General features: G+C 43.3%; 162 protein-coding genes and 1 tRNA gene (1 of these 163 running past the window's edge). 157 read left to right on the top strand and 6 right to left on the bottom strand.

All coding sequences use genetic code 11. From position 1 onward, the window contains the following. The first annotated feature begins 486 nt into the window (after nt 1-486). Together G632_RS20855 and proB are read left to right on the top strand one after the other, a co-directional pair. Nucleotides 487-1,389 carry an SHOCT domain-containing protein gene (locus G632_RS20855; RefSeq protein WP_022767313.1) on the top strand — a complete coding sequence of 301 codons (903 nt, stop codon included), beginning with the start codon at nt 487-489 and terminating at the stop codon, nt 1,387-1,389. Nucleotides 1,390-1,590: 201 nt separating this feature from the next. Continuing rightward, nucleotides 1,591-2,391 carry a glutamate 5-kinase gene (gene proB, locus G632_RS0101750; protein ID WP_022767312.1) on the top strand — a complete coding sequence of 267 codons (801 nt, stop codon included), beginning with the start codon at nt 1,591-1,593 and terminating at the stop codon, nt 2,389-2,391. A 62-nt stretch (nt 2,392-2,453) separates the two neighbouring features. Here the strand turns inward: proB and G632_RS0101745 are convergent, their stop codons facing one another. Then, complete coding sequence (locus G632_RS0101745) at nt 2,454-3,023, bottom strand: hypothetical protein (protein ID WP_022767311.1); 570 nt, start codon at nt 3,021-3,023, stop codon at nt 2,454-2,456. A 147-nt stretch (nt 3,024-3,170) separates the two neighbouring features. Here G632_RS0101745 and G632_RS18520 point away from each other — a divergent pair, with 147 nt between their 5' ends. From G632_RS18520 to G632_RS0101625, 24 genes are all read left to right on the top strand, one after another. Continuing rightward, nucleotides 3,171-5,984 (top strand): DNA translocase FtsK, encoded by a 2,814-nt coding sequence (locus G632_RS18520; protein ID WP_022767310.1) that lies wholly within the window; start codon nt 3,171-3,173, stop codon nt 5,982-5,984. Between the two features lies 1 nt (nt 5,985). Then, nucleotides 5,986-7,662: a formate--tetrahydrofolate ligase gene (locus G632_RS0101735; RefSeq protein WP_022767309.1), complete on the top strand. Its 1,677-nt coding sequence runs from the start codon at nt 5,986-5,988 to the stop codon at nt 7,660-7,662. 26 nt (nt 7,663-7,688) lie between these two features. After that, nucleotides 7,689-8,549 carry a bifunctional methylenetetrahydrofolate dehydrogenase/methenyltetrahydrofolate cyclohydrolase FolD gene (gene folD, locus G632_RS0101730; protein WP_022767308.1) on the top strand — a complete coding sequence of 287 codons (861 nt, stop codon included), beginning with the start codon at nt 7,689-7,691 and terminating at the stop codon, nt 8,547-8,549. An 11-nt stretch (nt 8,550-8,560) separates the two neighbouring features. Further along, entirely contained in the window at nt 8,561-10,006 is a 1,446-nt protein-coding gene (locus G632_RS0101725) for a chitobiase/beta-hexosaminidase C-terminal domain-containing protein (protein ID WP_022767307.1), read from the top strand. A 13-nt stretch (nt 10,007-10,019) separates the two neighbouring features. After that, on the top strand, nt 10,020-10,895 hold the full coding sequence (locus G632_RS0101720) for a sulfide/dihydroorotate dehydrogenase-like FAD/NAD-binding protein (protein WP_022767306.1): 876 nt from the start codon (nt 10,020-10,022) through the stop codon (nt 10,893-10,895). Between the two features lie 23 nt (nt 10,896-10,918). Then, on the top strand, nt 10,919-12,301 hold the full coding sequence (gltA, locus tag G632_RS0101715) for an NADPH-dependent glutamate synthase (RefSeq protein WP_022767305.1): 1,383 nt from the start codon (nt 10,919-10,921) through the stop codon (nt 12,299-12,301). 156 nt (nt 12,302-12,457) lie between these two features. Then, nucleotides 12,458-13,501, top strand: coding sequence for a hypothetical protein (locus G632_RS0101710; RefSeq protein ID WP_022767304.1), 1,044 nt, complete (start codon nt 12,458-12,460; stop codon nt 13,499-13,501). Nucleotides 13,502-13,513: 12 nt separating this feature from the next. Continuing rightward, the gene (rlmH, locus tag G632_RS0101705) at nt 13,514-13,993 is read left to right on the top strand and encodes a 23S rRNA (pseudouridine(1915)-N(3))-methyltransferase RlmH (protein ID WP_026512320.1); all 480 of its coding nucleotides are present in this window, start codon (nt 13,514-13,516) and stop codon (nt 13,991-13,993) included. Nucleotides 13,994-14,010: 17 nt separating this feature from the next. After that, a complete protein-coding gene (locus G632_RS0101700; protein ID WP_022767302.1) occupies nt 14,011-15,057 on the top strand; it encodes a PhoH family protein in 1,047 nt (348 codons plus the stop codon). Further along, entirely contained in the window at nt 15,047-16,258 is a 1,212-nt protein-coding gene (locus G632_RS0101695) for a hypothetical protein (protein ID WP_022767301.1), read from the top strand. The genes G632_RS0101700 and G632_RS0101695 overlap by 11 nt, the downstream gene beginning before the upstream one ends. Then, nucleotides 16,242-16,745, top strand: coding sequence for an rRNA maturation RNase YbeY (ybeY, locus tag G632_RS0101690; protein WP_022767300.1), 504 nt, complete (start codon nt 16,242-16,244; stop codon nt 16,743-16,745). The genes G632_RS0101695 and ybeY overlap by 17 nt, the downstream gene beginning before the upstream one ends. Nucleotides 16,746-16,767: 22 nt before the next feature. Beyond that, the gene (locus tag G632_RS0101685; protein ID WP_022767299.1) at nt 16,768-18,399 is read left to right on the top strand and encodes a polysaccharide biosynthesis C-terminal domain-containing protein; all 1,632 of its coding nucleotides are present in this window, start codon (nt 16,768-16,770) and stop codon (nt 18,397-18,399) included. A gap of 11 nt (nt 18,400-18,410) precedes the next feature. Further along, nucleotides 18,411-19,634, top strand: a complete 1,224-nt coding sequence (locus G632_RS0101680) for an aminoacetone oxidase family FAD-binding enzyme (protein WP_022767298.1) — start codon at nt 18,411-18,413, stop codon at nt 19,632-19,634. 234 nt (nt 19,635-19,868) lie between these two features. Next, nucleotides 19,869-21,548, top strand: a complete 1,680-nt coding sequence (locus G632_RS0101675) for an NAD(P)/FAD-dependent oxidoreductase (protein WP_022767297.1) — start codon at nt 19,869-19,871, stop codon at nt 21,546-21,548. A gap of 13 nt (nt 21,549-21,561) precedes the next feature. Continuing rightward, nucleotides 21,562-22,137: a 5-formyltetrahydrofolate cyclo-ligase gene (locus G632_RS0101670; RefSeq protein WP_026512319.1), complete on the top strand. Its 576-nt coding sequence runs from the start codon at nt 21,562-21,564 to the stop codon at nt 22,135-22,137. A gap of 8 nt (nt 22,138-22,145) precedes the next feature. Continuing rightward, complete coding sequence (locus tag G632_RS0101665; protein ID WP_022767295.1) at nt 22,146-25,220, top strand: glycoside hydrolase family 2 TIM barrel-domain containing protein; 3,075 nt, start codon at nt 22,146-22,148, stop codon at nt 25,218-25,220. 2 nt (nt 25,221-25,222) lie between these two features. After that, a complete protein-coding gene (locus G632_RS20850) occupies nt 25,223-26,515 on the top strand; it encodes a sensor histidine kinase (protein ID WP_026512318.1) in 1,293 nt (430 codons plus the stop codon). Between the two features lie 2 nt (nt 26,516-26,517). Beyond that, nucleotides 26,518-27,315, top strand: a complete 798-nt coding sequence (locus G632_RS0101655) for a response regulator (protein WP_022767294.1) — start codon at nt 26,518-26,520, stop codon at nt 27,313-27,315. A gap of 261 nt (nt 27,316-27,576) precedes the next feature. Continuing rightward, nucleotides 27,577-30,309: a type I pullulanase gene (gene pulA / locus G632_RS0101650; protein WP_022767293.1), complete on the top strand. Its 2,733-nt coding sequence runs from the start codon at nt 27,577-27,579 to the stop codon at nt 30,307-30,309. 572 nt (nt 30,310-30,881) lie between these two features. Beyond that, the gene (locus G632_RS0101645; protein WP_022767292.1) at nt 30,882-32,126 is read left to right on the top strand and encodes a glutamate-5-semialdehyde dehydrogenase; all 1,245 of its coding nucleotides are present in this window, start codon (nt 30,882-30,884) and stop codon (nt 32,124-32,126) included. Nucleotides 32,127-32,128: 2 nt separating this feature from the next. Then, nucleotides 32,129-33,211 (top strand): class II aldolase/adducin family protein, encoded by a 1,083-nt coding sequence (locus tag G632_RS20845; protein ID WP_022767291.1) that lies wholly within the window; start codon nt 32,129-32,131, stop codon nt 33,209-33,211. Between the two features lie 12 nt (nt 33,212-33,223). Next, complete coding sequence (locus G632_RS0101635) at nt 33,224-34,291, top strand: S66 family peptidase (protein WP_022767290.1); 1,068 nt, start codon at nt 33,224-33,226, stop codon at nt 34,289-34,291. Nucleotides 34,292-34,404: 113 nt separating this feature from the next. Beyond that, complete coding sequence (locus G632_RS0101630; protein WP_022767289.1) at nt 34,405-35,091, top strand: hypothetical protein; 687 nt, start codon at nt 34,405-34,407, stop codon at nt 35,089-35,091. 114 nt (nt 35,092-35,205) lie between these two features. After that, nucleotides 35,206-36,273, top strand: a complete 1,068-nt coding sequence (locus G632_RS0101625) for a lactonase family protein (RefSeq protein ID WP_022767288.1) — start codon at nt 35,206-35,208, stop codon at nt 36,271-36,273. A 52-nt stretch (nt 36,274-36,325) separates the two neighbouring features. On the opposite strand, the gene aroC is transcribed toward G632_RS0101625, so the two are convergent. Next, a complete protein-coding gene (aroC, locus tag G632_RS0101620; protein ID WP_022767287.1) occupies nt 36,326-37,429 on the bottom strand; it encodes a chorismate synthase in 1,104 nt (367 codons plus the stop codon). A 152-nt stretch (nt 37,430-37,581) separates the two neighbouring features. Between aroC and G632_RS20840 the strand changes: the two genes are divergently transcribed. The 94 genes from G632_RS20840 (at nt 37,582) to G632_RS0101145 (ending at nt 143,142) form a co-directional block, all read left to right on the top strand. Beyond that, nucleotides 37,582-38,679: a M15 family metallopeptidase gene (locus G632_RS20840; protein WP_022767286.1), complete on the top strand. Its 1,098-nt coding sequence runs from the start codon at nt 37,582-37,584 to the stop codon at nt 38,677-38,679. 13 nt (nt 38,680-38,692) lie between these two features. After that, nucleotides 38,693-39,874 carry a tRNA guanosine(34) transglycosylase Tgt gene (gene tgt / locus G632_RS0101610; protein WP_022767285.1) on the top strand — a complete coding sequence of 394 codons (1,182 nt, stop codon included), beginning with the start codon at nt 38,693-38,695 and terminating at the stop codon, nt 39,872-39,874. Nucleotides 39,875-39,948: 74 nt separating this feature from the next. After that, nucleotides 39,949-40,302 (top strand): preprotein translocase subunit YajC, encoded by a 354-nt coding sequence (yajC, locus tag G632_RS0101605; protein WP_022767284.1) that lies wholly within the window; start codon nt 39,949-39,951, stop codon nt 40,300-40,302. Nucleotides 40,303-40,375: 73 nt separating this feature from the next. After that, nucleotides 40,376-41,479: a 3-isopropylmalate dehydrogenase gene (gene leuB, locus G632_RS0101600; protein WP_022767283.1), complete on the top strand. Its 1,104-nt coding sequence runs from the start codon at nt 40,376-40,378 to the stop codon at nt 41,477-41,479. Further along, a complete protein-coding gene (locus G632_RS0101595; protein WP_081647035.1) occupies nt 41,457-43,157 on the top strand; it encodes a glycosyltransferase family 39 protein in 1,701 nt (566 codons plus the stop codon). The genes leuB and G632_RS0101595 overlap by 23 nt, the downstream gene beginning before the upstream one ends. Nucleotides 43,158-43,177: 20 nt before the next feature. Continuing rightward, complete coding sequence (gene ilvD, locus G632_RS0101590; protein WP_026512316.1) at nt 43,178-44,848, top strand: dihydroxy-acid dehydratase; 1,671 nt, start codon at nt 43,178-43,180, stop codon at nt 44,846-44,848. 42 nt (nt 44,849-44,890) lie between these two features. Continuing rightward, a complete protein-coding gene (gene ilvB, locus G632_RS0101585; RefSeq protein WP_022767280.1) occupies nt 44,891-46,570 on the top strand; it encodes a biosynthetic-type acetolactate synthase large subunit in 1,680 nt (559 codons plus the stop codon). 17 nt (nt 46,571-46,587) lie between these two features. Then, a complete protein-coding gene (locus G632_RS0101580) occupies nt 46,588-48,108 on the top strand; it encodes a L,D-transpeptidase (protein ID WP_022767279.1) in 1,521 nt (506 codons plus the stop codon). Nucleotides 48,109-48,226: 118 nt separating this feature from the next. Beyond that, nucleotides 48,227-51,391 carry an ATP-binding protein gene (locus tag G632_RS20835; protein WP_081647034.1) on the top strand — a complete coding sequence of 1,055 codons (3,165 nt, stop codon included), beginning with the start codon at nt 48,227-48,229 and terminating at the stop codon, nt 51,389-51,391. Nucleotides 51,392-51,407: 16 nt separating this feature from the next. Then, entirely contained in the window at nt 51,408-55,106 is a 3,699-nt protein-coding gene (locus G632_RS20830; protein ID WP_022767277.1) for a response regulator, read from the top strand. A 27-nt stretch (nt 55,107-55,133) separates the two neighbouring features. Next, nucleotides 55,134-55,493 (top strand): response regulator, encoded by a 360-nt coding sequence (locus G632_RS0101565; protein ID WP_022767276.1) that lies wholly within the window; start codon nt 55,134-55,136, stop codon nt 55,491-55,493. A gap of 12 nt (nt 55,494-55,505) precedes the next feature. After that, the gene (locus tag G632_RS0101560; protein WP_022767275.1) at nt 55,506-56,918 is read left to right on the top strand and encodes an HD domain-containing phosphohydrolase; all 1,413 of its coding nucleotides are present in this window, start codon (nt 55,506-55,508) and stop codon (nt 56,916-56,918) included. A gap of 117 nt (nt 56,919-57,035) precedes the next feature. After that, entirely contained in the window at nt 57,036-58,118 is a 1,083-nt protein-coding gene (gene serC, locus G632_RS0101555) for a 3-phosphoserine/phosphohydroxythreonine transaminase (protein ID WP_022763793.1), read from the top strand. Between the two features lie 10 nt (nt 58,119-58,128). Then, on the top strand, nt 58,129-59,298 hold the full coding sequence (locus G632_RS0101550) for a phosphoglycerate dehydrogenase (protein ID WP_022767274.1): 1,170 nt from the start codon (nt 58,129-58,131) through the stop codon (nt 59,296-59,298). An 80-nt stretch (nt 59,299-59,378) separates the two neighbouring features. Then, the gene (locus tag G632_RS0101545; protein WP_022767273.1) at nt 59,379-60,629 is read left to right on the top strand and encodes a DUF1015 domain-containing protein; all 1,251 of its coding nucleotides are present in this window, start codon (nt 59,379-59,381) and stop codon (nt 60,627-60,629) included. A gap of 27 nt (nt 60,630-60,656) precedes the next feature. Beyond that, on the top strand, nt 60,657-63,128 hold the full coding sequence (gene glgB / locus G632_RS0101540; protein ID WP_022767272.1) for a 1,4-alpha-glucan branching protein GlgB: 2,472 nt from the start codon (nt 60,657-60,659) through the stop codon (nt 63,126-63,128). 58 nt (nt 63,129-63,186) lie between these two features. Next, nucleotides 63,187-63,259: transfer RNA gene (locus G632_RS0101535), tRNA-Thr, on the top strand. Nucleotides 63,260-63,392: 133 nt separating this feature from the next. Further along, nucleotides 63,393-63,917, top strand: a complete 525-nt coding sequence (locus G632_RS0101530; RefSeq protein WP_022767271.1) for an adenine phosphoribosyltransferase — start codon at nt 63,393-63,395, stop codon at nt 63,915-63,917. A 5-nt stretch (nt 63,918-63,922) separates the two neighbouring features. Beyond that, a complete protein-coding gene (locus G632_RS0101525; RefSeq protein WP_022767270.1) occupies nt 63,923-66,205 on the top strand; it encodes a RelA/SpoT family protein in 2,283 nt (760 codons plus the stop codon). Further along, nucleotides 66,205-66,861 (top strand): MBL fold metallo-hydrolase, encoded by a 657-nt coding sequence (locus G632_RS0101520; protein WP_022767269.1) that lies wholly within the window; start codon nt 66,205-66,207, stop codon nt 66,859-66,861. Before G632_RS0101525 ends, G632_RS0101520 begins: the two co-directional genes overlap by 1 nt. Nucleotides 66,862-66,870: 9 nt before the next feature. Further along, the gene (hemZ, locus tag G632_RS0101515; RefSeq protein ID WP_022767268.1) at nt 66,871-68,265 is read left to right on the top strand and encodes a coproporphyrinogen dehydrogenase HemZ; all 1,395 of its coding nucleotides are present in this window, start codon (nt 66,871-66,873) and stop codon (nt 68,263-68,265) included. Then, a complete protein-coding gene (locus G632_RS0101510) occupies nt 68,252-69,262 on the top strand; it encodes a hypothetical protein (protein ID WP_022767267.1) in 1,011 nt (336 codons plus the stop codon). Before hemZ ends, G632_RS0101510 begins: the two co-directional genes overlap by 14 nt. A 458-nt stretch (nt 69,263-69,720) precedes the next feature. Beyond that, nucleotides 69,721-70,842, top strand: coding sequence for a DUF5692 family protein (locus G632_RS0101505; protein ID WP_022767266.1), 1,122 nt, complete (start codon nt 69,721-69,723; stop codon nt 70,840-70,842). Beyond that, nucleotides 70,842-71,510: a hydrogenase nickel incorporation protein HypB gene (hypB, locus tag G632_RS0101500; protein WP_022767265.1), complete on the top strand. Its 669-nt coding sequence runs from the start codon at nt 70,842-70,844 to the stop codon at nt 71,508-71,510. Before G632_RS0101505 ends, hypB begins: the two co-directional genes overlap by 1 nt. Nucleotides 71,511-71,622: 112 nt before the next feature. Further along, on the top strand, nt 71,623-71,967 hold the full coding sequence (locus G632_RS0101495) for a hydrogenase maturation nickel metallochaperone HypA (RefSeq protein WP_022767264.1): 345 nt from the start codon (nt 71,623-71,625) through the stop codon (nt 71,965-71,967). Nucleotides 71,968-72,109: 142 nt separating this feature from the next. Next, a complete protein-coding gene (locus G632_RS0101490) occupies nt 72,110-74,869 on the top strand; it encodes an FAD-dependent oxidoreductase (protein ID WP_051154843.1) in 2,760 nt (919 codons plus the stop codon). 127 nt (nt 74,870-74,996) lie between these two features. Further along, nucleotides 74,997-77,108 (top strand): type I DNA topoisomerase, encoded by a 2,112-nt coding sequence (topA, locus tag G632_RS0101485; RefSeq protein ID WP_022767262.1) that lies wholly within the window; start codon nt 74,997-74,999, stop codon nt 77,106-77,108. A gap of 97 nt (nt 77,109-77,205) precedes the next feature. Next, nucleotides 77,206-78,903 (top strand): HAD family hydrolase, encoded by a 1,698-nt coding sequence (locus G632_RS20825; RefSeq protein WP_022767261.1) that lies wholly within the window; start codon nt 77,206-77,208, stop codon nt 78,901-78,903. A 183-nt stretch (nt 78,904-79,086) separates the two neighbouring features. Further along, nucleotides 79,087-79,866, top strand: a complete 780-nt coding sequence (gene codY, locus G632_RS0101475; RefSeq protein WP_022767260.1) for a GTP-sensing pleiotropic transcriptional regulator CodY — start codon at nt 79,087-79,089, stop codon at nt 79,864-79,866. Nucleotides 79,867-80,072: 206 nt separating this feature from the next. Then, on the top strand, nt 80,073-80,468 hold the full coding sequence (gene flgB, locus G632_RS0101470; RefSeq protein ID WP_022767259.1) for a flagellar basal body rod protein FlgB: 396 nt from the start codon (nt 80,073-80,075) through the stop codon (nt 80,466-80,468). Between the two features lie 15 nt (nt 80,469-80,483). Continuing rightward, nucleotides 80,484-80,930, top strand: a complete 447-nt coding sequence (flgC, locus tag G632_RS0101465; protein ID WP_022767258.1) for a flagellar basal body rod protein FlgC — start codon at nt 80,484-80,486, stop codon at nt 80,928-80,930. A 14-nt stretch (nt 80,931-80,944) separates the two neighbouring features. Further along, nucleotides 80,945-81,289, top strand: a complete 345-nt coding sequence (gene fliE / locus G632_RS0101460) for a flagellar hook-basal body complex protein FliE (RefSeq protein ID WP_022767257.1) — start codon at nt 80,945-80,947, stop codon at nt 81,287-81,289. 32 nt (nt 81,290-81,321) lie between these two features. Continuing rightward, complete coding sequence (fliF, locus tag G632_RS0101455) at nt 81,322-82,941, top strand: flagellar basal-body MS-ring/collar protein FliF (RefSeq protein WP_022767256.1); 1,620 nt, start codon at nt 81,322-81,324, stop codon at nt 82,939-82,941. A gap of 27 nt (nt 82,942-82,968) precedes the next feature. Continuing rightward, nucleotides 82,969-84,000: a flagellar motor switch protein FliG gene (fliG, locus tag G632_RS0101450; protein WP_022767255.1), complete on the top strand. Its 1,032-nt coding sequence runs from the start codon at nt 82,969-82,971 to the stop codon at nt 83,998-84,000. Further along, complete coding sequence (locus G632_RS0101445; RefSeq protein ID WP_022767254.1) at nt 83,993-84,868, top strand: FliH/SctL family protein; 876 nt, start codon at nt 83,993-83,995, stop codon at nt 84,866-84,868. The genes fliG and G632_RS0101445 overlap by 8 nt, the downstream gene beginning before the upstream one ends. Nucleotides 84,869-84,919: 51 nt before the next feature. Then, a complete protein-coding gene (gene fliI, locus G632_RS0101440; RefSeq protein WP_330363316.1) occupies nt 84,920-86,239 on the top strand; it encodes a flagellar protein export ATPase FliI in 1,320 nt (439 codons plus the stop codon). An 11-nt stretch (nt 86,240-86,250) separates the two neighbouring features. Next, nucleotides 86,251-86,709 (top strand): flagellar export protein FliJ, encoded by a 459-nt coding sequence (locus G632_RS0101435; protein WP_026512313.1) that lies wholly within the window; start codon nt 86,251-86,253, stop codon nt 86,707-86,709. Beyond that, a complete protein-coding gene (locus tag G632_RS18485) occupies nt 86,710-87,663 on the top strand; it encodes a hypothetical protein (RefSeq protein WP_051154834.1) in 954 nt (317 codons plus the stop codon). A 166-nt stretch (nt 87,664-87,829) separates the two neighbouring features. Continuing rightward, entirely contained in the window at nt 87,830-88,888 is a 1,059-nt protein-coding gene (locus tag G632_RS0101425; protein ID WP_022767252.1) for an FIST signal transduction protein, read from the top strand. Nucleotides 88,889-88,905: 17 nt separating this feature from the next. Then, entirely contained in the window at nt 88,906-89,865 is a 960-nt protein-coding gene (locus tag G632_RS0101420; RefSeq protein WP_022767251.1) for a methyl-accepting chemotaxis protein, read from the top strand. Between the two features lie 155 nt (nt 89,866-90,020). After that, the gene (locus G632_RS0101415) at nt 90,021-91,505 is read left to right on the top strand and encodes a flagellar hook-length control protein FliK (protein WP_022767250.1); all 1,485 of its coding nucleotides are present in this window, start codon (nt 90,021-90,023) and stop codon (nt 91,503-91,505) included. A gap of 26 nt (nt 91,506-91,531) precedes the next feature. Further along, nucleotides 91,532-92,209, top strand: coding sequence for a flagellar hook capping FlgD N-terminal domain-containing protein (locus G632_RS20820; protein WP_022767249.1), 678 nt, complete (start codon nt 91,532-91,534; stop codon nt 92,207-92,209). Nucleotides 92,210-92,236: 27 nt separating this feature from the next. After that, nucleotides 92,237-92,662 (top strand): TIGR02530 family flagellar biosynthesis protein, encoded by a 426-nt coding sequence (locus G632_RS0101405; protein ID WP_022767248.1) that lies wholly within the window; start codon nt 92,237-92,239, stop codon nt 92,660-92,662. 141 nt (nt 92,663-92,803) lie between these two features. Continuing rightward, nucleotides 92,804-95,872, top strand: a complete 3,069-nt coding sequence (locus tag G632_RS20815) for a flagellar hook-basal body complex protein (protein ID WP_022767246.1) — start codon at nt 92,804-92,806, stop codon at nt 95,870-95,872. Between the two features lie 383 nt (nt 95,873-96,255). Then, nucleotides 96,256-96,426: a flagellar FlbD family protein gene (locus G632_RS21625; protein WP_022767245.1), complete on the top strand. Its 171-nt coding sequence runs from the start codon at nt 96,256-96,258 to the stop codon at nt 96,424-96,426. Between the two features lie 33 nt (nt 96,427-96,459). Continuing rightward, complete coding sequence (locus G632_RS0101385; protein WP_022767244.1) at nt 96,460-97,263, top strand: motility protein A; 804 nt, start codon at nt 96,460-96,462, stop codon at nt 97,261-97,263. Continuing rightward, the gene (locus G632_RS0101380; RefSeq protein WP_022767243.1) at nt 97,263-98,096 is read left to right on the top strand and encodes an OmpA/MotB family protein; all 834 of its coding nucleotides are present in this window, start codon (nt 97,263-97,265) and stop codon (nt 98,094-98,096) included. The genes G632_RS0101385 and G632_RS0101380 overlap by 1 nt, the downstream gene beginning before the upstream one ends. 16 nt (nt 98,097-98,112) lie before the next feature. Further along, a complete protein-coding gene (locus G632_RS0101375; RefSeq protein WP_022767242.1) occupies nt 98,113-98,655 on the top strand; it encodes a flagellar basal body-associated FliL family protein in 543 nt (180 codons plus the stop codon). Nucleotides 98,656-98,700: 45 nt separating this feature from the next. Further along, complete coding sequence (gene fliM, locus G632_RS0101370) at nt 98,701-99,684, top strand: flagellar motor switch protein FliM (protein ID WP_022767241.1); 984 nt, start codon at nt 98,701-98,703, stop codon at nt 99,682-99,684. A 4-nt stretch (nt 99,685-99,688) separates the two neighbouring features. After that, a complete protein-coding gene (fliY, locus tag G632_RS0101365; RefSeq protein WP_022767240.1) occupies nt 99,689-100,918 on the top strand; it encodes a flagellar motor switch phosphatase FliY in 1,230 nt (409 codons plus the stop codon). 16 nt (nt 100,919-100,934) lie between these two features. After that, entirely contained in the window at nt 100,935-101,270 is a 336-nt protein-coding gene (locus tag G632_RS0101360) for a flagellar biosynthetic protein FliO (RefSeq protein ID WP_022767239.1), read from the top strand. Next, the gene (fliP, locus tag G632_RS18470) at nt 101,271-102,215 is read left to right on the top strand and encodes a flagellar type III secretion system pore protein FliP (protein WP_242826395.1); all 945 of its coding nucleotides are present in this window, start codon (nt 101,271-101,273) and stop codon (nt 102,213-102,215) included. Nucleotides 102,216-102,236: 21 nt separating this feature from the next. Further along, nucleotides 102,237-102,509 (top strand): flagellar biosynthesis protein FliQ, encoded by a 273-nt coding sequence (gene fliQ, locus G632_RS0101350; protein ID WP_022767237.1) that lies wholly within the window; start codon nt 102,237-102,239, stop codon nt 102,507-102,509. Between the two features lie 9 nt (nt 102,510-102,518). Beyond that, nucleotides 102,519-103,304: a flagellar biosynthetic protein FliR gene (gene fliR, locus G632_RS0101345; RefSeq protein ID WP_022767236.1), complete on the top strand. Its 786-nt coding sequence runs from the start codon at nt 102,519-102,521 to the stop codon at nt 103,302-103,304. Beyond that, nucleotides 103,279-104,427 (top strand): flagellar biosynthesis protein FlhB, encoded by a 1,149-nt coding sequence (gene flhB / locus G632_RS0101340; RefSeq protein ID WP_022767235.1) that lies wholly within the window; start codon nt 103,279-103,281, stop codon nt 104,425-104,427. Before fliR ends, flhB begins: the two co-directional genes overlap by 26 nt. 36 nt (nt 104,428-104,463) lie before the next feature. Further along, nucleotides 104,464-106,521, top strand: coding sequence for a flagellar biosynthesis protein FlhA (flhA, locus tag G632_RS0101335; protein WP_022767234.1), 2,058 nt, complete (start codon nt 104,464-104,466; stop codon nt 106,519-106,521). A gap of 1 nt (nt 106,522) precedes the next feature. Beyond that, on the top strand, nt 106,523-107,794 hold the full coding sequence (gene flhF / locus G632_RS0101330) for a flagellar biosynthesis protein FlhF (protein WP_022767233.1): 1,272 nt from the start codon (nt 106,523-106,525) through the stop codon (nt 107,792-107,794). 18 nt (nt 107,795-107,812) lie between these two features. Then, nucleotides 107,813-108,748: a MinD/ParA family protein gene (locus G632_RS0101325; protein ID WP_022767232.1), complete on the top strand. Its 936-nt coding sequence runs from the start codon at nt 107,813-107,815 to the stop codon at nt 108,746-108,748. A gap of 47 nt (nt 108,749-108,795) precedes the next feature. Then, nucleotides 108,796-109,515: a flagellar brake protein gene (locus G632_RS0101320; RefSeq protein WP_022767231.1), complete on the top strand. Its 720-nt coding sequence runs from the start codon at nt 108,796-108,798 to the stop codon at nt 109,513-109,515. A gap of 2 nt (nt 109,516-109,517) precedes the next feature. After that, nucleotides 109,518-110,588: a protein-glutamate methylesterase/protein-glutamine glutaminase gene (locus G632_RS0101315; RefSeq protein WP_022767230.1), complete on the top strand. Its 1,071-nt coding sequence runs from the start codon at nt 109,518-109,520 to the stop codon at nt 110,586-110,588. 139 nt (nt 110,589-110,727) lie between these two features. Continuing rightward, a complete protein-coding gene (locus G632_RS0101310) occupies nt 110,728-112,848 on the top strand; it encodes a chemotaxis protein CheA (RefSeq protein WP_022767229.1) in 2,121 nt (706 codons plus the stop codon). A 50-nt stretch (nt 112,849-112,898) separates the two neighbouring features. After that, nucleotides 112,899-113,393, top strand: coding sequence for a chemotaxis protein CheW (locus tag G632_RS0101305; RefSeq protein ID WP_022767228.1), 495 nt, complete (start codon nt 112,899-112,901; stop codon nt 113,391-113,393). A gap of 14 nt (nt 113,394-113,407) precedes the next feature. Continuing rightward, nucleotides 113,408-114,040 carry a chemotaxis protein CheC gene (locus G632_RS0101300; protein ID WP_022767227.1) on the top strand — a complete coding sequence of 211 codons (633 nt, stop codon included), beginning with the start codon at nt 113,408-113,410 and terminating at the stop codon, nt 114,038-114,040. A gap of 15 nt (nt 114,041-114,055) precedes the next feature. Next, nucleotides 114,056-114,541, top strand: coding sequence for a chemotaxis protein CheD (locus G632_RS0101295; RefSeq protein WP_022767226.1), 486 nt, complete (start codon nt 114,056-114,058; stop codon nt 114,539-114,541). After that, on the top strand, nt 114,538-114,879 hold the full coding sequence (locus G632_RS0101290; protein ID WP_022767225.1) for a hypothetical protein: 342 nt from the start codon (nt 114,538-114,540) through the stop codon (nt 114,877-114,879). The genes G632_RS0101295 and G632_RS0101290 overlap by 4 nt, the downstream gene beginning before the upstream one ends. A gap of 19 nt (nt 114,880-114,898) precedes the next feature. Then, nucleotides 114,899-115,672, top strand: a complete 774-nt coding sequence (locus G632_RS0101285; RefSeq protein WP_022767224.1) for a FliA/WhiG family RNA polymerase sigma factor — start codon at nt 114,899-114,901, stop codon at nt 115,670-115,672. Between the two features lie 13 nt (nt 115,673-115,685). Beyond that, the gene (locus G632_RS18465) at nt 115,686-117,263 is read left to right on the top strand and encodes a DUF342 domain-containing protein (RefSeq protein WP_022767223.1); all 1,578 of its coding nucleotides are present in this window, start codon (nt 115,686-115,688) and stop codon (nt 117,261-117,263) included. A 24-nt stretch (nt 117,264-117,287) separates the two neighbouring features. Next, nucleotides 117,288-117,668 carry a hypothetical protein gene (locus tag G632_RS0101275; protein WP_022767222.1) on the top strand — a complete coding sequence of 127 codons (381 nt, stop codon included), beginning with the start codon at nt 117,288-117,290 and terminating at the stop codon, nt 117,666-117,668. A 71-nt stretch (nt 117,669-117,739) separates the two neighbouring features. After that, nucleotides 117,740-118,729 carry a DUF6115 domain-containing protein gene (locus tag G632_RS0101270; RefSeq protein WP_022767221.1) on the top strand — a complete coding sequence of 330 codons (990 nt, stop codon included), beginning with the start codon at nt 117,740-117,742 and terminating at the stop codon, nt 118,727-118,729. Nucleotides 118,730-118,744: 15 nt separating this feature from the next. Further along, nucleotides 118,745-119,476, top strand: a complete 732-nt coding sequence (locus tag G632_RS20810) for a hypothetical protein (protein ID WP_022767220.1) — start codon at nt 118,745-118,747, stop codon at nt 119,474-119,476. Between the two features lie 256 nt (nt 119,477-119,732). Continuing rightward, nucleotides 119,733-120,488, top strand: a complete 756-nt coding sequence (gene rpsB, locus G632_RS0101260; RefSeq protein WP_022767219.1) for a 30S ribosomal protein S2 — start codon at nt 119,733-119,735, stop codon at nt 120,486-120,488. A gap of 36 nt (nt 120,489-120,524) precedes the next feature. Beyond that, nucleotides 120,525-121,478, top strand: a complete 954-nt coding sequence (gene tsf, locus G632_RS0101255) for a translation elongation factor Ts (protein WP_022767218.1) — start codon at nt 120,525-120,527, stop codon at nt 121,476-121,478. Nucleotides 121,479-121,657: 179 nt separating this feature from the next. Further along, nucleotides 121,658-122,398: a septum site-determining protein MinC gene (locus G632_RS0101250; protein WP_155828826.1), complete on the top strand. Its 741-nt coding sequence runs from the start codon at nt 121,658-121,660 to the stop codon at nt 122,396-122,398. Between the two features lie 20 nt (nt 122,399-122,418). Next, entirely contained in the window at nt 122,419-123,198 is a 780-nt protein-coding gene (gene minD, locus G632_RS0101245; protein ID WP_022767216.1) for a septum site-determining protein MinD, read from the top strand. 14 nt (nt 123,199-123,212) lie between these two features. Beyond that, nucleotides 123,213-123,491, top strand: a complete 279-nt coding sequence (gene minE, locus G632_RS0101240) for a cell division topological specificity factor MinE (protein WP_022767215.1) — start codon at nt 123,213-123,215, stop codon at nt 123,489-123,491. 8 nt (nt 123,492-123,499) lie between these two features. Next, the gene (locus G632_RS18455) at nt 123,500-125,920 is read left to right on the top strand and encodes an HAD-IC family P-type ATPase (protein ID WP_022767214.1); all 2,421 of its coding nucleotides are present in this window, start codon (nt 123,500-123,502) and stop codon (nt 125,918-125,920) included. A gap of 55 nt (nt 125,921-125,975) precedes the next feature. Further along, on the top strand, nt 125,976-126,419 hold the full coding sequence (locus tag G632_RS0101230) for a MarR family winged helix-turn-helix transcriptional regulator (RefSeq protein WP_022767213.1): 444 nt from the start codon (nt 125,976-125,978) through the stop codon (nt 126,417-126,419). A 132-nt stretch (nt 126,420-126,551) separates the two neighbouring features. Next, the gene (locus G632_RS0101225) at nt 126,552-126,872 is read left to right on the top strand and encodes a metal-sensing transcriptional repressor (protein ID WP_022767212.1); all 321 of its coding nucleotides are present in this window, start codon (nt 126,552-126,554) and stop codon (nt 126,870-126,872) included. Nucleotides 126,873-126,913: 41 nt separating this feature from the next. Then, on the top strand, nt 126,914-128,848 hold the full coding sequence (locus tag G632_RS0101220; RefSeq protein WP_022767211.1) for an NADH-quinone oxidoreductase subunit 5 family protein: 1,935 nt from the start codon (nt 126,914-126,916) through the stop codon (nt 128,846-128,848). Next, on the top strand, nt 128,848-129,717 hold the full coding sequence (locus tag G632_RS0101215) for a respiratory chain complex I subunit 1 family protein (RefSeq protein WP_022767210.1): 870 nt from the start codon (nt 128,848-128,850) through the stop codon (nt 129,715-129,717). Before G632_RS0101220 ends, G632_RS0101215 begins: the two co-directional genes overlap by 1 nt. Nucleotides 129,718-129,738: 21 nt before the next feature. Continuing rightward, a complete protein-coding gene (locus tag G632_RS22485; RefSeq protein ID WP_022767209.1) occupies nt 129,739-130,443 on the top strand; it encodes an NADH-quinone oxidoreductase subunit B family protein in 705 nt (234 codons plus the stop codon). Next, entirely contained in the window at nt 130,440-130,772 is a 333-nt protein-coding gene (locus tag G632_RS0101205; protein WP_022767208.1) for an NADH-quinone oxidoreductase subunit C, read from the top strand. The genes G632_RS22485 and G632_RS0101205 overlap by 4 nt, the downstream gene beginning before the upstream one ends. A gap of 14 nt (nt 130,773-130,786) precedes the next feature. Continuing rightward, complete coding sequence (locus G632_RS0101200) at nt 130,787-131,866, top strand: hydrogenase large subunit (RefSeq protein WP_022767207.1); 1,080 nt, start codon at nt 130,787-130,789, stop codon at nt 131,864-131,866. A gap of 42 nt (nt 131,867-131,908) precedes the next feature. Beyond that, a complete protein-coding gene (locus tag G632_RS0101195) occupies nt 131,909-132,409 on the top strand; it encodes a 4Fe-4S binding protein (RefSeq protein ID WP_022767206.1) in 501 nt (166 codons plus the stop codon). Then, a complete protein-coding gene (gene hypF / locus G632_RS0101190; RefSeq protein ID WP_022767205.1) occupies nt 132,406-134,718 on the top strand; it encodes a carbamoyltransferase HypF in 2,313 nt (770 codons plus the stop codon). The genes G632_RS0101195 and hypF overlap by 4 nt, the downstream gene beginning before the upstream one ends. A 9-nt stretch (nt 134,719-134,727) precedes the next feature. Then, nucleotides 134,728-134,952 (top strand): HypC/HybG/HupF family hydrogenase formation chaperone, encoded by a 225-nt coding sequence (locus G632_RS0101185; protein WP_022767204.1) that lies wholly within the window; start codon nt 134,728-134,730, stop codon nt 134,950-134,952. A 4-nt stretch (nt 134,953-134,956) separates the two neighbouring features. After that, nucleotides 134,957-135,991, top strand: a complete 1,035-nt coding sequence (hypD, locus tag G632_RS0101180; RefSeq protein WP_022767203.1) for a hydrogenase formation protein HypD — start codon at nt 134,957-134,959, stop codon at nt 135,989-135,991. Nucleotide 135,992: 1 nt separating this feature from the next. Next, nucleotides 135,993-137,003 carry a hydrogenase expression/formation protein HypE gene (gene hypE / locus G632_RS0101175; protein ID WP_022767202.1) on the top strand — a complete coding sequence of 337 codons (1,011 nt, stop codon included), beginning with the start codon at nt 135,993-135,995 and terminating at the stop codon, nt 137,001-137,003. Nucleotides 137,004-137,075: 72 nt separating this feature from the next. Next, the gene (locus tag G632_RS0101170; RefSeq protein ID WP_022767201.1) at nt 137,076-137,942 is read left to right on the top strand and encodes an adaptor protein MecA; all 867 of its coding nucleotides are present in this window, start codon (nt 137,076-137,078) and stop codon (nt 137,940-137,942) included. Between the two features lie 65 nt (nt 137,943-138,007). Next, nucleotides 138,008-138,754, top strand: a complete 747-nt coding sequence (locus G632_RS18450; protein WP_022767200.1) for a pseudouridine synthase — start codon at nt 138,008-138,010, stop codon at nt 138,752-138,754. Next, a complete protein-coding gene (gene ligA / locus G632_RS0101160; RefSeq protein ID WP_022767199.1) occupies nt 138,723-140,744 on the top strand; it encodes an NAD-dependent DNA ligase LigA in 2,022 nt (673 codons plus the stop codon). The genes G632_RS18450 and ligA overlap by 32 nt, the downstream gene beginning before the upstream one ends. Nucleotides 140,745-140,775: 31 nt before the next feature. Further along, on the top strand, nt 140,776-141,747 hold the full coding sequence (gene metA, locus G632_RS0101155) for a homoserine O-acetyltransferase MetA (RefSeq protein WP_022767198.1): 972 nt from the start codon (nt 140,776-140,778) through the stop codon (nt 141,745-141,747). Nucleotides 141,748-141,758: 11 nt separating this feature from the next. Then, on the top strand, nt 141,759-142,595 hold the full coding sequence (locus G632_RS0101150; RefSeq protein ID WP_022767197.1) for a polysaccharide deacetylase family protein: 837 nt from the start codon (nt 141,759-141,761) through the stop codon (nt 142,593-142,595). 64 nt (nt 142,596-142,659) lie between these two features. Then, nucleotides 142,660-143,142 carry a hypothetical protein gene (locus G632_RS0101145; RefSeq protein WP_022767196.1) on the top strand — a complete coding sequence of 161 codons (483 nt, stop codon included), beginning with the start codon at nt 142,660-142,662 and terminating at the stop codon, nt 143,140-143,142. A 54-nt stretch (nt 143,143-143,196) separates the two neighbouring features. Here G632_RS0101145 and G632_RS0101140 read toward each other — a convergent pair whose 3' ends face one another. Continuing rightward, entirely contained in the window at nt 143,197-147,450 is a 4,254-nt protein-coding gene (locus G632_RS0101140; RefSeq protein ID WP_022767195.1) for a 2-hydroxyacyl-CoA dehydratase, read from the bottom strand. A 146-nt stretch (nt 147,451-147,596) separates the two neighbouring features. Here G632_RS0101140 and G632_RS0101135 point away from each other — a divergent pair, with 146 nt between their 5' ends. Genes G632_RS0101135 through G632_RS0101125 form a run of 3 tightly spaced genes read left to right on the top strand, consistent with a single transcriptional unit; the run spans nt 147,597 to nt 149,676 of the window. Next, entirely contained in the window at nt 147,597-148,481 is an 885-nt protein-coding gene (locus G632_RS0101135; RefSeq protein ID WP_022767194.1) for a hypothetical protein, read from the top strand. Between the two features lie 17 nt (nt 148,482-148,498). Then, nucleotides 148,499-149,263, top strand: coding sequence for a hypothetical protein (locus G632_RS18445; RefSeq protein WP_022767193.1), 765 nt, complete (start codon nt 148,499-148,501; stop codon nt 149,261-149,263). Then, nucleotides 149,260-149,676 carry a hypothetical protein gene (locus tag G632_RS0101125; protein WP_022767192.1) on the top strand — a complete coding sequence of 139 codons (417 nt, stop codon included), beginning with the start codon at nt 149,260-149,262 and terminating at the stop codon, nt 149,674-149,676. Before G632_RS18445 ends, G632_RS0101125 begins: the two co-directional genes overlap by 4 nt. Nucleotides 149,677-149,732: 56 nt before the next feature. Here G632_RS0101125 and rpmB read toward each other — a convergent pair whose 3' ends face one another. Further along, nucleotides 149,733-149,918 (bottom strand): 50S ribosomal protein L28, encoded by a 186-nt coding sequence (rpmB, locus tag G632_RS0101120; protein ID WP_022767191.1) that lies wholly within the window; start codon nt 149,916-149,918, stop codon nt 149,733-149,735. Between the two features lie 197 nt (nt 149,919-150,115). Between rpmB and G632_RS0101115 the strand changes: the two genes are divergently transcribed. From G632_RS0101115 to G632_RS21615, 32 genes are all read left to right on the top strand, one after another. After that, the gene (locus G632_RS0101115; protein WP_022767190.1) at nt 150,116-150,478 is read left to right on the top strand and encodes an Asp23/Gls24 family envelope stress response protein; all 363 of its coding nucleotides are present in this window, start codon (nt 150,116-150,118) and stop codon (nt 150,476-150,478) included. Between the two features lie 29 nt (nt 150,479-150,507). Continuing rightward, nucleotides 150,508-152,286 (top strand): DAK2 domain-containing protein, encoded by a 1,779-nt coding sequence (locus G632_RS0101110; RefSeq protein ID WP_022767189.1) that lies wholly within the window; start codon nt 150,508-150,510, stop codon nt 152,284-152,286. A 63-nt stretch (nt 152,287-152,349) separates the two neighbouring features. Then, nucleotides 152,350-154,419, top strand: a complete 2,070-nt coding sequence (gene recG, locus G632_RS0101105) for an ATP-dependent DNA helicase RecG (RefSeq protein ID WP_022767188.1) — start codon at nt 152,350-152,352, stop codon at nt 154,417-154,419. Between the two features lie 66 nt (nt 154,420-154,485). Beyond that, entirely contained in the window at nt 154,486-155,355 is an 870-nt protein-coding gene (locus tag G632_RS0101100; RefSeq protein ID WP_022767187.1) for a DegV family protein, read from the top strand. 35 nt (nt 155,356-155,390) lie between these two features. After that, the gene (locus G632_RS0101095; RefSeq protein WP_022767186.1) at nt 155,391-157,313 is read left to right on the top strand and encodes a DNA gyrase/topoisomerase IV subunit B; all 1,923 of its coding nucleotides are present in this window, start codon (nt 155,391-155,393) and stop codon (nt 157,311-157,313) included. Nucleotides 157,314-157,325: 12 nt separating this feature from the next. After that, nucleotides 157,326-159,563, top strand: coding sequence for a DNA gyrase/topoisomerase IV subunit A (locus tag G632_RS0101090; RefSeq protein ID WP_022767185.1), 2,238 nt, complete (start codon nt 157,326-157,328; stop codon nt 159,561-159,563). Next, nucleotides 159,560-160,114 carry a 16S rRNA (guanine(966)-N(2))-methyltransferase RsmD gene (rsmD, locus tag G632_RS0101085; RefSeq protein WP_022767184.1) on the top strand — a complete coding sequence of 185 codons (555 nt, stop codon included), beginning with the start codon at nt 159,560-159,562 and terminating at the stop codon, nt 160,112-160,114. Before G632_RS0101090 ends, rsmD begins: the two co-directional genes overlap by 4 nt. Before the next feature lie 2 nt (nt 160,115-160,116). After that, nucleotides 160,117-160,602, top strand: coding sequence for a pantetheine-phosphate adenylyltransferase (gene coaD / locus G632_RS0101080; RefSeq protein WP_022767183.1), 486 nt, complete (start codon nt 160,117-160,119; stop codon nt 160,600-160,602). A gap of 17 nt (nt 160,603-160,619) precedes the next feature. Further along, nucleotides 160,620-161,321 carry a hypothetical protein gene (locus tag G632_RS18440; protein WP_022767182.1) on the top strand — a complete coding sequence of 234 codons (702 nt, stop codon included), beginning with the start codon at nt 160,620-160,622 and terminating at the stop codon, nt 161,319-161,321. 70 nt (nt 161,322-161,391) lie between these two features. Continuing rightward, nucleotides 161,392-162,447: an N-acetylmuramoyl-L-alanine amidase family protein gene (locus G632_RS0101070; RefSeq protein ID WP_022767181.1), complete on the top strand. Its 1,056-nt coding sequence runs from the start codon at nt 161,392-161,394 to the stop codon at nt 162,445-162,447. An 11-nt stretch (nt 162,448-162,458) separates the two neighbouring features. Then, nucleotides 162,459-163,190: a pseudouridine synthase gene (locus G632_RS0101065; protein ID WP_022767180.1), complete on the top strand. Its 732-nt coding sequence runs from the start codon at nt 162,459-162,461 to the stop codon at nt 163,188-163,190. 17 nt (nt 163,191-163,207) lie between these two features. Continuing rightward, nucleotides 163,208-163,861, top strand: a complete 654-nt coding sequence (locus G632_RS0101060; protein ID WP_026512305.1) for an HAD family hydrolase — start codon at nt 163,208-163,210, stop codon at nt 163,859-163,861. After that, nucleotides 163,858-164,457: a hypothetical protein gene (locus G632_RS0101055; protein WP_022767178.1), complete on the top strand. Its 600-nt coding sequence runs from the start codon at nt 163,858-163,860 to the stop codon at nt 164,455-164,457. The genes G632_RS0101060 and G632_RS0101055 overlap by 4 nt, the downstream gene beginning before the upstream one ends. A gap of 8 nt (nt 164,458-164,465) precedes the next feature. Beyond that, nucleotides 164,466-165,440 carry an RluA family pseudouridine synthase gene (locus G632_RS0101050; protein ID WP_022767177.1) on the top strand — a complete coding sequence of 325 codons (975 nt, stop codon included), beginning with the start codon at nt 164,466-164,468 and terminating at the stop codon, nt 165,438-165,440. A 9-nt stretch (nt 165,441-165,449) separates the two neighbouring features. Further along, entirely contained in the window at nt 165,450-165,989 is a 540-nt protein-coding gene (locus tag G632_RS0101045; RefSeq protein ID WP_022767176.1) for a Holliday junction resolvase RecU, read from the top strand. 91 nt (nt 165,990-166,080) lie between these two features. After that, a complete protein-coding gene (gene hisZ, locus G632_RS0101040; RefSeq protein WP_022767175.1) occupies nt 166,081-167,196 on the top strand; it encodes an ATP phosphoribosyltransferase regulatory subunit in 1,116 nt (371 codons plus the stop codon). Nucleotides 167,197-167,207: 11 nt separating this feature from the next. Further along, nucleotides 167,208-167,846, top strand: coding sequence for an ATP phosphoribosyltransferase (gene hisG, locus G632_RS0101035; protein WP_022767174.1), 639 nt, complete (start codon nt 167,208-167,210; stop codon nt 167,844-167,846). Continuing rightward, on the top strand, nt 167,847-169,136 hold the full coding sequence (gene hisD, locus G632_RS0101030) for a histidinol dehydrogenase (RefSeq protein ID WP_022767173.1): 1,290 nt from the start codon (nt 167,847-167,849) through the stop codon (nt 169,134-169,136). It begins immediately after the preceding gene. Between the two features lie 183 nt (nt 169,137-169,319). Next, on the top strand, nt 169,320-169,910 hold the full coding sequence (gene hisB / locus G632_RS0101025; RefSeq protein ID WP_022767172.1) for an imidazoleglycerol-phosphate dehydratase HisB: 591 nt from the start codon (nt 169,320-169,322) through the stop codon (nt 169,908-169,910). A 2-nt stretch (nt 169,911-169,912) separates the two neighbouring features. After that, entirely contained in the window at nt 169,913-171,220 is a 1,308-nt protein-coding gene (gene hisIE / locus G632_RS21620; protein WP_022767171.1) for a bifunctional phosphoribosyl-AMP cyclohydrolase/phosphoribosyl-ATP diphosphatase HisIE, read from the top strand. A 10-nt stretch (nt 171,221-171,230) separates the two neighbouring features. Then, the gene (locus tag G632_RS0101015) at nt 171,231-173,102 is read left to right on the top strand and encodes a TIGR03960 family B12-binding radical SAM protein (RefSeq protein WP_022767170.1); all 1,872 of its coding nucleotides are present in this window, start codon (nt 171,231-171,233) and stop codon (nt 173,100-173,102) included. Then, nucleotides 173,102-173,824 (top strand): TIGR03936 family radical SAM-associated protein, encoded by a 723-nt coding sequence (locus tag G632_RS0101010; RefSeq protein WP_022767169.1) that lies wholly within the window; start codon nt 173,102-173,104, stop codon nt 173,822-173,824. Before G632_RS0101015 ends, G632_RS0101010 begins: the two co-directional genes overlap by 1 nt. Continuing rightward, nucleotides 173,817-174,989, top strand: coding sequence for a ribonuclease E/G (locus G632_RS20800; RefSeq protein ID WP_022767168.1), 1,173 nt, complete (start codon nt 173,817-173,819; stop codon nt 174,987-174,989). Before G632_RS0101010 ends, G632_RS20800 begins: the two co-directional genes overlap by 8 nt. Nucleotides 174,990-175,076: 87 nt before the next feature. Continuing rightward, entirely contained in the window at nt 175,077-175,385 is a 309-nt protein-coding gene (rplU, locus tag G632_RS0101000) for a 50S ribosomal protein L21 (RefSeq protein WP_022767167.1), read from the top strand. A 20-nt stretch (nt 175,386-175,405) separates the two neighbouring features. Further along, nucleotides 175,406-175,735, top strand: coding sequence for a ribosomal-processing cysteine protease Prp (locus G632_RS0100995; RefSeq protein ID WP_022767166.1), 330 nt, complete (start codon nt 175,406-175,408; stop codon nt 175,733-175,735). A gap of 3 nt (nt 175,736-175,738) precedes the next feature. Next, on the top strand, nt 175,739-176,026 hold the full coding sequence (gene rpmA / locus G632_RS0100990) for a 50S ribosomal protein L27 (RefSeq protein ID WP_022767165.1): 288 nt from the start codon (nt 175,739-175,741) through the stop codon (nt 176,024-176,026). Nucleotides 176,027-176,099: 73 nt separating this feature from the next. After that, entirely contained in the window at nt 176,100-177,449 is a 1,350-nt protein-coding gene (gene obgE / locus G632_RS0100985) for a GTPase ObgE (RefSeq protein ID WP_022767164.1), read from the top strand. Then, nucleotides 177,449-177,760 carry a ribosome assembly RNA-binding protein YhbY gene (yhbY, locus tag G632_RS0100980; RefSeq protein WP_022767163.1) on the top strand — a complete coding sequence of 104 codons (312 nt, stop codon included), beginning with the start codon at nt 177,449-177,451 and terminating at the stop codon, nt 177,758-177,760. Before obgE ends, yhbY begins: the two co-directional genes overlap by 1 nt. A gap of 32 nt (nt 177,761-177,792) precedes the next feature. Next, complete coding sequence (nadD, locus tag G632_RS0100975; protein WP_022767162.1) at nt 177,793-178,401, top strand: nicotinate-nucleotide adenylyltransferase; 609 nt, start codon at nt 177,793-177,795, stop codon at nt 178,399-178,401. Further along, entirely contained in the window at nt 178,398-178,979 is a 582-nt protein-coding gene (gene yqeK / locus G632_RS0100970; protein WP_022767161.1) for a bis(5'-nucleosyl)-tetraphosphatase (symmetrical) YqeK, read from the top strand. The genes nadD and yqeK overlap by 4 nt, the downstream gene beginning before the upstream one ends. Nucleotides 178,980-178,993: 14 nt before the next feature. Then, on the top strand, nt 178,994-179,356 hold the full coding sequence (gene rsfS, locus G632_RS0100965; protein ID WP_022763914.1) for a ribosome silencing factor: 363 nt from the start codon (nt 178,994-178,996) through the stop codon (nt 179,354-179,356). Between the two features lie 89 nt (nt 179,357-179,445). After that, nucleotides 179,446-180,863, top strand: a protein-coding gene (locus G632_RS21615) for an IS3 family transposase (protein WP_242826695.1) whose coding sequence is annotated in 2 segments (ribosomal slippage) — nt 179,446-179,929 and nt 179,929-180,863 — 1,419 coding nt in all. Because the reading frame shifts where the segments join, the coding sequence is not laid out codon by codon here. An 88-nt stretch (nt 180,864-180,951) separates the two neighbouring features. On the opposite strand, the gene lexA is transcribed toward G632_RS21615, so the two are convergent. Next, nucleotides 180,952-181,569, bottom strand: coding sequence for a transcriptional repressor LexA (gene lexA / locus G632_RS0100950; RefSeq protein WP_026512302.1), 618 nt, complete (start codon nt 181,567-181,569; stop codon nt 180,952-180,954). 175 nt (nt 181,570-181,744) lie between these two features. On the opposite strand from lexA, the gene G632_RS0100945 reads away from it, so the two are divergent. Further along, nucleotides 181,745-182,164, top strand: coding sequence for a LysM peptidoglycan-binding domain-containing protein (locus tag G632_RS0100945; protein WP_022767158.1), 420 nt, complete (start codon nt 181,745-181,747; stop codon nt 182,162-182,164). 57 nt (nt 182,165-182,221) lie between these two features. Next, nucleotides 182,222-183,745, top strand: a complete 1,524-nt coding sequence (locus G632_RS0100940; protein WP_022767157.1) for a DHH family phosphoesterase — start codon at nt 182,222-182,224, stop codon at nt 183,743-183,745. Nucleotides 183,746-183,749: 4 nt separating this feature from the next. On the opposite strand, the gene G632_RS0100935 is transcribed toward G632_RS0100940, so the two are convergent. Then, a protein-coding gene (locus G632_RS0100935; RefSeq protein WP_022767156.1) for a tyrosine-type recombinase/integrase crosses the window boundary here: on the bottom strand, nt 183,750-183,830 show its end. 996 nt of this gene lie beyond the right edge of the window; 81 of the gene's 1,077 nt are visible here — the last part of the coding sequence; its start codon lies beyond the right edge, outside the window; its stop codon occupies nt 183,750-183,752.

The raw sequence follows: 183,830 nt of genomic DNA, 5'->3' as shown, positions 1-183,830 counted from the left end.
TGGCTAAGATAAATCTCATTATATCTGTAAACGACCATTTCTTAGTGCGGCAAAAATCCGTATTTGGGTTCCGGGTAAATAGCCAATGAACTCGGTCCATTTGATCAATAATTGACAGCAGCTTGTTTTTAACAGTTTTAGAATAGTTCATTTAGTGCCTCCTTGAAAAAAGATTTGTCTTTAATTTCAAGGGCCGCTTTCGCTACTTCTAAATACAATTCGTAGCGAAAGCGGCCGCACTTTTTCAGTCATCTGTCAACTATTTTTTAATAAAAAAAGACCTCTATACCATTTCTGATATAGAGATCTTATTCCGTCATCTTATCTTAATGACATTGCTCAGTTGAGCCGTTCTTTGTCGTTTATAAAAAATCTATGTAATTAGTCGTCATATTCTTTATCAATATTTCATTAGAACTTATCACATCTGCGCGTTAAAATCTAAATGTAACATCAAAACAAGAGTATTGAAAGGATGGACGTGTCATGAAAAGTATTATGAAAAGAATTATGGCTGCACTTTTATTAGCTGCAGTATTATCAGGCGCAATGGTATCATCACTTGCTTCCGGCTCAATTAAAGTTGAAGCTGCGGACAAGACAACCACAGCGGCACTTAAGAAGGAGTTTGATGCAGATTTCTACGCAACCAAGTACCCGGATATCAAAGCTGCTTTTGGAAATAACAAAGAAGCGATGTTCAATCACTTCCTTAACTTTGGCATGAAGGAAGGCAGAATGATGAATGCAAATTTTGATCCTGTTGCTTACGTAACTGCTTATCCCGATGTAAAAGCTACTTTAAAAAAGAACGACTACTCAAAGGCATATGAGCACTATGTAATATTTGGTAAAAAAGAAGGAAGAACCCTTACAACCAATGCTCAGGTAACCAAGAAAGCAGCTGCTTCAAAGAAGGTAGTACAGTCTACTACTTATCAGGTAAACCTCAATAACGGCCTTACAGTATATCTGAACGACAGTCAGTACAGTAGCTGTACCATCAAGATTTATAAGAGTGATAACGGATACGGCGCTTATATTGACGGAAATCTCTATGATACAAGCGGAAGCTTCAACAGTGGAAGCTGCTATCAGTATTCAACAGTTAACGTAAATAACGGAAATTGGTCTGAGACCGTTTATTCACAGCCTCAGCAGCAACATCAGAAAGTACAGCCTGCACCTGCACCTGCACCTACTCCGGCTCCTACACCTACTCCTGATCCCGAGCCCGAAGCAGATGATGACGATGATGAAGAAATGTCTGATGAGGATGCTGCTATTTTGTGGATTCTTGTTATCGTTGGAGAGCTTCAGCAAAAGCTTGAAAACGGAGAGATCACTCAGGAAGAATATGATGAAGCAATGGCAGAGCTTGGCCTTTGATGTTTTAAACCTTTTCATATAACAACAAAAAGCTGTACACCGACATAAAGGTGTGCAGCTTTTTTGAGTCAAAGTGAAACGTCCCCGGTGACTCATTTTGAGTCAAAGTGAAACAAGTTCTTGATTTCTTTTTCCTCAGTTATATAATAGGGATATGTGTTTTTAACAAATTAAAGTGTGAAATTATTTAAGAGGAGAGCCATGACACTTAGTAAAAAGAGAATTGTGGTAAAGGTCGGAACTTCCACAATTACAAATGATGATGGCAATGTTGATATAAGGGCACTTGATCATCTTTGCAGAGCACTTGCAGGAGTAGAGAATCTTGGATACGACCTGGTGCTGGTTTCTTCCGGAGCTATTGCTGTTGGAGCCAACAAGATGAGACTTGCCCAGAAGCCCAAGGAGATCAGAATGAAACAGGCTGCAGCAGCTGTCGGCCAGACAGAACTCATGCACCTGTATGACAAGTTCTTTTCCGAATACGGTAGGATGGTAGGTCAGATCCTTCTTGATAACGGAGATATTACTGATCCGGTCAGAAGTGAGAATCTTAAGAATACCTTCGATGCACTTTTAGAGAACCACATTATCCCTATTGTTAATGAGAACGACTCAGTCAGCCACGCAGAGATTGAATCGGAGAAAAAGCTCTTTTCTGACAATGACATGTTATCGGCTGTTGTAGCAGTATTCTGTAAGGCAAGTAAGCTCATTATCTTCTCGGATATTGACGGCCTCTACGACGGCAATCCCAAGACTGATCCAAACGCCAAGGTCATCAGCAGGGTAGAAGAGATCACGGAGGAGCTTAAAAATGTTGCTTCCGGATCAGGATCAAATCGCGGAACCGGCGGAATGATCACCAAGCTTGAGGCTGCAGAACTTGCAACTTCACATGGAATCGATGTTTTAGTAACAAACGGAAAAAATCCCGAGAAGCTCTACGACGTTATTGAGAAGAAGAAAGTCGGAACTTTGTTCGTTGCAAAAGAAAAATAAGCAAAAAATAACGCTATCAGTACTCGTAAGTGCTGATAGCGTTTTATTTTCATTAAACCTAATTATACATTCTCATGATACTTGTCATAAATCTCTGTCAGATAAGTCTTAACGATCTGAATGTTTGACATCTTGCGAAGATCTGCATTGCCCATAAGCACTGAAATCTCGTCTGCAAGAAGCAGCATGTTGTAGATCTTGAGCTTGAACTCATCACGTGTGAGCTGGTCTACGTTGATCTCCATGAGAGGTGAGCCGAGCTTCATTGTAACATTCTCATCTGCGATTCCTGTAAGAACCATACGGGTCTCAGGATCGAAGTTTACGTAGAGGATGAGATGCTCCTTCTCATGCTTTTTAAGAGAAGTGGGATTCTGATGTGATGTCTCCATCCACTCGAAGAGGTCAGCCTCGTCCGGATTCATGAGATATTTTGTCAGTTCCTCTTTATGCTTCTCAACGTACTGCATATATTTGCTGGCGTTAGGGCCTGTATAAGCAAGTTCAACCTTTACACCGTTATCTGTCCTGACAAGACGGCATTTATCAGCAACTTCCCTGATCTTAAGAGAAGTTTCGGTGTTCCCGATCATCTTAAAAGTACCGGTTTCCAATTCCTGTGTAAATTCCATTGTGTTCTCCTTCACTATTTATCTAAGCTAAACTTAAATCAGTAGTTAGTATAGCATAAAGGGTTTAAAAATGGTATACTATCTAAGGTCTGTTTGCGTAATATTAACAGATCGATATTTTAAAGAAAGTTTTGTGACGGGTAGGATATGGCAACAAATACGAGGGGAAATTCTACCAGGAGATCTACAGGAAGATCATCCGGGTCTAAGAGTACATCATCAAGAAAGAAGAATGTACGGGAGGAAGAGCTGGATTATTCTTTAAAGAGCGAACTGATTGTCATCGGTATGGCTTTTCTTACCATATTTCTTTTCCTATGTAATTTCGGTGTATGCGGAGCACTTGGCAGCGCAGTAAGCGGTGTCTTATTTGGTTTGTTCGGCATCACTGCTTATATTGCGCCACTTGTAGTGCTTGCAGCTGTTGTGGTCGGAGTCGCCAATTTTGGCTCAAATGCCGCCATTCGTAAGATAGTTGCAGGCATTGTTTTATTCTTTGTGATCGGAATGCTGGCTGAACTACTCACCGGCAGACCACAGTCTTCAGATTCCTATTTGATAAAAGAAATATATGGACAAGCCAGTGAACATAAGAACGGTGGAGGTGTCTTCGCAGGTTCTCTTGCCTATGTGTCCTACAAGTATCTCTCACTTGCGGGAACAGCTCTTTTGCTGCTGCTTATCGGCATTGCTTCTATAGTAGTGGTTACCCAGCAGTCCTTTGTTGGAGGCCTTAAGAAGGGCGGAAGAAAGCTCATCGACAAGACCAGACAGGAAGCTGACAACTACCGAGAGTACGCTGAGAGACGCAGAGAGAAGATGGAAGCAAGACGCGCTGAGATCGAGGAAGAAAGACGCCTTGCCATCGAGCAGAAGGAAGATGAGAAAATCCTTCGTATGGAGAAGAAGGTCAGCGGCGTAATGATCGATACCGCCCTTGATAAAGAGGAAGAGGACGGCGATGACCTTGGCGAGATAAAGCTTCACAACGAGGAGAAGGTAAAGAGCGAAAATCTCTTTATTCCTGATGAAGATGAGTTCCACGACGATATCCACGAGATCATTCTTAAGAATGAGAGCGATGCCATAGAAGAGATTGAGTCAGCAGGAAGACGTAATGATGCTTATGAGCCTGAATATGAGCCTGAGCCTTCTTATGAGCCTGATTATCGGGATGAAGAGGCCTATGAGCCTGAACCTGAACCGGTAAAAGAGCTTTCACCATCTATGAAGAAGCTCGTTGCAAGAGCTACAAATGAATTTGATTCAGACGATGACATCCTTCCTGATGTGCCTGTTCACGCTGAGCACCTCGGAAACGGAATGAACGGCGACTATGTGATCCATGCTCAGGATCACATCTCAAGAAGTGCTGGTGCCGACAGTACAATAAACGGTTCAAAGCCTTCATCAGTTAATCTCGGTCCCGGTCCTCACACAACGAGCCCAGGCATGGAGAAAGAGATTGAAAGACACAAGAGGAGCGTTCCCAAGAAGTACGTATTCCCTCCTCTTAGCCTTCTTGAAAAGGGTGTTAAGAACAAGAATACAGATTCCGCAAGAGCTCTGAAAGAGACAGCGGTTAAGCTACAGGAGACACTGGCTACATTCGGAGTTAAGGTTACCGTAACCGACATCAGTCAGGGCCCTGCGGTAACAAGATTTGAGCTTCAGCCTGAGGCCGGAGTCAGAGTTAACAAGATTGTTGGTCTTGCAGATGATATCAAGATGAATCTGGCAGCCAGCGACATAAGGATTGAGGCACCTATCCCGGGTAAGGCTGCTGTGGGAATCGAGGTACCAAACAAAGAGAATCAGGCAGTTGCACTAAGAGACCTCTTTGAATCCTCAGAATATCAGAACTTTTCATCCAAGCTTGCCTTTGCAGTCGGAAAAGACATAGCGGGCAAGGTGGTTGTAACCGATATAGCCAAGATGCCTCACCTTCTTATCGCAGGTGCTACAGGTTCAGGTAAATCGGTATGTATTAACACCATCATCATGTCCCTTATCTATAAGGCCAAGCCTGAAGAGGTACAGATGATCATGATCGATCCTAAGATTGTTGAGCTTTCTGTTTACAACGGAATCCCACATCTTATGATCCCCGTCGTAACAGATCCCAAGAAGGCTGCAGCTGCACTTAACTGGGCTGTTGCTGAGATGACCAACAGATACAAGAAGTTTGCGGACACAGGAGTAAGGGACCTTAAGGGCTACAATAAGCTTGCAGCTGACTCTAATGACCCTGAGATGACTGTTCTTCCGCAGATTGTTGTCATAGTTGATGAGCTTGCAGACCTCATGATGGTTTCGGCCAATGAGGTTGAGGATGCCATCTGCCGTCTTACACAGCTGGCAAGAGCAGCAGGCATTCATCTGATAATAGCAACACAGAGACCATCCGTAGACGTTATCACGGGACTTATCAAGGCCAATATGCCAAGCCGTGTAGCATTTGCCGTTTCCAGCGGTGTTGATTCCAGAACAATCCTGGATATCAACGGTGCTGAGAAGCTCCTTGGAAAGGGCGACATGCTCTTTTACCCACAAGGCTACACCAAACCGGCCAGAGTCCAGGGCGCCTTCGTTTCAGACAAGGAAGTTCAGGCAGTTACTGATTTCTTAAGAAATCAGGGCTCAGAAGCTTCTTACAACGAAGAAGCCATGAATTCCATTGACAATATGTCCGCCGGCGGAGGAGCAGGCGGATCATCTTCATCAGATGGCGGGTCAGATAGAGACGAGTACTTTGTTCAGGCAGGGAACATTATCATAGAAAAAGAAAAAGCTTCAATCGGTATGCTTCAGCGCGTGTTCAAGATTGGATTTAACAGGGCTGCCAGGATCATGGATCAGCTCTGCGAGGCAGGCGTTGTAGGAGACGAGGAGGGCACCAAGCCTAGGAAAGTGCTAATGAGTAAACAAGAGTTTGACGCGTACGTGAATGGAGGAGATTGAAATGGCTGTAAAGAGTGACATCGAAATCGCACAGGAAGCTAAAATGCTTCACATCAGAGAGGTTGCTGACAAACTCGGAATCACCGAGGACGACCTTGAGTACTACGGAAAGTACAAGGCAAAACTTTCAGAGGAGTACTTAAGAAAGGTCGAGGGAAATAAGAAAGGCAAACTCATCCTTGTAACTGCTATCAACCCAACCCCTGCAGGCGAAGGCAAGACAACTACCAGCGTAGGTCTTGGCGATGCGCTTAACAGACTTGGTTACAAGACTGTTATCGCCCTCAGGGAACCTTCTCTTGGACCATGCTTTGGTATCAAGGGCGGAGCAGCAGGTGGCGGATATGCTCAGGTTGTTCCAATGGAAGATTTGAACTTACACTTCACGGGCGATTTCCACGCCATTACTTCAGCAAACAATCTTCTTGCAGCACTTATTGATAACCATATTCAGCAGGGTAACGAGCTTGGCATCGATACCCGCCAGATCATATGGAAAAGAGCTGAGGACATGAACGACAGAGCCCTCAGAAATATAGTAGTAGGTCTTGGAGCCAAGGCTGACGGTGTTCCCAGAGAGGATCACTTCGTTATCACTGTAGCTTCAGAAATCATGGCTATTCTTTGTCTTGCCAGCGATATGGATGATTTAAAGGCAAGACTTTCAAGAATCATCGTTGCATACACAAGAGACGGCGAGCCTGTAACTGCTAAGGACCTCAATGCAGTCGGCTCAATGGCAGCTCTTTTAAAAGATGCTATTAAGCCTAACCTTGTTCAGACATTAGAGCACACACCTGTTATCGTACACGGCGGACCTTTCGCAAATATCGCTCACGGATGTAACTCAGTAAGAGCAACCAAGACAGCTCTTGGCATCTCTGATTACACAGTAACTGAGGCAGGATTCGGTGCTGACCTCGGAGCAGAGAAGTTCCTTGATATCAAGTGCAGGATCGCAGGCCTTAAGCCTGATGCAGTTGTTCTTGTAGCAACCATCAGAGCTCTTAAGTACAACGGCGGAGTTGCAAAAAAGGATCTCGGAGAAGAGAACCTTGAGGCTCTTAAGAAGGGTATCGTAAACCTTGAGAAGCACATCGAGAACATCCAGAAATACGGTGTTCCGGTTGTTGTAACCTTAAATGCATTCCTCACAGATACAGACGCTGAGATGGCTTATGTAAAAGAGTTCTGTGAAGAGAGAGGATGCAAGTTTGCTCTTTCAGAAGTTTGGGCAAAAGGTGGAGAAGGCGGAGAGGCTCTTGCCAAGGAAGTAATAAGCACCATCGAGAACAAGCCTTCAAACTACGCACCTATCTATTCAGACGACTTATCACTTACAGAGAAGATCACCAAGGTTGCTACCGAGATCTACGGAGCAGATGGAGTCAACTTCCTTCCTGCAGCAGCCAAGCAGCTTGCTAAGATTGAGGAGATGGGCTTTGGCAAGCTCCCTGTATGTATGGCTAAGACACAATATTCACTCTCTGACGATCCTAACATGCTTGGAAGACCCAGAGATTACAATATCACCGTTCGTGAAGCTTACGTTTCAGCAGGAGCAGGCTTTGTAGTAGCACTTACAGGCGCTATCGTTACAATGCCCGGACTTCCAAAGAGACCTGCAGCCTTCGATATCGATGTAAATGCAGAAGGCAATATTGTAGGATTGTTCTGAGCAATATAGCAAAAGAAGGAGATTTTATGAGCGCAAAGATCATTGACGGAAAAGCAATATCCCAGCAGATCAAGGACGAGCTTAAGGAAAAGACAGCTGCCCTTAAGGAAAAGGGAATAGAAGTAACCCTGGCAGTTATTCTTGTGGGTGAAGATCCTGCTTCACAGGTTTATGTTCGCAACAAGAAAAGAGCCTGTGAATACATAGGATATAATTCACTTTCCTATGAGCTTCCGGCTGAGACTACGCAGGAAGAGCTCCTTAAGCTTATTGATGAGCTAAACGGACGTAGGGACGTAGACGGTATACTGGTACAGATGCCACTGCCGGGGCACATTGATGAAAAAACTGTCATCAATGCCATTGACCCTTCTAAGGATGTGGACGGATTCCACCCTATGAATGTCGGAGCTCTTATGATAGGGGAGAAAGGCTTTGTATCATGCACTCCCGCAGGAGTTATTCAGCTCCTTAAGAGAGGTACAGACGGATACGACATTACCGGCAAGGAATGTGTCATCATCGGAAGAAGCAACATTGTCGGCAAGCCCATGTCTCTTTTAATGCTGAGAGAAAACGCAACTGTGACGGTTGCACACTCAAAGACCAAAAATCTTGCTGAAGTTTGTAAAAGAGCTGATATAATAATTGCAGCTGTTGGTAAAGCGGCAGTTATAACTGCAGACCATGTAAAAGAAGGCGCAGTGGTTATAGACGTTGGCATCAACAGAAATGAAGACGGCAAGCTTTGCGGAGATGTTAAGTTTGATGAGGTTTCAGAAATCGCCGGATACATCACACCTGTACCCGGTGGCGTAGGACCCATGACCATCGCAATGCTTATGAACAATTGCTATGAAGCAGCTCTTTTGCATAATGCCAATTAAACGGAGTGCTAATGAAGTGTCCCAATTGCGGGTTTGAAATTCCGGATGGACATATGTACTGCGATAACTGCGGTACAGAGATAAACTTCGTCCCGGATTTTGAACCGGAAGTTGAAAATGAAATAAACGCCACTCTCTCGGGAGTGGCGGATGAACTAAATAAAGATGAGAAGGCCAAGGAAGAAAAAAGGCAAAAGAGAAAGGCTATTCTTAATGCTATTGCACAGAGATGGAAGCTCATTGTCGGATCGGTAGCAGCTATTGTGCTGATCATAGTCTTTACTTCTCTTTTCTTTGCATATCACAACAAGACTTCGCTGTATTACTTAAGTCTTGCTGAGTCCACAAGGTCATCCGGTGATACAGCCGGAGCTATAAGACAGCTTAAAGAGGGCAATAAGCAGCATCCGGACAACTCTGATATCATCTTCAGAATGTCGGATTACTACCTGGAAGAAGGCGACTACGACGGTGCTGTTGAGTCTTTGATGCTTATAGTTGATTCGGGGCTCTTTTCTGAGGACAAGGTAAAATCTGCTTACGAGAGTATTATGTCCATCTATAATCAGGTGGGAGATTACAGCAAAGTTGCGGAGCTTTTCTCGCAGGACGACTCAGAGGTCGTTTCGGAACTTCGAAAGAAATATGTTCCCAGCGCTCCGGTCATGACTCCGGAAGCAGGAACCTATGATATTGTAAATGTTTCTTTAAGAATGGTTGACGGAACCGGCAGAGCCATATATTATACCGTTAATGACGGTGATCCCACCAGCGAGAGCATTCTCTATGAGAATGAGATCGTTCTGGAGAATGAGGGAGTCTATGACATCAAAGCTGTAACAGTCAATGAATATGGTATAAGCTCTGAAGTTGTTGAATGTGAATACGTCATTGAGGCAGGCGCTGTACCTCCTCCGGAGATCATGGAGCCAAGTGGTGAGTACAATCAGAACACTATGATTGTTGCCGTTACAAAGTCTGAGTATTCAATATTCTATACAACAGACGGATCTGATCCGACAACAGAGTCCAAGCAGTATATATCGCCCATTACAATGCCTGTGGGCACAAGCCATTACAAATTCATTGCCTATGACAATGACGGAAATTTCAGCGAGATTGTTGAGAGGGACTATCACCTTGTTTATTCAAGACTGGTAGCACCGGAACAGGCAGTCAACAATCTTGTAAGCACGCTGGTCAGGCTTGATATTCTTCTGGATAATACTGGCAAAGTCAGAGGAATAGAAGGTCATAATGAGTATATTTACAACTCGGTCATCGAGATTGAGGGTGCAGGTGAGTACTACGTGGTTGTTGAGAATCATGTGCTCAATGACGGAACCAGTGCACCAACGGGCCTTATGTACGCCGTTAATACTCACGACGGAACCGTAAACAGGCTAGGTTACGATTCCAGTGGCAAGTATACACTGATAACAATATCTAACAGATAGGAGGAGAATTTTTATGTTCAAAATTTTGGAAGCCCGTGAGCTTACAACAAACATTTTCCAGATGATTGTTGAAGCTCCCCGTGTTGCAGGCTCTTGTTTGCCGGGACAGTTTCTGATCATCCGTGTTAACGAGGATGGAGAGAGAATCCCGCTTACAATCTGTGACTACGACAGAGAGAAGGGGACTGTCGAAATCGTTGTTCAGGCTATCGGTGCAGAGACCTACAAACTTTCCAAGCTTAAAGCTGGGGATGAGCTTGCTGATGTTGTAGGACCACTTGGAAAGCCATCTGACCTTGTTGAGGAAGACATCGAAGAACTCAAGAAGAAAAAGATTGTTTTCATTGCCGGGGGTGTTGGAACAGCACCTGTTTATCCACAGGCTAAGTGGCTCAAGGAGCACGGCGTTGAGTGCGACGTAATCATTGGTGCCAAGAACAAAGACCTGGTAATCCTTGAGGACAGATTCAAGGAAGTATGTAACCTTCACATCACAACAGATGACGGATCCTACGGAAGAAGCGGTATGGTAACAGTAGCTCTTCAGGATCTCTGGAATGAAGGCCATAAGTATGATCACTGCGTAGCTATCGGACCAATGATCATGATGAAATTCGTTTGCAAGCTCACAAAAGAGCTGGGAATTCCTACAATCGTAAGCATGAATCCAATCATGGTTGACGGAACAGGTATGTGCGGCGCCTGCAGACTTACTGTTGGCGGAGAAGTAAAGTTCGCTTGTGTAGACGGACCTGAGTTTGACGGTCACAAGGTTGACTTTGATCAGGCCATGAACAGAATGAAGCTTTATAAGACTGAGGAGGGCAGACTCATGCTCAAGGCTCAGGAGGGCGACACTCACCACGGCGGATGCGGTAACTGCGATTAATTCATGAATAAGGAGGCAAACAAATGGATGGTTTTGTAAGAGTTCCTGTTCGTGAGCAGGAAGCAAAAGAGAGAGCAAAGAACTTCAAGGAAGTATGCCTTGGATACAATAAAGAAGAAGCAGAGAGCGAGGCAACAAGATGCCTTAACTGCCCTAACCCTAAGTGTGTAGCAGGATGTCCTGTATCTATCGACATTCCCGGCTTCATCCAGAAGGTTAAGGAAGGAAACGTTGAGGAGGCTTATCAGGTTATCAGTAAGTCAAGTGCACTTCCTGCAGTATGCGGACGTGTATGCCCTCAGGAGAGCCAGTGCGAAGGCAAGTGCGTAAGAGGTATCAAGGGAGATCCTGTTTCAATCGGCAAGCTTGAGAGATATGTTGCAGATACAGCACGTGAGATGGGCATCATGCCTGAAGGCGCTAAGGAGAAGAAGGGCAAGAAGGTTGCTGTTATCGGTTCAGGCCCTTCAGGTCTTACCTGTGCAGGCGATCTTGCAAAGATGGGATATGACGTAACTATTTTTGAGGCTCTTCATGAGGCCGGCGGAGTACTTGTTTACGGTATTCCTGAGTTCCGTCTTCCTAAGGATGCGGTAGTTAAGAAAGAGATTGAGAACGTTAAGTCACTTGGTGTTAAGCTTGAGACAGACGTTGTTATCGGAAAGAGCGTTACTATTGATGAACTCATGGAGAAGGAAGGCTTTGAAGCTGTATTCATCGGATCAGGTGCAGGACTTCCAAGATTCATGAATATCCCCGGCGAGCAGGCTATGGGTGTATTCTCAGCTAATGAGTACCTCACAAGAAGTAACCTCATGAAGGCTTTTGATGAGAACTCAACAACTCCTATCATGAAGGCTAAGAAGTGCGTAGTTGTCGGCGGCGGAAACGTTGCTATGGACGCAGCAAGAACAGCTCTTCGTCTCGGAGCAGAGGTTCATGTAGTTTACAGACGTGGTGAGGAAGAGCTTCCTGCACGTAAGGAAGAAGTACATCACGCTAAGGAAGAGGGAATCATCTTTGATCTTCTCACAAACCCTGTTGAGATCCATGCTGACGAGAACGGCTGGGTAAAGAGCATCACATGTATCCGCATGGAGCTCGGCGAGCCTGATGAGTCAGGAAGAAGAAGCCCTGTTGAGATCCCGGGATCAGAGTTTGAGATTGAGTGTGATGCAGTTATCATGTCACTTGGTACATCACCTAACCCTCTTATCTCTTCAACAACCGAGGGACTTGAAGTTAACAGAAGGAAGTGTATCGTTGCTGAGGAAGCAAACGGACAGACATCAAAGAAGGGCGTATTTGCCGGCGGAGATGCTGTTACAGGAGCTGCTACAGTTATCCTTGCCATGGGTGCAGGAAAAGCTGCTGCAAAGGGTATCGACGAGTATCTTTCAAAGTAATTTAGTGAGTGCAGACTGCCACAGATTATTCTGTGGCAGTTTTTTATTGAAATAAAGTCTAATTCTTAAGAAATCTTAAGAATTTTCGACGGTAAATCTTAAGAATTACCTGATACCATGGTATAATAACAAAGTTAGTGAAACGGAGATTATATCATGAACAAAGAGGAAAAAATAAAGGTTGCGATCACAGCAGGAGTCGCATCGGTAATACTTCTTATCCTGGTTTTATTCCTTGCTCTTTCAGGGAAAAAAGGAAACGATGAAGAGAGGATGAATGAGAATATCACAGATTATGCCGGCAGTAATCAGGCATCGACAGCTGTAAGTACAGATGCACTTACAGGAAATGCAGCATCAACTGAAGGCTCTGCCGAAAGTGCAGCAGATGGCTCTACAGATGGCTCTACTGCAGCAACATCAGTTGCAGCAACTTCCGAATACAAAGACACTGCTAAAAATTCAGTTTCAGGAAACAGCTTCTACGCAACTAACACAGCAGTTTTAAAAGATGTTTATAAGGGCATAAAATACGATTTAAATGCTCAGCTGAAGGAAATGTATACCTACTGGGCAGATGGAAATACAGAGGCAGTAAGAGACCTTGCTCACCTTGAGAGATTTGAAGCTATGTCATATAGTCTTTCAGGAAGTCAAGATTTCTTTTACTACGGAGATACGACAGGTGATGGTGTTCCAAACGGAACCGGCCTTGCAGTATATGCCAATGATCAGTACTATTTCGGAGAATGGTCTGAGGGCGTTCGTAGCGGAAACGGAACCTGGATCTCTTTCTATCCAAATTACAGTCAGTATGTGGTAAAAGAGCATATGTACACAGGAGAGTGGGCCGGCGACCTTCCAAACGGACAGGGCCAGGAGCACTACGACTATGTATCTGAATATATGAATAGTGCCGATATCTATCTGCAGAATGCCATTGGCGGTTTCAAAGATGGCTACTATAATGGTGATATGTACATAATAACCGTTGATAAAAACGGCGATACTTCTGAGTGGGACGGAAAATGCAATAATGGTACCTGGGAACAGGTTTTACATGCTTCGATTGATACTAAGGGCAAGATTCCGGTGCTGAGCCTTCGAGAGAACACAGAGAACCACGTCTACATGACAAAAGAGGGAACTAAGGATAACGGCGTATCCGGCATCATAACCGGCGGAAGCATAAGAAAATAAGGAGTATTCGTGATAAAGATAACTCTTATTGTTGTCGGCAAAATTAAAGAGAAATACTGGAATGACGCCATTAACGAGTATTCCAAGAGGCTTTCACGTTACTGTAAGCTGGACATCTGTGAAGTGCAGGATGAGAAGACTCCGGATGATGCACCACCTGCCATCTGTGACCAGATCAAGAAAAAAGAGGCGGAGAGAATCCTGAAAAATATTGATGATCACGCCTTTGTGTGTACGCTGGAGATTGTAGGTAAGCGCTTTACCTCGGAAGCCTTTGCGGATTTTCTCGATAAAAAGGCTCTTTCGGGAGTCAGCCACATTCAGTTTGTAATAGGCGGATCCTTGGGACTTCACGAGAGCGTACTTAAGAGGTCTGATCAGGCAATAAGCTTTTCCGACATGACTTTCCCTCACCAGATGATGAGGGTTATACTGCTGGAGCAGATTTACAGGGGCTACAGGATCATTAACAATGAGCCCTATCATAAATAACAGATTTGGGGATATGTATGAGTGAGATCACAGAACTGACACTGTCACTTACGGCTGAGGATGAGAGAAATATTTTTGGCGGGAATGACAGCTACATCAGGAAAATTGAGAAGAGCCTTTCAGTTGAGATCATCGACAGAAACGGTCAGCTTCACATAATTGGGGACAAGGAAGGGGCAAACAGAGCTTCACAGATCATAAGGGAGCTGGTAACTCTTTCAAGAAGAGGGTCACTTGTTGAGGAACAGAGCGTAGAATATGCCATTTCCCTCAAGAATGATGATACAATGGAGAAAGAGGTCAAGGAGAAAGACAATGTCCTTGCCGGTATTGATATGGATGTTATCTGCCATACTGTTTCCGGTAAGCCGATCAAGCCCAAGACCCTTGGTCAAAAGAGATATATAGATGCCATCAGAAATAAGATGATTGTATTTGGCCTGGGACCTGCCGGAACAGGTAAGACCTACCTTGCAATGGCAATGGCAATCACGGCCTTCCAGAGAGACGAGGTCAGCCGTATCATCCTTACAAGACCTGCAATCGAGGCAGGAGAGAAGCTGGGCTTTTTGCCCGGAGACCTTCAGAGTAAGGTTGACCCGTACTTAAGGCCTCTTTACGATGCGCTGTATCAGATCATGGGTACAGAGAACTTTATCAAGAATATGGAGAAGGGACTTATTGAGGTTGCTCCTCTTGCATATATGAGAGGAAGAACTTTGGACAATGCCTTTATCATTCTGGATGAGGCACAGAACACAACTCCTGCTCAGATGAAGATGTTCCTGACCAGAATTGGCTTTGGCTCTAAAGTAATCATCACAGGTGATGCTTCCCAGAAGGATCTTGCTCCGGGAACAAAGTCAGGACTTGATATAGCAAGCGCAGTACTTAAGGGCATTGATGATATTGCCTTCTGCAACCTGACAAGTGCCGATGTAGTAAGACATCCGCTTGTTCAGAAGATTGTTAAGGCCTACGAGGACTATGAGAAAAAGACTGCTAACAAGCAGACCAGGAAAAGAGTTCAGAAGTTGGAGAGAAGTTCACTAAATGGAAAGTGAGAAGGGGTCACTTAACAGGATAAAGATTCTTTATGCCATAATGTTCCTTTTTACGGGAGCATTTGTCTTTGGCATGTCATTTATATTGGGAAAGAGCCATGAGGCTATACTCAGGAATACCATAGTTTCACTCGTTGGAGCGGGAACCATTATCTTTATGCTGATGGATGCAGCAGGTAAGGGCAAGGAAGGTTTCTCCTATGACAACTTTTATAAGAGGAACAGGTATTTTATCGTCTATATGCTCATGGTGGTTTTGTCATGTCTCTTTTCCCTGGTTCCCAGTGAATTCTGGCCATATATGTCACTTATCGTGGTGATGGCGCTGTTTTCAAACACAGAGATAGGCATGATGTCAGGCGTGTTCTTTGTTACGCTTTCAGTTATGCTTGAAGAGACAGGAGGCGTTGAAGAGCTGCTTATGTATGTACTCGCCGGAGCTGTTGCACTCGCTCTGTTTAAAGACCTTGGCGAGGAAACACAGGTTGCACTTCCGGTATTCATTTCACTCTTGATGCAGGCGGTTCTTTTGATGGCCTTTAATGTGCTGTTCCAGAACAGGACTTTCTCCATCAATATCCTGATACTGCCTATACTGAACCTGATGTTGAATCTCATAATCCTTCTGATATTCCTTAACATGTTCGGTGTTTACGTAATCAGGAAATCCAATGACATGTACATGGAGATCAACGATGTTGAATATCCGCTGCTTGTGGCACTCAAGGAAAAAGACAAGGATGAGTACTTCAGAGCTATCCATACAGGTTACCTCGCTGAGAGAATAGCCCTTGGTCTTGGCTTTAATGCAAGAGCTGTAAAGGCCTGTGCATACTATCACAGGATAGGACTCCTTGGAGATGGCCTTAAATGGGCAGATGTAAGCCACTACTACGAAGAGAATAATTTCCCACTAGAGGCGATTGAGTTTCTTCATGAGTATATAGAGCCTGAAAAGGGTGCCATCAAGTCAAAAGAGGCTTTGGCTGTCCAGCTGAGTGAAACGGTAATAGCATCAATAATGTATCTGATAAAAAAGAACAAAGATGCTAAAATAGATTATGACAAACTGATAGATGGCATCTTGGATAAGAAGTATAGTGACGGAGATTTAAAGGACTACGATGTAACCTTCAGGGACTTTGACAAGATGCGAGCACTTCTTAAGAAAGAGAAATTATACTATGACTTTTTACGTTGAGAATGAAGTAGATGCCGACTTTGGCTTTGATATAGAAGAGCTGGCAAAGAGCGTTGCAGATACTGTGCTTGATATGGAGGGCTGCGCTGCTGATATCGAAGTAGGCCTTACCATTACGGACAGCGAAGGAATACATGAGCTTAACAAGGAGTTCAGGGGAATAGATTCACCTACTGATGTACTGTCTTTCCCAAATGTGAGCTATGAGAATGCAGGGGATTTCTCAGTGCTGTTAGGGGAGCAGCTTGTGGATCTTCTTGATCCGGATACCGGTAAGATCATGTTTGGGGATATTGTTATCAATGAGGACAGAGTTCGTTCTCAGGCCGAGGACTTTGGCCACAGTGTTAAGAGGGAGTTTGCCTTTCTTGTTGCCCACAGCATGCTTCATCTGTGCGGATATGATCACATGGAAGAGGAAGAGGCAAAGGTTATGGAAAAAAAGCAGGAGGACGTTCTGGGAAAGCTTGGTATTACCAGAGACTGACTCCTTTAATGGGGAATAAAATATGAAGACCTACTCAGAAGAGAAGAGAATAAAGCCGCACATCCTGACCGCAGCTGTTTATCTGGCTGCTCTGGTAATGATGGTTTACTTTATTATGGCTGTAAGAATATGTGGTGAAAAAGGAGCGTTTTTCGCCGTCGGACCGTTTTTTATTTATTGTGTGCTTTACTGCAGCTTTGTACTGGCAGTCCAGAAGGCTGTCTATATCATGGTAAGGCTACGTGCCAGAAGATCACAGTTCCACAACGCTGAGACCAATATGCAGAGATCCATGAGGATATTCAGTATCAGTTCGCTGGTGATGGGAGGTCTTTTGATAGCGCTTAGCTACATCCTTTGCAGCGTTGTACTTGGGACAGACAGAGGTTTTATCCAGCTTATACTGGCAGGAGTTTCAGTCATCTTCTTGGGAATCCAGGGAGTCCTTAGAGGGTATCTGCAGGGAATCGGTTACACCAAGCCGATTGTTTTATCAGACCTTTTAATTGCACTTGTATCAATTGTTTCAGGAACCATTGCTGTTGGAATCCTGTACAACTACGGACTTAAGGTGAACAAGCTTCTTCATGCAAATGAATTTTCTGCAGTTTACGGCTCGACAGGACTTATGGCAGGAATACTTTTAGGAAGCCTTGTTGGACTTATTCAGACAGTGATAAGTTATCACCTTCGAAAGGGCGAGATACAGGAGTTTGTTAAGAACGGAGCGCCAAGATACCTCGACAACAAGAATGACGTACTGGCAGGCATCAGGCCTTTAATGCCTCTTTATGCAACACCTGCACTGGCAGTTTTGGTTGATCTGTGCTTTTATTGCATCTTTACCAGAAAGGTGCACAAAGATATTGATTACATGGCAAGCTTTGGCATTTATGCAGGATACGTTATTTGCACAATAGCTCTTTTCACACTTATCTGCACATTGCCATATATCAAGTCCATGAACAGGGTTATGGCAAGGATTGAAAGAGATGAGTTTGAAGGCGCAAGAGACAGATACAGACGCCTTATCAGGTTCTCAAATATGTTCTTTATACCGGTTTCGGTGTTTGTGTTTGCAACAGCTGAGACCATACTGATAGCTCTTTTTGGAAAGAGTAATGCCCTTGCTAATTCACTGCTTAGCCTCGGAGGACTTATGATCATGTGCGCAAGCCATGCAATCATGTCGTCATGGCTTTTAAACCATATGGGCAAGTCAGTGGCAGCTCTGGTCAATCTTGGAATCGGCTGGGCTTTCCACATAATTCTTCTGGTACTGTTTGTATGGCCACTCAACATGGGAGTTATGGGAGTTCTGCTGTCGGGAATCCTTGCTGTAGGAATCTACGATGCTTTCTGCTACCTCATGATCTCCAGGGTATTGCATCATCGTCACGAGTGGATGATGAGCTTTGTGCTTCCTTTGGCTTCTGCAGCAGCTGCGGGGCTTGTAGTATTTCTTTTGAATAAACTGCTTATCAATGTCATCGGCGATATACTGACGCTGATTGTTTGCGCTTTAATATTCTGGCTGGTATATATGCTTGTCATGGTTGTGACAGGAGGACTGCTTGCTCATGAGCTTAAAAAGGTACCTTTTGGCAATCTGTTCTACGGCATTTCCACCGCTATAAGGCGCGATCGATATTAAGAGGGCTGATATTGGGTAAATCAATAATCGTTGCAGGCGGAGGAGCTGCCGGAATGTGTGCAGCTATCTACGCAGCAAGAAATGGTGCAAGTGTAACCATAATAGAAAAGAATTCTGTGCTGGGGAAAAAGCTCTCAATGACAGGAAACGGCAGATGTAATCTGACCAATCTTGACATGAGAGAAGAGTGCTTTAATCCATCAGCCAGAGCAAGAATGAAGGAGTGGCTGTCCACCTACGGTGTAGAGGATGTCATATCCTTCTTTAAGTCTATGGGAGTTGTTGTAAAGAGCGAAGAAGGCTATATTTACCCGGTTTCCGGACAGGCCATGAGCGTGGTTAATGCTCTCTTAAATGAGATAAACAGGCTTGGAATAACCGTTAACCTTGGCGAACAGGTAAAGGGTGTCAAGTGCCTTGAGGGTGGCAAAGTGCTTCTTAATACTAACAAGGCAGAGTACGAAGCAGACGCCGTTATCCTGTCCATGGGCGCGCTCTCGGGCGCAAAGAGTACCATGTCCACAGGGGATGGCTACTACATCTGCAAGAATATAGGAATGACTGTAAAAGACACTCATCCGGCACTGGTGGGCTTTAAGGTGGCGGAGGGTGAGATTATGCCTTCTGCAGGAGTAAGAGCTACTGCAGAGGTTTCTTTTATTTTGGGAGGCGAGGTGCTTGCAAGCGAATACGGTGAAGTGCAACTTAGCAGTGATGGGATCTCGGGAATACCCGTTATGCAGGCCTCAAGAGAAGTCATAAAATTTGTCGAAGAGAAAAAGCCCGTATATGCTGTTATTGATTTCTTCCCGGACTACGACGAGAGCGACTTTAATGCACTTAAGGCAGATATGCTGCGCCTTAAGGATGAGAGAACACTTGAAGAGTTTCTACAGGGCTTTGCCAACAGTGGGATCACGGACATGGTCCTTGGCAGGATGAAGCTCGGCAGAAAGATGAAGATGAAGAATATCTCTGTCAGCATGGCAGAGTGCATATTGGATACTTACAGAAATGTGAAGATTGCAATTGACTCCAGCTACGGCTACCAGGCATCACAGGTAACAACCGGTGGCATAAGCCTCGGCGACATCGGAAGCGATTTCTCCTGCAAAACCGCCTCTAACATCTACTGCGTCGGCGAACTCCTCGATGTCGACGGCCGCTGCGGCGGCTACAACCTCCAATTCGCCTGGACCAGTGGAAGCATTGCAGGTTGTGCTGCATCATTGTGATCTAATCATGACGGGACCTGTCCGGATTTGCGAGTTTAATCGGCAAAATGATCCAATTTTACTCGTTAAACCAAGCACTTCGGCGAGCCCAGGGCACCAATCTCTGCGTGCATAGGCACTTAAGATTGGTTGGTCTCGTCTACGTGGTTTAAACTCGCAAAATTAGATGCATTTTGCCGCTTAAACTCACAAATCCGGACAGGTCCCTGTGTATCGATAAAAGAAAGTACAAATATGATAAGAATCAATCAGATAAAAATTAAACATGATGAGAATATGGACTATGGCACGAAGGCTATGGTTAGTTTTCTTAAGAAAAAGGCTTGTAAAATACTTAAGATTCAAGAGAGCAATATTGAAACTCTGAGTATAGTTAAGCATTCTCTGGATGCGAGAAAGAAGCCGGAGATATACCACATCTATACTATAGACTTAAAGATTAGTGGTAAGGCTGAAGCTGCGGTAGTTAAGGCATGCAGGGATAAGAATGTTTCGATAGTTACTGAAAAGAACTATGACTTTTGGAGTCATGTGGGGAGTGAGCTTAAGGGCAAGGAGTTATCGGAAAAGCGGATTGTGATTATAGGCTGTGGGCCGGCGGGGTTATTTTGCGGATATGAGCTGGCCAGGCAGGGATTTAAGCCTGTGATACTTGAGCGTGGAGCGGATGTTGATAAGAGGAGCGAGATTGTAGATAAGTTCTGGGCCGGCAGCGAACTGGATGAGAAGACCAATGTTCAGTTTGGCGAGGGAGGGGCAGGAACCTTCTCTGACGGTAAGCTCAATACTATGGTCAAGGACAAAGAGTGCCGTGGTGCGGAGGCTCTTGATATATTTGTTAGTCACGGAGCTCCGGAGCGGATCAAGTATGAAGCTAAGCCTCATATTGGAACGGATATATTAAAGAGTGTTGTTAAGAATATCAGAGAAGATATAAAGAGCCTTGGAGGCGAGGTTTATTTCGAAACCAAGGTAACTGAGCTGGTTATAGATGACAAGGGTGTGTTAAAGGGCGTAAAGGCAGAAGGACCGGATAGTGCAGAACGGGAAATTCAGTGCGATGCAGCAGTTTTGGCAATTGGTCACAGCGCAAGGGACACTTTCTATATGCTTAAGGACAGGAAGGTTGAGATGCAACCCAAACCCTTTGCTGTAGGCTTCAGGGTTGAACATCCACAGAGTCTTATAAACCTTAGTCAGTACGGAGCTACTGAAGTCAAAGGACTCGGAGCAGCTCCCTATAAGCTTGTTACAACTACGGAGAGTGGAAGGGGCGTCTATTCCTTCTGTATGTGTCCGGGAGGATATGTTGTCAATGCATCCTCAGAGAAGGGGAGGCTTGCAGTAAACGGAATGAGCTACAGCGGAAGAGACGGTAAGAATGCGAATTCTGCAATTATCATTACTGTCGATCCCAGTGACTTTGGAGGGGATGATACTCTTTCAGGAGTAGAGTTCCAAAGAGGACTTGAAGAGAAAGCCTACAATCTGGCAGGTGGCAAGATTCCGGCCGAGTATTATATAGACTTTAAGAAGGCCTGTGGCAGTGCGGAAAAGGGGCCTGATAAAGACTATATTGATGCTGAGAGTTTTTCTCCCCAGACCAAGGGTGAATACGAATTTGCTAAGGTTCACAAGATACTTCCCGATGAGCTGAACAAAGCTTTCGTGGAGGGAATGGAGAACTTTGGCAGAATGATAAAGGGCTACAATGATAGCCATGCGCTGGTGCTTGGAGTTGAGAGCAGAACTTCATCACCGGTTCGCATAAACAGAGGAGATACCGGAGAGTCCACGAGCATAGCGGGCCTTTTCCCATGCGGAGAGGGAGCAGGATATGCCGGCGGCATAATGTCAGCAGCCATGGATGGCATCAGAAGTGCTGAGTGGGTTGCAGCTAAACTACTTAAATAAAGACAGGGACGATATGGATAAGAGAGAACTTAGAACCAAATACATAGCAAAAAGACAGACCATTCCTACAGAGATCAAGCAGGAAAAGAGCAGGCAGATACTCGAGAGGATAGTTGAACTTCCCGAGTACCAAAATGCCGAGAACATCCTGGCTTATGCATCAAGAAAAGGTGAGGTCATCACAGACGAGATAATCTTGGATGCGCTTTCAATGGGGAAAAATGTCTTTTGCCCAAAAGTTACTGACGTAGAAAAGTCAGAGATGGAATTTGTCAGGATAGATTCCCTAGAGGAGATGAGTGAGGGAGCTTTCGGCATCAGAGAGCCCGAGATCAATGATTCTTCTGATGTGGCAAAAGAGCTTGATCCTGAAAAGACACTTGTCATAGTGCCCGGTGCTGTGTTTGACAGAGAGCTAAACAGAATCGGTTATGGGGCGGGATTTTATGACAGATACTTAAAGAAGTACCCTTACTACAAAACCGTGGCGCTATGTTTTGCGTGCCAGATTGCAGATGAGGTTATCGATACGGACATCAATGACGTTAAGCCTATGATGCTGATAAATGAAAATGAAACTATAAGGTGAGGAATGAAATGAATGCTTTTGATTACGAAGTAGTAAAAGACCCTAAGGTATTTGCCATAAACAGGCTCCCAGCTCACTCTGACCATGTGGCCTATAGATCTGAAGAGGAGCTTTTGACGGGGGAGAGCAGTTTTAGAATGAGCCTTGATGGGGTGTGGCACTTTAATTATGCGAAGAATATAAAGGGTGCGCCTGAAGGCTTTTGGGCTGAGGATTTTGACACGACAGGTTGGGACAGGATCAGAGTTCCTGCCCACATCCAGATGGAAGGCTATGATAAGCCTCAGTATGTAAATGTACAGTATCCGTGGGATGGAAGAGAGAGACTGACTCCTCCTGAGATCCCACAGGAATTTAATCCGGTTGCGGATTACGTTAAGTTATTTACTCTGCCTGAAGGCTTTGCGCAGGATAGGGTATGCATTTCTTTCCAGGGCGTTGAGAGCGGATTTGCGCTATGGCTTAATGGTAAGTTTGTAGGATATTCTGAGAACACCTTTGATCCGGCTGAATTCGACCTGACAGATTACCTTGTAGAAGGACAGAACAGGCTCTGCGTAAGAGTATTTAAATGGTCGGCCGGAAGCTGGTGTGAGGATCAGGACTTCTTCAGATTCTCCGGAATCTACAGATCTGTATACCTTTATAGTGTTCCGAAGACTCATGTCTTGGACCTTTCTATCAAGCCTTATGTTGCTGATGACTTAAAGAGCGCAGATCTTGAATTTAAGGCACTTACTAAAGGGGCTGGAACCATTGAACTTTTGCTTGGCAGAAATGGCGAAAAAGTAATTGAAGAGACTTTGACTCTTTCAGATTCAGGTGAGAATACAGGCAAGTTTCATGTAGATAATCCCGTACTTTGGAGTGCAGAAGAGCCAAATCTCTACGAGCTTCTCATAACCGTTAAGGATGCTGAGGGCAAGGCGACTGAATTTATCAGGCAGCTCATTGGCTTCAGGCGTTTTGAGATGAAAGATGGATTGATGCTGCTTAATGGTAAGCGCATTGTCTTTAAGGGCGTCAACAGACATGAGTTCAGTAACAAAAATGGACGTGTTCCCAGCAGGGATGAGCTTATAACAGACCTTACAACCATGAAGAGGAACAATATCAACGCCATAAGGACCAGCCATTATCCGGATGATTCAGCTCTTTACGAGTTATGTGATATATATGGTCTCTACCTTATTGCTGAGAACAACATGGAGACCCACGGAACCTGGGAGCCTTTCGAGCGAGGCGCTCAGCCAAAAGAGTACGTGGTTCCAGGTAATCATGAAATCTGGAAAGACCTTCTTTTGGACAGGGTTAATTCCTGCTATCAGAGGGATAAGAATCATCCTTCAATCCTCATCTGGTCCTGTGGAAATGAGTCCCATGGCGGAAAAGTTATAAAAGAGATGTCAGTTCTTTTCAAAAAGCTCGATGATACAAGGCTTGTGCACTACGAGGGCGTCTTCCATGACAGAACCTACAACTATACCTCTGACATGGAGAGCCAGATGTATCCTCACGCTGCAGACATCAAGGCATTCCTTGATAAGAACAAGGACAAGCCGTTTATCTGCTGTGAGTATACTCATGCTATGGGTAATTCCTGCGGAGGAATGCACTATTACACAGATCTGACAGATACTGAGCCAAGGTACCAGGGCGGCTTTATCTGGGATTATATCGACCAGTCTATTACTAAGAAGGACAGATACGGAAAAGAGTTTGAGGCATACGGCGGAGACTTTTACGACAGGCCAACTGACGGTAACTTCTCCGGAAACGGAATTGCTTACGGCGACAGAACTCCTTCGCCTAAGATGCAGGAGGTTAAGTTCAATTACCAGAATATTTCCGTTGAGTTTGATAAGAGCGGTGAAGAGTTCAAGGTAATAAATAAGAACCTTTTTGTTAATACAAATACTTTTGATGCAGGCATTATTCTATCTGCCAATGGAAAAGAGATCTGTGCATGCAGTATGGATATAAGTGTTGAACCACTTTCTTCAAAGAGCTTTGCAGTTCCGGAGCAGATTTTGGATTCAATGGCTGCTTATAGAAAGGCAGAGTCACTTAAAGGAAGCGATGTTGAGTTTACTCTGACAGTGTCTTTTGCGCTTAAGGAAGATAAGGTATGGGCTAAGAAAGGACACGAGATTGCCTTCGGTCAGACCACTGTGGGAGAGTTCTTTAGTGCGTATAAGTGCGATAAGCCGCTTAAGGTGGTTCTGGGCAATAGCAACCTTGGAATATATGGTGATGAGTTCTCAGCTCTTTTCACATATCCGTCAGCTGCGCTGGTTTCCTATGTGTACTGCGGTAAGGAAATGATCGAGAAGGCTCCGGCTCCCAACTTCTGGAGAGCACCGGTTGACAATGACAACGGCTATACTATGACCAATGAATATGCTCAGTGGAAGATTGCAAGTCTTTACTCCACGCTTAAGGGCTATTCAATGGCGGACATGAAAATGCCTGATGTTGTCCCGGGTCCAAACTCGATCAGCATTAAGTACAAATACTTCCTGCCAACAACGCCAAGGTCAGAGTGTTTTGTTACCTATGAGGTATTCGGGGACGGAACCATAAGATGCGCGATGGATATGGATCTGGTAAAAGAGCTTGGAGATGCGCCGGAGTTTGGCATGATGTTCAAGTTAAATGCAGACTATGACCGGCTTACCTGGTACGGTCTTGGACCTGATGAGACCTACGCTGACAGAAAGAGAGGAGGTAAGCTTGGCATCTACAGGAACGAAGTTAAGGACAATTTCGCCAAGTACCTGGTTCCTCAGGAGTGTGGTAATAAGTGCGATGTGAGATACGCCAAGGTAACTGATAAGAGGGGAAGAGGAATGATGTTCTTCGGCAAGCCTTTCTACTTCAGTGCACTTCCATATTCGCCGCATGAGTTGGAGAATGCATCTCATCCGTTTGAACTTCCACAGGTACATTACACCTATGTAAGAGCAGCAATGGGACAGATGGGTATCGCAGGAGATGACAGCTGGGGATCAAGACCTCATCCGGAATACCTGCTGCCAAAGGAAGGAAAATATAGTTTCGAGTTCTTCTTTAGAGGAATCTGAAAATGACTTATGAGATCAGGGTTGTAAACCTAATATTGGTTGTGGTGGGTCTTGCTATAGCAATAGTGGGACTGTTACAGGTGCGCATAAACAGAAATATTGAAGGCAAAACCAGAGGCTTTTTGACCTGGCTGTTTTTGGTACTGAATCTATATATTTTAAGCCTTCTGGCAAGAGGCATTACCTATGGCTATCAAGGCGATGGCTGGGTAATGCTGAGTCGTATCATGTTCTTCTTGCAGGCTGTTTTGGCGGCAACCCTTACAGTGCTGATAACGGCTTTTACTCTGTACAAGAGTGGTATAAACGATTGGTGGAAACATTGGATACTCATGCTTTCCGTAGGGCTATGGGCAGTCTATACGCTAATTTTGATCTACAATCTCTTTGACGGAAGAGTTTACTTTGTCAATCATGATAACGCCTATGAAAGAGGGCCACTTTATCCGGTACTTCTTATTCCAACGGTACTGATAGCCAGTGTAAACCTTTTTGCAGTCTGGGATCTGAGAGACAAGCTTACGCCCAAGGAGAAACATGCTTTTATCATTTTTAACGTTGCTCCGATGTTTGCCATGTTCATTCAGTCCAGGGTGTTTGGTATTCACTTTATAGCACTTAGTTCAGTTATAGCTGCGATATTTATGCTAAGCTATATGATAAATGACCAAACAGAGCTCTATTATATGAAAGAAGCTGAAAATGCCAAGCTTAAACTCGACATTCTTCAGGCGCAGATTCAACCTCACTTTTTGTTCAATTCACTGACAACCATCAAGCAATTGTGTGTTAAAGACCCTGAGAAAGCATCAGAGGCTATCGAGACTTTCATAGTATATCTGCGTCACAACATGGACTCTCTGACTGCAGAAAAACCGATAGATTTTTCAAGGGAACTTGAGCATGTAAAGGGATACCTTGAACTTCAGAAACTTCGATTTGGAGAAGACCTCTGTGTTAAATATGACCTCGAGTTTACGAATTTCAAGATTCCAACACTTGCACTTCAGCCTATTGTTGAAAATGCTGTAACATACGGTATTAGAAAGAGTGAGAACGGACAGGGAACGGTTGTAATACGAACAAAAAAGACAGGAGATACTGTAGAGGTTATTGTAGAGGACGATGGCCCGGGCTTTGTACCGGAAGATGTCAAAGATACTAAAAACAGAGCACACATTGGAATTGTGAACGTCAGGGAGCGTGTTGAGAATATCGCCGGCGGAGAGCTTATAATCGATTCCGAGATTGGCAAAGGAACAAAAGCAATTATTAAATTACCAATAGGAGAGTAGGAATGCTGATTTTCGCTATAGACGACGAAGAATTAGTTCTGGAAGCTTGCGGGAAGGAAATCAAAAAAGCTGTTCCGGATGCGGAAGTTGTGGCTTTTAACAGAGCTAAAGCAGCACTTGATGCTATAAAAGAGGGGCAAAAGCCGGACGTTGTTTTTTCAGACATCGAGATGCCGGGAATAACAGGACTTGAGCTTGCTATTAAGACAAAAGAGCTTTCACCTTCAACCAAGATCATATTTGTAACAGGTTACAGTGAATATGCAATCGAAGCCTTCAAGATAAAGGCCCATGGATATCTTCTCAAGCCACTTACCGTACAGGACATTCAGAGAGAACTGGATTATATTCCGAAAGCCACTGTGGCAGATCAGGATAAGCTTGAAGTCAGATGCTTTGGACATTTCGATGTTTACTGGAAAGGCGAGCCTGTTATCTTCTCAAGAAAGCAGGCAAAAGAGCTTTTTGCGTACCTTATAAACAGAGAAGGCGCAGCCTGTAACACCGGCGAAATTGCTCTTGCCCTGTGGCAGGAAGGCGGAAGTGACAACAAAGCAGAGCAGAACAGGATCAGAGTAATAATAAATGATCTGAAAAACACTCTCAAAGAGATAGGAATGGAGCAGGTCCTTATCAGGGAGCACCGTGAGATTGCTATTAGAAAAGACCTTATAGACTGTGATTACTATCGCATGCTTGAGGGGGATATGGATGCCCTTAATGAGTATAAAGGCAAGTATATGTCAGACTATAGCTGGGCAGAGATGAGGAACGGTTCTATACAATTTGATCAGGAATAAGAAACGCGGCCGATGACGGCCGCGTTTTGTGGCTATTAGTGACTTAGAGCTATTGCATTTGGAATTCTGGCATTCCTTAAGAGAAAGAAGTGGGGTAAACCATATGTGATTGTAACATCAGTTGCATCTCTGATACTCCTGATCAATACCCTCGGCTTGTAGAGATACAGGCCGGGGGTATTTCTTGTTGACCGGAGGGGCTGGCGTGGAGTAGAATATATAGGAAAACGTTTTCCAAATAAATCGGGGAGGAATTTTGAAGTGAAAAATGTTGTATTTAGGCGGGTGTTAGCTCTTTTGACGGCAGTAGTAATGTCTTTTACCATGCTATTAGAGCTGGGCTTGTCGGTAACGGTAAGAGCAGACGAGGGAGTTACACTCAAACTTCATTATCACAGGGATGATGAGCAGTACGACGGCTGGGATGTATGGATGTGGCCGGACGGCGGAGAAGGCGAAGGAATTCCGTTTGAAGATGAAAACGGAGAGATGGTTGCAACATATAGCGTTCCTGCAGGCAAGACCAAGGTTGGCTATATCGTAAGAACGCAGGACTGGGACAAGGATGTTGATATGGACCAGTTTATTGATCTTTCCGAGGTTGTCTCTGGTACGGTTCACGCCTATGTGGAATCTGGAGTTGAAGGCTGCGAAAAAGAATACGGGGAGGATGTAATGACCGGAACTAAGCTTAAAAGCGCTGTTTATGACGGCGATAAGACAATAAAGATTGAACTTACGGGCGAGATTGATGAGTCTCTGATTGATACTTTCTATGTCAGCGGAAGGCTTGGAGATATAGAGGCGACAAAGGCTGAGCTTTCTGAGAAGGCTTCCGATACGCAGTATTTCTATGACCTGACTATCGAGGAGACGCTTGATCCTAACAGAAATTACAGGCTTGGCTTTGATGGACAGGAGTTTCCTGTAAACATGCCTATTGTATATTCTACGAAGGAGTTTGAAGATCAGTACACTTATGAGGGAGATGACCTTGGCGCAACAGTTTCGGCAGATAAGACCGTGTTCCGCGTTTGGGCACCGACTGCTGAGAGCGTATCAGTGAATTTATACGAGTCAGGGGATCCCTGGAAAAAAGACCTTGTTGAAACCGTCGAGATGACGGCTGGCGAGAAGGGTTCATGGGTGGCAGAAGTTTCTAAGAATCTCGCGGGAACTTATTACACATATACTGCGGTTCTTGACGGACTGAATGTGGAAGCCTGCGATCCTTATGCCAGAACTACAGGTGTCAATGGAAAAAGAGCTATGGTCATTGATCTTGATTCAACCGATCCGGAAGGCTGGGCAGATGATAAGAATCCACACGCATCAGAGAGTATGACTGATGCTGTGATCTACGAGCTTCATATTCGCGATTTTTCCGTGGATGAGAAGGGAAACATGGCAAATGCAGGCAAGTATATTGCATTTACTGAGACGGGAACAAAGACTGAAGGCGGAAATGCTACGGGTATTGATTATATCAAAAGCCTTGGAGTGACTCACATTCACCTTCTGCCTTTTTATGATTTTGGCTCTGTTGACGAGAACGATGAGAGCTCAGAGCGCTTTAACTGGGGATATGATCCTGTTAATTACAATGTTCTGGAAGGCTCGTATTCGACCGATGCCCACGATGGAAATGTCAGGGTAAAAGAGGCTAAGGAGATGGTGAAGGCTCTTCATGACAATGGGCTTTCTGTTGTTATGGACGTTGTTTACAATCATGTTTACAGTGGAAAAGACTTCTGCATAAACCGTCTTGTGCCGGGATATTTCTCAAGAATAAATGCAGACGGAACATATTCAAACGGCTCGGGCTGCGGAAATGACACTGCTTCAGAGAGAAGCATGGTTAGGAAATACATTGTTGATTCAGTATGCTACTGGGCTGATGAGTATCACATTGACGGATTTAGATTTGACCTTGTGGGACTTATCGATGTGGATACAATAAACGAAATAGTTGAGAAGGTTCATGAGACACATCCTGATGTTATATTCTATGGTGAAGGCTGGAGCATGAACACGGATGTGACCAAGGAGAATGTTGTAATGGCAACTCAGCAGTCTTCTGAAAAGACACCGGGCTTTGCTTATTTCAACGACAATATCCGTGATGGTCTTAAAGGAAGCGTGTTCAGTACATCAGAGGTAGGATGGGCATCAGGAGCAAGAAATGCTGAGAGGGCAATGACAGCATCTTTCCTTGCAAACGAGACCTGGTCCAAGAATCCGTCACAGATCATTCAGTATGCATCCTGCCATGACAACAATACTCTCTATGACAGGATTGCAGGATCAAGAACAGACTTAGATGAAGAGTCCTGGATAAAGATGAGCAACCTCGCAGCCAGCTTTTATCTGACCGCAGAGGGTGTACCTTTCATGCAGGCAGGTGAGGAGATTCTGAGAACCAAGGTTAAAGAGGATGGCTCTTTTGACTCAAACAGCTATAGCTCAGGGGATGAGGTGAACTGCATTAAGTGGGAGAACCTTGATGATCCGGGGTATCAAAAGAACCTGGAATTCTATAAGGGACTGATAGCATTTAGAAAAGAGCATGCGCTACTGAGGCTCTCTTCAGCGGAAGATGTGTCAGCTAGAGTTAAGGCTGTCGAGGGACTTGATAAGAATGTACTGGCATTTGTGATGGACAACTCAGATAAGGCTCTGGAGGGTGAGAGCGCAGAGCAGATATTCCTTGCGTTTAACCCAAATGAGACTGAGACTGTTGTGGCTCTTCCTGAAGGAAACTGGAATGTGTATGTTAAGGGTGCACAGGCCGGTACTGAGGTTATAGAGACTGTATCGGGAAGTGTCACGGTAGAGCCTATATCGTCTGTTGTGCTTGTTAAAGGCGACGCAGGTAAGGCCGGTGTCGATAAGATTGGCGCGAAGAATAAGGCAGTTGTTCCGATCATTGCAGCAATTGCCGGAGTAGCAGTCGTCGCCATCGCACTGTTCCTCAAGAATAAGAAGAAAAAATGATCCCTAGGGACGGAGTCAGGGGCTCATTTTTTGATTCAATGGGTGAGTCAATGGGGACGTTTCAAATTGACTCACGAGGAGCCAATGGGGACGGTTCTCATTGACTCCTTTTTACATGCTTGAAGACTGACATGGCTGAAAGTGCATCACAAATCCATCATTAGAGTAAAGTTGGTTGGAGCTTGTTTTTGAAATGCATCACAAAAATTTTCCTATGGGAAAATAGTTGGAAATTACAAAACTTATGTTTTGGAAAATTTCTAAATATTTGATGTCTAACGTTTTTCCTACATCACAGCACCTGGCCTACGGATGTCTTGTGATGCACTCATGTCATCAGAATTGAAAATCCAATTTGCGAATTCCAACTATTTTTAATATAGAGAAGAGTTGTGGGGTGGTCGAAATCACGTTTCCAATCAACGTACAAAATATGGCACTATGTGATGTCATTTTGAGTCAAACTGAAACGTCCCCGCTGACTCATTTCTGATGGCATGGACTTTTTGGGAGGTTTATGGGATAATTTAGAAGAATTTTTTCAAAAAGAGAAGTATCGGGGAGGGGAACCTATGACGCTTACATCTATTTGTCAGAAGGCCTTTGAGGCCAAGTATGAAGTCCAGAATCTTTCCACTGAAATTAAGAATAAGGCTCTTAGAGCGGTTGCTGAGCAAATTGTTGCCGACGCGGACAGCATAATTGCAGCCAATGAGATTGACCTTGCGCATGCAAAAGAAAACGGAATGCATCCGGGTATGATCGACAGACTTACATTAAATGATAAAAGAATTGAAGCTATTGCAGAGGGACTTAGGCAGGTAGCTGATCTTCCTGATCCTATCGGGGAAGTTATGGAGGAGTTTACCCGTCCTAACGGAATGAAGATTAAGAAAGTAAGAGTTCCCATGGGAGTAGTGGGAATAATCTATGAGTCAAGACCAAACGTAACTCCTGATGCCTTTGCGCTGACCTTTAAGTCAGGAAATGCAGTGATCTTAAAGGGCGGAAGCGACTGCATCAACAGCAATATTGCAATCACCAAGGCCATCAAGAAGGCACTGGAAGATAGTGGAGTAACACCGGAGGCTATCCAGCTTATCGAAGATACCAACAGGGCTGTGACTAAAGAGTTCATGACCATGAAGCAGTATGTGGATGTGCTTATCCCAAGAGGAAGCGCAGGCCTTATCAGAGCAGTCACAGAGAATTCCAACATCCCTGTAATCGAGACGGGTACAGGAAACTGCCACATCTACGTGGATATGGATGCTGACCTTGAGAAGGCAATCCCAATCATTATAAATGCCAAGACCCAGAGAATCGGAGTCTGCAATGCAGCAGAATCACTGGTTGTTCATGAGGATATAAAGGACAAGTTCCTTCCTCTGTTCTCCAAGGCAATGAAAGAGCACAACGTAGAGGTAAGAGCAGATGCTGATAGCAAGCCCCTCATCGAAGGCTCAATAGATGCCACAGAAGAGGACTTTGGAAAAGAGTATCTTGACTACATAATCTCAGTTAAGACAGTAAAGAACGTGGACGAAGCAATTGCCCACATCAACAGATACAACACAGGCCATTCAGAGTGTATTGTAACAGAGAACAAGGAGACAGCTCAGAGGTTCCTTGACAGAGTTGATGCTGCCTGTGTATACGTCAATGTCTCAACAAGATTTACAGATGGATTTGAGTTCGGACTTGGTGCAGAGATCGGCATCAGCACTCAGAAGCTCCACGCTAGAGGACCTATGGGGCTTAAGGAACTTACTTCCTACAAATATGAGATAACCGGAGAGGGGCAGATCAGAGGATAACCATGAATCAGAATGAACTTTTGGATGCTAAAAAGCACATAATAAGAATATCCAGAGATCTTCACGAAATCGGACTCCTCGTAAGGACCTGGGGAAATATCAGCAGCAGAGTGGATGATGACCACATGCTCATCACACCCAGTGGAATCAAGTACGAGGACCTTACTCCGGAGATGATTGTACAGGTCAATATAAATGATTTTTCTTACGAGGGAGATTACAAGCCTTCGAGCGAGCTTAAGGTTCACGCTGCAGCTTACAGGATCCGCAAGGACTGCGGCTTTATTGTTCACACACACCAGGTATTTGCTACCTGCGCAGGAACACTTGGAATCAAGAAAGTGTTCTCATATTTTGATGATGAGGATGTGACAATTCCCGTAGCGCCTTATGCGATGCCGGGCACAGACAAGCTTGCAGAGAACGTATCAAGAACACTTAAGAAGTATTCGGATGCAAACGGAATCATCATGGCTAACCACGGAACACTCTGCCTTGGTTCAAACTCCAACGAGGCTGTCTTTCAGGCAGAAATGATGGAGTCCGCCTGCAACGATTTCCTTATTGATGTCTGCAAGATGGATATGACTCACGGTGTGGAGTACGGTTATAACTCCCGCAGAGAGGGCGATACAATAGTCTATGATCAGCCCGATACACCTGAGAGAGTAAAACGTATCCACGAGCAGATCTACGGAAAGCGCCCTGACGTTAAATTCATAAAGCACAACAAGTCAGAGGCAGCGCTCATGGTTTCAAGACGCGCCAATCATATGAAGCCTCTTCTGGATGACTTCGCTCAGCTCATCGGCGTTGGAGTTAAGATCCCAAGCAATGAGGGCGAGATCTACCACAATATCAAGAAAAATGTCAACGTAGTATTTGCCCCCAATGACGGTGCATACTGCATGGGTTCAACCGAGGATGACGCAGAGGCAGTAGCAATGGTCCTTGATAAGGGCTGCATCGCATACATTGCCGTAATGCGCAATGGAGAGGGACATTACCTGTCACTCTTTGAGTGCATCAAGATGAACAGACATTATCGCAAGTCTTACTCAAAGCTTGCAGATATCGAGAAATAAGGAGAAGCAGGTATGATAAAAAGACCTGAATATATAAAGCCCGGAGATACTATAGGTGTTACTGCGCCTTCCTTTGGGCCGTCAATCGAGCCCTACAGTCTCATGTATCCTCTGTCAAAAGAGAACATCGAAAGCCGCGGCTACAAAGTCATCGCCGGAGAGACTGTCTTTAAGAATGACGGACTTGGCATCAGCACAGATCCCAAGATTACGGGAAAAGAGCTTATGGACTTCTACAAGAGAGAAGACATAAATGCCATTATTTCCGCAGGCGGCGGAGAGCTCATGTGCGAGACCATCAGCAATATGGACTTTGATGAGCTTAAGGTCTATAAGCCAAAGTGGTTCATCGGCTATTCCGATAACACTAACTTTATTTTCCCACTTGTAACAATAACCGGAGTCCAGGGAATCTATGGACCTTGCATAAATGGCTACGCCAAGAAATGGGAAGAAACAGAATATGATTCCTTCGCACTCCTTGAGGGAACCAAGAGCTCTTTTGACGGATATAAGCGTTTTGTAAATCCTGAGCTGGAAGGCCCGGGACCGGATGTATATACTGATGAGTATCTGCGTGCACCATATGCATTTAACGACGACAGAGAGCTTATCATCTACAAAAATAAAAATGGTGAACTGAAGCGTTCAGAAGAACAGGTTGAAATGAAAGGTATACTCCTCGGTGGATGCCTTGATATTCTCGTAAACTTATGCGGAACAAAGTTTGACCACATGAAGGATTTTGTAAAAGAGAACGATAATATCATCTGGGTTCTTGAAGCCTGCGATCTAACACCTATGTCTATCAGAAGAAGTCTTTGGAATCTAAGAGAAGCCGGATGGTTTGACTCTGCATCCGGATTTGTATTTGGCAGACCGGAAACATCCTGGAAGCAGAACATGATGGGCGTTGATCAGTACAACGCAGTAACGGACATACTTGGGTCTCTTGGAAAAGACATTATAATGGATGCGGAGATCGGTCACATCGATCCCATGCTTCCCGTTGTTATGGGTGCAAGAGCAAAAATAAGCGTAAATTCTGATAATATCCATATCGAATATTCTGATATGTAATGCCGTATTCATGTTGTTTAGAAATATTTTATGTGCAATATCGATAATATGTAATTATAATAAAGGTGATTATTGCAGAAATCTATGTAAAAACATGAACGGAGGTAGTTTTTATGAATAAAATCATGAAGTGTTTGACAGGAGTGTTACTTGGGACGCTGCTAATCGCAATGCTTCCGGTAAACAAGGCTTATGCTTATAGCGAGCAGCTGTGGATGGACTTTGGTGAGACAACAATGTCAATTCCTGCAGGATCTTCACATACCATGTGGTTTTTTAGTGAATTTGATTATACCTATTTTGTTGAAGGCGCAACAAGTGATGCGACTTATTGCGAATGCTCATTTAGATCAGGGACTGAGTATGTAACCTTCCATATTGGAGAAGATGAACAGGGTAAAAATGTCTTTTTCCACTTCTATGGCAATGATGAGAGACTTGCATCAACCGATGCACATGACTGTGTAGAGGTATATGTCCAAGATATAAAACCTGTAAATACAACGCTGCCTGTTACATTAGCAAAAGGTAAAACAGGAAGCCTTGTACAGAACGGCAAGATTTCCATGCTCTATAACGAGAAAGGTGTTGCTATGGCATCATTCTCACTCACTAAAGGCAAGGGCGTTATGGCAAGTTTTGCCCAGAACGGCGTTGTAAGTAACGGAGCTTCTTACTTTAGTGTAACAACCGGCGATAAGAACGCTACACCTGTAATTTCCGAGTCAGATAAGGCTGTTATGCTTGCAAACGGATATGCAGGAGTTTGTATCGACGGAAAATATGTAAACTGGCCTTGAGAAAACACGATAAAACAGGGTCGCTCTTTGCGGAGCGACCTTTTTTATTTGCAAATGTTGTGATAGAATGTGATAAATAGAGCTTTTCAAATATGCTTTTTAGGAGGCACCACGGTGGCAGCAAAAGATAAGTATGTAGCCTATGTGTCGAGCTATACATCAGGCCTTGGCACTAAATACGGAATCAGAATTTATGATGTAGATCTTGAAAAGGGAAGATTGTATGAGAAGCAGAAGGTTGAGATCACCAACTCTTCTTATATCGGAATATCACACTCCGGCAATACACTTTATTCAATAACAGATGACGGAGTTGAGGCATACCATATACTTGATGACGGAAGTCTTGAGTTCATCAATGAAGCTTCCATCAACGGAATGCGTGGATGTTATCTCAATGAGGATCAGAAAGACAACTTCCTTGTTACAGCAGGCTATCATGACGGTAAGGTAACAATCCTGAGACTTAATAAGGACGGAAGTATCGGTGAGATCACCGATGAGAGATATCACAAAGGCCTTGGAACAGCAGCAGGACGTAACCACGTTCCTCATGTTCAGTGCATCAAGGTTTCCAAGGACAACAAGTATGTACTTGCAGCTGACCTTGGAATGGACAGAGTAAATATCTATTCACTTAACTATGAGACCGGCAAGATCAAAGAGGTTGACGTCATCCACTGCGATCAGGAGTCATCGCCAAGACATATGCAGTTCTCCAAGGACGGTAAGTTCCTTTACGTGTGCCTTGAGCAGAAGTGTGCAATAGATGTATATGAGTATCATGAAGAGAACGGAATGCCTGAATTCAACAAGATTCAGGAGGTATCAAACTCAGATGAGTCAGATTCCATCGGTGTAGCCTGCAGTGCACTTTCATTCTCAGAAGATTATAACTACCTTGTAAGCTCCACAGCAGGAGAGAACAATGCTATCGTATTCAAGGTAGATAAGGAGACCGGACTTCTCACCAAGAAGATACAGCTTCCTGTTGCGGGAGAGTATCCTAAGGATGCAGCTCTTTTCCCTGACAACAAGCATCTGATATCACTTAACCATGAGTCGGATTCACTTACATTCTTTACAGTTGATATGGACAAGGGAACTATGGTCATGAACGGACCTGAGCTTCCTGTATCAAGACCTAACTGTATTGTGTTCCACAAGCTTAATAAGAAATAAAAACATGAGGGTAGTCGATTTAGTTAAGACTACCCTCATTTTTATCTGTATCTTATTTGTTTTTGTAAAAGCTGATGATCGGATCAACTGTCGATGTTATGTTGGAGATCATAAGATCAAGGATTGTCAGAGCGCACATGCTCTCAACTACTACGACAGCCCTTGGAACAACCACGGGATCGTGGCGACCCTTGATGTTTATGGTGATATTCTCGCCGCTGTTGTTGATTGTCTCCTGAGTGGATGCGATGCTGGGAGTCGGCTTAAAGTAAGCTCTTATCACAATCTCGCTGCCGTCAGACATTCCGCCGAGGATTCCGCCGCTGTGATTGGTCTTTTTAGTGATATGGGAACCGTTGTTTTCAAAAGCATCGTTGTTCTCAGAGCCCTTTATCTTGGAAGCGTTTATACCATCACCGATTTCAACGGCCTTAACAGCGCCGATGCTCATGATGGCCTGAGACAGGAGAGCGTCAAGCTTGTCAAATACCGGTTCTCCTACACCTGCCGGAACACCTGTGATCCTGCACTCAACAACTCCGCCGAGGGAATCCTTCTCCTCACGGGCCTTCTCAATAAGAGCCATGGCTTTTTTATCAGCATCAGCATCGGGCATGGCTGTGGGAGTGATAAGCCTTGTGTTTTCATCAAACTTATCATAGTCGATCGCTACATCGCCGATGGATTTGGTATAAGCGCAGACCTTAACCCCCATTATATTAAGGAGTTTACTGCAGATGGAACCGGCTGCGACTCTTCCGATGGTCTCTCTTCCGGAAGAACGTCCGCCTCCGCGGTAGTCCCTGAAGCCATACTTTTGATCATAGCCGTAATCAGCATGCCCCGGGCGGTAGTAGGAAGCAATCTCGCTGTAATCCGCTGAGCGCTGAGAAGTGTTTTTTACCAAAAGAGATATCGGTGTTCCTGTGGTCTTGCCTTCGAATATACCGGATAAGATCTCCACAAGGTCATCTTCCTTGCGGGAAGTGGTTGCGGTGGAAGTTCCGGGCTTGCGCCTGTCAAGGAACTTCTGGATGTCCTCCTCATTGATATCAAGGCCTGCAGGGAAACCGTCAATAACGCACCCCAGGGCCTTTCCATGGGACTCGCCCCAGGTTGAAACTCTGATGTTCTTGCCTGTAATTGATCCTGACATAAAGCTCTCCTTAGTAGTAATTTTATTTCGTTAAAATGAGTATAAAGGAATTTTTAGGCCAAAATTAGTGAATTTTGTGTTAATTAGTTATATAATTGTATGGTAGTTTTCTGTAATTTGCAATAAATATCCGGAATAGTGGGGTTTCCGAGATGAATGCCAGTAACTTACAAATGAAGCTTACCTATAGAAATAAGGTAATCTCCAGGGTTGAGAAATTTAATAGAAAGCATAAGGCTTTTTCCTTTTTGGGACTTGCCTATGCCATGATTGCCATAACGCTTTACAACTTTTTGTTCTATTTCTACAGAAATGCCAAGAGGTTTACATGTCTTGCGTGTATCATTCTTTTCTTTGTTTCAAGCAGTAGCTTTTCTTATCCGGCTATGTCTTTAAACATCAGCTTTGCTGCCAATACTGAGATAGATGAGAATATAGAACAGGCTCCGGAAGTTCTTTCACAGGAGGAAGTTGCAGAGTCAGATGCTGAGCTTGTAACAGCACAGGATGTGGATCTGGAAGTACTTCAGGAGGCCAGCGAAGTGGTTAACCCTGATGCGGCTGAGATTGATAACATGGTTTCTGTATCTGAGATCCTCGATGCAGATATTCCCGTTGAAACAGATGCAGAGGAGTCAAGAACTCTTTTGTCCCAGGGTGCGGAAAAAGTTACATTTAGCAGCGATGACTGGAAGCTCATTCTTGTTAACAAGCAGCATCCGATCCCTGACAACTATGAGTTCAACCTTGGAACTATCAGTGGAAGCATGCAGTGCGATGAGAGAGTAATCTCACCTCTTTTTGATATGCTCAAGGCTGCAAGGGCTGATGGCGTCAATCTTATCGTATGCTCACCCTACAGAGACTTAGGCAGACAGACAATGCTCTTTGGCAACAAGGTCGACAGATATATGGGCGGCGGAATGAGCTACATGGATGCTTATAACCTTGCATCCCAGGCAGTAACCGTTCCCGGATCATCTGAGCACCAGATTGGTCTTGCTATTGATATCATCACTGACGGCTATTCATCACTGGATGAGGGTTTCGGAGAGACGGCTGCCGGCAAGTGGCTTGCGGATAACAGTGCAAAATACGGATTTATCTTAAGATACCCTTCAGGAAAAGAGGAGATCACAAGTATAGAATATGAGCCATGGCACTTCAGATACGTAGGTGTCGATGCAGCCGGTGTGATCACAGATAACGGCCTATGCCTTGAAGAGTTCTGGAATTTATATGTTGAATAAGTAAGAGGAATTTATGTACAAGATTTTAAAGAAAGAAGGAAGTGCCAAGAGAGCTGAGTTTACTACTGTTCACGGTGTGATCCAGACTCCCGTATTTATGAATGTTGCCACAGTTGCAGCAATAAAGGGCGGCGTTTCCACAGAGGACCTTGAGGGAATCGGAACTCAGGTAGTCCTCTCCAATACTTACCATTTGCATTTAAGACCGGGGGACGACCTCGTCTATCGAATGGGTGGATTGCACAAGTTTATGAGCTGCAACAAGCCTATTCTGACAGATTCGGGCGGATTTCAGGTCTTTTCTCTTGCAAAGACAAGAAGAATAAAGGAAGAAGGCGTCTATTTCCACTCGCACATTGACGGCCACAAGCTGTTCATGGGCCCTGAGGAGAGCATGAGGATACAGTCACACCTTGGCTCAACCATTGCCATGGCCTTTGATGAGTGTCCATCTGCCAAGGCAGAGCATGAATATGTGCAGATGTCGGTGGACAGGACCACGAGATGGCTTAAGAGATGTAAGGCTGAGATGGACAGACTCAACAGCCTTCCATACACAGTCAATCCACATCAGATGCTCTTTGGAATCAATCAGGGAGCAATCTTTGATGATATCAGGATAGAGCATGCCAAGGTCATTAGAGATCTTGATCTGGACGGTTATGCTGTAGGTGGTCTTGCTGTAGGTGAGAGTCACGAGGAGATGTACCATGTGCTTGAAACTGTGGTTCCTTTCCTCCCTGATGATAAGCCTACTTACCTGATGGGCGTTGGAACACCGGCTAACATTTTAGAGGCGGTAGAGAGAGGCGTAGATTTCTTTGACTGCGTATATCCAAGCAGAAATGGCCGTCACGGACACCTTTATACAAACAGAGGTCACATCAATATCATGAATGCAAGGTATGAGATGGATGATTCTCCGATTGAGGAAGGCTGCCAGTGTCCGGCTTGCAGAAGATATTCAAAGGCTTACATCAGACACCTTCTTAAGGCTGGTGAGATGCTTGGCATGAGACTCTGCGTACTGCATAATCTCTATTTCTATAATCACATGATGGAAGAGATAAGAGATGCCCTGGATGCAGGCAAGTTCGCAGAATACAAGAGAGCCAAACTTGAAGGAATGCAGGAGTTTGACGGCAATTCGGTAAAAGATGCTTACAATATTGCTAAAAACTGGAGAAAGGGTTAAAAAGCTTGAACTTGGCTACTCTTTTTAGTATTATTGATTGGTGTATATTATTTTTTTAAGGTATGGAGGAAGTTATGGGTTTACTTTTAACAAGTGAAGCAACAGCTAATACACAGAGTATCATTTCAATGGTTCTGGTTTATGCCGCAGTAATCGCAGTTTTCTATTTCCTGTTCATGCGTCCGCAGAACAAGGAAAAGAAGCAGAGAGCACAGATCCTTTCATCTCTGGCTATTGGGGACAGCGTTAGAACAACAGGCGGATTCATCGGAACAGTCATCGACATCAATGATGACATGGTAATCGTTGAGTTCGGTAACAACAAGAACTGTCGTATCCCTATGGTTAAGGAAGCAATTGTTGAGGTTGAAAAGCCGGAAGACGCGGTTGTTTCAGCTAATGATACTTCTGATTCGAAAAAGAAGTAATATTTTTCATGTCTTTTAAAGCCTGGTTGGGACTGTCCCAATCGGGCTTAATTTCTAATTGGAGGAGGAGAGTATGAAGCTTAACATCACATGCATTCCGGGTGACGGAATCGGTCCTGAGATCGTTGCTCAGGCAAAAAAGGTACTTGATAAGGTGGCAGAAGTTTATGGCCACGAGATGGAGTATAAAGATGTTTTGATGGGGGGATGTTCTATTGACGCTTACGGCGTTCCTCTTACCCAGGAGACCATCGATGCTGCAAAGAGTGCAGATGCGGTTCTTATGGGATCTATCGGAGGTAATACCTCAACATCACCATGGTATAAACTTGAACCCTCAAAGAGACCTGAGGCAGGGCTTCTTAGTATCAGAAAGGCGCTTAATCTCTTTGCCAATCTTCGTCCTGCGTACCTCTATCCTCAGCTCTCAGAAGCTTGCCCTCTCAAGGAGGAAGCAGCTGCAAAGGGCTTTGATATGCTTATCATGAGAGAGCTTACCGGCGGTCTTTACTTCGGTGAGAGATTCACCAAGGAAGTTGACGGAGAGATGGTAGCTACAGATACCCTTGTTTACAAGGAGAGTGAGATAAGACGTATCGCCATAAAGGCTTTCGAAGTTGCCCGCAAGAGAAGAAAGAGTGTTATCAGCGTAGATAAGGCCAATGTTCTTGATTCCTCAAGACTTTGGAGAAAGGTCGTAGAGGAGGTTGCAAAGGACTATCCTGATGTAACCTTAGAGCACATGCTGGTTGATAACTGTGCAATGCAGCTGGTAAGAGACCCTTCTCAGTTCGACGTTGTTCTTACAGAGAACATGTTCGGCGATATCCTCTCAGATGAAGCCAGCATGATCACAGGCTCCATCGGAATGCTTCCAAGTGCTTCCCTTAACGACACAAGCTTTGGACTCTATGAGCCAAGCCACGGAAGTGCACCCGATATCGCGGGAAAAGACATTGCAAACCCCATCGCAACTATTCTTTCAGCTGCGATGATGCTCAGATATTCATTTAATCTTGATAAAGAAGCAGATTCTATTGAAAACGCAGTAAGAAAAGTACTTGAGGATGGCTACAGAACCGTTGATCTTATGCAGACATCAAAAGGTGAAGGCTTTACTCAGGTCGGCTGCAAAGCGATGGGAGACGCCATAGTTGAACGAATCGTTAACCTATAAAACCGAAAAAAGAATATATAATCTGCTGCCACATGAGCCCGAGGCCATGGCGACGACTCTTTTCATAATAGCAATGTCGTCATATTATCTGTGGCGAATGTTCGCAATAACGCCTCAGTACGACGAGCTTTATACCTACTATACGTTTATAAGCAGAGGAGTCATCTACTCGGCGATCCACTGGCCACTTCCCAATAACCACGTTGGGTACTCTGTTTTGTCGGCATTTTTATACTATCTTGGGAATCCGTTTATTGCACTTCGCGGAGTGTCTTTTATCTGTGCAATATCTAACCTGATATTGGTCTACAGGATTTGTAAAAGATATTATTCCCATGGCCTGGCATTCGGAGCACTTCTGTTGTACTCAGCCATGCAGGTGGTTGTTGAGTACAGCGTTCAGGGAAGAGGATATACCCTGGCAACAACATGCTTTTTGCTTTCAGTCTATATAGCAGGATTTATCTGCAGCCTCGAGGACACCAAGCCAAGTTACTACGTATGCATTGCTTTTGCCTTTGTCATGGGACTCTACACGGTGCCCAGCAGTGTTTACTGGGTTATTCCGGTGAGTGTTGCAATCTCGGTATATCTTTTGGTAAATGCCTACAAGAGCAGACAGCTTCATGACAGCCTTAAGGATAATGTCTACTACAGAAAGTTTATGAAGTTCTTTGTATACGGCCTGATAGCAGCATTTATCACCATTGCTTTATATGCACTGATATGGCTTGCAATTGGCTCAAACCTTCTGGTTAAGACAGAAGGCTCAGAGTATTTCGGACTTAGCCACGCAACAGTCCTTGTAAGAGCACCTGTAAGTTCACTCCTTAAGGGTATGGAATATATGCTGGAGCAGCCTTATATCCAGAGCCTTTCAGCAGAGGATTTCAGGGCAGAGTGTGTAGGCTGGGTACTTCGCTTATATAACTACATGATACCCGGATTTATGTACATCATTCCTGTTATTGTATTGGCCAGTATCATAGTTGCGGGATATGAGTGCATCAGACACTTTGCATACAGCAGAACCATCATAAACCTCATGATAATATCCAATATTATCGTGACCATGCTGATGCTGATCCTTCAGAAGAAGCTCCCTTATCTAAGGGTCTTTAGCTACGGAGGATTTATCCTGACCATATGCTTTTGTGCATGCTTTGAGCGCCTTATCAACGTGTTCATCAGAATATACAACAACATGCTCAGGAAAAAGGCCGGCGCAGCGACAGAGAACATTGCCCACAAGGAGAGTGAGACTACTCTTAAGGGCGAGAATTGGTACAACGGTAAGGGCATATATCTGCCTCTTATTTTCTGCATAGTTCTGTTTGTATTCAGAGTAACGAGCTATGATTACAGCTGCCAGCTTGGAACAAGAGAAAATGACGTCTTCAACACGCTCTACATTGCAGATGTCACAAGGCGTCATAATATAGCGGTTTTGGACTGCGACCAGCAGTATCTTCTTAAGTTCGGCTGGGACATAGATTGTCAAAAGACTGATGTAGATGGCGCAGATTGTGTTATTATAGATAAAAAACTTTTAGAGCCCGGTTACAGCGGACCTGATTTCTGGAAATTCTATCAGACCTATGAGACTATCGACTGGGACTACATAGATACAATGCGTAATATTTACGAGAATGAGAACTTTATTCTATATATCAAGTAGGAGGAGAAAGGATTATGGCAATGAATAGCGACAGAGTTATGAAAGGACTTCAGCAGGCACCACACAGAAGTCTGTTCAATGCACTTGGTTTTACAGAGGAGGAGAGAAACAAACCCCTTATCGGTATTGTGAGCTCCTACAATGAGATTGTTCCCGGACATATGAATCTGGATAAGATCACAGAGGCTGTTAAGCTTGCTGTTGCAGAGGCTGGCGGAATGCCTGTAGTAGTTCCTGCTATAGCAGTTTGTGACGGTATCGCCATGGGACACATCGGAATGAAGTACTCACTGGTTACAAGAGACCTTATCGCAGATAGCACAGAGTGTCTTGCCAAGGCTCATGCCTTTGATGGAATGGTATGTATCCCTAACTGTGACAAGAACGTTCCCGGACTGTTAATGGCTGCTGCAAGAGTAAATATCCCTACAGTATTTGTATCCGGCGGACCTATGATGGCCGGAAGGTTCCAGGGTCACAAGACTTCACTTTCATCAATGTTTGAGGCTGTTGGATCAGTTTCAGCCGGCAAGATGAGTAATGAAGAGCTCTGTGAGCTCGAAGAGAAGGCTTGTCCTACATGTGGATCATGCTCAGGTATGTACACAGCCAACTCCATGAACTGCCTGACAGAGGCAATCGGAATGGGACTTCCCGGAAACGGAACCATCCCTGCTGTATATTCAGCTCGTATCAGACTTGCCAAGAAGGCAGGATACGCAGTAATGAATCTTGTTGAGAAGAATATCCGTCCAAGAGATATCATGACAAAAGAGGCTTTCATGAACGCCATGGCAATGGATATGGCACTTGGATGCTCAACCAATACAATGCTTCATCTTCCTGCAATCGCTCATGAAGCAGGAGTTGACATCAACATGGAGATCGCAAACGAAGTATCTGCTAAGACTCCAAACCTCTGCCATCTGGCACCTGCAGGCCCTACCTATATGGAGGACCTCAACGAAGCCGGCGGAGTACTTGCCGTTATGTCAGAGCTTGTTAAGAAGAACCTGATAAATACTGACCTTATCACAGCAACTGGTAAGACAATTAAAGAGAACCTTGAGGGCGTATACAACAAGAACCCTGAGGTTATAAGACCTATCGAGAATCCTTACATGCAGTCAGGCGGAATCGCTGTCCTTAAGGGTAACATCGCTCCCGATACAGGTATCGTTAAGAAGAGCGCTGTTGTTCCTGAGATGATGGTTCATGAAGGACCTGCAAGAGTATTTGACTGTGAGGAGGATGCTATCGAGGCAATCCTTGGCGGCAAGATCGTTGCCGGAGACGTTGTTGTTATCAGATACGAAGGACCTAAGGGTGGCCCGGGAATGAGAGAGATGCTCAATCCTACATCAGCTATCGCAGGCCGTGGCCTTGGCTCATCCGTTGCTCTTATAACAGACGGAAGATTCTCAGGCGCAAGCCGTGGTGCTTCCATTGGACACGTTTCACCTGAGGCAGCTGTTGGCGGACCTATCGCACTCATCGAAGAGGGCGACATCATTTCCATCGACATCCCTAACAACGCTCTTAATGTAAAGGTATCAGATGAAGAGCTTGCAAAGAGAAGAGAGAAATGGCAGCCAAGAGAGCCTAAGGTTACAACAGGATATCTTGCAAGATACAGAGAGCTTGTAACCAGCGGAAACAGAGGAGCTGTACTTGAAATTCCAAGAGCCTGAATAATTTCGGGCGAATAATATAGAAGCCAAAGGAGTATTGAAATGCAACTTACAGGATCACAGATTGTTCTTGAGTGTCTTAAGGAACAGGGGGTAGACACAATCTTTGGATACCCGGGAGGAACAATCCTTAACATTTACGATGAACTCTACAAGCAGAGTGATAACTTCCTTCACATCTTAACCAGCCATGAGCAGGGCGCGGCTCACGCAGCTGACGGCTATGCAAGATCTACAGGCAAGGTTGGTGTGTGCTTTGCAACCAGTGGACCGGGCTCAACGAACCTGGTAACCGGAATTGCAACAGCCTATATGGATTCTGTTCCAATGGTGGCTATTACCTGCAACGTAAATCTCCCTCTTTTGGGAAAAGACACTTTCCAGGAGGTAGATATAGCCGGAATCACAATGCCTATCACCAAGCACGGCTATATCGTCAAGGATGTTAAGAACCTTGCTGATACCATCAGAAAGGCCTTTAAGATTGCAAGAAGTGGTCGTCCCGGACCTGTAATTGTTGATATTACCAAGGATGTTACAGCTAAGACCTGTGACTTCAGACCTGTTACAATTTCTGAAGAAGAGCCTGTCAAGAAGTACCACACCGATGACATCAATCAGGCAGTTAAGATGATAAAGGCTTCAAAGCGTCCCTTCATCTATGTAGGCGGCGGAGCTATCATCTCCAATGCATCAAAAGAACTTGCTGAATTTGCTAAAAAGGTTGATGCACCTGTATGTGATACCCTTATGGGAAAAGGCGCTTTTGACGGAACAGATAAGCTCTATACAGGTATGATCGGTATGCACGGAACAAAGGCTTCAAACCTTGGAGTCAGTGAATGTGACCTTCTTATCACACTGGGAGCGCGATTCTCAGACCGTGTTACAGGAAATGCCAAGACCTTTGCTTCTAAAGCCAAGATTCTGCAGATCGATGTGGATGCTGCCGAGATCAACAAGAATGTAAGAGTTGATTTCGCTATCGTAGGAGACCTTAAGAGGGTTCTTACAGCAATTAATGAGAAGCTTGAGCAGCTTGATCACAGCGAGTGGCTGGGGAAGATAGCAGATTACAAGAAGAAATTCCCTCTTGGCTATGATACAGACAAGCTCACCTGCCCATATATCATCGAAGAGATTGATAAGTTAACAAAGGGCGATGCAATTATTACAACTGATGTTGGACAGCACCAGATGTGGGCTGCTCAGTATTACAAATACAGAAAACCAAGGACCTTCCTTACATCAGGCGGTCTTGGAACCATGGGCTACGGACTTGGCGCATGTATCGGCGCCAAGGTCGGTAACCCTGATAAAGTCTGCATCAACATCGCAGGTGACGGATGCTTTAGAATGAACATGAATGAGATGGCTACTGCTTCAAGATACAACCTTCCAATCATCGAGGTTGTTATCAACAACCATGTTCTTGGAATGGTAAGACAGTGGCAGACTCTTTTCTATCAGCAGCATTACTCACAGACCATATTTGAGGATAAGGTTGATTACTGTAAGGTTGCTGAGGGACTTGGCTGCGAAGCTATCAGGATCACCAAGAAGAGCGAAGTCGCTCCTGCTCTTAAGAAAGCTCTTAAGATGGGTAAACCCGTTCTTCTCGATTGCATCATAGAAGAGGACGACAAAGTATTCCCTATGGTGCCTCCGGGAGCTTCAATCAGTGAAGTCTTTGATGAGAAAGACCTGAAAAACAAGAAGTGATCTAAACTGAGGAGATTATGAAAAAGGTATTTAAGAGAGCCTTTATAGGAGTGACAGCAATTATCGTGCTCCTAGCAGCGCTGTATTTTGCGCTTGGGCTGTATTACATGGGAGGTTTCCCATGCTTTACCTGGATAAATGGTATTTACTGTACCGGAAAATCAGTAAGTGAGGTCAATGCAGAGCTCCTTGAGAGCTCACCTTACGATGGGATTGCCATCATGGATAAATCAGGTGCCAGACTCTTTGTGAGTGCAGGTGACACTGATCTTACCATGGACTACAGAGGCGCACTCACAGAGGTATTTGAGAACATGGATCCTCTTAAATGGGGGATTTATGTGTTTAAGAACCTTACCTGTGAGTATGAGCCTGACGTAGCACTTAGTAAAGATAAGGTGGCAGAGCTGGTTTCCGACTGGGAGATATTTATCGACCCCTCTGACCTTAAGTGCTCAATTGAGAAGACAGCCGATGGCTATATTCTCGAGAATGCTTTTATTTCTCTGCCTGAGAAAGAAAAAATCGTTGATAAGGTTTATGAGTCAATGCTTAAAAGGCAGAGCGTTCTGGACCTTGCAGAGTGTGAGGACTGCTATAAAGAACTCGATGTAAGAAGTTCTGACCGTGATAAGGTGGAGGTCTTTACTAAGCTTGATGGCCTTCAGAACTGCAATATTACCTATGACCTTGAGGGAGTTAAGGTATCTCTTGATAAGGGTAAGGCAAGCAGCTTTATCTTGACTCAAAGGGATTACGATGCTGCGCTCGAGGAAAAGACAAGTAAGAATAATCCCGGTCTTGGCCATTTTATTATTGCAGGTGAGGAAAAAGAGCTTCCGGAAAAGGAAGATATCAAGATTGTTGAAGGCATCGTTACTGATGCGGAATATAATCCGATCGTGTCCGAGAGTAAGATTTATGCCTTCCTTAAGAACATTGCAGACTCCCACGACACATCCTGGATGATGGATGAGTACAGAAAGGGCGTCAGCAACACGATCATTGTAAATTCAAGCTCTAAGGGTGATGGTTCAATCTTTGATATAAAATCTGAGTTTGAATATCTCAGAGACCAGATGATGGCCGGGACACTTGGTATGCCACAGGAAAAGAGCCTTGCGCTCTCCGAGAATGCAGTTGTCTACGATGCAAATGAGAAGCTCGGCAAGACCTATATCGAAGTCGATATGGGTAAGCAGATGCTGTACTACTACGTGGACGGCGAGCTCAATATGGATATGCCTGTTGTTACAGGTAATGTTAACCGTTCACGTGGTACACCTACAGGAATCTATCCTGTATATAACAAGAGATATCACACTTATCTGCGCGGTGTAGACTATGTCTCATACGTTAATTACTGGCTCGGAGTAAACAAGGGCGTTGGCATTCATGATGCAAACTGGCGCAGCAAGTTCGGGGAAGAAATCTATAAATCCGACGGTTCCCACGGCTGCATAAACTGTCCTTATGATTCTGTAGAAGTCCTCTGGGATGTCGTAGACATCGGAACTCCGGTAATATTGTACTATTGATGAACTTTGATCCGGCAGCAAACGCTGCCGGATTATTTATGTAAAATTTACGGATGGCAGTAATAAAAACTTCGGGAAAAAGTGGATGAAGGTGCGCTTATAGTGATATATTAGTAGTATGAGAAGAATGCTTTTTCCTTTACTAATTTTATGCTTTTTAGCGGCAGGATTTAGTATCCCTGTCTATGCGGATGGCGAGAACGCAGAGACTGTAAGGATTGGTTATTATGAGAATGAGGTCTTCGAAGAAGGCGCTTCTCCGGATGCAGTTAAGACCGGCTATGCGTATGAGTATTACAGAAAGCTCTCGGAATATACCGGTTGGAACTATGAGTATGTCTATGGCAGCTTTGGAGATCTGTATGATATGCTGCTGTCCGGTGACATAGATCTTCTTGCCGGTCTTGCAAAGCGAGATGACAGGCTTAGTATTATTGGGTATCCTTCAGCTCCTATGGGGAACGAGGTTTATACCCTTGTCAAACATGATGATGACGAATCAGTCACATTCTCTCCAAATTCTGTTTCAGGGAAGAAAATCGGCGTACTTCAAAGTGCCATCGTTGATATCCTTGAAAACTACCTTAATGAAAACTCAATTAATGCAGAGATAGTTACTTTTGATGATTATGAATCTCTTTTTACAGCCTTTGATACCAAGGCTGTTGATGTTATGGCTGCTGAGGGTGATGGAGCCTATGGCCGTGAACATGCGGAGGTTATATGTACCTTTGGCACATCGGACTATTATCTGTGCGTAACGAAGAGTCGTCCGGATATTCTTTCGGAACTGGAAGAAGCCCAGAATATGCTTGCCATGGAAGAACCCAATTATGTGGCAAATCTGCAGAGCAAATATTATTCTTCAAGCGTTTCAAGTCACACATTTTCTAATGCTGAGAGACAGTGTCTTTCTGAAAACAAGACTCTGGAAATAGGGTATCTAAATGACTATCTGCCTTATAGCGCCACAGATAAAGACGGAAATGTAAACGGCATTATAAAAGACATAATCCCAAAGATGCTTGAAGACCTTGATATCAGGGATATTGAAGTGTCCTACGTTGGGTACGAGAGCTATGATGAGATGGTTGCTGCTCTTCGTGATGAAGAAATTGATGCAGGATTCCCTGTGGGCGGAGGACTTTACTACTCGGAAGTAAACGGCATTTATCAGTCGACTTCAGTTGTGTACTCGACCATGGAGCTGGTATACAAAGATGAATTCCATGAAGAGAGTCTTTCTAAAATCGCTGTAAATGAAAACAATCGAATGCAGTATTACTATGTACGCACTTACTATCCGGATTCTGAAATTATACTTTACCATGGATTTGATGCATGCCTGCAGGCAGTACTTAAGGGAGAAGCGGGCGTTACAACGCTTAACGGTCTTCGCGCGAACGAAATACTTAAAAACAGCAAGTACAAAGGACTATCATCCAGAACCTTAAGCCATTTGGATGACAGGTGCTTTGGTGTAAAGATTGGAAATGAAGGCCTTTTAAAGCTCCTTAATCACGGCGTAAAAGTAATAGGCGCGGATTATCCCAGTGATATAGCAAATAAATATTCAAAACAGCTTTACACATATACACTCACCGACAGATTAAGAGACAATATGTGGATATTCCTTACGATGCTTCTTATCATCGCACTTTTGGTGATCGCGCTTATCGTAAGGACTCTTATGCATGCACAGCAGGCGAATCGCATGAAGACAGATTTTGTCTCCAACATGTCTCATGAAATAAGGACTCCTATAACTGCAATTCTCGGCATGAATGAAATGATACAGATGGAGTCAAATGATGGAAATGTGCTCCACTATGCTGAGAATATAGAAAAAGCCGGGGAGAGCCTCCTTGGCATAATCAATGAAATTCTTGATTTTTCCAAGATAGAAGCAGGTCGTATGGAACTGCACAAGCAGAAATATTCGCTGCTTGAGTTTTTCAGCAGCCTTCACATGATAGTTTTAAATCGCGCTGAGGAAAAGAATCTAAACCTTATCATGGATATTGATGAAAGGCTTGTTTGTGAAGCTATCGGCGATGTGCAGAAGCTTCGTCAGATCTGTGCAAATCTTCTGACCAATGCCGTTAAGTATACCAAAGAGGGCGAAGTGAAGTTTTCTGCAAAAGTCCTTGAGCAGACCGAGAAGTCTTTTACCATGGAAGTTTCAGTCACTGATACCGGCATTGGAATTAAAGAAGAGGAGATGGACAAGCTCTTTTCCGCATTTGACAGACTTGACCTTGAGAGAACGAAAAACATTGAAGGTTCAGGGCTTGGACTTGCTATTTCGCGGAGCTTTCTGGCACTTATGGGGAGCGAAATAAAGGTTGAGAGTGAGTATGGAAAGGGCTCTAAGTTTTCCTTTACCATCGAGCAGGAGATATCAGATAAGACACCTATAGGTCCATACAAGCCACTGTATTTTGATGATAAGAGTGAACATAAAAAGAAGAGGGCAGCGACCTTTACTGCTCCGGAGGCTAAGATCCTCATTGTTGACGATACCCCTATGAATCTGCAGGTAATATGCGGACTTCTAAAGGGGAATGAAATGAATATTGAAACGGCGATAAGCGGAGATGAGTGCATTAAGCTCTTTGCGGACAAAGACTATGACTGCGTATTTCTTGATCAGCGAATGCCTATCCTTAGCGGAACTCAGACGCTGGAAATACTAAAAGATAAATACCCGGAAAAGGCAAAGAAGACTCCTATCATCTGTCTTACGGCCAATGTTCTTGCAGGAGGCAGAGAGCAGATGATCGCAAGCGGATTTACTGATTATCTGACTAAGCCGGTGACTCTGTTTGAGATGGAGAATATGCTCCTTAAGTATCTGCCGGAATCCAAGATAAATAAAACAAGGGCAAATCCCTGCAATGAAGAGGCTACTTCAGATGAGATCCCGACGCAGGTAAAGGCTATATGCGAACTTGATATCGAGAGTGGCATAGATTACTGCGGAGATGAAGAAGAGTATATGGAAGCTCTTAAGGTCTACGCTGCTTCAGTGACTGATAAGGCTTCCAAGATAAGGGGCTTTATCGAGAGCGGAGACTTAAAAAATCTGACTATGACTGCTCACTCTATTAAGAGCACTTCACGTGCTATTGGGGCAAAAGAGCTGTCGGCCCTTGCGGAAGAAATAGAGAAGAAGGCCGAGGGCCTAAGTGAAGAGGAAAGAAACGATAAGGTTTCTGAGTTCCTTACAAAATACGAAGATTTGGGAAATAAGATAGACAGTGCAATTGGCAGCATGCGATGAAGATGAGGAAAGCGCTATGCAGAAAAACAGAGTTATCAGTGACGAAATCATGACAACAATACAGTCCAAGGAAGGAATGACTGCGGTAGAATGGATCGCTGAGCAGATGCCGGGAGGTTTCTTTATATATCGTGCGGATGAGAGCATGGAGCTCTTGTACGTCAATCAGTCAACCTGCGAGATCTACGGGTGCGAAACTGTGGATGAATTCAGGGAGTTTACCGGAAACAGCTTTCGTGGCATGGTACATCCGGATGACTTTGAAAAAATTCAAAGTTCCATAGATGAACAGATTTCACAGCCGTCAAACAGAAGAAGTATTGACTATGTTGTTTACAGAATCATACAAAAAGACGGGACCATCAGATGGGTTGATGACTATGGGCATTACGCATCCCTGCCCGGGCATGGTGCTGTTTATTATGTATTCATAGAGGATATTACCGAGTACAAGATAGCTGAGAGAGAAAAAGAGAGGGCTGAGTCTCTTGCAACTGCACTTGAACAGGCAGAAGCAGCAAATAATTCCAAGAGTGCATTCCTATCCAACATGAGCCATGAGATCAGAACGCCCATAACTGCTATTCTTGGAATGAATGAGATGATCCAGAGAGAGACAGAAAATTCTACAATACTGGATTACTCAGAGAATATCCGTAAGGCAGGAGTAAGTCTTCTTGGAATCATCAGTGACATTCTGGACTTTTCAAAGATCGAGAACGGAAAACTCAGCCTTGAAAATGAAGAGTATTCCCTCTCATCACTGTTGGTGGATCTATATAATCTTGTGCAGTTCAGGGCAGAGGCAAAGGGACTTGAGCTTAACTTTTTGGTTGATCCTAAGCTCCCCGTGCATCTTTTTGGCGATGAGATAAGAATCAAACAGATAATAACCAATATCCTTACAAACGCAGTCAAATACACGGAAAAGGGCGGTGTTGATTTTGAGATAAAGCTTCTTGAGAAGCTTGATGATGCGGTTAAATTTGAGGTGGCAGTAGTGGATACCGGAATAGGTATCAGACCAGAAGACATGGAAAGGCTCTTTGAACCCTTTGACCGCCTGGATCTAAAAAAGACAAGAACCATTGAAGGAACCGGCCTTGGACTTGCGATTACCAGACAGCTCCTCTCCCTTATGGGCAGTGAACTTCAGGTGGAGAGTAAGTATGAGAAGGGCTCCAAATTCTCTTTTACCCTGACTCAGAAAGTATCGGACTGGACGGAGATAGGAGAATTTAACTTAGAGCCTCATGGCCAGGATACAGGAGCGGTAAAGAGCAAACATACACTGTTTACTGCACCGGGACTGGGAATCCTGGTTGTTGACGATACGCCCATGAATCTTCAGGTTATTGCAGGGCTCCTTAAGCGCACCAAGATCCATATTGATGTTGCTACCAGTGGAGCAGAATGTATAGAGAAGTTTGGAAAAGAGCATTACGACCTGGTATTTCTTGACTATCGAATGCCTCAGATGAATGGTATTGAGACCCTGGAGGCCCTTAGGGAGAAATACCCTGAGAAATATGAAAGTACGCCTATAATCTCTCTTACAGCCAGCGCTGTTGCCGGGGATAAAGAGAAGATGATGAGTGCCGGATTTACGGACTATCTCTCAAAGCCTGTTAACATCGATGAAATGGAACGCATGATGATCAAATATCTGCCTCAGGATTCTGTCATTTTATACGACGGCAAGGAAGAAGAGCCTGAGGATGATGAACTTTCTAAGCTTCCGAAGATTATCTTTGAGTATAAAGAGCTTGATCCTGAAAAAGGCGTTGAATACTGCGGAGATGTTGAGGATTATATCTTTGCCATCGAGACCTACTCCATGTCCATCGACACTAAGGCAGAGCAGATAGAGGATAATCTTAAGAATAAAGATCTTGATGCTCTTGCGCTCAATGTTCATTCGCTTAAGAGTACATCAGCAGCCATCGGAGCCTGCAAGCTTTCCGACAAGGCCAAGGAAATAGAGCTTGGAGCCAAAGCGGGAGATGTGGCTTTGGTGGAGAAAAATATCCCGGAGCTGCTTCGTGATTACAGGGCGCTGAAGGATATACTCGGCAAGGTTTTAAAGGACTACGAGGTAAAGGATGAGAGCAGCAGAGTCGCTCTTAAAGTAGTTGAAGAAGAAAGACAGCTCTTTCTTGCAAGAGCTCTCAAGGAAGCTGAGAAGGCCAATCTTGCCAAGACTATGTTTTTGTCCAATGTCAGTCATGAGATAAGGACGCCTCTTAATGATATTGTGGGACTATACAATATTGCGCTGCAAAAGAAGGATCTCGATGATGAGACCAGGGATATTATCTCACAAATTGGCGTCAGTGTAAGGCATACCATCTCGCTGATCAACGATATCTTAGAGATGAGCCTTATAGAGTCCGGCAATATGAAGCTCAAAAATGAAGAGTTTTCCTTCGGGAATCTTCTTGAGCAGATAAATACCATCACGGAATCAAAGTGTGACGATAAGAAAATTTCCTTTGACTGCAGCGTAAACGGACCTATTGATGAGCAGTATATCGGAGATGACTTAAAGATAAAGCAGGTGCTTTTCAACATTATTGAAAACGCCATCAATTTCACTCCGGCCGGCGGAAAAATCTCTTTTGACGTAAAAGAAGAAAAGCGCGGCGATGGAAAAGCGCTGATCTGCATGGAAGTTACCGACACGGGATCGGGCATTGATAAAGAATTCATGCCTCATCTGTTTGAGCCTTTTGCTGTAGAAGGTGAAGGAGTTTCCGGAAGAACGGGGCTTGGACTAGCCATAACGAGGAATATTGTCGAGATGATGGGTGGCACTATAAGTGCTGTTTCCGAAAAAGGAAAAGGGTCAACGTTTACGGTTGTAATTCCGCTTGGAATAAGCAGTGATAGCGAAACCGTCAAAGACTCTTTTGATCCTACAAGCGTACGTGCTCTTATCGTAGATGATGACGTTACAGCCTGCGAGCATGCGAAGATGATACTCCACAGAGTGGGAATTGAGTCTGAGTATGTGCAAAGTGGCAAAGAGGCACTTGCTATGAGCAAGAATATTCCGGGGCTTAAGCCTGCGTTTAACCTGATGCTGGTGGACTGGAAGATGCCGGGCATGGATGGTATTGAGCTTACAAGACGCATGAGGGAGATTTACAGCAAGGATGAAGTTGCGATAATCCTCACAACCTACAACTGGTATGAGGTTATGGAGGATGCCTTTAGTGCAGGTGTAAACGGCTTTTTGGCAAAGCCAATGTTTGCAGGGAATATCAAAGAAGAGCTCTCCAAGATACTGTCGGAACATAAGAAGGATCAAAAGAAATCCAGCAAAGCATCGGCTCTGACAGGAAAGAAGGTCATGCTTGCGGAGGACCATGAACTAAATGTAAGGATCATGGAACAGCTCCTTAGGTTAAACGACATCGAGGTGGATGTCGCCCATGACGGAGAAGAGGCACTAAAGCTCTTTGAAAGAAGCACACCCGGGACCTATGATGCAATCCTTATGGATATCAGGATGCCGAAGATGAACGGACTTGATGCTACTAAGGCAATCAGAGGACTTTCAAGGCCTGATGCAGCCGGAATTCCTATCATTGCACTTACTGCCAATGCACTGGCTGAGGACATTCGCCGGTCGTTTGATGCAGGTATGAATGCGCACCTTGCAAAACCCATAGAGCCGGATGAACTGTTCTCAGTGCTTAAGAGTCTTTTGTAAAAAATACATCACAAATGGAGGGAAGATATGAGTCGTATTTTACTTATTGATGATGATGAAGATATGCTGGCTATGACCGGAAGGTGGCTTGAAAAGGGTGGTTACGAGGTAATGAAGGCTGCCTCTGGCAAGGAAGCTCTTTCTATGATGGCTTCAGATAAGCCGGATCTTGTGCTCCTTGATTATGCGATGCCCGAAATGGATGGACCGGCGGTACTTGCAGCAATCCGCTCAAATCCTGATATAAAGGATATCCCCGTAGTCTACAGAACCGGTATGGATGACAGCGACTGCGAGGGTAGCGGTGATGTTAAGCCTGACGGAATTGTATCTAAGTCAGAAGGCAGGCCTTCGCTTATGAAGGCTGTTGAGGCGATTCTTGGGTAGGAGGATTCTTTTATGTTTTGGGTAGTTGTTGTAGATGATGATGTGGAGAGCCTTGAGCATATTTCTTCCATTCTTACAAAGAAAGACATGAAGGTTACAAAACTCTCATCCGGAAAAGAGCTTCTTAACTATGTAGAGGGAATGGTTCCGCTACCGGACCTGATCCTGTTGGATGTCTATATGGATGAGATGGACGGCTTTGAGACCTTAAAGGCATTTAAGGAAAAGCCTGAGGGTGAAATTCCTGTAATCTTTCTGACGGGCGATGAGGATCTTAAGACTGAGGCAGATGGCCTTCATCTCGGAGCTGTAGATTTTATAAGAAAGCCTGTAGTTCCGGATATCCTTTCCATGCGCGTAACTAAGACCATCGAATTTGAACGTCTTAAAAATCAGCTGGCAAGGGAAGTTGAGAAAAAGACCCAGGAAAATATAAGACTTACGCTCCATGTGGTTCAGACTCTTGCTGAGGCAATTGATGCAAAGGACGCCTATACCAACGGCCATTCCGGCAGAGTTGCTGCATATTCAAAAGAGATCGCCAAGAGATACGGATATGATGAAAATCAGCAGGATGAGATCTATATGATGGGGCTCTTGCACGATGTTGGGAAGATCGGAGTCCCGGACTGGATCATCAATAAGACATCCCGTCTTACGGATGAAGAGTTTGCTGAGATCAAAAAGCATCCGGTAACAGGAAATAATATCCTTAAGAGGATCAAGGAAATGCCACAGCTTGCCTTTGGAGCAAGATGGCACCATGAGAGAGTGGATGGCAGAGGATATCCTGACGGACTAAGAGGCAACGAGATTCCAGAAGAAGCAAGGATCATTGCAGTTGCCGATGCATATGATGCCATGACCAGTAACAGAAGCTATCGTGAACCCATGCCACAGGAAAGGGTCAGAGGCGAAATTGAAAAGGGAAAAGGAGCTCAGTTCGACCCCATATTTGCTGATATAATGCTTGAAATGATCGACGAAGATACGCAGTATGAGATGAGAGAAGGGACTCAAAAAGAGGCTGTCCTTCGTGAAACTTCTTCTGAAGAAGCAATACTTCACATGGATAATCAGTATGTTCTTCCTGAAAAACTTTTGGGGCTAGAGCAGCTAAATACAGATCTTGGAATTTATCTTTGCGGAGGAATTGAAGATTACTTCGAGATACTTTCTGTTTTTAAAGATTCCATTGATTCCAAGTCGGAAAAAATTGAAAATGCATGGAAAAACGAAGCCTATGATACCTACACAACTTTGGTTCATTCTCTGAAAAGTTCTGCAAGAACAATCGGCGCGATCGAGATTTCAGATCTTGCCAAAAACCTTGAAAGTGCAGGCAAAAACGGCGAAATTGATATTATAGAAAAAGAGACTCCGATGCTCTTGGAGATGTACAGAGAGTTAAAAAATCATCTCTGAAATAATTAAATAACACATATTATGGAATGACGATATTGACAAAAATCTTTTTGCGTTTACAATGAAATTTATAGTTGCAAACGCAAAAAGATTTTTTTGATTAGGAGGAGATTTAAATTGTCACGAGTTTATAATTTTTCAGCTGGTCCGGCAGTACTTCCGGAAGAAGTTTTGAAACAGGCTGCAGCAGAAATGCTTGATTACAACGGATGTGGAATGTCTATCAACGAGATGAGCCACAGATCCAAGACCTTTGACAACGTTATTCAGACTGCCGAGCAGGACATAAGAGATCTTATGAACATTCCTGACAATTACAAGGTTCTCTTTTTACAGGGCGGAGCAAGCCAGCAGTTCGCAGCTGTTCCCCTTAACCTTATGAAGAACAAGAAGGCCGGCTATATCATCACAGGACAGTGGGCTAAGAAAGCTTACCAGGAAGCTCAGAAGTATGGCGAGGCTGTAGAGCTTGCATCAAGCGCAGACAAGACCTTCTCATATATTCCTGATTGTTCTGATCTTGATATCGCAGACGACCTTGACTACGTATATATCTGCGAGAATAACACAATCTATGGAACCAAGTTCAAGACTCTTCCAAATACAAAGGGCAAGATCCTCGTATCTGACGTTTCATCATGCTTCTTATCAGAGCCTGTAGATGTATCCAAGTACGGTGTTATCTACGGTGGTGTTCAGAAGAACGTAGGACCTGCTGGTCTTGTTATCAGCATCATCAGAGAAGACCTCATCACAGATGATGTTCCTTCATACACACCTACAATGCTCAAGTGGAAGACTCAGGCTGACAACGGCTCTTTATACAACACTCCTAACTGCTGGAGCATCTACATGTGCGGTCTTGTATTCAAGTGGCTTAAAGAGCAGGGCGGTCTTGCAGAGATGAAGAAGAGAAACGAAGAGAAGGCTGCAGTTCTTTATGATTATCTTGATCAGAGCAAGATGTTCAAGGGAACAGTAAGAAAGGAAGACCGTTCACTTATGAATGTTCCTTTCGTTACAGATTCAGACGAACTCAACGCCAAGTTCATCGCTGAGGCAACAAAGGCCGGATTCGTAAGCCTTAAGGGCCACAGAACAGTAGGCGGTATGAGAGCAAGTATCTACAATGCAATGCCTATCGAGGGTGTTAAGAAGCTCGTAGAGTTCATGGACAAGTTTGAGAAAGAGAACGCATAAGGAGGAAGAGATGTTCAAATATAAGTGCTTAAATCCAATCGCGAAGATCGGTCTTAATAATTTCAATGAGAATTACAACGCAGTAGACAACGTAGATGATGCAGACGGTATTCTCGTAAGAAGTGCCAACATGCTTGAGATGGAGTTTTCCAAGAACCTTCTTGCAATCGCAAGAGCAGGTGCCGGTGTCAACAACATTCCATGCGACAAGTGTGCTGAGCAGGGTATCGTTGTATTCAACACACCCGGAGCTAACGCTAACGGTGTAAAAGAGATGGTTCTTGCTGCTATGCTCATCGCAAGCCGTGACATCATCGGCGGAACAGAGTGGGTTAAGGCAAATGCCGGAGATCCTGAGATCGCCAAGCTCACAGAGAAGTCAAAAAAGAAATTCGCAGGAACCGAGATCTTTGGCAAAAAGCTCGGTATCATCGGTCTTGGTGCTATCGGTGTCCGCGTAGCTAACGCTGCAAGACAGCTTGGTATGGAAGTTTACGGATATGATCCATATCTTTCAATCGACGCTGCATGGAGACTTTCATCAGATGTTAAGCACGTTACAAACGTAGACGACATCTATTCAAAGTGCGATATCATCACAATCCATGTTCCTGCTCTTGATTCAACAAAGGGAATGATCAACAAGGATGCCATTGCCAAGATGAAGAAGGGCGTAATCCTCATCAACCTTGCAAGAGATATTCTCTGCAACGAGGCAGATGTTCTTTCAGGAATCAATGCCGGCAAGATCAGAAAGTACGTAACAGACTTCCCGAACCCTGTAATCGCAGGTCATGACGGATGTATTGTTATCCCTCACCTTGGAGCATCAACTGAGGAATCTGAAGATAACTGTGCTGTTAAGGCTGTTCTCGAGCTCAAAGACTATCTTGAGAACGGTAACATCAATAACTCAGTTAACTTCCCAAGCTGTGATATGGGAATCTGCAGCAAGCCTCGTGTAGCTATCTTCCATAAGAATGTAGCTAACATGATCAGCCAGTTCACAACTGTTCTTGGAACTGCAGGCATGAACATCTCAGATATGACCAACAAGTCAAAGGGTGATTATGCTTATACTCTCATCGACCTTGAGGATACAGTTACAGATGAGATCGTTAAGAAGCTTTCAAAGGTTGACGGCGTAATAAGAGTAAGAGTAGTAAGAAAAGACGTCTAAATCTATATTAAAGTGGTATGATAACAGGAGAGATTTTGAAGGTTCAGGATCTCTCCTTAAATTTTGTTGGAGGTTAGAACATGGCAGACATTAAGCCTTTTAAGGCATACAGACCAAATACCGATAAGGTGTCAAAGATTGCAGCTCTTCCCTATGATGTTTATAACAGCGCAGAAGCAAGAGCAATAGTTGAGAAAAATCCCGACTCCTTCCTTTCTATTGACAGGCCTGAGACCTTTTTTGAAGTGGGGCACAATATGTATGCGCCCGAAGTATATAAGAAGGCATCAGATGAGCTATGGGCAAGGATAGAAAAAGGTGATTTTGTCCAGGATGAGGAGAAGTGCTACTACATCTATGAGCTCACAATGAACGGAAGAAGTCAGACCGGAATCGTTGCTGTTGCTTCTATAGATGATTACATGAACAACGTGATCAAAAAGCACGAGAACACCAGAGAAGAGAAGGAACAGGACAGGATCAACCATGTTTATACCTGTAAGGCTCAGACCGGTCCCATCTTTTTGTGCTACAGAGAAAATCAGATCATAAGCCAGATCATCGACAAGGTAAAAGAGGTTGATGAGCCTGTTTACGATTTTACTTCAGATGACGGCGTGACTCACAGAGTATGGGTTATGACTGACGAAGAAGAAAACAACATGATCTGCAGGATATTTACCTCTATAAATGAGATATATATTGCCGACGGACACCACAGATGCGCATCAGCTGTGAAGGTCGGACTTAAGATGAGAGAGGAAAATGCGGGAAAACTTAAAGGAAAGCAGGAGTCTGACTACTTCCTGTCAGTTCTTTTCCCTGATTCTCAGCTCATGATAATGGACTACAACAGAGTGGTTAAGGACCTGAACGGCCTTAGCACTTCACAGTTCATGGATGCAGTTTCTGAGAAGTTTGATGTCACAGAGGAGACAGAAGCTGTTCATCCTTCCTGCAAGGGCGAATTTGGAATGTATCTTGATAAGAAGTGGTATAGATTAAAGGCTCATAAGGATATTATGAAGGATGACGCGGTAGAGGGGCTTGATGTATCCGTTCTTCAGAATGAGCTTCTCTCACCTGTTCTTGGTATCGGTGATCCAAGGACTGACAAGAGAATTGACTTTGTCGGAGGCATAAGAGGGCTTTCCGAGCTTGAAAGAAGAGCTAACGATGACATGTGCCTGGCATTTTCCATGTACCCAACATCAATCTCGGAACTTTTTGATGTTGCGGATGCAGGAAAGCTTATGCCACCTAAGTCAACCTGGTTTGAACCAAAACTCTTAAGTGGGTTATTTATACATGAAATTAATGGTATGATTTAATTACAAATCCATAAGGGAGGCAGTATCGTGAATAATAAACTTTACAAAATGATGAATTGGCCCGAGATAGAAGAGATTATTTACTCCGATGGTGACAACCCACACAGAATTTTAGGTGCTCACAAGGTAGGTAACAGCTATCTTATCCAGGCTTTTTACCCGGACGCTCAGTCAATAAAGGTATATGTTGAGAACAACAAAAAGAGCTATGAGATGGAGCTTGCTGATGAGGCAGGATTCTATGCCATATTAGTTCCCTATGTTGATAAGCTCAAATACTACTTCATAATTACGGATGCAGAAGGAAATGAGACCAAGTTGTTTGATCCCTATGCATTCGGGCCTCTTATGGACAGAGAGGATTTCATCAAGCTTGGAAGCGGAATTCATTACCACATCTATGAGAAGCTTGGTGCACATCCCATGACCAGAAACGGCATAAGCGGTACAAACTTCGCTGTTTGGGCTCCCACAGCTGCCAGAGTCAGTGTTATCGGTGACTTCAACAACTGGGACGGAAGAGTATGCCAGATGCATAGACTTGACCCCATCGGCGTATTTGAGATATTTGTTCCCGGAGCTTTGGAGAATGACGGCTACCAGTTTGAGATCAAGACAAGGAGCGGCCTTATCTTAAAGCGCCCTGACCCTTATGCAATAAAATCAAGAGGAGAGAACGGAATCATATCCGTTATCACACCTCTTAAATCGATAAAGTGGACAGATGATAAGTGGATGAAGGAGAGAACGAAGTTTAATGTCTCTGAGAGTCCTCTTTCAATCGCTGAGATCTGCCTTGAGTCCTTCGCTGGAAGACACGAGGGCAAGAGCACCATGGAAGAGATCACTGCAGATGTCCTTGAATTTGTTAAAAACCATGGCTTTAACGCCATTGAGCTCATGCCGATCATGAAGCATGTTCCGGGACATTTCTATCATATTTTGAATTTCTTTTCTTTGGACGATACATACGGCGATACCTGCGACTTTATGAAGTTTGTTGATGCCTGCCACGAGGCCGGGATAAGGGTACTCCTTGACTGGGTTCCCACATTCTTCCCCAAGGCTTCCTGCGGACTTAGTGATTTCGACGGAAGAACTCTTTATGAGTATGCAGATCCGAGGATCGGTGTTCACCCAAGGTCCGGCGATATGATATTCGACTACGGACGCAAGGAGGTTACTAACTTCCTTATTTCAAATGCCCTTTACTGGATTGAGAACTTCCACATAGATGGTATCAGGACTTCCGATATTTCAAGGATTCTTTACCTTGACTATGACAGAAAGCCGGGTGAGTGGCTTCCTAACATCTATGGCGGCAATGAGAACCTTGAGGCACTGGAGTTCCTTAAGCAGCTCACAACAGTGATCCATAAGGACAATCCGGGAACAGTTCTTATAACAAAAGAGACAGCTTGCTGGCCACATGTTACAGATTCGGTAGAAAACGGCGGACTTGGCTTTGACTATAAGTGGAATAACGGATGGTCGAGAGACTTCCTTTCATACATGCAAAATGACCCGCTCTTCAGGGCAGGTCATCACGATGAGCTGACCTTCAGTCTTATCTACAGCTACACAGAGAGATTTATCCTTGCATTTACTCATGAGGATATGGAGAAGGGCCTTGAGGGACTCTATTACCTGATGCCCGGAGATTCTGCTCAGAAAATGGCTAATCTCAGACTTGCTCTTAGCTTTATGATGGTTCATCCCGGAAGAAAGCACGTTTACATGGAGCCGGATGCGCTGACTGTTGATCAGGCTGTATTTGTTGAGAATATGGTCAAGAAGCTCAATGATCTCTATTTCAATAAGCCGGCCTTCCATACACTTGATGACAACGATGGCGGCTTTGAATGGATAAACGTTCTGGCAGCCGACGAGTGCATGCTTGCTTTTGTCAGAAAGACAGAGAATGACAATGAGATGCAGGTAGTTGTAGCCAATATGGCCGGCATTGAGAGGAGCTTTGAGATCGGAGTTCCTGCCGACGGAAGATACACCGAGGTATTCAACTCAGATGATGTAAGCTACGGTGGAACAGGAATCCTTAATACCGGACGCAAGGAAGCAAGAAGAAAAGAGATCGACGGACGTCTTTATTCAATTTCCTTATCCCTGGCTCCCGCATCCCTTTCAATCTTCTCATACACTCCTTACACAGAGCAGGAGAAGAAGATCCGTGCTATCAAGGAAGAGGAAGAGATAAAGAAGGAGAAGGAGAAGGAGGAGAGGATCGCAGCTCTTAAGCAGAAGCAGAGCGAGGAAGAAGAAAGACTCCTTCAGGAACTCAAGATCAAATATGAGAAAGAGCTCCTTGAGCAGGAGAAGGCTATCGAGGAGAAATATGAGAAGATCGAGGAAGAGAGAATCTTCTCCATCGTCTCCGAGGAAGCCATTAAGAGTGTAAGCACCAAGGCTCCGGCTAAGAAGGCTACAGCTAGGAAAGCGCCTGCCAAGAAGACTGCTACCAAAAGAAATAAGAAAGATTAATTCTTGAAAACTACCAAAGGGCACATTATAATGAGTGATGTGCCCTTTGGTGAACCATGCTGGAATAGCGCAGTCGGTAGCGCAACTGATTCGTAATCAGTAGGTCGAGGGTTCAAGTCCCTTTTCCAGCTCTTTAAGATGGCGAACTTCGCCATCTTTTTTATTGGAATATATGCTAATTGCGCATAATTGTGTTATAATAAAATGTCGTATTATTGATAAAACGCACAGCAAATTTAAATATAGTGCAGAGAGGGTTATAAAATGAAAGAACTTCAAGATTATGTACGTACAATACCGGATTTCCCGGAGAAAGGCATCATGTTCAGGGATATCACATCTGTTCTTCAGGATGCAGATGGATTCAAGCTTGCAATCGACAAGATGCAGGACCTTGTAAGTGACCTCGACTTTGATGTTGTACTCGGAGCTGAGTCAAGAGGATTCATCTTCAGTGCACCTATCGCTTACAACAGAGGTAAGGCTCTTGTTCCTGTTCGTAAGAAAGGTAAGCTTCCTTGCGAGACTGTTGAGGTAACTTATGACCTTGAGTACGGCTCAGCTACACTTGAGCTTCACAAGGATGCAATCAAGCCCGGACAGAAGGTTCTTCTTGTAGACGACCTTATGGCTACAGGCGGAACAATTGAAGCTATGATCAAGCTCGTTGAGATGCTTGGCGGAGAAGTAGCAGGTATTTTGGTACTTATGGAGCTCAAGGGACTTAAAGGTCGCGAGAGACTTTCTAAATACAGATTAGATGCAGCACTTAGCTACGAAGGGAAGTAAGCTTAATGGCGCAAAAGTTCGACGACGGAAAAATCGAAGCGACGCCTGAGTTTCAGACCCCCGATAAACTCTACGAGGAACTGATACGTAGAGTTCGCAGATATCACCCATCCGATGATATCACTCTTATCGAGAAGGCCTATAACCAGGCTCGACAAGCTCATGAGGGACAGCTGCGCAAGTCAGGTGAACCATACATTATTCACCCGCTTTGCGTAGGTATCATCCTTGCTGATTTGGAGATGGATAAAGAGACCATAGCAGCAGGGCTTCTTCATGATGTCGTTGAAGACACAATTTGCACCAAGGAAGAGATAGAAGAGAGCTTTGGAAGTGACGTAGCCCTTCTTGTTGACGGTGTTACCAAACTGACTGCTCTGCAGCTTACATCAGATACCGGAAGCAAGACTCCCGAGCAGGCAGATATGCAGGCTCAGAACCTGCGTAAGATGTTCCTGGCTATGGCTAAGGATATCAGAGTCATTCTGATCAAGCTTGCTGACCGTCTACACAACATGCGTACACTTGCGCATATGCCTCCGGAGAAGCAGCAGAGGATTGCCCAGGAAACCCTGGACATCTATTCACCTATCGCCGGAAGACTTGGTATCAGCAGGATCAAGGTAGAACTGGACGATCTGTCCCTGAAATACCTTAAGCCTGACGTTTACAGAGACCTTGCAGAGAAGGTTGCTGCAAGAAAGAGTGAGCGAGAGAAATACGTAGAGGATATCTGTGAGAAGGTACGTCAGAGCATTTCCGAAGCCGGAATCAAGGGCGATGTCAACGGACGTGTTAAGCATTTCTTCAGTATCTACAAGAAGATGCGCAACCAGAACAAGACTTTGGACCAGATATACGATCTCTTCGCCATCAGAATTATCGTTGATACGGTAAAAGACTGTTATGCTGCCCTGGGTGTCATCCATGAGATGTACAAGCCTATTCCCGGCAGATTTAAAGATTACATAGCAATGCCCAAGCCCAATATGTACCAGTCGCTTCATACGACTCTTATTGGGCCGACAGGACAGCCTTTTGAGATACAGATCAGAACCCGTGACATGCACAGGGCTGCTGAATACGGTATCGCTGCCCACTGGAAGTACAAAGAGGCTTCCGATGGCAAGAAGGCAGAAAACGGTGAGGAAGAGAAGCTCATCTGGCTTCGCCAGATCCTTGAATGGCAACAGGATCTCTCTGACAACCAGGAGTTCATGAGCCTTCTAAAGAGCGACCTCAATCTGTTCTCAGAGGATGTATACTGCTTCACACCAACAGGTGAAGTTAAGAACCTTCCTGCCGGATCCACGCCTATTGATTTTGCCTACAGTATTCACAGTGCAGTAGGTAACAAGATGATCGGTGCCAAGGTTAACGGCAAGCTTGTTCCCATTGACTACAAGATTCAGAATGGTGACAGAATCGAGGTTGTAACCAGCCAGAATTCCAAGGGACCAAGCCGTGACTGGCTCTCAATTGCCAAGTCCACATCCACCAAGAACAAGATCAATCAGTGGTTCAGGCACGAGCTCAAGGAAGAGAACATCAGTAAAGGTAAGGAACTCCTTATTGAGTACTGTAAGAGTAAGGGCCTTGATTACTTTAGTATTGCCAAGCCTGAATTTCAGGCAATGGTCACAAGAAAATATGGCTTCCACGAGTGGGATGCTGTGCTTGCTGCAGTAGGTCACGGCGGGCTTAAGGAAGGCCAGATCATAAATAAGATACTTGAGCTCTCAGAATCCGAGCACAAGCGCAACATTACCGATGAAGAAGTGCTTGCAGCTGTTGCTGAGTCAAATGTAACACCTCAGGTATCAGGAACCGATAACGCCATCATCGTAAAGGGTGTTCACGATGTGGCAGTCAGATTCTCCAAGTGCTGTAACCCTGTTCCTGGTGATGATATCTGCGGATTTGTCACAAGAGGAAGAGGCGTATCCATCCACAGAAGAGACTGCGTCAATGTTATCAAGATGCAGGAAGAAGACAGAACAAGGCTCATAGAAGCCAAGTGGCAGGCAGAAAGCGCAGAGGGTGGCGGCAAATATGCAGCAACAATCAAGATATTTGCCAACAACAGAAGCGGTCTTCTTGCGGATGTATCAAGAGCCCTTACAGAGAAGGACATTGATATTATTTCTATGAACACCAGAACCAGTAAGCAGGGCCTGGCAACCATGGAGACATCCTTCCAGGTTTCATCCAGAGACCAGCTTCGCGAGATTGTTGATAAGATCAGACAGATCGACAGCGTAATTGATATCGAAAGGACAACAGGCTGATGGCAGATAAGAAAACCTCAGTTGGAATGTTTACCCTCGGAATGGTGGGAACAAACTGTTACTTTGTCTTTGATGAGAACAGGACGGATGACAATGGCAAGAGGCATTGCATCTTCTTTGATCCTGCCGATAAGGGTGCCAAGATTTTCGAAGCCCTGAAAGAGAACGACCTTGTTGTTGATCTGATTCTTTTAACACATGGACACTTTGATCATATCGGTGGCGCAGAGGAGCTAAGAAAGCTCACCGGTGCAAAGATCGGCTGCTATACCAAAGAGCAGGCTATGTGCAAAGATATGTACCTCAATCTGTCCAATGACTACGGTCTTAGATTTTCTGTAACTCCGGATATTTTGTACGAAGATAACGCAGAGATAGAGGCTGCAGGACTTAAGTGCAAACTTATTGCAACTCCGGGACATACCTCCGGTGGATGCTGTTATTATTTTGAAGAGGATAATATCCTTATCGCAGGTGATACTCTGTTTGAGGAGTCTGTCGGAAGAACCGATTTTCCGACAAGTTCTACATCAGAGCTCATACGAAGCGTCAAGGAGAGACTCTTCATACTTCCGGAAGATACAATAGTTTATCCCGGACACGGCGGAGTAACAACCATAGGGCATGAGAAGCTCTACAATCCATTTATTGTTTGAGATGCAAGGATGCAAGTAATTTACATTAAAGAAGATAAATTTCAATATGATATACACTCGCTTTACAAGGCCTTTTATCCTGAGCAGGATGTAAGGGTCATTGTAGGGCAGAGGGGATGTGTTCACGATAAGGAAATGGATATTTCACCTGATGATGAGATATCCTTTATTGATGTAAACAGAGATAAAAATGACCTAAAGAGAAGTATCTACAAGGACCTCTCACAAAAGACCGGCAAGCTCCTTCCCTGGGGAGATCTTACAGGAATAAGACCCACAAGGATAGCCATGAATCTTATAGATGAGGGGCTTGGCGATGACGAGATCCGCTCCTACATGATGGAAACATATCTTGTAAGTGAGGAAAAGACTGATCTTGCCATTGATATCGCAAGAAGGGAAAAGAGGATACTAGAAGGCATAGACTATGAGAACGGTTATAGTCTGTATATAGGAATTCCTTTTTGCCCTACAACCTGTCTTTACTGTTCCTTTACTTCATATCCGATCGGAGCATTTAAGGGAATTGTAGATGATTACATTTCCTGCCTGGAAAAAGAGATTGATTACGTGGCAGAGGCTTTCAAAGGAAAGACTCTTGATACCATCTATATCGGTGGTGGTACACCGACAACTCTTTTGCCGGATCAGATAAGAAGACTTATAGGGTATCTTCAGGATAAACTTGATCTGTCCCATGTAAAAGAGTTCACGGTGGAATCGGGAAGACCTGATTCAATAAACAGAGATAAGCTCATTGCCATGAAGGAAATGGGAGTTACCAGAATTTCTGTTAATCCCCAGACTATGAGTGATGAGACGCTTAAGCTCATCGGAAGGCAGCACACTGTAGCTCAGCTCATAGACTCTTTTAACATGGCAAGAGAAGAAGGGTTTGATAATATCAACATGGATATCATCTTAGGACTCCCGGGGGAGACTGACAGAGATGTTCAGCATACTATAGATGAGATAATAAAGCTTGCACCCGATGACCTTACAGTGCATTCCCTTGCGATCAAGAGGGGATCGAGACTTGCTGAAGTCATGAGGGAAAAGGGCGTGGATTATTCCATGAAGAATACTGAAGAGATGATGGAGATAGCAAGAAGAGGAGCGGAAGCGCTTTCTCTTAAGCCCTATTATCTTTACAGACAGAAGAATATCAGCGGCAATTTTGAAAATACCGGTTATGCCAAAGAGGGGAAAGCCGGCATCTATAACATCCTGATAAATGAGGAAGTGCAGTCTATCGTTGCTCTTGGAGCTGGAACTGTCACAAAGAGAGTGTTCGGCGAAGGCGGACGAATAGAGAGGTGTGACAACGTCAAGGATGTTAAGCTATACATGGACAATATTGATGAAATGATCCAGAGGAAGAGGGAACTTTTTGAAAAGAGTTAAGGGGATTATAAACTGCATAATATGTATGTCGTTACCGGCATTTGTGATGGCAGGCTGCTCTTCATCAGAAGGGATCACTCTTTACGACAGCGACCAGTATCAGACAGTGTCCATTAACGATGGCTTTGTTCCTGAAGCAGAGGAAGCAGCTGTGGTGGAGACTACAGAGGCTGAGGAGCCTTTGGGGGAAGAACAGGTAGAAGAGATAGATATAGAGAAGCTCTTTAGCCTTGGGGCAGGCGTTTTTTCCTGGGACCATCTTCCGAACATAAAAGATGTGCAGTGTATGCAGGACAACCACATTACAGAAGTTTATCAGTATTTAAGGCCTGAATACACCGATCAGGAGATGACTGACTTCTTAAAAGCTATGAACGATGTCGATATTGATGTCTATATCCTGGACGGAGAGCCCGAGTGGTCCTATGAGACTGAATATCCCGGAATGAGAAGTGCGCTTGAGAGAGTAAGAAACCTTAACAGCTCAGTTGAGCCGGATGCGAGGATCAAGGGTATTGTCTATGATGTTGAGCCCTATGTTCTTGATAAGTGGCACAATATACCGGATCAGCTTCTGGAAGAATATACAAACAACATCATCAGCATAAAGCAGGAATGTGCGGCTGATGAAGATCATCTTGATATATGTGTTTGTATCCCATATTCCTACGACAACATGGGGCATGACAGGGCTATGAGGAAGCTCCTTAAGGAGTCGGATCAGATCTTTGTCCTAAATTATTTAAAGGGCATGGAGATTGAGAATATTAAGAGAGAAGCTGCGCTTGCGAGGTACTACTCAAAGCGCATGGTCAATGTCTATGAGCTTCAACCGGGGCTTCTGTCCCAGACCAACAACACCATCACTTATTACAAGGACGGTATTGAAGCTGTTATAGAAAACTATGCTGAGCTGATGAAGGCCTATCCCGATCACAATATAGCAATCGCATATCACACTTTGGAATATCTCAGAGTGCTGAGCTTAAAAGAGTAAGCAAGGCCCGGAAAAGAAATTTTAATTCTTTTCCGGGTCTTTTTATGTGAAAAATAATTGATAAATGGGTAAGAATTTAACATTTTTTTAATAGAATTAAAGTAGCCTATTGACTATCATAAAATTGTAGAAGACTGTGCGAATCTATACTGAAAGGCAGAAAAATAATGCAGGTTATCGAGGAAAAGTATCAGAACCTGTGGAAACTGAAACGAGTACAGAGAAATTTAACGATGATTTTGATATTCCTATGAAGTCAGGTGACGACTTCGATATCCCCTTTGGAAATAAGTAAAATAATAAACGAAAAAGGAAACCGATTCCTTTTTATGCAGTGCCCCACATTGTACAAAATATTCATAATTAATGTTGTACAATATTGTGCAATATGCTATAATGAAATATATTAGTGATATTGCGCACAAAAATATAATGCGATATCAAAGGAGGATTTAATTATGTTATTCCAACTCTATAGCGATGCTGCTTCTATGCAGCTCATAGGCTGGGTACTGGTGTTTGTGGGTCTTATTCTCATGAACGAAATCGGTCGTAGAACAAAGGCCGGCGGAATGTTAGTATTTGTTATCATTCCAACTATTTTAACACTTTACTTTATTCTTGCACACGTTGGTATGTTTGGCGGAAAGGCCAACCCAACAGTTGCATACATGGACGGATGGTTCCATTACTTCAAGCTTTATGCTGCTGACATCGGCTGCGTAGGCTTCATGATGATCAAGTACAAATGGGGCATCGGCAAGGAGAAATGGTTCAAGTGGTTCCCTTGGTTCATCGTTGCTGCTAACATCATGATCGCTAACGTATCTGATATGGAGTCAGCTATTGCATCTTACAAGATCGCCGGCAACCTTTCAGGTGCTTGGTGGGCATCTAACGAGGGTGTATTCATCTACGGTGGATGGTGGAACGTTGTTAATGCCATCGCAGGTCTTATCAACATCTTCTGTATGACAGGATGTATTCACCTTTACACATCAAAGGACAAGAACCATGCAGATATGCTTTGGCCTGATATGACAATCTGGTTCATCCTTGCATACGATGTATGGAACTTCGAGTACACATACCTCAACCTTCCTACACACTCATGGTACTGTGGTGTAGCACTTCTTCTTGCTCCTACATTTGCTAATGCATTCTGGAACAAGGGAGCATGGATCCAGAACCGTGCTAACACACTTGCAATCTGGTGCATGTGGGCACAGGTTGTTCCTACATTCCAGCTTGTTGGAAGATTCCAGGCAGCTCTTCCTTCTGTTTACGGCGGAGCAACTGAGGCAGGTGTAAATACTGCAATGCTTTACGACAAGGCTATCGCACTCTTTAATGCAGGACAGGGCAAGACAGTAGCTGCTAATGAGGCAATTGCTTTACTTGGAATCACAGCTAATCCTACAGCGCAGGGAGTTGTAGCAATCCTTGCAATCGCAATCAACGTAATCTGCATGACAGAGATCATCAGAAGATCAATCAAGATGGGCAAGAATCCTTATTCAAACAACGTATTCGTTGGAACTAAGGACTTCGATCTTGCAATGGAGCGTGCTGAAGGCTAATGGATAATATAAGAGTCATAGAAGTTAAGAGAAGCGTCTTTGAAAGCAATGACAAGGACGCAGAGAAGCTAAGGGGAGAACTTAAGGAGTCTAAGACATTTCTTTTAAACCTTATGTCATCCCCGGGGTCAGGTAAGACAACAACTCTTACCAGAACAATTGAGGCCCTCAAGGATAAATACAGAATTGGTGTAATGGAAGCGGACATTGATTCAGACGTTGATGCCAAGACTATCGCGCAGACAGGAGTTAAGTCCATACAGCTTCATACAGGCGGAATGTGCCATCTTGATGCTGATATGACAAGGCAGGGACTTCGTGAACTTGGCCTTGAGGATGTGGATTTTGCAATCCTTGAGAATGTCGGAAATCTTGTTTGTCCTGCTGAGTTTGATACCGGCAGCACCAAGAATGCCATGATACTCTCAGTACCTGAGGGACATGACAAGCCCCTGAAGTATCCGCTTATGTTTTCTATCTGCGATGTTGTTCTTATCAACAAGATAGACGTAATGCCATACTTTGACTTTGATCTTGACAAGTGCAAGGAGTACATCCACATGCGCAATCCAAAGGCAAAGGTTATCCCTATCTGCGCCAAGACCGGCGAAGGTATCGATGAGTGGGCTAAGTGGCTTTCAGAGAACATTGATGAGAGCATTAAGTAAATAATTATTGGCAAAAGAGATTATGGAGATGCCGGGCGATAAACAAGGGGAAGTTTATGCGTTATCGCTCGGCATTTTTTTCTGAAAAATCAGTAAAGGTTGGTCAAAAGACATGCATGAATTAGGAGTTGTTTTTCGCATAATAGACGATCTTACAGAAGTAGGAAAAGAAAACAAACTTGAGAAAATTCATTCGGTAACTCTGCAGCTGGGAGAGGTATCCGGTGTTGTTCCATCACTTCTTACAGACGCCTGGAAGTGGGCATCAAACAGGACAGAACTCATGAAGGACTCAGAGCTTATCATAGAGACTCTGCCTGCAGTCACTTTCTGTGAAGATTGTAAGAGTGAATACGAGACGGTTACATATGGCAAGATATGTCCCAAATGTGGTAGCGAACACACCTATCTCCTTAAGGGTAACGAATTCATGATAAAAGAGATAGCTGCAACGTAAACTATTTTTCATTTAAGAAAGATGAGGGTAAGAGATGGACAAAAATCAATTTGATATGCAGGATCTGATGATTCCTTATTCACTGGATCCCAATAGAAATAAAATAGACCCAAGAGCAGGAATCATTCCTGAGACTGTCGATATGGATGCACCTTTCAGAGAGCCACTGGCAAAGCTCGTTACACACATCACCGACAGAAAAGAAATCAAGCTTGGCATTAAGAAAATAACAAAAGAAAGCCCTGAATACTGGGGCGTATATCACCTTATTACAGATGAACAGTGCGAGATCGCACTTAAGATGGAGAAGCGTAAGCCCAAGACTTTTGAGCAGATCGCAGCTCTTTGTCCTGAATATTCAAAGGAAGAGCTCCAGAAGCACCTTGATGAGATGTCCTACAACGGAATCATCGAGTGGAACTATGAGAACTCCAAGCATGAGAAGCAGTATGTGCTTCCTATGTTCGTTCCCGGATCTGCAGAGTTCTCCAACATGAACGGTAAAGTTTTGGCAGCTCATCCTGAGGGTGGCCCTTTCTTTGAGAGAATGACTCGTATTCCTCTTGAGGGACTTACACATATGGTACCTCAGGGCGGAGCCGGTGTCGGAATGCATGTAATCCCTGTTGAGAAGGCAATCGAGATGCAGGGTGAGGCAATCGGACTCGAGAAGATCTCATACTGGCTCGACTACTATGAGGGAAAATACGCTGCATCACCTTGCTCCTGCAGAAGATCAAGAAAGACCTTTGATCAGGGCTGTGCTGACGATCCTGAGGGATGGTGTATCGCAGTAGGTGATATGGCTGATTATGTTGTTGAGACACAGAAAGACGGCCGTTATATCACCAAGGAAGAAGCTCTTAAGATCTTTAAACAGGCTGAGGACAACGGCTTTGTTCATCAGATCACAAACATTGACGGAGCTGAGAAGATCTTTGCTATTTGTAACTGTAATGTAAACGTATGCTATGCGCTTCGTACATCACAGCTATTTAATACACCTAATATGTCACGTTCTGCTTATGTGGCTCACGTTGACAAGAATAACTGTGTTGCATGCGGACGCTGCGTAGAGGTATGTCCTGCAGGTGCAGCTACTCTTGGACAGAAGCTTTGCAAGAAGGACGGAAGCGAAGTTATCTATCCTAAGATGCCTCTTCCTACAGAGAAGAAGTGGTCTACAGATATGTGGACAGAGGACTACCGTGACATTAACCGTATCAATACTCACAAGACAGGTACAGCACCTTGTAAGACAGCATGTCCTGCACATCTTCCTGTTCAGGGATATATCAAGATGGCTTCACAGGGCAGATATGATGAGGCTCTTGCTCTTATCAAGAAGTACAATCCACTTCCTGCTGTTTGCGGACATGTATGTAACAGACGTTGTGAGGATGCCTGCACAAGAGGAACCATCGACGAGGCTCTTGCAATCGATGAGATCAAGAAATTTGTTGCAATGCGTGACCTTAAGTCCGAGACTCGCTTTGTTCCCGAGAAGGTAATTCCCAGAATCGGCGGAGGCTTTGATGAGAAGGTTGCTATCATAGGTGCAGGTCCTGCAGGTATTTCCTGTGCATACTACCTTGCACTTAAGGGCTATAAGCCAACTCTTTTCGACAAGAACAAGAAGCCCGGCGGAATGGTTACCTACGGTATTCCTTCCTTCGTAATGGAGAAGGACGTTATCGAGGCTGAGGTTGATGTTTTAAGAGATCTTGGTGTAGATATCCGTCTCGGAGTTGAGGTTGGCAAGGACATCACTCTTAAGCAGCTAAGAGATGAGGGCTACAAGGCATTCTACATCGCTATCGGCTGTCAGGGTGGACGCGGAGTAAATGTTCCCGGCGAAGACGCTGAAGGCGTAATCAAGGGTGTAGATATCCTTCATGATGTTATCGATGATGAGAACTATAAGCTTGACGGAGATACAGTTGTTATCGGTGGTGGTAACGTTGCTATCGATGTAAGCCGTACAGCTATCCGCTGCGGATCATCAAAGGTTACTCAGGTTTCTCTTGAGACAAGAGATATCATGCCTGCTCTTCCTGAGGAGATCGAGGTTGCAGAGTCCGAAGGCATCGTTCTTCAGGGCGGCTGGGGACCTAAGGAGATCCTTACAGAGAACGGCAAGGTAAAGGGTATCGTATTCAAGAAATGTACTCAGGTTAAGAACGCTGAGGGAAGATTTGATCCTAAGTATGATGAGAGTCAGACCATGGAGATCGCATGCTCTAACGTTATCCTTGCAGTAGGCCAGGCAACCGTATGGGGCGACCTTCTTAAGGATGAGAACGTAGAGTTTAGAGGACCGGCTCCTGTTGCTGACAGCGTAACATTCCAGACTACAGTAAAAGACATCTTCGTCGGCGGAGATATGTTCTACGGACCAAGATTTGCTATTGATGCCATTGCATGCGGAAAAGAAGGCGCTGAGTCAATCCACAGATTCGTACAGCCTCATTCTTCACTTACAATCGGCCGTGATCCTAACTTCTTTATCGAGCTGGATAAGGATGACATCTCTATCAAGGATTATGACCATGTAGGAAGACAGCATCCCGGCGATGGAAAGACATCAGACGGAAAGCTTACATTCCGTGATACCAAGCCTCTCCTTACAGAGGAGCAGATCAAGAAAGAAACATCACGTTGTCTTGGCTGCGGAGCATCAATCGTTGATCCTAACAAGTGCGTAGGCTGCGGACTTTGCACAACAAGATGTGAATTTGATGCCATCAAGCTCACAAGAGATAACCCAGGAGCTTCTACAATGAGGAAGGCTGAGGATAAGCTCAAGTACATTCTTCCTAACGGACTCAAGCAGGCTGTCGCAAGACCATTCATAAAAAAGACACCAAAAGAGACAGCATGGCTCCCCGAAAATAATAAATAATCGATATTTCATTTAAGATTAAGTCAAGTGTTTCGAAAACGGGCACTTGACTTAATCTTTAAAAATGTTTATTAATAAGAAAGCAAGCTTTCGGGCTAAATTATAAAAAGGGGCATTATTACAGCTAATGGCGACTAAGAAAACTACTACCACTAAAAAGAATTCACTTCTTATTGTTGAGTCACCCACTAAGGTTAAGGCTATCAAGAAGTTTTTGGGCAGCGGCTATGAAGTAGCAGCCAGTAACGGACATGTTCGTGACCTTCCAAGAAGTACCATGGGAATTGATATCGAGCATGACTATGAACCCAAGTATATTACTATCAGAGGAAAGGGAGATGTTCTTGCTGAACTGAGGCGTCAGGTCAAGAAAGCTGACAAAGTTTATCTCGCAACCGACCCGGACCGTGAGGGTGAAGCTATAAGCTGGCATCTCTGCTCGGCGCTTAAACTGGATGAGGCAGATGCCAAGGTGCAGAGAGTTACATTTAACGAGATCACCAAGAACGCAGTCAAGGAAGCTATGAAGCATCCAAGAGATATCGATATGAATCTTGTTGATGCACAGCAGGCAAGACGTGTTCTTGACAGAATGGTTGGTTATGAGATTTCTCCGATTCTCTGGTCTAAGATAAAGCGCGGACTTTCAGCAGGACGTGTTCAGTCTGTAGCACTCAGGATCATTGCAGACAGAGAAGAAGAGATTGATTCATTTATTCCTACAGAATACTGGACACTGGATGCCAAACTCATGGCAGAAGGTGAGAAGAAGCCACTTATTGCTCACTACTATGGTGTAGGCAATGAGAAAAAGGAGATCTCCTCCAAGAAAGAGCTTGATGAGATCTGCAAGGCTATAGAAGGTAAGAAATTCGTAGTAAGTGATGTTAAGAAGGGTGAGAGAACCAAGAAAGCTCCGCTTCCTTTTACAACATCAACACTTCAGCAGGAAGCTTCCAAGGCTCTCAACTTCTCAACACAGAAGACCATGAGAGTTGCTCAGCAGCTCTATGAAGGAATCGAGCTTGGAAAAGAGGGCACAGTAGGTCTTATCACTTACCTTCGTACCGATTCAACCCGTGTATCCGATGAAGCAGTAGCTGCTGCAAATGATTACATTGTTAAGAACTTCGGAGATAAGTACCTGGCAGACGGTGCAGGAGTCAAGAAGAACGAGGGCAAGATCCAGGATGCTCACGAAGCTATCCGTCCCACATATATTGATCACACTCCTGTAATGGTCAAGGACTTCCTTTCAAGGGATCAGTTCAGACTTTACCAGCTTATCTGGAGAAGGTTTATGGCCAGCAGAATGGCTGCTGCCAAGTATGAGACTACATCTGTCAAGATCGATGCAGGAGAGCACAGATTTACAGTAGCTGCCTCCAAGACCGTATTTGACGGTTTCCTTAATGTTTACACAGACGATGAGGATCAGATTGAGAAGAATGTTCTCATGAAGAACCTTGATACCAATACCAAGCTTAAGCTTGATACATTTGAGTCAGCTCAGCACTTTACTCAGCCGGCTCCTCATTACACCGAGGCTTCACTGGTTCATGACCTTGAGGCTCTTGGCATAGGAAGACCAAGTACTTATGCGCCTACCATCTCAACAATCATGGCAAGGCATTACATCACCAAGGAGAATAAATCTCTTTTCATCACAGAGCTTGGACAGGCTGTCAACAAGATGATGATCGATGCTTTCCCTCAGATCGTGGATGTAAACTTCACATCCAACATGGAAGCTCTCCTTGATGGGATCGCGGAAGGCAATGTTAAGTGGAAGACAGTAATCGAGAATTTCTATCCCGACCTTGATAAGGCGGTTAAGGCTGCCGAGGAAGCTCTCGAGAAGGTTCAGGTTCAGGATGAAGTTACAGATGAGATCTGCGAGGTTTGCGGAAGAAATCTTGTTATCAAGTACGGCCCTCACGGCAAATTCCTTGCATGTCCGGGATTTCCTGAGTGCAAGAACACCAAGCCCTATTTTGAGAAGATTGGCGTTTCTTGCCCTAAGTGCGGAAAAGACATTGTCCTTAAGAGAACCAAGAAGGGAAGAATCTTCTACGGTTGTATCGACAATCCAACCTGTGACTTCATGTCATGGCAAAGACCTGCTGCCAAGAAGTGCCCTAAGTGCGGAGGCGTAATGTACGCCAAGAACAACAAGCTTGCCTGTGGCAATCCTGAATGCGGATGGGTAGAGGACAAAGATAATAAAGAAAATAACTAAACATTAAAAAACTATTAAGACTCGGACTTTTGAAGTTCCGGGTCTTTTTTTGGGTTTATAATTGTTTTTATATTAAATTTGGAGGTAAACAGACATCATGGGTAGTAACGTGAAAGATGAAAAAAGTGGTATTTTGGAAAAGCTTAAGGTGGGAATGATAATCCAGACTGTTCTTGTTGCTGCAGCGATCATTCTTTCCTGCTATGCAGGATTCCGTTCTCATGAACTTAGGAGAACCATAGTTTACGCAGGACAGATCATAGTAAGTGCTCTCATTATCATCTTTGGCACAGTGAAGTTTAAAGAAGATAACAGAAAGTTTTTATCTGTAATTATTTATTGCTATGCGCTACTGGAAGTAGTAAGAGCGGTTCTTATTATAACAACAGGCATTGCACCGGTAATTGCAGGTATTACAAGACTGATACTGGTTACGATTGCCTGCTGTCTTATGATTCTTTCAGAGAGACTGGGCAAGAAGGAATCTGAGATAATGTCAATCTCGATTGTGGTTTTGGAGCTAGCTCTTTATCTGGTATTTCTTCTTGGATATCCGGGCGTTATGTACGGAAGGATCAACAGATTCATCCCTCTTACAGGTGTACTCATCGCAGGTTCGATAGCTCTTTTCACAAAGGTAAAGAACTTGCAGCTCGGAGTAGAGGAAAGTGGTGACAAAGCAATTCCGGTGTGGGCTCCTATAGTAGGATTAATTCTCTCGATAATTCTTACGGTAGTTTCTCTTTCAAGCACATGGACAATGGGAGCAGAAAGCGGAGCAGACAATGGAGAAGTGCTCTCTTTGTGGACAGATGAAGCACCATTAAAAGCTCAGCTTACATCTTATATTGATGATATTACAAACAAGGATAGTGCAAATTATATTCCTGTAGATAAGAGAATAGCTGTATTTGATATGGACGGAACTCTTATTGCAGAGACAAATCCTTACTATTTTGACCACTGTCTTTTGATATACAGAGTTTTGCAGGATCCTGATTACAAGGATAAAGCAAGTGAAGCTGAGAAAGAGGCTGCTTATACAATTCTTAAGGGAATACAGACAGGAGAGTTTCCTGAGGATATGATGCAGATACACGGACAGGCGGTTGCATCTGCATTTGCAGGAATGACTGTTGATGAATTTCTAAATTACGTATTAAAGTTCAGAGAAGAAGCTGCTCCCGGTTATGACGGTATGACAAGGAGTGATTCGTTCTACCAGCCAATGGTTGAAGTTGTAGACTATTTGCAGGATAACGGATTTACCGTATATGTTGTCAGCGGAACAGACAGGATAATCTCAAGGGGAATTGTAAAGGATAATCTGAACATTCCCATGAGCCAGGTGATCGGTTCTGATGAAACAATAGTTGCCAGTGGCCAGGGCAGTGAAGACGGTCTTGAATATCAGCTTCAGAAGGATGATAAGATCATCACCGGAGGACAATTTGTTGTTAAGGATCTTAAGATGAACAAGGTGTCCGTGATTGCACAGGAAATCGGAGAACAGCCTGTTCTTGCTTTTGGAAACAGCACCGGAGATTCCAGTATGTGTGATTATGTAGTAAATAACAATCCGTACAAGAGCCTTGCATTCATGCTTTGCTGCGATGATCTTGACAAAGAATACGGAAATGAAGCAAAGGCACAGAAGATGTATGACCTATGTAATGAACATGGCTGGATTCCCGTATCGATGAAGAATGACTGGACAACCATATATGGAGAGGATGTTACTAAGAATCCCGCAAACGGGCTTGACTTCTATTATGATTACGTAATTCCGAACTAATTCATATATATTTATTTTCTGAAAACTTTAACGTTTTTTCATAATTGTAGGCGCTTTATTATTTGAAGCGCCTATTTTTTTATGCTATGATACAAATAGCGTAGTGAGATTATATACGTTTTTACGTACATAAAAACAATCACTATGAAAGGTGGGGAAAATACCCGGTAAAGGAGAAAACTGATGAGTAGTGTGCAGCTACTGGACAAGACACGTAAGATTGGCAAGCTTTTGCACAACAGTAATTCAGGAAAGGTTGTATTTAATGACATCTGCAGAGTGTTGTGTGATATTTTAGCATCAAACATGTTTGTCATCAGTAAAAAGGGCAAGGTTCTTGGTATTGGTGAGAGTGAAAATGTTGAATCTCTTAGTGATCTTTTAGTTGACAACGTTGGTTCTTTTATTGACCCGATGCTTAACGAGAGACTGCTTACAATACTTTCAACCAAGGAGAATGTCAATCTTGAAACTCTTGGTTTTGAAGGCATAGACTTTTCCAAATTCCAGGCGATAATCACACCTATTGAAATAGCCGGAGAGAGGCTGGGAACTCTTTTCATATACAAGACCGACAAGCCATACGACATCGATGATATTATTCTTTGTGAATACGGAACCACGGTAGTCGGACTTGAAATGCTTAGGGCAGTAAATGAGGAGAATGCAGAAGAAAGCAGAAAGCTAGCAGTTGTTAAATCGGCAATAGGAACCCTTTCCTTCTCTGAGATGCAGGCAATCATCCATATATTCGATGAGCTTGACGGAATGGAAGGAGTGCTGGTAGCCAGCAAGATAGCTGACAGAGTTGGGATAACAAGAAGCGTAATTGTAAATGCCCTTAGAAAATTCGAGAGCGCAGGGGTTATCGAATCCAGGAGCTCAGGAATGAAGGGCACATACATCAAGGTTACCAACGATGTGGTCTTTGGTGAGATCAAAAAGCTAAAGCAGGAAATATAATTTGCCGATGAATATTGTGTAAAACAGTATCAGCGACATGGATGGAAATTATGATGAAAGGATTTATCAGAAACGATAAATCCTTTTTGTTTATTTCATACATTTTGTAGATAAATAACTTGCGATATACAATATAAAGTATATTTTACTTGTATTTTACACAAAAAAATTTTATTATTAAATAGAGTAAAAAGGAGGAGTGGCTTTTGATAAACAGTAATGTCTTTGATTACATTAATGTCATGGATAAAGCGGCCGATGCATCCTGGACCAGGAACGAGATAATTGCTAACAACATAGCAAATATCGATACTCCCGGCTACAAGAGGCAGGACCTTAACTTTGAGAGCGAGCTGGAGAGGGCTTTGGGGCACTCCAGATATAAAACCATGGACAAAAAAGTTGCCGACATAAAGGACAAGCACCTTGAGGCAAGAGTTGTCAATGATTACTCCGGCTTCTCCTACAGAACGGACAGAAATAACGTGGACGTTGATACAGAAAACGTTCTTTTGGCAGCCAATCAGCTCAAGTATCAGGGACTGATGGAGGGACTTAAGCATGAGTTCCAGACTATCAGCACTGTTACCAAGTCTTCATGATAAGGAGGGCGCAGCATGAACATATTTGATTCCTTCAATATCAATTCATCAGGCATGACGGCTCAGAGATTTCGAATGGATATCATCTCTGAGAATATCGCAAACGCCAACACCACAAGGACTGCAGATGGAACTCCTTATGTCAGGAAGGTTGTAAGGCTTGCTGAAAAGGGCACACAGACTCCGTTTTCAAGGATCCTTAACGAGAGACTCGATCACTACTCGGGAAGAGGCGTTAAGGTAGTGAGCGTTGAGAATGACAGCTGGACACAGATGAACATCGTCTATGACCCGTCACATCCGGACGCTGATGAGAATGGCTATGTTACATATCCAAACGTCAACACAGTAACAGAGATGACCAACCTCATAGATGCCAGCAGATCCTATGAGGCCAATGTAACAGCATTCAATGCCAGCAAGAACATAGCATCTCAGGGACTTAACCTGGGCAACAGCTAATGGGAGGGAAGTAAATGGCATCTCTTGATATTTCTCAGCTTCGCAATGTCACCTCAGATGTTATAAGACATGCTGAGAAGACAAACAGTAAGGTATATAACGTACTTGGGGATTCACAGACAGGGAATGATGAATCCTTTAAGAGTATTTTTTCGGCGGCAGTAGATAATATTTCTACTACCAATGCATATCTCTCTGACGCAGAGAACGAAGAGATAAAATGGGCTCTGGGTCAGACCGAGAACACACACGATCTTTCAATTGCACTGCAGAAGGCCCAGATGGCACTTCAGTACACAGTGGCAATCAGAGACCGTGCAATGTCTGCGTATAGGGAGTTAACGCAGATGCAGATCTAAGCTTTTTGTTTTATAGAGGGGAGGGAGAATAAATGCCTGAGAGACTAAGAGCTATTTGGCAGAGAATTCTCGACTGGTGGAACCAATTTACAGCCAGGCAAAAGACCTTGATCATAGGTGCCAGCACGGTTGTACTATTGACCATCATTATTTTGGTGTCCGTACTTAACCAGCCGCAATATATTCTATTGGCTAACGCCCAATCTACTAAGGAGGCTTCTGAAATCAGAGACCTTCTTGATTCTAATTCCATAAACTACAAGATTTCAGATGACGGTCTTGAGTTTAAGGTACTTAAAAAGGATCAGGCATCAGCCAATCTTTTGCTGGGAGCAAACGACATTCAGTCCTATGCCTACAGCATCGATAATGTTACCAACGGAAGCTTTTCAACAACAGAATCAGATAAGCAAAAGAAGTATGTCCTTTATCTTGAATCAAGACTTGAACAGGACTTTCTTGCCAAGTTTGATGCTATAGAAGCAGCCAATGTTCAGCTGAACATTCCAGACGATGACGGAACACTTATAGGTAACAAGGAACAGGCTCATGCCTGGATTCTTCTTACTCTCAAGGAAGATGGTAAGTTTGATGAAGAGAATGCTGCATATCTTGCCAGAGCCGTTGCATCAGCTGTAGGAAACGAGAATACCGATAATATTGTTATTCTTGATACCGGAGGCAACATGCTCTTTTCCGGAGGAGAGGATACAACAACAGCAGGCCTTGCATCAACACAGCTTACTGCCAAGGCCAAGGCCGAGCAGCTTGTAAAGGGCGAGGTTAAAAAGGTCCTTCTGGGAACCAAGCTCTATGACAACATTGAGGTTGCCAGCAATCTGGTAATGGATTTCAGCAACAAAGAGACAACGACACATACTTATACACCTGCTGAAGACCAGACTCAGGGTGTTCTTAGCCACGAAGATACCTACAATGCTGAGAATGTCAGCGGAATCAGTGGAATACCCGGAACTGACACCAATGCAGAGGATGAGACTACATACGTAACACAGGACAACACCAACTCAACATCATCAATTACAGAGGAGTCAAGGGATTATCTTCCTAATGAGAAGATCACGACAGAGACGGATGTGCCGGGTAGGATCAAATATGATGAGTCATCAATTTCCGTGACGGCGATCAACTATTCCATTATGAAGGAAGAGGATTATAAGGCTGCAGATCATGAGAACATGACCTGGAGCGAGTTTAAGGCCGGCAATACTGAGCCAACCGTCATGGAAGTTCCTGAAGATATGATCAACGTGGTATCAAAGGCCACAGGTATCAAGGCAGAGAATGTTGCTATGGCTGCCTATACCGAATATGTATTCTTTGACAGAACAGGAAGTGCTGTCACAGTAACCGATATTCTTCAGATCGTACTTATTCTGGTTATCCTTGCACTTCTGGCATTTATCATCATCAGAAGCATGTGGACCAGCAAGAAGACAGAAGAAGTTCCGGAGCAGCCGGAAGAGCTTTCTGTTGAACAGCTTCTGGAGTCACAGCCAGAAGAGGTACTTACCGATATCGAGATGGATCAGGGATCTGAGACCAAGAGACTTATTGAGAAGTTTGTGGATGAGAATCCTGAAGCAGCAGCTACGCTTCTTAGGAACTGGCTCAACGAAGACTTCATTTAATTATTTTTACAGGGGAGTAATGAAACTATGATGGACATGGAAGGCGGCAATCCCTTAACCGCAGACTTTACGGGGACACAAAAAGCGGCGATTTTACTGATTGCACTCGGACCGGAAAAATCCTCCGCCATATTTAAGCATCTCAAGGAAGAAGAAATTGAGGAGCTTACTCTGGAGATTGCCAACACGAGAAGTGTCACCTCTCAGATAAAAGAGGCAGTTTTAGAGGAATTCTACGGAGTATGTCTTGCACAGCAGTATATTGCAGAAGGTGGTATCTCCTATGCAAAAGAGCTTCTTGAGAAAGCTCTTGGTGAAGACAAGGCTCTTGACGTTATCAGTAAGCTCACTGCATCTCTTCAGGTTAAGCCTTTCGAATTCATCAGAAAGACCGAGCCTTCGCAGATACTTACATTCATTCAGGACGAGCATCCTCAGACAATCGCCCTTATCCTGTCATATATGTCGCCTGCCCAGAGTGCTATGATTTTGTCGGCACTGGCGCCTGACAGACAGGCTGATGTTGCAAAACGTATAGCTGCTATGGACAGAACAAGTCCGGATACGATCAAAGAGGTAGAGAAGGTATTGGAATCAAAGCTGTCATCACTTGTAAACCAGGATTACACGATCATCGGTGGTGTAGATGCGGTAGTAGAGATCCTCAACACTGTCGATCGTACAACAGAGAAGCATATTATGGAGACTCTGGAAATCGAAGAGCCGGAGCTGGCAGACGAGATCAGAAAGAAGATGTTCGTATTCGAAGACGTACTTCTTCTGGACGACAGATCTATTCAGAGAGTGCTGCGTGAGGTTGAGAACTCTGACCTTGCTCTTGCCTGCAAGAGTGCTACAGAGCAGGTTCAGAACGCAATCTTCAACAACCTCTCAAAGCGTCTTGCTGCTATGATCAAGGAAGATATGGATTTCATGGGCCCTGTGCGTATGAAGGATGTTGAGGAAGCTCAGCAGAAGATCGTCAACGTTATCAGGAAGCTTGAGGATTCAGGCGAGATCGTAATCTCCAGAGGTGGAGGTGATGAGTTAGTTGTCTAATCTTTTTAAAGCAGGCTACGTCAGCTACGATCAATCTGAAGCGAGGATCATCGACAGTAACGAGCTTGCAAATCGTAAAATAGAAGCTTTTCAGGAACAGGAAATGAAGAGGCAAAGGGCTCAGATGCTTCAGGAAGAGCCCTCCTATGATACTGCTGAGGGAGATGATTTTATCCCCGGCATAGATATGGAACAGCTATCGCAACTTACAGAGGATCAGAGCATGTTAGAATCAGTTCCTGATCCTCAATTTGATATGGAAGCGATGCAGGCTGAGATCGACCTAAAGCTCCAACAGGCCCAGGAACAGGCAGATATGATAGTTAATAATGCCCATGCCCAGGCTCAGGAGATCATGCAGACGGCCCAGCAGCAGGGGCATCAGGAAGGATATGACGCAGGCTATCAGGAAGGCGTAGCAGCAGCACAGGCTCTTCAGGCTGACTATGAGCAGCAAAAAGAAGATTTGGAGAAGCAATATCAGCAGATAGTTGATGAGCTCGAGCCTGAAATGGTTGATATTCTTACCCAGATTTATGAGCATGTATTTAACATTGAACTTAGAGAAGATAAGGGAATCATCCTTCATCTTTTAAAAACTACACTTTCGAGGATTGAGCCCGGAAACGACCTGATCGTCCATATTTCGTCTGATGATTATGACGATATCATGGAACAGAAAGAGGAGCTGGATGCCTGCATAACATCTCCCAATACATCTATGGAGATAATAGAGGATCCTCTTCTTAAGGAGAATGAGTGCATGATCGAATCAGACAGCGGAGTATTCGACTGCAGTCTCGGTGTTGAGCTCTCAGAGATAACAAGAAAGCTCAAGCTTCTTTCTTTTGACAGAAAGCGAAGATAAAGGCGGAAGATTATGCTTGTAAGTTCGGTTGATTTGTCAAAATACAAAAAAATGCAAAATGCACCATTTTACCGAACAAGAGGGAAAGTGGTCAATGTCATTGGACTTACCATAGAATCGGCGGGACCTGATGCCAAGCTTGGAGATATATGTCTTATCTATCCCAAGAAAAAGAATGATGATGCAATGACAGATCATGTGGTCAAGCCATCAATGGCTGAGGTTGTCGGCTTTAAGGACGGACATGTCCAGCTGATGCCCTATGAGAATACCAGCGGAATCGGAAATGGCAGTATTGTAGAAAATACGGATTCGCCTCTTAGAGTTAACGTTGGTGAGGGACTTCTTGGACAAACTCTTGACGGTCTTGGCAGGATCGATGGAACCAACTATGGCCAGGGCGTACAGCTTGAGGGTGGAGTAGCCTATTCCGTTGAGAATCAGCCGCCGGATCCGATGACCAGAGACCCGATATCAGAAGTCCTTCCACTGGGCGTTAAGGCTGTTGACGGACTTCTTACCGTAGGTAAGGGACAGCGTATCGGTATATTCGCAGGTTCAGGTGTTGGTAAGTCAACACTTCTTGGAATGTTTGCAAGAAATACTCAGGCGGATATCAACGTCATCGCTCTTATCGGAGAGCGTGGAAGAGAGGTTCGCGAGTTCATAGAAAGAGACATGGGCGAAGAAGGTATGAAGAGGTCCATTGTTGTCTGCGCAACCTCTGACAAGCCGGCTCTTGAGAGATTAAAGGCTGCTAAGACAGCAACATCAATTGCAGAGTATTTCAGAGACAAGGGAAAAGACGTGCTCCTTATGATGGACTCGCTAACCCGTTTTTCCATGGCTCAGAGAGAAATCGGTCTTGCCAGCGGAGAGCCTCCTGTTTCAAGAGGATACCCGCCGTCAGTATATGCTGAGATGCCCAAGCTCCTTGAAAGGGCAGGAAGGTCAAGAAAGGGTTCTATAACAGGTCTTTATACCGTTCTTGTAGACGGTGATGACATGAATGAGCCTATTACCGACACAGCCCGTGGTATTCTGGATGGACATATCGTGCTAAACAGAAAGCTGGCGCAAAAGAATCATTACCCGGCAATCGATGTTTTGGCGAGCATCTCAAGATGTATGTCAGCCATAGCTGATCCGGAGCACAAAAAGGCTGCAGGTAAGCTTAAAACTGTTCTTGCCACCTACAACGATGCTGAAGACCTTATCAATATCGGTGCATACAGAAGCGGAGCCAACAAGAACATTGACTACGCAGTATCTAAGATAGAACAGGTAAATGCATTCCTCACTCAGGAAACGGATGAGAAATTCTCTTTTGAAGATATCAGAGAGCAGTTACTTAGTATATTCAGAGATTAAAAGGCTACGCTATGGCAAGATTTGTCTACAAAATGCAGAGCGTCCTCAATATCAAGCAGCAGACTGAAAACCAGACCAAGATGGAATTTGCCATGGCTCAGGCTGAACTAAATAAGCAGATTGATATACTTGAGGAATATGTTACGAGAAAAGAGAATTACATAAAAGAAGCTGAAGAGCTAAGGAATGCAGACAGCTTAAAGCTTCAGGAAATTTTGGACAACCAGTATGCAACTGCTCAAATGGATGTAATGATAAAACACCAGGCAGGAGTCATCAAGCAGTACGAGGACAGGGTTGAAAAGGTGAGAGTCAAACTCACAAGAAACATTCAGGAGAGAAAGATGCAGGAAACCTTAAGAGATCGGGCATTTGCAGAGTATCTTGAGGAGCAGAAGCAGGAAGAAGCAAAAGAAAACGATCAGCGAACCAGCTTTACTTACGGACAACGACAAAAGGAAGAGGAATAAATGGCTGATAATAATTTATTGCGCGCGCCGGAAGACCCTAAAGCGGCCAAGGCCAAGCTAAAAGCTGATAAAAAAGAATATAAGAAAAAGCTGAAGGAGCAGGCAAAAGCCCAGAGGGAACAGGAGAGAGAATTTGCCGACAGAGCTGCCGAAATAAACGGTGACAATGCCGGAGGACTGGCTACTTTGGTCATAACTTTTCTGATCATCCTTATCTGGCTTGCAATCATGGTTCTTTTGGTCAAGCTTGATGTCGGAGGCTTTGGATCAGATGTGCTTGCCCCAATACTCAAGGATGTTCCGTATGTAAACTGGATTCTTCCGGAAGGCTCCTATGAGAAGAGTACTTCTAGCACTGCAGATACACAGACAGCAGTTGAAGTTACAGGTGATGCTGCCCAGACCGGGTCAATTACAACTATTGAGGATGCCCAGGCTTACATAAAGAGACTTGAGCAGGCGCTTCAATCTGAGATGGAGCAAAACAGTGCGCTTGCAGCTGAGAACGAGAAACTCAAGGCTGAAGTAACAAGACTCGAACCATTTGAACTCCAGCAAAAAGAGTTCTATGAAGAGCGAGAGAAGTTCTACAATGAGGTAGTTTACGGAGAGAATGCTCCGGATGCGGAAACCTACAGGCAGTACTATGAGGAGATAGATCCTGAGTCTGCTGCCGAGATATACAAGAAGGTTGTTCAGGGCGGCGTTGATGACGCGGCAATAAAGGCTTTTGCCACAACCTATTCCGGCATGAAGGCAAAGAGCGCTGCGAAGATCTTTGACGAGATGGTAACGGAGAATCAGATCCAGCTTGTCGCAAAGATACTGGCTCAGATGTCTGTTGAGAACAGAGGCGATATACTTGCTGCCATGGAAGAGGCAAATGCAGCCAAGCTCACACAGCTTCTTGAACCCAATGCACTTGAGCAAAAATCAACAAAAGTTACTGGATAATTATAAGACGTTTTAGAGTCTGCTGTAGGAAAACAGCGGACTCTTTTTTGCATAATTATACACGGAATATGGTTTAGAAAAATTTCAGAATTACGTTTACAAAATATTGGTTTTTAGTCGTTATACTGTAATTAGGGTCAAATTTTATAAAAAGGAGATAAGCCTAATGAAAATGTTTTACGGTAAGAATGCATCAGGTAATGTTAAGGAAGCTGTGAACGGACTTCGTTCGCCACAGCTTATTGTTTTCACCAGCAGCGCTGATGGGTTTGAGAAAGCTGTAGCTGATGTGGAAGCTCTTTTCCCAGGTGTTCCAAGTATTGGCTGTGTCGGAATGGGATATGATTCGACTATCCTTGAAAACGGTGTTTCTGTCATGGCATTTTCGGAAGGAGTCACTGTTTCTACAGGTATATTGGAAAAAGTCTCCACTATGCCGGCAAGAGATATTGCAAGACTTGAGGCTGATATAAAGAAGGTCAGACCCGGAAGTGATAACACTGCAATCATTGATTTCTGTACAGGTAATGATGCGGCAGTTCTTACTACAATAAGAGGACTTATCGACAGATACGGACTTCACGTTATGGGAGCAACCGGCGATGCAGGTAAGGTTTCCTGTAACGGAAAGATCTATACTGATGGAATGACTTACGCTGTTGTCAGAAATGAAGGCGGTAAGGTTAAGACTTATAAAGAGAACATCTACGTACCAAAGGATAAGACTCAGCTTATTGCTTCTAAGACGGATAGAGCAAAATACTATCTCGGTGAACTTAACGGACGCTCCGCTAAACAGGTTTATATGGAGCTTACGCATACTTCAACGGATAAGGAAATTATTAATCAGACCTTCAAAAATCCTCTTGGAAAGATGATAGGTAATGATGTATGCATCGTATCCATCAAGGATGTAGCAGGATCCGGACTTATCTGTTACAGACAGATAAATGACTCGGATATCTTAACACTTCTTGAGATGAGAGATCCGATGGAGGTTGCCGAGACAACTATAAGCAAGATCAAAAATGACTTTAACAGGATTTCGGGAATATACTCAGTCAACTGTATCTTCAGATATCTGGTTTTGAAGGAAAGAGGAGAGCTTAACCAATATCTTGGTAAGATTGCTACTCTTGGTACTTCCTGTGGGCTCATTGGATTTGGTGAGCATTACAATTCGCAATTTGTTAATCAGACAATGACATGTGTTGTATTTGAATAATAAGGAGAGACGATAGTATGCTTACAGATATTTTCAAGAAAAAGAACGAAGATGTGGCAGCAAGCCAGGCCAAAGAGACAGCAAGAGATGACAGTGACAGATTAAAATCCCTGATCTACATTGCAAACTCCATTGAGAGCTTCCAGAAGGAGCTTGTTCAAAACGAGCTTAATTCCCTGACGGAGATCCATGATATGGGTGAGGCAGTAGAGTCTGTCATTGAGAGTAACGCCCAGCTGCGCGAACAGATGGATGCCTTCAATGAGATGTTCGATGCTGTTAATAACAGCGCATCCAAATTTGAAGATGTTAAGGTCAATATCTTAAACAGTGTTGAGACCGCTCAGAACAAGGTTGAAGAATTAAAGAGCAGTTCAAATGAAGTAAGAGAAAGCTTTGATGAGATGGCTCAGGGATTCGAGAACTTTAAGAGCGCGGTTGATCAGATTTCTGATTATATGAAGAAGATCATTGGTATCGCAACACAGACAAATCTTCTTGCTCTTAATGCTTCGATTGAAGCTGCAAGAGCAGGAGCTGCCGGAAAAGGCTTTGCGGTTGTTGCAACAGAGGTAAGGGAACTTGCGGATGAGATCAAGGTTATGATCAGCCAGGTTAATGCCTCAATTGATGCTGCCGGACAGGAGAGTGAAAAGCTTTCAGTCAGCATGGAGAATTCAATAAATGCCATGGACAGAAGTCTTAAGGAAGTTGACGAGACTAAGGATACCTTCAAGGACATTATTGAAAGTGCGAATGGAGCAAATGCTGTTCAGAAGGAGATTGCAGATACTGCAGATACAGCCTCCGATGAGCTTGGAAGAATCGGAAACAGCTTCACTGAGATCAATAACAAGTATGATGCCCTGGTTGAACAGCTTGACAGAGTAAATGCACTGGGAACGACAAAGAGCAGCGTATTTGAGCACATTGAAAATCTTGTCTCACAGATACCACCGATAGTTAAAGATAAATAAACAGACCATGGAGGGCGCTTTTATCAGCGCCCTTTTTTGTTTAAAGAAATTTTCCTATAAAGCTAAAGTTATTTACACATGTTCCGATATATTTAACGAAAGATTATGGGCAGAGTATGTATGCCCGAAAGAAAAAATATGGAAGGAGGGTTTAGATGAGCAGTGCAAATAACGCAGTAGGCGCTATGGCAGCTTACTTTGTACAGGGCACTGCAGCCACAAACGTTTCAAATGTCACCGGTAAAGACACAAAAACAGCGGCAGGCGCAAGTTTCGACATGGTACTTAACAAAGTATCAGGCAGCCTGATCCAGAACAAGACCGCAGATGTCTCCAAGCAGGTTAATCAGTCACTTGATAACTCAAAGCAGACAAAAAGTGCTGATCTGACAACAAAAGCTGATACCTCTTCTGTTTCAACCGACAAGGTACAGACAGATAACACTCAGACACAGGAAGTTAAGAGCACGGTAGAAAGCCAGGATACAGTAGTGACAAACGAAACACAGGGCACGGAAGCTGACACAAAGCTGCAGGAATCCTTAAATGAGGCAGGAAAAGAACTTATGACTCAGCTCGCAGATGAGCTTGGCATCACAGAAGATGATGTAGTCAATGCGATGCAGGTACTTGGCCTCATGGCAGTAGATCTTTTGAATCCCGCAAACATAGCTCAGATGATCACACAGCTTAGCGGACAGGAGGAGACAATAGATCTAATAACAGACACTGACATATATACTTCATTGCAGGACCTCATGGAGGGTGCAGAAAGTATGAAGGACGGACTTATGAATGAGTTCGATCTGTCAGAGGAAGAACTTCAGGCCGGCATTTCAAATGCAAAAGATAACTTCAGGCAAATGCTTGAGGAGGGACTTGAAGTAACCGAAAGCGAAGTAGATCAGGCAGTACCTGCTTTTGATCCAAACGCAAACGCAGTTAAGGACACAAAGACTGATGCACCACAGTCGGAGGCGTTCACAGACCAGCCGATAGCTGAAGAGAAAAAGGTAGAGATCACCACAAACAGTTCCAAAGAAGGTGGAAATAAGAATTCTCTTCAAAACGGCGCAGAGTCATCAAATCTTTTCAATCAGGTAATGAATAATATCGCAGATGCTGCTGCAGGCGTAGAAGGTTCAAATATGGTTTCTTACGCAGACAGAGAGCAGATGGAGAACATTATCAGACAGATCACTGAAAAGATAACTATTTCAGCAAAAAATGAAGAGACTTCCATGGAACTTTCGCTCCATCCGGCAAGCCTTGGCAATGTAAATATTCTTTTAACCAGTGGTAAAGACGGAATCGTTGCTAAGTTTACAGCTCAGAACCAGATTGTAAAAGAGGCTGTTGAAGCACAGATGGTTCAGCTTCAGCAGAAATTCGATGAGCAGGGCATAAAGGTTACATCAATCGAAGTAACAATTGCAAGCCATGGATTCGAACAAAACCTCGAGCAGGGAAATGATAGACATTCCGGTGAAGCAGAGGCTGAGAAAAAGGTTAAATCCTTAAGAAGAATAAATCTCTCAGAACTTGAAGCTGACGAAGAAGTTGAAGCTCAGAGCGATGCTGAAAAGATAGCGCTTCAGATGATGGCGGCAAATGGCAATATGGTTGACTTTAGTGCATAACTAAAGGCAAAGAAAAAGAGGTCATTATGGCAGATATAAGTTCAGTAGATGCAATTATAAAGAACGGTGAAGTGGTTAACGCAAAGAACGAAACCACAAACAAGACAACACCTACCGGTTATGACAAGGATGCTTTCATGCAGATCCTGGTTGCTCAGATGAAGTATCAGGATCCCTTAGAGCCTACTTCAAACACCGAGTACATCAATCAGTACGCAACCTTCACACAGGTTGAGCAGCTCTCTAACATGGCAAATGCTATGTCGCTTTCAAGAGCATCCGAGATGGTTGGTAAGACGGTTGTTGTCAGCCAGACCAATCCTGATACCGGAAAGACAACCGAAGTTGAAGGTACTGTGGATTTTGTTACTTACAGCGGAAATAAAGCATACCTTAACATCAACGGAACAAACTACAGTATCGATGATGTATCACAGGTTCTTGATCCCAACTACACATCAGCTGTGGAAGCTGTTAAAGATTTCCAGAAGGCTATCGATAAGCTTCCTTCAAGCCTTGAAATGGTTACAGAAGAAGATCACGGTCTTACGATCGACACTATGTATCAGTACTACACTGAGAACATGGACGAGAGGGCTAAGAACATGATGGACAAGAACTACGTTACAGCACTTCTTCAGTATGTAAACCGTATCGATGACATCAGAGGAGATACACACAGAACCTTTACCGAAAAGGCTTGATACTAAAAACTATTGGAGGAAAGAAAAATGATAATGGATGATCGTCAGTATATGTCCATAGGACAGGTCCAGGATCAGTTTTTGAATCCTAAAACTCCTAAAGTAGGCAAAGAAAATAATTCTTTGCCTACAGGAGAAAATTCTTTTGCATCTGTTCTAAATAAAATTAAAGAAGGTGCCGATAATATTAACAGTGAAGGAGCTGTTAAGTTTTCGAAGCATGCCATGAACAGACTAAACATGAGAAACATCGAGCTTACACAGGACCAGATGCAGAGACTTTCGCATGGAAGAGAAGAAGCCATGGAGAAGGGCATCAAGGATTCACTTATCCTGGTTGATCAGCTGGCATTTATCGTAAATGTACCCAGCAGCACCGTAGTGACAGCAATGGATCAGACAGAAAACAAGAACAACGTATTCACTAACATCGACGGAGCAGTTATTGCATGATTGGACCGAAGCAGGTCATAAGGGGTGGACGTACCCGACCTGCCAGGAAATCTTTTAAATCCGGACAGACTGCCGGGTTTATCCGCAAAACTAAAGCTTCGTCCGAAATCGCTATTTTAATTTGATGGAGGACAATGCCTTATGATGAGATCACTTTATTCTGGTGTAGCAGGACTTCGCACACATCAGACCAAGATGGACGTTCTTGGTAACAACATTGCTAACGTAAATACAACTTCTTTCAAGTCACAGTCAATCACATTCTCGGATCTTATGTATCAGACAACCCAGACAGCATCCGGTGCAACAGCAACCAAGGGTGGTGTTAATGCTCGTCAGATCGGTCTTGGTGCCAAGAGTGGTGCTATTGCAACCGCAATCGAGTCTCAGGGTGCAACTCAGACAACAAACAATCCTTTTGATATCATGATCACAGGTAAGAGCTTCTTCGTTGTTAACAACGGAAAAGAGAACCTCTACACAAGAGACGGTTCTTTCTACGTTGACGGCGCAGGAAACCTTGCTATGCAGTCAAACGGATACCTGGTACAGGGATGGGTGGCTCAGGAAGATAAAGAGACCGGAGCGATTACAATCAACAGAAACGGTGGACTTTCAAGCCTTCAGATCATGAGCGCTGACAACACCACATATTCACCTGCATCAACAACAGCAGGTCTTTACTCCGGAAATATCGATAACAGAGATACTAACGTAACATCTGATGATGGAAAGACCATCACACTTGAGTTCTATGATAACAGAGGATATCTCTACACAGGAAAGTTCACACTTAAGGATACAGACCTTGAGGATGCTGAGAACAACAATATCTTCTCACTTCAGCTCACAGATATCATCGATTCTGACGGAAACAGCATCGGATCAGATCTTCTTAAGGGTGTTTCATTCGGCAAGACAGAGAACTTTGACTACGGCGTAAATGAAGCTTACGAAGTTGAGGTTGGCGCAACAACATCAACAGTTAAGCTTCTTGCAGGCGCAACTGCTTACGAAGGCGTTCCTACAACAGGTACACTTTCTGACCTTATGGAGAGCAGCAAGGCATCATACGCAGGAATTCTTAAGACTGTTTACGGAATAGATGATGCAACAATCGCAGGTGGAACACAAGGATATTCAAAGACATCCGAGTACACAATCACAGAGAACGGTGTACTTACAATTACATACGATGAGGAACTTGCATCAGGTAAGCCTGACGGATACACATATTCATCAACAAATGCAAGCTCATACTACGTAAATAAAGACAATTCAGGTAAGGCTTATGTAGTACCTAATGCTAATGAAGGTACTATGGACAAGATCGGAACAGCTATCAAGACAACACTTACAAATGTTTTTGGAGTAAATCCTACTGAGCTTGACAGCTACCTTACATCTAAGTTCCAGTATAAATTCACAGCTGACGGAGCCAACAATGACTCATTCCAGATTTACAGAGATCCTGCAGTTACAAAGGCAACAGAGACTGCAACATCTGTTGGATATCTTTCAAAGTTCTACGAGGACTTCGAAGGACTTGAAGCAGCAGTAGACAGCTATGCAGATACTCTTTTCTACACATATACAGATGGCAACCTCAAGGTTTACGGCTCAAAGACAGATGATACAGGAACTACTCAGGTTACTACATCTACTCAGATCGCAGATGTTACAGCTTTCAATGAAGATGAAGTATATACATACACAATGCTCGATAATGCTCAGAAGGTAGCTCTTCATGATATGCTGGTTGGCACAGGCACAGGAAGGATTGAGACTAAGATCGCGACTACAGCTACTACAATAACAATTGATGGTTCTACAACTGACTACGATACTAATAGCGATGGAAGTCTGAACGATACTGAGAAGGCAGCATACGATGCAGCACTTCAGTCAGCAAAGATATCAGAGCTTGCTGATTACATGAACGCTGATGCTAACAAGTACACAAACTTCAAGATTGAGTCACTCTCAGGAACAGCAGGAGTTCTTTTCTACAAGACAAATCCTACATATATTCCTGATACAGCAAACAAATTATACGACGGCAGCCCATTCTCAAAGACCTTCTATGCTGATGAGAATACATTCCCTTCATACACAGCTCAGGAGCTTGGTGGTGTTTACACTAATACAACAGATTTCTCAGCATATGTACTTAAAGGTGATGAGGCAACTGTTAATGACTTCAGCGATGAGCTCTTCCAGGATGTATTCGGGCTTGACAGATCAGAGTATGCTACAAACCTTCTTGTAAACATTGCAGGAAACGGTACAGCAAGTATTTATCAGACAACAACATTTACTCCACCTGCCAACTCAGATTACGCAGCAAGCCTTGACGCTGACGGAACACTTAAGTATGTTACAACAAACGATACAGTAGCATGGGATAACCTTCCAAACAGCAGCAACGACAGCGTATCGGTTAAGGATCTTCTTCAGTCATCTTCTGGACCATACAGAGGACTTCTTAACTCAGTATATGGAATTACAGATGAAGTTGCAGAGGCATTTGGATCAGATGCTACATACAGCCTCAACAATGACGGCAGCATCACACTTACAACAGGAACTCAGTCAATCCAGCTGAAGTTCAACCCTGCAAACGGATCACTTACAACAGCTAACGGCAATTCAAACGGTCTTGTAAACCTTGTATTTGACCAGAACGTTGAAGGCCTTGAGCCTTTCGGATTCCAGCCAACAACAGCTGATGAAGAGGCTGAGAGAGGAAGACTTACAATCGACTTCTCAACAGTTACAAACTACAACACCAGCGGATCATCAACAATCAAGGCTGTAAAGGGAGATAAGTCTTCTCTTAACACAGGTCGTATGGTTGGTGAGATGAACGGTGTAAACGTAAGTACAGACGGTCAGATATTTGCAACATATTCAAACGGTCAGACAAAGCTTCTTGGACAGATCGCATCTGCAGAGTTTGCTAATGCATCAGGTCTTGCCAAGGAAGGTGATAACCTCTATTCATCAACACTTAACTCAGGTGAGGCAACAATTCAGGATATCACAACTGACGGTGGCTACATGAATACCGGTGTTCTGGAAATGTCAAACGTAGACCTTTCAAGAGAGTTCACAGAGATGATCACAACACAGCGTGGATTCCAGGCAAACAGCCGTATCATCACAGTATCCGATACACTTCTTGAGGAGCTTACAAACCTTAAGAGATAATACTAACAGGCAGGTCCTTTAAATCCATCAAATCCTGATCCCCTTGGAAACGTCCATTCCAAGGGGGTTGTTTTTATTTAGTAAAGAAAAATTTTATTTAATTAATACTGTATTATACATGGAAAAGTGGTACAATGATTTTGATACCACAATATGTAGTACTATGCCTTAATATATGTTGTGGTATGTCAAGGATGAGTTGGTGGGGGATAAGGATGTCTTAGAATAATATTTCATTATTCAGTCCCAACATTGAAATTTAGTAACAAATATGTCCAAATTGTGAACAAAAACAGCTGATTTTGCGCTCATGGAGTGGTAAAATTAATGCAGATGGAAAATTAATTTCATTTTTGAGTGAAATTATTCTAAAACGTGAAATTATGAGTAGGATTATAGAACTTACCAAACTGGACACAAGAAAGATCTTAATAAATCCAAACATGATCGAGACTGTTGAGGGAAACCCCGACACAGTCCTTGTTTTGCAGTCCGGAAGGAAAGTTCTGGTTAAAGAAGATATAGACGAAATATACAAGCTAATCAATTCTTAATACGTACAATAAATTCTCAAAGGAGGAAATGTTGTGGATATTGCTTCGTTGCTTGGTGTAGGACTATGTTTCCTGTTCATGATCCTGAGTATCGTGTTCTCGGCCGGAATCTCGGGTGTTCAGTACTTCCTGGATGCTCCTTCAGCTATGATCACCTTCGGTGGTGCGTTCATGGCGGTTCTTGGTTCGAGAAGTCTGCCCAGCTTTATCAGCGGACTTAAATCATACACGCTTATTTTCAAAATGCCCAAAGATGATACCAAGTCTGTCATAAAGAGCATTATCGACCTGTCTAACACTGCGAGAAAAGAAGGTCTTCTTGCTCTTGAGGAAGCAGCCGGAAATCTTGAGGATGCCTTTATGAAAAAGGGCGTAATGCTTATCGTAGACGGTACTGAGCCTGAGCTTGTTAAGAGCATCTTAGAGGCTGAGATCGATGCCATGGCTGAGCGTCACAAAGAGAACTATTCCTTCTTCGGTGATGTTGCAGGTATGGGTCCTTCCTGGGGTATGATCGGAACACTCCTTGGACTGGTTCTTATGCTTCAGAACATGTCTGATCCTTCATCTATCGGACCATCCATGGCGGTTGCCCTCATTACAACATTCTACGGATCGGTTCTTGCCAACTGGTTCTGCTATCCTGCAGAGAACAAGCTTAAGGCGAGAAGTAATGCCGAATATATGGTTAAGAGTATTGTTATTGAAGGACTTCTCTCTATTCAGGCCGGTGAAAACCCACGTGTTACAGAAGAGAAGCTTAAATCCTTCCTGTCACCTGCTGACAGATCTGCTTATGAAGCCGAGAACGGTTCCGGCGATGGAGGCGGAGAATAATGGCAAAAAAACAAGAAGAAATAAAACCCGGCTTGCCGGCGTGGCAGGGTACCTTCGGAGACCTGATGAACCTTCTGCTTTGCTTCTTCGTTTTGCTTTTCTCCATGGCTAATATGGACGCAGCGAAGTTCGAGGAAGTTGCAGCATCCTTCAGCCAGGCATTCAGTGTATTTTCTGGTGGTGAAATGGCTATAGGAGAGGGAGCTCTTATAGGAGACGGTGTATCACAGCTCTCACAGCTCTCAGCCTATGTTACTTCCATGGGTCTTGCCCAGTCGGGTGAGGACTCGGATGAAAATGAGAAGGCTGTCGGTGATATGGATCAGGACGAACTGATGGAAGCTGCGGAAGAAGAGCAGCTCGAAGCGTCAGCCGAACTTGCAGAGAAGATTGAAAAGGCACTTGAAGAAGGCGAGATAGACAATATGGTATCGCTGAACTACACCAGTCAGTATGTAGAGCTGACCATTCAGGGTTCCATTTTGTTTGACTCAGGTAAGACTGAGATAAAAGAGGATGCGATTCCGGTAATCGATAAGGTGGGACAGATCCTTGAGTCCTACGCAGGTGGAACCATCGATATTGAAGGTCATACGGATAATGTTCCCATGTCAGGCGGCGGTAAATACGCCAACAATGATGAACTGAGTTCCGGAAGAGCACTGTCGGTTTTCTATTATCTTACAGAGAACACAACGCTTGACCCGTCCAAGATCGTACACACCGGAAGAGGTCAGTATGACCCGATAGCTGATAATACAACCGATGAAGGAAGAGCTCGAAACAGAAGAGTTGAGATAAAGATATACAATCCTTTAAGCGGCTCATATTAAACAAGGAGAGACACTCATGAAAAAGAATTTGTTATCAATCATTATCCTTGCACTTCTAGTAGTTAATCTCGGTATGACAGGTTTTATGATGCTAAGTGTCATGACCACCAATTCGCAGACTGCCAAGCTCATATCTGACATAGCTGCTGCCCTTGAGCTTGAGGCAAACGGCGGAAACAGCGGCGGATTTTCCGGATCTGCTTCCGGAGTTGTTGCTGTAACGGATATGGCAACCTGGGGATTTACCGGAGATGAGAAACTTACAATTGCCTTAAAGCCCGGCGAAGACGGCAAGGCACATTATATGGTAGTTGAGGTTGTATTCTCAATGAACAAGGCCAGTGCTGATTATGCAACCCTTGGTACAGAAGAGAATCTTGCAAATGTAAAGGAAGTTGTTAAGTCAGAGATAACCAATACACTTGCAAGTTACACAATGGAAGAACTTCAGGGCGGAATGGATGCAGTTGCAAGAGAGAGCATTCTTGAGAACGTACAGGCTATGTTTAATTCAAATTTCATCTATGATATAAGCTTCTCAAGCGTTCTTTATTCTTGATCCAAACGTATTTATGAAAAGAGATTTTGTTAAGGAGACTAAACATTGAGTGAAGTACTGTCACAAAGCGAAATAGATAGCCTGTTGTCAGCACTCAGTACCGGTGAGCTTGATGTGGACCAGATGCAGGCCTCGGACGAAAAGAAAGTCAAAGATTATGACTTCAAACGTCCGGCCAAGTTCTCGAAGGAACATCTTCGTACTCTGGAGATGATCTACGAGCACTATGGGCGTCTGTTATCCACTACCTTGCCCCTGTATCTTCGCAAGAACGTTACAGTATCGGTTGCCAACTCAGAGACGGTTACATATTCGGAGTTTTCGAACGCTCTTAGTAACCCTGTTATTCTGGGAGTGATCAGCTTCTTGCCATTACAGGGAACCATTATTCTGGAGCTTCAGGCCAATATAGGCTTTTCCTTCATAGACAGAATGCTTGGGGGTGAAGGAAACGGCCTTGATAAACCGAGGCCATTTACTGACATTGAGATGCCACTTATAGAGAAGCTGGTAACCATCTGCATGCAGCTCATGGTTGAACCCTGGCAGAACGTTGTGGCTATCAATCCGGTAATGGAGAGAATTGAGACCAATCCTCAGTTTGCACAGGTAATATCACCAACAGATATGATCGCCATTGTAACACTGAATATCAAGATCGGTGATACAGAGGGTCTGATGAATGTCTGTCTTCCATATTTCACATTAGAGAGCGTCATGGACAAGCTAAATACCAAGTTCTGGTTCTCTACTATGCAAAAGAATGCGGAAGAGGATTATCAGGATCATCTTGAAACAATGGTCAGACATGTGGATGTACCTGTAAAAGCGGTTCTTGGAAAGTGCAATGTATCGGTAAACGATTTTGTACACTTACAGGCCGGGGACATTATAAGGCTTGATAACAGAGTTAATACAGATATGCAGGTATATGTGGGTAACATCTATAAATTCACGGCGTTGCCCGGAACTGCAAAAGACAAATATGCCGTACGTATTACGTCGGTTGTAAGAGAGGAGGAAGAGTAGGAGCATGGATGGAATGTTATCTCAGGACGAAATTAATGCTTTGCTGGCCGGTATGGATACATCCGGCGGGGGCGATGCTGCACCTGCAGATGCTCCTGTTGATTCGGGGATGGAGGCAGCGGCAGATATAGCTGCAGCGCCTTCAGGAGGTGGAATTGATGAATCACTTCTGAATGATGCTGAGAAGGATGCCATTGGTGAGGTGGCCAATATCAGCATGGGATCTTCAGCTACAACGCTGTATTCCCTTGTAAACCAGAAGGTTAATATCACAACGCCTCAGGTTGAACTTGCCAATTGGGAAAATGTTATCAGTAATTATGAGAGGCCTTGTGTATTCATTCAGATCAGATACACAGTAGGTCTTGATGGCACCAATATCCTTATTCTGAAAGAACATGACGTTATGGTAATCACCGACCTCATGATGGGTGGTGATGGTACCAATACAGAGGGAGAGATCGGTGAACTGCAGCTTTCAGCTATTTCAGAGGCTATGAACCAGATGATGGGTGCTGCTGCCACATCTCTTTCTACAATGATCAATCAGAAGGTTGATATCAGCCCGCCACAGGCAACGCTTTTGGAGATGATCAATGACGATCCTTCAGATATCGCTGAATTCCTGACAGGAACTTTCGTTAAGATTTCCTTCAAGATGCAGGTCGGAGATCTGGTTGATTCAACTCTTATGCAGTTGTATCCTATCGACTTTGCAAAAGCTCTTAAGGATACCGTTATTACCGGAGATGCAACGCCGTCAGAGCCGGAACCTGCACCTGCTCCAGCACCTGCGCCTGCACCCGAGCCGATGCCACAGGCTGCATCTCAGCCTATGCCTGCAATGGATCCTTCCATGATGACTGCTGGACCGATGCCTCAGATGGCAATGCCACAGATGGCTATGCCTCAGATGCAGATGCCACCTCAGATGATGAACATGAATATTCAGCCCGCTCAGTTCCAGACCTTTGCAGGCGGAACCACTATTATGGCAGGCGGAGAGAATATCGGCATCATCAAGGATGTGCCTTTGGAGGTTACAGTTGAGCTCGGAAGAACAGCTAAGCCTATCGCCGATATCCTTGACTTTGCTCCGGGAACCATCATTGAGCTTGATAAGGTTGCCGGTGAACCCGTTGACGTTCTTGTAAACGGAAAGTTCGTAGCCAAGGGCGAAGTTGTAGTAATCGAAGAAAGCTTTGGTGTCCGTGTAACTGAGATTGTTCAATAAGATAGGAGCATAGACTATGGACTCATATTTACAGCTTATATCTATGCTTGTAATCTTCGTGGCTGTTTTGGTTGTCACATACTTTTTTACCAAGTGGATGGCAAGCTATCAGAAGGATAAGACATCAACAGGTAACATAGAAGTCATTGAGACTGCCAGAATATCTGCGACGAAGTATATTCAGATAGTACGCATCGGAGGGAAATACGTAGCTATCGGTGTAGGGAAAGACGAGATCACAAATTTGGGAGAAATATCCAAGGAGGACCTGATCATCAAGGAAGATAATCCTGAAGATAATTTGAGTTTCAAGGAGATACTTGAAAAGATTAAGGGTGAGAAAAAGAAGTAAATGGGTAAGAACAGGGGAGCTGGGATTTTTGACAAACAAATATTATCTCTTTTACGGAGAGGGCTGATATCAGCCCTTGCCTGTCTTGCCATGTTTTCCTTTTTGGCATTTTCGATTCCACTGACTTCTCACGCTACAGAAAACATAATAAGTGATACTACGCCCACTGATCCTACGGTAGATACCGACACAAACCTTACCGGTACGCAGGATGAGAGAACCAATATCACTGATCCGGGTTCTGCAGAGACTCCGGATGATCTGAAGAAATTAAATATCGCCAATACCGTTACTGTAACCTATGACAACGGAAACGGAATGCTCAACGGATCACTTAGGATCCTCATTACACTTACGCTGATTTCACTGGCGCCAACTCTGGTTGTAATGATGACATCCTTCACCAGGATCATTGTTGCACTGCATTTCACCAGGACTGCCATAGGTACCCAGACTTCGCCGCCGAACATTGTACTGATCGGTATAGCTTTATTTATGACACTGTTTATTATGCAGCCCACTTTAACTGAGGCTTATAACACTGCTGTTATTCCTTTTGAAAACGGAGAAATGGAGCAGCAGGAGTTCTTTACTGAGGTAATGAAGCCCTTCAGGCAGTTCATGTATGGTCAGACTCAGATAAAGGATGTAAGACTCTTTATGCAGATAGATGGCATAGAGTGGGATGGAGAGCTGGAGAGCATTCCCAATGTAGTACTTGTTCCCAGCTTCATTGTAAGTGAGCTTAGAACAGCCTTTATCATCGGCTTTCTGATATATATACCGTTTATCGTAATCGACATGGTCGTGGCATCGGTACTTATGAGTATGGGTATGATGATGCTGCCACCGACCACAATATCGCTGCCCTTTAAGATACTGCTATTCGTATTGGCAGATGGATGGAGTCTTATTATCGGTAACCTTGTTAAATCGTTCTACTAAAAAAGAAGAAGGGAGATTGGCATGATCACACTGGCAGATATAAACCAAATAGTTTCAGAAGCCCTGATGCTGATAATAAGAATGTCACTTCCCGTACTTCTGACTTCAATGATAATCGGTCTTGTAGTATCCATTTTTCAGACCGTTACATCCATCCAGGAACAGACACTTACCTTCGTTCCCAAGGTTATCGGAGTATTTGTTATGATAATGCTTATGGGAAACTGGATGCTGACTGAACTATCAGGCTATATTACAAATCTATGGTCAGACTTTTCGAAATATGTACGCTAGGAGCAATAGATGATTAACCATACCTTTAGTTATGGCGATCTTGAAGTTTATCTTTTGATCGTCGTAAGGATAATGAGCTTCATCTTTGTTTGTCCGTTTTTTGGAGGAAGGCAGACCCCAAATATCGTTAAAGTTGGCTACGGGCTTTTGCTTTCGATACTTTTGTATGGGGCTGTACCTTTTTATCCTCCGGATTACAATACCGTGGCAGGCTATACAGTGATCGTGTTAAAAGAGGCTATGGTGGGGCTCCTTATTGGATTTGCCGTTACCATGTGTCAACAGATCACAGCCTTTGCCGGAAGTGTAGTTGATATGCAGATAGGTCTTTCCATGGTTTCCATGATGGACCCGGCGACCAACCAGCAGGTCACGATCACAGGATCTCTTTATTCTCAGTACCTCACACTGGCACTGATAATAACGGGAATGTACCAGTATATTTTAAAGGCGCTGGTGGACTCTTTTACCCTGATTCCTATTAACGGGGCAGTGATCCACTCAGACAGAATGCTCAATACAATGCTGGCATTTATGAAGAACTATATTGTGATCGGCTTTCGAATTTGCCTTCCAATCTTCATCATCACTTTCATAACCAATGTGGTCCTGGGAGTTTTGGCGAAGGTTTCACCGCAGATGAACATGTTCTCTGTGGGTATACAGATAAAGATAGTTGTTGGCCTAGTGATCATGTTTATTACTGTAACAATGCTTTCTGATGCTTCGAATTTTATCTTTATCAACATGAAGGAGATGATCCAGCAGTTTGTTTACAGCATGCAGAGCGGCTGATGATTCAGCTTTACTAATTAAATATAATCTGCAGTTTTTTGCTGAGGATGCAAACGGTGCTGAAAAAACCGAGCAGCCCACTGCTAAAAAGCTCGACGACGCAAGAAAAGAAGGGCAGGTGGCCAAGAGTCAGGAAATAGCCACTGCGTTTACTTTACTTGCGCTATTTGTCATTATCAGGGTAATTTATCCATTTATGGGGACTAACTTTCAGACGTTGTTTGAGAGGGTTTATAACAATATCCCCAATGTGGCAAGAACCTACGACGGAATGCTTCCTATTGCCTACATCAGAAGCATTCTGACCAATGCGATACTGACGATGTTTCTTATAAGCGCACCGTTTTTTATAGTCGCATTTATAATTGCTTTTTTGTCCGACCTTGTTCAGGTTGGATTTAAACCTACATCCAAGCCGCTCCAGCCAAAGCTTTCAAAGCTCAATCCAATCAGCGGTATGAAAAAGATCTTTTCCGCAAGAAAGCTCTTTGACCTTGGAAAGTCACTGCTTAAGCTTGTGGTAATGGCGGCGGTTATATATTCGTTTTTTACAGGCAGGACGGAATCTCTTTTCCTCTTATATGATATGCCCCTTGGGCAGGCAATAGGCCTTATGGGAAATCTGATCATTGACCTTGGGTTTAGAATAGCAGCGGCGTACATGGTCATAGCCTTTATTGATCTCATCTATCAGAGGAGAAAGTTCAATAAGGATATGATGATGACCAAGAAAGAGGTCAAGGATGAGTACAAGAACTCTGAAGGAGATCCTCAGGTTAAGGGCGCTCAGAAGCGTCGAATGATGGAAGCATCAAGGAGAAGAATGATGCAACAGCTCCCTCAGGCGGACGTTGTCATCACGAACCCTACTCACTATGCTGTTGCTATCAAATACGATGCAGAGGAGTCGGATGCACCTGTTGTTGTAGCTAAGGGTGCTGATTATCTGGCTCAGAAGATAAAAGAGATTGCCAGGGATAACAAAGTTGAAATTGTAGAGAACAAGCCTCTTGCGCGAATGCTTTATGCAAACGTTGAGGTTGGTGAAATGGTTCCGCCTGAGCTCTATAAGGCTGTAGCTGAAGTTCTGGCTTACGTTTATCACTTACAGGGCAAGGTGTGATCTGGAAACGACTAATCTGACGGAAGGAGGATAATGATGGATCTTACCAAGATTAAAAATCGTGTAATGGACTATGGTCTGGCACTTTATATCGTTGCCGCTATTGTTATGCTCATTATTCCGCTTCCGGACTGGCTTTTGGACATTCTTTTGGCCTTCGATATGTCGCTTTCCTTTGTAATCATGTTCACGGCCATGTTCGCAAAAGATGTTTTGGAGATGTCATTCTTCCCGACAATCCTTTTGTTCACCACAATCTTCAGAATTGCCCTTAACGTATCATCCACGAGACTTATTCTTACACAGGGCAGTGCCGGTGAAGTTATTGAAGTATTTGGATCTTTCGTTGGTGGCGGCGATCTTATTGTAGGTGCCATCATCTATATCATTTTGATCATTGTTCAGCTCATGGTAATCAACAAAGGTTCTGAGCGTGTAGCTGAAGTATCAGCTCGTTTCACATTGGACGCTATGCCCGGTAAACAGATGGCTATCGACGCCGACCTTAACACCGGTGCAATAACCGATGCAGAAGCCAAGCAAAGACGTGACAAGATCCAGGAAGAGGCCAGCTTCTTCGGAGCTATGGACGGTGCTACCAAGTACGTAAAAGGAGATGCGACAGCCGGTCTTATCATCACAGCAACCAACCTTATCGGTGGTATTGCCATGGGCGTTATCAGAATGGGCATGGATGTAGGCACAGCTGTTAATACCTACTCAATCCTTACCATGGGTGACGGCCTTGTATCATCAATCCCTTCACTGATGATTTCTATGTCAACCGGTATCCTGGTAACCAAGGGATCCAAGGAAGCGGATTTCGGACACCTTCTTATCGGCCAGCTCTTTGGAACCTCCAAGATACTATACCTTGTTGGTGGCGTTGTAGCAGGACTCGGTATTTTATCACCGCTTCCTACAGTGCTATACGTAACCTTCGGTGCTGCATTCATTCTTCTTGGAAGAGTGGCTAGCCAGACCATGGAGGAAGTTGCCGTAGAGGGTGAAGTTGCTACTGAAGAGGAGCAGAAGGCTGAGGAGATCAGACAGCCCGAGAATGTCACGAGCCTGTTGCAGGTTGATCCTATCGAGCTTGAATTTGGATACGGTATTATTCCACTTGCGGATGTTAACCAGGGCGGAGACCTTCTTGACCGAGTTGTAATGATCAGAAGACAGATCGCTTTAGAGCTTGGTACTGTAGTGCCCATTATCCGTTTGAGGGATAATATTCAGTTGAATCCCAATCAATATATAATTAAAATTAAAGGTATACAGGTAAGCGACGGAGAGATTCTTTTCGACCATTATATGGCTATGAATCCCGGTCATGTCGAGGAGGAGATCACAGGTATTCCAACTGTTGAGCCTTCCTTCCATCTTCCTGCTACCTGGATCACGGAAGGTCAGAGAGAAAGAGCTGAGAGCTTTGGCTACACGGTTGTTGATCCGCCTTCTATCATTGCTACACACCTTACAGAGATCATAAGAGAACACATCGCAGAGCTTATGACAAGGCAGGATGTACAGAACCTTGTTGATAACTTAAGGGAGAACAATCCTGCTCTTGTTGACGAGCTTGTGCCTAAGCTCATGAGCCTTGGTGAAATTGAGAAGGTTCTTCAGAACCTCTTAAGCGAAGGCATCTCCATACGTGATCTTGTAACCATATTTGAAACATTGGCTGATTTTGCTCCTTCAACGCACGATCCAGACATTCTCACTGAATATGTAAGACAGAGCCTTAAGAGAGCAATATCCAGTAAATATTTTGCAGCGGGAGAGACAACAAGTGTCCTCACTCTTGATCCTAAGATCGAACAGGAGATAATGAGCAGCGTCAAGCAGACTGAGACAGGCGCGTTCCTTACTCTTGATCCCGCCCGTACGAAGTCTATTCTTACTGCAGTTGGGGAGAATATAAAAAGACTTGAGGATGCCGGTAAGATGGCGATAATCATGGCATCACCGATAGTCAGAATGTACTTTAAGAAGATGACTCAGGACTATTATAAGGATCTAATTGTAATTTCTTACAACGAGGTTGAACCGACAATCGAACTACAATCTGTGGGGATGGTAACGGCATAAGATGATTATTAAAAAGTATGTTGGAAAAACTGAAAGCGAGGCGACGGAAGAAGCTAAGAGAGAACTGGGACCGAACATCGTTGTCATGACGGTTAAGCCGGTTAAGAAAACAGGTTTCTTTTCACTTTTTCAGCCTCAGAAAATCGAGGTGACTGTGGGACTTGAGGAGGAGACGGAGAGACCACAGAGAACTTTTTCACCTCAAAAGGAGCAAAGACCGGTTGCCAGAAAAGTGGCTGCAGCAGAAGACCCTGCACAGAGGGATACAATTCTTGCCTCTTCAAATATGACAGCTGCCAAGACTCCCGATATAAGGGATGAGAACAGCGCCATTGAGGAGAAACTCGATAACTTAAGTAACCTTCTTGAAAAGAACTTCCTCAAATCCGAAAGGACAGAGGCGGAGTCAAAGACTGCCGACAAGGAGAAGGACGAGGCTCCGGTAAAGAGCACTAAAAACGAAGACATTTCGGATGAGACAATGTCTTTTATCAAGCTCCTGTATAACACGCTTATTGAGAATGAAGTTGATGAGATATATGTAAATCAGCTCACTGACGAAGTTGAGAAGCTTTCTAAGCCAGGCATGCCTTTTGACTATGCACTCTCTAATGTTTATCAGAAGATGGTGCTTAAGTTTGGTAAGTCAGAACCGATAAAGATGGATCATGACGGACCTATGGCTGAGATATTTATAGGACCGACCGGAGTAGGCAAGACCACAACAATTGCCAAGCTCGCTTCAGATCTTTGCGTAACGCAGCACAAGAAGGTGGCTCTTCTTACGGTTGATACCTATAGGATTGCAGCTGCTGAACAGCTAAGAACATATGCATCAATCCTCGAGATTCCATTCAGGGTAATCTACTCAGTTGAGGAGATGAAGCAGGCAGCTGAAGACTTCAGAGACTATGACTATCTGATGGTTGATACAGCCGGTCATTCGCTTCATAATGATGAGCTCAAGCAGAGTGTTGAGAGCTTTATCAGAGTTCTGGAAGAAGAGATGGATTGTGAGAACTATCTCGTTCTTTCAGCAACCACTAAGTACCGCGATCTCATTGAGATTGCCGATGTTTACTCAGAGATGGTTGCATATAAGCTGATCTTTACCAAGATGGATGAAACCGGGGCAAAGGGGAATCTCTACAATATCAGAATGCATACCGGATCACCTATTGCTTATATCACTAACGGTCAGAACGTACCGGATGACATCGCTGTTTTTGATGCTCAGAGAATCGTTAAAAATCTATTGGGTGGAAAGAGTTAATTTGTTGGGTGTTAGTATATGGATCAGGCGCAACAGTTAAGAAATATAATAAAGAATCAGAGTAAGCCTCAAAGGCCCCTGGCCAGGATCATTACCGTCACCAGCGGAAAAGGAGGAGTCGGCAAGAGTAACGTTGCCATCAACCTCGCCGTTCAGTTTCGGAAGATGGGAAAAAGAGTAATAATCCTTGATGCCGACTTTGGGCTTGCCAATATTGAGATCATGTTTGGTACAATTCCAAAACATAATCTCAGCGACCTTATTTATCAGGGGAAAAACATAAAAGATATCATTACCTGGGGACCTGAGGGGGTAGGCTTTATCTCCGGAGGTTCAGGTATTTCCGGAATGTACAACTTAAGCCGTGATTATCTTGTGTACATCATTGTTAATCTGGCACAGCTTGATGCTATTGCGGATATCATCATAATCGACACCGGAGCCGGAATTTCCAGCGCAGTTATGGAGTTTTTGGTTGCAAGCGGAGAGATCATTCTGGTTACGACACCGGAGCCGACATCTATTACCGATTCCTATTCTTTGTTAAAGGCGCTCAATCAGTCGCCGAGATTTTCAAGAGAGAATACCAAGGTGAAGGTTGTATCCAACAGGGTGTCATCAGATGATGAGGGTCAGCAGCTCTTTAACAAGCTAAATGCAGTTGTTGCAAGATATTTGAAGCTTCCGCTGACATATCTCGGGGCTATTCCTCAGGATCAGATGCTTGCAAGGAGCGTAATGCAGCAGTCACCTGTTTCTTTGCAGTACCCAAATGCCAAATCCGTTAAGGCTTTTGAAAATATCGCAGGAATGCTTATGAATCCGGGTGAGACCATGGAAGTTAAGCAGAGGGGTATGGCTGCATTCTTTTCCCATATCATCACAGGCAGAAAGCTTTCAAGCACACAGATCCCTGCATCTGCTTCGGCAAATGCACCTGTTTCACCAAATTAACAATTACCGTGTTATAATATTATTATCAAAATAATGGAGATAAATGAATGCTCACTGACTACATTTCACCGGGCAACAGGGTGGAGCTAAAGGCCACAGGCAAGTTATGGATGGACGATGATTCTCGTACCAAACACATCTACATGAGTAAGATAATGGACGTAACATCAGACGACAGAATTGAAGTGCTGATGCCCTTTGAGAGGGGGAAGATAGTTCTTTTACCGGTAGATGGAGAATACAGCCTGTGCTTTTATTCAACCAAGGGCCTGTTTCAATGCTTTGCCAAGATCGTTGACAGATACAGAAGCGACAACATGTACATTCTTGTACTGGATCTGACCAGCGAGCTTTCTAAACTTCAGAGAAGAGAATACTACAGATTCAGCTGTGCTCTGGAGCTTAAGTCAAGGCTCTGTTCCAAGGAGGAACAGGAGGCTTTTGAGATGAACAGAAAATACCTCGTTGATCCGGGAGATAACCTTCAAAAGAGCGTTGTTGTAGACATTAGCGGAGGCGGACTTAGATTTGTATCGAATTTCCGATATGAGGAGGGAAGCACAATATACTGTGCATATTCACTTCCGGGAAATCTGAACAAAGAGTATGAAATGATCTGCAATGTCCTTAAGGTCCAGGAGCTTGAAGCCAGACCGGGACTGTTTGAACACCGTATCCAGTACATTTACATTGACGAGACTTCCAGAGAAGATATCATACATTTTATCTTTGAGGAAGAACGAAAAATCAGAAAGAAGCAGACTTAATTATGAAAAAAATTCTACTTATTGATGACTCTGCACTCATGAGAACCGTACTCAGTGATATTATTAATGCAGATTCAAGATTCCAGGTGGTTGACAAGGCTAAGGACGGTTTAGAAGGCCTTGAACTTCTGAAAAAGAATACTTATGACGCTGTAGTTCTTGACATCAATATGCCTCGTATGGACGGTATTACGATGCTGAAGGAACTTCAGAAGAATAAGATCAAAGCCAGGATAATGATGGCCAGCACCGATACCAAAGAAGGTGCAAAGGTTACCATGGACTGTCTTGATCTGGGTGCTCTGGATTTCGTACATAAGCCTGACAGGGCTTCTGAGTGTAGAGGAGAAGAATTCGGTAAGCATTTCATCAACACTCTTGCAGCCGTGGCAAACAGTAGACTTCCGGTAGCAACAAAGGCATTCTCCTTTGAAGAAGCTAAGGAATCCAGAAAGGTTGTAGAGCTTGTAACAAAATCTGCCAGCAAGATTACCGGCAACAGAATTGTTGCAATAGCAAGTTCAACCGGAGGACCAAGAGCACTTCAGGCTGTAATACCCAAACTGCCCAAGAATCTCAAAACACCTGTTGTACTGGTTCAGCATATGCCGGAAGGCTTTACAGCTTCTCTTGCAGAGAGACTTGATTCACTCTCAGAGATTAAGGTAAAAGAAGCTGCCGAAGGCGATCAGCTCCAGAGCGGAACAGTTTATATCTCCCGCGGCGGAAAGCATATGCATGTGGTAAAGAGTGGTGGTAAGAGCACTATCCATTATGTGGATGGACCTACCAGAGAGGGTGTAAGGCCCTGCGCAAACTTTATGTACGAGTCCCTGATGGATTCAGATTACGACGAGATCTGCTGTGTTGTAATGACCGGAATGGGAGCTGATGGTACAGAAGGAATCAAGAATCTAAAGACAAAGAAAAAAGTACATGTGATCGGACAGGATGAAAGCACCTGTACCGTTTACGGAATGCCCAAAGCTGTAGCAACGGCTGGGCTTGTGGATCAGGTTGTTAAACTTGATAACATTGCCCAGGAAATAATAATGCATGTCGGTGTGAATTGAGGGGTTTCATTACTTTTTAATAATTCTTTAATCTAAAATTCTTAAATTCCTCCATTCAGAAAGCCGATATAATGTTCAAAAGTATGCGATAATAAGTATACACGTTGAACTAAATCTTTCTCATGGAGGTAAATAGGTTATGGATGTTTCCCAGTATCTAAGTGTCTTTCTCGATGAAGCAAAGGAGCACCTTCAGTCTCTTAATGACAACATCATGGTTCTCGAGCAGGATCCTGAGAATGAAGATTGTATCAATGAGATCTTCAGATCGGCGCATTCTATGAAAGGTATGGCAGGAACTATGGGCTATACCAGAATGCAGAATCTTACTCACGACATGGAGGATGTCTTCTCAGACGTTCGTGGCGGCAAGATCAAGATCAAATCTGCTGATATTGATGTTTTGTTGCAGTGCCTTGATGCTATTCAGGAGTACGTAGACAATATCACAGAAAATCAGGACGAGGGTACTGAGGAGCACCAGAATATAATTAAAGCTCTGGCAGATATACGTAATGGCACAAGCGGTGGCGGAGCAGATGCAGCGCCTGCAGCAGATGCTGCACCTGCAGCTGAAGCAGCACCGTCTGGTGGTGATGCGCCTGCGGCCGGAGCTGACGGTTCTTCGGATTACAGAGCAATTAAGCTCGATCCGTCTGTTAAATCTACATTGGAAGAAGCTGTATCACAGGGTAAGAAGATTTACGGTGTTACAGTTCATATTCAGGAATCCTGTATTTTGAAGGCAGCCAGAGGCTTCCTTGTTTTCAAGGGCCTTGAAGAAATCGGTGAGATTGCCGTTTCTGATCCTTCAACACAGGATATCGAAGATGAGAAGTTTGATTTCAGCTTCAGTTTAATAGTTATCACAGATGAATCAAAAGAAAAGGTTGAGGAAATAGTAAAGGCTGTTTCTGAGGTTGAAGGCTGTGAGTGCGGAGAATTCGATCTCAATGGCGCTAAGAGTGCCGAAGATAAGGAAGAAGCACCTGCACCTGCTCCTGCAGCAGAGGCTCCAAAGCCCGCAGCAGAGCCTGCTAAACAGACTCCTGCAGCTGCACCTGCAGCCGGCGGAGCAGGCGGAAAGAAGCCTGTCGGAAAGCCTGTTGTTAACAGAACAGTCCGTGTTGATATTGAAAAACTTGATGTTCTGATGAATCTTGTCAGTGAGCTTATCATTGCTAAGAACTCTCTTATTTCAGCAGCTAATACATCAGGTGTTAGTAACGGAAACGTCAACGAGCAGATTGAGTACCTTGAGAGTGTAACCACAAACCTTCATGAGTCAGTCATGAAAGTTCGAATGGTTCCTATCGAGAGCGTACTTCAGAAATTCCCTCGTATGATCCGTGACCTTAATAAGACTCTTAACAAGAAGATGGAACTCACCATGACAGGTGAAGATACAGAAATGGATCGTACCGTTGTCGATGAGATTGGTGATCCTCTTATGCACCTTATCAGAAACAGTGCTGACCATGGTATTGAGTCAGCTGAGCTTCGTGCACAGCGTGGAAAACCTGAAGTAGGACAGATATTCCTCCATGCTTTCCAGGATGGTAACAGCGTTGTTATCGAGGTTGGTGATGATGGTAACGGTATCGATGCTGAGGCTGTTAAGAATAAAGCTATTGAGAAGGGTGTTGTAACTCCTGAACAGGCAGCTCTTTTAACAGAAAAACAGTGTGTAGAACTTCTTTTCCATCCGGGATTTTCAACTGCCAAGCAGGTATCTGAAATTTCAGGTAGAGGCGTAGGACTTGACGTTGTTAAGTCAAAGGTTGAATCACTTTCCGGTGAAGTAACCGTTAGAACAAAGCTTGGCGAAGGTTCTACCTGGGTTATCAGACTTCCTCTTACACTTGCTATTATTCAGGCTCTGATGGTAATCATCGGCGAAGAGAAGTATGCTATTCCTCTTGACTCAATTCAGAGTATTGAGGATGTATCTCCTTCAGATTTAAAGCTCGTTGAGAATAAGGAAGTTATCAATCTTCGTGGAAGCGTAACTCCTATCATAAGACTTAATGAGGTTCTTGATACAGAGTCCACCAAGTCTCCCGATGAAGACATGGTAGTTGTTATTACAAGAAAGGGAGATCAGTCCTACGGACTTGTAATCGATGAACTCATGGGCCAGCAGGAAATCGTTATTAAGCCTCTTGGCAAGTATACATCTAAGTGTAAACTCATAAGCGGTGCTACTATCCTTGGTGATGGTGAGATAGCACTTATCCTTGATACTAACTCTGTAATTTAAGAGTTTGGCCGCGTGTTACTTCTATGTAAAAAGAAAGGAAGAATATCGATATGAATGAACTTAGAGATAAAGCCGAAGCTGGCGAGCTTATTCAGTACATTATTATAAAAATTGATGACGAGCAATACGGAATCAACATCAAATACATTGACAATATCGTTAGGATGCAGCAGATAACCAGGGTTCCCAAGGTTGATGACTATCTTAAGGGTGTTATCAATATTCGAGGCGAGATTGTTCCCGTTATGAGTGTAAGAAAGAAAATGGGACTTGCCGAGGATGAGATTACAGGAAAGACAAGGATCATTATCCTTAAGACCGGAGAAGGCGATCTTGTTGGTATCATAGTTGACCAGGTTAATCAGGTTCTCACACTTGATTCAAACAATGTAGAGAAGGTTCGCTATGATGACAAGAAGGGAAAGACAGAGGCATCATTTGTAAACGGAGTTGGACACTACGATGGTGGTCTTGTATCCATTCTTGATCTTGATGCAGTTGTTTCTGAGAAGGATGCAAAAGAGAAAGCACAAAACGCCGGCTGATCGGAGGATAAAATATGGGTGAGATGAGTCTTGACAATCTTTCCAGTCAATACTTTGACATTTTGAAGGAACTGGGAAATATTGGTGCCGGAAATGCAACCACAGCACTTGCGCAGATGATCGGCACAAAGGTAGATATGGCTGTACCACAGGTAAGACTCCTTGATTTTAAGGATGTCGGTGATATGATGGGCGGCGCAGAGCAGATCATGGCAGGTATTTATCTTGCTGTAGAAGGAGATATCGACGGAAGTATCATGTTCCTTCTCAACAAAGTGGCAGCAAGGCACCTGGTAGATAAGCTGATGGGGACAGGACCAAAGTCTGAGGATGAAGAGTTTGACGAGGTTGAGATGTCAGCTCTGAAGGAAGTAGGAAATATCATAACAGGTTCCTATCTGAATTCACTTTCTATGATGACTAACTTAAAGATGGTTCCGTCGATTCCTTACGTTGCCATTGATATGGCTGCAGCGATTCTTAGTGTACCTGCTATCCAGTTTGGTATGATGGGAGACAAGATCCTGCTGATTGAAACACAGTTCTTTGATGAAATGAAGCTTAGTGGATATTTTATTCTCCTTCCCGATATGGATGGATACAGTAAGATTCTTTCTTCACTTGGTATGGGAGATGTGCAGCTTTAAACGAAAGGGCGACATATGAGTCAAATAATTAAGGTTGGTATGGCCGATCTGAATATTTGTGTCAGCCCTGACGGAATAACAACTTTGGGACTTGGATCCTGCGTAGGAATTGCTGTAAGGGATCCGGTCACCAAGATTGGTGGCTTGGCACACATAATGTTACCGGACTCAACTGAGATCAAGAACAATTCGAATATACCGAAATTTGCTGACACGGGAATTGAGGAGCTGATAAAACAGATTGTGGCAAAGGGAGCCAGCAGGCAAAGGCTTGTTGCCAAGATTGCCGGAGGCGCCCAGATGTTTGCATTCCAGAGCAGTAACCAGACGATGCGCGTCGGAGATCGAAACGTTCAGGCTACGCTCAAAAAGCTCAAGGATATGAATATTCCCGTACTTGCTCAGGACACCGGTGATTCCTATGGTAGAACGGTCATTTTTTATCCGGAAAATGGAAACTTTGTAATTAGGGCAGTTGGAAAGCCTGAGAAAATTATATGAATACCGATATTGATCAAATTAAAAAAGTCAATACAAAGGTTGTCACACCGCTGATAGTGCTTAGCTGTACTGCGATCATTGCGATCTTTACGTACTTTAAGCACTATCCGGCAGGAGATTTTTTCATTATCGTATTTGCTTCGGTAGTGATCTTTCTTGTCATTGGCCTCATCATTGAGAAGATGCTCAACAGATTTCTTGAGATCAACTATGAGAAGGCCCTGGCAGAGAGACTCGAAGCAGAACGCCTTGAGGAAGAGGCAAGAGCCGCAATGGAGGCGGAAGGTGGCGAAGAAATCGGAACCGGAGAAGGTCAGGAATTGCCACCACAATTTTAAAAATTGGGGATAAAGTTGCATGGATGAGGCAGGCAGAAATAAATTATGGACAGAATATCACAAGACAAAATCAGCTGATATACGTGAGCAGCTGATTTTGGAGTATGCACCTTTAGTAAAACTGGTCGCCGGAAGACTTAGCATGTACCTTGGCTTTAACGTGGAATATGACGATCTTGTTGGTTATGGCATCTTTGGTCTTATCGATGCCATCGACAAATTTGATCTCATGAAGGACGTTAAGTTTGAAACTTATGCAAGCCTTCGTATCAGGGGAGCAATCCTTGACCAGATCAGAAAGATGGATTGGATTCCACGTACAATAAGACAGAGGCAAAAGAAAATCGAGGCCGCCATTCGAGAAATTGAAAGGGATGGAGGTCATGTTGCCACGGATGCAGAGATTGCTGCCAAGATGGAGATCAGTGAGGATGAGTATCAGAACTGGCAGAATCAGATGAAGGTTACAGGTGTTGTATCCCTCAATGAATTTATGGAGCAGGGATCGGATATACCTGAAGATTCCAACAACAGAAGCTCTTCATTTGTAAAACCAGAAGAGGCTATGGAAAAAGAAGAGCTAAAGAAAATGCTGGCTGAGTCACTGGAAAAGCTCACCGATAAAGAAAAGAAAGTCATTCTTCTTTACTACTACGAAGAACTTACACTTAAAGAGATTGCAGAAGTGCTTGAAGTCTCAGAATCCAGAGTGTCACAGCTCCATACAAGAGCACTCCAGAAGATGAGAGAAAAGCTTGGAGATTATCTTGGAATTGTAACAGGTTCCAGATAATGTGAGGTAGAATATGAATGGGTATTTTCAACTGGTTATAACACCAAAAGGAACCGGAATCAGGGTCTATGCACCGACCGATGGGGGTCAGCCCTTAAATGTCAATGACGTAAGGGATTATCTGGATGATAGAAAAATTCAATATGATGTAGTTGTTATTAACGATGCTGTGACAAAGGCGGATGAGAATGTTGTTATCTTTACAGATGCCCAGCTTCTTCCTGAGCGAGAAGGCTGTAAATTCGACATTTCAAAGGATCGTATGACTGTCACGGCATTTTTTTACCCTCCCAGCGAAGGAGCGGAGCTCATGACAGAGAAAGAAGTCATGAATTCCCTTGCTTACAGGAAGGTGACTTATGGCATACAGACTGATAACATTCACGATTTCTTTGAGCACAGAAAATACTGTACTGAGATTGTTGTGGCACAGGGTAAGCCGGTAAAAGAAGGCCATGATGCCAAAATAGAACTTCATTTTAATGCAAATCTGAGGGCAAAGCCCACACTAAAGGAAGACGGCAGTGTGGACTATTTCCATTTGAATCTCATAAACAATGTTCAGGCAGGACAGCTCCTTGCTACGTTGCACCCGGAAGAGCTCGGTGAACCAGGCATAAATGTTCATGGTGAGAATATTAAACCTCACGCTGTAAAGAGCGCTTTTATTAAATATGGAAAAAACACTGTTCTTTCCGAAGATAAACTGACACTGACTGCCGAAAAGTCCGGCCATGTTACTTTAAAAGACGGAAAGATCACAGTATCCGACGTCCTTGTTCTTGAAAATGTAGATGTTGCCACAGGTAATATAGATTTTGAAGGCAGCGTTGAAGTAAAGGGCGTTGTTGCGAGCAACTTCAGCGTAAAAGCAGGTGGAAATATCGTTGTAAGAGGTATTGTTGAAGGAGCTAACCTGGATGCAGGCGCCGATGTTATCCTTGAATGCGGAGTAAAAGCAGGTGGAAATATAAAGGCCGGCGGAAATGTAGTTACAAAATTTATAGAAAATGCTAATATATCAGCAAGAGGTGGAATAACCAGCGAGTGCATTCTCCATTCAACAGTATCTTCCGGAACAGAGATAAACGTAACCGGAAGAAGAGGCTTTATTGCCGGAGGTAAAGTATCCGCATCCGACAGGATAAAAGCCAAGATCCTTGGATCTGAGATGGGAGCCAATACAGTTATTGAGGTAGGCGCCGATCCACAGGTTAAGATAAGACTGAAAGATCTGCAAAAGAGCATCGCAGCGGCCAATAAGAACCTGGAAGGCATCAGACCTACTATTGAGGGCTTTACCAAGATGTTAAAGGCCGGAGCGAAGTTCACGCCGGATCAGGTTGCTAATGCCAAGAAGCTTATTGAACTCAATAAGACTCTTAGCGCTCAGGTCGAACAGGATTCAACTGAATATGCAGAACTTATGGAAAGACTTGCAGAGGCCAAGGAAGCTGATGTAATTGTTGAGGGGACAGCTTATCCGGGCACAACAGTAAGTATAGGCGAGCTATCCATGATAGTTAAAAAACCTGTTCAATACAGCAGGTTTGTAATAAAAGAAGGGGATGTGAGACTAGCACCGATCTAAGAGGAGAGAGGAGGTGTATGACCCATGTCAATCAATCACATCGATTTTGGGGTGATGGCGACATCGACAGATGTCACATCAATAAGGGCTGCCGAGGAGGCAAGACCCGTAGCGGACCAGCAGAATTTTCAGGCTCAGTTCAGAGAAGAGGTTCAGAACAAGGAACACTCCGTCAATGCCAAAAATGACATTGACCAGGGCAGAATGAACGCTGATGCGCAGGACAAAGGTTCAAACGAATACATGGGAGACGGTGGAAAAAACAGGAGAGGGAAAAACGGGGATAACCCACCTGAAAGACAGCTCACCGTTGAACAGATGGAGAAGATGGCAGGCAATATTCTTGACAGAAACGGAAAGCCTGTTGATTTTCGTATCTCATCCGGTTTTGATTTGAAGATTTGAGCTATCTATATTATAATAAATAGACGTATTTTTACGTACGTTTAATTTTTGTGGGGTAATTGGGCGGAGAAATGATAAGTATTACGGAAATTGTTCTCATCGTCGCGGGATTTGCCGCGATCATATTGGGATACCTTCTTCCTGCAGGAAAAGAGCTTGACGAAGAAGACAAGATGCTCATGGAACGTGAAATTCGTGAGCTTGTTAGACGTGAGGTTGAGGATCAGAAGGAAACCATCGAAGATATGGTGGATGACACCGTCGAGAATTCTCTGGACAGAACAGAAAGAGCCATGGAACGCATCTCCAATGAAAAGCTTTCGGCAATTGGCGAGTATTCTGATACTGTTATCAATGATATCCACAAAAATCATGACGAAGTAATGTTCATGTATGACATGCTCAATGACAAACACAAGAATCTTACCAATGTTGTCACTGAGGTAACAAAAAAGGCCGATGAAGCCAAGCAAGTTGTAAGAGATGCAGAAGCTACTGCCAGAGAAGCCCAGGAGGCAACAAGTTCTCTGAAGGCGCAGACTCCTGATAATGTAAGAGCGATTCTTTTAGATGAAACTGAGGATACATTAAGCGGGATCAAGATTCCCGTTAAGCCAAAGCAAATAACACCTGAGAAGGCAGAGCCTGTTAAGCCGGCTATGAGTCAGATAGAGCCTGAACCGGAACCTTTGCCGGTTGAGAGCGGATATGTAGATGAAAAGAATTTACAGGAACTTGATATTCTGGAAGAGATTCCTGCGGAAGTTCTTACTTCAGAGCAGATTTCAAATCTCCATGTGATAGGCGGAAAAGAAAAGGAAGAGACTTCATCCAAGGTTGTTCAGATAACCGAGGCTGTCAGAGTTGAAGGAAGATCCAAGAACCCTGATAAGAATATGAAGGAACTCACAGCCAACGATCCTGTTTCGCAGAATAAGCAGATCATAGAAATGCACAAGGCCGGCAAGTCTAATATGGTCATTGCAAGAGAGCTTGGCCTTGGTATAGGGGAAGTTAAGCTTGTAATCGATCTTTCAAACAAGCATAGAAAAGTCAGATAAGAGGATGTGCAGTACATGAAACTTAAGTATTATCTTCGCGGTATGGGAATCGGAATAATTCTCACTGCGATAGTTATGGGCTTTGCCCTTGGGGGAAGAAAGGCGACCATGAGCGATGCTGAGGTCATAAAAAGAGCTAAGGCTCTTGGAATGATCGAAAGCTCGGCAGAGGTTCTGACCCAGACACAAAGTGAAGACAGTGAGGTAGGAAGCGATGATGCATCTTCATCCAATCAGGCATTGGATCAAATCGGAGAAAAAATACCTGAAGAAGTCAACACGGAAATCGCTCTATCAGATCCACCTGTTTCAGAAGTGGCTGAAGAGACGAAAGAAACAGAAAATCAGATCGCAGAAAGTAGCAGCAGCTCTGATGCATCTGCCGATAATAAACAGGAAGAAGAAACAAGCACAGCTGCAACAAGCGGATCAGAAGAAGTAAGTTCAGCTGCAGAAACCTCAGTTAGTGAGGCGGCGTCAACAGAGTCAACATCTGCAGAAACCACAAAGCCTTCAGAAGATACAGCAGCAAGCAATTCAGGAACCAAACAGATCACAATCCCCGGAGGAATGGGAAGTGATGGCGTGGCTGCTCTTCTTGCAAGAGAAGGAATCGTAGATGATGCAGTAGCTTTTAATAAATATCTTGTAGAAAACAGGATTGATAGAATTATTAGATCAGGAACCAAGTCTTTTCCTGAAAATGCAACTTATGAACAGATAGCCAAGATAATAACCACAGGTTAAAAAAGAAGTGGAATTTCCGCTTCTTTTTTTGTTGATTTATTGCTTCTCTTATGATAATATTAGAGAGCTGTGGACTCATATAGGCTATTTATGCCCATTTGAAGGTACATAGCAGTAACAATTAAACACGCATATCCTTCTTCCAGGCCGGTGTCAGTAGTGCTGATCAGCCCGGAGCTCACCACATAGGATAACGCCCCTTGTGGACTTGCGAGTAAGGGATTTGCGGAAGATTAAACCAAACGGAGGTATTAAAATGAGCGTTGTATCAATGAAACAGTTACTTGAGGCAGGTGTACATTTCGGACACCAGACAAGAAGATGGAACCCTAAAATGGCTCCTTACATCTTCACAGAGAGAAACGGAATCCACATCATCGACCTTCAGAAGTCAGTTGTTAAGGTTGACGAGGCTTACAAGGCAGTATTCGAGATTGCACAGCAGGGTGGAACAATTCTTTTCGTTGGAACCAAGAAGCAGGCTCAGGATGCAGTTAAGACAGAGGCTGAGCGTTGCGGAATGTACTATGTAAATGAGAGATGGCTCGGTGGAATGCTTACAAACTTCAAGACAATTCAGTCAAGAATTGCTCGTATGAAGGCTATCGAGAAGATGCAGGAAGACGGAACATTCGATGTTCTTCCTAAGAAGGAAGTTGCTCAGCTTAAGAAGGAGCTTTCTAAGCTTCAGGCAAACCTTGGCGGAATCAGAGATATGAAGAGAATTCCTGATGCTATCTTTGTTGTAGATCCTAAGAAGGAGAGAATCTGCATTCAGGAGGCTGAGTCTCTTGGAATCACACTTATCGGTATCGGTGATACAAACTGTGATCCTGAAGAGCTTGACTTCATCATCCCTGGTAACGATGATGCTATCAGAGCAGTAAAGCTTATCGTTGGTAAGATGGCAGACGCTGTTATCGAGGCTAATCAGGGTGCAGAGTCTGATGCAGCTGCTAACTATGACGCTGAGGGCGCAGAGGAAGCTGCAGAAGAGACAGTAGAGGCTTAATCATCGAATAAAATAAACCTTACGGAGGATAGATAAATGGCTATTACAGCAGCAATGGTTAAAGAGTTACGTGAGTCTACAGGCGCCGGAATGATGGAGTGCAAAAAGGCTCTTACAGAGACTAACGGAGATATGGATGCAGCCGTTGAGTACCTTAGAAAGAACGGTATCATGAAGGCAGAGAAGAAGGCCAGCAGAATCGCAGCTGAAGGTCTTACAAGAATCGCCACAAAGGATGACAAGACAGCAGCAGTTGTTGAGGTTAACTCAGAGACTGACTTCGTTGCACAGAACGATAAGTTCCAGGCATTTGTTGAGGCAGTAGCACAGCAGGCTGTTAATTCAGATTCCAAGGATCTTGATTCATTCATGGCTGAGAAGTGGAACCTTGACGAGTCCAAGACTGTTAACGATGCTCTTGTCGAGATCACAGCAGTTATTTCTGAGAAGCTCAGCATCAGAAGATTTGAGAAGGTTGTCGCAGAGAACGGTATCGTAGTTCCTTACGTGCACGGCGGCGGAAGAATTTCTGTTCTTGTTGAGGCAGATACTGATGTTGTTAACGATGACATCAAGGATGCTGTTAAGAACGTAGCTATGCAGGTTGCAGCTCTTAATCCTAAGTTCATTTCTTCTGAGGATATTTCAGAGGAGTACAGAAACCACGAGAAGGAGATCCTTCTTGCTCAGGCTATGAAGGAGAACGAGGAGCTTCCTGAGAACAAGAGAAAGCCTCAGGAAATCATCGAGAAGATGCTTGTTGGACGTCTTAACAAGGAGTTCAAGGAGATCTGCCTCAATGAGCAGGTTTACGTTAAGGCTGAGGATGGCAAGCAGACTGTTGCTCAGTACCTTGCACAGGTTGGCAAGAACAACAGTGCAAACCTCAAGATCAAGAAGATCGTTCGTTTCGAGACCGGTGAGGGTATAGAGAAGAAGAACGAGAACTTCGCTGAGGAAGTTGCTAAGCAGGCAGGAACTCTTAACTAATTCTTTTAAGAAAAGCATTTCAGGGGCTTTGGTTAATCCAAAGCTCCTTTTTGTTATCCAAATATTATTTTGTGCACTTTGAATGTGGAATTTTAAGGGCAAATGTCATATACTAGTCATAGTGCGTTTTGGGGATGAAATACGCACATATTGTATGAAGAAGGTTGGGTGATTTCATTTTGGATGCAGCAGTAACAATCAAGGGAACAAAGTCAGGCATCATTCTGGTTTTGAATCCGTCTTTATCTTTCGAGGATCTTTGCCTTTCCATTAAGGATAAGTTTAAGGAGGCATCATCATTTCTCGGCAGGAACAATATGGGACTTCATATCAGAGGAAGGCAGCTCTCTGATGGAGAGACTGATAGAGTTGTTGAAATCATTCAGGCAAATTCAGACCTTACAATTACCTGTATCATTGACGATGAATCAGTATTTGAAACAGGCTTTAAGCGTGCTATGGGTGTTTTGGAACCGGAGCAGGAACCTGTTTCTATCGACGTGCCACTTGATGACACATTTGATGACAGCGCATTGATCTACAGGGGCAATCTGCGCTCCGGGCAGGATATTTCCAGTGAAAAAAGCATTGTAGTAATGGGCGATGTTAAGCCAGGTGCTAATGTTACTTCTTATGGAAGCATCTATATTCTTGGAGAATTAAGAGGCAATGCCTTCGCAGGTGCAGGAGGTGACAGGGATGCTATCATCATGGCACTGGACCTTCGTCCAATCCAGGTAAGGATTGCAGATGCCATAGCCATTTCTCCGGATGCTGAAAAAGGAGCAAAGCTTAAGGTAAAGAAAAAGAAGTTCTTATCCAGTACCGAAGGAGACCCGGAAGTGGCCTACATCGAGAACGGTCATATAGTTAAGACAGGCTACGGTGCATCATTTTTAAGAGAGTTTTATAAGATTTAAAAGAAGTTCAGGAGGAAAACATGGGAGAAGTAATAGTTATTACATCAGGAAAAGGCGGTGTTGGTAAGACAACAACTACTGCCAATCTTGGAACAGGTCTTGCCAAGCTTAACAAGAAGGTTGTTCTTGTTGATACTGATATAGGACTGCGTAACCTTGATGTCGTTATGGGACTTGAGAACAGAATTGTCTACACTTTGGTTGATGTTGTAGAGGAGAACTGCAAGTTGAAGCAGGCTCTTATAAGAGATAAGAAGTACGAGAACCTCTTCCTCTTACCTGCAGCTCAGACAAGGGATAAGACCAGCGTAACACCCGAGCAGATGAAAAAGCTCACAGATGAATTAAAAGCAGAGTTTGATTACATCATTCTTGACTGCCCGGCAGGAATTGAGCAGGGATTTAAGAATGCTATTGCAGGAGCTGACAGAGCACTTGTTGTTACTACACCTGAGGTGTCAGCGGTAAGAGATGCAGACAGGATCATAGGTCTTTTAGAGGCCAATGAAATCAAGAATCCTCAGCTGGTTGTAAACAGACTTCGTCCTGATATGATAAAGAGAGGCGACATGATGTCTGCGGATGATGTTGTGGATATTCTTGCAGTAGAGCTTATCGGTCAGGTTCCGGATGATGAGAATATTGTAGTAGCCACCAATAACGGTGAGCCTTTGGTTGGTGACAATTCACTGGCAGGTCAGGCATACATGAATATCTGCAGAAGAGTTACGGGTGAGGCAGTTCCTTTCCTTGATCTCGAAGCGAGAAAGGGGCTTTTTTCCTGGTTTAAGAAAAAGTGATAGGAGGCTGAGCAATGAAGATTACAGACATATTTAAAAAGAAATCATCAAGCGATGTTGCTAAAGACAGATTAAAGCTTGTTCTTGTATCTGACAGAGCCAGCTGCTCTCCTGAGATAATGCAGAAAATAAGAAGCGACATCATAGAAGTGCTTTCTAAGTACGCTGAGATTGATATGGATGGAATTGACATCAATTTCACCCAGATGGACACTGAGGATAACAGCGGTAAGACAGTTCCCGCTCTTTACGCCAATATTCCTATTAAGAACATTAATCATAGTGCAAAATAAACCAAATTATGGACAGTAACAGTAGAGGCCTTTCAGCTGCAAGAGTTAATGAACTTTTGCAGCAGGGAAAAGGCAACACACAAATTGAAAATATCGGAAAGACCAATAGGGAAATAATCAGAGAGAATATATTTACATATTTCAACCTGATATTCTTTATTATGGCCATTTTGCTGGTAATTTCCGGGGCATGGAATTCGCTTACCTTTCTTCCGGTTATTATCTGTAATGCCCTTATAGGTATTTTCCAGGGAATTAAGGCCAAGAACATTTTAGACAGGCTAAAGGTCCTTCACCAGACCACGGTGACAGCCATTAGAGACGGTGAAGAGAAGATTGTGCATGTAGACAAGCTTGTTCTTGGTGATGTGATAGTTCTTTCTGCCGGAAGCCAGATCTGCGCAGATGCAATAGTTATTGACGGTGAGATTTCCGTTAATGAGGCGCTTCTTACAGGTGAAGCCGATGAAATCAACAAGAAATCCGGAGATGAGCTCATGTCCGGAAGCTTTGTTGTTTCAGGTAAGTGCCTTGCAGAGCTGACAAGAGTCGGACAGGACTCTTACATTTCAAAGCTTATGCTTAAGGCCAAGAAGATGCCTTCTTCAGAGCAGTCCGAGATGGTAAAATCCATCAACAAGATTGTTGCTTTTGCAGGACTTATCATTATTCCTGTTGGCATACTTCTTTTTGTTCAGAGCTTTTTTATTCAGGGCAATTCCTTTGCTGAAAGCGTTCCATCAATGGTTGCAGCTCTTATCGGAATGATTCCTGAAGGACTCTATCTGCTCCTTAGCATTACGCTTGGACTTAGTACCATACGACTTGCCAAGCAAAAGGTTATGCTTCATGACATGAGAAGTATTGAGACTCTGGCGAGAGTAGACACGATCTGTGTAGACAAGACCGGTACCATAACCGACAACAGTATGCTTGTAGCCGATGCTGTTTTATCTGACGGTTCAAAGGAACCTGAGGCTTTAGATTACTATGTTAATCTGATAGCTGACTATATCGGATGCGTTCCGGATGACAACATAACCATGCATGCTCTTGAGGATTATTTCCCCATAAGAAACAGCAGAACATGTTTATCATTCCATCCTTTCTCATCAAAATTCAAATACAGCGGAGTTCAGTTCAAGGACGGAACCTATCTGATGGGAGCACCGGAGTTTGTGCTTCAGGATGAATATGAGAATTACAAAGACCTTATAAACAGCTATGCATCGGTAGGACTTAGAGTTTTATGTTTTGCGAGCTATTTCGGCGGAGCTGACGGAACAGCTGTCATTGATGAAAACAGTGATGATCTGTCAGTTGAGCTTCCAGACGGAGTACTTAAAGGGGCTAAGACAGTGCCTCTGGTATTCATTCTGCTGCAGAATCCTATAAGAGAAAATGCACCTGCAACATTTACTTACTTTAAGAAACAAGGCGTAAATGTCAAAGTTATATCCGGTGATAACCCCATGACTGTATCAAATGTGGCGGCCAATGCCGGCATTGAGAACAGTGATAAATATGTGGATGCCAGCACCCTTGACGATGGTGACATCCCAGCAGCTGTGAGGGAATACACTGTATTTGGACGTGTATCTCCTGAGCAGAAACAGAAGATTGTAAAGGCTCTTAAAAGAGATGGCCATACCGTTGCCATGACCGGTGATGGTGTAAACGATATCCTTGCCATGAAGGATGCAGATTGCAGCGTTGCCATGGCAGCCGGCTCTGATGCAGCTGTTCAGGCAGCTCAGGTTGTTCTCATGGATGATGACTTTGCGAACATGCCCAAGATAGTGGCAGAGGGACGAAGGAATATAAATAACATAGAGAGAACAGCAACACTGTTTTTGGTGAAGAATATCTTTTCACTGTTGCTTGCTGTATTCTCCATAATAAATGTTGTTACATATCCGCTCCAGCCATCACAGATCACCATGGTGAGCTTGTTTAACATAGGAATACCCGGTTTCTTCCTGGCTATGGAGCCCAACAATAAGAGAATAGAAGGTCACTTCCTTATTAAGGTTCTCTTAAAAGCTATGCCTGCAGCACTTACAGACTTTTTGGCGATAGCAGCACTGGTGGTATTTGGAAATACTTTTGGCGTGGATCAGGTGGATGTTTCGGTTGCTTCGACATTTCTTTTAGCAATAGTCGGATTTATTATCCTGGCAAACATCTGTTATCCTCTTAATAAGTACAGACTTCGTGTTATCGGAGGCTGTATCCTTGGCATGATACTTGCAGCAATCATCTTTAATGATCTGTTCTCTATCAGCCATGTATCAATGAAATGTGCTATGCTGTTTGTTTTGTTTGCAATTGCAACAGAGCCTTTCATGCGCTATCTTACTATGTTCTTTACCTTTGTCGAGGAGAAGGTTCAAAGTAATTTAGCATTTACAAAAGATAAAAGAGCATAATTCAAATTTTGTGGTATAATTTAATAGTATAAAATTTGATTTGATGGAGATTATTATGTGTATTAACGAAGAAAAATATGAATCACTCAAACTTGGAAAGCAGCTTTGTTTCCCGCTTTATGCTTGTTCAAAGGAGATCATCAGGAAATATAAGCCTTACCTTGATGATATTGACCTTACCTATACTCAGTACATCACAATGATGGTTCTCTGGGAGAAGGGCACTGTCAATGTTAAGACTTTAGGTGAGTGTCTCTATCTTGATTCCGGTACACTTACTCCTGTTCTTAAAAAACTTGAATCAAAGGGATATATCACAAGAGAGAGATCATCAGAGGATGAGAGAAATCTTGTTGTTTCAATCACAGAAGAGGGCATGGCTTTAAGAGAAAAGGCACTCTCTATTCCTGATGCAATGGGTTCATGTGTACAGCTCACAGCAGAAGAGGCTGGAGTACTCTACAAGCTTTTATACAAGATTATAGGAAATGTTAGATAATCTTTATTGATTTTTTTAGTCAACAGAAATATAATGTTATTCGGTCAGTTGTGCGTTTATTGGGGATTTGATTTTTTTTACAAAGGAAAGTCAAAAAATTAACATAAACGCACATTATTTATGGAGGTTTATATGACAGGTCACTCTCAGGATCATCATGATCACCATCATCATGAGCATCATCATGACCCTGAACATATGAAAGCTATCGTCAACAGGCTTTCAAAGGCAATAGGACACCTTGAGTCAGTTAAGACCATGGTGGAGAATGACAGAGATTGTACTGAAGTACTCATACAGCTGGCTGCCGTCAGATCCGCGATCAATAACTGCGGAAAAGAGATACTGAAGGAACATATGAGTCATTGCATTGTTCACGCAGTTCAGGACGGGGATGAACAGGCTATCGTTGAATTAAACGAGGCTGTCGACAAATTTATGAAAAACTCCTAAGCCTTGGCTTGGAGAATCGTATGTGAAAGGGGCGAAAATCCTTGACTATTCCAATTATTGACGTAGTAAACTTTCTAATTCTTTTCCCATTTATCATGGCAATAATAGTAGGACTTCTTAAGCAGACAAGCCGTCTTAGAAGTGCTGTTATTATGATTGGTGGGTTTACTATCATGGCAGCTGCTATTTATGTGGCAATTACCGTTATCACATCAGGAGATACATCTCAGTTTATGTATCTTGAGAACACCCACTTACCTGATAAGTTTGTGATCGCAGGAGAAGTATTCCTTATGTGCCTTGTATGCTTCCTCAGCATCAAGTACAAGAAATATTATGCGATCCTGTTCTCACTGGCAGGAACTATCCCGGTTCTTTGGATGGACCTGACAGGAAGAGTTGTAGAAGGTAATACTCATATCAGAATCGATACCTTTGCAGCTGTAATGTACCTTATTGTAGGTATCGTAGGTATCCTTATCTGTATTTACGCATCAGGATATATGAAGGACTATCATCATCATCACACAGATGTTCAGGATAGATCCAATTATTTCCTTGCTCTTATGTTTGTATTCCTTGGAGCAATGTTTGGACTTATCTCATCAGACAGCCTTAGCTGGATTTATTTCTTCTGGGAGATCACATCAGTTTGCTCATTCCTTATGATCGGATACACAAGAACACAGGAAGCAGTAGACAATTCATTCAGAGCACTTTGGATGAATCTTCTCGGTGGATGCGGATTCGCAGCAGGACTTATGATCTGCAACATGGGATTTGGCATTTCTAACTTAAGCCAGGTTACAGATATGGGTATGAAGGAGGCTGCTCTTATTGTACCCGCTACACTGTTTGCGTTTGCTGCACTTACAAAGAGCGCACAGTTCCCATTCTCAAGATGGCTCCTTGGCGCCATGGTTGCACCTACACCTTCAAGTGCACTTCTTCACTCGGCTACAATGGTTAAGATCGGTGTATATATGCTGATCAGACTTTCACCTCTTATGAAGGGAACACTGACAGGTGTAATGATCACTGTCATCGGTGGATTTACATTCTTTGCTGCATCACTTCTTGCTATTACAGTAAGTGACGGTAAGAAGGTACTTGCTTATTCAACAATTTCAAACCTTGGTCTTATTACTGCATGCGCAGGTACAGGAACTCAGGAAGGTGTTTGGGCAGCTGTTATGCTGGTTCTTTTCCATGCTGTTTCCAAGTCACTTCTGTTCCAGACAGTCGGCGATATCGAGAACTGCATGCACAGCCGTGACATCGAGGATATGCACGGTCTTATCATCAAGCTTCCAAGACTTGCTTTCATCATGATCATCGGTATCTGCGGAATGTTCATGGCTCCTTTCGGAATGCTGGTATCAAAGTGGGCAGCGCTTAAGTCCTTCGTTGATTCAGGATCTGTATGGCTGGTTCTTTTCCTTGTATTTGGTTCAGGAAGCACACTTTTCTACTGGGCTAAATGGCTTGGAAAAATCTGTACAGTAATCCATCAGTCCTTTGAGCTTGAAGATATTACACCAAGAAGTGAGCTGGTTTCAATTTTCCCTCTTACTTCACTTATCATCATCATGTGCTTTGCATTCCCATGGATGTCAGGCCACATGATCCAGCCAATCCTTGATGAGGCATATCATGCTAACATCCCTGATGTTATCGGCGGAAGTGATGTCATCATCATGATGATCATGGTTGCTATGGTATTCATGATTCCTATTGGATCAAGATTCCTTTCTATTGGTAAGAACTCCAAGATGACAATGTCTTATGTAGCCGGTGTTAACGCGGGCGACGACAGACATTACATAGACTCCTTCGGTAAGGAGAGAGCCCTTTACATGTCTAACTGGTACATGGAAGATTACTTCGGAGAGAAGAAACTTCTCTGGCCTTGTATCTGGGTAGCAGCTGTCCTGGTGGCAGTAATGCTGATCATCGTTGTTGGAGGTGCTATCTGATGGAAATTAACTTTATTATAAAAGCCGTATTATACTTAATACTTGCTCCTCTTATCGGAGGACTTCTGTCAGGTACTGACAGACTCTTTGCTGCACGTATGCAGGGAAGACAGGGCCCACCTATTATTCAGCCCTTCTATGATGTAAACAAGCTCCTTCACAAACAGACCACCGTTGTTAACAGTATCCAGGTTCTGTTTGTGACAGGATATCTTATCATGACCGTATTTACAGGTTGTCTTTTCTTTGCAGGCGGAGATATGCTCCTTGTATTCTTTGCGCTATCAATGTCAGAGGTACTTATGGTCATGGCTGCCTTTTCAACCAACGGTCCTTACAGTATCATGGGTGCACAGCGTGAGCTTCTGCAGATGATGTGCTATGAGCCTATGACCCTGCTTGTTGCAATCGGATTCTACTATGCACAGGGAAGCTTCATGGTAAACGACCTTGTCAAGGCAAGTTCACCTGCTATTATTCAGATTCCCGGCTTCTTTATCGGCTTCGTATTTATCCTGATAATCAAGCTTCGTAAATCACCTTTCGATCTGAGTACATCACACCACATGCATCAGGAGATGGTAAAGGGACTTACAACAGACCTTTCCGGATCAAACCTTGCTCTTGTTGAGATTGCTGAGTGGTATGACACAGTCCTGATGATGGGTATTGTTGGAATGTTCTTTATTACGCAGAGCCCTATCAGCAGAATCTGGGCAATAATTGCCTGCATTGTTGTATTCTTCCTTGAGACACTTATTGATAACGTGTTCCCTCGAGTTAAATACATCACAATGCTTAAAGTAACATGGGCAGTTATCCTTGTATTTGCAGGAACTAATCTGCTGATCCTCAACGTACTGAAATAAGAATAGAAGGGAAGTAAATCAATGAACATTGCAAAATCACCATGGGTGTTACATTATGACGGTTCCAGCTGTAACGGCTGTGATATAGAAGTTCTTGCTACCATGACACCTCTCTATGATGTTGAGAGATTTGGTATCATCAATACAGGAAACCCCAAGCATGCAGATGTGCTGCTTCTTACAGGAGGTATCAATGCACAGACAGCTCCTGTTGTGAGACAGCTCTACAACATGATGCCTGATCCAAAGGTTGTTGTAGCTTGCGGAATCTGCGCATGTGATGGCGGTATTTTCAAGGAGTGCTACAACATTCTGGGCGGAGCAGATAAGGTTGTTCCCGTAGACGTATATGTTCCCGGATGTGCAGTAAGACCCGAGGCTCTTATTGAGGGCGTTGTTAAGGCAGTAGGCATCCTTGAGGAGAAGAGAGCTAAACTTAAGGCCTCCATGAAGCAGGGCTACTGTACAGTAGACTATTCAAAGATGGCTATTCATATGACTGCGGATGACTACGATCCAAGTACACAGTATGACGCAGTACTTACTGAGGAAGCGCTTAGACAGCAGGCTGAAGAGAAGATCAAGGCAACTGCTAAGCCTGCTCCCAAGCCGGTAGCTCCTGCAGCACCTGCGCAGGCAGCACCAAAGGCAGCTGCACCAGCACCTACACCTGCACCAGCTCCTGCAGCGGCAGATAATTCTGAGAAAGGAGAAAACAAACAGTGAATACAGAATTTATAACTGTTAATCCAGAAAGCATCATTGATGAATCTCAGAAGCTTAAATTTGCCGGATACCATCTTATTCAGCAGTGCGCAACAAGAGTTCCCGATGCATACGAGCTCATTTATACCTTTGGAAAAGACCTTGAGATGAAAAACCTCAAGATGGTTCTTCCCGAGGATCAGGAGATCTCAAGTATCACAAGTATTTATCCCTGCGCATTCATTTATGAAAATGAGATGCATGATCTCTTCGGAGTTCAGATCAAGATGATCAACATTGACTTTGAAGGAAAGCTCTATCGCACAGCGATCGAGACACCATTTAAATAATTGGAGGAACCAAAATGTCTACTAGAAGTGTAATTCCATTTGGACCCCAGCATCCGGTTCTTCCGGAACCCATACATCTTGACCTTGTTATGGAGGATGAGAAGGTCGTTGAAGCAATCCCTTCAATCGGATTCATCCACAGAGGTCTTGAGAAGCTGGTTGATAAAAAAGATTTTAATGAGATGGTCTATGTTGCTGAGCGTATCTGTGGTATCTGCTCACTGGGCCATGGCCTTGGATACAGTGAGGCTGTTGAGCACATCATGGATATCGATGTGCCTTCAAGAGCTAAGTACCTTCGTACAATCTGGTCTGAGCTTTCAAGAATTCATTCACATCTTCTCTGGCTCGGTCTTCTTGCCGATGCTTTCGGATTTGAGTCACTCTACATGGAGTGCTGGAGACTTAGAGAAGAAGCTCTTGATATGTTCGAGGCTTCTACCGGCGGCCGTGTAATCTTCTCAGTTATGAAGGTTGGTGGTATCAGAAGAGATGTATCAGATGAGATGCTCAAGGACTTCTATCAGAGAATAAACAAGATGGAAGAGGACCTTAAGGTTATTTCTAAGCCATTCCTTAATGATATGGCTGTACAGACAAGGCTTCGCGGCGTTGGTATTCTTACTGCTGAGCAGGCTGATGCTCTTGGATGTGCAGGACCTTTCCTTAGAGCCAGCGGTATTTCAAGAGATATCAGAACAACAGGCTATTGCGCTTACGGCGATGTTGATTTTGAGCCTATCGTTTCAACCGAAGGCGATTCCTATGCTCGTACAGAGTGCCGTATAAAAGAGATATTCCAGGCATTCGATATTATCCGTCAGCTCATCGATCACATGCCTTCAGGCGATATCGATGTTCCTGTTAAGGGAATGCCAAACGGCGAGTATGTAATGAGAATTGAGCAGCCTCGTGGAGAAGCTATCTACTACGTTAAGGCTAATGGCACTAAGTTCATAGACAGAATGAGAGTCCGCACACCCACTTTTGCAAATCTTTCAGGACTCGTTGAGACACTTAAGGGATGCGACCTTGCTGATGTGCCTATTCTGGTTCTTACAATTGATCCATGTATCAGCTGTACAGAGAGATAATCATTTGTTAAAAGAGATGTTTTTCACTTAAAGGAGATAGAAATGGCAATTGTAAGTTTCAATAAAACAGTACTTCATAATCTCTTTTCAAAGCCTAAGACAAGAAAGGTAGAAAAAGAGTACCCGGAAGGAACAAGAGGACATGTTGAGAACGATATGGACCTTTGCATCCTCTGCGGATTATGTTCAATTAAATGTCCTACACACGCTATTACTGTAGATAAGGCAGAAAAGACCTGGTCCATCAGACCTATGAGCTGCATCCAGTGCAGATGCTGTGTTGATAACTGTCCTAAGAAATCACTTTCCATGGGACTTAGATTCCAGGAACCCGGATCAGAAAAGGTTACCAAGACCTTCAAGCAGTCTGAGAAGGCTATAGCTGCTCAGGAAGCTCTTATGAAGGCAGCTAAGGAAAGAGCAGCTGCTGCAGCTGCTGCTAAGGCAGCTCAGGCACAGGCACAGGGAAATGCTCCCGCACCTGCTCCGGCAGCACCGGCTCAGGCACCTAAGCAGGAAGCGCCTGCAGAAAACAAAGGATGACAAAAATAATAACAGTTAAAGGGGCGGTTCAGGGTGTTGGATATCGCCCCTTTATTGCTAAGTGGGCAACTAAATACGGCTTAAAAGGCAACGTGAAGAACATAGGGGCAGCTGTTGAGATACTTATATCCGGTAAAGAAGCAGATATTGCCTCTTTTGTTTGTCTGCTCAGAAATGAAATGCCACTTGGCGCCTACATTTTGTCTGTAACCGAAAAAGAGGCAGATACTTCTTTGGAAGTTCCCGATGACTTTTCTATCATCGAGAGTAAAGAGCTTAATCTTTCAGAGGAGATTCCTGTTTTTCTTCCCGATATCGGTATCTGCAGGGATTGCATGGATGAACTTCTTGATAAGAAGAACAGAAGATATGCTCATCCGCTAATAAGCTGTGCTGTTTGCGGACCGAGATTCAGCATAATAAACAGACTCCCTTATGACAGGGAAACAACTACGATGGACAAGTTTGAGATGTGTCCAAAGTGCCTTGATGAATACTCAAATGGCAGAAGACACTATGCTCAGACCATATCATGTCACGACTGCGGACCTCAGATGAAGTTTTTGTTTACCGATGATAACGGAAAAACGCAGGAACTTCAAAAAGAAGAGGCGATTGAAAGAGCGGTTGCGGAGCTTAAAAATGGTAGAATAATCGGACTTAAGGGAGTGTCCGGCTATCAGCTTGTATGCATCCCCACAGAAAGTGCAGCACTTGAACTCAGGAAGATTAAGGGCAGGGAGAATAAGCCTTTTGCTGTAATGTTTTCTGATGAAGAAGCTGCATCTAAGGCAGCTCATATAAGCCCGCTTGAGAAGGAACTGTTAGAATCTTCAGAACGGCCCATAGTTCTTTTGACAAAGAAAACAGACTTTCCCTTCGAGGTTGATAAGGGAAGCAGATATATAGGAGCGTTTCTGCCATCTGCCGGAATACACAGGATTTTATGTGACGAAGTCGGACCTCTTATTGTGAGCAGTGGAAATAAGTCTGATTCTCCGATCATTTTTAAAGATGACCTTTTTGAGAAGACTTTTCTTGGTGAAATCGCCGGAATCCTTTACCATGACAGGGAGATAAACATAGCCCAGGATGATTCTGTAGTATTTACGATAGATAGCAGATCCGGAGAATCAGCTCAGTTTATCAGAAGGGCAAGAGGCTATGCTCCGCTTCCTTTTGTAATAGAAGGAGACAGCTCTTTTGTTCAAAACAAAGAATGTATCCTTGCAACAGGCGGCGATCTGAAGAACACGATATCATTTGCTAAAAAGGACAGAATCCTTACAACGCATTACATTTCAGATCTTAATAATGATACCTATAGCATGGACTTCTGGAATGGGGTAAAAAGACACTACGAAGAGCTCTTTGAGCTTGAGCCGACAGTGGTGGTAAGTGACCTTCATCCGCTTTATGCATCATCCTATATGGCTGATAAGATGAAGCTTAAACAGCTTAAGCTTCAACATCACTTTGCACATATATATTCCGTAATGGCTGAAAACGGCATAAATGAAGCACTTGGTGCTGCCTTTGACGGAACAGGATACGGACTTGACGGTGCAATCTGGGGCGGTGAGTTTATCAGGATAAAAAGTGATGATCCGATCAGAATGGGGCATCTCTCATATGTAAATCTTGTGGGCGGAGATAAGGCCTCCAAAGATGCTGTTCAGACCATGAGCTGTTATATTGGTGAATGTATAAGCTTGGGACTTCTTGATGATAAGAGAGTTTTAATGGACAGCAAAATTAAGATGATGATGGCAGCCCAGAAGATTGGAGCAGGAAGTTTTAAATCCTCCAGTATGGGAAGGCTTTTTGATGCTGTAGCAGCTCTTTTGGAGATATGTTCTTACAATACCTATGAGGGTGAGTGTGCAGTTAATCTTGAGAAATATGCCCATAGCTTTGTGGAAGAAGATAATGGAGCTTATCCGGAGTTTGAGTTTAAGATGGAAAACGAAGGCGGCGAGTTAGTCTTTGACCAGATAGGCTTATTTAAAGATATATACATGTGTTATAATACTAAAGCTTATGATGCAAAAGCCATAGCTTACGGTTTTCATATGGCAATAGTAAAAATGATAAAAGAAGCATTTGAAGAGCTTAGAGATGAGATAGGAATCAATACTGTTTGCCTTTCAGGCGGAGTTTTCAATAACAGGATAATTCTTGGCAAGTCTGCAGAGGCTCTAAGTAATCTTAGCTTTAAAGTGTATTGGAACAAAAAGGTGCCTCTGGGTGACGGAGGTATATCCCTTGGTCAGGCGTATTACGCAATGCTCAAGGGAACAGATAAATAGGAGTATTATATGTGCGTAGCATTACCCGGAAAAGTAATTAAGATGGACGGAACTAAAGCCACTGTGGACTTTAGCGGAAATATCGTAACTGCCGAGGCCGGACTTGTTGATGTCAAGGTTGGTGACAGAGTCCTGGTTCACGCAGGCTGTATCATTCAGACCATGGACGATTCCATGGCGGACGAGCTTGAAGAGATGTTTAAAGAAATCGAGGATATAGGCGTTGGCGGCTGATAACATGTTACAAAGAGTAATTGAAGAGCTAAAGAATTACGATGGTGAAGAAGTGAGGATCATGGAAGTCTGCGGAACACATACTGCAGCAATCTCCGAAAACGGTATTCCTTCCATGTTATCACCTAAGATCAAGCTGATATCAGGCCCGGGATGTCCTGTGTGTGTTACTGTAACAGCAGTGATAGACAGGCTTGTAGAGCTTTCTCTTTCTGAGAACACCTGTGTGCTCACTTTCGGAGACCTTATCAGGGTTAAGGGCAGTAAGATGTCACTATCCGATGCCAAGGCAGAGGGGGCAAACGTAAGGATGCTCTATTCGCCTATGGATTCGATTGCAATTGCAAAAGAAAACCCTTCGACAAATTATGTCTTTGCAGCTATAGGATTTGAGACAACGACACCTGTTTACGGAAGAGTTATTGAGAAGGCTATTGAAGAACACGTAACCAATCTAAAGCTCTTAACTTCACTTAAGACAATGCCTCAGGTAATCCGATGGGTTGTAAAAAATGGCGGAGGTATCGATGGCTTTATAGCACCGGGACACGTGGCAGCTGTTACCGGCGAAGAGATATTTAAGGATCTGGCAAAAGAGCTTGGGATTCCCTTTGTTGTATCGGGCTTTGAGGGAGAACAACTCCTCCTTACCATTTATGCTCTGGTAAAAATGAAGGGGAAGGGCGGATTTAAAAACCTCTATAAACAGGTTGTTACTCCAACTGGCAATGAAATGGCCAAATCCTGCGTTGATAAGTACTTTGAGAAGTCTGATTCATCCTGGCGTGGAATGGGCAAAATTGAAGGCTCAGGAATGATTTTAAGGCAGGAGTACAAGGACTTTGATGCAGGAAGCTTTGGCCTTGATGAAGACCACATGCCACCGGGATGCTCTTGCGAGAAGGTTCTTGTAGGCAAGATAACACCAAATCAGTGTCCTTTATTCGGAAAGAGCTGTACGCCGGACAATGCTCACGGCGCATGCATGGTTTCCACAGAAGGAAGCTGCTATAACTACTATATTTCAGGGAGACGTTAACTTGAAGATAACAATGGCTCACGGAAGTGGTGGAGAGTCCACTTCAAAACTTATATCAGAAGTATTTGCCAAGCATTTTAATAATGAGTATCTGTCCAAACTCGAGGACTCAGCTGTAGTTCCCGGAGCAGGTAAACTTGCTGTAACAACAGACTCTTTTGTTGTAACTCCGCTTGAATTTCCGGGTGGAGACATCGGAAGGCTCTGTGTTTGCGGAACTGTCAATGACCTTCTTATGAGCGGAGCAGTTCCCAAGTATATCACCTGCGGATGCATTCTCGAGGAGGGGCTTGATATAGATCTTCTTGACAGAGTTATAGCATCAATGGCTGAAACTGCCAGGGAGGCTGGCGTTGTCGTTGTCACAGGAGATACCAAGGTAATAGAAAACAGAGGTGGAGAAGGCGGACTTATCATCAACACTTCGGGAGTTGGCTTTATACCTGATGATCTTGATGTACCGGGACCTTTTAAGCTTCAGGATAGTGATAAGATCATAATTTCAGGCAATCTTGGCGACCATCACGCGGCTATTCTCGGAAAACGTATGGGTATTGAATCTAACATTGAGTCAGATAATGCACCACTAACTGAGATGGTTGGTAAACTCTTAAACGAAGGCGTAAGGGTTCATGCCATGAGAGATGTTACAAGAGGAGGTCTTGGTACGGTTCTTAACGAGTTTGCTTCAGCTTCTGAGTGCAGCATAGAGCTTGTAGAGACAGACCTTCCCGTATCACCTGCAGTTAAAGACTTTTGCGGAATCCTTGGCCTTGACCCTATATACATGGGCAATGAGGGCAAGATGGTATTGTCTGTCCACGAGGAGGATGCGGAGAAAGCTCTTTTACTCATAAAGCAGTCTCGTTACGGTGAAAATGCAAAGGTAATCGGATCAGTAAAAAAAGCCGATATAAATAGTGGCGACATCGGAGTCTTTGTCAGGACAAAAATAGGCGGAAAGCGCGTGGTTGGGCCTATGTATGGGGAAGGACTTCCAAGAATCTGCTAGATGTGGTATTATACAATTCATAAGATTTTTAGTGGTTTTTTGTTTTGTACTAATTAAAGATCAGGGTAAAATATGGAATTTAAGAGAATTAATAAAGATACAGTAACATGCATCATCACTGAAGATGATATGTTTGAACAGGGAATAAAGCTTGAGGATCTCTTCGAGAAGAAGAAAGAGGCCATGGACTTTTTACATGAAGTCATGAAGAAGGCAGAGGAAGAGGTTGATTATAAGCCTACAGGCGCATTCATGCCGATGCAGATAACGGTTCTTCCGGATCATTCAATTTCCCTTACACTTTCAGAAAATGCTTCGGCATCCTTTAGCGAGATACTTAAGAACCTCACCGAGAAAGCCGGAATACAGATTCCCAAGAACGTCCTTGAGGATATCGGGGACAGTGCTTCTGAGGATCGCATAAACAGGCTTAATGAGTATCTTAAGAGTCTTAAGCAGCTCACCAATTCGGTTAAGGATATGATGAGCGAAGATAGCGATGCAAAAGATGATAAGAAGTTCACCGTAAATGGCAATGCTACCGTAGAGAGCGCCAAGGAAAAGGCTGACAAGATTTCAACACCTGCAGGCAGGAAGAAAGAGCTTTCTGATGAGGAAAAGAATCAAAGAAGGCTCAAATTCCACGAGTACATCTTTGAATTTGATGATCTTAACACAGTTATCAAATTCTGCAAGAAGGCACCAAAGGGGCTGAGAATTTCCAGCAGCTTGTACAAGAACTCTGTAAACGGCAAATATTATCTTGATCTCTTAAGACAGGGTGAAGAAGCCAAGGTATTTGCATCACTGTTTACAATGGCATACGAATTTGGACATTTTCAAGCTAGTAACCTTAATGTAATTGCACACATAAAAGAGAATTACGATTGCATCATCAAATGTAATGCAATTGGTGAAATGGCATCACTTGATATGTGACGAAGATCATAGAGGAACGGCAAAGAAAAATGCCGTTCCTTTTTTATTTGTAGGGCAGATGATCCATGAGACTTAACAAGTACATTTCTTCCTGCGGAGTTTGCTCCAGAAGAGAAGCTGACAAGTTAATAGCTGAGGGAAGAATCACGGTCAATGGAGAGCTTCCCTCACCCGGATTGGATGTATCTGAAACGGATACAGTCTGTCTTGATGGGACAGTAATAGAAGCCAAGGAGAAACACAGTTACCTTGCCTACTATAAGCCTGTGGGAGTTGTATGCACCACCAGGGATTCCCATGCGGAGAAGACCGTCATTGATGACCTTGGGTTTTCAGACAGAGTAACTTATGCCGGTAGGCTTGATAAGGAAAGCGAAGGACTTCTTATCATGACAGACGACGGAGACCTTATCCAGGCTATGATGAAGGGCTCAAACAAGCATGAAAAAGAGTATGAAGTTACAGTTAACAAAAACATAAACGGCGACTTTTTAAAGAAAATGTCTCTTGGTGTATATTTAAGGGACCTGGACAGGACAACAAGGCCTTGCACAGTTAAACGGACAGGAACAAGATCTTTTAACATAATACTGACACAGGGGCTTAACAGGCAGATAAGGCGAATGTGTCACGAACTGGGCTTTGAAGTTGTGAGCCTTAAAAGAATTCGCGTAATGTGCGTTGAACTTAAGAACCATAACCTTAAGGCCGGGGAGTATGAGAGCCTTACGGATGAAGAAGTGGCAAAATTATACAGAGATACAAAATTGGGGGAGAAAAATGGCAACAGAAGAGATAAAAAGGGAGTATGAGGAGCTTGTAAAAACCATAAAGCACCATATGGACCTCTACTATAATCAGGATACACCTGAGATTTCAGACTATGAGTACGATCAGCTCATGCAAAGGCTTAAGGCCATAGAAAGAGAGAATCCGGAGCTCGTTACAAAGGATTCTCCCAGTCAGATCATCGGTGGAACAGCAAAGAGAGAAGCCGGTGTCAAGATAACTCACAACGTTCCGATGCTATCAATTGAAGATGTTTTTAATACTGGTGATGTAGCTGCTTTTGTAAACAAGGTGCATGGAAGGCACCCCGGAGCTGTGTTTTCCGTTGAGCAGAAGATTGACGGCCTTAGTATGTCGCTGCGCTATAACAGGGATGAAAGTGATGGTAAGCTTCACCTGACTATGGCAGAGACCAGAGGAGACGGCCTTATCGGCGAGGATGTCACAGCCAATGCCCTTGTAATCCCTGATGTGAAAAAGACACTGGACCTTCCCTATGAGTATCTGGAACTCAGGGGAGAAGTATATATGTCCCATGATGATTTTGAGGCCTTTAATGAGGAGCAGGAAAAAGCAGGTAAAAAGCTGGCTGCAAATCCAAGAAACCTCGCTGCAGGAACTCTTCGTCAGCTCGATCCGGAAGTTACAAGAAGCCGTGGCCTTAAGATGTTTGTGTTTAACGTTCAGGACGGTCCTGATGAGATAAAAGCATCTCACGTAAAAGGTATGGAAATCCTTGAAAAGGCCGGTGTAAGATGCGTATTTCACAAGGCCTGCGAAAGCGCAGAAGAAGTAATTGATGCAATAAACATCATAGGAGAGATGAGAAATGATCTGGATTTCGACCTTGACGGAGCTGTAGTCAAGGTGGATAACACAGCCTGGAGAGATGATTTCCCTGCAGGTTCCAAGTATTCAAGCGGACACATTGCATATAAGTATCCTCCTGAAGAGAGAGTTATTGAGATGGATGAGATACTGGTTGATGTCGGAAGAACAGGTAAGCTCACATTTACAGGAAGCTTTCACGACGCCGAGACAGGTAAGCCTGCAAGGCTCTGCGGAACCAGTGTATCAAGGGCGACTCTCCATAATCAGGACTACATCACAGATATGAAGATAGGTATTGGCGGTCATTACAAGCTCTTTAAGAGCGGAGAAATCATTCCGAAGCTTAACGGATGTGTCAAGGAGCCTTCAGTAGTATTTGAGGCACCTAAGACCTGCCCTGTATGCGGAAGCCATCTTGTAAGAGAAGAAGATACAGCAGATATCAGATGCATCAATCCCAACTGCCCGGCGCAGGTAACAAGGACCATTGCATACTTTGTATCAAGAGATGCAATGAACATCATGGGACTTGGAGATACTCTTATAGATGCTCTTGTAAGTGAAGGTTATCTTAAGAGCTACGCTGATATTTATCATTTAAGAGACCACAGAGATGAGCTCATAGAAAAAGGACTTATCGGAAAAGAGAAGAATACGGATAAGCTCCTTGCAGAGATAGAAAAATCAAAAGAAAATGATCCCGTGAGGCTCCTTACAGGACTTGCCATCAGAAATGTCGGCAAATCCACTGCCAGAGAGATAATGAAGCACTTTGATGATCTCTCAGACTTGGAGAGAGTTACTGTTGATGGCTTTATGAGCCTTCCTGACATCGGACAGACAACAGCTCAGGATCTGTATGAATTCTTCCATGATGAGAAGAATACGGCTATAATTGAAGAAATGAAGAGCCTTGGCCTTAATATGAAGGCGATAAAAGACGCTGATGCTTCCGACAAGCTTGCAGGAATGACCATCGTTGTCACAGGTACACTTCCTACTCTTGGCAGAAAGGAAGCGGAAGAGCTCATAGTCAAGAACGGCGGAAAGGCATCCGGAAGCGTTTCAAAGAAAACTTCTCTGGTGCTTGCCGGAGAAGCAGCCGGAAGTAAGCTGACTAAGGCAAATGAACTTGGAATAAAGGTCATAGATGAAGCTGAGTTTCTTAATATGCTAAAATAAAAGCTATTATTACATCAAGGAGATAAGCAAGATGCCAATCAAAGTAAAAAATGATCTACCTGTCAGAGACATACTTGAAAAGGAGAATATATTCGTAGTAGATGAGAACAGGGCTATGCACCAGGATATCAGATCTCTCCAGATATGTATCCTCAATCTGATGCCACTAAAGGAAGATACAGAGCTTCAGCTCCTTAGGTCCCTGTCTAATACTCCTCTTCAGATTGATGTATCCTTCATGCAGATGAGCTCACATCACTCCACAAATACATCACCCAACCATCTGGACAGGTTTTATCATACCTTTGATGAGCTTAAGGAAAACACATACGATGGTCTTATTATCACCGGAGCGCCTGTAGAACAGATGAAGTTTGAAGAAGTTGATTACTGGGACGAGCTCTGCAGAGTTTTTGAGTGGTCCAAGGTAAATGTAACCAGCACCTTCCACATCTGCTGGGGAGCTCAGGCAGGAATTTACTATCACTACGGAATTGATAAAGAGCCATTGCCTGAAAAGAGATTCGGAGTATACCAGCACAGAGTAATGAACCGAAAGGTACCTCTTGTAAGGGGCTTTGATGATGTCTTTTATATGCCTCATTCAAGACATACTGAGACACCGGCTGATAAGATCCATGCCTGTGACGATCTGGTTGTCCTTGCTGAGTCTCCGGCAGCCGGAGTATTCCTTTGCATGAACAAGGCAGGAAGCCAGATATTTGCTATGGGACATGCAGAGTATGACAGGCTCACTCTTGATTCCGAGTACAAGAGAGACTTATCAAAGGGGCTTCCGATCCAGCCTCCTGTTAATTATTATCCGGATAACAACCCTGACAATAAGCCTGATCTTGTATGGAGAGGTCATGCAAATAACCTTTATACCAACTGGCTCAACTACTATGTATATCAGAACACTCCATACAAATGGGGACAGATCCTGGATGAGGAAAAGAGATCCCTGGCCAAACACGGTCTTACACAGAAGATAAACAAATAAGGAGAACTACGATGGCTGCTTCAAAAAAGCTCCGCAACATATATACTCAGTTTCCGGAAGGAAAGCACAAGGTACTTACTCTTTCCTACGATGACGGTAAGATACCTGATAAAAGACTCTTGGATATTCTAAATGAACACGGTATAAGAGGCACTTTTAATCTCAACTCAGGACTTGAGAAGATCAAGTTCAAGAATGCCTATGACGAGAGAATTCCCTGTGATGAATATAAAAAGCTTTACAAAGGACATGAAGTTGCCTGCCATACAGTGACGCATCCGACAATTGCAAGATCGCCAAAAGAGCAGATGGTTCTTCAAGTCATCGAGGACAGAAGAGCTTTAGAGAAGATTATGGGCTACACGGTAAGAGGTCTTGCTTATCCAAACGGTTCTGTTGATGATAATGTTGTAAATGCTCTTAAAGCATGTGGTATAAGATACGGAAGAACGGTAACTTCAACACACGGTTTTGGAATACCGGAAGATTTCCTAAGATGGAATCCTACCTGTCATCATGCTGACAGTTCACTGGAAGATCTTTGCAAGGAGTTTATCAAAAATCATAAAACCCAGTATCAGTATATGTTTTATCTCTGGGGACACAGTTACGAATTTGAGAGAGATGATAATTGGAAGATTATCGAAAAGTTTTCTAAAAAAATAGAAAACAAATCGGATATATGGTACGCAACCAACATAGAGATTGTCGATTACCTCGATGCTGCAAGCCGCGTACAAGTCGCTGTTGACGGGACTTTCGCATATAATCCAAATGCAAAAAGTGTCTGGATCGAAGTTGATAAAAAGTCAATTGAGCTTAAGGGAGGAAAGACCACGGAGTTGTAATTTGTATTTAAATAAGTTAAAATAAATATGTTAAGTCGATAATTTTTCTTCAAGGAGAATGCTTATGCCTCTAAATCTTGAAAACGAAGATGCAAACGTAAATTCTACGGATTTTAAGAAAAAACCTACCAAAAAGACCAAGGAAATGCTTGAGGAGAATACAAGACAGATTGAGGAACTGACAGCTTCTCAGTCAGAACTTGATTCAGAACTTGCTGCCCTTGAAAAAGAGGAGCAGGCTCTTGGTGAGAAATCTGCCCTTAAGATGAAAGTTAACCACAAGAAGTTCGGCGAAGGTGTGATAACCAAGCAGGATGGTAAGTATATTGAGGTTAAGTTTGCAGACGTTGTTAAGAAATTCGTCCTCCCGGGATGTATTGCTAACAAGTTCCTTGAAGTTGAGGATGAGTCGATTCTTGATTATTATCAGAAATGTAACGACATTCATGAAAAGAAGATATCTACAGAGCTGAAGATCAAGTCTGCAACCTATGCAATACAGAGGCATGAGGATGCAATCGAGAGATTAAAAGCAAAACTTAAATAAATACGTAAATAAAATGCCACGGCGTTTGCCGTGGCATTATTTTATGTCTTTATATCAAACTACTTTCTTGTGTTCTTCCTGAACTTTCTTCTGTGCGGTTGAGAGCATAAGCTTAATTCTGTTAAGCTGGTTAACCTCTGATGCTCCCGGATCGTAGTCGATGGCAACAATATTGCAGCCGGGATACATATGGCGCATCTGCTTGATAACACCTTTACCAACAACGTGGTTTGGAAGGCATCCAAAAGGCTGTGTGCAGACGATATTGGTTGCTCCTTCATGTATAAGCTCTACCATTTCTCCTGTAAGGAACCAACCTTCACCGGTCTGGTTACCGATGGATACGATAGGTTCTGCATACTTAACAAGTTCATAGATACTTGTAGGCGGATCGAAATGTACACTCTTTTTAAATGCTTTTGTAGCACCGACTCTGAGCTTTTCAATAAGCCAGATAGCACCTCGCATAACAAGAGCAGTCTTCTTGGATGTTCCAAGCTCTTTTGCCTTATATATCTGATTGTAGAAGCAGTAGAGCATAAAGTCGATAAGGTCAGGAACAACGGCTTCAGCACCTTCTGACTCAAGAAGCTCTACAAGGTGGTTGTTGGCTGCAGGAGCAAACTTAACAAGAATTTCGCCGACTACACCAACTCTTGGCTTAATCTCATCTGTAAGCTCGATCTTATCGAAGTCTTCTACGATTTCGCGACAGATCTTCTGGAACTTTGTATAGCTCATATGCTTGGAAGTTACGAATTCAATCGCAACCTTTTTCCACTTCTCATGGCAGGCATTTACTGATCCCTTGACCTTCTCGTAAGGACGCATACGATATACGCATCTCATGAACACATCACCGAATATAGCGCCGTAAGCGGCTCTCTGAAGCATCTCGGCATTGATATGGAAGCCCGGATTAGCCTCTAACTTGGAGAGGTTAAGAGATACTACAGGAATCTGCTCCATGCCGGCTTTTTTAAGAGCTCTTCTGATAAAGCCAACGTAATTGGTAGCTCTGCATCCGCCACCTGTCTGAGACATGATGACAGCAGTTCTGTTAAGGTCGTATTTACCTGAATGAAGTTCATCCATGATCTGACCTACAACCCAAAGTGAAGGGTAGCAGGCATCGTTATTAACATATTTAAGACCCATATCAATAGCATGCCTGTTGTCGTTTTGCATAACAACGAAGTTATAACCGCAGGCTGCAAATGCAGGCTCTAAGATGTCAAAGTGAATAGGTGACATCTGAGGGCAGAGAAGAGTGTAATTCTTTCTCATTTCCTCTGTGAAGAGCACTCTGTTATTGGCTGTTGATCTGATGGTTCTCTTCTGGTTTTTCTGCTTTCTTACACGGATGGCTGCAAGTAGTGAACGAACACGGATCCTTGCACTTCCAAGGCTGTTTACCTCATCAATCTTGAGGCAGGTGTAGATCTTATCTGAACCTGAAAGTATATCGTTTACCTGATCTGTTGTAACTGCATCAAGTCCGCATCCGAAGGAGTTGAGCTGTATAAGATCAAGGTCGTCGCGCTCTCTGACGTAGCTTGCTGCTGCATAGAGTCGTGAGTGGTACATCCACTGGTCTGATACGATAAGAGGTCTCTCGGGTTTGCCAAGGTGAGATACACTATCCTCGGTAAGTACAGCAACACCGTAAGAGCAGATCATATCCGGAATACCATGGTTGATCTCAGGGTCGATGTGGTAAGGACGACCGGCAAGAACAATACCGTGTCTGTTATTTTCTTCCATCCATTTAAGGGTCTCTTCACCCTTGATCTGGATGTCTTTTCTTGCGATGGCCATTTCTTCCCATCCGTCTTTTGCAGCATTAATAACCTGCTCGGCGGGAATTTCTTTAAACTCTTTTACAAGAGCATCAGTTACAGTCTCGATATTTGTAAAAGCCATGAATGGGTTTCTGAGCTTGATCTTGCCGCCTGTAATGGCCTCAACGTTATTCTTAATGTTCTCTGAATATGATGTAACAATAGGGCAGTTATAATGGTTGGTTGCGCCTTCTACCTCTTCACGCTCATAGAAAAGGCCGGGATAGAAGATGAAGTCAACATTCTGCCTGATAAGCCATTCCACATGTCCGTGTGAGATCTTTGCAGGATAGCATTCTGACTCACTTGGGATTGACTCAATACCGAGCTCATAGATCTGATGAGTTGATCTGGGTGAGAGAACAACTCTGAATCCAAGCTTTGTAAAGAAAGTGAACCAGAATGGATAGTTTTCATAGAAGTTAAGTACTCTTGGAATACCAACAGTTCCTCTTGTTGCCTTATCTGCTTCAAGAGGCTCATAGCCAAAGAGTCTCTTATACTTGTAGTCAAAGAGGTTAGGAATACCCTCGGCGTTCTTGACCTTACCGATTCCTCTTTCACATCTGTTACCTGATATGTGTTGACGACCACCTGTGAACTTATTGATTGTAAGTCTGCAGTGGTTTGTGCAACCCTGGCAGGTAGTCATGCTGGTTGAATACTGAAGGCTGTTGATCTGATCGATGGAGAGCATTGTTGTCTTGTAATCCTCAGTCTCTCCGTATCTTTCTCTTGCTATAAGAGCAGCACCGAAAGCACCCATGATTCCGGCAATATCAGGTCTTATTGCTTCAGCGCCTGAGATGATCTCAAATGCACGAAGAACAGCGTCGTTGTAGAAGGTTCCGCCCTGTACAACGATGTGCTCACCAAGGTCCTTGGCATCTGAAACCTTGATAACCTTAAAGAGAGCATTCTTGATTACAGAGTATGCAAGACCTGATGAAATATCAGCTACATCAGCGCCTTCCTTCTGAGCCTGCTTAACTCGTGAATTCATAAATACTGTACATCTTGTTCCGAGATCTACAGGGTACTTGGCATAAAGAGCAACCTTGGCGAAGTCCTGAACACTGTAATCAAGGGACTTGGCAAAGGTCTCGATGAAGGATCCGCAGCCTGAAGAGCAAGCTTCGTTGAGCTGAACGGAATCAACTGAGTTGTTCTTGATATGGATGCACTTCATATCCTGACCACCGATATCAAGGATGCAGTCAACCTTGGGGTCAAAGAAAGCAGCAGCATTGTAGTGAGCTATTGTCTCAACCTCTCCGTCATCAAGAAGAAGAGCAGACTTAAGAAGAGCCTCACCATAACCTGTTGAGCAGGCTCTTGCAATCCTTACGCCCTCGGGCATAAGCTTGTAAATCTCCTGAATTGAGGAAATGGCTGTCTTAAGAGGACTTCCGTTATTGCTTGAATAGAAGGAGTAAAGAAGATCTCCGTCCTCACTTATAAGTGCACATTTGGTGGTTGTTGAACCTGCGTCGATACCAAGGAAAGCATTGCCTTTGTAGCCCTCGAGCTTTCTGGTCTTAACGCGGTATTTGTCCTGACGGTCCTTAAATACCTTGTATTCCTCTTCATTTCTAAAGAGGGGATCAAGTCTTGAAACTTCGGCTTCCATAACGATCTTGCCTGAGAGCTTATCAACCATCTCATCCATGGTGTAATGAGTCTCTTCCTCAGCGTTCATGGCAGAACCGATGGCAGCGAAGAGATGAGAGTTATCAAGGTTGATTGCATGCTCATCATCAAGATTAAGAGTTCTGATAAATGCCGCACGGAGCTGGTCCAGGAAGTGGAGAGGACCACCTAAGAATGCAACATGTCCGCGGATTGGCTTACCACAGGCAAGTCCTGAAATGGTCTGGTTCACAACAGCCTGGAAAATGGATGCTGAAAGATCCTCTTTGGTAGCACCTTCATTGATAAGAGGCTGGATGTCAGACTTGGCAAATACTCCGCATCTTGCTGCTATTGTATATAGTGAATTGTAGTTTCTTGCGTAATCGTTAAGACCTGTTGCATCTGTCTGAAGGAGGGAAGCCATCTGGTCGATAAAAGAGCCTGTACCTCCGGCGCAGATACCGTTCATTCTCTGCTCAACATTGCCGTCCTCAAAGTAGATGATCTTGGCGTCCTCACCACCAAGCTCAATTGCTACATCAGTTTTGGGAGCAATGGCCTTAAGGGAAGTTGATACAGCAACAACCTCTTGTACAAAGGGAACTTCCAAGTGCTTGGCAAGTGTAAGTCCGCCGGATCCGGTGATAACAGGGTGTAGCGTTATGTTACCGCACTTTTCCTGGGCCTCTACCAAAAGGTCTCTGAGAGTTTCCTGTATGTTTGCGAAATGTCTTTTATAATCGGAGAATACAATATTGTTTGTATTGTCCAAAAGAGCAATCTTAACGGTAGTTGAACCGATATCAATACCTAATGTGTAATCCTTGGAAATCATAGTATACCTCTTTTTCTTCTTATTATATGTTGCAGAAGACAAACACTATGATTATAATGCACTAGTGGTTAAAAATCAACGAAAACAAATTGTGCAAAATATGATAATATAGATTAGGCGAATAAAGAAGGAAAGAGGTCTTTTACATGAATAGATTCTTAAGTGAGATGGAAAGAAAATTTGGAAGGTATGCCATAAACAACCTTACACTCTATATAATCGTCCTTTATGTCATAGGTTATGTCATCAAATTATTACCAAACGGAGCTATGATACAGAGCTATTTAACACTTAATCCGTACCTTATCCTGCATGGACAGGTCTGGAGACTGGTATCCTGGGTGCTTCTTCCACCCACAGCCCTCAGCATCTGGCTTCTCATCACATTGTACCTGTACTACTTCATAGGAACTACCATGGAGAGAACAGTCGGGTCATTTAGATATAATGTCTTTATTTTCGGCGGAATGATCCTTATGATACTGGCTGCTTTTGTTTCTTATGCATGGGTCTGCTTTAAATTCGGATCCAGAGGAGAAGAGGCAATTGCAAGCATGATGATGTACTACTCGGGAGTTTTTAGCACCTACTATGTTCAGGAAATGGTATTTTTATCATTTGCCATCAGCTATCCTGAGATACAGCTTCTTCTTATGTTCATCATCCCCGTTAAGGTTAAGTATCTTGGAATTCTATATGCAGCATACATGGGATTTGAGGCAATCTTCAGCGGAATTATAGGCGGAGATATCCCGATTCTTATTGCGATCCTTTTCCAGTTTATTAATCTTGGACTGTTCTACATTTCGACAGGAAGGGCTCATCACCTGCGTCCAAGTGAGAATCGCAGAAGGGCTCAGTTCCAGCAGAGCGTAAAGATGGCGCCAAAGGGAATCACAAGGCATAAATGTGCTGTTTGCGGTAGAAGCGAAACGGACGACCCGAACCTTGAGTTCAGATTCTGCTCAAAGTGCAACGGCAATTACGAATACTGCCAGGATCATCTCTTTACACATCAGCATATTAAATAACACATTTTAGGAGCATTATGGGAAACATAGATAATAAGGAAAAAGAATTTGCGGAGACCCTGAAGTACGTAACAAGACTTGCCAGGGAAAATAAAAATGTCATTTCAAAAGAACAGGTGGATGATGCCTTTTCTGAACTGGATCTCGATGAGAAGCAGCTTCAGATGGTATATGAATACCTGAATCAGCACAATATCGGTATCGATGAGGCTATAGATACTTCCGATAACCTTACAACTGAGGAGAACAACTACCTTCAGGACTACCTTGAGAGCCTTGAAGGTCTTGAGAAATTATCTGATGGTGAGAAGGAAGTTGCAGCAATGGCTGCCATCGCCGGTGACAAGAATGCTCAGGACAAGCTTATCGAGAACTATCTTCCCCTTGTTGTTGATGTTGCAAGAATGTACGCAGAACAGGGAGTATTTCTCGAGGACCTCATCGGAGAGGGAAATGTTGCACTGACTAAGGGCGTTACCATGCTTGATGCGGTAGGAGAGCCTTCAGAGGTCGAGAGCTTTTTATACAAGCTCATGCTTGATGCCATGGAGAAGATAATAGAAGAGAACCTGGCAGAAGATACCGGAATGCAGAAGGTCCTTAACCTGGTAAACGAAGTTAATGATAAGGCAAAAGAGCTTTCGGAAGACCTTAGACGTAAAGTCACCGTTGAGGAGCTGATGGAAGAGACCGGTTGGGATGAAGAGAAGATCCGCGACGCCATTAAGTTTAGCGGCGATAATATTGAAGACATTGATACAGGCAAGAATGAGAAGGCATGAATAATATAGTTAACGAAGACGATTTTAAGTATTATATGCAGGATATAGAAAGATACTATTTCGGAGCAAGGTACAATTATCAGGAACTCCTTGATAACGAAATGGTACCTTTCAAATTCAAGACCATCATAACCAAGTACCTTAAGGATGATGTTGATTATGACACAACTCTTGAGTCACATCTGTATTATCTGACTAAAGAGGGCTTTGATTACAAGATATATAAACAGCTGAAGGGGAGAATAAGAGTATCCCAGTACAAGAATCCTGACAAAAAGGAGAAGGGCTTTAAGGAAAAGATATATACCTGCGAACAGCTATCTTCAATTGAACCTGAAGAAAAAGAGAGACTTGGCATGATAGTGAGAGAACTTATCATTTCAAAGCTTGCGCTTTTTGCTTTTTCTGTCTGAATAAAAATAAGCATAAAAAAATCACCCGGAATAATCCGAGTGATTTATTTTTGCGATTAAGCTCTTTCAACTTTGTTGGATCTAAGGCAGCTTGAACATACATTCATTCTCTTAGTAGCTCCGTTAACCTTAACTGCTACGTGCTGAACGTTTGACTTCCAAACTCTGTTAGATCTTCTATGAGAATGGCTTACGTTGTTTCCGAAATGAACGCCCTTGCCACAAATTTCACATTTAGCCATTTTGACACCTCCTTATAAGCCATGTAAAAGTTCATATAGCAAATTTCTGCGGAAATTTCCGCAACATTGATATATTAGCAAACATTCAAAAAGATTGCAAGCAAAATATGAAAAATTTATAGTTTATTTTTTTTCAAAGTACGTTATAATAAAACATGTATGCGAATTTGAAGGTTACGCATTAAGGAGGATAAATAATGAAGGCTTCAGTGGTTAACACTCACATGGGAAATATTTCTATTGATAATGAAGTTATTGCCCAGTATGCTGGTGCGGTTGCGATGGAGTGCTTTGGAATCGTTGGAATGGCTAACGTAAACGTCAAGGACGGTCTTGTTAGTCTTTTAAAGCTTGATTCCATGACAAGGGGCATCAACGTTACCCTTGACCAGAACAACAAACTAAAGCTTGATTTTCATGTTATTGTAGCATACGGCGTTAGTATTTCTGCTGTATCAGAAAATCTTATTGACACTGTTAAATATAAAGTAGAAGAATTTACGGGGCTTGAAATCGAAAAGATAAATATCTATGTCGAAGGCGTCCGTGTCATTGATTAAGTCGATTTTAAGTTCAGGAGGATTTTGTTTTGAGTAATAATTCTATTGACGCTAAGATGCTTTCAAAGATGTTTCTTAGCGGAGCCAAGAACCTTGATGCAAAGAAAGAATGGATAAACGAACTGAATGTTTTCCCTGTACCCGACGGTGATACAGGAACAAACATGACTATGACCATTATGTCAGCAGCCAAAGAGGTTCAGAGTCTTGGTGATACAACAGATCTTGGAGCAATCTGCAAGGCTATTTCTTCAGGGTCACTCAGAGGTGCAAGAGGTAACTCAGGTGTTATCTTATCCCAGCTTCTTCGTGGCTTTACCAAGGTTGTTAAGCAGCATGACGTGATCACTGTAAATGTTCTCTCAGAGTCTTTTGAAAAGGCTGTTGAGACAGCATATAAGGCTGTTATGAAGCCCAAGGAAGGAACAATCCTTACCGTTGCCAAGGGAGCAAGTGAGAAGGCTCACGAGCTTGCAATGGAAGGCTGTGATGATATAGAGACCTTCTGCGATGAAGTTATCAAATACGCTGAGGAAGTTCTATCAAAGACTCCCGATATGCTTCCTGTTCTTAAACAGGCAGGCGTTGTGGATTCAGGCGGACAGGGACTTGTTCAGGTACTTAAGGGCGCACGTGACGGTTTCCTTGGAAAAGAGATTGACCTTACTATCAGCGAGGATGCAGGAACTCCTGGTGCCAAGGCTGTTCCCGGATCAGAGACTACCAAGGAAGACATCAAGTTTGGCTATTGCACAGAGTTTATCGTACTCCTTAATAAGCCTCTTAACGTTAAGCAGGAAATAGATTTCAAGGGATTCCTTGAGTCAATCGGTGACAGTATCGTTATGGTTGCCGATGATGAGATCTGCAAGGTCCACGTTCACAGCAATGACCCCGGCCTTGCAATCCAGAGAGCTCTTATGTACGGACAGCTCTCAAACATGAAGATCGATAACATGTGGATGGAGCACAGAGAGAAGCTCTTCCATGAGAATCAGGACGGATCATGGTCAGAGATCCAGACTGAGATAAACGGAGCTGCAGAGCTAACACCTACCTACAGTGCCGGAGATGATATTCCTCTCGGAGACAAGGTTGAGATGACACCTGAGCCGGAAGAGGATCTCGGACCTCGTAAGGATGTTGGTTTTGTAACTGTTTGTGCCGGATCAGGACTTGCAGAGATCTTTAAAGGCCTCGGTGTTGATTATGTAATCGAGGGCGGACAGACTATGAACCCTTCAACTGCAGATATTCTCGACGCAGTTGCCAAGGTCAATGCAGATACAGTTGTAGTTCTTCCTAACAATAAGAACATCATTCTCGCAGCTAATCAGGCAGCTATCATGTCAGAGGACGGAGACGATAACAAGAAGATCGTTGTTGTTCCAAGTAAGACAGTTCCTCAGGGAATCACAGCTATCATCAACTATGTGCCTGATGTTGCAATCGATGATAACATTGCAGCTATGACAGAATCTCTTTCAACAGTTAAGACGGGAGAGGTTACCTACGCTGTAAGAGATACAGTTATTGATGATGTTACTATTAAGCAGGGTGATTACATGGGAATCGGTGACAAGGGAATCCTTGATGTAGGCTCCGATATCGCAGATGTAACCTTCGGAATGCTTGAGAAAATGATGAGTGATGAGCTTGAGCTTATCAGTGTATATTACGGAGACGAAGTAGAGGAAAAGGACGCAGAAGCGCTTAGAGACAGAATCCAGACTCAGTATCCACAGTGTGATGTGGAGCTTCAGTTTGGTGGTCAGCCGATCTACTACTATGTTGTTTCCGCTGAGTAAAGCTTTTAAAGCCGGGCTTAACAGTCCGGCTTTTTTTGTCCGTTAGACTATGGGGGTAAAGCTTTGGGGAGAAGTGAATTACAGGAAAATATAATCGAGCTTAAGGGAATAGGTGAAAAGACCGGCAAACTTTTTAACAAGATAGGCGTGGTGACCCTGGGAGACCTTCTTTATTACTTTCCGAGGGGGTACGATCTTTTCGATGCGCCCAAAAGAGCTTGCGACCTTAAGGAAAATATAATCTGTGCCTGTAAACTGACCATTATCGGTTCTGTAACAAGGCGCCATGTAAGAAATCTGTCTATTGTCGCTTTTGAAGCTGCTGATGAGACAGGAAGGGTCAAAATGACTTTCTTTAATGCGCCTTATCTGGTTAATTCCATTAAATCCGGAAGTACATATATATTCAGGGGAGTGGTTCGCAAAAAGGGAAATTTCTTTTCCATGGATCACCCTAAGATGTATAAGGTTGAGGAGTATGCGCCTCTTATTGGAAGTCTTCAGCCCAGATATCCTCTTACAAAGGGGCTCTCCAACAATACCGTTATGAAAGCTGTTGAAAAGGCTTTTATAAATGTTGGAAAGCTTGAGGAGTTTATGCCTGAGGAAATCTGTGACAGACTTGATCTTATTGGATTTTCCGAAGCGCTTCATTCCATACATTTTCCAAAGAATGCTGAGGATCTGGAAAATGCCAGAAGGCGACTTGCCTATAACGAATTTCTTGTATTTGTCTTAAAACTTCGTCTTCTTAAGCAGAATTCTGAAGAGATAAGAAACAATTATCCAATGATCGAGGTGGCAGATACGACAAGGCTGATTGAACAGCTTCCCTATAAGCTTACGGGAGCGCAGCTACGTGCCTGGGATGACATAAAAAGAGATCTCGGCGGCGGTTTTGTAATGAACCGTCTTATACAGGGAGATGTTGGCTCCGGTAAAACGGTCCTGGCTCTTCTTGCGCTTATCACTACAGCTGCCAACGGCTATCAGGGGGCTTTGATGGCACCTACTGAGGTTTTAGCTGCACAGCACTATGAGAGTTTTAAAAATCTTATCAGGAAATACAACATAACAAGCCTTAAGATAGCTCTTTTAACAGGAGCGTTATCTGCCAAGGATAAAAAGGAAGTACAGAGGCAGATCGCAGAAGGCGAAGTCAACTGCATAATCGGTACAAATGCGCTTATTCAGGAAAAAGTAACCTATAAGAATCTGGCACTTGTTATAACCGATGAGCAACACAGATTCGGTGTAAGGCAGAGGGGGACCTTTGCTGAAAAGGGTGAAAAGACCCATGTACTTGCGATGAGTGCGACACCTATTCCGAGAACTCTTGCAATTATTCTCTACGGAGATCTGTCCATATCGATTGTGGATGAGCTTCCGGGAGGCAGAAAACCTATAAAGAACTGTGTTGTCGGAACAAATTACAGACCTACAGCCTACAAGTTTATCGCAGATCAGGTCGCCGGGGGAAGTCAGGTCTATGTTATCTGCCCGATGATTGAAGAGGGAGAACTGGACGGAGTTGAAAATGTTGTAAGCTACACCCAGATGCTTAAGGCTACGCTTCCCGAGTCCGTGAATGTCGAAATGCTTCATGGAAAAATGAAGCCTGCGCAGAAGGATGCCATTATGGAAGCTTTTGCGAGAAAAGACATAGATGTACTGGTTTCCACAACTGTAATCGAGGTTGGCATAAATGTTCCCAATGCCACAGTTATGATGATAGAAAACTCTGAGCGATTCGGCCTTTCACAGCTTCATCAGCTGAGAGGAAGAGTCGGAAGAGGCGATAAACAGTCCTACTGTATATTCATCAATTCATCCGATGATGAGGATGCGGCTAAGAGACTTGATATCATGAACAGATCAAATGACGGTTTCGTAATTGCTGAGGAGGATCTAAAGCAGAGAGGCCCCGGAGATCTCTTTGGAGTAAGACAGTCGGGAGAGCTTTGTTTTAAGGTCGGAGACATTTATCATGACAGTGACCTGGTAAAAGAATCTGCCATGGATGCTGACAGAATTTTGTCAGAGGATCCTGAGATGAATCTTCCACAACATACAGTACTTAAGGAGCTTATAAGCACAAAATCTGCAAATTTTGTTGACTTTACCACTTTATAAAAGTAAGATATTTTTAGTAAATAAGGTAGAAAATAGGAGGAGTGTTGGCATTTGCCAGCCAATTGTATGTCTAAGATAGCTATCATTACCGACAGTAACAGTGGTATCACCCAAAAAGAAGCTGAACAACTCGGCATTTTTGTTGTGCCTATGCCATTTATGATAAACGGTGAAGACTTCTTTGAGGATATTAATCTGACTCAGGATCAGTTCTACGAGAAACTTGCTGAAGATGCCAGTGTGTCAACCTCGCAGCCAACGCCGGAATCTCTTTTAACTCTTTGGGACAAGGTGCTTAAAGATTACGATCAGATCATTTATATCCCAATGAGCAGTGGATTGTCAGGATCATGTCAGAGCGCATATATGCTTGCTCAGGAGGAGTACGAGGGCAAGGTATTTGTTATCGACAATCAGAGAATCTCAGTTACACAGAGACAGTCAGCTCTGGATGCCAAGGCTATGGCAGATGCAGGATATACAGCTGAACAGATCAAGGACAAGCTCCTTGAAATGGCGCTTGATGCAAGTATCTACATAATGCTTGACACACTCCATTATCTTAAAAAGGGCGGAAGAATAACTCCCGCTGCAGCTGCTCTTGGTACACTACTTCGTCTTAAGCCGGTTCTGCAGATCCAGGGAGAGAAGCTTGATGCTTTTGCCAAGGCAAGGACCACAGCTCAGGGCAAGAGCATTATGATAAATGCCATCAAGGCAGATATTGAGAACAGATTCGGTGGAATGGAAGCCGGTGATTTCCTTATTGCCGGGGCATACACTAACAACCTGGAAATTGCACAGGAATGGAAAAAGGAGGTTGAAGCTGCCTTCCCGGGACATGAGATGCACATGGATCCGCTTTCGCTTTCGGTAGGATGCCATATTGGACCCGGAGCTCTCGCTGTAACAGTATCGAGAAAGCTTCACTTATGAAAAAAGTATTTATGAAATAAAAGGGGTTATATTTAATGACTATGCAAGATTATGGAGCTTCCAGTATTACAGTCCTTGAAGGACTTGAGGCGGTGCGTAAGCGCCCCGGAATGTATATCGGAAGCGTTACAACCAGGGGACTTAATCATCTTGTATATGAGATCGTCGACAATGCTGTCGATGAGCATCTGGCAGGGTATTGTTCCAGGATAACAGTCACTTTGGAGGCTGATGGAAGTGCGACTGTTGAGGATAACGGTCGAGGAATTCCTGTCGGTATGCATGCCAAGGGCTTTACTGCCGAGCGTGTGGTACTTACTATGCTCCACGCGGGAGGTAAGTTTGATAATAATTCTTATAAGACCAGCGGAGGCTTACATGGTGTAGGTTCCTCCGTTGTTAATGCGCTTTCAACATGGCTGAAGGTAAGGATCAAGAGAGAAGGCTATATCTATGAGGATGCCTACGAAAGAGGTATTCCTACAGTCAAATTGGACAATGGCCTTTTAACACCGCTTGGAACAACCAAGGAAACCGGTACTACCATCAGCTTTCTTCCGGATGACACCATTTTTGAAAAGACAAGGTTCAGAGAGGATGATATCAAGTCAAGACTCCATGAGACTGCATATCTAAACCCTGAGCTCACAATAGTTTTCGTTGACAAAAGGCCCGGTGTGGAAGAGTACATTGAGTTCCACGAGCCCGATGGAATAACAGGATTTATTCAGGACATGAATAAGTCCAAGGAAGCTGTTTGCGACGTTATCTCTTTTAGCGGAGAGAGCGACGGAGTTGAGGTTGAGGTGGCTTTTCAGTATGTAAATGAGTTCCACGAGGAAGTTCTGGGATTTTGTAACAACATTTACAACGCAGAAGGCGGTACTCACTTAACCGGCTTTAAGACCATGTTCACAAACATAATCAATCAGTATGCGAGAGAACTTGGCATTCTTAAGGATAAAGACATAAACTTCACCGGAACCGATGTAAGAAACGGAATGACAGCTGTTGTTTCGATCAAGCATCCGGATCCGAGATTTGAAGGACAGACCAAGACCAAGCTTGATAACCAGGATGCAGCCAAGGTTGTATCCAAGGTTACAAACGATGAAGTAACAAGATTCTTTGACAGAAATATTGAGATCCTTAAGTCGATCATAGGTTGTGCCGAGAAGGCTGCCAAGATCAGGAAGACTGAGGAAAAAGCTAAGACCAATATGCTTACCAAGCAGAAGTATTCCTTCGATTCCAACGGTAAGCTTGCTAACTGCATAAGTAAGGATGCAACAAAGTGTGAGATCTTCATTGTAGAGGGAGATTCCGCCGGTGGTTCTGCCAAGATGGCAAGAGACAGAAACTATCAGGCTATTCTTCCTATAAGAGGTAAGATCCTCAACGTTGAGAAAGCCAGTATCGACAAGGTTCTTGCAAACGCAGAGATCAAGACCATGATCAACGCCTTTGGCTGCGGATTTTCCGAAGGCTACGGCAATGACTTTGACATCAACAAGCTTCGCTATGACAAGATCATCATCATGGCCGATGCCGACGTAGACGGTGAGCATATTTCAACGCTTCTGCTTACACTTTTCTACAGATTCATGCCGGAGCTTATTTATCAGGGCCATGTATATCTTGCAATGCCACCTCTTTATAAGGCACTTCCTGCAAAGGGCAAGGAAGAGTACCTCTATGATGATGTAGCTCTTGCCAAGTACAGAAATGCCCATAAGGGAAAGAGCTTCACGCTTCAGAGATACAAAGGTCTTGGTGAGATGGACCCTGAGCAGCTTTGGGAGACTACGCTCGATCCTGAGAGAAGACTCCTTAAGCTGGTAGAAATTGAGGATGCCAAGATGGCATCACAGATGACGGAACTTCTTATGGGTGTAGATGTTCCGCCCAGAAGAGAATTTATTCACATGCATGCTACTGATGCTGAGTTGGATATTTAAGGATGGTTATAAATGGAAGATCGAATTATCAGAACTGAATATTCCGAGATCATGCAGAAGTCCTTTATAGATTATGCCATGAGCGTAATCGTGGCTCGTGCACTTCCGGATATCAGAGACGGACTTAAGCCGGTTCAGAGAAGAACTCTCTATGACATGTACGAACTCGGAATCAGATATGACAAGCCTTACAGAAAGAGCGCAAGAATCGTCGGCGATACCATGGGTAAATATCACCCTCACGGCGACAGCTCTATCTATGACTGTCTTGTTGTAATGACCCAGGACTTTAAAAAGGCTATTCCTCTTGTTGACGGCCACGGAAACTTCGGAAACATCGAAGGCGACGGCGCTGCTGCCATGCGTTATACCGAGGCGCGTCTTTCAAAAGTTACTCAGGAGAACTTCCTTGAGGATTTGAACTTAAACGTAGTTGATTTCCTCCCGAACTTTGATGAGACAGAAAAAGAGCCATCGGTTCTCCCTGTTAAGATCCCCAACTTCCTTATAAACGGAAGTGAAGGTATCGCAGTAGGTATGGCAACCAGTACACCTCCTCACAATCTGGCTGAGGTAATTGACGCACAGATCGCCTACATTCAGAACGACTCTCTTACAACAAAAGACCTGATGAAGTACATCAAGGGACCTGACTTCCCTACAGGCGGAGTTGTTATCAACAAGGATGAACTTTTAGAAATCTATGAGACCGGTATCGGTAAGATCAGGATAAGAGGCAAGGTTGAAACCGAAAAGGGTAAGAACGGACACATAAATCTGATCATAACAGAGATTCCTTATACCATGATCGGAGCCGGCATTGGCAAGTTTATGGCTGATGTAGCGGAACTTGCTGAGAAGAAGATCACCAATGTTATTGTTGATATTTCAAACCAGTCTTCCAAGGAAGGAATCAGAATCGTAATAGAGCTCAAGAAGGACACTGACGTAGAGAACTTTACAAACCTTCTTTACAAGAAGACCAAACTTGAGGATACATTTGGCGTTAACATGCTGGCCATCGATAACGGACGCCCTGAGACCATGTCTTTAAAAGAGATCATGAGAGCCTGTGCGGACTTCCAGTTTGAGATTGCCACAAGAAAGTACCAGACACTTCTTAAAAAAGAGCAGGACAAGAAAGAGATCCAGGAAGGTCTTATCAAGGCCTGCAATGTGATCGACCTTGTAATTGAGATCCTCAGAGGCTCCAAGGACAGAGCAATGGCTAAGGACTGCCTTGTAAACGGAAACACAGAAGGCATTAACTTTAAGTCAAGAGAGTCCAAGGCAATGGCTGCTCAGCTTCTTTTCTCAGAAGCTCAGGCAGATGCCATTTTGGAGATGAGACTCTACAAACTCATCGGCCTTGAACTTGATGCTCTTATCAAGGAACATGAGCAGACAGTAGCCAATATCTACAAATACGAGGATATTCTTGAGAGCCATGAGTCCATGTCAATGGTCATCCAGAATGAGCTCACCAAGATAAAGAAAGAATATCAAAGACCCAGAAGAACTTTAATCGACAACAGGGAAAATGCAGTTTACGAAGAAAAGCCCGTTGAAGAGATCGATGTAGCATTTATCATGGACAGATTCGGCTATGCCAAGACCATCGATGCTTCAACCTATGAGAAGAATAAAGAGACTATCCAGGCCGAGTTTAAGTTCTCATTTATCATGAAGAACACCGGCAAGATCTGTTTCTTTACGAATACAGGTAATCTCCATACTGTAAAAGCTATGGATCTTCCTCAGGGCAAGATGAGAGATAAGGGTATTCCTATCGACAATGTCAGCAACTTTGACACTTCAAAAGAGACAATTGTCATGGCTTCAAGCCAGTCAGACCTTAATCTCTACAGGCTCCTGTTTACAACCAAGATGTCCATGATGAAGGTTGTTGACGGCGGAGAGTTTGATGTTTCAAAGAGAACCGTTGCTGCCACCAAGCTCCTTGACGGAGATGAAGTTGTAAGCGTAGAGGTTATTAAGACTCAGAAGACAGTCGTGCTTAGAACAAACGATGGATATTTCCTCAGATTCCTTATTGAGACGGTACCTGAGAAAAAGAAGATAGCAGTCGGTGTAAGAGGTATGAGGCTTACAAAGAATGACTACATCCGAGATGTCTTTTTCCTTAATGACATGGAAGAAAAGAGCATTGAACACAACGGTAAGGAGCTTCATTTAGGGCACCTTAAGATAACCAGCAGAGATACAAAGGGAACAAAGGTAAGACTATGAGAGTAATTGCAGGATCTGCCAGGAGACTTAGACTTGTAACTCCTGAAGGAAATGACACAAGGCCGACACAGGACCGTATTAAGGAAACCCTGTTTAATATGATACAGAATCAGGTACCGGGTGCGGTGTTTGTGGATCTGTTCGCAGGAAGCGGCGGGATCGGAATAGAGGCACTCTCAAGAGGTGCAAGCAAGGCTTACTTTGTTGAGAATGCTACAAATGCCTACAAGTGCATAATGCAGAACCTAAAGACCACTCATTTTGAAGAAGATTCTGTGGTCCTTAAGCAGGATGTTGTTCTGGCGCTTCGCGGCATTAAGGAAAGTGAAGTTGATATAATCTTTATAGATCCTCCTTATCACGGAGAGCTCTACGAGAGAACGCTTTCCCAGCTCTCTCAGATGAGCTATGTTACAGAGAATACCATGATAATTGTCGAGAGCGACAAGGACTACGATTTCTCTTTTGCAGAGGACTATGGATTTGAAGTTCGCAAGGAGAAAGAGTACAAGAGCAACAAACATGTTTTCCTGTACAGAAAGGGCAACTGATTATGAAGACTGCTGTATATCCGGGAAGTTTTGATCCGGTAACACTTGGACACCTGGACATTATAAAGCGCGCATCCAGCATGTTTGATGAGCTGATCGTAGCTGTAATGTGCAATTCATCTAAAACTCCATTGTTTACCCTTGATGAACGTGTTAAAATGTTAAAAGAATCTGTGAAGGACCTGCCAAATGTGCGAATCGAGTCTTTTGGCGGACTTCTTATTGATTATTGCAAGGAAAATCAGATCCATATCATCATCAGGGGGTTACGAGCCATAACTGATTTTGAATATGAGCTTCAGATTGCACAGATTAACAGAGAGTTATCACACCATGAGGTGGATACCGTATTCCTTACAACCAGCCTTGAGTATTCATACCTTAGCAGCTCAGTTGTAAAAGAGATCGCAAGTTATAATGGGGATATTACAACCTGCGTTCCGGAATTTATAGCCACAGAGCTATACAAAAAATACGGATTCAAATAAATTCGGGGGTATTTATCATGACCAGCAGAATAGAACAGCTTATTGACGAGATCGAGACATATATAGATAATTGCAAACCACAGCCTTTGTCTCAGACCAAGATCATTGTCAACAAAGAAGAGATTGATGAGCTTCTTAGAGAGCTTCGCAGCAAGACACCTGAGGAAATCAAGAGATATCAGAAGATCATCAGCAACAAGGAAGCAATTTTAAATGACGCGCGCAAGAAGGCTCAGGAGCTCATTGATGAGGCAACTGCTCACACCAATGAACTTATTAACGAGCATGAGATCATGCAGCAGGCGTACGCTCAGGCCAATGAAGTAATCTCACAGGCTGCTGCCCAGGCCAAGGACATCCTTGACAAGGCAACAATTGAGGCCAATGAGATGAAGGCAGCTGCTGTACAGTACACAGATCAGCTTCTAGAGAACGTTGATTCCATCATAAATCAGTCAATTGATGCAACAAGCAAGAATAACGACGAGATCATCGAGTCAGTTAAGCAGAACAGCATCAATATTGTTAAAGAGGTAACTCAGAGCAATGACAGCATTCTCTCTGCACTTACTCAGTACAGTGAGATCATCAAGTCAAACAGAGCGGACCTTCGTCCACCTGTTGGCGGTGCTTCTGTAGGAACCGGCGCAGCTGTTACAACTGAAAATCAGGGCGCAGCTTTGGATGATGGAAGTTTAAATCTTGATATGCTTAACTAAGTAGCGATTACTAAGAGCTGCCGCATTATTGCGACAGCTTTTTATCTTTAATAGGAGTTTGGGGGATATTATGAAAAAGCTTATTTCGTATGTATTTACTTTTGTAATGGTATTCACAGCTGTATTCGGAGCTACTTCGATCGATACAAGTGCAGCATCTAAGAATGTGGTAGTTGTAATTGATCCGGGACACGGAGGAGAGGGAGACAGAAACCTTGGTGCCCAGTATAACGGCCTTTCAGAGAAGGCTCTTACTCTTCAGGTTGCCAATGTCCTGAAGGCTGAGCTTGAAAAATATGATGGAGTTACCGTATATACCACGAGAACCACTGACACAGCTATTTCACTGGAAGACAGGGCAGCATATGCAAAGAGTGTCGGAGCAGATTTCGTATACAGTATTCACTTCAACGCTTCAAGCAATCATGCTTTTTACGGCTCTGAAATTTGGACATCTACCTTTGGTAATTACTATGTAGCAGGTGCTAACTTCGGCAATATTCTCCAGTCAGAATGGAGTGGACTGGGCCTTTATCAGAAGGGTGTTAAGACGAGAGTCGGATCTTCCGGTAAGGACTACTACGGAATCATAAGAGCCTGCGTTGCAAGAAACATGCCTTGCGTTATCATGGAGCATGCATACCTCGACCATGGAGTGGATGTCTCCAAGATCAAGACTGCTGACTTTATTGGCAAACTGGCTGCCGCTGATGCAACTGCAATTGCCAAGTACTTTAAGCTTAAATCAAGCACTACAGGAGCTGATTATTCAGGCTTTAAATACACTTCAGTTAAAAAGCCCGGAAGAGTTCTTTATCAGGATGAAACAGGACCTGAGAAGTGCGAGATTAAGGTTCTTGCTTACGACCTTGCCAGCGGAAATGTACTTGTTGAAATGACGACCAAGGACAGCCAGAGTCCTGTCATCTACTTTACATACAGCTATGATGGCGGTAAGACCTTTAATACTCTGCAGATGTGGGACAGGAGTAAGTCTACACAGTCCTTTAACGTTAAGGTTCCAAGCGGAACTGTAAATCCAACAATAGTCTGTGCTGCTTACAACAACTATGAAAAGGGTACTTTAAGTAATCCTGTTCAGGTGGCAGCTACATTCAATTATTAAGGAAAAAGACATTGAGACTTGATAAATTTCTTTCGGAACAAAATATAGGTACCAGAAAGCAGATAAAAGAATATGTAAAAAACGGAAGATGCGCTGTAAACGGGATACCTGCTTCAAAGGCTGATATGCATATCGATGAAAACAGCGATGAGATCGCTTTTGACGGAATAGTCCTTAGTTACAGCAAGTATCATTACTATTTGCTGAATAAGCCTGTAGGCGTTGTGAGTGCCACAAGAGATGGCAGGAACGAAACGGTGCTTGATCTTTTATCCGGAGAAAATGTAAAAGGTCTTTCTCCCTGTGGAAGGCTTGATATCGACACAGAAGGGCTGCTTCTTATTACAGATGACGGGGATCTGATCCACAGACTCCTTTCACCTAAAAAACATGTGGATAAGGTCTATGAAGTACATATCAGACAAGCTCTTTTACCTGCTGATATAGAGAAGCTTGAAAAGGGCGTGAATATCGGTGATAAGAAGGATGATGGAAGCATAGATTACACACTTCCTGCTAAGGTTGAGCTTTGTGATGACAAGGACGAAGAAGGATATCCGGTGATTTTCCTTACCATTCATGAAGGCAGATTCCATCAGGTAAAGAGAATGCTTGAAGCTGTTGGGAATGAAGTAATGTTTCTTCGCAGAATCTCTATGGGAAGTTTAGAGCTTGGCGACGACCTTCCTGTCGGTGATTACAGACCACTTACCGAAGAAGAAATTAATGAATTAAAGAAATAGGATGATTTATGAAAGATATAAAGCTTAATGATTATGAAGCAGTGATCTTTGACCTCGATGGATCGCTTGTTGATTCCATGTGGATGTGGAAAGCTATAGATGTTGAGTATTTGGCAGGACATGGAATAGAGGCTCCAAGCACTCTCCAGAAGGATATAGGCGGAAGAAGCTTTGTTGAGACTGCCGTTTACTTCAAGGAGAGATTTAACCTTAAGGATTCTGTTGAGAAGATCGGCGATGACTGGAATAAAATGGCATGGGATAAATACACAAGCGAAGTGCCTCTAAAGGAAGGAGTATCTGATCTTTTGGATAAGTGTGAAGAGAGCGGCATTAAGCTTGGCATTGCCTCCAGCAATTCAACAGAGCTGATAAAACAGGTGCTTTCTTCCCATGGAATAATGGATAAATTTCAGAGTATTAAGTCAGGAACCCAGGTAGTTAAGGGGAAACCAGCGCCTGACATTTATCTTACGGTTGCGGATGAACTGGGAGCTGAGCCATCAAAGTGTCTTGTCTTTGAAGATCTTGTGGATGGCATCAAGGCTGCCAAGAATGCCGGCATGACTGTTGTTGCAGTAAGTGATGATTATTCAAGGCACAGCGATGACCTAAAAAAAGAGCTGGCAGATGATTATATAGAAGATTATTGGGGACTTACTGAAGGATGAAGAAGTATAAAGGCGACTTTGGATATATTGAATACAGAAAAAAGGTAACGATAATAAGAACGGCTGTGTGCCTGGCTATTACGCTTGCAATTTTTGTAATCGGTCTTGTAATAAACGGAACACAGAAAAATGTCTTTTCCATAATAGCTGCTCTTGGCTGCCTTCCGACAGGCTGGAGCGCAGTTAACATGATAATGTTCATTAGAGGAAAGGGCTGCAGCGAAAGTGATCATAGCCAGATTGAGGCGCATAAAGGGAATCTGCTTGTTTACTATGATCTAGTCATCACCAGTTATGACAAGAATTACAACGTGGCTGCTTCTACGGTTCTTGATAAGAACATCTGCTGTTACTGCTCTGATAAGTCAGTAGATTGCGAAGATATAGAGAAGCACATTAAAAAGATGATGGCTCAGAGTGGATACTCAAGCTACAGCATTAAGGTCTTTAATAAGCTTGATACTTTCCTAGGAAGGCTTGATCAGCTTGAGAAGCTAAGGGCTGAGAAAAACATTGACCCTCAGGCAATCGAGGATGCGTGGGTTCCGGGAACAACTCAGACACCGGCGGGAATTCTTTTATCAATATCATTATAGGCGGTTAAATGAAAGAGATCATAGTTGGCGAAAACGAACAGGATAAACGCTTTGACAGATTCCTTAAGGGCTATTTAAAAGAGGCTTCAAGCGGCTTTGTTTACAAGATGCTGCGAAAGAAGAACATTACCCTTAATGACAAAAAGTCAGACGGAATGGAAAAACTTAAAAAGGGAGATGTAATAAAGATCTTCTTTACTGATGATACCCTGAATAAGTTTCGCGGAACTGAGGCAGGTTCTGATAAAGAGTGCCCGGAATTGTTATCTTATAAAAAGATTGGTGAACTTCACGTTATTTACGAGGATGATAATATTGTTCTTGTAGATAAGCCTGCAGGTGTTCTTTCACAGAAATCGCAGAAGGATGATGACAGCTTAAATGAGTGGCTCATCGGATATCTTTTGAATAAGGGTGATATCACAGCAGAGAGCCTTGATACCTACAGGCCTTCGATATGCAACAGGCTGGACCGAAATACCAGCGGTATTGTGATCTGTGCCAAATCACTTGTAGGCGCACGTAAGATGAATGAGCTTATAAAGGACAGAAGTGTTGGGAAGTTCTATCGCACAATTGTTAAGGGCAGGATCGATGCAGACTTTTCACTAAAAGGTTTTTTGTCAAAGGATGATAAGAAAAACAAGGTTGTAATTCTTGATAAAGATCCGCATGACCCGGCATATTCTTATGTTGAAACCGAGTTTCATGTTGTATCCTTTAACAGAGAAAAGGATATGACAATGCTGGAGGTTAAGCTGATAACAGGTAAACCTCATCAGATAAGGGCTCATTTAGCCGGTATAGGGCATCCTATTCTCGGAGATATAAAATACGGCGGAAAAGCTTATAAGGGACTTAACTTTCAGCTTCTCCACAGCTACAGGCTTGAGTTTCCAAAGAATTTAAAAGAGCCTTTTGAAGAGCTTTCAGGTAAGGAGTTTACGGCTCCTATGCCAAAGGAATTTAATATATTTGAATAAGAGGTAATTATGCCTACATGGAAATCTCGTGGACTCAGGGGATCCACGCTTGAAGACATGGTCAACAGAACAAATGAGAGGTACCTTGAACTTGGACTTTGTCTTATTCAGAAAATTCCCACACCTATTACGCCAATAAATATTGAGAAGGAGACACGGCACATAACGCTTGCCTACTTTGATCAAAAGTCAACCGTGGACTACATTGGTGCAGTCCAGGGTATTCCTGTGTGCTTTGATGCCAAGGAATGCGCAACAACATCTTTTGCACTGCAAAATATTCACCAGCACCAGGTTAACTTCATGGAAAGCTTTGAGGAGCAGAATGGAGTTGCATTTTTTCTTATCTACTTTACGTCTTTAGACGAATTCTATTACCTTCCCTACAGAAACTTACGCGTTTTCTGGGACAGAGCACAGGCAGGAGGCAGAAAGAGCTTTCGCCATGATGAACTGGACCTTAAATATGTAATAAAAAAGCACAAGGACCCGGGGCTTTTAATCCCTTATCTTGATGCAATGCAGATTGACCTTGAAGAGAGAGAATAATTGTTTGACATATTGTTTGATATAATGTAAACTCTTTTCTATGGTAGCGAATTATCATAGTAGCACTGCGCATTACTAAAGTGAGGTAGACATGAATAAAGTACTTTTACATACTCCCGACGGAGTTAGAGATATCTATGGTTCAGAATGCAGCGACAGACTGATCGTAAGAGACAAGATCCATGAGAAGATGAAACTGTATGGATATGAAGATATAGAAACGCCTACGTTTGAATTTTTCGATGTATTTGCTCAGGAGATAAATGCCAGCGATGCGAGAGAACTGTACAAGTTCTTTGATAAAGACGGAAATACAATGGTTTTAAGACCCGACTTTACACCATCTATTGCCAGATGTGCATCCAAGGTAATGCTTGAAAATCCAATGCCTGTGAGAGTTGTATATCAGGGCAGTACATTCCTTAATACTTCAAGTCTTCAGGGCAAATTAAAGGAAACAGGCAATATAGGCGTTGAGCTCTTTAAAGATGATTCTGTATACGCTGACGCTGAGATGATAGCTCTTTTAATAGAATCTCTCTTAAGCTCAGGGTTGAAGGACTTCCAGGTCAGCATCGGTGATGCAGAGTACTACAAAGGCATTTGCGAGGAAGCCGGTATTGATGCAGAGACAGAGGTCATGATCAGGGAGCAGATCGTTCAGAAGAACTATTTTGCTGCAGAGAGCATCCTTGCTGAGAGAAATATCCCTGAGAAGTATAAAAACCTGATAGTCAAGGTTGCTGAGTTTATCGGCTCAGATGAGGCCCTTGATAAGGCTCAGGAGCAGGTATCAAACGAGAGAAGCTTAAACGCTATAAAGCGCCTTAAAAGGCTTTATCAGGTACTTAAAGAGTATGATGTTACCCAGTATGTTTCATTTGACCTTGGAATGCTGAGTAAATTCAATTATTACACAGGTGTCATTTTTAGCGCATACACCTACGGAGTAGGCGATGCCATTGCTAAGGGAGGAAGATACAACAACCTCCTTGGAAAATACGGTCAGGAAGCACCTGCTATTGGCTTCGTAATTCTACTTGATGACCTTTTGTCAGCTCTTTACAGACAGAACGTTGAAATGGAACATGAGAAGCAGACTGTATATACTGAGTTTGATGAAGAGAGCTTTAAGGCTAAACTGTCTGAAGCTATAGAAATGAGAAAATCAGGCCAGAAAGTGGCTTTGGCATACAGAAAGGCATGAGTGGTGAATTTATGAGATATCTTACATTTGCCCTTGGAAAGGGACGCCTTGTCAACTCAACCATGGAGATACTTAATAAATGCGGGATTGAGTGCGAGGAGATATTAGATAAAAAGACGAGAAAACTTATTTTTACCAATGAAGAGCTTAAGCTTAAGTTCTTTTTGGCAAAGGGACCTGATGTGCCGACCTATGTTGAGTATGGCGCTGCGGATATTGGTATTGTAGGCGCTGACACTATCCTTGAGGAGAACAGAAGAGTTTACGAAGTCTTGGATCTCGGCTTTGGAAAGTGCAGAATGTGTGTCTGCGGACCTCATGAGGCAAAAGAGCTTTTAGAGCACCGTGAGATGATCAGAGTTGCAAGCAAGTATCCAAATATTGCCAAGGATTACTTCTACAATAAAAAGCATCAGACGGTTGATATAATTAAGCTAAACGGCTCGGTAGAGCTTGGGCCTATTGTTAATCTTTCAGATGTGATCGTTGATATTGTTGAAACAGGATCAACACTCAGGGAGAACGGCCTTGAGGTTCTTGAAGAAATCTGTCCCCTTTCTGCAAGGATGATCGTGAATCAGGTAAGCATGCAGATGGAGACTGAGAGAATCAGAAAGCTCATAAATGACATTAAGGAGAATTTGGAATAAATGAGAACACTTAAGCTTACAGAAGAAACAAAAAAAGAACTTCTTGGAAATCTTTTAAACAGAAATCCCGGAAGCTATGGTGAGTATGAAGAAACAGTAAATGGAATAATAACTGATATCCGAAATAACGGCGATAAAGCTTTATTTGAGTACACAGAGAAGTTTGATAAGTGCGTAATTGATGCAAATTCAATTAAAATAACAAGACAGGAAATAGAAGAGGCATACAAGGCACTTGATCCTGAATTTGTAGAAGTTATGAAGAGAAGTGCTGAGAATATCAGAGCCTTTCACGAGAAGCAAAAGAGGAACACCTGGATCGATACCAAAGAAGACGGAAGTATCCTGGGACAGAGAATTCTTCCGATAGAGATTTCAGGCGTTTATGTTCCCGGAGGAAAAGCAGCTTATCCTTCAAGCGTACTTATGAACGTAGTTCCTGCCAAGGTTGCAGGTGTTGAGAGAATTGTTATGTGCACACCTCCTGGCAAGGATGGTAAGGTTAATCCCGGAACTCTTGTTGCAGCTGATATAGCAGGTGTTACTGAAGGTTATAAGGTGGGCGGAGCTCAGGCTATCGCGGCTATGGCATTTGGAACAGAGTCAGTACCTAAAGTTGATAAGATAACAGGACCTGGCAATATCTTTGTTGCACTTGCCAAGAAAGCATGCTTTGGACACGTTTCAATTGATTCTATCGCAGGTCCCAGTGAGATACTTGTTCTTGCGGATGAGAGTGCAAATGCAAGATATGTGGCTGCCGATCTCTTGTCACAGGCTGAACACGATGAGATGGCAAGCGCTATTTTAATTACTACATCACAGGAACTTGCAGATAATGTGTCAAAAGAGATTGACGGATTTTTGCAGACTCTTTCAAGAGCGGATATAATAAAGAAGTCCTTAGATAACTATGGATATATTTTTGTAGCAGAGAATATGGAGGATGCCATCGAAGCAGCCAATGCAGTAGCATCTGAGCACCTTGAGATAATTACTGTTAATCCGTATGAAACAATGACAAAAATTAGGAATGCAGGTGCTATTTTCCTTGGAGATTATTCTTCAGAACCTCTCGGAGACTACTATGCAGGCCCTAATCACATTCTTCCTACAAACAGAACTGCAAGATTCTTCTCACCGCTTTCTGTTGATGATTTCGTAAAGAAAACAAGTATTATTTCGTACTCAAGAGCAGCACTTGAGAGAGTACATGATGATATTGAACTCTTTGCAAAGCAGGAAGGACTTACAGCTCACGCTAATTCCATTGCTGTAAGGTTCGAATAAGATTGTCTGATATGGTCAACGCGACTGATATGGTCAATGCTTAAAAATTACACTTGTAATCATTGAAAAGTGCACCAAAATTGCAAGTTTACTTTCTAAAACGTATATAAAATGCAAGTTTACATATATTTTATAATTGGAATTTACAATATTTTGTAAACTGCATATAAGGAGACACAAGCTATGGAAAAAAGAGTTGCAGAAGTGACACGAAAAACGCAAGAAACTGACATCAAGGTTTTACTTAACCTTGACGGGTCAGGAGCTTCAAACATCACAACGGGCATCGGATTCTTTGATCATATGCTTCAGGGATTTACAAAACACGGCTTTTATGACATGGATGTCACAGTAAACGGAGACCTAAATGTTGATGGTCACCACACGGTTGAGGATACCGGAATCGTGCTTGGACAGGCCATTTCTAAGGCTTTGGGCGACAAAAAGGGTATAAAGCGTTACGGAAGCATGATCCTTCCCATGGATGAGACTTTGGTAATGTGTGCAATAGATCTTTGCGGAAGACCGTATTTTGTGATGGATGCTGAATTTACAGCACCTATGGTCGGTGATTTTGACACACAGCTGGTAAAAGAGTTTTTCTATGCAGTTTCATATTCTGCAGCAATGAATCTCCACATCAAGGTTTTAAATGGATCTAACGATCACCACAAGATTGAAGCGATATTCAAGGCGTTTGCAAAAGCGCTGGATGAAGCATCAATGATAGATCCGAGAATAGAAGGCGTACTCAGTACAAAAGGAGCACTTTAAGCATGAAGAACAGTGTTAAAAAAATAGTCGGTGCAATATATTTGAAAAATGGTCGTGCAATGAAAGGCTTTGGAACCGACCAGGTATGCGAGTTTGATGCAGTTTCCGAAGGCGAGAGATTATCAAATTCAAATGCTGACGAGATCATAGTTTTTGATCTTTCCCCGGCAGGAGATGATAAAGCTCATGAAGAGTCTTTGGATGTGATCAAGGATATCTGTAAGGCTGTTGATGTCCCTGTTATCGGCGCAGGCAATGTCAAGAGGATGGAGGATATCAAAAAGCTCCTCTATGCAGGCTGTAAGAGAGCTGCCCTTAATTTCTCAAAGGAGGGTAACGCTGATATCCTGAAGGAAGTATCAGAGAAATTCGGCAAGGACAAGATTGTTATCTGCTACGAAGACGCATCTTCCGTGACAGAAAGAAAAGACGATATCCTTACCTTTGCATCTGAACTTGTACTCGTTACAAAGGATGAAGCAAAGCTAACAGATCCGGGCATTGACCTTCCTGTTATGGCAGTTTTTGATGCTGATGATCTGCCCTATAAAGACCATCCTGAAGAGCTCTTTTTCAAATATGACTTTATTGATGCTGTGTCCGGAATAAATGTAAATTCCAATGCACAGCGCATAAATCAGATAAAAGATTTTTTAACTGAAAAAGGAATTAAGATTAGTGCGCTGGAACCGGCATTTACATGGAATCAGCTTAAAAAGAATTCTGACGGAATGGTTCCTGTTATCGTTCAGGACTACAGAACAGATCAGGTTCTGATGCTGGCGTATATGAATGAAGAGGCATATAACACTACGCTTAGGACAGGTAAGATGACATACTTTAGCAGGAGCAGAAATGAGCTCTGGATAAAAGGCGAGACCAGTTCGCACTTCCAGTATGTTAAGTCTCTTACAGCAGATTGCGATCTTGATACCATTCTTGCCAAGGTTAAGCAGATTGGCGCTGCATGTCACACCGGAAGTTATTCCTGCTTCTTTAACGAGATAGCTAAAAAGGATTATTCCGAGAAGAATCCGCAGAAGGTTCTTGATGCAGTATTTGAGGTTATAAAGGACAGAAAAGATAATCCAAGAGAAGGTTCTTATACCAATTATCTCTACGAAAAAGGAATCGACAAGATTCTTAAAAAGGTTGGTGAAGAGGCAACCGAGATGGTTATAGCCGCTAAAAACCCGAATGAAAATGAAGTTATTTACGAAATGAGTGATTTCCTGTATCATATGATGGTCCTCATGGCTGTTAAAAATGTCAGCTGGGAGGATATAACAGACGAACTGTCAAGACGATAAAGGAAAAAGTATGAATTACAATTTAGCATTAACAGATGAGGCGCTGCTTACTATCGAAAAGCCCGAGAGATACATCGGCAATGAGGTAAACAGTGTTGTTAAGGATAAGGGGCAGATCGATATAAGATTTGCCTTCTGTTTTCCTGATGTATACGAGATCGGAATGTCCCATCTGGGCATTCAGATCCTTTACGGAATGTTCAACTCTTACGACGACGTATGGTGCGAGCGTGTGTATTCTCCATGGATGGACATGGATGCACTTATGAGAGAAAAGAACATTCCTCTTTTTGCGCTTGAATCTCAGGACCCGGTAAAGGACTTCGATTTCCTGGGCTTTACCATCCAGTATGAGATGTGCTACACGAACATATTACAGGTTCTGGATCTTTCAGGCATTCCTCTTAAAACTGCAGACAGGACCTGGGATGACCCAATAGTCATTGGTGGTGGCCCTTGTACCTATAACCCTGAGCCGATTGCAGATTTCTTTGATATTTTCTATATCGGAGAGGGTGAGACAAGATATCGCGAGCTCTTTGACCTGTATAAGGATGCGAAGAAAAGAGGTATCAGCCGAATGGATTTTCTTCATGAAGCTGCTAAGATTCCTGGTATCTACGTACCATCATTTTATGATGTTAAGTACAAGGAAGACGGGACTATTGCATCCATGGAACCGGTTTTTGATGATATTCCAAAGACCATCAAAAAGGAGATGTGCACTGACCTTTCTCACGAGTTTTATCCAACTAAGCCTGTAGTTCCCTACATCAAGATCACACAGGACAGAGTTGTTCTTGAGATCATGCGTGGATGCATCAGAGGCTGCAGATTCTGCCAGGCAGGACAGCTCTATAAACCTCTTCGTGAAAAGGACGTGGAATATCTTAAGAAAATTGCGATAGAAGCTCTGGAGAACACCGGATATGAGGAGATTTCTTTAAGCTCCTTAAGCTCAAGTGACTATTCAAAACTCCCTGAGCTTATCGACTTTTTGATAAAGAGCTGCAATGAAAAGAAGATAAACATATCTCTTCCGTCACTTAGAATAGACGCATTTTCTCTGGATGTAATGAGTAAGGTCCAGGATGTAAAAAAGAGTTCTCTTACATTTGCACCGGAAGCCGGAACCCAGAGAATGAGAGATGTTATCAATAAAGGTCTCACAGAGGAGGATATTCTGAGAGGCTCGCACGAGGCGTTTCTTGGTGGCTGGAATAAAGTTAAGCTTTATTTCATGCTGGGACTTCCTACAGAGACAGATGAAGATATCTATGGCATCGGTGATATAGCCAATAAAGTTGCTGTGGAGTATTTTGAGACTGTGCCCAAGGAAAAGAGAGGCGGACGTACAATAGACATCGTAGCAAGTACTTCATTCTTTGTACCCAAGCCCTTTACTCCGTTCCAGTGGGCTCCTATGAATACCAAGGAAGAGTTCCTTGATAAGGCAAATAAGACCAGAAAAGGAATCATGTCACAGCTTAACCAGAAGCATATCAAATACAACTGGCACGAAGCTGATGCAAGTATGATGGAAGGTATCTTTGCGAGAGGCGATCGAAGGCTCTGCGATGTTATTCTAAGAGCTTATGAAAAGGGCTGCGTTTATGACGCCTGGAGTGAGTACTTCAAGTTTGACACATGGATGGAGACCTTCAAGGAATGCGGAGTTGATCCTTTCTTCTACACCACAAGAGAACGAGCTGATGACGAGACATTCCCCTGGGATATCATCGACTGTGGCGTAACAAAGGCCTTTATGCTAAGAGAATGGAAAAATGCCCTTGCAGGTAAGAAATCAATAAATTGCAGACAAGGATGTTTGGGATGTGGTGCAGCTTCCTATGGAGTCGGAGTTTGCACGGAGAGTAAATAATGCATAAATTACGTTTGAAATTTTCAAAAAACGGACCAATAAAGTTCATAGGTCATTTGGATGTCATGCGATATTTTCAAAAGGCCATCAGAAGAGCAGGTATTGATATCAAGTATTCAGAAGGCTTTAGCCCACATCAGGTGTTATCTTTTGCGCAGCCCCTTAGCGTAGGAGCAACCAGTGATGGTGAATATCTTGATATGACTGTAAATTCCATGAGCAGTGTTAAAGATATCATGGACGGACTTAACAGTGTTATGAATGAAGGCATTAAGATCGTTGCCATTGCTGAGCTTGATGAGCGTGAAGAAAAGGCAATGACAACTTCATATGCTGCTAAATATCATCTGAAATTCAGAGAGAATTCAAAACCGGATTTCGACTGGGTGAGCGAGATGGAGTCTTATCTTGAAAAAGAAACTCTTCCAGCCGTTAAGAAGACAAAGAGCGGCGAAAAAGAGATCGATATGAAGCAGATGATATTAAATTATGAGTTCGGAGAAGACTACCTTGATATACTGCTGATGATGAGCAGTAAGGTTACATTAAAGCCGACTTTGCTCTTTGTGTACTTCTTTAAATCATTGGGAAAAGAGTTTAACACCGTATGGCTCGATATACACAGAGTAGATATTTACCGCGATTTTCAGGAAGGCGATAAAACATACATCGAACCATTCATAGCCGGTGATACAGACGAGAGAATATATTTAAATGGCTGATATCTTTGTTTCTAACTATGATAATTATCTGGTTGTTTCAGCTTATATCTACAATAAGCTGGAGTTTATTTCTGTTGTCCGTGATTCGGTGCTCGACGATATTTATTTATGCAGAGTGGAGAATATCCTGAAGAATATTGATTCTGCCTTTGTGAGGTATCGCGATGACGAGCAGGGCTATGTTGCGCTCAAAAACATACTCCCAATTACCGTTGTTAACAGAAAGATCATTTCGTCATCAGAGCTAAGACAAGGTGATGAGATCGTGCTTCAGGTAGAAGCAGAACCTCTCAAACTTAAGAAAGCCAAGCTTTCATCCCGCATATCAATCTCCGGTAAATTCGTAGCTGTTACGCTTGGTAGAAAAGGCGTTGGAGCATCCTTAAAAATCTCTCAGGATGACAGAACCAGACTGATTACTTGTGCTAAGAAACACTATAAAGACTTAGTTGATGAATACTGTGAAAAGCTAGACGGTACAGATTTTGGCGTGATTGTAAGGACTGAAGCTGCTCGTCTTTCAGGGGATGATATAGATGAGAATATTAGAGATGATATAAAGGCATGTATAGATAAAATCTGCGATATTCTGAGCGTGGCAAAGAGCCGAAAGGTCTTTTCATGCCTTCAGAAAAATGATAGTGCAGATGAAGCATATCACATTGAAAAAGCAAAGGCATTCATCAGGACCAAAACCTCAGATGAACCACGTATTCTTAACGAATCTGTAGTTTACAGTCTTAAAAAAGATATGGATAAGCTGCTCTATAACAGGGTGTGGCTTAAATCAGGAGCTTTCCTTATCATCGAACAGCTTGAAAGCTTTAATGCCATAGATGTAAATACAGGAAAAGCAATTTCCGGCAAGACAGATATTACATATAAAGTCAACATAGAAGCTGCCGATGAAATATTCAGACAGATAAGGCTTCGAAATCTTACGGGAATGATACTTATAGATTTCATTAACATGAAAGACAAAGAAGATGTGCAAAAACTTTGTGATCATGTAAGAGCTCTTGCAAGAAAAGAAGTGGTACACACTGAATTTGTCGATATAACCGGGCTTGGCATAATTGAACTCACAAGAAACAAAAACGATAAATCATTAAAAGAAATATTACAAAATAACAATCAAAGTGTTGACAACATGGAAAATGAATGATATTATACCATGGTATGCCGCTTAACTAGGCCTAAGTGGGTCTATCCCCGCCGAAGTTAGCGAGTTTTTTGAAGAAGGAGGTAACTTATGTACGCAATTATTGTAACTGGTGGTAAGCAGTACAAAGTTTCCGAGGGCGATGAGATCAAGGTAGAGAAGCTTGATGTAGAGCCTGGAAAAGAAGTAACATTTGATAATGTTATTGCAGTAAGCGACGACAATACACTCAAGGTTGCAGTCGATGTTAGCTCAGCTAAGGTTAGCGCAACAGTTGTAGAGCAGGGACGTGCTAAGAAGGTTGTTGTTTACAAGTACAAGAGAAAGACTGGCTATCACAAGAAGAACGGTCACAGACAGCCATTCACAACTGTTAAGATCGACAAGATCACAATGTAATTTAAGCTGACTATATACAGATGACGAATATTACAATTACGAAAGCTTCAGACGGCAGTTACAAATGGATTGAATGCAACGGACATGCAGGATTTGCTGAATACGGTGAAGACATTGTATGTGCTGCAATATCGGTCCTGACAATCAATACTATCAATTCTGTTGAGAAATTCACAGATGATAAGATATTGACCAGCCAGAATGAAGAAAAAGGTATATTGAGATTAGAGTTTGAGAATATTCCTTCCAAGGAAGCAGATCTTTTATTAAGGTCTTTCGAGCTCGGTGTCACCAGTATATACGAACAGTATGGTAAGAAATTTTTGAACATTAAATTTAGGAGGGAATAAGTCATGATGAATATGAACCTTCAATTTTTTGCTCATAAGAAGGGTGTTGGATCAACCAAGAACGGTAGAGATTCAGAATCCAAGAGACTTGGAGCAAAAAGAGCTGATGGACAATTCGTGAAGGCCGGAAATATTTTATACAGACAGCGTGGAACACACATTCATCCTGGTGTTAATGTTGGAATCGGTAGCGATGACACATTATTTGCACTTGTTGATGGTGTTCTTAGATTCGAGCGCAAGGGCAAGGATAAGAAACAGGCCAGCGTTTATGCTGTAGAGAATAAGTAATTTTTGCAAAAGACAGGCTTCAAACTTTTTGTTTGAAGCCTATTTTTAACTAGTTGTATTTTGAGGTACTAATATGCCAGTATTTGTAGATAAAGCTAAAATCTTTATACAGAGCGGAAAAGGCGGAGACGGACATATCTCTTTCAGAAGGGAGAAATACGTTCCTAACGGCGGTCCTGATGGAGGAGACGGCGGAAAGGGCGGAGACATCATCTTTAAAGTGGATGAAGGAATAAACACGCTCTCAGACTTCCATTACGGCGGCAAGTATAAAGCTGAAAACGGTGAAAACGGAAATAAAAGGCGCTGCCATGGAAAAAATGGCGCTGACCTTATCATAAAGGTTCCAGAAGGAACTGTTATAAAAGAAGCAACTAGCGGTAAAGTAATCGCAGATATGAGCGGTGATAACAGAGAAGTTGTGATCCTAAAGGGCGGAAAAGGCGGAAACGGTAACATGCACTATGCTACCTCAACCATGCAGGCGCCTAAGTATGCACAGCCCGGTCAGCCTGCAATAGAGCTTGAGGTTTTACTTGAGCTTAAGGTAATCGCTGATGTAGGCCTTGTTGGATTTCCAAATGTTGGAAAATCAACCTTCCTTTCGAAGGTTTCAAACGCTAAGCCCAAGATTGCCAATTATCACTTCACAACGCTTACTCCAATGCTGGGTGTTGTAGATCTTGATGGTGCTAAGGGCTTTGTTGTTGCAGATATTCCCGGACTCATTGAGGGGGCTTCAGAAGGCGCAGGACTTGGACATGAGTTTTTAAGACATATCGAGCGAACCAGAATGATGATCCATGTTGTTGATGCAGCTTCAACAGAAGGCAGAGATCCTCTTGAGGATTTGGAAGCTATTAACAATGAGCTTAAGAACTACAACGCAGACATAACCAAGAAAATCCAGGTTATTGCAGCAAATAAGGTAGATATGCTTCCTGAGGGTGAGGATGCTGAGATAATAAAAAAGATCAAAGAGAAGTACGAACCTCTCGGCGTAAAAGTGTTTGCAACCTCCACACTAACTGGAAAAGGTATCAAGGAACTGTTATACTATGTAAGTAGGACCCTTTCTGAGATTGAGGACAAACCTATTACCTTCGAGCAGGAATTCTTCCCTGAAGATATGGCTACCGAAGCTGATGAGGCATTTTCTGTTTACTACGATCAGGACGAGGCCGAATATGTTATTGAAGGCCCTAAGATTGAGAAAATGCTTGGTTATACAAACCTTGAATCCGAGAAGGGCTTTGCGTTCTTCCAGAAATTCCTTGCAGACACAGGTATTCTCGATCAGCTTGAGAGCCTTCACATTCAGGAAGGCGATACTGTAAGAATGTATGGCTACAGTTTTGAGTACTACAGAAATGCAGACACAGTACCTGCAGATGATGAGACAATAGATGAGGATGAAGAATAATGACATTAACAAGTAAACAAAGAGCTTATTTAAAGGGACTTGCAGCTGACCTTGAGCCGGTTTTCCAGATTGGAAAAGCCACTGTAACACCGGAGATCACCAGCGCAATTGCAGAGACCTTTAACACACATGAGCTCGTTAAGATCACAGTGCTTAAGAACTGCCTTGAGGATGTTAAGGAAGTTGCAAACACTGTTGCTGAGAGAACAAGATCTGACCTTGTTCAGGTAATCGGAAGAAAATTTGTATTATATAAACCTTTTAAGGATGACCCGAAGATAATCCTTCCTAAGACTAAAAAGGCTGAGTAAACTCAAAAATATACCATGTTGGAGGCACTAATATGGAATGCAGAAAGATTGGTATACTGGGCGGTACATTTGATCCTATTCACAATGGACACCTTCTTCTTGGAGAGTCTGCCAGAGAGCAGTTTTCTCTGGACAGAATAATCTTTATGCCAAACAATCTGGCTCATTTAAAGAACAGGACTGAGATTTCAAGCGGCGATACCCGTTATCAGATGGTCAAAATGGCAATTGCGGATAACCCGTATTTTACCTGCTCAAGACTTGAAATTGATAAGCCTGAAGGCACATATACCATTGATACCATCAATGAGCTTAAGCTTATGTATCCCGGCGATGAACTTTATCTTATTCTCGGCGGAGATTCAATAATCGGTATTGATTCCTGGTATAAGGCAGATGAGCTCTTGAAATCCTGCGTAATTCTTGCTGCAGTCAGAGAAGAGGACGATCTTCCTGCTCTCGACAGAAAGAGACGTGAGCTTAATACAAGATTCGGTGCGGATATCAGGATAATGACCTTTAACAGAATTGATATTTCCTCAACAGACATAAGACAGCGTGTTAAGACTGGAAGATCTGTAAGATATCTTTTACCTGATGAGTGTATTGAATTTATGTGCATAAAGGGATTATACAGATGAAGATAATCGAAGTGTCTCAGAAACTGCGCAAGCAGCTTGAAAATGAACTTAAACCCGACAGATTTGACCATACCCTGGGAGTGGCATATACAGCTGCCAATATGGCCTTTTTGTACGGCGCTGATATCGAGAAAGCTCTTATCGCAGGATATCTTCATGACTGCGCCAAGTGTATGACTCATGAAGAACAGATCAAGATCTGTGAAAAGAATGATATCGAGATAACAGAAGTAGAGAGAAAGAACCATTCTCTTTTACATGCAAAAGTCGGTATGTATCTGGCCAGAACAAAGTACGATGTCTATGATCCCGAGATTCTTGGTGCTATAAGATGGCATACCACAGGAAGAGAGGATATGACTCTTCTCGAGAAGATCGTATATATCGCCGACTTCATTGAGCCAAACAGAAGACCGCTTGAGAATATGGCTGAGATAAGAAAAGAGGCATTTACAGACCTCGACAAGTGTCTTGCACATATTCTGCATGATTCGGTAATTTATCTTAAGACAATCGGAAAAGAAGTTGATGAGGCGACCATGAACGCCTATGAATTCTATAAAAAATTCTACAAATAAGGAAAGAGGTATACATGTCAGATATTGAAGTTTCAAAGAAAATGGCTGCTATGGCAGTTGACGCCCTTGAAGACAGAAAGGGCGAGGATATAAGGGTAATTGATATAAGTGAGATTTCAACTCTCGGTGATTTCTTCATTATCGCTGCCGGAACCAACAGAAATCAGGTTCAGGCCCTTGCTGATAATGTTCAGGAAAAGCTTGGAAGAGCTGGCTACATGACCAAGAATGTAGAAGGCTATGAAGGAGCAAACTGGATACTTCTTGATTTCGGAGATATCGTTGTTCATGTCTTCGACAGCGAGAACAGACTTTTCTACGATCTTGAGAGAATCTGGAGAGACGGTAAGCAGATAGATACTGCCGATCTTAAATAAGTCAAATAAAGCATAAAAAGGGGCAGACAAAATGTACCGACCCCCAAAAGTTAGACCAAAAATCTAACTTTTTGGAGGTCGGTATTTTTATGGCAAAATATGATTTTGAATTTAAGAAAAAGGTAGTCCTAGCATACCTCAAAGGTGAAGGCGGAAGGAACTTTTTGGCAGAAAAGTATGGTATCGCAAGTTCACAGCATATCATCGAATGGGTTAATAATTACAATAAGTTTGGTGATGATGGTCTGAAACGATCTCGAAAAAAAGATAGTTATTCTTTCGAGAAGAAGCTTTCTGTTGTAGAGTTATATTTATCAAGTGAAATCTCATATCAGGATTTAGCTCTACAAGAAGGAATCACTAATCCAAGCATGATTGTTAACTGGGTAAAGCGCTTTCGTGTAGCAGGTTCTGATGCATTGAGACCTCACAAGAAAGGTCGAAGGAAAACATTGGAAAAGCCGGAAAAGAAATCTTCTACTCTGCCCATTGAGAGTCCAGTTGATACAAGTGCAGAGCATGTTAAAGAGTTAGAGGATGAGCTGCTGAAGCTAAGAATAGAGAATGCATTTTTAAAAGAACTGAGGAGGCTGCGTTTAGAGGACGAAGCAAAAATGAGAGAACGGCGCGAATCATCAACAGCCTCCGAAGACAGTTCAAACTAAAAGACCTTCTCTCATATACAGGTATGCCAAAGGCTACATTTATGTACTGGCAAAAGAGATTTGACCGGGAGAATCCAGATAAAGTGCTAGAAGAAACGATTCTTGCTATACGCGCGAGGAACAAGGACTATGGTTATCGTAGAGTGGTAGGCGAATTAAATAACCAGGGATACAAGGTCAACAAAAAGAAGGTTCAACGAATTATGCAGAAGCTAGGACTCCAGGTGACATCCTTTACTCGTAAGAGCAGAAAATACAGTTCCTACAAAGGGAAAGTAGGAACCGTTGCTCCTAACAGGATTAAGAGAAGGTTTAATACCCATATACCGCACCAGAAAATAACCACCGATACAACAGAGCTAAAGTACTATGAAGTAGATACAAAAGGTCACTTGACCATGCACAAGCTCTATCTGGATCCATTTATGGATATGTGTAATGGAGAAATACTAAGTTTTGGAATAGATAAACATCCATCTGCCAAGAATGTAATGGATGCTCTTGAACAGGCGATAGAAATCACATCAGACTGTCCTTATCGTAGGACCTTCCATTCAGATCAGGGATGGGCTTACCAGATGAAGGCTTATTCCCATCGGCTAAAACAAGAATGCATCTTCCAAAGCATGTCCAGAAAAGGTAACTGCTTAGATAATTCGGTAATGGAAAACTTCTTCGGACTGCTAAAGCAAGAAATCTATTATGTAGTAGTTTATTATAGTTACGAAGAATTGAAAGCTGAAATAGAGCGATATATAAAGTATTACAACGAACAAAGAATTAAAGAGAAACTAGGATGGATGAGTCCTGTCCAGTATAGACTCAACCTCTTGGCTGCATAAAAACAGCGTAGCAGCCATAAAACTGCTACGCTTAAAAGTCTAACTTTTGGGGGTCACCTCAAAATTGTCTGCCCCTTAATTTTTGTATTTAGTAGAATCTCATCACGCCAAATACCTTGCCAAGAATCTTGCAATCATTAACAATTATTGGATCCATGGTATCGTTCTCTGGCTGGAGTCTTATATGATCTTTTTCCTTGTAATAGGTCTTAACGGTGGCTGAATCGTCAATTAGGGCAACTACCTGGTCGCCGTTCTTAGCAGTGTTGCATACCTGGACAAAGAGCTTGTCACCATTGTAAATACCTGCATTTATCATTGAATCACCCTTAACATTAAGAATAAAGGCATCTGCGCCTTTGGGACACATTTCTGCAGGGATAGGAATGTAGGAATCGATGTTCTCCTCGGCCAGAATAGGAGTTCCGGCAGCTACCTGTCCGACTACCGGTATGCTGACAATCTCGGTTCTGACCATATTAAAGCCATCATCACAGATCTCTATAGCACGGGGCTTGGTTGGATCTCTTCTGATATATCCGTTCTTCTCAAGTGTCTCAAGATGAGAGTGTACGGAAGATGTAGATTTAAGATTAACTGCCTTACATATATCACGTACAGCCGGCGGGAAACCTCTTGAAAGAGTCTGCTCTTTGATATACTCAAGAATTTCCTGCTGCTTGGGCGAAATTTTTCCTTTTGGCATAATGGCTCCTCCTGACGTATTTTCTGCATTAAGTATAGCACAGCTTTTTTGATAAAGCAAATGTTTGTTCGGAAAATATGTTCGAAAAAGTATTGACAACAGAAAATATGTTCGATATATTTATATCAGAACAATTGTTCGTAACATGTGTTTGGCTTTTTGATGAGGTGGAGATATGAGCGAGGCAATGAGAGCAGCAGCAAGTCTTTATAACAACCCAAGATATAACAGTGTTAGCGAGATCAGAATTCAGCAGAACAAGATCAGACGTCAGAGAATAGTAAGAAGACAGTATTTCCTTCTTGGCCTTACAATTGCTTTTGTTATATTTCTTTTTGCTTTTATCGGAACAACAGTTATGTCATCAGCTCAGTCAGATGAATACGAACCATCATTTAAGTATTACAAGACTGTGACCGTACACAGTGATGAGACTCTCTGGAACATTGCAAATGCCAATTTCTCGGAAGATAATTATGACAATCTTAATGAGTATATAGGTGAGATCTGTACGATAAATGCAATTTCAGACCCTAACACAATTAATGCAGGAGAAGATATTGTAGTACCGTATTATTCAGCTGAATTTAAATAATAATTATTATAGCTTTATGCTTTCTCTTGATATAATATAGTATCAAGGGGAAACGTTATGAAATTATCAAGTCTATTAAAGTATAATTCAATAGTTATACAGTGTCATGACAATCCTGATGCAGATGCTATCTGTTCAGGATATGTTCTGTACAGATATTTTCAAGCGTATCACAAGAAAGTCAGATTTATTTATTCAGGCAATTTTGAGATAAGCAAGAGTAATCTTGTCTATCTGATCAAGAAATTGCGCATTCCTATCGAATATGTTCAGAATTTAAAGACAAAGCCTGAACTTCTTTTAATGACGGATTGCCAATATGGTGAAGGAAATGTACGTAGGTTTAGTGCAAAAGAAATCGCTGTTATCGATCACCACCAGGTATCCGGAAATCTTCCAAAGATAAATGAAGTAAGAAGTAATCTTGGAAGCTCCTGTACTGTAATCTGGAATTTGTTAAAGATTGAAGATGAAGATAAACTGTTGGACAAAAAAGTCTCAACAGCTCTTTATTATGGACTTTATTCTGATACCAATGCTTTCTCCGAGATGTCACATCCTCTGGATCGAGATATGATCGATTCACTGGATTATGATAAGGCGCTTATTCTTCGTCTTAAAAATATGAACCTGACACTCAAAGAGGCTAGAATCGCCGGAGTCGCAATGCTTGGCGTTGAATATCACAAGGACAATCACTATGCGATTCTTAGAAGCGAACCTTGTGATCCTAATATATTAGGCCTTATTGGAGACTTTATTGTAGCTGTAGATACAATTGATGTATGTATAGTTTATACGGTGCTTAACTTTGGAAAAAAGTTCTCAATCAGAAGCTGCGTTCCGGAGACCAGAGCTGATGAACTTGCAGCATTTCTTTCTGCAAGAATCGGTTCCGGCGGCGGACACACCGAGAAAGCCGGCGGACTTCTTAAAAACGAACTGATCAAGAAAGTTTATCCTGAATTCATAGAAATAGATGATGATTCTGCGAAATATTCAATTTCAAATATCATCAAAGATCGTATGAATGATTATTTTGAGAACTCAGAGATCATCTACGCCAAAAAAGCTAAACTTGATACAGCCAGTATGACCAAGTATGTAAAGAGTCCATTGGTTGTTGGATATGTACGCCCTCAGAAGCATGTACCTTCAGGTAATATGGCCATAGTTCGAACACTTAAGGGCGATGTTAACGTCCAGATCAAGGACAACACAGTATTGATAATAGGTATAGGCGGAGATGTTACCGCTATATCTGAAGAGAAATTTGAAAGCGCATATACAACTACAGGCAAGAGATTCAAGCTCAATCTGGATTACACGCCTACAATTAAGGATGCGGATAACGGCAAGATATATCCGCTTGTTCCCGATGCAAAGGGATGCATCTCGACAGGTGAGATGAATGTCTATGCCCGGAAGTTAGAAAAAACCACCAAGCTGTTTCCATATTGGGAATCAGAAACATACATGGTGGGTAAAAAAGGCGATTATATAGCTGTCAGCGTAGATGATCCACATGACATTTTTATAGTTGAGAAATCTCTTTTCAGAAAGACTTATGCAAATGCCTAGAGATTTAGTCAGGATTATCTTTATTTTCTCTTAGCTTAACCATTCGGGCAGCTCTGCGTCTGTTTTCGTCTTCCTGGGCTGCGTA

The organism is Butyrivibrio sp. NC2007, assembly GCF_000421405.1.
Taxonomy (GTDB): Bacteria; Bacillota; Clostridia; order Lachnospirales; family Lachnospiraceae; genus Butyrivibrio.
This window is presented reverse-complemented; position numbering and strand designations above follow the sequence as displayed.

Excerpts from the sequence above, each read along its gene's own strand:
- fliQ (WP_022767237.1), top strand. The coding sequence starts at position 102,237 with ATGATCACACTGGCAGATATAAACCAAATAGTTTCAGAAGCCCTGATG.
- ybeY (WP_022767300.1), top strand. The coding sequence starts at position 16,242 with ATGACTTTTTACGTTGAGAATGAAGTAGATGCCGACTTTGGCTTTGAT.
- G632_RS0100995 (WP_022767166.1), top strand. The coding sequence starts at position 175,406 with ATGACGAATATTACAATTACGAAAGCTTCAGACGGCAGTTACAAATGG.
- G632_RS0101135 (WP_022767194.1), top strand. The coding sequence starts at position 147,597 with ATGAATAGATTCTTAAGTGAGATGGAAAGAAAATTTGGAAGGTATGCC.
- G632_RS0101140 (WP_022767195.1), bottom strand. The coding sequence starts at position 147,450 with ATGATTTCCAAGGATTACACATTAGGTATTGATATCGGTTCAACTACC.
- G632_RS0101725 (WP_022767307.1), top strand. The coding sequence starts at position 8,561 with ATGAAGTGTCCCAATTGCGGGTTTGAAATTCCGGATGGACATATGTAC.
- G632_RS0101305 (WP_022767228.1), top strand. The coding sequence starts at position 112,899 with ATGAATGAACTTAGAGATAAAGCCGAAGCTGGCGAGCTTATTCAGTAC.
- G632_RS0101215 (WP_022767210.1), top strand. The coding sequence starts at position 128,848 with ATGGAAATTAACTTTATTATAAAAGCCGTATTATACTTAATACTTGCT.
- G632_RS0101100 (WP_022767187.1), top strand. The coding sequence starts at position 154,486 with ATGTCTAAGATAGCTATCATTACCGACAGTAACAGTGGTATCACCCAA.
- fliF (WP_022767256.1), top strand. The coding sequence starts at position 81,322 with ATGCCTGAGAGACTAAGAGCTATTTGGCAGAGAATTCTCGACTGGTGG.
- G632_RS0101170 (WP_022767201.1), top strand. The coding sequence starts at position 137,076 with ATGGAATTTAAGAGAATTAATAAAGATACAGTAACATGCATCATCACT.
- G632_RS0101300 (WP_022767227.1), top strand. The coding sequence starts at position 113,408 with ATGGGTGAGATGAGTCTTGACAATCTTTCCAGTCAATACTTTGACATT.
- G632_RS0101720 (WP_022767306.1), top strand. The coding sequence starts at position 10,020 with ATGTTCAAAATTTTGGAAGCCCGTGAGCTTACAACAAACATTTTCCAG.
- hisIE (WP_022767171.1), top strand. The coding sequence starts at position 169,913 with ATGAAGAACAGTGTTAAAAAAATAGTCGGTGCAATATATTTGAAAAAT.
- G632_RS0101270 (WP_022767221.1), top strand. The coding sequence starts at position 117,740 with ATGATAAGTATTACGGAAATTGTTCTCATCGTCGCGGGATTTGCCGCG.
- G632_RS0101520 (WP_022767269.1), top strand. The coding sequence starts at position 66,205 with ATGGCAGATAAGAAAACCTCAGTTGGAATGTTTACCCTCGGAATGGTG.
- G632_RS0101095 (WP_022767186.1), top strand. The coding sequence starts at position 155,391 with ATGACTATGCAAGATTATGGAGCTTCCAGTATTACAGTCCTTGAAGGA.
- G632_RS0101700 (WP_022767302.1), top strand. The coding sequence starts at position 14,011 with ATGAGTGAGATCACAGAACTGACACTGTCACTTACGGCTGAGGATGAG.
- G632_RS0101010 (WP_022767169.1), top strand. The coding sequence starts at position 173,102 with ATGCATAAATTACGTTTGAAATTTTCAAAAAACGGACCAATAAAGTTC.
- lexA (WP_026512302.1), bottom strand. The coding sequence starts at position 181,569 with ATGCCAAAAGGAAAAATTTCGCCCAAGCAGCAGGAAATTCTTGAGTAT.
- G632_RS18465 (WP_022767223.1), top strand. The coding sequence starts at position 115,686 with ATGAATGGGTATTTTCAACTGGTTATAACACCAAAAGGAACCGGAATC.
- G632_RS18445 (WP_022767193.1), top strand. The coding sequence starts at position 148,499 with ATGGGAAACATAGATAATAAGGAAAAAGAATTTGCGGAGACCCTGAAG.
- yajC (WP_022767284.1), top strand. The coding sequence starts at position 39,949 with ATGGGTTTACTTTTAACAAGTGAAGCAACAGCTAATACACAGAGTATC.
- folD (WP_022767308.1), top strand. The coding sequence starts at position 7,689 with ATGAGCGCAAAGATCATTGACGGAAAAGCAATATCCCAGCAGATCAAG.
- G632_RS0101745 (WP_022767311.1), bottom strand. The coding sequence starts at position 3,023 with ATGGAATTTACACAGGAATTGGAAACCGGTACTTTTAAGATGATCGGG.
- fliY (WP_022767240.1), top strand. The coding sequence starts at position 99,689 with ATGGATGGAATGTTATCTCAGGACGAAATTAATGCTTTGCTGGCCGGT.
- G632_RS0101525 (WP_022767270.1), top strand. The coding sequence starts at position 63,923 with ATGGCGCAAAAGTTCGACGACGGAAAAATCGAAGCGACGCCTGAGTTT.
- rplU (WP_022767167.1), top strand. The coding sequence starts at position 175,077 with ATGTACGCAATTATTGTAACTGGTGGTAAGCAGTACAAAGTTTCCGAG.
- topA (WP_022767262.1), top strand. The coding sequence starts at position 74,997 with ATGGCGACTAAGAAAACTACTACCACTAAAAAGAATTCACTTCTTATT.
- G632_RS0101360 (WP_022767239.1), top strand. The coding sequence starts at position 100,935 with ATGGACTCATATTTACAGCTTATATCTATGCTTGTAATCTTCGTGGCT.
- G632_RS0101285 (WP_022767224.1), top strand. The coding sequence starts at position 114,899 with ATGGATGAGGCAGGCAGAAATAAATTATGGACAGAATATCACAAGACA.
- G632_RS0101125 (WP_022767192.1), top strand. The coding sequence starts at position 149,260 with ATGAATAATATAGTTAACGAAGACGATTTTAAGTATTATATGCAGGAT.
- G632_RS0101325 (WP_022767232.1), top strand. The coding sequence starts at position 107,813 with ATGGATCAGGCGCAACAGTTAAGAAATATAATAAAGAATCAGAGTAAG.
- G632_RS0101425 (WP_022767252.1), top strand. The coding sequence starts at position 87,830 with ATGAAAATGTTTTACGGTAAGAATGCATCAGGTAATGTTAAGGAAGCT.
- G632_RS0101415 (WP_022767250.1), top strand. The coding sequence starts at position 90,021 with ATGAGCAGTGCAAATAACGCAGTAGGCGCTATGGCAGCTTACTTTGTA.
- G632_RS18520 (WP_022767310.1), top strand. The coding sequence starts at position 3,171 with ATGGCAACAAATACGAGGGGAAATTCTACCAGGAGATCTACAGGAAGA.
- fliI (WP_330363316.1), top strand. The coding sequence starts at position 84,920 with ATGCAAAATGCACCATTTTACCGAACAAGAGGGAAAGTGGTCAATGTC.
- G632_RS0101545 (WP_022767273.1), top strand. The coding sequence starts at position 59,379 with ATGGCAGACATTAAGCCTTTTAAGGCATACAGACCAAATACCGATAAG.
- G632_RS18485 (WP_051154834.1), top strand. The coding sequence starts at position 86,710 with ATGGCTGATAATAATTTATTGCGCGCGCCGGAAGACCCTAAAGCGGCC.
- hypB (WP_022767265.1), top strand. The coding sequence starts at position 70,842 with ATGGATAATATAAGAGTCATAGAAGTTAAGAGAAGCGTCTTTGAAAGC.
- G632_RS0101505 (WP_022767266.1), top strand. The coding sequence starts at position 69,721 with ATGTTATTCCAACTCTATAGCGATGCTGCTTCTATGCAGCTCATAGGC.
- G632_RS0101015 (WP_022767170.1), top strand. The coding sequence starts at position 171,231 with ATGAATTACAATTTAGCATTAACAGATGAGGCGCTGCTTACTATCGAA.
- G632_RS22485 (WP_022767209.1), top strand. The coding sequence starts at position 129,739 with ATGAACATTGCAAAATCACCATGGGTGTTACATTATGACGGTTCCAGC.
- flhF (WP_022767233.1), top strand. The coding sequence starts at position 106,523 with ATGATTATTAAAAAGTATGTTGGAAAAACTGAAAGCGAGGCGACGGAA.
- G632_RS0101710 (WP_022767304.1), top strand. The coding sequence starts at position 12,458 with ATGAACAAAGAGGAAAAAATAAAGGTTGCGATCACAGCAGGAGTCGCA.
- fliG (WP_022767255.1), top strand. The coding sequence starts at position 82,969 with ATGATGGACATGGAAGGCGGCAATCCCTTAACCGCAGACTTTACGGGG.
- G632_RS0101635 (WP_022767290.1), top strand. The coding sequence starts at position 33,224 with ATGATAAAAAGACCTGAATATATAAAGCCCGGAGATACTATAGGTGTT.
- yhbY (WP_022767163.1), top strand. The coding sequence starts at position 177,449 with ATGACATTAACAAGTAAACAAAGAGCTTATTTAAAGGGACTTGCAGCT.
- flhA (WP_022767234.1), top strand. The coding sequence starts at position 104,464 with ATGGATCTTACCAAGATTAAAAATCGTGTAATGGACTATGGTCTGGCA.
- minD (WP_022767216.1), top strand. The coding sequence starts at position 122,419 with ATGGGAGAAGTAATAGTTATTACATCAGGAAAAGGCGGTGTTGGTAAG.
- tgt (WP_022767285.1), top strand. The coding sequence starts at position 38,693 with ATGTACAAGATTTTAAAGAAAGAAGGAAGTGCCAAGAGAGCTGAGTTT.
- hisZ (WP_022767175.1), top strand. The coding sequence starts at position 166,081 with ATGAATAAAGTACTTTTACATACTCCCGACGGAGTTAGAGATATCTAT.
- G632_RS0101490 (WP_051154843.1), top strand. The coding sequence starts at position 72,110 with ATGGATGCACCTTTCAGAGAGCCACTGGCAAAGCTCGTTACACACATC.
- G632_RS0101435 (WP_026512313.1), top strand. The coding sequence starts at position 86,251 with ATGGCAAGATTTGTCTACAAAATGCAGAGCGTCCTCAATATCAAGCAG.
- G632_RS0101685 (WP_022767299.1), top strand. The coding sequence starts at position 16,768 with ATGAAGACCTACTCAGAAGAGAAGAGAATAAAGCCGCACATCCTGACC.
- ligA (WP_022767199.1), top strand. The coding sequence starts at position 138,723 with ATGGCAACAGAAGAGATAAAAAGGGAGTATGAGGAGCTTGTAAAAACC.
- G632_RS20825 (WP_022767261.1), top strand. The coding sequence starts at position 77,206 with ATGGGTAGTAACGTGAAAGATGAAAAAAGTGGTATTTTGGAAAAGCTT.
- G632_RS20855 (WP_022767313.1), top strand. The coding sequence starts at position 487 with ATGAAAAGTATTATGAAAAGAATTATGGCTGCACTTTTATTAGCTGCA.
- G632_RS18450 (WP_022767200.1), top strand. The coding sequence starts at position 138,008 with ATGAGACTTAACAAGTACATTTCTTCCTGCGGAGTTTGCTCCAGAAGA.
- tsf (WP_022767218.1), top strand. The coding sequence starts at position 120,525 with ATGGCTATTACAGCAGCAATGGTTAAAGAGTTACGTGAGTCTACAGGC.
- hypF (WP_022767205.1), top strand. The coding sequence starts at position 132,406 with ATGACAAAAATAATAACAGTTAAAGGGGCGGTTCAGGGTGTTGGATAT.
- G632_RS0101565 (WP_022767276.1), top strand. The coding sequence starts at position 55,134 with ATGAGTCGTATTTTACTTATTGATGATGATGAAGATATGCTGGCTATG.
- G632_RS18440 (WP_022767182.1), top strand. The coding sequence starts at position 160,620 with ATGACCAGCAGAATAGAACAGCTTATTGACGAGATCGAGACATATATA.
- G632_RS0101185 (WP_022767204.1), top strand. The coding sequence starts at position 134,728 with ATGTGCGTAGCATTACCCGGAAAAGTAATTAAGATGGACGGAACTAAA.
- G632_RS0101115 (WP_022767190.1), top strand. The coding sequence starts at position 150,116 with ATGAAGGCTTCAGTGGTTAACACTCACATGGGAAATATTTCTATTGAT.
- leuB (WP_022767283.1), top strand. The coding sequence starts at position 40,376 with ATGAAGCTTAACATCACATGCATTCCGGGTGACGGAATCGGTCCTGAG.
- G632_RS0101310 (WP_022767229.1), top strand. The coding sequence starts at position 110,728 with ATGGATGTTTCCCAGTATCTAAGTGTCTTTCTCGATGAAGCAAAGGAG.
- rpmB (WP_022767191.1), bottom strand. The coding sequence starts at position 149,918 with ATGGCTAAATGTGAAATTTGTGGCAAGGGCGTTCATTTCGGAAACAAC.
- G632_RS0101695 (WP_022767301.1), top strand. The coding sequence starts at position 15,047 with ATGGAAAGTGAGAAGGGGTCACTTAACAGGATAAAGATTCTTTATGCC.
- G632_RS0101230 (WP_022767213.1), top strand. The coding sequence starts at position 125,976 with ATGTGTATTAACGAAGAAAAATATGAATCACTCAAACTTGGAAAGCAG.
- fliE (WP_022767257.1), top strand. The coding sequence starts at position 80,945 with ATGGCATCTCTTGATATTTCTCAGCTTCGCAATGTCACCTCAGATGTT.
- G632_RS0101145 (WP_022767196.1), top strand. The coding sequence starts at position 142,660 with ATGCCTCTAAATCTTGAAAACGAAGATGCAAACGTAAATTCTACGGAT.
- G632_RS0101070 (WP_022767181.1), top strand. The coding sequence starts at position 161,392 with ATGAAAAAGCTTATTTCGTATGTATTTACTTTTGTAATGGTATTCACA.
- G632_RS0100940 (WP_022767157.1), top strand. The coding sequence starts at position 182,222 with ATGAAATTATCAAGTCTATTAAAGTATAATTCAATAGTTATACAGTGT.
- G632_RS0101195 (WP_022767206.1), top strand. The coding sequence starts at position 131,909 with ATGGCAATTGTAAGTTTCAATAAAACAGTACTTCATAATCTCTTTTCA.
- G632_RS20800 (WP_022767168.1), top strand. The coding sequence starts at position 173,817 with ATGGCTGATATCTTTGTTTCTAACTATGATAATTATCTGGTTGTTTCA.
- G632_RS20830 (WP_022767277.1), top strand. The coding sequence starts at position 51,408 with ATGCAGAAAAACAGAGTTATCAGTGACGAAATCATGACAACAATACAG.
- rsmD (WP_022767184.1), top strand. The coding sequence starts at position 159,560 with ATGAGAGTAATTGCAGGATCTGCCAGGAGACTTAGACTTGTAACTCCT.
- nadD (WP_022767162.1), top strand. The coding sequence starts at position 177,793 with ATGGAATGCAGAAAGATTGGTATACTGGGCGGTACATTTGATCCTATT.
- G632_RS0101090 (WP_022767185.1), top strand. The coding sequence starts at position 157,326 with ATGGAAGATCGAATTATCAGAACTGAATATTCCGAGATCATGCAGAAG.
- G632_RS0101420 (WP_022767251.1), top strand. The coding sequence starts at position 88,906 with ATGCTTACAGATATTTTCAAGAAAAAGAACGAAGATGTGGCAGCAAGC.
- G632_RS0101670 (WP_026512319.1), top strand. The coding sequence starts at position 21,562 with ATGGATAAGAGAGAACTTAGAACCAAATACATAGCAAAAAGACAGACC.
- codY (WP_022767260.1), top strand. The coding sequence starts at position 79,087 with ATGAGTAGTGTGCAGCTACTGGACAAGACACGTAAGATTGGCAAGCTT.
- rsfS (WP_022763914.1), top strand. The coding sequence starts at position 178,994 with ATGTCAGATATTGAAGTTTCAAAGAAAATGGCTGCTATGGCAGTTGAC.
- fliP (WP_242826395.1), top strand. The coding sequence starts at position 101,271 with ATGGGTAAGAACAGGGGAGCTGGGATTTTTGACAAACAAATATTATCT.
- G632_RS20845 (WP_022767291.1), top strand. The coding sequence starts at position 32,129 with ATGAATCAGAATGAACTTTTGGATGCTAAAAAGCACATAATAAGAATA.
- metA (WP_022767198.1), top strand. The coding sequence starts at position 140,776 with ATGCCAATCAAAGTAAAAAATGATCTACCTGTCAGAGACATACTTGAA.
- G632_RS0101050 (WP_022767177.1), top strand. The coding sequence starts at position 164,466 with ATGAAAGAGATCATAGTTGGCGAAAACGAACAGGATAAACGCTTTGAC.
- yqeK (WP_022767161.1), top strand. The coding sequence starts at position 178,398 with ATGAAGATAATCGAAGTGTCTCAGAAACTGCGCAAGCAGCTTGAAAAT.
- ilvB (WP_022767280.1), top strand. The coding sequence starts at position 44,891 with ATGCAACTTACAGGATCACAGATTGTTCTTGAGTGTCTTAAGGAACAG.
- hypD (WP_022767203.1), top strand. The coding sequence starts at position 134,957 with ATGTTACAAAGAGTAATTGAAGAGCTAAAGAATTACGATGGTGAAGAA.
- G632_RS0101655 (WP_022767294.1), top strand. The coding sequence starts at position 26,518 with ATGCTGATTTTCGCTATAGACGACGAAGAATTAGTTCTGGAAGCTTGC.
- G632_RS0101645 (WP_022767292.1), top strand. The coding sequence starts at position 30,882 with ATGACGCTTACATCTATTTGTCAGAAGGCCTTTGAGGCCAAGTATGAA.
- G632_RS0100945 (WP_022767158.1), top strand. The coding sequence starts at position 181,745 with ATGAGCGAGGCAATGAGAGCAGCAGCAAGTCTTTATAACAACCCAAGA.
- fliR (WP_022767236.1), top strand. The coding sequence starts at position 102,519 with ATGATTAACCATACCTTTAGTTATGGCGATCTTGAAGTTTATCTTTTG.
- G632_RS21625 (WP_022767245.1), top strand. The coding sequence starts at position 96,256 with ATGAGTAGGATTATAGAACTTACCAAACTGGACACAAGAAAGATCTTA.
- ilvD (WP_026512316.1), top strand. The coding sequence starts at position 43,178 with ATGAATAGCGACAGAGTTATGAAAGGACTTCAGCAGGCACCACACAGA.
- flgC (WP_022767258.1), top strand. The coding sequence starts at position 80,484 with ATGAACATATTTGATTCCTTCAATATCAATTCATCAGGCATGACGGCT.
- G632_RS0101315 (WP_022767230.1), top strand. The coding sequence starts at position 109,518 with ATGAAAAAAATTCTACTTATTGATGACTCTGCACTCATGAGAACCGTA.
- G632_RS0101550 (WP_022767274.1), top strand. The coding sequence starts at position 58,129 with ATGTTCAAATATAAGTGCTTAAATCCAATCGCGAAGATCGGTCTTAAT.
- G632_RS0101735 (WP_022767309.1), top strand. The coding sequence starts at position 5,986 with ATGGCTGTAAAGAGTGACATCGAAATCGCACAGGAAGCTAAAATGCTT.
- G632_RS0101225 (WP_022767212.1), top strand. The coding sequence starts at position 126,552 with ATGACAGGTCACTCTCAGGATCATCATGATCACCATCATCATGAGCAT.
- G632_RS0101045 (WP_022767176.1), top strand. The coding sequence starts at position 165,450 with ATGCCTACATGGAAATCTCGTGGACTCAGGGGATCCACGCTTGAAGAC.
- G632_RS0101530 (WP_022767271.1), top strand. The coding sequence starts at position 63,393 with ATGAAAGAACTTCAAGATTATGTACGTACAATACCGGATTTCCCGGAG.
- G632_RS20840 (WP_022767286.1), top strand. The coding sequence starts at position 37,582 with ATGAATGCCAGTAACTTACAAATGAAGCTTACCTATAGAAATAAGGTA.
- G632_RS0101320 (WP_022767231.1), top strand. The coding sequence starts at position 108,796 with ATGCTCACTGACTACATTTCACCGGGCAACAGGGTGGAGCTAAAGGCC.
- G632_RS20850 (WP_026512318.1), top strand. The coding sequence starts at position 25,223 with ATGACTTATGAGATCAGGGTTGTAAACCTAATATTGGTTGTGGTGGGT.
- G632_RS0101675 (WP_022767297.1), top strand. The coding sequence starts at position 19,869 with ATGATAAGAATCAATCAGATAAAAATTAAACATGATGAGAATATGGAC.
- proB (WP_022767312.1), top strand. The coding sequence starts at position 1,591 with ATGACACTTAGTAAAAAGAGAATTGTGGTAAAGGTCGGAACTTCCACA.
- G632_RS0101290 (WP_022767225.1), top strand. The coding sequence starts at position 114,538 with ATGAATACCGATATTGATCAAATTAAAAAAGTCAATACAAAGGTTGTC.
- hisG (WP_022767174.1), top strand. The coding sequence starts at position 167,208 with ATGAGATATCTTACATTTGCCCTTGGAAAGGGACGCCTTGTCAACTCA.
- G632_RS0101295 (WP_022767226.1), top strand. The coding sequence starts at position 114,056 with ATGAGTCAAATAATTAAGGTTGGTATGGCCGATCTGAATATTTGTGTC.
- G632_RS0101405 (WP_022767248.1), top strand. The coding sequence starts at position 92,237 with ATGATAATGGATGATCGTCAGTATATGTCCATAGGACAGGTCCAGGAT.
- G632_RS0101055 (WP_022767178.1), top strand. The coding sequence starts at position 163,858 with ATGAAGAAGTATAAAGGCGACTTTGGATATATTGAATACAGAAAAAAG.
- minE (WP_022767215.1), top strand. The coding sequence starts at position 123,213 with ATGAAGATTACAGACATATTTAAAAAGAAATCATCAAGCGATGTTGCT.
- G632_RS0101630 (WP_022767289.1), top strand. The coding sequence starts at position 34,405 with ATGAATAAAATCATGAAGTGTTTGACAGGAGTGTTACTTGGGACGCTG.
- aroC (WP_022767287.1), bottom strand. The coding sequence starts at position 37,429 with ATGTCAGGATCAATTACAGGCAAGAACATCAGAGTTTCAACCTGGGGC.
- G632_RS0101275 (WP_022767222.1), top strand. The coding sequence starts at position 117,288 with ATGTCAATCAATCACATCGATTTTGGGGTGATGGCGACATCGACAGAT.
- G632_RS20835 (WP_081647034.1), top strand. The coding sequence starts at position 48,227 with ATGAGAAGAATGCTTTTTCCTTTACTAATTTTATGCTTTTTAGCGGCA.
- G632_RS0101200 (WP_022767207.1), top strand. The coding sequence starts at position 130,787 with ATGTCTACTAGAAGTGTAATTCCATTTGGACCCCAGCATCCGGTTCTT.
- G632_RS0101375 (WP_022767242.1), top strand. The coding sequence starts at position 98,113 with ATGAAAAAGAATTTGTTATCAATCATTATCCTTGCACTTCTAGTAGTT.
- rpmA (WP_022767165.1), top strand. The coding sequence starts at position 175,739 with ATGATGAATATGAACCTTCAATTTTTTGCTCATAAGAAGGGTGTTGGA.
- hisD (WP_022767173.1), top strand. The coding sequence starts at position 167,847 with ATGAGAACACTTAAGCTTACAGAAGAAACAAAAAAAGAACTTCTTGGA.
- G632_RS0101150 (WP_022767197.1), top strand. The coding sequence starts at position 141,759 with ATGGCTGCTTCAAAAAAGCTCCGCAACATATATACTCAGTTTCCGGAA.
- G632_RS0101380 (WP_022767243.1), top strand. The coding sequence starts at position 97,263 with ATGGCAAAAAAACAAGAAGAAATAAAACCCGGCTTGCCGGCGTGGCAG.
- obgE (WP_022767164.1), top strand. The coding sequence starts at position 176,100 with ATGCCAGTATTTGTAGATAAAGCTAAAATCTTTATACAGAGCGGAAAA.
- rpsB (WP_022767219.1), top strand. The coding sequence starts at position 119,733 with ATGAGCGTTGTATCAATGAAACAGTTACTTGAGGCAGGTGTACATTTC.
- G632_RS20815 (WP_022767246.1), top strand. The coding sequence starts at position 92,804 with ATGATGAGATCACTTTATTCTGGTGTAGCAGGACTTCGCACACATCAG.
- G632_RS20810 (WP_022767220.1), top strand. The coding sequence starts at position 118,745 with ATGAAACTTAAGTATTATCTTCGCGGTATGGGAATCGGAATAATTCTC.
- G632_RS0101560 (WP_022767275.1), top strand. The coding sequence starts at position 55,506 with ATGTTTTGGGTAGTTGTTGTAGATGATGATGTGGAGAGCCTTGAGCAT.
- hisB (WP_022767172.1), top strand. The coding sequence starts at position 169,320 with ATGGAAAAAAGAGTTGCAGAAGTGACACGAAAAACGCAAGAAACTGAC.
- G632_RS20820 (WP_022767249.1), top strand. The coding sequence starts at position 91,532 with ATGGCAGATATAAGTTCAGTAGATGCAATTATAAAGAACGGTGAAGTG.
- G632_RS0101665 (WP_022767295.1), top strand. The coding sequence starts at position 22,146 with ATGAATGCTTTTGATTACGAAGTAGTAAAAGACCCTAAGGTATTTGCC.
- coaD (WP_022767183.1), top strand. The coding sequence starts at position 160,117 with ATGAAGACTGCTGTATATCCGGGAAGTTTTGATCCGGTAACACTTGGA.
- gltA (WP_022767305.1), top strand. The coding sequence starts at position 10,919 with ATGGATGGTTTTGTAAGAGTTCCTGTTCGTGAGCAGGAAGCAAAAGAG.
- hemZ (WP_022767268.1), top strand. The coding sequence starts at position 66,871 with ATGCAAGTAATTTACATTAAAGAAGATAAATTTCAATATGATATACAC.
- G632_RS0101495 (WP_022767264.1), top strand. The coding sequence starts at position 71,623 with ATGCATGAATTAGGAGTTGTTTTTCGCATAATAGACGATCTTACAGAA.
- G632_RS18455 (WP_022767214.1), top strand. The coding sequence starts at position 123,500 with ATGGACAGTAACAGTAGAGGCCTTTCAGCTGCAAGAGTTAATGAACTT.
- G632_RS0101580 (WP_022767279.1), top strand. The coding sequence starts at position 46,588 with ATGAAAAAGGTATTTAAGAGAGCCTTTATAGGAGTGACAGCAATTATC.